This is a genomic window from Pectobacterium sp. CHL-2024, assembly GCF_044751765.1.
GTDB lineage: Bacteria > Pseudomonadota > Gammaproteobacteria > Enterobacterales > Enterobacteriaceae > Pectobacterium > Pectobacterium brasiliense.
Genome location: NZ_JBIXKO010000004.1, coordinates 1 through 230,686 on the forward strand (window position 1 = coordinate 1; position 230,686 = coordinate 230,686).

Genomic DNA, 230,686 nt, shown 5'->3' on the forward strand with positions numbered 1-230,686 from the left:
ATCGGCACGCGTAGCGATTGAAGCGGGTATTGCGGACTACTGGTTCAAGTACGTCGGCCTGAACGGTGCGATTGTCGGCATGACGAGCTTCGGCGAATCAGCTCCGGCTGAGCTGCTGTTCGAAGAGTTTGGCTTCACCGTCGATAACGTCGTTGAAAAAGCGCAGGCGCTGCTGAAGTAAAGCAGCGAGGCGGTAAAATTGATGCGATAAAACCGCGATACCGTGCGCAAAAGGATCGCAAGCAGCCACATTGTTTGTGATCCAGATCAATTAATTCATCTGACCACATTGCATGACTCCGGCGCCGCATGCTGATATTGCGGCGCAACACCACAAGTTGCATCAGCCTATTTTTATCGCGGCGTGCTACTGCTTCGGCAGGCAAGACCAAAGTAAAAATGCATTTCCTCTTTTTTAGAGGTGCATTTTTATTTTGGTCTTTTTTTTTGGCCTAATTGGCGTCAACACAGGGTAAAACTATGAATTATCAAAAAATGAATTATCAAAAACTTGGCGTCGACATCCTCGCGTTAAGCGGCGGCAAGCAGAACGTCAGCAAGCTGACCCACTGTGCCACCCGCTTACGCTTTGAGTTCAACGACAGCGATGCCGTACAGGCAGACGCGATTGCCAAACTCCCCGGCGTCATCAGCGTGGTCGACCGCGGCGGTCAGTTTCAGGTGGTCATCGGCAACGATGTCCAAATCACCTATCGCGCGATTTTGAACGAGATTGGCGAGATGAACGGCCAGCGCACTGCCAGCAGTAAAGAACCGCAGAAGAAAGGCGGCATTTTATCGCAAATCATCAGCGTGATTTCCACCACCTTCACGCCCGTTATCCCGGCGATTACCGGCGCTGGGATGATTAAAGCCCTGCTGGCGATCCTCAAGCTGACGGGGCTAATTTCCGCCGACAGCACGACCTATCGCCTGCTGGACACTATCTCCGATGCAGCCTTCTTCTTTCTGCCTGTGCTGCTGGCTTACGGTGCCTCCATCAAGTTCGCCTGTAACCCGATTCTGGCGATGACGATTGCGGGCGCACTGCTGCACCCGAATCTAGCTCAGCTACTGGCCTCCGGCGGCCCCATCAGCTTTATCGGTATTCCGGTGCGGCTGGCGGACTATGCCGGATCGGTATTGCCGATCATTCTTACCGTCTGGATCATGTCTTACATCGAGCAGTTTGCCGAAAAGATCTCGCCTTCGATGATCAAATTTTTCACCAAGCCGATGATCGTGCTGCTGTTTACCGCGCCGCTCGCGCTGGTGGTGATTGGGCCTTTCGGGATTTTCCTCAACGATCTGGTCGCCAGCGGTGCGGCGATCATTGACGGAAAAGCGAGCTGGCTTATTCCGATGCTGATGGGCGGTCTGCAACCGTTTTTGGTGATCACCGGTACCGCCTGGGCGATGACGCCGATTGCCACCTCGCAGCTGACTCGTAACGGTTTCGAGATGATCAACGGGCCCGGCATGCTGGCCTCCAACATTGCGCAGGGTGCAGCCACGCTGTGCGTCGCGTTTAAGACCAAGAACAAGAATTTGAAACAGCTGGCGTCTTCCGCAGGCTTCACCGCTCTGCTGGGTATCACCGAGCCTTCCCTGTACGGGGTGACGCTGAAGCTGAAGAAACCGCTGATTGCCGCCATGATCGGCGGGGGCTGTGCGGGGATCTATGCCGGGCTGGCCGGGCTGGTTCGCTATGCCTTCGTTTCACCGGGTCTCGCGGCGCTGCCCGCCTTTATTGGTGAAAACCCGATGAACATCGTCCATGCGCTGATCACCTGCGCCATTGCGATTGTCGTCACGTTTGCGCTCACCTGGATCATGGGATTCGACGATCCGGTGGATGAAACTGACGACGCACCAACCACCAATGGTCCGTCTACCTCGGAAACAGAGACCGCCAAAAAACCGCAGGCGGCGGAAAGTCACACGGAACAGCAAGCGATTATGAGTCCCCTGTCCGGCAAGCTGGTCGCGCTGAATGACATCAACGATGACGTATTCTCACAGGGATTACTGGGGCAAGGTGTGGCGATTATTCCTGACAAGGGAGAAGTCGTCGCGCCGGTTAGTGGCGAAATCATCACGTTCCTTGAGTCTAAACATGCCGTCGGTATCCGGACAGATAACGGTCTGGAATTACTGATTCATGTCGGCCTCGACACGGTGAATCTCAACGGCAAGCACTTTACCGGCCATATCAAACCGGGCGACCGGGTTAGCGCGGGCGATAGGCTAATTAGCTTCGATCTGCATGAAATCACCCGTCTGGGCTACGATCCGATTACGCCAGTGGTGATCATCAACAGCGATGACTACGCCAGCGTCGTCTGTACCGCACCACAGCCGATCGCACCGCTGGATACGATCATTAAAGTGAACGCCTAATCCCCATAGAGGCATTGGGCGCCGTGCCCGATGCCTCTTCCCGGATGTGAGAGAACATATGCATTACCAACAGCAAAAACACTTCCCTGCGGGCTTCCTGTGGGGAGCCTCGACCTCGGCTTATCAGGTCGAAGGAGGCTGGCAGGCCGAGGGGAAAAGCCCGTCGATCATTGATAAATGCCTGCACCCGGAAAACACCGCCGACTTCACCGTGGCTAGCGATCACTACCATCGCTTTAAAGAAGACGTGCAGCTGTTTGCGGAACTGGGATTAAAGGCCTATCGCTTCTCTATTGCCTGGACGCGTATTCTTCCCGACGGCACCGGTGCAGTAAATCCGTTGGGCATCGCGTTTTACAACAGCCTGATTGATGAACTGAACGCGCGCGGTATCGAGCCGGTCGTCACGCTCTACCATTTCGATTTGCCTTATTGTCTGGAAGCACAGGGCGGCTGGCAGAATCGCGCCACGATTGATGCTTTTGTTCACTACGCCCGCACGCTGTTTACGCATTTCGGCGACAAGGTGAAATACTGGCTGACGATTAATGAGCAGAACACCATGATTCTGCACCCCGGTGCGATTGGCCTGCCGGAAGGTGGCGTGTTGCCATCTAAAAAAGTGCTGTACCAGCAGAACCATCACATGATGCTGGCACAGGCGCAGGTCATGGCGTTGTGCCACGAACTCGCGCCCAACGGCCTGATTGGCCCGGCGATCAACACCACCTCCATGTATCAGGCCACCAGCAAGCCAGAAGATGCCATCGCCGCGCACAACTGGGAAACGCTGCGCTGCTGGAGCTTTCTGGATGTCGCGGTGCATGGCCGCTACAACGCGCTGGCCTGGCGTTATCTGGAAGATCGCGGCCTTGCGCCGGAGACATTGCCCGGCGATAACGACATCCTACTGTCAGGCAAGCCCGACTACGTGGCGATTAACTACTACTCCACCGCCACCATTGCCGCCAGTAAAGGCGATGCATCGGATGTCAGCGCCCGCGCGGGCGATCAGCAAATCATGCTGGGTGAACCCGGCGTGTATCGAGCGGCGGAGAATCCGCACGTCGATAAAACGCCTTATGGCTGGGTGATCGATCCCATTGGTTTGCGTTTAACGCTGCGTAAAACCTACGAGCGCTATCATCTGCCAATCCTGATTACGGAGAATGGCATGGGTGCGCCGGATAAGCTTGAGGCCGACGGGACGATCGACGATCAATATCGCATCGATTTTATTGCCCGTCATATTGAACAGATGCAGCTCGCTATCAGCGATGGCGTTGATCTTATTGGCTATTGTCCGTGGTCGGCGATCGATGTGGTCAGCACCCATCAGGGCTACGGTAAACGCTACGGGTTTATCTATGTGAACCGCGATGAGTTCGATCTGAAAGATCTGCGCCGCATCAAAAAGAAAAGTTTTTACTGGTATCAGGGCGTCATAGCATCAAATGGCGCGCGGCTATTTCCTGGGGAATCCTAATACTGACGCCCCAGTACACTCTGTTAAAACAGGGATAAGCTCACTCTGAATCACTCCTGTTGCGGGAAAACGCCCCGCAACATGAAAGAGAAGAAATGGGTTATTATTTTACTGACGCTCCCACTGATATCACTCAAGAAACGCATGATGGCTGAACCGATAAAAGCAATAAAAATACTGAACAATAGCCTGGTGTTATCTTCCGATGCAGATAACAACGAAATCATTGTCATGGGGAAAGGGATCGGTTTTAACAGCAAAACCGGCGATATTCTCGATCCGACCAAAATTGAGAAGACCTTTATTCTCAAGGACGGCACATCGCCACGCGAATTTGCTCGTCTGATTGAGCACGTCGGGGAAGAATATGTTCATATCGTGAATAAGATTATTGATGATGCGAACCGACAGCTTCATGGTCGCCTGAGCGAACAGGTCTTTTTTACGCTGATCGACCATATCAGCTTTGCGATTGAGCGCTATCGCAAAGGCATCAGCATACAAAATCGTCTGCTTTATGAAGTAAAGCGATTTTACCCGCAGGAGTTTGCGATTGCCTCGCGGGCGCTCAACGACATTAACCAGCAAATGAATCTGGAGTTACCCGAAGAGGAAGCGGGCAATATCGCCTTCCATTTGGTCAACGCCCAAACCGACGTCCAGAATATGGAGAACACGCTCCAGTCGGTCAAAATGCTGAAAGATATCTTTAATATCATTCAGTACAACTTCCATATCGTGATTGATAAAGAATCCATTAACTACTCACGCTTCCTGACGCACATGCAATTCTTTATTCAGCGTCTGTTGGAAAATAGCCTGATTCATTCAAACGATGACTTTATTTTTGAGCAGGTCACCAAAGAATATCCTGATGCCTATAAATGCAGCAGACTGATCAAAGACTATATTCACAACCTGCTCAACATCGACATTTCTAACGATGAAATGCTGTACCTGATTATTCATATCGTCCGTATCACCCCAGAACAGGAAAGTGCGCCCAATCGGCGATAAATTGATCAGCAGTTTTCCTGCCGCTGCTGCACATCCTCGTTCTGATGACCTCACAAGTGCAACACGCACAAGAACCCATCCCTGATAGTCCATTTGGACAAGGAACAACCCATGCGGGTGACACGGCGATTACTGAAAGTTTCATCGCATTTTTGGGTACTGGGCATGTTCAATCAATAAGGCATTGGCTACTATCATTTTCATAAGCAAATTATGGAAAATTTTTTGTGGCAACGATTACAGATATCGCTCAAAAAGCCGGGGTGGCAGCCTCAACCGTTTCTCGCGTACTTAATAACGATCCCAGCCTGTCCATAACCAAAGAAAAGCGCCAACTCATCAAGAAAATCGCCCATGAGTTGGCCTATTTATCGCCTACACAACGTAAGCAGCAGAAAAAAAAGTTAGAGAACTCGCTCGTTGTCCGCTCTCATTTCAAAATGGATAATGAAAACGTATTGAATCTCGCCGTCGTCCACTTTCTTACGCCCTCAGAAGAACTCAACGACCCTTATTTCACCGCAATGCGTATTGGCATTGAAAACCGCTGCCACCATTTTAATATTTCGTTACGCAATCTATTCACCACCAATTTATCATCCAATAGCCAGACTTTAGCTCAGGCGCAGGCGATCATTTGCGTAGGTCACTTTAGCGATAGCGACATCGCCTTAATTTATTCATTAAATAAAAACCTGATTTTTATCGACTCAGCCCCGCTCGATAAACAATGTGACGCCGTGCTTTTTGATCGGGAAGCGGCTGCACGCGAAGTATTACATTACATTGTGAATAGTGGCGCTCAGCGCCCCGCATTTATCGGGAACAATGAGAGCCGTTTGCATGTATTTCAGGAGATAACGCAAAAACACGGTATCTACGACGAGTCGCGATGCAAGGTCAGTCAGTTATTCTGTATTGAGTCCGGCTATCAGGCGATGAATGAATTGCTGCAACAAAAAGAATGGCCTGATGTCGTATTCGCGGCAACAGACATTATCGCGATTGGCGTGTACCGGGCGATTCAAGAGAAAGGTATTGCTATCCCTAAGCAAATAAAAGTGATTGGGATGAATGACATCCCCACAGCACAACATCTCAATCCCAGTTTGACCACAATGCGACTTTACCCCACTGAAATGGGCGAAGCCGCCGTCGATCTGTTTTTAGAATTGGTGGCAGGACGCTATTATAAAAAGCACATACAGATTGGTTATGAGATGGTTTGGCGCGAAAGCTTCACACTCAACGATGCCCTTTTATAATACGTTCCTTTATCTTTCCTATCCTTACCAATAAAGTGGCCACGTAAGCAAGCTACGCGGCCAGAGAACGTCAATTAGCGGTTATTTTCCACAGCTGATTCCATCCCCCATTATCATGCCATTGAATACCGGATGCACCGTTCTCTGTTGAACGGCTGTTAACATCCAAAAGCTTCCCACTGTTCCTATTCATGATTTTATAATAGCCATCGCCAGCATCTAAAATCAGCCATTGCTGGCTAAAATGGCCGGTGTTATACATTTGGAGAATTTGCGCACCATCCTCATTGGCACTGAAATTAACATCAATGTACTTTCCGCTATTCACATTCACCAGATTGAAATAACCATTGCCAATCGCATTAAAATAAAAACGCTGGCTGTCCCAGTTGCCGTCACTGTATTGTTCAACCCATGCGCCGTCTTCACGCGAACCGCTCACAACATTAAGCGATTTACCACTATGTCGATTAGCGATCTTATAACGGGTTCCGTTGATGAAATTGATTTGTGATTCGGCAAACGCGTCCAGCGCTCGGGTAAATTGCAATACATTGGTTGAAACTTGCGTCGTCGCGCCTAAAGCGTAACCGTCCGGTAACACCTTTGCATTACCCGCAGGTTCCCAATAAAAAACCCCAATTCCTTTATTTCCCGGCACCGCTTTAACAAGATTAATCGTATCCCTAATCGTCCAGTAACTGTCTGTCGGGTTGGTTTCCAAACCGCCGACTTCAACGACCATAACTTCCTTACCATATCGGCTCGCCATATCATTGAGATTGCTCGCCAGAGCGCCAGTGAGCTCCCAATAATTTTTCCCTTCCCAGTAGGGATAGAACGAAAAGCCAATCACATCGGTTTTCCCCCCGTGCGTGGTGAGGAAATTGTCAAAAAACCAGCGAGAGTTGGAATTATTATTTCCATGCGCCAGATGGCTGATCACCTTAGAGGAAGGGCTGACCGCTTTAACCGCATCATAGCCCGCATTCAGTAGCTGCGTTAAATTGGCAAACCGACTGGTACTCCCTTCCGGGAGTAAAATTCCCGGATTCATTTCGTTGCCGACCTGCACCCATTCCGGCGTCACGCCTGCGGAAATAAGCGCAGTCATCACTTCATGTGTATGGTTATAAACGGCCGTCGTTAATTGACTCAGATTGTAGTTCGCCCACGCTGCTGGCTTTATTTGATGACCCGGATCCGCGAAAACATCACTGTAGTGGAAATCCACCATGACGCGCATTCCCATCGCTTTGGCACGCTGCGCGGCATCCACCACGCGGGTTTTATCCGTATAGCCAAGCATCGTCCAGGTCGTATTATCTTTATGCCATAGCGCACTGGGGTCGGGATTAACGAAAATGCGTAACCGTACAGCGTTTATGCCGTGATCGCGCAATATCTGTAATACATCGCGCGGCGTTCCTGCATCATCACGCCAGCTTACCCCGCGATCTTCTAATTGCTTTACCCAGCCAATATCTGCGCCATAAGCAAACGGCTGCGCCGCTTTCGCCAGATTGGCTGACATGAACCCTATAAACAGCATTAACAATATAGAGATGATTCCTGAATAATTATTCTTTTTCATTCATTTCTCCTTGAGGTAACACGCTTAAAGGGTATTTATTACATAAATACCCAGGTACAGATTAAAAATAGAGAGTGATACTGATAAAAATAAATTTCACAGAATAAACCAAGCAGCCATTAATGGCTGCTTAGCTATTTTCTAAATTTCTCACTTATTCAATAGGGTGTTTTCCATGGCGTTATCCTCGCCATGACAGACATTTTATTTTTAATTAATCCGTTTTCCATTTTCATCAAAAAAGTGCAGATGTTCACTACGGCACGTCAGCGGAATCGTTGAGTAAGGCACAATACTATTATCACCCGACAAATGAACCTTGAAATTATTAACGCCAGAATACGCACCAAAAATATAGGTAGCATTACCCAACCTTTCAGTGACCTCACTATTGATCGACAAGCTGACGTCCCCACCGTTCGGGTCAATACTCAAGTGTTCAGGGCGAATACCCACGGTAATTTTCTGATCGACGCACAATCCGTGGTTAGCAAGATTAACGGAAAGTGTATTGAGCTTATTGATCAAGATACTCACGTTGCTCCCTTCAACCTGTAGCACTTCGCCAGGTAGAAAGTTCATATTCGGCGAACCGATAAAACCAGCGACAAAAAGATTTTCTGGCTTATGGTAGAGCGCCATCGGTGTCCCAACCTGCTCAATATATCCCTTGTTTAACACCACAATTTTATCCGCCAGCGTCATCGCTTCGACTTGATCGTGCGTCACATAAACCATGGTATTACGCATTTCCTGATGAAGCCGGGCAATCTGTAAACGCATTTCCACGCGTAATTCGGCATCAAGGTTCGACAAGGGCTCATCGAATAAGAACACTTTAGGATCGCGCACAATGGCACGCCCAATCGCAACACGCTGACGCTGACCGCCAGACAGCTGTTTCGGTGTGCGATCTAACAGTGCTTCTAGCTGGAGCGTCATCGCGGCCTTGCGCACCATTTTTTCGACTTCCGCTTTGGGATGCCCGTTCATTCTCAACCCAAACCCCATATTTTCAGCCACCGTCATATGCGGGTACAGCGCGTAAGACTGGAACACCATCGCAATCCCCCGCTCTGCGGGATCGAAATGGTTAACTAAACGGTTATCAATATGAATTTCGCCATCCGTGATATCTTCCAATCCTGCGATCATTCTCAGCAACGTCGATTTACCACACCCCGACGGGCCGACGAAGACCACAAATTCGCCTGAATTAATCTCAAGATTAATACGATGGATTGTTTCAGTCTTATCGTAACGCTTCACTATATTTTTTAATAAAATATCAGCCATGTTGAACCTCAAACTTAATTTGCCATTGCGCGCGTATTACTTCACTGCGCCCGTCATGCTGGCGATAAATTGCTTTTGCATGGCGAAGAAGATAAGTAAGCTAGGAAGAGTAGAGATGACTGTTCCCACCATAATAAGTCCGAAGTCTGGAGAATAGGCAGAAGCAAAGCTGGATAACACCAGATTAATCGTCTTTAATTCATTAGACTGGAGGACAATAAGCGGCCAGAGAAAGGCATTCCATGACGTCATAAAAACAATGATAAACGCAGCGGAATAGCTGGCTCGCATAATCGGTACGTAGACATACAGGAAAATTTTCCACTCCGCGACGCTTTCCACGCGCGCAGCATCGATCAACTCTCTCGGAAACGTTTTCGTACATTGCCTAAAGTAAAAAATAATAAAGGCTCCGGCCACCGTCGGCATGACAACGGCAAAATGCGTATCCAGTAAGCCAGCCTTACCAAACATGGTGAAAAGCGGGATCATTAATGCCGCAAACGGGATCATCATCGTCGTTAATAGCGCCACATAGACACGTTCACGATTCTTGCTGGAATAAATCTCAAAGGCATAACCCGCGATAGAGCACACCACCAGCGTCGATACCGTGCTAATCAACGCAATCTTTGAGGTATTCCAAAACACTAATGCCAGATCCACCTGACTCGTCAGATTGGTAAAGTTGACTAAGAGCTGATCGCCAAACGTGAATTTACCCATGTTGATTTGGCTGGTGCTATTCGTGCTCGATACCACCATCCAATAGAATGGGAAAAGCGAGAAAATGCTCATCAGCACAAGAAAAATATGCATCAGTATGCTGTTAATTTTACTTTTTCTCATATTATCCCTTCCGTGCTGCTTTAAACTGAATCAGCGCCAATATTGCTGAAAAAACAACAATGACGTATGAAACCGTTGCCGCATAGCCAAAGTTAGGTACAAATTTGAATGACAAGTTATAAATATAAAGCGATAACGTCAGCGTCGCATTTGCCGGACCACCATTCGTGATATTCATGACTTCATCAAACAGCTGTAATGTGCCAATGGTTGATGTCACACTGGTAAAAAGAATAACCGGCTTCAATAAGGGTATAGTGATGAAGAAAAACTGCTTAATTGGGCTGACGCCATCAACTCGGGCGGCCTCATAAATCGATTTATCAATATTCTGCATAGCGGAAAGATAAAATATCATGTTATATCCCGTCCAACGCCATGTAATGGCAATAATGATGGTCACTTTCGCCCAGAAAGGATCAGATAACCACGGAATCGGATCGTCAATAACATGAATAAACAGCAAGAATGAATTAATCACACCATCCAGTTCAAACATACTTTTGAAAAGAATGGAGTAGGCCACCAGTGAGGTCACACAGGGTAAAAAGATCGCTATTCTAAACCATTGGCGATATTTAAGCTGCGACGAGTTCAAACAAGAAGAAATAGCCAGTGATAATAGAATCATAATCGGAACTTGGATTACCAGAAACGTTAACGTATTCCAAAGTGCCGTTTTGAACATAGGATCACTGAATAAACGAATGATATTTCCCAGGCCAACAAATTGTGTCACCACACCCCGGCCAGACTGAAAAGAAAGCCAAAGTGACTTGAAAATAGGGTATATCGTCATTAAGGCAATTAACCCAACAGCGGTAGCGACAAAAGCCCAGCCGTTGATGTTATAAAGCCTATTCATTTTAGGTTTATACATCATTATCACACCATCGATTTCTGGAGAGAAATACTTGAGGGCTTGCCGCCCTCAAGCTCACACTCGCTACTGCATAATCTGATTTTTTAATGTCGCTTCGGCGCGTTTTAAAACGTCATCAACAGAATCGCCTTTCAGTAATGCAGGTATTTCAGCAGCAATGGCGTTATCAACTTCCTGGGTATACATACCGTAGGAAACCTGTGGAATTTCAGTCACCCATTTAGAGAAATCAGCAAACACGGGCTGACCACCAAAGAACGGATCGTGTACCGCGTAAGCAGGGCCGGAAGTGGCGGGAAGGAAGGTGGCGAGCGCACCGCGATCAACCAAAAGGGTTTGATACATATTGCTATCTGCCGCAAAGGTTTTCTGCAAAAATTCAATCGCCTGTTTAGTATTTTTGCCACCTTTTAAGACATACCAGCTCGATCCACCCTGATTGGAAGCATGTACCGCTTTGTCGAGGTTCAGCCGTGGGATCGGCGCGACACGCCATTTTCCTTTCTGATCTTCAGCACTTTTAATGGAGCCAATCACCCACACGCCAGAAACCACACTCGCCGATTTTCCGGCATTAAAACTCCCGACGAAGCTCGACCAGCCTGAGATAGGACGTGCAATTTTCGCGTCATTAATCGCTTTAATTGTTTTTAACGTTTCTTTCAGTGCATTGTTTTTGGTGAGATTGAGTTGTCCTTGATTATCGAAGAACCATTCTCCACCGGACTGCATCATAATATGAGGGAGAACCACATCATTCATATCGTAGGTCAGCATATCAACACCGGTTTTCGCTTTTACCTGCTTACCGATCTCAATATATTTATCCCAGGTAATATTCACCATATCACTCTCTTTATATCCGGCAGCCTCCAGATAATCGAGCCGATAGAACATTCCCGCCACGCCGGAATCAAAAGGAACACCGTATACCTTATCCCCTACCGTCATCACCTTCGTTTTATAAGGTGCAAACTGGCTATAATCGATAGCATCCTGTAATGGGATAAACGAGTCAGGATAAGCCTGAAGATATTTCTGAGCATTATAATCTTCAATAAGCACAATATCAGGAAGCGAGTTTTTAACCCCTGAAGCCAACATGGTATTTAATTTCTGCTCAATATCTTCTTTACCGGAGTCGATCACTTTCAGACTAAAACTTGGATCGGTTTTTTTATATATCGACGATGCCTCATGCATTGCCGCGACATTGAAATTAGGATCCCAGGCCCACACTGTGACTTCAGCAGCCAGGCTATGACTCGATAAGCCCAGCGTGAGGAATGAAACTGCAAATAGGGTAGATACTTTATTCTTGATCTTCATCAGAGCAGTCCTTCTTTACTTTTTGTAAAGAGAGAATATGAGTTACTGCATAATGAAGCAACGAGTTACACCGCTTACATTCTTTCATCCGGTGATACGGGTCACACAACAGGGAGAAAAATGACTAAATATTCGATCTAAATACAAAAAATTTAGGAAAATTTTCCTCCTATAAAGCCCATACCAACCCATAAAAACGATGAAAACAAAAACAAAAACAGACATATAGCATTGAAAATAAAACAAAAAATGACAGTATAAAAAGGTTAATCAGCTCATATTAACCATAATCACCCCTTCACCGTGGAATTACGCAAAAATGAAAGCGTTACCACAGAAAATCAAGCGGCACATGGGATACCCGTGTGCCGCAAAACATGCCTATGCCTTGGCAAACCAGCCGTGGATGATCGCGTGCTGTAGCAGCATGATGGTCTTACCGTCTTTAATCCGGCCATCGTTCATCATCGCGACGGCTTCGCTGAACGGCAGTTCCAGCACCTCGATATCTTCATCTTCCACACCACCGCCCAGATTATCCCTCTGCGACTCATCGTATTCAGCAGCGAAAAAGTACACACGCTCCGTCACGCTGCCCGGCGACATGTAGGCATAGAACAGCTTTTCCACGTTGCCGATCGCATAGCCAGTTTCTTCGATGGCCTCGTTACGGATACATTCTTCGGGCGAATGGTCGTCCAGCAAACCCGCGCAGGTTTCCAGCAGCATGCCGCTTTCGTTGCCGTTGACGTAGGTGGGAATACGGAATTGTCGTGTCAGAATCACCGTGCCTTTCGCCCGGTTGTACAGCAGAATCGTCGCGCCATCACCACGGTCATAAACCTCACGAACCTGGCGAACGACGCCGCCATTATTTCTTTTTAAATCAAATGTATACTTGTTCAGAATATACCAATTATCGGATAGCAGCTTCTTTTCGACGATATCAATGGGAGACGACATGCAAACACCTCGATGCTCGATGACTGAAGGGATTTTTTGGTGATAACGCTTCGTTACAATCGTTTTCATTATAACGGTGCAAATTCATCATATCCCCTTTTAGCCCCGGCATAAACGGGCAGTGCAACGTAAGCCAAACGGAAACATCTCGTTCAATAAACGCTAACCACATGATTTACATAACACGAAATCCTCGGCAACCCGGCCGTACTTTTCAGCCAGCCTGTGTGCATTGTCTATACTGAATCTTCAGTAACTCACGTTCCGGGAAGTCGCTGCGTTTTCGTCGCCCTATAACCACCGTCAGTTCGTCATAACGCGCTTATCGCAACCGCCTTCCATGATTTACGCGGATTCAATACCGCATCACTTCTCCAACAACATCATCGAGGTAGATAACATGAGTCATTTCATTTTCTCTTCACCTGGAAAATATGTTCAGGGTCGCGGCGTGCTGGATCTACTGGGCGAACAGCTCAAGCCGCTGGGTGCGAAAGCGTTTCTGATGGCGGACAGCACGGTGTGGGACATCATCGGTCAGCGCGTCGATGCCTCACTCAAACAGGCGAGCATCGGCCATCATTACGAGCGCTTCAACGGTGAGGCTTCCAGCAACGAAATCACCCGTCTTGCCAAGCTGGCGCGTGACGCAGGCACAAACATCGTCGTCGGATTAGGGGGAGGTAAAACGCTGGATACGGCAAAAGCCGTCGCCGATGAGCTAAAACACAACGTCGCTATCGTCCCAACCGTGGCCTCAACGGATGCACCGTGCAGCGCGCTGTCCGTCATCTATACCGATGACGGCGTGTTTGAATCCTACCGCTTTTACAATAAGAACCCCGATCTGGTGCTGGTCGATACCGCCGTGTGCGCGCAGGCACCCGCACGTCTGTTCGCCTCCGGCATTGCCGATGGTCTGGCCACGTTTGTCGAAGCACAGGCCGTTCAGCGCTCTCACGCCCTCTCCATGGTGGGCGGTAAACCCACGCTGGCGGGCATGGCAATTGCCGAAACCTGCGAAACAACGCTGCTAACCTACGGCTACAGCGCCTATAAAGCCGTGGAAAAAGGCGTGGTCACACCGGCGGTAGAATCCGTGGTTGAAGCCAACACGCTGCTTTCCGGTCTGGGCTTTGAGAACGGCGGGCTGGCTGGTGCGCACGCCATCCACAACGGCTTTACCGCGATCAAAGGCGACATCCACCACCTCACACACGGGGAAAAAGTTGCCTACGGCACGTTAACGCATATGGTGCTGGAGCAGCGGCCTGATGAGGAAATCGCCCACTACATCCGCTTCTACCGTGCCATCAACATGCCGACCTTGTTAAAAGATCTGCATCTGGAAAATGAGCCGTTTGAGAATCTGATCAAAGTAGGTGAACTGGCGTGCAGCGACGCCGATACGTTGAAAAATCTGGACAGCAGGCTAACGGCCGAAGACGTCGCCCACGCGATTGTTGCCGTCGATGCGTTCAGTAAAACCATCGCTTAACTGCGGCTGCGGTAAAAGAGCCCGACTCTCGCGAGATCGGTCCAGCGGAGTCGGGCTTGATATATCCGATGCTCGCTTCTCCTCGACGTTGTCCTGCCAGAAAACGTTCTTTCTGCGTCACAAACCTGCTCATTACTATTCACTTTCATTTGACGAGAAAACGGGCAGGATAACGACATACTCTCTCACACCTGAGCCATCGAATGACGGAACATCCTCGCCCTGTCCCCCTATCGGATACGCTAACGCTTGCCCTTTTCGGGACGATCGTGCTGGCGTTAGGAATGGGATTAGGGCGCTTTTTGTATACGCCGATGCTGCCTGTGATGCTGGAGGAAGGTCGCTTCACCTTCGGTCAACTGTCCTACATTGCCAGCGCGAACTACGCCGGCTATCTGTTCGGTAGCCTGTTTTTCTCTTTTAGCCGTCGCGCTTCAACCACTCAACCCATGTTCCTGCTGTTTGCCGCAGCCGCCGCAACCGGCGTTTTGCTCTTCGCGATGGCTCTGACCACCGATACGACGCTGGTCATGCTCGTTCGTTTCCTCGCCGGGATCGCCAGCGCGGCCATGATGATCTTCGGTTCTTTGACTATTTTGCACCACACAAAGCATGCTCGCGTTATCGCGTCGCTCTATGCTGGGGTTGGCGTGGGGATCGTGTTGGGTAATGAATACATCATCATCGGACGGCATTACGCCCTCACCGCCGAGCCATTGTGGTGGGGTGCAGCTTTGATCGCCGCACTACTTATGTTCGTCCTACTCATCCTTTCACCGCATCAGTCCACCGTCGCTCAGCAGCTGATGGCCAATACCGATGAACCGACTCAGCTTGGCTGGCAGCGGCTTGCGCTGCTGTACGGCCTCGCGGGCTTCGGGTACATCATCATCGCTACCTATCTACCGTTGATGGTGACTGCACTGGACATGCCACGTTTGTCCCTGCATTTATGGTCGCTGGTTGGGCTGGCGGTGATTCCTGGCTGTTTTTTCTGGCTATGGGCTGCCGGCCGCTGGGGAACGTTATCCTGCCTGACGGCAAACCTGCTCATTCAGGGAAGCTGCGTCCTGTTGACGCTGTTCAGCCATTCTCACGTGGCATTGATATTCAGCTGTATCGGCTTTGGTGCTACTTTTATGGGAACGACCTCGCTGGTGATGCCCTTAGCCAAGCGGCTACGCGTGCCGCACGGCATCAACCTGCTTGGGCTGGTGACGCTCACTTACGGCATCGGCCAGATTCTTGGCCCACTGCTCACCAGCGCCCTGACGAATACTCACGCTGTCGCGCCAGCGATCCTGTGTAGCGCAGCAGCACTTTTCATCGCGGCAGGGCTCTGTTTCCCCTACCGTCGGCCACAACCCTAATCCCGGAGAACCCATGCCATACGTCAACATCAAAATCACCAATGAAGGCGTCACCGCTGAACAAAAGCGTCAATTGATTGAAGGCGTGACCCAACTACTGGTCGATGTGTTAAACAAAAACCCCAAAACCACCGTGGTAGTGATTGATGAAGTCGAAACGGATAACTGGGGAATCGGCGGCGTGCCGGTGACGGAGTTGAGGAAAGCCAGCAAGTAAGAAGGCTGGTGATAAAGAGTGGAAAGGTGCCACGCTATTCTGACGTAATAATCGGTGGCACCCGTTTTATATCCCCAACATCGTATCAATCAGCAGATACATATTGAGAGAAACTACCAGTACGACAATAAGTTGCCCGATGCGCTGTACCCATTTGCCATTGACCATCGTCCCCATCAGTTCACGGTTGCCGGTGAAGGACAGCAAGGGAACCAGCGCCAGCGCAATCCCGAAGCTCAGCACCACCTGACTCAATACCAGCACGCGCGTCGGATCCATACCAGACAGAATCACGATAAACGACGGCAACATCGTCACGGTGCGGCGCACCCAAAGTGGGATATGGAAACGCACGAATCCCTGCATTACCACTTGGCCCGCCAGCGTGCCAACGACGGTAGAAGACAAGCCAGCAGCCACCAAACTCAGACCGAAAATGACCGCGGCGGCTTTCCCCAGCAGCGGCTCCAGCGTGAGGTAGGCTTTATCCAGATCGGCAATATCCTGGTTACCACTGAAATGGAACGCCGCCGCTGCCGTCGCCATCATGGACAGATTGACGAATCCAGCGATGGTCATCGCAATCGCGACATCGACTTTCGTCGCCGAATAACGCTCGGCACGGGTATGGTTACCTTCATGCTGTGTCAGGGAAGAATGCAGATAAATCACATGCGGCATAATGGTCGCCCCCAACACGCCAGCGGCCAGCAGCACGGCATCGGAGGTTGGCAGACTAGGGATCGCCATGCCTTTGGCTAACGCGGACAGCTCAGGCTGCGAGAAGACCAATTCGACAATATACGCCGCCGCAACAAACAGCAGCAGGCCGCCGATGACCATCTCCAGCGGCTTCTGCCCGCGCTGTTGCAGCATTAAAATCAGGAAGGTTGCAATGGCGGTGAGGATCGCGCCTTCCAGCAGCGACACGCCCAAGAGCAGTTTGAAACCAATCGCCGCACCGATAAACTCGGCCAGATCGGTCGCCATCGCAATAATTTCGGCCTGCACCCAATACGCCCAAACAGCCGGACGCGGAAAGCGATCGCGGATATGTTCCGCCAGATTCTTACCCGTTGCGATCCCTAATTTGGCGGACAGCAGTTGGATCAGCATCGCCATCAGGTTCGCCCACACCACCACCCACAGCAGCGTATAGCCATAGGCCGCGCCAGACTGGATATTAGTGGCAAAGTTACCCGGATCGATATAACCAATCGCCGCGATAAACGCCGGGCCCATCAAAGACAGTTTGACCTTCCTTGATGTGCGGCTTGTTGATTCAATAACACGGCTACCCGGCATAGTATGACCCTTCTAACACTGGTGTTTTATTACTCTCACAAAAACGATAATGATTATCAAGTGCATTTAGAGTGGTAATACCAATTCTTTTGATAGTTAATGATGATGAGTCATTCAAAACCTAAAAAACATCTTTTTTATCAAACAAATCTTAACAAAATATAAACAAAAAACCCCATGCAGGGCACGGGGTTTGGAATGAAGATACGCTGTCACTATGGTACGTAAAAAGCAGATGGTGCGTAAAAGCAGACAGAATCAGTCTTGTGCTTTTGATACCGCGACCATCGCCGGACGTAGCAAACGACCGTTCAGCGTATAGCCTTTTTGCATGACCATCATGACATGGTTCGGCTGGTGATCGGCCGAAGGTAACATCGTCATTGCCTGATGCACTTCTGGGTTAAACGGTACGCCCACATCACCCACAACCTCGATGCCAAACTTGCGTACAGCATCCAGCAACGATTTCAGCGTCAGTTCAACACCTTCAATCATCGCAGCCAGTGATTCGTTGGATTTATCCGCCGTATCCAGCGCACGTTCCAGGTTATCGATAACCGGCAACATTTCGCTGGCAAATTTCTCTACCGCAAATTTGTGCGCTTTCTCAACATCCATTTCCGCACGGCGGCGAATGTTATCGGCTTCAGCACGGACGCGAAGCATATTGTCACGTTCACGCTGTTGCAGTTCGCTCAACTGGGTTTCCAGTTCTGCGATGCGCGCATCACGCGGGTCAGCTACGTCTGCCGTCTCTGGCGCGGCATCCGCTTGCTGCCCTTTTGCTGCTTCCTTTTGATCCAGGACTTGCTCGTCAGGCGTTTTCTGTTCTTTACTACTCATGAAATTCTCCGCGGTTTAGCATTAATCTCGCTAGTTGCTTATTATGGGGATCAAAATCGGGGATTCAAGGGAACCCGTCATATATTGGTTCCCACCGCTGCCGATACACCACGCTGAGGACAAAAACAGCAATGAACACACCGCTTACAATGAACAGGCCGTTTAATTGTATTGGCATTGTCGGCCATCCGCGCCACCCAACGGCGCTGGCAACGCATGAGATGCTTTATCACTGGCTCACCGACAAAGGTTATTCGGTTTTGATCGAGCAGCAGATCGCCCGTGAGTTGAATCTAAAAGACGCCCCGACAGCGAGCCTTGCCGACATCGGCCAGCAGGCGGATTTGGCAGTTGTCGTTGGCGGTGATGGCAACATGCTCGGCGCAGCGCGCGTGCTGTCGCGCTATGACATCAAGGTGATCGGTGTGAACCGTGGCAACCTCGGTTTTCTGACCGATCTCGACCCTGATCAGGCGCAGCAGCAGCTTTCTGACGTTCTCGACGGCCATTATTTGAGCGAACAGCGTTTCATGTTGGAAGCGCACGTTTGCCGCGCAAACCAGCAGGACAGTATCAGTACCGCCATTAACGAAGTGGTGCTTCACCCAGGTAAAGTCGCACATATGATTGAATTTGAAGTCTATATTGATGACAAATTCGCCTTCTCCCAGCGTTCAGACGGCCTGATTATCGCCACGCCTACTGGCTCCACCGCCTATTCCCTTTCCGCTGGCGGCCCGATTCTGACGCCGTCGCTGGATGCAATTGCGCTGGTGCCCATGTTCCCACATACGCTGTCTGCCCGCCCGCTGGTCATCAACAGCAGCAGCACAATTCGGCTGAAATTTTCCTGCATTACCAATGACCTGGAAATCAGCTGCGACAGCCAGATTGCGTTACCGGTACAGGAAGGCGAAGAGGTCCTCATTCGCCGCAGCGAACATTACCTGAATCTGATTCATCCAAAAAATTATAGTTATTTCAATACACTAAGTTCAAAGCTCGGCTGGTCAAAAAAATTATTCTAAAATTTTACCCAGCTACTTTACTGTATATAAAACCAGTTTATACTGTATGTAATCACATGTGATTACATACAGGGGTTTATCATGCTGGCGCAACTCACTATCAGTAACTTCGCCATCGTGCGCGAATTAGAAATCGATTTTCAGTCAGGAATGAGCGTAATCACCGGGGAAACCGGTGCGGGGAAATCCATTTCGATTGATGCCCTCGGTTTATGTCTGGGAAATCGTTCTGACGCCAGCATGGTCAGGCCGGGCGCTGCCCGCGCCGACATTTGCGCCCGCTTTGCACTGGCGGATACCCCAACGGCACGTCAGTGGCTGGAAGAAAACCAACTGGATGATAGCAACGAGTGCCTGCTACGCCGCGTTATTAGCGCCGATGGTCGTTCACGCGGCTTTATTAACGGTACCGCCGTGCCACTGTCTCAACTGCGTGAACTCGGCCAGCATCTGATTCAGGTGCACGGTCAGCATGCTCATCAGCTACTGCTACGCCCCGATCATCAAAAACACCTGCTGGATGCCTATGCCGATGAACCAAAACTGCTGGTTGCTATGCAGCAGGTTTGGCATCAGTGGCACCAAAGCTGCCGCACGCTGGCGCAACTGCAACAGGCGGCCATTGAGCGCGAAGCTCGCCGGGAACTGCTGCAATACCAATTAAAAGAGCTAAACGAATTCGCCCCACAGCCCGGCGAATACGAACAGATTGACGTTGAATATAAGCGTCTGGCGAATAGTGGTCAGCTACTGACGATGAGCCAACAAGCTATGCAACTGCTGAGCGAAGACGAAGAACAGAACATCATCAGTATGCTGCACAGCGTAAAACATCAGCTTGGCGAACTCATCAGCATGGATGACAAACTGTCTGGCGTGCTGTCGATGCTCGAAGAAGCCGGCATTCAACTTAGCGAAGCCAGCGATGAATTGCGCCACTACAGCGAGCAGATGGATCTCGACCCGATTCGGCTGTATGAACTGGAACAACGCCTGTCGCGCCAGCTCGCGCTGGCACGCAAACACCATGTTGCTCCAGAGGCGCTCCCCGCGTTCCATCAGCAGCTATTGGAAGAACAGCAACAGCTGGAACAGCAGGAAAGCGACCATGACGCGCTTAGCGCTTCCGTCGGCGAATACCATCAACAGGCGTTGCACCTTGCAGAACAGCTGCACGTGCGCCGTCAACACCACGCTAGCGAACTGGCACAGCTCATCACCACCAATATGCGTGAACTGGCAATGCCACACGGCCACTTCACCATTGATGTGAAATTTACGCCAGATAACCTGACGGCCACCGGTGCCGACAGTATTGAATTCCGCGTGACCACGAACCCAGGCCAGCCGCATCAGACATTGGCAAAAGTGGCCTCGGGCGGTGAGCTATCGCGTATCGCATTGATTATTCAGGTGATTACCGCGCAGAAAATGGACACGCCAGCGATGATCTTCGATGAGGTCGATGTGGGTATTAGCGGACCAACCGCTGCCATCGTCGGGAGAATGCTGCGCCAGCTCGGCGAATCCACGCAGGTGATGTGCGTGACGCACCTGCCACAGGTCGCGGGCTGCGGTCATCAGCACTTCTTCGTGAGTAAACAAACGGACGGTGCAGAAACGGAAACGCTGATGCAACCGTTGGATAAACGTGCTCGGCTACAAGAACTGGCACGCCTCCTCGGCGGTAGCGCCGTCACCAAAAATACGTTGGCAAATGCCAAAGAACTGCTGGCAGCCTAAAATCTGCTGCCGATAAGGGCGAGAAAGGTGCATCACCGGTAAAAAAGCTCAACTTTTTTACCTTCCTGAGGTCATACATTCGCCTTGCAGGTTTCCAAGTCCTGCAAGGTCTATTATCATCGGCAACCTATGCCCTTAAGGAATGTAATCACTATGCGCTGTAAAACGCTGACTGTCGTCGCCGCGGTGGTTGTTATGCTGACTGCCGGTTGTTCCACACTGGAAAAGGTGGTCTATCGGCCGGACATCAATCAGGGAAACTATCTGGCACCGGCTGACGTTGCGAAAATTCACACCGGCATGACCAAACAACAGGTCGCTTATACGCTGGGTACACCTATGATGCAGGATCCGTTTGGCAGCGATACCTGGTTTTACATCTTCCGCCAGCAGCCTGGCCATGAATCGGTAAAACAGCAGACGCTGACGCTGACCTTCAGCGGCAGTGGCGTGTTAACCAACATCAACAACAAGCCCGCGCTGGATTAATGCTTTCAATGCCGTTCGGCTGAATCAGGATGAACGATTCTGGCAGCCAGAGGCGACGCGTTAAGACGAAGCCCACAATGGGCAGAGTACGTGAAGGAAGCCAGCGGACACTCAGCTTGGTGTATGACGGGTATAACAGCAGGCAAATCTGAACACTTCAGGTTTGCCTGTGTTTTTTTATAAGGGCATTTCGATAAGGACGCTCAGGGAAACGTCATGTGCCGTTCAACGACATCGTTCAGGATTTGCTCTTAGCACGCTCTGCACGCTGACGACGTAGCTCTTTCGGATCGGCAATCAGCGGACGATAAATTTCCACACGGTCCCCCTCCTGCACCACATCGGCCAGCTTCGCCGCGCGGCTGTAAATACCGACTTTATTCACCTGCAAATCGATATCATGGCGCAGTTCCAGCAGGCCCGATGCCACAATCGCCTGCTCAACCGTACTGCCCTCTTCCAGCTTCACCGTGCGTAGATACTGGCGTTCCGGCAACGCGTAGACCACATCAACCTGCATTGCGGACACTGTAGACCTCTTTTGCTCGCTGCGTGAAAGCCTGCACCATATTTCCTGCCAGCTCCTTGAATACTTTGCCAAAAGCGAGTTCAATCAAGGCATTGGTGAATTCAAATTCCAGATGCAGCTCGACTTTACAGGCATCAGCACTCAGCGGCGTAAAATGCCAGTCGCCACCCAACTGACGGAACGGGCCATCAACCAACTGCATATTGATATTCTGGTTGTGCGTCAGTGTATTACGGGTGGTAAAGGTCTTGCTGATACCGGCTTTGGAAACGTCCACTGCGGCGGTCATCTCCCCTTCTGAGGAGGAGAGCACGCGGCTCCCCGTACAGCCCGGTAAAAACGCGGAGTAGGAAGCGACATCATTCACCAGCTTGTACATCTGTTCAGCGCTGAACGGCACCAGTGCGGAACGACTTATCTTTGGCATACTATTTTCCGTGATTCATAAAACGCGCAAAATAATAGCACTGATAGCCCGACAGACAAAAATTCTGCGAAGCTTATCGCACGATATCATTAACCACGACACGGACGCACGGCGGGGATTTCATTCCCAATGACATCCAGTATAATGACGGCACTATGACAAAGAAAAAAGCATACAAACCCGGTTCCGCCACCATTGCGCAGAACAAGCGCGCCCGTCACGAATACTTCATTGAGGAAGAATTTGAGGCCGGCCTTGCGCTGCAAGGATGGGAAGTCAAATCACTGCGCGCAGGCAAAGCAAACCTCAGCGACAGCTATGTCACCTTCATGAACGGTGAAGCCTACCTGTTTGGCGCAACGATCACACCGCTGAATGTGGCGTCATCACATGTTGTGTGCGATCCCACACGCACGCGCAAACTCCTGCTCAACAAGCGCGAGCTGGATTCGCTGTTTGGCCGCGTCAGTCGCGATGGCTACACGGTCGTCGCGCTATCCATGTATTGGAAAAATGCCTGGAGCAAAGTCAAAATCGGCGTGGCGAAAGGTAAAAAAGATCATGACAAGCGTGATGACATCAAAGAACGTGAATGGAAGTTAGACAAAGCCCGTATCATGAAGAACGCCAATCGCTAAGCCACTGGCTTAACAACGGTAAGTTCTGGTATACTGGCAACAGTTTCTTGGGGGCTGATTCTGGATTCGACGGGATTTGCAAAGCCCAAGGTGCATGCCGAGGGGCGGTTTGCCTCGTAAAAAGCCGCAAAAAAATAGTCGCAAACGACGAAACCTACGCTTTAGCAGCTTAATAACCTGCTTTTAGCCCTCTCTCCCTAGCCTCCGCTCTTAGGACGGGGATCAAGAGAGGTCAAACCCAAAAGAGATCGTGTGGATGCCTTGCCTGGGGTTGAAGCACTAAATCTAATCAGGCTAGTTTGTTAGTGGCGTGTCTATTCGCAGCTGGCAAGCGAATGTAAAGATAGACTAAGCATGTAGTACCGACGGTAGAGTGGTTCCGGACGGGGGTTCAAATCCCCCCAGCTCCACCAATTTAGATTCCGGTTATTACCAGATAAGGCCGGAAACGTGAAAAAGCCGCTAACCGCAAGGTTCAGCGGCTTTTTTATGTCTGTAATAGTCTGACGATATTCGCCTGAATCCGGTGACTATTGGTATACGTTTAGGTATACGCAAACTGAGCATACAGACCAATCTTGAGTTGAAAGACGAATCAGACGCTGACTGGCTGCCCAAATGTGAGTCGGCGAGGTAGACGCCAGAAACGAAAAAAACCGCAATGGGTGATGAGTCACTCATTACCTGTTCACCAACTCATCACCCATTAATCCATTAATCCATTAATCCATTAATCCATTAATCCATTAATCCATTAATCCATTAATCCATTAATCCATTGATTAGTAAAAACAAAAAACCGTAGTGAAGAGAGTAAACAGTTTTGTGAAAAATCTTTTTATTGGGAAGTCAGAGAATACTTTTCTCAAAAATATCGACTAATGGTTGAGTATTGCCGTGGTATCCGGCCACGTTAGCCGCTAACCATTCCTGAACGCCGATATTTTCGAAAGAGACACCATAGCCACAATTGATAATCATATGCTCGAACAATAAACGCTGAGAACGTCCATTGCCTTCCCTAAACGGATGAATCACATTCAAATCTGAATAATATTCTGCTAACTGAGTTATTAGCGCTGGACGTTCAAGGCCTTGTAAAAAATCATCATTGGATAGCTGCGTAAAAATTTTATTAGCTTCAATTTCGATACGGGATACGGTGCAGAAACGTGTTTGACCTTTAGAAATATCGATACGCCGTATTTCTCCTGCCCAATCGAATAAATCCCCGAATATTTTCCCGTGCAGCCCACACCAATAATGTAAATCGTAAGGCGGCTCTTCAAATTCAATATCAAGAACGGCCAGCTCGGATAGTTGACGTTCCGCATCGTCGAATTGACTGTCATCGTTGATGCAGAGTTTATTTATCAGAACATCGCTATCAGGGTAGATATAAGGATCTTGCCCTGAGCCGTATTTATCAGACATAACCACTCGCCTTATACATGGCTATCAGATTTTTTCTCAGCGCCTCTCTGTCCTGCTTGTCGCTTGGAAGTGGCGTATCCTCAACGCTGAATCCTTCAAGACGCATACTGTCCCGATAGTTTTTGAGTTTCACCTGATTGTAGTAATCACGCTTTTCTTCCAGCGTCACCATACGTGGGGATCGCGTTTTGTCTGGCGATGCTTTTGTCGTGATTTTCCGGTGCTGTTTAAATATCGACAAATCGGTATTTTTCAATTTCTCGATCAGCCGTTCCCCGTCGCCAAACACGCCCCATGACGAGATAGACAAGGCTTGCCGTTTGCCATTTTTCTCGCGTGATATGCTGATATCCATCGTTGACTGGAGCGTGTTTAACACGTCCTGTACTTTTCTTTCAGAGATACCTGTAGCGGTTACGATAGAGTGCGTATTAGGGGAATCCTCTTGTACCAGAGCAGCGAGTACCGCCATTTCATAACGCATATGCTTTCACCTTTAATCCGCATATATATGCGATAAAGAGTACCACAATTGCAGCTGGCAGTATCTTACCTGCATGGGTGATGAGTAACTCGTCACCTGTTCACTCACTGTTAACCACTTAACCTGCTAAAAATAAAGATAAAAAATGAAAGGTGAAGAGAGTGAACAGTTTTGTGAAAAATCTTTTTATTTTGGCTACTGATGCTTACATGACGAACGGTACTTTCCCGCCCTCTCCTTTTAACGCTTGCTGTAACGCACTTAAGAGTGCTTTTAATTCGCTGCTTAAATATTGGCTAAAAGCCTCACGCCCTAACGTTCTATCAAATACTGCTTGTGGCAGGAATCGCCGCATTTCAGCGCTAAAGCGACCATCCCCCACAACCTGATCGATGCTCTGTATGCGCTGTGCCAGTAGTTCATCATAATTAGGGATGCGGTAATCCTGTATTTTCTTACGAATCAGATCGATATCATAAGTCGCGTTTTGCTGGATCAGCCACGGCAAGTCCCACACGTCACGATAGCGGGTATATCTGGTAGTAGCGACAAGCGAAACCAGTTTGTCGCACATCACTTCATTCAGCGTTTCACACATGACCAGCGTATCGGAATAACCATCGGGTAAAACCTCATAGTTACGTTTTAGCGTCATCGGTGTTCGGGTATAAGCCGGGATATTGGCGATCTCAATTTTGATCCGTTGCCTTGGCATATCGCGTTTTTCCGGTGCAGTGGTCACGGATACCTGCCATTTGTCGATGCGAACGTCCTCATAACCGGGTTCATTCCGCAATTCATTTGGCTCTTTCACGTTAACCTCAAGGCCGTACCGATTCCCCAGATAATCTTCAATACAGGCTTTCATGTTCTTCAGGTCGGCACCAGAAAACGCAACACCGCCGGCAAAATCCAAATCTTCACTGAAGCGGTTTGCGCCATGGCAAAGCCTCAGCGATGTTCCGCCCTGAAAAGTAAGCTGCCCCAGCAAGCCCGCATTATCCAAACAATAGAGGATGTCGTAGTGCAAAAGCTCCTTCTCCACCACATTGCGCAAGCCTTCAAGCTCGGCTGATTCCACCGCTTTGCTAACCAATTCGGCAAAGTTAACTTTCTGATTCATGATATAGCTCCGATTCGTCAATCAGGTGGGTATTGCGCCCAACGCGGCGTAAATCCCTCACGGCAGTTTTCTTCGTTGCTTGCCGTAACGGGGAATTGCCAAAATAGGTATCCTGCAAAATCTGCTCTGGTGGCCTCTTGGTATGGGTAAATTCAATCACCCCAAAAGGCGTTTGATGTTCTTCGGAACGTCCGGTGGTCATCACCGTGATCCGGTCAATCGGTATTTGAGAAATCACGCCATATTCAGACAAGGCAGATTCGAGGCTAAGATAGTTATATTCACCACGGCGTAGCGCTAACACGATGCGCTCAAGCGTATAGGCATCTTTGCTTTTGGCATGGTTATAAACGTACACACCGCGAATCGCACGGGTAAGAATGCCATCTTTGACTAAACGATTTAGCCCGGCATTAAACGCTCTGGGCGTATCTTCATGGAAAATCTTGGCTAAATCGCGGGAGGTGAAGACATAACGCCCTTGCTTATCGAAAGCATTTAAACGCTCAATAGCAGTGATCCTGTCCATTCATAAGTCCACATGAAAACCACATAATTGTGTTATTCACGTATACTTGAATAGAAGCCATCCGTCAAGTCTACTCCGAAACCACTAAAAAGTGACATTCACGTGTACTTACCAAAAGATTATCATAGATTGAGGTAACAAAAAGGTGGGATTCATAGGGTGAGAACGTTAGCAAAAACCCCTATCACTTTTCTGCATTGGTATACGCAAACTGAGCATACAGACCAATCTTGAGTTGAAAGACGAATCAGACGCTGACTGGCTGCCCAAATGTGAGTCGGCGAGGTAGACGCCAGAAACGACAAAACCGGCTCCAGCCGGTTTTTTGCGTCACACAAACACATCAATACGACATCAATAATTAGATTCCTCTAATCGTATAACCATTTCCCTGCTTTAGCTGACTCAATAATCATCTCGACCGTGAGCGGTTTTAACGCTTTCGATAGTGGTTTCTTTTGCAAGATTGGATACTCATATTCAAAATAATTTCTTCCATCAAAGTTTGAATGTTCAATATTAAAATGTCCGAATATATCAAGAAGGAAATCATGAGCATCTTCTGGTAGAAACTGGTAATCATCCTGTAACGTCCAGTCTTTAGTGACTTGTCTAATACCGGATTTAAACCAATGTTTCCTAATAGGGTAACGTTCCATGAGATACTGAATCACCTCATTTTCGATATCTCTTTTGCTCATCAGAAATACGTCCATTCAATGAGGTCTTTTGGCCTAGCGACCAGGTTATACTGTCGAAGATACAAACCAAATCCCCCTGTTTGCGGAAATGCATGAATGACCGTAGAAGCCTGTAAGCCATCACCATTCAAACCGTAATTGTTGCGTTACCACTTGAATACATTGTTTTATTTACTAATAAGTTGCACGTAAGCTAGTGAGGCACAACAAGTAATCCTATTGATCCTTTACGCCATCAAGTCATGTAAAATACCAACAAAACACGCTGTTGATACAGGTCATGGATAGATGCACCGTCTCTATAAAAAAGCAATAACCTATTTATTATCCAAGGATTTTCTCGTTACTCTCCTCGTCTTATCCATCATGCTCTCTATTTTCTGGTACATGCTTTGGGCTTCGCAGCTGTCACGTCGCACGGTACTGATCGAGACATTTCCAGAACTCACTATCTACCTTACGTTTGGGATCGTGTTGGGGCTTATCTTTGCTGGCCGGGCGATCTATTCTCGATCGGTAAAGAAGAAAATAAAGCACATGCTCGAAATGTTTTTCGGAGGCTTCGTGCTGGGATTTCTTTCCATCGTGAATATTTTTGACGTGTACGTTTATCTGTTCCCCGATGAGGTGATTAGTTACACATCCGACTATAAAATAGTTTTTCCTGGGCCATCCACAGGAAAAAGTAGTCGTTGCGAAGCCGGCATATGGGTTAAAGATGTCCATACTGGGCAATTTAAACAGCTATGCACCAACAGAGAAATGCTGTTCAAAAAAAGAAGGCAAGGAATGGATGAGTTATGGATCACCGCGCGGGTCAATGAACTCGGCACGTATATTGTCGATTACCGGTTTACCTACAAGTAGCGCTCACCTTCAAGATCGCCAATTCCACCGTATTATTGGTACATTTAGTAAGGTTAATAAATTAAAATATCGGAAACTCGCTCAGGTCGATTTTCGGTCTGCAATGAACATCAGCACCCCGCCAAAATGAAATCATCCACTGGAATATATTTCCTGCTTACACGCTTGGACATCACCGATAGCGCAATCTTACATTCCGAAAGCAAATAATAACAATTGGTTATAATTTCAAGTGTAAATTAACGTCAGTTTTTCAAACGTGGGCTGGATGATGATGTGCGCTCCAATTTACGTCCTATCACTGGTGATAATACGAATACCGGAATGTTGATATTCATTTTATACGACTAAAAAGAGGTGTTACTGCTATGTTCAGAAAATTATCTCTCCTGAAGATCGTTGCCATTTTTGCTATTTCACCCTTTGCATTTGCTAAATCGGACATACTGCGTATCGGCGTCGATTTAACGTATCCCCCTTTTCAGAGCATGGATAAAAATGGTAATCCGTCGGGATTTGAAATCGAGGTAACCGATGCCATCTGTGAATCGGTAAATGCAAAATGTGACTATATCGTCAACACATTTGATTCCCAGATTGCCGCCCTTCTCGCCAAAAAAATAGACGTCATTGCGCCACTTGGCGTGACACGCAAGAGAAAAGAATCGATAGCTTTCAGTGACTATGTTTTCCACGTTCCCACCAAACTTGTCGCAAGGAAAGAATCCAATCTTCTTCCCCAGGCTGAGCTGCTGCGCGGGAAAAATATCGCGGTACAGCAAGGTACCATTCAGGAAGCCTACGCCAATAAATATTGGCTACCTGCCGGGGTGATTGTTAAAAACTATCCCGATCAGGAAGCCATTTATGAGGATTTACAATCAGGAAGAGTGGAAGGGGCACTGTGTCCGTCGGTTGCCGTCGCGTTTGGATTTTTAAAAACCCCACAAGGTAAAGATTTTGAGCTAAAAGGAGAGGAAGTCACCGATGCGGATTTATTTAGCCTCGGTTCTGCATACGGTATACGCAAAGACGATACGGAAACAAAACAGCTCATCAATCAGGGGCTGAAAGATATCGTTCAAAAAGGCATATATGCAAAAATACAGAAACGCTATTTTGGCGATATCGATTTAAGCGTGAAGGAATAATATCAGGCGCGGTTTACTGATTATTTTCATGTTCAACGGCTCTCCCGGCCCATCATAAGGCCGGGGGTGATTTCGTCGAAATACCCCGTTTATTGCTGTACTCCGCACCAATGTCAGCAACAGAATGTTGATAAAGAGGGCGAGCGCTATTAGCCCCTTTTCTGTTACCATCACGCGTTGGAAAATAGCGATATATATGTGAATATATCTCGCATCACATCACCGCTCTCAATCACGCTTTCACAGTGAACTACACGCAGGAGAAATCATGAGCCTTCACCTCTGGCTGGCTTATACAGGCATCATCATCGCCCTGATTGCCATTCCGGGCCCATCAGCCTTGATCAGCATGTCGCACGGTTTACGCTACGGCGCTTCACGCGCAACCGCAACCGTACTCGGCGGCGTCAGTGCGGCAATGATATTGATGTCCTGTTCAGCACTGGGGTTAGGTGCCATTCTCGCTGCGTCAACCACCGCATTCATCGCATTAAAAATTGTTGGTGCGGTTTATCTCATCTGGTTGGGCATCGCATCATGGCGCTCTAAGGATATGAGTACAGCGGAGCAGGACACACAGGAAGCCTCGGCTCCGGGCTGGTTTCCGCTATTCCGCAAAGGCTTTCTGGTCGGGATCAGCAATCCGAAAGATCTGCTGTTTTTCGCTGCACTCTTCCCAAATTTTATCGATACCAGCGCCCCGCACGCCTTACAGCTCATCATCCTCGCTGTGACCTGGGCGGTCTTCGATTTCAGCATCATGTTCATCTATGCCTGCACCGGCCGTCGTTTATCGGGCCTTTTCTCCAACCCTCGCCGCATCAAGCTGTTTAACCGCTCGACGGGCGGGATCTTTATTCTGGCAGGCACCACGTTGGCGGCGTCAACGCGTTAATTTACTGGCTCCTGCTGCCGTCAGGTCAGCAGGAGCCACACCGTTACGATGCTGTGATAAAATCAGCGATGCCCTTCTCGTCCATCCGATAGCGGACCCACTCATCCTGCGGCTTCGCACCAATGCTCTTATAGAAATCGATCGCGGGTTGGTTCCAGTCCAGCACGCTCCATTCCAGCCGTCCGCACTGTCTTTCCTGTGCAAGACGCGCAACCTGTTTCAGCAGCGCTTTGCCCGCTCCCGCATTACGATACGCCTGCGCAATGTAGAGATCTTCCAGATAAATGCCATATTTCCCCAGCCAGGTTGAGTAGCTCATGAAGAAAATCGCATAGCCGACAGGCTTGCCATCAATCTCGCAAATCAGCGTTTCAGCCGTCGCCTCCTCACCAAATAACGAGCGCTCAATATCCTCAAGCGAGGCCAGCACTTCGTGGCGCGCTTTCTCGTAAACGGCAAGCTCGATAATTAAATCCAGAATCACGCTCGCATCTGATTTCTGCGCGGGGCGGATGGCTATATTCATAAAGGCTGGGTTCATAACGTCTTTCTTCTCCGGTGCTAATTTTTCCAACGCAAACTATGACCAAGGCTTGCCATGCTACCGGATTAAAAATACTGTATGAACTGCATTCTCTACAGCGACTGATGAATATCATGCATCTGGATTTACGGCGTATCGATTTAAATTTACTGGTGGTATTTAACAGCGTGTACCAGCATCGATCCGTCGCCGCAGCGGCAAAAGAGCTGGCGATGAGCGCATCGGCGGTCAGCCACGCGCTGACGCGCTTGCGCAATACGTTTTCCGATGAGCTATTTTTTCGGGTTGGCAACACCATGCATCCGACCGTAGTGGCGGACGATATTGCAGAGCCGATAGCGGAAAGTCTGGCGCTGCTGACGCAAGGTCTGACGCCACGTCCACGCTTTAATCCCGCTCGCAGCACGGAAAGTTTCACCTTTTCCATCACCGATTACACCGCGTTTTCGGTGTTTCCTACCCTGATGGCGCACATGGAAAAGCTGGCACCCCATATCAAATTCAATCTGGTTTATTCACCGCAGAAGGTCGCGATTACGGACTTGCTGGCAGGGAAAATCGATTTTGCGTTAGGGTTCACCGACATGACGCAATCGGAGAACAGGGAAATTGAGGAGATAGACTGGATTGAAGACAGCTATGTCATCATCACCGCCGCGGATTATCTGTCAGGCAGGGCGCTTACGCTGGATGATTACCTCGCCGCCCGGCATCTTGTCGTGACGCCCTGGAATGAGTCCCGCGGGGTGATTGACTACGCGCTGGATAAGCTCAACAAAAAGCGTCATATCGCACTGAAGACGCCATCCATGATGAGTGCGCCGTTTATCATCGCCGATTCAACGCTGATCATGGCATTACCCCGCAACGTCGCGACAATCTTTGCGCAATTCCTGCCGTTGCGGATTCACGCCTTGCCTTTCACCGTGCCACCCTATCGCGTGAAGATATACAGTCATCGCCGCAACAGCCGTTCGGAAGCCAGCCAGTGGATTAAAAGTCTGTTACACAGGCTGGTGACACATCCCATAACGAACTGATAGCGGCGATAGGAAAATCACAAGCCTGACTGTCTGATTTTCGGTTCTGTTCCGGTAGCAAATTGTTCGGGTATTAAATGCCGAGAGCGTCAGCAACCTGCTCACTTTCCGCTTTGGAAAAGTTGGCGTAGGTCAGCGCATCAAGCAATGCGGCGCGATCGATCGTCGGATAAATCTCTGGGCTCTGTAAAAGCTGGCCGATTTCCTGAACGGTGAGTTGGGGATAGATGGCGTGTGATGCAACGGCAATGTCGCGAGCGGCGTAACACAGTTTGCGTAAAATCACCGCAATCTGCTGGTACGTGATTGTCTCCTGATACACGGTATAAAGCACATCGGCGATTAATGTCGATGTCAAAACCGAAATACGGGACACATCACCGGCTCGCCCACCCAATGCCTGAAGAATATGTTCGACGGCCTGTTCTGGCGTTTTTCCCTGCGCCTGTTGTGAAGCCAGTACGGAAACCAATTTATTTTTTATTTCATCATTTGCCATCGTTCGGTTCCTTCATACATTGATTACAGATGTTATTTTAGTATAAGCACGCTACCTGTCATGGCAGTAATGAGCAAACAAAATCATGCGGCGATACCCTTCAATAGGTACAAAAAGACATCAACCCGCTCTGAGGTGTATGATATACGCAACTTTAGGAAACGCGGGCTCTCCTTCATACGAACACCGCGCGTAGAAAGATCGCTTGAAGTATGACGGGGATAAAACACAGTTTGATACAACTCCGTTTACATCGTTCCACCCTCTTTTTTCCTGAAATGCGATAATCCTCCGATAAAAATCGTATTTTCGTTTATGCCCAATCATTTTCATCGCCCGAAAAGACCATGTAAAATGAAAGGCTTAGTGAGCAAGAAGGCTATAAGTCATGATCACCACCGACGGTAATAACGCAGTCGCCTCCGTGGCCTGGCGAACCAATGAAGTCATCGCCATCTATCCCATCACCCCCAGTTCCAGCATGGCTGAACACGCGGCCGCCTGGTCGAGCGACGGCGGGCTGAATATATGGGGAGATACGCCCCGCGTTGTTGAAATGCAATCGGAAGGCGGCGCGATCGCTACCGTCCACGGCGCATTGCAGACGGGCACACTCGCCACCACGTTCACCTCATCGCAGGGTCTGCTGCTGATGATCCCCACGCTGTATAAGCTGGCCGGTGAACTAACCCCGTTCGTCCTGCACGTCGCAGCTCGTACGGTTGCGACGCATGCGCTTTCTATCTTCTGCGATCACTCGGACGTCATGGCCGTGCGCCAAACCGGTTGTGCCATGCTGTGCGCCAGCAATGTGCAGGAAGCGCAGGACTTTGCGCTGATTTCACAAATCGCCAGCCTGAACAGCCGTCTGCCGTTTATCCATTTCTTCGACGGTTTCCGCACTTCACACGAAATTAATAAGATTGAGCCGCTGAGCGATGACGTAATCCGCCAGCTTCTGCCACAGAAATCGATTGATGCACACCGTGAGCGAGCGCTCACACCGGAACGCCCGGTGATTCGTGGTACCGCCTCTAACCCGGATACCTTCTTCCAGGCGCGCGAAGCCACCAACCGCTGGTATGACGCAGGCTATGAGCACGTTGAGCAGGCGATGAACGATTTCGCCGCCGCCACAGGACGCCAGTACCAGCCGTTTGAATACTACGGTCACCCGGAAGCGACCAAAATCGTCGTCCTGATGGGCTCTGGCGTTGGCACCTGCGAAGAAGTCGTCGATACGCTGTTGATGCGCGGCGAAAAAGTTGGCGTGGTGAAAATCCGCCTGTATCGTCCATTCTCCGCCAAACATCTGCTGGCCGTCATTCCGCAAACGGCGAAGAGCATCGCAGTGTTGGACCGCACGAAAGAGCCAGGTGCGCTGGCAGAACCGCTGTATCTCGATGTAATGACCGCGCTGGCCGAGGCGTTCTCCGCAGGTGAGCGTTCACTTATGCCACGCGTGATTGGTGGCCGTTATGGCCTGTCTTCCAAAGAATTTACCCCACAGTGCATACAGGCGATTTTTAATGAGTTAGCACTTACTAACCCACGACCGCGCTTTACTGTCGGGATTTATGACGATGTCACCAACCTGTCGCTGCCACTGCCGGAACAGCATTTTCCAAGTAGCGCATCGCTCGAAGCCCTATTCTACGGTCTGGGCAGTGACGGTACCGTTTCTGCGACCAAGAATGCGATCAAAATTGTCGGTGAAACCACGCCGATGTTTGTGCAGGGCTACTTTGTCTATGACTCGAAGAAAGCCGGTAGCCTGACCGTTTCCCACATGCGTGTGGGCCCGCACCCGATCAACTCAGCCTACCTGATCGATCAGGCCGATTTCGTTGCCTGTCATCAGTGGCAGTTTATCGACAAGTACAGCATGGTCGAACGACTGAAGCCCGGCGGCGTTTTCCTGATCAACTCGCCGTATACCAGCGACGATCTGTGGCACCGTTTGCCGCAGGAAGTGCAGGCAGGGCTGAACCAGCGCAATGCCCGCGTGTACTGCATCAATGCCGCCAAGATTGCCCGAGAATGTCATCTGGGCGCGCGCATCAACACCGTCATGCAGATGGCGTTCTTCCACCTGTCACAGATTCTGCCAGCCGATGTGGCGGTGGAAAAACTGCGTACCGCCATCGCCAAGAGCTACGGCAGTAAAGGTCAGGAGCTGGTTGAGCGTAACTGGCAAGCGCTGAGTGCCACATTAGAAGCGCTGGCAGACGTGCCGCGGGAAGCCGTCAACCCAGACAGCCCGCAGCGCCCACCGGTGGTTTCCGACGCCGCGCCCGATTTTGTCAAAACCGTCACGGCCACGATGCTGGCGGGTCTGGGTGATACGCTGCCCGTCTCCGCCCTGCCACCCGATGGCACCTGGCCAACCGGCACCACCAAGTGGGAAAAACGTAATATCGCGGAAGAGATTCCGCTGTGGCAGCCACAGCTTTGTACACAGTGTAACCACTGCGTCGCTGCCTGCCCGCACTCGGCTATTCGCGCCAAAGTCGTCCAGCCCGACGCGATGGAAAATGCACCTGCTTCACTGCAATCGCTGGATGTGAAAGCCCGCGACATGCGCGGCCAGAAATACGTGTTGCAGGTTGCCCCGGAAGACTGCACTGGCTGTAACCTGTGCGTGGAAGTTTGTCCGGCCAAAGACCGTCAGAACCCAGAAATTAAAGCCATCAATATGGAATCCCGTCTGGATAATCTGACGGCGGAGAAAGAGAACTTCGATTTCTTCCTGCAATTACCGGAAATCGACAAATCCACGCTGGAACGTATCGATATCCGCACTTCTCAGCTGATTTCGCCGCTGTTCGAGTACTCTGGTGCCTGTTCCGGCTGTGGCGAAACGCCGTACATCAAGCTGCTGACGCAGCTCTATGGCGATCGTCTGCTGGTCGCGAATGCAACGGGCTGTTCATCGATTTATGGCGGTAACCTGCCTACCACGCCGTGGACTACTGATGCCAACGGTCGCGGTCCGGCCTGGGCTAACTCACTGTTCGAGGATAACGCCGAATTCGGTCTGGGCTTCCGCCTGAGCGTCGATCAGCACCGCCAACGTGCCGTGCGCCTGCTCAAAAAGCTGGCACCGCAACTGCCGCCGGATCTGGTGAATGCGTTGCAAGAAGAGTCCATCGTGCCCGACCTGCGCCGTCAGCAGATTGAACAGCTACGTGGATTGCTGGCAACCATCAATGATAACGATGCCAAGGTGCTGGCGAGTGAAGCCGACCACTTTGTCGATAAATCTATCTGGCTTATCGGTGGTGACGGCTGGGCGTACGACATCGGCTACGGCGGGTTGGATCACGTCATGAGCCTGAGCGAAAACGTCAACGTGCTGGTGCTGGATACGCAGTGCTACTCGAACACCGGCGGCCAGCAGTCCAAGGCGACACCGCTGGGTGCAGTCACCAAGTTTGGCGAGAAAGGCAAACGCAAAGCGCGTAAAGATCTCGGCATCAACGTCATGATGTACGGGCACGTGTATGTCGCGCAGATCTCACTAGGCGCACAGCTGAACCAGACGGTGAAAGCGATTCAGGAAGCCGAAGCATGGCCGGGCCCATCGCTGATTATCGCGTACAGTCCGTGTGAAGAGCACGGCTACGATCTGGCATTCAGCCACGATCAGATGCGTCAATTGACGGCAACGGGCTTCTGGCCGCTCTACCGCTTCGATCCACGTCGTGCCGAAGAAGGGAAAGCCGCGCTGGTTACCGATTCTCGTCCGCCATCAAGCAGCCTGAGCGAAACGCTAATGAAAGAGCAACGCTTCCGCCGCCTGAATAGCATGATGCCGGAAGAAACCGCGCAGCTCTATGAAGAAGCGGAGCTGGATCTACGTCGCCGCTTTGACTTCCTGACGATGATGGCCGGCAAGGCAGAGAAAAACTCACAGGAATAATCGTTCCTCCCCAAACCGGCTTCGGCCGGTTTTTTATGGCGTGCCATCCATGGCCGCCACCCTTACGGGCCGTTGCGTTTTCCCTTACCCAAACGAGGTTGAATATCGAAGAATCCAGCGCGGATAGCCCAGTTTGTCAGGCACGGTAAAGAGGGGCTGACAAGACGCAAGTTACCTTATACTTTATGAGATTATTCGCTCGTTACCATGTCAAACCGCTCTCAACGTCGCAGAGGACGAAACATGAAAGGAAAGTTCGCACCATCGCAGATTGCATTGCACTGGCTGGTTTTTCTGTTGCTCGTTGTGACTTATGCCACCATCGAGCTACGCGGATTTGCTGAACGCGGTTCGCTGCTGCGCAGCGTGATGATGGTGACGCACTTTAGCTGCGGCGTAGCCATACTGGTTCTCATGCTTGCTCGCCTGTTCTTGCGCCATCGGCATACTTCGCCCGCTATTACGCCACCGCCGCCTCGTTGGCAAAGTGCGCTGGGTTCGCTTACCCACGCCGTTATTTACCTGCTGTTTATCACGCTGCCGATACTGGGCGTTGCCTCGCGCTATTACAGCGGTCGGGACTGGATGCTTTTTGGTATCGGCATGCCAACAGCCGCGACGCCGAATTTCGACCTGGCTGAAACGCTGATTGGCTGGCATGAAACGCTGGCACCGTTAGGCTACTGGCTCATTGCCGCACATACCGCCGCCGCCCTGTTCCACCACTATGTTATGAAAGACAACACGCTGCTGCGCATGATGCCAGCAAAGCGCGATTAATCGGGCCACGAAGGAGCAAGCATGAAAGTCGCACTGGGACAATTCGCCGTTGACCGCGAGTGGCAGCAAAACGCCACAACCATCACTGAGTTCATGTCGGTGGCACAGCAAAACGGAGCCGACCTGCTGGTGCTGCCCGAAGGCGTACTGGCTCGCGATATAACCAATCCCAACATGGTGCTCACGGCTGCTCAACCGCTTGATGGCCCGTTTATCTCGCATCTGCTGGAAGCCAGTAAAGGCAGCAATCTGACGACCATGCTGTGTGTGCATATCCCGAATGGCGAAGGGAAAGTCTGGAACACGCTGCTGGCACTGCGCAACGGCGAGATCGTTGCGCAATACCGGAAGCTGCATCTGTACGATGCGTTTTCCGTACAGGAATCGGAAAACGTACTGGCAGGCGAAGAGGTTCCGCCACTGTTGACCATCGCCGGGCTGAACGTCGGACTGATGACCTGCTATGACATCCGCTTCCCTGAGCTTGCACGCCGCCTGGTGCTGGACGGCGCAGACGTACTCGTTCTTCCCTCCGCCTGGATTAAGGGGCCGCTGAAAGAAGCGCATTGGGAATTATTGGTGCGTGCCAGAGCACTGGAGAACACGACCTATCTCGTCGCCGTTGGCGAATGCGGCGTCAAGAATATCGGCAGTAGCATGGTGGTCGATCCTTTAGGCGTTGTCGTGGTTCAGGCACCGGAAACACCGGCTCTCATCTATGCCGACATTGACCCAGAACGACTGGCGTATGCCCGTCAGATTCTCCCGGTACTGGCTAATCGCCGCTTTCAAAAACCCACGTTAGACGGGGAAAATTGAGTCGCGGTTCACTCTATGCTGCTTTCTTTCTCATTCGTACGCCAAAAAGTGTGATTAGTTACACATGTTGTTTCCCTCAGAGGCCATTCTGCACATATAATGCGCATCCGGTCGTCATGGCGACCCTAGCAGACCAGCCTCCTGATTCGGGGGGTGCATTTACCACTCAAATAAAGAAACGAAAATGAGTATTCGCGCGATCTTTACTTTAGTTCTTGCAGCCGCCGCATTCAGTCAGGCCGCTTTTGCCGTTGTTTATCCTCTGCCTGCGGCTAACAGCCGACTGGTAGGCGAGAATATCGAAATCACCGTACCGGAAGATAGCACACAGCCGTTGGAACATTTTGCAGCACAGTTCCAAATGGGCCTGAGCAACATGATGGAAGCCAACCCAGATGCGGACGTTTACCTGCCGATTCCCGGCAGCAAAATGGTCATTCCTCATCAGTTGATTCTGCCAGATGCACCGCGTGAAGGCATTGTCATCAACAGCGCAGAAATGCGTCTGTACTACTATCCGAAAGGCTCCAAGACCGTGGTCGTGCTGCCAATCGGCATTGGTGAGTTAGGTAAAGATACGCCAATTAACTGGACAACATCTGTTCAGCGCAAGAAAGCGGGTCCAACCTGGACACCAACCGCGAAGATGCACGCAGAATATGCAGCACGCGGTGAAACCCTACAAAAAGTTTTCCCAGCTGGCCCAGATAACCCAATGGGACTGTATGCGCTGTACATCGGTAACCTGTACGCGATCCACGGCACCAACGCCAACTTCGGTATTGGCCTGCGCGTAAGCCACGGCTGCGTCCGTCTGCGTGCCGATGATATCAAGTATCTGTTCAACAACGTTCCGGTCGGTACTCGCGTTCAGTTCATCAATGAACCAGTGAAAGCCACCGTTGAGCCAGATGGTTCACGCTATGTTGAAGTTCACAATCCGCTGTCTCGCACGGTAGAAGAATTCCATTCTGATTCTCCTGCACCGATCAGCATGACGCCAAAAGTGAGCAAGGTTCTGGCCGACGCCAGCGTGAACACCAGCGAAGTCGATCAGGCAATCCAGAGACGTTCTGGTATGCCGACCAAAATCAATGGTTTGATCGAGCAAGCCACGCCAGCCATTCCGGTTGAATCTGTTGCGGCACCGGTTGCACCAGAAGCACAGCCGCAAGATAGCCTTAATGCGGAGCAAAATGCCGCACCAGCGGAATCACAGCCGACAGTTGCAGCGACCGACGCTAGCCGTTCGTAATCGCGATGACGCGTTGGAAACTCATTCAGGTTTCCAACGCGTTTCTCTACTATCCCTACCGTTTACTGTTTCTGTGAAGCTTCCAGCGCCTGCGCCACATCAGCGATGATGTCGTCAATATGCTCAATACCAACCGAAATTCTGACCAGATCCTCACTCACTCCCGCTTTCGCCAGCTCTTCCGCATTCAACTGCCGATGCGTGGTACTTGCCGGATGGCACGCAAGCGATTTGGCATCGCCAATATTCACCAGCCGCAAAATCATCTTCAGCGCATCAATAAAATGCCCCCCTGATGCTTTCCCGCCTTTAATGCCAAAACTGATAATCCCAGACGCTTTACCCGAGGTAATTTTGTCGCAGTTTGCTTTATAAGGACTATCCGGCAACGCGCCATAGTTGACCCAGGTAACCAGCGGATGCTGATTCAGGTAGCCCGCCAGCGCTTCCGCATTGCTGCAATGGCGTTCGATGCGCAGGCTGAGAGTTTCCAGCCCCTGCAACAGCAAGAACGTGCTATGAGGAGGAAGCGCTGCACCGGTATTGCGCAGCGGCACCACGCGGCAGCGCCCAATATAGGCCGCAGGACCGAAAGCGTCGGTATACACCACGCCGTGGTAAGACGGATCGGGCTCATTCAACAACGGGAAACGCGCTTTGTTCGCGACCCAGTCGAACTTGCCGGAATCGATAATCGCGCCGCCGATTGTGGTGCCATGACCGCCAATGTATTTAGTCAGTGAATGGACGACGATATCTGCGCCGTGCTCAAAAGGCCGGCACAGCACGGGCGTTGCCACTGTGTTATCAACAATCACTGGGACACCGTGACGATGCGCAATCTTTGCGATTTTGGCAATATCGACGATATTTCCCGCCGGATTCCCGATAGATTCACAAAAAACAGCGCGGGTGCGGTCATCAATCAGCGATTCCAGCGTCGTAAAATCATCGAAAGAAGCCATCCGTACTTCAACCCCCTGACGCGGCAGGGTATGGGCAAACAGGTTATAGGTGCCGCCATACAGTTGGCTGGTGCTGACGATATTGTCCCCAACCTGCGTGAGCGCCTGAAGCGAATAAGTAATTGCCGCCATACCGGAGGAAAGCACCAACGCGCCGATGCCGCCCTCAATGGCCGCCAGCCGCTGCTCCAGCACCGCATTCGTCGGGTTCATGATACGGCTATAGATATTGCCCGCCACCTTCAGATCAAACAGATCGGCGCCGTGCTGCGTGTCGTCAAATGTGTAAGAGGTCGTCTGGTAAATCGGCACGGCTGCGGACTTCGTTGTCGCTTCAGATTCATAACCATGATGTAGCGCGAGGGATTCAAGTTTCATCTTACGGGCCTTTTTGTTGATCGTTGGAGTGAGGAAAATATCCAGACAAAATAGCAGACAGCGATCGGGAAACGCACTTGATGATGTAGAAGAAATGGAGATAAGTTAGTAAAAACAAGACTAAATTTCAGCGTTACATTATTACGCTGAAGCCTCCTCACAAAACCGAGCTCCACCGCTGAACCGAATCTGAAAAAGCGATAAAATTTGCGCAGAGAAAAAAACGTGCGCACCGTAACCTATCTGCGCGTCACGTATTGCACCGCCTGCAAATCACAGCTACTTTTAACGTTATAAATCTCCCCACCCGAAGCGCAATAAATGACTGATAAAATAAAAAATATCGCTACCTGCGAATTGCCTGCTAGCGTCCAATTCCCCCACTACGATCGTAAGGCGCTGAAGCCACGCATCGTCCATATCGGTTTTGGTGCTTTCCATCGCGCTCATCAGGCACTGCTCACCGATCGCGTGCTGAATATGGTGGGAGGAGACTGGGGAATTTGTGAAGTCGTGCTGTTCAGCGACGACACCATGATCACGGCGCTGCGCCAACAGGATCATCTGTTTACCGTGTTGGAAAAAGCGGCGACGGGCAATCAGCCGATTGTCGTCGGTGCCGTGTGTGAATCATTACATGCAAAAGTAGAAGGCATTGCCGCCATTATTGAGAAACTCGCCGCCCCCGAAACCGCCATCGTTTCCCTGACGATTACCGAAAAAGGCTATTGCATGGACGGGACGAGCGGCAAGCTGGATCGGACCAACAAGCTGATTCAGCAGGATCTCATCGATCCTCGTCATCCAGCCTCAGTGCCGGGGTTGTTGGCGGAAGCGCTGCGCTTGCGTCACGAACGCGGGATTGCGCCGTTCACCATCCTCTCATGCGATAACGTGCCGGAAAATGGCAAAACGGCCAAAGCCGCCGTGCTGGAATCGGCGGGGCTCAACGATCAGAGTCTGATCGATTGGATCAAGGCTAAGGTTTCTTTCCCGAATACGATGGTGGATCGCATTGTCCCTGCCGCGACGCCAGAAGCGTTGCAGGAAATTGCCGATCATCTTGGCGTCGCCGATCCCTGTGCGATAGCCTGTGAACCCTTTATTCAATGGGTGATCGAAGATCATTTCACTGCCGGACGCCCTGAGTGGGAGAAAGCGGGCGTGCAACTGGTGCATGACGTACTGCCGTTTGAAGAAATGAAACTGCGCATGCTGAACGGCAGCCACTCGTTTTTAGCCTATCTGGGCTATCTCGCCGGCTATGATCACGTCAGCGACTGTATGAATGACGAGAACTATCGCCGCGCCGTGTCTCACCTCATGCTGCTGGAGCAGGCACCGACGCTCAGCGTGGTGGATATCGACCTGAAAGACTATGCCGTTCAGCTGCTTACTCGTTTTTCCAACCCCGCGCTCAAGCATCGAACCTGGCAAATCGCGATGGACGGTTCACAAAAGCTGCCCCAGCGCATGCTGGAATCGCTTCGCTGGCATGTGTGTAATGGAGGAGACTATCGCTGTCTGGCATTAGGCATCGCTGGCTGGATGCGTTACGTCAGCGGGAAAGATGATGCAGGCAACCCTATCGAGATCCGCGATCCGCTGGCTGATAAACTCAGACAGGCCGTTGAGGAAACGTCAGATAGCGCCGAGCGGGTCAGCGCGTTTCTTAATATTCGTTCTATTTTCGGCGAGGATCTGTCAGCAAACCACGATGTCTTCAACGCTATCGCACAGGCTTATCTGAAGCTGCGCGATCACGGCGCAAAGAACACCGTGGCCGCACTGGTACAAGACTTTAAATAACGATAAATCCAAGCAGCGCAAGGTATAACGCACTCTGGACACCCAGCACCAGAGTGCGACTTTTCCCCTTTGTTTCATCCAGCCACGGCAGCGATGACCAGCTCATTCCCCCACCGATGACCGCGATCACTAACATCGCCACGGCAACCAACCAAACGAGCTTGTCCAACAGCGAATTGGGAAACAGAATTTGCAGTGCGGAAACAACGAGAAACAGCGTAACGCAACGCAATACCCCGACCAAAATACCTGCACGATCTCTCAGCCCACGCGGGGCGGACGAAGGCAACCAGGCCTGAAAAGCAAACAACCCAACGACGGCAATAAAAATCACATAAATAATGGCATAGACCAGCAAATGACTCACGTTACGGCTCCTGATGAGGGAATACGATAAAGTAAACTGGGCGGGATGATGACGACATTTCCTCTCTGCGGTCAATGCGTTATTTCACATCACGCTATCGATTTGTGGGGTAGCGCCCACTATCACTTCGTCGCCAATCTGCACGCGCGCCGCTTTTCCGTAATAAATCTACATATTTTGTAAATTAAGAACATAAATGCATGATCAAAAAATTATAAAAAGCAAATTAAAATATCTTATTTCATGATCTGTCTGACAGATCGTCATTAAAAGCGTGCTAAAGCGTGATCGTCAGTTTACTTTCTTTTCAATAGAGCAAATGATAAAGAAATGATAGTTCAATAGAACTGAAATATTGTTTCATCTTTGTAATTAGGCTGATCATGAATAAACCAATCTCTTTTAAACACACGTTCTGCTACGGCAGCGCGAACCTGCTTGGCAGTGGCGCGCTTGCTATCAGCGGCGCATGGCTGATGTACTTTTACACCACATTCTGTGGGTTAACATTGGTTCAGGCTGCCGCTATCTTCTCCGTTGCCAGCATCATCGATGCGGTCAGTAACCCCATCATGGGATACATCAGCGATAACTTCTACAACACCCGGGTTGGTCGCCGATTTGGCCGCCGCCGTTTCTTTATTTTGCTGGGTGTCCCGCTGGTACTGGTCTACCCCATGCTATGGGTTGAAGGCTTTGGCTTCTGGTACTATTTGGCGACGTACGTGCTGTTCGAGCTGATTTACACCTCGATCATGGTGCCGTATGAGACGCTGGCTACCGAGATGACCTCTGACTTTAAACTGCGCTCTAAGCTGACAGGTTCTAAAGCCATTTTCGGTAAAATCGCCAACTTCCTGGCAGCGTTCATTCCTGGGCAGTTTATTGCCATCTACGGTAAAGATTCAGCAACGCCATTCTTCTACACCGGTCTGGTCTACGGTGCCATTATGTGTGCGGCGATGATCGCGCTGTATATGACATCCTGGGAGCGTCCGGTCAATGAAATCGTCCGTGAAAGCACATCCAGCCTGTGGCAAGCGATGAAAAAGCTGAGCGTGGATATGGTTTCCACCTTCCGTCTGCGTATTTTCCGCAAACATCTGGGGATGTACCTGTTTGGCTTCGGCGCTGAGTGGCTTTTCGCTTCCGCGTTCACCTACTTCATCGTCTTTGGTCTGAAGCAGAATACGGCGCTGGTATCACACCTCAATAGCTTCAGCTCGATTATGCAGCTCATTTCTACCGCAGCCTTCATCGGTATCTGCGTCAAAATGGGCTTTGCGCGACCATTCCGTCTGGCTCTGATGGTGGTGATTGTCAGCGTGATGGCGTATGCCGCGCTCTATTTCGCTAACTGGTCAGAAGACATGACCATCTTTGTTCTGTTCGCGATTACTGCCGTATTTGGCCTGAGCACGGGGGGGATCTACTACATTCCCTGGACGGTTTATACCTTCCTGGCCGATGTGGATGAAGTTCTGACCGGGCGTCGTCGTGAAGGGATTTACGCTGGTGCCATGACGTTTGCCGGTAAAATGGTTCGCTCTGTGATTGTTTTCGCGATGGGCTGGACGCTGAGCCAATTCGGCTTTGTCTCCGGGCAGTCAGTGCAGCCGGAAACTGCCGTACAGGCGATTGTTGGCGTGTTCTCGCTGGGTGTTATCGGTCTTGCGCTGGTTGCGATTTACTACACCACGCAGATGAAGCTGGATCGTAAAAACCACGCCATTCTGTTGGAAGAGATTGCACGTATCAAAGCGGGCGGCGCGATTGCCGATGTCCCGGCTCATGCTCGCGCTGTCGCAGAAGAGCTGACAGGCTGGGAATATGAGAAGTGCTGGGGTAACAACCCATTAGGCGTTCAGTCAGAAGAGGCTAAACCGCAGGTTGCCACTGCACAGCATTAATTGAAGACGTTCGTTTATACAGACGTTTATTGAAGACAGGTATCAGGTAAAAACAATCAGCCCAATCTCGTATTGGGCTGATTCATTTAGTGCGCCATGTTTTGATTAACCGCTCGTGCAGGATTAAATCAACGCAGCTTCTTTCAATTCACTTTTCAGGTAAGCGTAATATATCGGGGCTGCAATCACACCGGACAAGCCAAACGCCGCTTCAAACACCAACATCGCCAGCAGGATTTCCCACGCGTGCGCTTTGATCCTCGTCCCAACGATTTGTGCATTCAGGAAGTACTCGAACTTGTGAATCAGCATCAAATACACCAGCGCGACCAGCGCAATCGGCAATGAAAGCGATAAGCCAGACAGGAAAACGATCGAGTTGGAGATCAGATTACCAATCACGGGTAGCAGGCCGAAAACGAAGGTAAGCACCACCAGCGTTTTGGCAAACGGCAGATGGACACCACACAGTGGCAGAGCGCCAAGAATGAAAATGGCAGACAGCACCGTGTTAACCGCAGAAATTTTCACCTGAGCGAAAACGATGTTGCGGAATGAAGCCGACAACAGAGAAACCCGACGGAGTAACTCCGCTTTGAGTAACGGTTTTTCCGTATCTTTATCGACGTTATAAAGCGAGACAATCGCGCCAAGCACCATACCAATCAGCATCGTCACAAAGCCATGTAGAAAACTTTTCCCCATGTTCTGCAACATCACAATATGCGCCTGAACCCATTGCAGCAGCTCGTGCTGGAGCTCTTCAATACTGACTGGCAGATACCCCGGTAAGTAGTGGACGATCTGCTGCTGAATATCATTGAGGATATAGCCAATGCGCACATTGAAGGCCGCCGTATCCTTCATTTCCTGCATCAACAGCCCGACCAGACTGCCAAACAATAGGCTCAACAGGCTGACGACCAACGTGCTGATCACCGCGACCACAATCCAGCGGGCACGCTTACCGCTGATGACCCGTTGAAAATAGGGCGTCAGTAAATTCACAATTTCATACACCAAAAAACCGGCGATAAAGCAGGCCAGCAGGCGTAAAGGCAGCAATATAAGCAGGCCACCCATAATAAAGAAAAAGCTCAACAGGCGAGCTTGTTTCAGATTCAGTAACTGCATGATGACATCCCGTATGAAGAGGCAACGCCGAGGGTACTCTTTGTGGAGTATGTTACGCCTTTTTCAGTACCAACAGATTGATATATATGCGCCAGATTGACGTCTACTCTGCGAGTGATAACAAACGAGGGATATTTTTGGTGTTTTACCAACGAAATACCAGCCGTGTTTTAGCTCGGACGGATATCCACCCACCAGGAAAAACGCCGGGTCACCTTCACTGGCAGCGTCCGCGCAACGGCGTCAAGCAGGCGATCGGTTTCATGTAGCGGAAAAACGCCCGAAATCCGTAGCATCGTCACCGCGGAATCAACATGAAAATAACCGTGGTGATAGCGGGCAATTTCATTAACAAGCTGTCCTAACGGCATGTTATCCGCGACCAGTTGCCCTTTGCGCCAGCTCTGGCGGAAATTCTCAACGGGCGCGGGTTCACTGCTCCTGTCACGGGTAAAGATAACCTGCTGCCCCGCCGTCACGCGCTGCGCAGCGGGTACCGCCGTTTGTAGCAAGACCTCACCGCTAAAAACGGAGAGGACGCTGTGGGCGGACGTATAGCGCAGCGCTAATTGGCAGGAATGTGCAGAAGCAGCGAGATCGCCATGGGGCGTGGTCAACCGGGCTGCGTGAGCCGTTCGGTTGTCCAACATCAATTCACCTTTGAGCAATTGAAACGTCAGCGGCTGAGACAACGCAGGGTTGCCCTGCTGATTCAATGCCGAATCTGTATTGAGCCAGACGGTCATCCCCGTTTCGATGTTGAGCTCACGCGTTTCGCCCGTTCCCGTGTGGTAATCGGCCGCATAGCTTTCCCACGGCAGGCTAAAGCCCACGCCTCCGGTAAGGCTGGCAATCGCCAACAATTTGAGCATGCGCCGACGTTCCCCACCCCGCTTGCTCAGCACCGAAGAGGCTAATTGGCTGTCTACCGCATGGAAGCGGGCGTGAATCTGTTCAACCTGCTGCCAGGCAAGCCGATGGGTGTCATCCTGATGTAACCATCGCTGCCATGCCTGACGCTCGTGTTCGGAGCAGTCTTCGTCATACAGCGTGGCATACCACTCAGAGGCGGCATGAAGAACATCTTTCGGAATAGAAGAAGTAATAGAGGAAATCATAAGTCCTGACACAATAGACAATTCAGCATTGCCTGTGCCATATATTTTTTCACCATCCGCTCGGAAACGGCTAATTGTTCAGCAACCTGCCGATAGGTCAAGCCATCAAGATGCACGAGCAAGAATGCCTGACGCACTTTGCCCGGCAGCGTCGCCAGCATTTGGTCGATGGCCATCAGCGCATCAACCACCATGGCCTGCTGTTCCAGCGAGGGAGAAAACGTAAACTCCTGCTCCGCCAGCACCTGAAGATAGGCATTCTCGATGTCTTTACGTCGCCAGTGATTGACCACCAGCCCGTGGGCAACCGTCGTTAGCCAGGCACGCGGTTCACGAATACGTTCGGCCTGATGTTGGCAGATCAAACGTAGAAACGTATCCTGAGCCAGATCTGCGGCCTGCTGAGAACACCCCAAACGCCGACGCAGCCACGCCTGTAACCAGGCATGATGGTCATGATAAATCTGCTGAACAGTTAAGGTTTCAGGCTGATTGGGGCAGACAGCGGCGGGACTCTTCACGGTATTCGCTCAATGTGACAGCAATGAAATGATTTTCATTATCATTAACAACAAAGTCAACGACTATTCGCGGTTATCATGCCGATTACGCGAAAAAGAAGGGGCTACATGTTGTACATGCAAAAAGAAAGAAGCCCGAGGGCTTCTTTCAGTGAGAGTAGATAAAGAGGATTACCAGCGATAGCTGACATTCGCGCTAACGTTACGGCCTTCACCGTAGTAGCACCAATAGTTACAGGCGCTGACATACTCACGGTTTGTCAGGTTGGTTGCATTAACCTGCAACCGCCAGTCTTTGCTGAAATCATAGGCAATCATGGCATCCCACAGCGTGTAAGCAGGAACCTTCATGTCCGCTGAATTGGCGATGTCACCGTAAGAGCTGCCAACATAACGCACACCGCTGCCGATACTTAATCCTTCCAGCTTGCCGTTAAAGGCATAAGTCGCCCAGCCAGACACGATCTGTTCAGGCAGTCCCGGCAGGCGTTTACCCACTTCACCGACAGAACCGGATTTGGTCGTCTCTACTTCGTTGTACGTGTAGTTTGCCGTCAGCGTCAGACCGGTGTAAACCTCACCACTGAATTCCAATTCAAGGCCGCGTGAACGCGCTTCACCCGCCTGAATAGTCAGATTAGGGTTTTTAGGATCCGTCGTTTTAACGTTTTTCTGTTCCAGATTAAACAGGGCAGCAGAAGCATAGCCGTTAAAGCCTTCTGGCGTGTATTTCACGCCCATTTCCGTCTGCTGGCCTTCTTCCGGCACATAAGGACGTTGGTAACCATCACGACCCGACACCGGCAAGAACGATTCCGAGTAGCTGACGTAAGGGGAAATACCGTTATCAAACAGGTACATTACCCCAGCAGTCTTGGTAAATTTGGTATCGTCGGTGCGAGTATCCGCGCCTGATGAAAAATTACGGTCGCGAGACTTCGCCACGTCATAACGTCCACCCAGCAAGAAGATCAGACGCTCGTCATACTTAATCTGGTTCTGGACATAATAACCCGTCTGATGGCGGCCAGAGCGGTGAGCGAACAGTTGGCTATCCGGTGACGTGTAGTTGCCGTAAACCGGGTTAAAAATATCGATAGGTTGGCCAAAGGAGTACAGATTCCCATCACGGCTTTGCGTATTGGCACGGCGGTAGTCAAACCCAAGCAGCAGGGTATTTTCAATGTCTTCCCACTGCCATTCACCCACTAAACGGTTGTCCGTAGCCCAGTTTTGCGCAAAACCGTCACGGTAGGTCAGCCCACGATTGGCTAACCGATCGCTGACAACATTCGTTACCGGATCGGTATACATCCCGAGCGCATAAGCATTGCGCAGATCCAAATTCAGATAGGCATAATTCACATTCTGGTGGAACGTCCAGGTGTCGTTCAGATGATGTGTGAATTCATAGCCCAGAGTGAACTGCCGGGTATCGTGCCGGTTCATACCCGGTTCGCCCAGCGACGTTTTATAGCCGACTTTGCCAAACGGCGTGCCATGTAATGTCCCGTACGGCAGCTTAAAGCCGTTGGTCGTGTCGGATTTCGTATCCATGTAGCTGGCTAACACGGTCAATTCCGTGTCTTCTCCGAGGAACGTGACGCTCGGTGCCAGATAAAGGCGCTTACTCTTCGAGAAATCCATCTCACCCGAGGTATCACGCGCTAACGCAACAACCCGATACAGCACCGAGCCGTCATCATTTAACGGACCTGCGCTATCGACAGCCAGATGGCGATAATCGTTAGAGCCGTATTCCAGCTCGACTTTCCCCTGCGGCAAACGCGTTGGTCGTTTGCTGATGACGTTAACCAGACCGCCCGGCGGGTTTTGCCCGTACAGAACGGAGGCCGGGCCTTTCAGAACTTCGATACGTTCGACGCCAAACGGCTCAATCTGCTGGCCGTAGAACCCATCTTCATTCAGCGTCGCCAGACCATTCTGGAACCGTGACTGATCGCTAAATCCACGAATCGTCACCCATTCGGCTTTATTGTCCGGCCCGTATGGCGTCGCGAGAATACCGCTGCTATAGCGCAGCGCCTGATCGATCTTTTGCGCACCGCGCTCTTCGATCTGCTGCTCCGTCACAACCGTAACCGCACGTGGCGTCTCTGAAATCGGCACATCCAGCTTCATTGCCGTATTCGGTGGAGCAGTAACGACGATCCGATCGTTTTTAGCGGTAACAGGTGCAGAAACGGGAACGGGATCACTCGCCGTGCGCTGCACTAGCGTCACGCTACCATCAGCACTGTACTGTGCGCTTAGGCCGCTATTGCTGAGGATCTGCTGGAAACCCTGCTCAACGCTGTAGTTCCCCTGCAACCCCGCACCGCGCTTACCCGCCACGACAGCCGGATCGTAAGACAGCAATACGCCAGCCTGCTGGGCAAATTGATTGAGCACCTGATTGAGCGGGCCCGACGACACCGCATATTGCTGGACAGGCGCCGCAGACGCAGCATAGGCCGCCGCCATTGGCAGCACTGAGGCAAACGATGCCCCAAGTACCCCGGCACGTAAAGTACGCGCCAATAGGTGGGTACGGAATTTAACCATTATTTATCCCCTATCGCATAAGAAATGCTTGTTTTCAGAAGCTATGCCAATTGAGAGAGTAAAAAGGGGAACCAGAAATCGAAAAATAATTAAAGTAATGCGTTATCAATCAGAAATATTAGGGAAAATACGTTGCTGCTATTGGTAAACCGATACGGTGATTAATAAAACGCTGACGTCGATTTTTATGAAAACGTGCTATCGGCGATAAGCGCTATATCAGCTAAGCTGCATCAATAATTAGACGATAGTCTACTTATTCATTTGTCATCCTTTAGGATTCAACACGCTAAAAATAAAGAAAATTTACAGAGCTTATTGCCAGCGTTTAATAACCCAAGATGTCTAAGGGAATAATTTATGAACAGACAGGAGGCGGTGTGAATAGACAAGAGGAAAGGCTGGATGATATCGAAACGTTTCGCTGTTTATTTTAAACAAGCATATTATATGCAATAAAATAGTTAACTCTCTATTTTTCTTAATTTTAACATCGCCGTCGTTAATAAAGAATGCCCTTCATTCACGAAACACTGGCACGACATTATCGTTCTACTGGCCGTCAGCGACTATTAGAGAAATCGATTACTTGTTGAGGAAACGATGCTAAGTAAGCCGCAGCAGCGTTACTAATAATAATTTTTCTTTTGTCATTATTTTCCACTGGAAAATACACATCTCTAGTCTTCCGGCCAGATAATCTCCGATTATTCAAGCTTATGACGCTAAATTCGTCGAAGGCTCAACCGCATCCTGGTTTAGGATCAGCAGAGAAAGCACTCGATTCTCAACGTTCAGCTTCGAAAAAGACAGCGTACTGAGCTGCTTTTTGGTAAAGCCATCAGACAACAAATCCGAGACCACGCGCGTACTCAACATGTTGGAATTCGTCATAAAATCGTGATAGGCAAACTTCACGTTGATGGGTAGTACATCATCAATTGAGACGGGCGTATTCATTTCAGCACGCAATCCAAAATGGGCGTTGAAGGCAGAATTCGCACAGACGACCTTACATTTCTCGTCAATCACCGCCACTGCACGTCTATCATTCTGAACTGGTTGAGAAAGCATGCCTAAAATCTCATTCCGGCCAAATATCAGACTCATTGTTTCCTCTGCATCATGCTATGTAAAAAGATATCTCACAGCGCGCCATGACGCCACGGCGCACCATTGATAAGCAATCAACCTACCGGAATTTAAAAGGTTTCCGGACTAATAGTGTTCTTCCCCACCCCAGAAAATCACTTAATGAAAATAGTGAATTTCGCTAACCGGAACTGTTTACACGTTCTCAGGCTACCGGGGCTCAAACAGCTGCCGCCTTACTCAGCGTCAGTGATGTTGGGTATATCTATGTTATTTATTTTTGGAAACCGGATATTTCTGAATCAGACACAAAAAATAACACTTCATTTTTCTTTTTTTCAGCGGCTAGCACACGGCATCTTTACGCTTTTTAAGAGGTTCCACATCTGTGCTGTGCAACCTACCTAAAGTGTAGATTATTCACACTTATCTGCCCGTTGATAATCAGATAAATCTATTTCATTAATAGTCTACATATAATTAACAACTGGAACAAAATTTCAACACATCAGCCATAGTTGAACGCGCTAAATAGCTGGCCTACGTAGGAATATACTCTGAACAGGATTTTTACTATCGGCTGAATAAGCGGGATCTTTATGCCTTTTGATCGTAAAGGGCGATCAAAAACTTGATAACAATAGATATAATCTATTGAAAACAATGAATTGATCGTTTATGACATTATAACAGCACTGATAATTCTGCTGGCAGTCATATTGTGACATACATCACTTACTGCATTTTGACCACCACGAAAAAGTTGCCTGTTTTCTGCACCAAAAGACTATCTTTTAAGTAATGCCCCACTGCTTTTCCTGCATTGCGTGATCAATCGCGCAAAAAAGAAACAAAGATAACTGGTTAACTAGATTTAACCATTATTTGACATAGCATTAACATGTTTAAGGAGAAGCGCTATGACACAACATAATAAACACGCTATTCCCGCTTCAATTGCGGAAAATGCACTGATAAATGCCCAGCAATACAAAAATATGTATCAGTTGTCCGTTGACGACCCCGACGCCTTTTGGGGCGAGCAAGGAAAGATCGTCGATTGGATCAAACCCTATAAAACGATCAAGAACACCTCATTCGACCCCGGCCACATCAGTATCCGCTGGTTTGAAGACGGTACACTCAATGTGGCAGCAAACTGCCTGGATCGCCATCTGGCCGAGCGTGGCGATCAAACCGCCATCATCTGGGAAGGTGATGACGCGACAGAAAGTAAAAAAGTCACCTACCGTGAACTGCATCAGTCCGTGTGCCGCTTCGCCAATGTGCTGAAGTCGCAGGGCGTCAAAAAAGGCGATGTTGTTGCTATTTATATGCCAATGGTGCCGGAAGCAGCGGTGGCAATGCTGGCCTGCGCCAGAGTCGGGGCGATTCATTCGGTGATCTTCGGGGGCTTCTCTCCCGAAGCGATTTCCGGGCGCATCATCGACTCCAGCGCCAAATTGGTCATCACTGCCGATGAGGGCGTACGCGCCGGACGAGTGATTCCGCTGAAGAAGAATATTGATGAGGCGTTAAAGAACCCGAACGTCACCACCATTTCCAGCGTTATCGTTTTCCGCCGTACAGGTAAGATCGGCGAATGGCAGGACGGGCGCGATCTGTGGTGGCACGATCTGGTTGAAAAAGCAGACGATCATTGTCCGCCAGAAGAGATGAACGCGGAAGATCCGCTCTTTATTCTTTATACGTCAGGCTCGACCGGTAAACCCAAAGGTGTGTTGCACACCACTGGCGGCTATCTGGTTTATGCTGCGCTGACCTTCAAGTATGTCTTCGACTATCATCCCGGCGACATTTACTGGTGTACGGCGGACGTTGGCTGGGTCACGGGGCACAGTTACCTGCTTTATGGCCCACTGGCATGCGGTGCGATTACGCTGATGTTCGAAGGGGTACCAACGTGGCCGGACGCCAGTCGCATGGCGCAAGTGGTCGATAAGCATAAGGTCAACATCCTCTATACCGCCCCCACCGCGATCCGCGCGTTGATGGCTGAAGGTGATAAAGCGATCGAGGGTACATCGCGTGAATCCCTTCGGATCATGGGTTCCGTCGGTGAGCCGATCAACCCAGAAGCCTGGGAATGGTATTTCAACAAAATCGGCAATGGCAAATGCCCTATCGTCGATACCTGGTGGCAGACAGAGACAGGCGGCTTCATGATCACCCCACTGCCGGGCGCGATTGAGCCGAAAGCCGGCTCCGCGACACGCCCGTTCTTCGGCGTACAGCCTGCGCTCGTCGATAACCTCGGCAACCCGCAAGAAGGCACCGCGGAAGGCAATCTGGTCATCGTAGATTCCTGGCCGGGTCAGGCTCGAACCCTGTTTGGCGATCACGACCGCTTTGAGCAAACCTATTTCTCTACCTTTAAAGGCATGTACTTCAGCGGTGACGGCGCGCGCCGTGACGAAGATGGCTATTACTGGATCACGGGTCGCGTTGACGACGTGCTGAACGTTTCCGGGCACCGTCTGGGGACGGCGGAAATCGAATCAGCACTCGTTGCACACCCCAAGATTGCCGAAGCGGCCGTGGTCGGCATTCCGCACCATATGAAAGGGCAGGCTATTTACGCCTACATCACGCTGAACCACGGCGAAGAGCCATCCAGCGAGCTTTATACGGAAGTCCGCAACTGGGTGCGTAAGGAAATCGGTCCGATTGCTACACCGGACATCCTGCACTGGACTGACTCTTTACCAAAAACGCGGTCCGGCAAAATCATGCGTCGTATTTTGCGTAAGATAGCCGCCGGTGACACCAGCAATCTGGGGGATACCTCAACGCTGGCCGATCCTGGCGTCGTCGAAAAACTGCTCGAAGAAAAGCAGGCTATGAGTACCGCCTCTCAATAACCCTCTGACCCACCACTCCCTTCATTCTCGTAAGCCATGATGTGGCTTGCGGGAATGTGGGTGGCGATAAATCAGATGGTGATGTCGCGGTAGCACTCAACCCTACAAATTACTGGAGACTTACGATGAATGATGCCATTTATCAACGGATTGAAAGTAACCCCTTATTCAGAGAACTGGTCAATAAGCGGCAGCGTTTTGCTGTTTTTCTCTCGCTGATCATGCTGGTGCTTTATGTCGGCTTTATTCTGCTCATCGCCTTTGCGCCTGGCTGGCTGGGAACGCCGATCGCTCCAGGCTCCAGCATTACCCGCGGCATTCCGATTGGTGTGGGATTGATTGCGATTTCCTTCATTCTGACCGGCGTCTATGTGTATCGCGCTAACGGTGAATTTGATCGTCTGACCAAGCAGTTACTGGATGAGGTAAAGCAATGAAAATACGCTTTATGATGCTGTTCGGGCTTTTAACGCTGCCAGTGCTTGCGTGGGCAGCGGATGCCCTCACGGGGGATGTCCAGCGCCAGCCGTTGAATATTCAGGCCATCGTGATGTTTCTGCTGTTCGTCGGCGGCACGCTGTATATCACCTACTGGGCGTCGAAGAAAACCCGCTCGCGTAGTGATTACTATACGGCGGGCGGCAACATTACCGGCTTCCAGAACGGGCTGGCGATTGCGGGCGACTACATGTCCGCTGCATCCTTCCTCGGCATTTCTGCGCTGGTCTATACCTCCGGCTACGACGGCCTGATTTACTCACTCGGCTTTTTGGTTGGCTGGCCCATTATTCTGTTTCTGATCGCAGAACGGCTACGTAACCTCGGGCGTTATACCTTTGCTGACGTCGCATCCTATCGTTTGCAACAGCGCCCAATCCGCAGCCTCTCCGCCTGTGGTTCGTTGGTGGTGGTAGCGCTGTACCTCATCGCACAGATGGTGGGCGCGGGGAAACTCATCGAACTGCTGTTCGGCCTCAATTACCACATTGCCGTGGTGCTGGTCGGTATTCTGATGGTGATGTACGTGATGTTTGGCGGCATGCTCGCCACCACATGGGTGCAGATTATTAAAGCCGTCCTGCTGCTGTTCGGTGCCACCTTCATGGCTGTCATGGTCATGAAATCCGTAGGCTTCAGCTTTGACACCCTGTTCAAACAGGCGATGGCGGTTCACCCAAAAGGCGCGTCGATCATGAGCCCCGGCGGACTGGTTTCCGACCCGATATCCGCGTTGTCCCTTGGGCTAGGTCTGATGTTCGGTACAGCCGGTCTTCCGCACATCCTGATGCGTTTCTTCACCGTCAGCGATGCGAAAGAAGCACGAAAGAGCGTGTTCTACGCCACGGGGTTCATGGGTTATTTCTACTTCCTGACCTTCATCATCGGTTTTGGTGCCATCCTGCTGGTCAGTGCGAATCCTGCGTTTAAGGACGCAACGGGTGCGCTTATCGGTGGAAATAACATGGCGGCCGTGCATCTGGCCGATGCGGTCGGCGGTGACTTCTTCCTCGGCTTTATCTCCGCCGTGGCCTTTGCCACCATTTTGGCCGTCGTCGCGGGTCTGACGCTGGCGGGTGCCTCTGCCGTGTCCCACGACCTTTACTCTAACGTGATCAAGAAAGGGAAAGCGACGGAGCGTGATGAGCTGAAAGTCTCGAAAATCACCGTACTGGTGCTGGGCGTGGTGGCGATTTCGCTCGGTATCCTGTTTGAGAACCAGAACATTGCCTTTATGGTCGGGTTAGCGTTCTCCATCGCCGCGAGCTGTAACTTCCCGATTATTATCATCTCCATGTATTGGTCGAAGCTCACCACGCGCGGCGCAATGATCGGCGGTTGGGCGGGTCTGTTGACCGCCGTCATTTTGATGATATTGGGGCCGACGATCTGGGTGAAAATCCTCGGTCACGCTACGCCTATCTACCCTTACGACTACCCAGCGCTGTTCTCCATGCTGGTGGCGTTTATCGGTATCTGGTTCTTCTCCATCACCGATCGTTCCGAAGCCGGACAACAGGAACGCGCACGCTTCCATGCACAGTTTGTCCGCTCACAAACCGGCGTCGGTGCATCAAAAGGCAGTTCCCACTAACCTTCCTCTCTCTGGCCCGCGAAATGCGGGCCAGCTCTTCTCTGACATCCAACGCTTCGCGCTATTGAAAGATTTTTGCGGGGCGGCTTCACGATAGTTATCGGCCTTCTGTTCTTCCCTGAACGTTCCGCTAGGGTGTTTGCATAAACATCACAGGGAAAGGATGCGATGCAACCTCACGACGCCATCTTCAAACAGTTTTTGAGTGATATTGATATCGCCAGAGATTTCCTAGCCGCCCATTTACCACCCGCTATTCAGCAGCAGTGCGATTTCAGTACATTGCAGTTAGAGTCTGCATCGTTTATCGAAAACACATTACGCTCACGTCTGTCAGACATGTTGTACTCACTGCAAACTCGCTCTGGTTCTGGGTATATCTATTGCGTCATAGAGCATCAAAGTCGCCCCGACAAGCTCATGGCTTTCCGGTTATTGCGCTATTGCCTTGATGCAATGCAGCAGCATTTATCACAGGGTCATCAGTCGTTACCCGTGGTTATTCCACTCCTGTTCTATCACGGCAAACGTAGTCCTTATCCGTATAGTATGCAGTGGCTGGATCATTTCACCGATCCACCGCTTGCAGCACAGGTTTACCATCATGCCTTTCCGCTGATAGACCTGACCGTTATTCCAGATGAAGAGATCAAAACGCACCGCCGTGCCGCACTGCTGGAACTCGTGCAGAAACACATCAGAACACGGGATATGCTGGAATTGGCGCACGACATCGGGCTATTATTTGAACACTGGAACCTGTCCTTGCCACTGCGGCATGCATTATTACTGTACGTCGCGACAGTGGGCAACACGTCTGACATAGACAGGTTCATTGATTCAGTGGCTGAGCCCCTGTCAACGCATAAGGAGGACACAATGACGATTGCACAACAATTACACCAGAGGGGATTTGAGCAGGGGATGCAGGCAGGGCTACAGGAAGGAAAGCAAGAAGGGATGAAATCTAGCGCGCTAAACATCGCCCGCCAGTTACTGCAAAACAAGATGGAGCAGGAGCTAGTTCAGCGCGTTACCCAACTGTCCGATGAAGAGATGACGCAGTTGCTCCGCAGCGAGCAGAAGTAATTTTTTATCGTGGGCTATCCCTGCCCACGCCCCTTCGGGCCAACGCTACGCGTTGTTGAAAATCGCTCCTGCGCTTTTTTATCGTGGGCTATCCCTGCCCACGGTTCTGCGGAACCCAGCGCCTCTCATTTTAAAACGGAATTTATTCCTCGCTTAAGGTCACTACGTCATACATCACGCTGCCGCCTTTTAATTGCAGCGTGATCGTGTTGTTGCCGTTTTTCAGAAAGCGAGATGACACAGGGATACGTGCTATGTGATAACGACCGCTCTGTAGCGCACCGCGATAAATGGTTTTGTCGTTTGCGTAAGTCAGCGTTTCCAACGTGGTGCCGTTCACCGCTACCGCCAGCTGTGGCATGGTCGGCTCACTCATGCCGCTATTGCTCGCGGCCGCCAACGCGATGTTCAGAAAATAGGTTTTCTTCTCCGGTTGCAGGGCAAAACGGATATCCCATTTTCCCGGTTTGGTCTGCGCGTAATACCAGTCACGCTGATAGTCGCTGCGGCCAATATCGAACGTCAGGTTTGCCGGAACCTCATGCTGCCAGCGGGTGTTGCGTGCCTCATTGCCAAAGCGGAATTCGCTCGCCTGCCGATTGGCTTGTCCAATCGCCCACACAACTGGCTCGGCTTTAGGCAGGGCAATCACAGGCAGCACTTGCTTATCACCGGAAACGGACAGCGTTTGTTCAGCCAATATTCCCAGCTGTGTACCGCTGTTGGCGTATACCGCCAGATGGTAATTGCCCGGACGGACATGGGGAATCGCAAAATTCCCCTGAGCATCGGTGGTTGCCTGATACGAATAGCCGCGGGTTTGCACATCAAACGGTTCATCCAGCGATGACGAAAGCACGACGGTCACCGGCTGCTGGCTGGCAACGCGTCCGCTCACCTGCGTGCGCTCGCGCGCATAGCGGGAATCGTTGACCCATTTGTACGGCCAACTGACAGTTTCCGTCAGCGCCTGACGCTGAGCATCCGCCAGCATGTGTCCGGTGTCGCCCTGATTGATATACAGCAGCCACGGACCGTAGAATTTTTTCCAGCCCGGTGGAGCGACCATATCCGGCGTGCCGAAATGCGAACCCGTCATGTAGTTCAGGATGATCGCATCCTGATGCACCAACAGATCCTGCTTGAGCGCATCGCCAGAGAAATACTCCCGATTGCTGTGAATCAGCCACGCGCCCACGCCGTTGCCGAAAACGCCCCAGAAAGGCGCGGCACGCATGTAACCAGCGAAATCATATTTGGAATAAATGCTGCCATCCGGCAATCGCCAGGTTTCATCCTGCACCTTCGGCGACGCTTCAAGCTGGCTGTAGAGCAGCGGTTTACCCTGACGATCGCCATTGTAGAGATGATCTAACCGGGCGGGATCGAAGCGATAGACGTTACGTAGTTCACTGACTTTAACGTCCTGAGTTCCGCTATTTTCAGCAACGACATAGCTATAAAGCCCGCTAACACCGCGACGCATAATCAGATGATATTCAAGCCGTAACAGCCCGTCTCGATCGTCGATATAGGCGACATGCGCCATCTCACGATCGTTGCGCAGCACCTCTACCCGCTCGGGGACAAAATCTTTGACGCCTTTAGCATGAGCATCGTTAATATAGTAATCGAGGTAAGCGCTACGCGTTTTGCTTGGGTCACGCGCCGCACCGGACAGGTTGGTGACGATATTTTTGCCTCCCGTCACCATGCTCACCGAGCTGCCATCCTCCCCGAATGCGACCTTCAGCAAACCGTTATCCAGCACGGTATTCAAACCAGAAACGGATAACGACACCGCATTATCCTGCGCGCTATAGCTATAGGGTGCCAGCATGGCCCCCACCAACAACAAGACAGATCGCTTCACAGTCAGCCCTCTTGTGTTCAGTCGGATCACAGTGGTTCAGGTAACGGCCAATGTCAGATATTAGGGGAAACACGGTGATGAGGTTCCCGCAGGGACACCTCGCACCGTGGTAGCCCCGTGTATCTCGATATCACGTAACAGCCTTACCACTAGTGTAAAAAGCCAAATATTTTAAACAGATAGAATAGAGATAACAGGAACAACATAATCGAGGGGATAAGCGCCCTCCTTCACGCCACTGCCAGCACAAACAAGAATCTGGCAATAGCGGGAAGAAAGTCAGGATCGACATCGCAGAAATCAAAACTGATCAGAATGACAGTTCTCGGATCAGTACGGCGGACACCACTTTCCAGCCGCGAATCAAAAGGCTTTGCGCCTCACCGTCCATCACCACCGTGCCGCGCAGCACCTGCGGCTGAGCACGATAACCGTCAGGTAAACTGAGCAGCACGCGATAAACGGCCTGCTCAGGATGCAGCTTGCGCTGTGCATCGCTCAGCGTGGCAATATCGCCGCCATAAATCGATGCCAGTTCCGGTGCGGCGTTCAGATCGCGGGTTGCCGTGCTGGCAATCTCCACAATGGTGAGCGGCAGCGACGAACGGCTCACATCCTGTAAATAAAACGTCCCCTTTGCACCCGTGCGAAGCCGCTGCCAGTCTTTTTCCGATACGAACGCTTCCACCAGCCCGCCAGTTGGCTTGGTGACAACCGCCAGCCATTCACCCTGCCCCAGCCACTCACCGGTTTCCAGCGGCGTTGTCATGTCTGCCACCACGCCGTCTATCGGCGCACGCACCGTCAGTTGTTCAGACTGACGCTGCAAGACCTGTAATTTTTGCAGCGCGGCTTCGTGCTCCTGCTTTACCCGCTGGTGATCGCCAGCCGCTTCCTTGTTGAATACCTGAAAGGTGCTTTGCCAGTTCAGCGTGGCAATTTGTCGCTCTAGCTGTTTCTGTTCGTGCGCTAGCGCGTCAGACGACAGAGTAAACAGCGTTTGTCCCGCTTGTACAGGCTGACCGACCTTCACGTCAATGCGCTGAATCATCGCGGGCACGGGCATATACAGGCTGCTTTGCTGTTCCGCCCGCAGCAGCGCAGGTGCGTACACGCCGCGCTGCCAGGGAATCATCAGCAAGAGCAGAACCACGGCGCTCACAACCAGCGTTGTCGTCATATTACGGTTCATACGATAATCCTTACGGCGTTTACTCCATTCGCGCACTTCATTTACCACCGGCATCACCACGAAGTAGCCGATTTCAATCGCGAAAAGCAGCATCCCCAGCAGTTTGAATGTCATGTGGTAAACCAGAATCGCGATACCGGTAAACAGGAAGAAACGGTATATCCACACCGCGAAGGCATAGCCCACCAGCGTGCGCTGTAGCCAGCGTGGAAAGTGCTCCGGCGGCGCATCGCCTAAGCCAAACAGCCATTCCCGCATCTGCCAGCGGCCGATAGCGAAGCCCCGATTTTGCAGATTCGGCATCTGCAATCCATCGGACAGCAGGAAATAGCCGTCGAATCGCATCAGCGGGCTGAGGTTAATCGCCAGCGTCATGATCCAGGTTGTCGTCGCTAGCATAAACGCGGTGCTGCGCAGCATGCCGTCCGGCAAGAAGCTCCATGCCAGCGTCGCCCACGCCGCCAGTACCAGCTCGGTCATCATGCCCGCTGCGCCAATCGCCATCCGCTGCCGACGGCGGGTGAGCTTCCACGAGCCGGACGTATCGGTATACAGCACCGGCATCATCACCAGAAATGCGACGCCCATCGTGGCAACCCGCGCACCAAAGCGCTTGCAGGTGTAGGCGTGGCCGAACTCATGCAGAATCTTGGTAAAGCACAGCGTCAGCCCCGCCAGCGCTGCGCCTTCCAACGTGAAGAAGTGCAGAAACGTATGCTTGAACGTTTCCCACTGGCGTCCAGCGAGGAAGAGCCCCAGCACGGCCACCAGCAGCGTCAGTTTGAGGAAAGTCCGGCTGAAAAACGGTTCGACCCACGGCAGCGTTGCGCTCAGAAAGCGATCGGGGTGCCATAAGGGAATGCGAAAAAACAGGTAGTTCTTCAGCAGTTTGCGCCAAATCGAAACGCGCGACTGTTCCACCTGACGAGAAAACTGCGCTAGCGCCTCATCGCCGGAAACGCGCGTCAGGCTATTGGCCTGCAAGAAGCGATTAAAGTACTGCACATCGCTGTCATCAAGCATCAGCGCAGAAGTCTGGTTAACGTCGGCCACGATCTGCGCCGCGTTCCCCATCGACCAGCGCGATAGCATCGCCATTTCTGCCCAGCCGATACGAAAGTAGAGACCGCGCAGCGGATCTTCCAGCGTCCAACTGGGCGATCCGTCGCGGTTAGCCGGTCCAGCGTGCAGGATCAGTTCATCGCGTAACGGGCTAAGCCCAGCGGCTGGCGTCGCGCCTCCGGCCATCGTTAGACGCCCAGCCAGACGCGCAGGGATGCCAGCGGTTTACGCAGCAGGTAAACGAACAATACCGTGCGTTTCCCGTACAGCTTGGCGGTCCCCTTCAGGCCCACGCGTAGCTGCGGGTCATCCTGCGTAAAACGCGCCCGCAGCCGATAGGCCATCACATTATCCGGCGTTGGCGCGGCGCGGTAGCCAATCTGTTCAAGCCTTGCTTCCTGTGCGGAATTCGGTGCAACATTGAGGAACAGGCGCACATCCGCACCGTTTTCCAGCGCAATCGCATCTGCCGCAGGCAGTTGGATCTCTAGCTCAACATCATGCGGATCGGCGATCATCATGATGCGTTCTCCCACCGCGACCGAGCGCCCAATCCAGTCGCTGCTATCGTCAAAAATCGCCACGCCGTCGCGCGGGGAAACGAGCTGCATGCGTTCCTGCTGACGTTGCAGAAAATCCATCTCGCTCTGCGCCTGCTCGCGGCGGCTTTGCAGCACGGCCAGACTGGCTTTGCTGTTAGCATCGAACAGCGCCTGCTGCTGTGCCTGGCGATACTGAGCATCGGCGGTAGCAAAAGCCTGTCGGGCCGATTCCAAGCGGTTTTCCAGTTCGCGCACGTCCAGTCGCACCAGCGGCTGATTAGCGCTGACAGTCTGATTAGGGCGAACCAGAATGTCATCCACCACGCCTGCCACAGGGGCACGCACCATCACCGGACGATGCGCGACAATCTCTGCCGGAGCCAGCACCGACTGGCGAACCGGGATCAACAAGATCAGCACCAACGCCACGATCCCCGCCAGGATCAAACGACGTTTCTTCGGGCTGGTGTTGGTCTGCCGACGACGTTGCTTCAGCAAACTCGACCAGGCGTGAGCGTAGGCGTCTGCCAGTTTTTCCAGCAGCACAATCTCGGCAGGTAGCCACGCGCTATCCCGTGCTAGCACCAGCACCAGCGGCGTATCGCCCTGCGGTAAACGCAGCGGCAGCCAGAGTAAAAATTCCGGCAGATGTTCCTGCCACAAAATTTGGTCATCGGCGGGCAGCTCGCGGCATTGCAGCACCTGCGTTTGACGCCCCTCTTCCTGCCACTGGCGGCACAGGCGGCTAAATTCGGTACAAAACGGCGCGTTGTGATCGAGCGAGGCCAGCCCGGAAGCCGCCTGCAAGCGCCGTTTATCGCAATCCCACAGCAGCGCCTGCCGATACTTCACGACATTGTGCGTCTCGTTGACGATGAAAAACGCCAGCTCATCCAGCGTCTCACGTGCTCTGGCACGGCTTTGCAGTTGCAACAGCTCGGCTAGCAGCGCCAGCCGGGTGTCCTGTTCCGTTTGTGCTGCTATCGTGTTCCGTTCGGTCATGGCGACACGCTACCGGCATCAGGCGGTACGATTTGCGCCACACCGCTCATGCCCGGCAGCAGTCCAGCGGTAGACTGAGTAATGCGGCCAAAGACTTTTACCGACTGACTCACCGGATCGATCGCCGAAGAGAGTCGGCTGATTTCCGCCGGATAGCTCAGGCCGGTTTCATCCAGCACGACCTGAAAGGCGCTGCCCTGCTTTAACCACACCAGCCAACGCGACGGCACGATCATTTCCAGCTCGAACGCGCTGTCATCATAAATCGCTAACAGCTCTTTGCCTTCCGGCACGGATTCCCAACGCTTCACCTTGGTTTCCGTCACACGACCGGAGAATGGCGCTTTAATCACACAGCGTTGCAGCATGGCGCGATTAACACCGCTTTCGGCCTGCGCCATCGACACCGACGATCGCGCCTGATCGACATCCGAGAGGCTGATCGAATTGAGCTTATCCAGCCGATCGGCAATCGCCAGCTTTTTACGCGCAGCATTCTCTGCGGCGTTTGAATAATTCAGCTTCTCGCGCAGCACAGTGCAGTCAAACGTCACCAGCGTATCGCCCTGCTTGAAGTGTTCACCCTCTTTCACCGCAATATCCGTCACTTTCCCGGCAATTTCGCTGGATAACACGGTATAGCGCTGCGCACTAAGCTGTACGCGAATGTCTCCCGTCGTCGCAGCCTGCCCCAACAGGGGCAGACCTAACGCACTGACCAGCAACAGCGGACGCATCATGCCGAAAGCCATTAACGCGAACCTCCCGCCTGTAGAGATTGCAGGTTATCCCACATATCCGTGTTCACCACGCGATAAGGCTTACCCGCGCTAGCCGATGATGTCGCCGCGGACGAGGCAATTGGCTTCATCGCAGGCGCAGAGGATAGGGTAGATGCTGTTTTAGTCGGTGCCGTCGTGGTGGCAGGCGTAGCCGGTGTTGCCAGAGACAGACGTGGTACCGCAACGCTGCCTTTCTCAAGGTTACCCGTGGTGCGGGCAATCGAGCTGCTCAGCGCCGCCAGACTGACATCGTTCACGTTATCCGGCAGCACATCCAGCCCGGCAGCCTGATACACCGCACCGAGCGCGTTCTGCACATCGGCAAAGCTGCGGTCACGCGCGCGGGTCGTCAGAATGGTTTCCGTGCTGACGCGCACCTGTTCCATTTGCGTTTCGGCACGATGCTGCACGCTGAGTGTGGTTTGGTTGAGGATACCGCGCTGAATCCGCGCCAGTTCCTGATAGCGGCCAAACATCTGCGTACTCTGCTGATATTCCTGCCACGCGACGTTCACCTGCGTCAGCACCGCCATGCGCAGCGCCTGACGACGAACTTCCGCCAGATCTTCATTCGCCTGTCCGGCGCGTTTCACCGATGACCACGACAGCACATTCAGCAGGTTACCGCTGACCTGAACGCCCGCGTTCGCCCACTGGTGATTGACCAGATAGCTGTTGCTGTCGCCGTTGATACCGGCAAACAGCGACACGCCCGGTAGCAGACGCAGCAGTGATTTACGGGTTTCCAGTACGCTATTGCGTGCCAGATAGCTCTCTTCGCGCACTTCCGGGCGTTTAACCATCGAGAAGTTTTCCAGATCGTCGAGCGAGTAGGCCATCTTCGGTGCGACCAGACTGCTTTCGCTCGGTACGACGATATCGTATTTGCTTGACGGCGGCAGGTTCATCAACGCGGCCAGACGGGATTTCGCCACCACCAGATCGCTGTCGACAATCTCTAACTGACGCACCATCTCCAGCATATTTTTCTGGAAACGCAGTGCCTCAACCGGTGCCAGCAGACGCTGTTGTTCGGTCTGACGCGCATATTCCAGCGCCTGACGCGCCTGCGTCAGCGCGGTCGTCACTTCCGGCTGCAAGCGCTGTGCCGTTGCGGCTTCCCAGTAGGCCGTCCGCACCTGACGAGTAATATCCGCGACCACGCGACGACGACGCTCTTCCGCCGCCAGCGATTTGTTCGCCTGTACTTTGGCATTGAAGTAGCTGATACCGAAATCCAGCACGTTCCAGCTCATCGTCAGATCCGCGGTACGCTGGGTCTGATCCTGACTGGTTGACGCTTCCAGCGACTGTCGACCTGTGGTCACCGACTGGCTGCTGGAACCGGCCACGTTGTCGCGGGTTTGCAGGCCAGCGCGGGCGGTCAGTTTCGGTAACAGCATGTCCAGATTCTGTACGCCCAACAGGTCATCTTCCATCGCCTGTTCCAGCAGCGCGACCCGCTGTTGCAGGTTATATTTCAGCGCACGGGCAATCGCCTCATCCAGCGTGATCGTGCCGCGCACCGGTTCCTGATTGGCAAACATCTGCGTTCTGTCGCTCAGCGCCTGTGCAACCTGTTGTTCGATCGTAACCGGCTCAGGTTTGACGGCACAGCCAGCCAGACCCAGACAGGCCAGGGCTACCGCGATCCGTAACGCCCGGGAACCCGCGGTGCGTGGTCTAGCCTCGTGTTGAACGTTCTGCTGCTGACTGTCGTGTTGCTGGCTATCCCAGAAATGCGCTATGTGCTGATTCACCCGGGTTCTCCCCATCTTCTATTTGTCTGTTCCCTTCATCTTGCAGGCGGTGGAGTGGTTACCGCCTGCAAGCGCCCGGGTTAGTGGTTATACCCGTCATACTTCAAGCTGCTTGTGCGTTGGCTGCCCTTACTCACCCCAGTCACTTACCTGTGTAAGCTCCTGGGGATTCGTGCAGTTGCCGCCTTCACGCAACTCGAATTATTTAGGGTATAAGTAAATAAAATCTCGTCTTAATATTCAGCCTACGTGTGCTATGTACGCAGGCTGCTCAGTTCACTGAGCGCCGCCAGCAGCGCATCCTGTTCAGGCTGATGCTGACGCAGCTGTTCGGTAAAGGCGGTTTTCCCCGCAGGCGCTAACCGCTCTGCATCGCGGTTTTCTACGGGGAGTGCATCAGAGTGGGCAGGCAGTTGCATCGCGCCACGGTCAGTTGCCATCTCTGCGCCATCGCCCTGCCCGGTTTGCAGCGTAATCGGTACGATCCGGCTGGTGCCGTCTGCAGCCTGCGCTTTCAGCGCCAGTTGGATCTGATTAACCTGCACCGCGCTGGCATCGGTAATACGCACCACGCCGTTGCGGGCATCGAACTGCACCCACGCTGGCAGCGGACGCCCGTTCGCCAGTTGCAGCGTCAGCGTGGCATTGCCTTCACGCACGCTGAACATGCGCTGTGGCAGGCTAAAGGCGAGCGCGCCGGAGGCATCCGGCTGTAACGCGCCCTGCACGCTGCTGAAAGCCGACTCCAGCGCCGTTGTCTGACCGCGTACGCTCAGGAACAGGTTGGAATCAGCCGGACGCAGCGCGGCGTTATCACGTGTAGACGCTTCAGCGCGCGAAGAGAAGTTGACCTGCTCCAGCGTTGGCATCAGCGATGACATCACCGGATCGAGCACCCAAGGGGCATCCGACTGGCGGGCCGTACCAGCATCATGCTGACGCACAGGTTCGGTAACGATGTTGTTCGGTAGCGGCTGCGCTTCCGGTTGAGACAGATCGGCGACAATCGCGCCCAGCGGCTGGTCGCGCTCTCTTTCGCTCGAATCAACAGGCAGGCTCACGCCCTGCTGCACCAGAATCACCGGTGCCGCTGTTGCGGTGTTATCAGGATTGACTGGCCCTGTTGGTGTGCCGGGGTCGACTGGTGTTGAAGCGGCATTAACCGTCAGCGCCACATTCAGCGCCGTCGCGTTACCCGCGCTGTCTCTGGCGGTAATCGTCAGGTTAAACGTTCCCGCCGTTGACGGTGTGCCGCTGAACGTCCGTGTTGCACTATCAAAACGCACACCTTCTGGCAGTTGAGCGCCATCAACGGTAAACGTCAGCGCATTATTTTCAGGGTCGGTAAATAGCGTATTCGGTAAGGTATAAGACCAGTTGGCACCAACCTGCGCCGTTGGCGGAGTGAACTGCTCAGCATGACCCACCGGCGGCAGATTCACCTCTCTCGACAGCGTAACGCCGAGCGCCTGCGCGGCAGAATCAACAGCGCCGTCATTGAGCACCAGCGTCAGCGAGGCCGTATTTCCCGTCAGCGGGGCGCTCGTCGCCAAGCTAATCTGACGAGCCAGCGCTGTCGCATCCGCACGGGAAATGGCAGCCGTGAAGGTCACGGTGAGCTTGCCGTCTGCCTGCGTGAAGGTGGCTACCGCTTGCCCGTCTTTGCTAATGACGCCATTCGCTAAGGCGAAACCGTTGCCCCCGGTAAAATCGAAGCGATCGCCGGCTGATGCCGTTTCACCACGCTGTAGCGTGATTGAAGCATCCTGATAATTTCCCGCACCGCCGTTCAATGCATCGAGTTCCGCATCGCTGAGGACGATAGACGGAGCAACGATAATTGCCGGACCATCGACGCGATAAACCGGCAGACGAGAGACTTCATCCAGCACCGACACACCGTTGCCAAGCGCAATCAGACCACCGTCAACCGGCAGCAGATGAGCGAAGCCCGTACCCGCGTTTTTCAGCATATCGAGTTTTGTCAGCGTCTGGTCGTTCAACACATAGCGAGTGAGCGCACCGTCGCTTTGCGTGACGTACAGCACCCGCGCATCCGCAGAGAGGGCGATATCACTAACCATGCCTTCTGCCGCGACGCGAGCAATATGTGTGAAGGTGCCCGTAGCGGTATCCAGCGTGAAGGCATCGATCTGCCCTGCGTTGGCGACAAATATGCTACGGCCATCGGCGCTAACCGTTATCTGCTCCAGCCCTGAAAGCGCTACGGTATTGCCTGCGGCATCGGTAAAGTCGCGGACATGTCCCAACGGCGTCAGTTTGCCACTGTCGTCGCGCTGATAAACAATCACCGTCGAAGTGTCGTTGATTGCCGTGGTGACAAACAACAAATTACCGCGGCTGAGAATACTGGTCGGGGCCCACAGATAAGGCGGATTATTCATATCGCCGCCCAGCGCCTCAACATAGGTTAACGCCCCTGTTGCGGTGTCACGGCTGAAATAGGCTAACTGGTCGCTGTAGCTATTGATGAGGTAGAGATTCTTCCCATCATCAGACAGCGCAATCCCTTTGATATTATTCAGGTTGCCATTATCAATATCATAATCGCTTGCTATCGTTGCCTTATGGGTCAACTCACCGTTCGCATCCCGGCTAAACCAGACAATCGCGTTGCTGTCGGCACGCAGCGCATACACGCTGTTACCCTCGGCGGAAACCTGTAGCTGGCTTATTCCAGTCACGCCCTCTGCGGCGGCGAAGGTACGCACATAGGTTAATTCGCCGCTGTTCGCATCACGCTGGAATAAGGTAATCGCGCCTTTATCATCGCTGACATACAGCGCCAGCCCGTCTGTCGTGCGGGCAGCGGCCGTCACCGTGCCCAGCCCGCTAATTGCGGTGTATGTATTCACCAGACGCAGTTCATCGGCAGAGAGCACGGGATCGTTTGCCACGACAGGCGTGTCGTTGATAGCCGTAATCGCCACCGACAAGGCCGTGACCTGAGAATCCAGATAGCGATCGGACAGCATCACCGTCACCGCAACCTGTGCGGCAGGCGTGCGGCTGTCGCTGGCGTAGGTAATCTGGCGCAGCGTATTTTGCACATCTTCCGTGGTCGGGATCGTGCCTGCATTTGCGTTGAAGCGAATCGTCAACACGCCGTCTTTATTGCTGACCTGACCAATAGTGACGCCGTCTTTCTGAAGCGTATCACCCGATAACGTCAGACCGTTATCAGCGCTGAAGCCCAGCTTATCCAGTGCCGTTTTACCATCACCCAGCGTAATCTTCAGCGTCGCGCCGTCGTAGTTACCTTTACCGCCATTGAGCTTGTCCATCTGTGCATCAGACACCGTTGCGTCCGGTGCCAGCACGATAGGATCGGCACGTTCGGTATACGTCGGCGTCGAGCCTGGAATCGTGATAACCGGCGCAGTATTGTTTTCTGCCGCAGGCACCAGCGTCAGCGTAATCGCCTGATCCAACGTGGTTTCTGGTGAGGTGTCGTTATAGTTATTTTCTACAACCTTCAGGGTGACATGGCGTTCCCCGCTCGGGTTGCTGCCCAGATAGTTGTAGCCGATGCTGTCAATAATCGCAGCGGTTTCACTACCATTTTTCATTACGTACAGGAGGACTGTCGCTTTACCGTCCTTAACATCAACGGAATATTGTAAACCGCTGGCGGTACGCGGCGTCCCGTTGGATTTTTCGAGCACGATCGTCGAACCATCAATGCTGATCGTCTCATTTGGCCCTGACGCATCAAATGTCAGCACCACCTGCCAGATGGTTTGTCCGCGCTCAATGGTGTCAATCTGGGTATCTTTAAACAGCTTAACGAACTCGCCATTGCCCGGAATTTGTGGGTTGAGTACAGTCGTCGTCAATTCTGCCGGATTATTCACACCGATGAGCTTGACGGTGATATCCATGCTAGTGGTGTTATTGTCACCGTCATTCATGCTGAAGGTGAATGCTGGCGACGAGCCTGCCTGTTCAGGATCCTGACTGGTGTTGTGATAGGTGATCTGGCGCAGCACGTTCTGTGCATCAGCTTGGGTTACCGCCGCAATAAATTTAACGGTCAGCGCCCCATCCACCTGAGTAAAGGTCGCAATCGCGACGCCACCTTTTAGGATGTTGTCGCCATCAAGCGTTAAACCATTATCCGCCTTTAGGCCGAAGGTATCTTCCGGTTGCCCACCTTCCTGTCGGCCCACCGTGATGGTGGCACCGTTATAGTCGCCCACACCGTTATTTAGCGCATCTAACTGCGGATCGGACAGGCGGCCTGATGGCAGCAGCACAACGGGATCGTTGCCTTCGGTATAGGTTGCGCCAGCCGTACCGACATTCAGCACATGAATCTTATCGCCACCAACCAGGTACAGCTGCTTGCCATCTGCACTCAACGCTATGTTTTGCAACGACGAGAAACTGATGCCGAGTGAGCTATCCCAGCCGCTGCTAATTGTCTGTTTCAGCGTCAGACTGCCATCTTCAGCGCGGGAGAAAATAGTGATGTTCTTCCCGATCACAAATAGCGCGGTACCATCAGCAGAAACCACCAGGTTGCTTGCCAACGCTTCACCCGAGTCGCCTCCGTCATCGGCAAACGGCTCCGGCGATACCAGCGTGAGCGCCCCATTGGCGCCCACCGCTATCGTATTGAGCGTGTAATTGCCCACATCAGCATGAATCGCATACAGCGTTTTGCCATCGGGCGACAGCGCCAACCCGTTGATGTAATACTCGCTCGTTCCGCTAATCTGGCCGACCTGAGCCAGCGCTCCTTGTTCATCAATGCTGAAAGCCGTGACGCCGACTGTGCTGCCGGAACCGGAAACAAACAGGTAGCGTCCGGTTGGATCAAGCACCAGACGGCTCGCCCCAATCAGATTATCGGCCTGAGCAACCGCCGTCAGGGTACCGTCCGTCCCGCGCTTAAACACCAGCACGCTGCGGCTGTCATTATCACTGCCAGACTGGGCAGCGGTGAGATAGAGGTAATCGCCTTGAGAAACAATCTGGGAACGCACATCCAGCGAACGCCCGCCCAACTCCGCCTGATCCAGAACGCCTGCTTGCGTCAGTTCACCGTCACTGCCAACGCGGAAGATTGTCACCGCGTTGCCTTCACTACCGATCACATACAGGTATTGTCCATCAGAGGACAGGGTGACGTCTGATGCGCCCGCCAATCCGGCATGGTCCACAACCTCATCGTTTTGTTCCGTCTCTTCGTTATAAACGGATCGATAGTTAAAGAAAGTCTGCGACAGAGTGAAATTGCCTTCCTCATTGCGCACAAAGACGCTCAATACCGCTGATCCACTCTCAGGTGAACTCACGACATAGAGCGTTTTACCATCAGCGGACAGCTCGCTGTCTTTCACCCCGTTAAGCACATCCACATAGCTATTGGAGTCATAACCATCAAGGGTGCCGACATTCTGCAGGGCGCTAGATTCACCGCCGATTGTCGGCATTTGTGCAGGATCGGAAGCAATACTCAGCGTCAGCGTCTGCTCTGCCTGTGCGCCCGATTCATCGCTCACGACGACGGTAATAGCAAAGGCTCCTACACCATTGATCGCTGGCGTACCGGAAATCGTACGCGTTTCAGGATCGAAGGTTAGCCCAGCAGGAAGATCGCTGACGTCCCACGTCAGTACGCCATTTTTAGGATCGAGGAACAGATCGTCCGGTAACGTGACAGAATACGATTGCCCAGCGGTAGCAGACGGCGGGGTGTACTCATTGTTATCCACTACAGGCGCTTTGCTCGGTACCATCATCAGCAACAGACTGGTATCTTTGCCACCGTCGCTAAATCCGATCTTCAGCGAAATTGCTGAGCCTGCCGTATCGCCCTCGTTACGGTAGGTCACCTGATGCAGAACCTGATTGACTACCGCCTTAGTGACGCTTTCGGTAAACACAATCGTCACCGCGCCTTCACTGACGTTGAAGGTGGCAATGGTCGCGCCCTGATACTGAATACTGCTGCCGGCCAGCGTCAGACCGTCCCCATTCTGGAAAGCAAAGTGATCATTTGCAGATGCTTCACCGTTACGGCTAACGGTAATCGTCGCGCCCTTGTAGTCATCGGCAGCATCCAAATCCTGATCTGACAGCGTGACGCTCGTGGTAAACGGCATGTCCACCGTCTGACTATAGGTCGCGTGCGCCGCCGCGCTAGACATCATCACACCGGTATTGAAAAAGCGTGCGCCGGTATACAGCGATTTGCCGTCTTCCGATAACGTCAGCGTCGTGACAGGACGCCCTACCGCCAGCGTACCTGTTTGCGCTAGCGTGCCATCGGCACCAATCGCATACACGGCAACTGCACCGAGATTGTTACCGACGTAAAGCGTTTTGCCGTCCGAAGAGGCCATCACCCCCCACGGACTGTTATTGATAAACGACAGAGCTTCGACGCGGCTGACCGTGTTTTCGGCAATATCGTAATGCAGCACCGTCAGGCGGTTGCCCACATTGCTGGTCACAATGTAGAGATAGCCCTCATCGGTGACAGTAAATGAAGAATTAGCGTGGTTAAGTTCGTTGCTGCTCTCCAGCGTACCTGCGGCTTTCGGCACACCCGCGCTGTCAGTATAAGTCAGCGTAACGCCATCACTGCCACGCGCTAACTGGCCTGCGTAGTTCAGCCCACCGTTTGCATCCGTGGTATAAATCGTGATTCGACCCGCACTACCCAGCACATATACCGTGCCACTAGCATTCACCGCCATCCCAATCGGCGTGGTGCCATCAACCTGAGTAAACGTCGCGGGATTGCTCAATGTGCCACTATCACCAATGGTGTAGTGGTAAAACGTGCCCGCCGTGAGCGCATACAAACTTTTTCCATCATCCGAACGGGCTAGTTTCAGCACATTGCCAGCCAGCCCGTCAACGCGCGCTGTCAGGCTTAACATGCCCGTGTCAGCATTTTTGCTGAATACCAGAACTTCCGAATTAGCGCTCAGATAAACGGTGGAACCATCATCGGAGAAAACGGCCGCGCGTCCGATAAGCCCGCTGACCTCCGTCCCATTGCTCGCATCACCATCATCCGTTCCCGGAACGAGGCGCTGTAATAACGTTAATTTCCCTGTATCCGGGTCTCGCTGGTAGAGGCTTACCCGCGCATCACCACCATAATTGGCGGCTGTTGTGCCAATCACCAGTAGAGTGCGGCCATCATCGGACAGCACAATACTGCTGACATGACTGTCATAACCGGTAAGCAATCCGTCGGAGTAATACAAATTAGGATCGACCGGGATATCGGTCTGGATGGTCGGTGCGTTGTTAATGGCTAACGTCAGTGTCGCGGTAACATTAAGGGAGGCCGTATCCACCCCCTGCTCTGCCACGCCACCATCGTCTCGCAGGCTCACAAGCGTCACGGTACGGATACCCGCCGTCGCCTGTGTTGTCTCATTGGTATAGGCAACATCGTTGATCAATGCCTGAACCGCTGCCATCGTCATGCCAGTCGCATGGTGAATCTCCAGCGTCCCACTGCCATCATTTAACGTATAGGTGTAGGTATAGCCGCTTGCCGTTTTCCCTGAGTTTGACTGAGTAAGATCAATTCTTGCGCCATCAACAACTAAGAATTCATTGACCGCATCTTTCAGACCACCAATATTCAGTCTGACATCCAAGATCTTTTGCCCTGCTTCACCCGCTGTAATCTGCGTATTGGTGAATACCTTGACCACTGTCGCCGTCGTGTCGTAGTTTGAGAGCGGTGCAGCTTCCACAGTCAGTATCGGTGCCGTATTGGTTGTCACCAGCACCGCCAGCGTCACGGGCAGGCTATCGACTTTACCGTCGTTCGCCCGCAGGGACAGCGTCACCACGGAACCACCCGCCACTGTATCGGTATTCTGGTAGGTGACCTGATGTAAAACCGCATTTGCCTCCGCCCGGCTTGTTCCAGGCAGAAACGCGATCGTTAGAATACCTCCGCTCTGGCTGAACGTGGCAATAGCGCGATCGCCCTGAAGAATCTGCTCGTTCTCCAGCCGCAGATCGTTAGTGTTGCTGAAATTAAAGATATCCTTGTCTGATACACTACCGTCACGAGAGACGATCAGTTGCATACCACCATAGTTTCCATTTCCCGCATTCAGAGCATCGAAATTGGCATCCGACAAGGTTATCCCGGAAGCGATCGTCGCATCCGAGCCACGGATTTGCGTCAATAACGTTGAATAACGGCTGACACCCTCACCCGCAACGAGTAAAGAGCGACCATCCTGCGATAACGCGATATCCCCACCAGTGGTACTTCCTGCCGTCTGGCCCACCAATGTTAAAGCCCCCGTTGATGAAACGGCGTAAACGGAAACCATGCCGTCTGTCGCCGCAGCATATAACCGAGTTCCCTCAACATTGAGTACCAAACTGCCTACAGGAGGGGTGCTGAATGTATTAACCAGCGTCAACGCATTATCAACCCCAACGCGGTAGAGCGTAATGTCGTTGGTTTTTGGATTCGCGATATAAACAGATTTCCCATCGGCCGATACTGCCATCGCGTAATCAACGGGATCTTGTCCCTTTATTTCAAGTGAAATACTCCCCAGCAGAGTCAATTTACCTGCGCTATCACGCTGGTAGACTTGCAACTCATGATTGTCGTTAATTATCGCCCCGCTGTGCGCAATGTAGACATACTCGCCCGCGGTTGCGATCACACCATTACGATGACGGAGCGAATCGGTACGGGTTAACTCGCCTGTTTCAGTATTGCGCTGATAGACAAACACTTCGCGACCATAGCTGCTACTGGCATCCACATAAATCTGCGAACCGTCATCGGCTATCGCTAACCCACCGTTAGACCCGGCTCCGACAGAAATCGTCGCAGTATGGCTGGGCATGCCGTTCTGAAGGCTAAATTGCATCAGGTTGCCATTGCTCGATATGGTATAGAGCGACTTACCGTCTGCACTAACCACCATATGATTAACATGCCCCAGATTTTCAACCGTCAGACTTTGTTTTTGCGTCAGATGCCCAGATTCGCCCACGGTAAAGATGGTCAGCGTATTATCCAAACCGGCGATATAAGCCTGTTTACCATCAGCGGAATAGGCAACGTCCGTCCCAGTCGTTAATGACTCCGCTTCCAATAAAGTTTCGCCAGACACCACGGGTGCCACATTGATCTTGCTGTCGATAGTGACGGTAGCGTGGATATTCAGATCGGCAGTATCGGTATCATCGCCGCCCTCATCACTCAGGCTTTTCAGCGTCACCACGACATCACCGCCGGCCACGGTGTTATCCAGCGGCTGGTAGGCAATACTGTCAATTAATGCCCTGGTATCCGCGAGATTGTCGGTAAAACTGTCGATATTCACGGTTACCGTCGTGATGTCGTCGCCGCTCACGGCCACGCGGTATGAGAAGCCATCACTGTCAGCCCGTGTCGTTCCACTTCCCGATTCCAGCGCGATGCTTTTACCGTCAATGACTAATGCCTGATTCGCGCCCGTACGGTTGACGGTAATCACCAAATCTTTCAGCGTCTGTCCGTCTTTATCTGCTGACACGCGAACGTCGCTGAACAGATCGACCGGTTGAAAGCTGTCGCTGCTGTCGGTGATGGTGACCGTCGCCTTAACCGGCGTGGCATCGACGCCGGGTGCGGTGTCCGTTGCCGCGACGGTCGCCGCCACATCCGCTGCCGTGACCACAGCAGCGGCATCAAACATCATGCGCGGTTCCAGTACCCACGCCTGACGCGGCGTGCGCGTTAAGCCTGAACCAGATTTTGAGCGGGAAAAAGTCATCGTGTCATGTCCTGTAATGAAAGGGGCAAATCGCGTCATTTCTGGCTACATCTGGCGGTTATTCAACCAGCCGAACATAGCCGCCCTCGGTTTCGATCTGGCCGGCAATACGATCCAGACGTCGGATCAATTGATCCTCAACGCCCTCTGCGCCGAAGCCTGCACCATCGATAAAGCTCATCCGTTTCTCACCCTCGGTGCAGACCAGCAGGCCTGGCGTCGCTTCGGCGTCGAACAGGTTGCGGCCAAAATCCTCCGGGTCGCCGGGACGAATGCCGACAAAATAGAATTTGATGTTGCGCGCACGGAAGCTGGAACACAGATCGCGGAAGCGCTGCGCGGCAAAGGTACGGGCGGGATCCGTGCCAGTTTGACCACTGAATGCATTGCGGTTGAAGTTGTAGCCGTCGGTGTCGAACCAGTTACCAATCGTGTTAGCCAGCATCACGATCACCTTTTGCCCGTCACCGTTGCCGTCCAGATTGAAATCCAGCGGCAGCGTGGCATCACCCCAGCCGTCTGAACCGCGCATGTTGGGCGACAACGCCGCACCCGCCCATGACATCCCGATGGCGTAGTTCACGTTGAAGCGGGCAGAAAACTGTTCGATACGCTGATTCAGCTTGCTTTCTTCATTGGTCAGCGGCATCAGCGCGGCATTCGGGCACCCTCTGTCTGCCACGATCCAGCGAGTATCCACCGCATCGGTATCATCGAAATCAGGGTTAGGGCCACGCCAGGAGATCGGCGGTGCGCCCGGACTGCCGTTTTGCGGCAAATCGTGGCGGTAATAGACCTTGAATTGGCCGACAGGGGGTTCATCCCAGAAGAAGTTTTCTTCCCGCCCCAGCCCGCGATACATGCACAGCAGGTTGGCACGACGGTCTGGGAAGCGGCGGTCGGCCATGCTACTGACCACGCCGCTGGCAAACAGCGAACGCAGCTCTGGCGGGTTCAGCGCCCCCGGTGCAGACCAGCGCCGAATGCGGTTCGCGTCTTCCGCATCGTACACACTCACCGACTGGCTGTAGGGCACCAGCGATAGCCACAGGTTGTCACGCTTGCCGTCTGCGCTACTCAGCATGCGCTCAACGAAACTGCGGCTAACGCTTTTCAGTGAACGGATATCTCCCTCACTCATATCCCCCGTCACTGGCATGACAAAGGCAACTTCGGTCGGCCGGTTGATGACTTCGGCGGTCGAGAACACTTCCTGCTTCCTCGCCCCGAGGCTCAGCAAACTGGGCTTGGTTTCGAAGGCGACGGTGACGGTATAGGTTTTACGCGTCTCGCTGTTGCGCCCTTCCGTGACGGCCACATCGCCTACCTCCAGTTTTTCACTCAGGGCCTTATTCATCCCCAGATTATTTTTGACGTAGTCATACGCCAGCTTATTGGTCTCTTCCTGACTGTATTCTTCGCCATTAATGGTCGCCTGATGTCCGACGGCCAGCGCAGCGGCATCCGTCGCGCGCTTGATTTGCGTGGCATCACCGGTTGCCGTGGAGGTATCCACGATAAAAGCCGCCGTCACCAATAACGCCATCGCCCCCAGTGCATAGAATCCGGTGCCCGCGCCCTTTTCCTCCTGAATAAAGGCAGACAGGCGTTCACGCCAGAACAGAGTAATTCCGGTAGCGTCTTTTTTTACTCTTCTGTTCTGTAAGGTTTTTTTCATTCCTTCCTATCCTGTATTCCTGGATTCAGCGCGTACTCAACCCGCCCATAAAACGGGAAAATAAAAACGACATTGCTCATATGCCTATAGATTTTTTAAGTGTTTCATTATTCCGGTAACGAGAAGCTCGCTGCCGTTTGCGGTCTATTTGCCGCTTCTATGTCCGGTATAAAAATGTCCGGTCTAAAACCCGTCGCTATTGATCCTTTTCTTCCAGACCGGCCTCTTTTCTGAGTACCTCGTCCAGTTCAACCACGTCGACAGCGACCCGGTTGACCGACGATGCATGCAGCAGACCGCCCAGCGACAGGCCGCCCAGCAGGCTTACATCTTTCCCCTGACGGCAGATCTCGACCACAATCATGGAGATATTTTTGCTGCCCTCTTCACGGTCCCTTTCCGGCAGTTCAGGGAGGTATTCTTCTTCCGGCAGGGTTTCACTTTCTGCGCACAATGCCTCTGCCGTGCCTCTGCTCAACTGCCAGTGCAGCTCACCAGTCTGGCGCACGTTGCTGATTAACAGCTGGTAATTACCTAAACCTTCCGTTGGCAACACCGTATCGAGCAGCCCTTGCAGGCCGTTCTCATCCAGCTTCTGCTGCATCGCTAATATTGACGCGATGGCACCCGCACGCTGTTCCATACGCGTCCGCTCAAGCCCAACGGTGTAGATATCCGCACACAGCGACCCTATCGCCAACACAATCGGGAACGCTAACGCCGTTTCTACCGCGGTAGAAGCACGGCGAGAAAACCAGAAGCGGCGCATCCCGCTCAGGAAACGGCTGGTTTTCAGTAAAAGACTGAGTTTCAGTAAACGATCAGTCATTGCGCAGTTCCGTCCCAAACACATGTTTGTACTGATAGCGGAAGGTATCACCCAGCGTTAGCACTTCCGGTAGCGGCGTAATAAACGCCTTTTTAATCTGCACCGTCACAGACCACACCGGCAGCGTCGTCGTTTCCTCGCCGTTCGGGTTGTCCTGATTGCCATTGCCGTTCGTCAGCCCGCCAAGCTGGCTCAGATTGTCGAAGTGCAACACGCTGACGGTTAAATCGTCTTCCTTGAGGTAGCCGTATCCTGCTTCAACCATGCGCGCCTTTAGACGGGTTCCCATCTGTTCCGCGCTGTCCGATGCGAGATTATCGAGGCGGAAAGCCTGCACGGCTTTATCCAGCGCGGCGCTGCCAGCGGCGATCACCAGCCCGATACGCGCCAGTTCAAACAGCATCATCACCCCGACCAGCACCACCGGCACCAGAAACGCCACTTCCGTCGCGATCACACCGCGCGTGCTACGCCAGTGGCGTTCATGACGCGGCACGATACTTCCATCACCACGCCACGGGCCGAGATTACGAAACCACGCCATTACTCAGGCGTACTCAATTGCAGGCGTTGACGGCTGGATAACAGCAGCGCTTCACCACGGGATTTATCCTGCTGCATCTGCTGTAAACGCTGATTCAGCTCGTCAATCAGGCCATCAATACGCTGTGGCTGTGCAATGGTCGCCAGCGCCGAACGCGCTTCATCGTCTTTGCCGCCAGAGAGGTAGGCCAGTGCCAGATTCAATCTGCCCGTCGCGTTGCTCTCATCCACTGAACGCAGTAGAGAAATCGCTTTGTCCGCGTTGCCGCTTGCCAGCCATGAGAGCGCCAGATTATTGAGTGCCGCGACATCTGCCGGGTTTATCTGCAACGCTTTTTCAAACAGCTGACGCGCTTCGGCGTGTTTGCCAGAGGCATCCATCACCACGCCCATGCCATTGAGTGCACCAGCATCGTTCGGCTGCGCTTTCAGCGCACAGGCAAAGTCGGTTTGCGCCATCGCATTACGTCCTAATGCCAGCTGCGCACGACCCATTCCCAGACACACCGCCAACGCTTCTTCCGGCGTCATTTTGTTGGTATCGCCGCCCAGAGCCTGACGTGCTCGTCCGTACAGCTCCAGCGTTTGTTGCGGTGAACGCGCCAGAGCCGCCACGCTGGCATACTCCAGCATCTCTGCGCCTTTCAGCGCATCGCGGCTGTCGAGGCGCGCGTACACTTCTGTCGCCGCTTCAACACGTCCTTGATCGCGCAGCAGACGTGCCAAACGCAGGCCTTCATCTTTGCTGCCCTTAATCGCCATCGAGCTGCCGCATCCCGCCAGCACGGTACTGACAATCAGCAGTGCCAGCATGGGCGCGCCGCGCTTAAGTTTTGCTACCAGATCGACCATCTTCGATAACTCCATCGGTTGTAACCGTTGTGATTTCCGGCATATACCAGGAATCGATGCTTTTAAAATAAACACATTAAAATCAATGTGTTGTAAATAAAATGCTACTGCGCCAGCAGGCGGACCACTCGCACCAGTGCAGGCGACGCCATAATGGCGATAATCGGTGGCAGGATCAGCGCCATCAACGGCACGCTCAGCTGCGCAGGCAATTTACCGGCCTTCTCTTCCAGACTCAGAATCAGCGTCTTGCGGCTTTCATCCGCAATCGTACGCAGCGCCTGAGACAGCGGCGTACCGTAGCGCTCCGCCTGAATCAGCGTCGCCACCATACTTTCGATCTCGCTGACGCGTGTACGCTCCGCCAGATGTTTCATCGCCAGCGTACGATCCGACAGGATCTGTAATTCGGCGGCGGTGTAGTGCAGTTCATCCGCCATTTCTGGTGAAGACAGCCCCAGCTCTTTCGATACCACCTGTAATACGCGTCCGATAGGCAGACCGGCTTCGGCGCAGACCACCATCAGATCCAACGCATCCGGCACCGCACGCGCCAGCTTTTCACCCCGGCTTGCCGCACGCCATTTCAACCACCATTCCGGCACCATCGAACCGACAAAGAAGCCGATCAGCCCCGCCGCGACACCCGTCAGGCCTGCACGGTCAGCAGGTGGCAACCATCCCCACACCAGCGCGATAGCGAGCAGCGCCCCGGCAGCAAATTTTCCCATCACCAGCCAGCCCACCGCTTCGTTGCGGCGGAGCCCGGCGAGATCCAGCAGGCGGCGCAGATTGCGGCGATCGCGATCCGATCCTGAAAGGCGCTCGCCCTGGGTGGCGAGAGGCTGTAACAGCTTTTCCAACAGGGGGGATAATGCAGTTCCCTGGCCTCTCAGGATGTTTTCCTGAGAGGCCGCCTCTATAGAGGCGCTGGGTAAATGCCCGCGCATGCGGACTTCCAGCTGTTTGTATTGCTGGATTTTATGTTGTGTACGGGCCAGATAGATTCCCGCCACCATCAGCACAAGCGCCAGCAGCAGTAAGGGATCGTCAAAAACAGTCATGAGTAGCTCTCCCTTTACCCTATCCGTTTAACCATCACGTGCGTGATCAACATACCGACCGAGACGCTGCACAAGGCGTAAATCAGTACCGTCGTTCCTACCGGATCGGAGAATAAGAAACTGAAATCCTCCGGTGACTTCATGTACAGATAGGCCAGACAGCCGGGGAACAGTGCGGCGACAATCTTGGCGGATGCCCGCGCTTCCGACGTTTTGGATTGCACTTTCAGTTGCAATTCACGACGTTCACGCAGCGTCGCGGACAGACGCTCCAGCGTTTCCCCCAGTCGCCCACCCGCTTCCTGATTGATGATCAAAATCACCACGAAGAAACGGTATTCGGACATCGGTACCCGTGTAGCCGAGGCCTGGATCACCTGACGCAGCGGAATCCCCAGCCGCAGCCAGTGATCGATCGTCTTGAATTCATTCGCCAGCGGCCCGGTCAGGTGCTCCGCGACAATTGAGAAGGTATTCGCCACCGGTACGCCCGCACGGCAGCTGCGGGTAATGGCATCAATGGCTTCCGGCAGGCTCTCGCGCAGCGCTTTCAGGTGTTTTTGCAGCGTCGAACGGAATAGCAGCATGCCGATGCTGATAAACAGCATCAGCGTAAATATCAGCCCCATCGTGAGCGGCAGCAGGGTGCGTTGTCCCAGAATCATGCCGAGAATCAGGCTCACCGCCGCCAGCGAAAGGGAACGTTGGAGCAGGTTCTTTTTCCAGCCGATGAACGTCATCTGCGCCCAGAGGATCGCCAGCCAGCGCCCAATTACCGGGACACCCATCAGCGGCGTTCTGATCTCGTCACGCAGAATGGAATCAGACGCGACGTCGGCAGCCGACGGGCTGACCTCGTTCAAAATCTGCTGCCAGCGTTGTTCGCGCTGCATGCGCTGCTGCCGTGACTTTTTCCAGGCGTTAACCGCCAGAAACAGCATCAGCACGCTGCAAAATACCAGCAGCGTAATCAGATTCAGGCGTAAATCACTCATCAGCGTCTCCCCAGCCCGTCATTGCGCATCAAACAAATGCGCTTTATCGCTGTAGAACTGCGGACGCTGAATGTGCTGAACATATTCACCGGTCAACAGACCCTGTCCATCCATCCCCTGAATGTTGAAGCTGAACAGATCCTGAAGCTGAATGACTTCGTTCTCCATGCCACACACTTCGGTGATGGACACCACGCGGCGCATACCGTCGCGCATACGTTCGATCTGCACGATCAGGTGAACCGCACTGGCGATCTGACGGCGGATCGCCATCAGCGGCAGCTGCATGTTCGCCATCATCACCATGTTTTCCAGACGCTGTATCGCATCGCGCGAGGTATTGGCGTGCACCGTACACAGCGAACCGTCGTGACCGGTGTTCATCGCCTGCAACATGTCAAAACTTTCGCCGCCGCGCACCTCACCCAGAATGATGCGGTCAGGGCGCATACGCAGGGCGTTACGCATCAGATCGCGCTGATCGACGCGGCCCGTACCTTCGGCGCTGACAGGACGCGTTTCCAGCCGCACCACGTGCTCCTGCTGCAATTGCAGCTCGGCGGCATCTTCAATGGTGATGATGCGATCGGTACTGCCGATCTTCTGCGACAACGCATTCAGTAAGGTGGTTTTACCCGCCCCCGTTCCGCCGGAAACGATCACGTTAACGCGCGCCTGCATCGCTTTGTTCAGGACATCCGCCATCGCGTAGGACATGCAGCGGCGCTCTGCCAGCATTTCCAGCGACAGATTGCGACGCATAAACTTACGGATCGAGATCGTGGTGCCGTCGATCGCCAGCGGATAGGTGATGACGTTGACGCGGCTACCGTCCGGCAGACGTGCATCCACCATCGGGCTGGCTTCGTCGATGCGACGACCCACCGCGGCGGCAATACGCTGCGCGGTGTTAAACACATGTTCTTCATCAATGAAGGTAATCGGCGACAGTTCCAGTTTGCCAAAGCGCTCGACAAACACCTGACCGGCACCGTTGACCAGAATATCGTTGACCGTGTCATCCGACAGCAGCGGCTGGATCGGCCCGATCCCGGTCATCTCATCCAGCATTTCGGTGGCGATGGCTTCCTCTTCCTGACGAGAAAGCTGCAAGCGCTGCTCATCACAGATGCGGCGGATCACCGTTTCGATCTGCACCAGCAGCTTGTCGCGCCCCATCATCGCCGCTTTACCCGCGTCGATCTGATCGTAGAGCTGTGCGCGGATAATCCGACGCTGGCTGTTTCGGTTGTCCGTCTGGCGGGCAGCCGGTGCCGATCCAGAAGACGTATTCGCCGCAGGCTGTGTGCGGTTCTCCGTAGCCGGACGCGTTTTCAGTTCTGCCACGTTGGCAGCAGGCGCAGGCTGAGGTGTACTTTTTCCTGCTTCACTTTTTTGCAGGTTATTCTTACGAATCAACATGTCCGTAACCCTTTGAAAAACGGTGAACGCTGAACATCATCAGGCGCGTTTTAACCAACGCGAGAACCAGCGTTTTTCCGCCGGTCTGGCGCGTACGCCGCAGGCCAGATCGACCAGTTGGCGTAATCCCTGTTGGAAAGCAGGTGCCGCAGCCAGATTCAGTGCGCCGAGCGTCAGGCTCTGTGATAACGCGTGGCCCGCATTCGGCAGCACGACATCAATCTTCCGGCCGGTAAATTGTTCGAACTGATCGCGGCTTAACGGCGCGGTCGTGGCAAAACGGCTCTGGTTATGTACCAGCAACAGACGCTGTCCTTCGCTTTCGTCGCCGATCTCATTCAGCACGCGCCGTACATTACGTGCATCCTGAAGCGTCAATTCCGTCACGATGATGCGCAGATCCGCGTAGGTCAGTACGTCGAGCGCACCGGTCGGGTAGCTGCTGGGCAAATCCCAAATCACCTGATTGAACATGCGACACAGCGCACCGCCAAGATTCAGTACGTTATCGACGTCAACCGGGGCCAATTCTCCCAGCTCTGGCTTCTGTGCCAGCAGGTGCAGACGGGTATCTACGCGCAGCATGGCGCGTTGCAGCAGTCGGGTATCCAGTTCCTGCGTTCCCAACACCGCCGCCAGACCCGCATCATCGGTTTGCCCCTGCAACAGCAGTTGGTCACCGTTACGACGGTCAAAATCCACCAGTGCCACAGGCAAATGACGCTCACCGGACAGCAGGCGGCTCAGCCCCATCGCCACGGTACTGGCACCACTTCCGCCGCTGGCGCTGACGACCGCAATCGTCCTGCCCATGCGGGCATATTCCGGCCCGGCCTGTTGACCTTCACACTTCGCCAGCGTTGCCGCCAGCAGATCCAGCGTGAACGGCTTCACCAGATAGTCCACCACGCCCGACTGAAGCAGGGCGCGGTACAAGCCGACATCCTGTTCTTTGCCCGTCGCAATCACCTGGCTGGTGGGGCCGCAGACGCTCAGCAGCTCTTCGAGTGCCGGAAGTGGCCAGTGCGCCCCTTCCAGATCCACCAGCAAAATACGTGGCGGGACATTCAGTTCACACCATTGACGCGCCGCTGCGATACCGCCGGACATCACCGGTACATCCGGCTGTTTCAGGCGAGTAAAGAGATCGCCGATATCGGCTACGTCACGTACGTCATTGGCGAACGCCACCAGCGGCAGCGCCAGTTCTTCACCATCGTTAGGGGTAATTTCACTCATGGAATGTCACGCCCTTAATCTTCTTCAAAGTTAATGTCGATGAGCTCTTTCACTTCATCTTTGTGATAGCGTTCGATGCTATTGACCGCCATCACACCATCCGCACTATCCAGCGCTTTGGCCTGAATCAGATCGCGTGGTTCGGCGACCATCATCGCCAGATTGTTTTGCGTGGCGCAGCCGAGAGAACCAATTGCCTCATAGGGCTTCACCATCAGTTGATTGGGGTCGTTGATCGTGCAGCGGGTGGTTTTGACCACCAGCGCCTCGGAGATCACTTCCAGATCGCCATTCTGTCCACTCGCCGTAGAACGGCGCATCTGCTTCACATTCTGTGGATTAGCACCGGCGTTTTTCAGCACGGTAGCCAGGCGCCCTGCCATCTGCTCACCGCTTGTGCTGTGCGGAATCAGCGTCAGCGTCTGTGCGGATAGCCGTCCCTGATCCTTCAGCATGATATTCAGCTGTTTCAGGGATTCAGGAAGGAACCCGCGCCCGTTCGGTGCAACCAGTAACGGCACTGATACCGATGAAGGCTGGACGGCAATCGGTTGAAGCCCAGGCTGATCAAAGCGCTGCATACGGACGTCGTTAATCGGCTTATTCCATCCGCATCCCGCCAGCAAAACAACGGCGGTAAGCACCGCCGCACGCATGTGCAGTGGGCGAAGCAGAGGGTAACTGTTGTTGATCGTTTTCATGTTTTATTGCCCCTCGCGGACTCAGTAGAGATAGCCGATAGATGCAGAGCGCGGCATGGACGAATCCAGCATTTTCACGCCTTGTCCCGGCGTCTGAAGATCGCCCGCATTAACCGGTTCAACGACATAGGCGGTCGCGATAATCACCAATTCCGTTTCTTCCTGACTGGTGGCTTCGCTTTCAAACAGGCGGCCAAACATCGGAACGCTGCTTAATCCCGGCACGCCGTTGATCGTCTGGCTACCGGCGCTACGCAGCATGCCTGCTAAGGCAAAACTCTGACCGCTGGCTAGCTCTACCGTGGTATCCGCACGGCGCACGGTTAACGCCGGAATACGCGATCCGCCTTCCAGCTGTACGGAACCGACGTCGGTTAGCTCACTGACTTCCGGTGCAATGTGCAGGCTGATGCGATTGGCTGACAGCAGCGTTGGCGTCATGCGCAGGATCACACCGTAGGATTTGTAATCGATGCTGACGCTGTTGTTGGTGATCAGGACGATTGGCACTTCCCCCCCTGCGGCAAACGCAGCGGTTTCCCCTGACATCGCCGTTAGATTAGGTTCAGCCAACACGGTCGCCATGCCCTGCTGGTTCATCGCGGTTAACAATCCGCTCAGTCTGGAACGGCCGAAGTTCAGGAAGCCCGCATCCGTTGGGTTAGCAAATCTCCCGGTCGTGGCGTTGAACAAATTAAGACGCGATCCGCTGCCTGCGGTCATGTTGCCGCTACCGGTGCTCAGTGATGCCGCCCAGTTGAAGCCCAGTTCGCTGGTTAACTTGCGGGACACTTCCACTACGCGCACCTGAATATTGATTTGCGAAGGCGTTTTGATTTTGAGCTGGTTGATCACTTTGCCGGAGGATTCGCTGGAGCCAGGCAGTCTTTCGCCACCGCCTCCACCACCCTGCCCGCCACCGCCGGCGGACGCGCTGATATAAGCCTGTATGCTGTCGATCACGCGCTTGGCATCCTGCGGGGTATCGACGCTACCGCGCACAATCACGCCGCTGGGAATTGAGGCTTCCAGTTGGATATCCGCACCGGGGAATTCACGCTTCATGCGTTCCCCCAGCGCTTTCAAATCATGCTCGGATACCAGACGAATGGCGTTGATCACATTGCCATTTTCATCCATCGCGTAGAGCGTGGTGGTACCGACGCTTTTAGCGTAGACAAATAGATTACCCGGTGAAGGCAGTTCGAAACTGGCAATATTCGGATCAGCCACCAGCACGCTGTCCGGCAGCTCGTTGAGTTGCAATAACCGCCCCTGGTGCACGGTCAGGTGCACCTCATCGGTTACCGGCGCTACCGATACCCCAGCCGCCAGCGTGGTTGCGGGCAACATCATCGTCGTCAGCGTGACAGGCAATACCGCATTAAACAGGCCAGCGGCCAGCAATCGTTTGCACGTACCCCGAAAGTCCGATTTCAAAAACAGCGAAAACATCGTCATTTACTTAATTTCCGTAATGGGCTTCATTTTTCCATGAGCAGCTCGCGGCTCCCCGCAGGCTGTCAGATTGCGTACTCGTTCTATCGGGAGGGGAACGTCACCACGTCTTTTTGCTCAGCACGATACGTTTTGACCTTATGCCCCCCGCTGGAAAACGCACCGTAGATGTCCGTCGCCTGTGGCACGGTCGTCACAAGTGGGCGGCCCGTCAGCGGATCGGCAATGTCATCCTGCGTAGCGCTGCGCAGCGCTAAGTGCAACATGCCCAGCTCTTTGGCAACGGCTAGCACTTCGGCCTGCTGCGGGGTCACTTCCAGCGTGACGGTTTGGTAAGTCGCCGTTCGCGAACGGGTGCCTGCCGTGGCAGATTCACGGCTTTTCGCCGTGGCATCCAACCCGCTACCGTCTTCCGCACTGACATCCGTACGTGGGTAGATCGGTGCATCGGTTCGTTCATTCAGCGCCAATACACGCAAGTCGCGCACGATGGTCTGCGAAGCCAAAAGCGGCATAACAATCGGCTGGAGACGACTTGGCGGCAGCTCCGCCTGATCGTCTCTTTTCATACTGAGGATGATGTCGACACGGTCGCCCGCCGTCACTAATCCGGCATTGCTGGCAACCGCACTGGTCGGAACGGAAATGGCACGCATGCCTTTACGCAGTACGGCAGCGACAAAACCCGGCTCATTCGGCTTAACCAATACGTTACTGGTCAGCGGCGCACCTTCCGCGATGGTTTCACGCAGCGTTGCGCCAAATAGCAGAGACTGGCTATCCTGGCCGCGAACGAAGTTAAACGAACGGGAAACTGATTCATCAGTGGTTTGCCAGCGCAGTGATGCGGAATCAATGAAATCACCAGGGTGAAGATCTTTCGCCGCGACCAGAACAGCGATCGGTTCCGGCGCTTTAACCACTGCCGGAGGCGGCGCAGGGGGTTCAGAAGAGAGATGGCTACGCACCATCAGCGCAACAATGCCTGCCAGCACGAGTGCGCCTGACAGTACGTATGTAGAGTTCACTTTCATTTCAACTTGCCTACCCTAGCGTGTGTGTCTTAAAGCTGCGACAGAATTAAAACAAGGGAAAAATCAGGACATACATCGCGCCGAACGCAATGGCGACGCCGTAAGGTATGCCTTGAGAAAGATCGGCGGGCAACGCGGGTGGCATAGGCAACCGACTCTTGAATATCCGGTTGGTGGTTTGAATGCCCATCGCCACCGCTGTGGGTACGGTATTCAGCAGCGGCAAGCTAAGCGCCAGAACACCGCCAGCCAGCGCCGTCACCATGACGAAAACGATCTGGTGCCCTTGCCCAACCCACAGGCACAGCACACTCATCAGCTTGACATCCCCGGCGCCTAATCTGCCAGTGAGGAAAAGCAAAAATCCCACAACCAGTACTGCCGCCGCGCCCGGCAGCGCCCAGAGCGTTTTCTGTAGTGCCAACATATCTAACGCACCGGATTGCAGGACATGTGAAGCGCTGAAAAACAGCCAGCCCAGCAATAAAATCAGTACCGCCTGATTCGTAATTTTGCGTACTAACAGGTCGGTACTGATACACCACAGCAGGCACCCCATCAGCAGTACCGTCTGCGGCCAGTGCGCGTAATCCGCCATCCCGTACTTATTTCGCTGCGCCGGATGTACCGCCGCTGGTACCCGTACCGGTGATTTGATCGGCGATTTGGCTGAATTTCTCATTCAGCGCTTTCACGAAGATACCGTCACCGCCGAAAATAGCGCCGATAGCTGCCGCCATCGCCGCCGCAAGAATGCCGTATTCGATTGCCGTTACACCGCTCTCGTCACGCAGGAAAGAACGCAGTTTTGCTTTCATATTTTTCATGGGAAGACTCTCTAATCCGCAGGCAAAGAAATCATGGCCTACTCGGAAATTCGGGGGGAGCCATGATGATAATAAGATTAATAATGAGACTTATTATCAAGAGCCGCAAGCAGTAGAACATTAATATTCGTTAATCTTTCCATACAAAAAATTATCAATATAAATCAATAATTAACACACTTTACATTGCAGGAAAAATTAATAAATATTCATGTTTTTTGCAGGGATATTCATAAACGATCAAGAGAAAATCGTCGTGGTAAGCAGAGAAAACCCACTTACCACGCGTCGTATTCATCGAGGAAAAAAGAGGATTAGCAGCGATTAAGGCACAGATAAACGTTCAGTCCCGGCTCTGAAGAGTCCAGATAGAGTTTGCCACCGTGCAGGTCGGTAATTGCCTGAACCAGAGATAATCCCAGCCCGTAGCCAGACTGAAACCAGGTATCCAGCCGCTGAAAGCGTTGTAGCGCTTTGGCATGCAGCGCCGGCGGAATCCCCGGACCACGGTCAGCAACGCTCAGGGCGATCCAGCCACGGTACAGCGTCACGCTCAGCGTGATGTATTTTCCCTGCGCCGCGTATTTCAGCGCGTTTTCTACCAGATTGGCCAACGCCTGAAACAGCAGCGCCCGGTCGCCAAAGAGCTGAATTCCGGCTTTGATTTCAATCTTCAGGCGACAGCCGCGCTCTTCCGCCAGCGGCTGATAATATTCGGCAATTTCTTCCAGCAGTTGGCGCGCTTCAATGTTCTCAAACTGGTGCACACAGCGCCCACTTTCGATTTCACCGATGCGCATCACGGTACGGAATAGCCCGAGGATTTTATGCACCTCGTCCACCGCCAGATTCAACTCATCACGAATGTCGTTATCCAGCCCTGCCCGCTCCGTCAGATTGAACAGGCGATTTTGCAGATGCGTCAGCGGCGTACGCAGTTCATGCGCAACATGGCTGGAGGTGCTGCGCACCTGCTCCATCAGGCGCTCAATGCGTTCCAGATTCTGGTTAATATCGGCACTCAGGCTGTCAAAATCATCGTCGTAAGGCGACAGCGGCATACGCACCTGTTGCTCACCGCTGCTGTAGCGATGTAGCGCTGCACGGATTTTCTCCACGCTGCGCAAGCTGCGTAAGCTGAAATGGCGGCTGACAAACAGGCAGAAAAGCAGCACGACAAACAGTCCCGCCCCCGCCACGAGTGGGATGGTTCTCACCCGTTCTAACATGGGCCGAATGTTGTAAGCGGTAAACAGCACGCCCCCGTCATCCAACATGACGGACAAACCGATCAGATTCGGGTCGTCAGGGCTGGAAATTTCGGCTTTAAGACAGCTGACATCCATCTGGCAATCGGTATGCTGCCGCATTTCCAGAGGGTGTGAGTTTGCAGAATGGGGAGGGAGTAGATGCGTTCTTAATGGATGATTGTGATACAGAATATCACCATCTTTATCCATCACCAGAAACAGCGGTAATTCATCCCCTTTCGCGCGATTATCCTGCCGTAATTGCGTAATCAGGCTATCGGCATTCGTTAAACGCGACTGCATCGAATAGTCGTAAATATTACCCAGAATAACTTCACGGACATGCGTTCTAATCAGCGTTTCACTTAATGAACTGAAGCCGACAATACACATCAGCATCATCAATAAGAACAGAAAAACAATGGTTATTGCCTGGCGAAAATTAGAGGTGCATAAAAAGCCGGGATATTGGCTTGCCCCCAGTAATTGCCAGTGTTTTATTTTTACCTGCCAGCGCTGCCCGAGCTTCTTTATTTTTATTTTATTCAGCGTGGCTGCCAACATCGGTTTTGTCCTTATCTACCGCGCCTAATGCATAGCCCATCGCTCTTAGCGTTTTAATTAATGGACGCGGGAAGCCTTTATCAATTTTTGCCCGCAGTTTTGACATATGAACGTCGATCAGATTGGTTTGCGGATCAAAATTGTAGCCCCATACGCGCTCTAACAGCATCGTACGCGTAATTGCCTGCCCTGGATTTTCCATCAATATAATCAGTAACTTGATCTCTTTATCGGTCAAATCGATACGCTTGCCGCTGCGCCATGCAACGCGCTGCATACGGTCAAGCTGCAGGTCTTCAAAAGTCAGCATGGAAGGATTATCGACATGGCGTTTACCGCGCCGCGCCATAATATCCAGACGTAATCTAAGCTCATTAAAATTAAAAGGCTTGCCGAGATAATCCTCCGCACCAAGCTCTAAACCCATCACCCGATCGACATCACGATCCAGCGCCGAGAGCAACATAATAGGCGGATGACGTGAGCCTTGTAATTCACGTAATACCGTAAATCCATCCATGATGGGTAACATTCTGTCTAACAGAACGACATCATAAACTTCATCCTTGATCGCTTTTAATGCGTGTGCGCCATCGTGCACCATTCGGCAAGAATGGCCGTGGGAATGTAATTTAGACCCCAGCCAATGGCACAGCACAGAATCATCATCAACCACTAATACACGCATAATGTTCCCCTATAAACGTGGCTTATTACCTAATTAATTTAGGGTTAATGTCCGTTTATTTTATCTGGTCCTTCAAACAGCCATTCACCCCACACGATGTTGATACCGTGCGGGCCGTTTTGTGCTTCTGGTTTTTTAGTTTTCTGTTTTTTACTGCTCTACTTTTCACTTATGAGAAAAGTCCTACGGATAATAACAATCATTATCATTTAGTGACAAGCAGTTTACAATCGCCTGACGTCGTTCTTAGACTGGGCGCATAAAAAACATCCCCATCGCTTACGCCATGGGGATGCAGAGGAAGAAAAGAGAAGAGAAAGAAATCAACGCGGTAACGAGGATCGTCTTACCGCGTCTTACTCATTTTCGATCAGAAGCGCTTCCATCAGATCGAGGTCGCGCAGCATTTTTTGCAACGTCTCATTGCTGATTTGCTGCGTGGCACGCAGGTGATACAGCTCCGCACGTTCGGAATTCAGCGCGGTCAGACGAAAACGCCGCTCAAGATTCTCAATCAGCAGGCCATTTTCAGGATCGTCTTTATCAATGAGCCGTCGGCGCAGATTACCAATGACGCGCGCGCTGACTTCTTTCAGCACCTGCTCATCAATGTTTTCCTCTCGATCGGCGGCCAGACGCTCCTCCATTTTGTGCATACTTTTGATCGCCACTTCTGCCACCGCCATACGCGCCATGCGGATTTCTTTGGCATGCGCGGCTTTGTCCGCGACCACCACACCACGCAGCAGAAACGGCAACGCCAGCACGCCACACAGCAGAGAAAACAAAATAACGCCCGTAGCGATAAACACCAGCTGATAGCGTGATGGGAACGCGGTGCCGTCCGTCAGCAGCAGCGGAATGGATAGCACGCCCGCCAGCGTAATCGCCCCTCGCACGCCAGCAAAGGACGCGATCCACAGCTCGCGCGTGGAAAACTCGGCAAAGATCATCGGACGCTTTTTCTGGATGTGCGTGCTGTATGTTTTCATCACCCACAGCCAGCAGAAACGCAGCAGCAGCAGCGCACCATAGATAATCACGATATCGGTAAACAGCATCCAGGTTTCAACCGTTGGATCCAGCTCTGCCTGCGTTACCGAGGTTTCCAGAATATCCGGCAATTGCAGGCCCAACATGATGAACACCATGCCGTTAAACACGAACTCCAACATCGACCACACGCCGTTCGCACGCAGCCGCATCGTCAGCGGCGCGCTACGAATCACACCCGACTGCCCGATGGTCATCCCCGCCGCCACCGCCGCCAAAATGCCCGACACACCGATGTGTTCGGCAATCAGATACGAGGCGAAAGGTAGCAGCAACAGCAGCACGATCTGCGTCGCGGCATCATCACCGCTCCAGCGGCTGATAGCGCGCAGCGATTTACCGAATAGCCAGGTCACGCCGACGCCCGCCAGCAGCCCGCCCAACGCAACCTGCATGAATTCCAGCGTCGCACCGGAAACCGTAAACACCATCGTGCCCATCGCAATCGCGACAGCAAATTTCAGCGACACCAGACCGGACGCATCATTCATCAACGCTTCGCCCTGTAAAATGCCCATCAGTTTTTTCGGAATACGATCTTCACCGACGATGCCAGACAGCGCGACGGCATCCGTTGGCGACAGCACGGCGGCTAGCGCAAAGGCCGCAATCAGCGGCATGCCCGGCACCATCCAGTAGATAAAGTAGCCGATGCCCACCACGGTAATCAGGACCAGAACCAGCGCCAGACCAATAATTTCCCGGCCATGTCTCAGGAACTCACGCGTCGGCGTTTTCCAGCCGTCGGCAAACAGCAGCGGCGGAATGAAGAGCACCATAAACAGCTCGGGATTGAAATCAACGTGCAAACCAAACTGGGGCCAGGCAAGGATGGCACCAAGCGCGATTTGCATTAAAGGCAGAGGGATTTGAAAAGGTAAAATGCGGGTAACGACCCCGGACAGGGATACAACCAGGGTCAAAATAAGAATCGTAAAAAATATTTCCATGCTTTCCTTAGACGTACTCCTAAATCAAAAAATTCTGCCTGTTAGCGAGCAAACTACTCTTCCATATTTAACGCATTTAGCTCGGTATGAAAATGGATTTCTGGGTGAAGAAGAAAAGTAATTACTTCTCTGATTATCACATAAGTAACATCAACCCAAAGCCAATAAAAAGGCACATAAAATCGCGTTTGGCGTGGGAAATGATAAGGAAGGGAAAGAGGAAGGAAAGACGAGGAATGACAGACCTTCTGGACGGCGCCAGAAGGTCTGTTGGAAAGGATTACAGCGCCCAGCCGCCAGCGTAGAACACCACCAGCGCGACAGCAATCACCACGGTGCCGATGTTCAGTTTACGCCATTCGCCGGAGAAGATGCGGCCTAATACCAGCGCGCCAAAGCCCAGCATGATACCGGTCACGATGTTACAGGTCAGCACGATGAATACGGCACATACCAAACCGGACATGGCATCGACGAAGTCATCAAAGTTCAGTTTGGAGACGTTGCCCAGCATCAGCAAGCCGACGTACATCAGCGCGGGGGCAGTGGCATAGCCAGGCACCAGATACGCTAACGGAGACACAAACAGCAGCAGCAGGAACAGGACACCGACAACGGTTGCCGTTAAGCCTGTTTTACCACCGGCTGCCGTACCCGCTGCGGATTCGATGTAAACCGCAGCCGGAGACGTCCCGACCAGACTGGAGAAAATGCTGCTCACAGAGTCTGCGGTCAGGGCTTTACCACCGTTGATGATTTGTCCGTCTTTATCCAGCAGGTTCGCCTGTCCGGCTACCGCGCGGATCGTACCCGTGGCATCGAACACGGCGGTCATCACCAGCGCCAGCACGCTCGGCAGAACCATCGGCTGCAATGCGCCCATGATATCCAGACTGAAGATCAGCGACGAACCGTCAGCCGCCGTCAGGCTCGGCAACGCAAAGAAGCCAGCGTATTTTACCTTCGGGTCAAAAATCAGCCCCAGAATAGAGATCGCGATGATAACCAGCAGAATACCACCCGGTACGCGACGCTTCTCTAAACCGATAGTCGCCGCCAGCCCCAACAGGGACATAATGACAGGGAAAGAAGTGAAATCACCCAGCGCGACTGGCAGGCCGTCAATCGGGTTTTTTACCACCAGACCGACACCGTTAGCGGCAATAATCAGCAGGAACAGACCGATACCAATCCCCGTACCATGCGCCACGCCCATCGGCAGGTTACGCAAGATCCAGGAGCGGATGCCAGTGACGGAAATGATGGTGAACAGCACCCCCATCAGGAAGATCGCTCCCAACGCCACAGGAATGCTGATTTGTTGCCCCAGCACCAGACTGAACGCGGTGAATGCCGTCAGCGAAATCGCACAGCCGATCGCCATTGGCAGATTGGCCCACAATCCCATCAGCAGCGACCCCAGCCCGGCAACCAGACAGGTTGCAACGAACACGGCTGCCGGCGGGAAGCCAGCCTTGCCCAGCATACTTGGCACCACAATCACGGAGTAAACCATCGCCAGAAACGTCGTCAGGCCAGCTAACACTTCCTGACGCACGTTACTGCCGCGCTGTGTAATTTTGAAAAAAGCATCAAGCGAGCCTTGTGAGCCTGCCTGACGGGTGGTGTTTGACATGGTGGTATCCCCTGAAATGCCATTATTATTTAAGATCGATTCTGACGATTCCCGCGGCCTTGCTCCGCGAATGCACCAGCATCGCTGGCGCATCATGAACCGTATATACCCGTCATTCTTCAAGCTGCACGTGTGTTGGCTGCGTTCAGTCACCCGAATCACTTACTCATGTAAGCTCATCGGAATTCCCTCTCTTGCCGCCTTCCTGCAACTCGAATTATTTAGGCTATAGCTCCGCACGCAAACGATTAACTCGCTGGATGCAAAGCTGGAAAACGTTGCTATATCAAGACACTGCTGTATCAAAAACAGGCTGAACTAAAACAAGCTGGATAAGACGGTGTCAGGCAATGTGAAGCGCGTGATTATCCCGCTTCACCCACGCTTATTTCAACTGCTAATCGAGACAATTTACCTATCTCACGTCATCTGTCCGATAAGGAAGCGCACAGCCAGTGCAGGTAATACTCAATCAGGCCACTCGCTGAAAATGGGTCAGTATGAAGAAAAAGCAGAAAGGGTTCTTAGACGAAAATCAAAACGGCGGTTTACTCCTCACAAACTGATCGTTCATTTTTTTGTGATTCGCATCACAAAAAAGTTGACCACCCGTATCAGTGCGAGTATTCTTAAAAACGTGAACAGCATCACAGAAAACAAATCAACTAACAACGAGGAAATGACCATGAAACTGCTGAACAAAATCATCGCTATGTTTGAAAACATCAACATCAACTTTGGTACTTTCAACCAATAATTATTTAAGAATCGTGGGGATAAAAAGATGCGCGTTGTCCGCAAAATCAATCAAATATTAAAAGCGTTGGGCAAAACCTATCGCGGTGTTAACCCCCACGCTATCTTCCGTTAATCGTACTCAAGTACGTTAACCACCCTAAAATGGCTGCCATCCGGTAGCCATTTTTGTTTCCGGTATTCTCTGTGTTTTACGGCGCGACATACGGATGATGCTGACGCCAATGCTCGGCGATATCCTGACGGCGGCAAATCCATACTCGCTCATGCTGTTGAACGTAATCCAGAAAACGCTGTAACGCCCGAAAACGGCCTGGCCGCCCTAGCAAACGACAGTGCATCCCGATGGATAGCATTTTAGGTGCGGTTTCCCCTTCCTCGTAGAGCACATCAAAGCTGTCTTTCAGATAGGTGAAAAACTGCTCACCACTGTTAAACCCCTGTGGTGAGGCAAAACGCATATCATTAGCATCCAGCGTATACGGCACGATCAGATGCGGCTGCACCTCACCATTGCTTTTTTTGACCGACATCCAGAATGGCAGATCGTCACCGTAGTAGTCGCTGTCGTACCAAAAGTTGCCGTTATCGACGACCAACTGACGGGTATTGGGACTGTCACGGCCGGTATACCAGCCAAGCGGAGCCTGACCAAATAACGTCGTCAGAACATCAATGGCTTTATGGATGTGCTCACGTTCGGTGTCGATATCCATGTGCTGGTAATGAATCCAGCGCCAGCCGTGGCTCACTACGTCATAATGAGCCGATTTGATCGCCTCGACCACAGCAGGGTTACGTGCTAATGCCATTGCCACACCGAATACCGTCAACGGTAACCCGCGACGCTGAAACTCACTATGGATACGCCAAAAACCGGCGCGTGATCCATATTCATACAGCGAATCCATCGACATATGACGATCCGCATAACTCGCCGCACCAATAATATCGGAAAGAAATTGCTCGGATCCGGCGTCACCATGTAAGACGTTATTTTCCGCACCTTCCTCGTAGTTCAATACAAACTGCACGGCAATGCGTGCATTTTCAGGCCAGTTAGCATGCGGGGGCTGTCCCGCATATCCAATCAGGTCACGCGGATAATCGCTCTCAATGCCGTACATCGTTGCAGCAGGTGCTGTGATCATGTCCTTTCCCTTTTTTAACGCAGCGTACTAAACATGCCGCTCAGCGGCTTGGCAATCGGGTAATCCAAATCGCCCTGTTTACTGGTGGTCAATCCCAGTGCCGACAATGACTCAATCAGCTTGACGGCAGCACTGACGCCGTCGATCACAGGAATCGACAGTTCTTGCGTCAGTTCCTGCGCCAGATCGGCCATTCCACCGCACCCAAGTACAATCGCTCCCACGCCATCCTGACGCAGAGACTGTATACAATATTCACGCACCTTGTTCTGTGCGATCCCGCTATCCTGTTCCAGCGCAAGCACCGGCAGATCGATCGCGTGCAGCGCAGCACAGTGATGTTCAAAGCCATAGCGCTGTAGTAAATGGCGGGCGATGATGACGGTGCGCGGTAATGTGGTAACAATCGAGAAGCGCGTTGCCACCAGCGTCGCCATATGCATGGCAGCTTCGGCGATGCCGATGACCGGCTTGCTGGCCACTTCACGGGCCGCGAGCAGACCTGGGTCGCCAAAGCAGGCAATAATGTGCCCGTCAACGCCCTGCGCTTTCCCCAGCTTCACCTGTTCCAATACGCCAATCACGGCTATCGCTTCGTCAAAATGCCCCTCAATAGACGGCGCGCCCTGAGAAGGACACACCGCGACAATCTCCGTTCCTGGCGATGCCACAGCGCGAGCCGCGGCACCGATCGTTTCGGTCATGGCAAGGCTGGTATTGGGGTTAATCACCTGAATTACGCAAGGTTTCACGCGAGCTTCTCCTTAATATGGCCGAACAGTCGGCGGAAATCCGGCTCCACGTTGTCATCCCGGTCAAAACGCAGGCTGGCAACAATGTCATCAAAATGCTGCGTCATCGCTTCCGCTAATCCTGAGACATTTTTATCCCGTAGTAACGCCAGCAGATCGTGGTGATCGTGGCATCGGCACCCCTGCTGCCACGGCGTGCCATAGGCCGCGATAACCAGTGATGAGCGCAACGTCAGCTGCGACACGATTCCTGTTAGCACGGTATTGCCAGAGATCGCCTGGAGTTGAATATGGAATGCAGCAGACAGGCGGATCGCTTCCGCACCGTTTTGGTCTGCGTGTGCCTGCTGCTCTGCCGCGATCAGCCGCTCTAACGCCGTCAAGTGAGGAGACTGGCAGTGCAGCACCACTTCAGACAGATTGGCACACTCAATAAAGCGGCGAGTCTGGAAAATTTCCTGCGCTTCTTCAACGGAGGGGGTCGACACCTGCGCACCACGTTTGGGCGTTAACGTCACCATCTGCACCATAGCAAGACGTTGTAAGACTTTTCTAATTCCCGTTCGACTCACATCAAACACCTCTGCCAGCGCTTCCTCCGGCAATTTGGTGCCCGGCAGTAATTGGTGTTCGACGATAGCGTTGAGCAGAGCCTGATAGATAACATCATCTTTTTGCTGCAAAAACTGCTCATTTCCCAGTCCGTAAGTGTAGTTCATTCGCTCTTCTCGTTGTCACATTCTCATCAAATCGTACACAGAAAATATAAAATATGTATACAAGAAATTAATTTTGGCCTGATTAATGCAACTCCTTTTTTACATACATAACGTCATTCATTTCACGACTAGGGTAAAAGGAGCAGATTCCATGCCAGAAAAAATGATTACAGGTAATGGTAGCAACGCGTACAGTCCAAAACTCTGCAATGAGGATCTGGCACCGACACGTACTCAAACCTGGTCTTGGTACAACATCTTTTCATTCTGGATGTCAGATGTGCACAGCATGGGCGGATACGTGGTTGCAGCCAGCTTTTTTGCACTGGGGCTGGCAAGCTGGCAGGTGTTGCTATGCCTGCTTGTGGGCATTTGCATTGTGCAGGTCTGTGCAAATTTGGTCGCGAAGCCCAGCCAGATGAGCGGCGTTCCTTATGCAGTGATTTGCCGTCAGGCATTCGGTGTCTTTGGCGCAAATATTCCCGCCGTCATTCGTGGCCTCATCGCTTTTGCCTGGTACGGCATTCAGACATATCTGGCCGCGCATGCACTCATGCTGGTTCTGCTGAAGTTTTATCCTGCGCTCTCCCCACTGACACAGAGTCACTGGCTCGGTCTGTCAGCGCTGGGATGGATCTGCTTTGGCATCATGTGGTTCCTGCAGGCTCTCGTGTTCTGGCATGGCATGAACGCGATTAAACGCTTTATCGATTTTGCAGGCCCGGCGGTTTATGTGGTGATGACGGCGCTTGCGATCTGGATTGTTTACCAGACCGGATGGGAGAATATTTCTTTTACGCTGACCAGCAAAACACTTACAACCAGCGAACAACTTTGGCAAATGCTCACCGCCACTGCGCTGGTCGTTTCCTACTTTTCCGGCCCGCTGCTGAATTTCGGTGACTTTTCTCGCTACGGTAAAAGCATGCAGGAGATCCGTCGGGGCAACCGCTGGGGTCTACCGTTCAATTTTCTGCTGTTCTCTATTATCACCGTGGTGATCGTTTCAGGAACACAGTCATTATTCGGCCGCATGATTACCGACCCGATTGAAACCGTCTCGCACATTGACAGCGGCTTTGCCGTCGCGCTTGGCGTGCTGACTATGATTATCGCCACCATCGGGATCAATATCGTTGCTAACTTCGTCTCATCAGCGTTTGATTTTTCCAACTGTTCACCGCAGCGTATCAGCTTCCGCACGGGCGGAATGATCGCCGCAGTCGGATCCGTACTGCTCACGCCGTGGAATCTCTTCAACTCGCCAGAGCTGATTCACTACACGCTCGACGTACTCGGTGCCTTTATCGGCCCGCTGTTCGGCATTCTGCTGATGGATTTCTATGTCATCAAAGGAGGGAAAGTCTATGTGGACGATCTGTTCGACGCGACGCCCAAAGGGAAATACTGGTATCGAAACGGCTTTAATCCGAATGCGATAATGGCGTTAATTCCCGCGGTGACTATTGGGCTGATTATCACCTTCACGCCACAGTGGCGCGATGCTGCCAACTTCAGTTGGTTTATCGGCGCATTCCTTGCTGCTGGCTGCTACCGCTATCTGGCACGCCGCGAATGCGTTGGCGCAACGAAAAAATCCTTCGCTCCACGCGGACTACTGTTAGAAAAAGAATAAAGCCCCATCAGCAGTGCCGCACCGCATGAAAACCGGTGCGGCATTTCGCATCAGGCGCAGTTCTCATCAGGCATAGAGAGACACTTCCCCTGCCGGACGGGTTTTAAAGCGACGGTGCAACCAGAGGTACTGTTCAGGTGCACGCATGATTTCTTTCTCAATCACCTTATTTATGTAACACGCGGCAGCCTGTTCATCGTGATAAGGATAATCCTGTAATTCAGGCTGAATCACCAGTTGATAACCCAAAGCATTGGGTTTGCGGATCAGCACTGTCGTCATCATCGCCGGTTTTGCAAGACGGCTAATCGTGTACGTACCGCTCGTGGTTGCCGCATTTTTCACCGCAAAGAACGGGGCAAAAACACTGCCTTTAGGGCCGTAGTCCTGATCGGGAGCGAACCATACCGCTTCACCCCGTTTTAGCGCTTGCACCATGCCACGCAGATCTTTACGGTCGATCATCGCTTTGTTGGAACGAGAACGCCCCCAGGTTTGTACCATTTCCATCGCTTTATTATTGTGCGGACGGTACATCGCCATCATCGGTCGACACAGCCCCATCGCCCTACCGCCCAGCTCCAGCGACATAAAGTGAATACCAATCACCATTACGCCCTGACCTTTTGCGGTCGCGTGCTGTAAATGCTCCAACCCTGAAACATCAAACCACTGGCGCACGCGGCGATCGGACCAGAACCAAGCCATACCGGTTTCGACTAATGCCATCCCGAGCGAAGCGAAGTTATTGTCGATCATCGCTTCTCTTTCATCGTTGGAGATCGTAGGGAAGCACAATTCAAGATTGCGTCGGGCAATCGACACCCGGCGTTTCAGGAAGATACGAGATAGACGACCTGCACTGCTCCCGAGTTTCATCAGCAGCGGATAAGGGAGTTGAACTAATAAAAACAGCACGCCAAGACCAAACCAAGTCGTCCAATAGCGCGGGTGGAGTAATGCCCTGGTAAATGTTTGCTTAATCTTCATGATACTCGTCTTTAAGTGATTAACAGCGTACCGCATAAAGAGTCGTTCTCATCGCGCTACATCTATCATGACACTTTTTTATAGGGATCGTTTCAACTGTGTGGAAAACTGTTTCTGGCCGTTATCGCGCGTGAGGTTAAAAAGCAGAATAAACATGCTGATAACACAGAGGGGATTTTGAGCAGCCGATGAACGGTTAACGGCAGCGGCATCATACCCGATTCACGTTTAATAAAGGAGTGGTCGGACAAGAAATATTCGCAATATCACGCCGTCTAACGCTAACATCTCGGAATATTTCAAAAAAGCGGCTGGCTTTGTTGCAGCCAAAATAGGCCAGCGGCAAGCCACAACATAATCAAGGACTTGATGGAAAATGACTTTTTCTCTCCCTGCCCGCCTCTCTATGCTAACCATACTGATCACGGGGATTCCTGTTCTGGCGTTTGCCACAACCTTCGCTGATAGCACTTTCTTTCATAAAGACTGGGAAGTGGTTTGTGATAACACGCTAACGTGTCGGGCTGCCGGCTACTCGCCAGAAGAGAAGTACACGGGAGAAGAGGAAGATATTCCCGGTGTCTCACTGCTTCTCACGCGTCATGCTGGGCAAAATACGCCAATAACGGCCGACGTCATACTCGCAGAGGTATACCAGGCAATTCCTAAAAGCACCACACTCACGCTAACCATTGACGGCGTGGATAAAGGACGACTCATCTCAACCGGAGACAACCTCTGGCAGCTCAATGAGACACAGATTCCCCTCGTCCTACAGGCACTAAAAGGAAGCGGGAAAGTGGCGTTTCATCACAATGGCGTCGTTTCCGAACTGTCCGGGGCGGGTGCCTATGCGGTACTGCTAAAGATGGATGAGAAACAAGGTCGCATCGGGACAACGGATGCCATCACCAAAAAAGGAAATAAAAGCAGTGAGTTACCTGCTGTAGTTGCCCCCGTTATCTACGCAGCAATCACTAAGCAGGAGGCATCGCGGACTCTGACGGATGCAGAACAGTCGGCTATCCAGAAAAAACTGCTCAAGACGTTAAAGGAAGATAACTGCTATGACTTTCTACCACAGGATGACAGAGCAGCAGAACCGATTGAACTCACACCACTCAATGACAGTATGTCCCTGCTCAGCACCCTTTGCTGGCGCGCGGCCTATAACGAAGGCTACGCCTACTGGGTCATCGATAACGCCATGCAGACTCAGCCACAGCTCGTGACGACAGATGGCACAGATTACGAAAACGGTGAAATTACCTCTGCGCATAAAGGGCGCGGACTCGCGGACTGCATGAGCTATAACGCATGGATATGGGATGGCAAAACATTCCAGCAGAGCAGTGCATCGTTCACAGGTTCATGCCGTATGATCCGCCTGGGCGGCACCTGGGATTTACCCTACTGGACGACGACGGTGGTGAAACCGGGTAAATGAAAGCGATAGAACAAATATCATAACATCCCCAAAAAAGTTAGCTTATAAAAAATTAAGGCACCTCTTGGTGCCTTAATTTCAAAAACGGCTAAATAGTGTCGAAAAATTCTCTGGTAAAATCTCAGAAATATTGCTTCCATGTCGAACAAAATACTGACTTCCATAAATAGATGGCTTGCTATCTGACTCTATTTTAAAAATTAACACAGTTTTATCGAAGTACCGTACTGTTGAGATATTTCTTGAAATATAATCCTTATCTCTATCACTAATAGGCTCACTTTTCACCAAGTTAGTAAGCATGGTAAAATAAGTATCAACGTCTTTATGATAACGGGCAGCCTCATCATCTATTCCATTAACATAAAATGTTGAATAGGAAATACTTTCAGAACCATAAATTTTTTTATGCCGCTCAGCGCTTTGCTTAGTATCTGCCACACCGACTACACAATAACCAGTCGCGCCAGGCAATGTGTTAGCCATTGCAGTAAGGGTTTTTATTACTTTTGAAAAAAGCTCAGCATCAAATGCTGAATCTTTCTCTGTTAAAGCATGATATCCTACTTTGAAGTCATATAAAGTTTGTTCTGTTGATGACTGCATTAGGAGATTTTCCAATCTAGTAATCCACTGATTTTTAGAAGGATCATTCTCTTTTGATTTTTTAAAACATTTTTTAATAACACCAACAAATGAATCTATTGCTGTCTGTTTTTCTTTAGCTGACCAATTACCGCCACCAGCTGATAAATTTATGACTTTATCTCCAGACTTATCCATTCTATTTATTAATCCAGGAAGATCACATATTTCTTTATTTTCTTCAACTAACAACTGATATAGCGAAAGAAATACTATTTGAAAATATCGCGCAATTTTTGCCTGTTGACGCTCAAATAATAATGCATTAAACGTTTTATTGGCCTTCGTCAATATACCAATTAACTCGTCAAACACTAACTGCACATTAGCTAATATTTCCTCATCTCCTTTCTTCTGGATCTCAAGCTCTATCAGTGAAGCTAAAGAACTCTCCTTAGCTGATAAAGTATCATCAGTAAATCCATATAACTGGTCTAATATATCAGAGCTAGAACGAACGCCTTTATCTATTGATATCCATGCGACAATATCAGCAAGAATTTCCTCATCTCGCGATTCCCGAAGATAATCTTTAGTAATGATATTATTTTTCACCCAAAAAATATCATCAACATTAATACCATAATCAAGCGATTTGTTAGTTATGCTAATTTCTTTCATTGCATTAAGATTTAGCACATCTAATGCACTTGAATCACCCCGAATATTACTTGATAGTTTTCTTACAATAGATGCAAAATTACTTAACGCTCCAGCTTGTCTTAATTCTTGTTTAGAAAGATGGCGACCATTAGAATTCAGTCTTCTAAAAACCTCATCAACATGACTGTTACCCGTCTGCTGGAAGACTGATAGCGGCACTTGATAGCGAACAATCCTAGCACAAAATTCCCTACTTAATACTGGGTTCTTCTGATCTATTTCTTTATTATCTTTCAATAACTTAGTATCAGCCATAGTATCTAGATCGAAATATGAGCCGTTGACATCAAATTCTTGTTCAATAAATGACATCATGGCATTTAACCGCTGCATACCATCAATTATTTCTAATTTCCTACCGGATACATCATTTTTTTCAGCTAACAATACAAGAGGAACAGGATATCCCTTCATGATTGAATCAATGAAAGATCTCTTTTCATCAATAGTCCATACTAGCTTCCGTTGATATCTTCGATTGACTAAAAATGTTTTTGAAAGATAATATCCATATAAGCTTTGAATACTTTCGCCTTTAATTGATAAATCAGCACTATTACTTTTGCTCATATTCATTCCTTTAGAGTAAAAAGACTTCATTTAAATATTAGCCACTAAGAAACACCTTCGATTATAGCCAGAAGTTGCCCCCCAACAAACAGCATTCCTCTACAAAATCGGCGCTACACTACACCCGCATGCAGTTTTTATAGTAGTAAAATTTTTCAGTTTTAAAATGCTATAAACCAGACTTCCAGCCCAGCTGTTTCTGGGCTTGTGCGCTTCAGTGTCAACTGAAATCATTGAAAAAAATTTCAGATTTTTTCAGTTTTGGAGTATTCGCCTGACTAAGAGGAGTTAGGTCATCAAGTGATTATTTTAATGACTTAGTCTTCTTGAAGAAGAAAAAATTAGATATTGGAGCGAGTGAAGGGAATCGAACCCTCGTATGCAGCTTGGGAAGCTGCCGTTCTACCATTGAACTACACTCGCACGCAGAAGCGACTGGCATTATAGCGCTATGCCGTTGCCGAGCAAGTAAAAAACCCGGCAAAGTGCTGATGTTTTAGCCGGTTATGCGGCTGTGGAGAGCGGTAGAAACAGCGTCTCATAGCCATTGGAAATGACGTGCCAGGCAAAGTAGGCAAATAGTAGCGCAGAAATCAGGCTGCAATAGAATGAGATCCGTTCTTTCAGCAGACGCTGACCGTACTTCACCAGCGCCGCAAGGAAGAACGTCCACAGCACGCCGCCGACGAAAAAGCCGAGAAGAAACAGGCCGATCATGAAAGCAGAGCCATCGGTAGACTGCGCGATAATCGTGCCACCAATCGCAGCGAACCATAGCAGCGCCGTCGGTGACGCCAGCGCCATACCGACGCCGCTGAAAAACTCGGTATAGCGGGCTGGTGGTGCAGTAAAATCCGCCGCATTCGCTGTCGCAGACAGGTCGGCGAAGCGTTTAACCTGATAGTCACGCCATGCCGCGCGCGCCATGCTGAACGTCATCCAGATCAGAATCAGCCCGCCGCCAATCCATAACACCCAGCGGACGGGCGTCAGGTTAAAGACCACTGCCAGACCCAGCACTGACAGCGTGGCATAAAACAGATCGCCGAAACAGGAACCCAGCCCGATATAAAACGCCGAGCGCGCCCCGTGCCGGAGCCCGCGGTTAATAATCGCGGTATTGACCATTCCCAGATCGAGACAGAGTGACAGAGATAGCAGCATCCCCGTGAAGACAACTAACAGCATGGTATTCCCTTCGAGCGTTAAGCAATAAGGCGAGTGTAGAGTCGAAGGGAAACGCTGTATTGTCAAAAATTGATACGGCGGAACTGCCCCGGCGTCATAGCGTTATAACGGTTGAAAGCCTTGGTGAAATGCGCCTGATCGGCAAACCCGACATCGCCCGCAACCTGACTAATCGCAGCGCCCTGCCGCAGCAGCTCCCGTGCTTTACACATGCGTCGCTGCATAAGCCACGCCAGCGGCGGTAGCCCAACCGCCTGATTAAACGAGCGCACCAGATGTGCGACCGACAGATTTTCCTGCTGCGCGAGCTGGTCGAGCGTGGGGACATCGCTAAGATCGTTCAGCAACCCGTCTTTAATCCGCGTGATCCGCTCTGCTTCTTTGACCTGTCCCTGAGACGGAACATGATGCTGATTTTCCATCAACCCCGCCAGCAGCAGAATAATACGTTCCTGACGCGTGCTGTCGTCCAAATCAGAGGTGACGAGCTGTTTTAACTCGGACGCCAACTGCGCCGACGGATTCCAGCCCCGTGAGAATCGAAAGGTTTGGTGGAAATAATGTTCGAATGCCTGTGGGTGAACGTACAAGGATGCGCACTGCCAGCGATCAAACGCGTTGTCGCTACCTTGTAGCTGATTGGGGTTGTAGGTCGTCACCATATCGTTGGTGGCAACAAAGGTCTCTCCATCCAGCCAGACTGTTTCCAATCCGCTGAGATTGGCGCTGATGACGAATTCGTCATGCGTATGCCGTGGAAAACTGCGCCCGTTGGTTAACAGCGCCAGCTCGAACCAGGCATCGCGGTACGTCATCATGAGAGTGTTCCGGCAGTGAATGAATGCCTGAAAATAGCATCTTCCCCCGCTGGGCGACAATCACAGAATGACGGCAAGAATGCGGAAGTAAAACGAGATGATAATACTATCGGGGTGAGATCGAGATACACGGGGCTACCACGGTGCGAGGTGTCCCTACGGGAATCTCATCCCCGTGTTTCCCCTAAAATTTTGCATTGCCAATAATAAAAAAACCGGTGCAATTGCACCGGTTCAATAAAGAATGACGACAACGTCAGGGTTATTTTTACACCCTGCGTCTTATTTCTGCGGACGCATCGCCGGGAACAGGATCACGTCGCGGATGGTGTGGCTGTTAGTGAACAACATCACCATACGGTCGATACCGATACCCAGACCCGCCGTTGGCGGCAGGCCGTGCTCCAGTGCAGTCACGTAATCTTCGTCGTAGAACATCGCTTCGTCATCGCCTGCATCTTTAGCGTTCACCTGCTGCGCAAAACGCTCTGCCTGATCTTCAGCATCATTCAGCTCGGAGAAGCCGTTACCGATTTCACGGCCGCCAATGAAGAACTCAAAGCGATCGGTGATTTCTGGGTTCTGATCGTTACGACGCGCCAGCGGCGACACTTCAGCCGGATATTCGGTGATGAAGGTCGGCTGAATCAGGCTGCTTTCTGCCGTTTCTTCGAAGATCTCGGTCACGATGCGGCCCAGGCCCCAACTTTTCTCGATCTTGATCCCCAGAGACTGGGCGATCGCAGTCGCTTTCTCCAGATCGTCCAGATCGGCAACGTTGGTTTCAGGACGGTATTTGCAGATCGCTTCGCGCATCGTCAGCTTCTCGAACGGCTTACCGAAGTCGAATGTCTGGTCGCCGTATTGCACCGTCGTCGAGCCCAGTACGTCCTGCGTCAGCGTACGGAACAGGTTCTCCGTCAACACAATCAGGTCTTTATAATCGGCATACGCCATATAAAGTTCCATCATGGTGAATTCAGGGTTGTGACGCGGGGAAACGCCTTCGTTACGGAAGTTACGGTTGATCTCGAACACGCGCTCGAAGCCACCGACGACCAGGCGCTTCAGGTACAGTTCCGGCGCGATGCGCAGGTACATGTCGATGTCCAGCGCGTTATGATGCGTGATGAATGGGCGGGCAGACGCTCCGCCGGGGATCACCTGCATCATCGGCGTTTCGACTTCCATGAAGCCGTGATCGACCATGAAGCTACGGATCGCCGCCATCACTTTGGAACGAATACGGAAGGTATTACGAGATTCGTCGTTAGCGATCAGATCCAGATAACGTTGACGATAACGCGTTTCCTGATCGGCCAGACCGTGGAATTTATCCGGCAGCGGACGCAGCGCTTTGGTCAGCAGACGCAGTTCGGTACAGTGGATGGACAGCTCGCCCGTCTTGGTTTTGAACAACTTACCGCGCGCGCCCAGAATATCGCCCAGATCCCACTTCTTGAACTGCTCGTTATAGATGCCTTCCGCCAGATCGTCGCGGGACACATACAGCTGAATACGGCCACCGACGTCCTGCAAGGTCACGAAAGAGGCTTTACCCATGATGCGACGGGTCATCATACGGCCCGCGACAGTCACTTCAACGCCCAGTTCTTCCAGCTCTTCGTTCTCTTTGGCATCGAACTCAGCGTGCAGACGATCGGACGTGCTGTCACGGCGGAAATCATTCGGGAATGCGATCCCGGTTTCACGCAGCGCCACCAGCTTTTCACGACGCGTTTTTAATTCGTTATTCAGATCTTGCGCCTGATCGGCACCCTGTGATTGTGATTCAGCCATGTGAATTCTTATAACCCCGCTTTTAAACTTGCTTCAATAAATTTGTCCAGATCGCCATCCAGTACCGCCTGAGTGTTACGTGTTTCCACTCCGGTACGTAAATCTTTGATGCGCGAATCATCCAGAACATAGGAACGAATCTGGCTGCCCCAGCCGATATCAGATTTGTTGTCTTCCATCGCCTGTTTCTCAGCATTTTTCTTTTGCATCTCAAACTCGTACAGCTTGGCTTTCAGCTGTTTCATCGCCTGATCTTTGTTTTTATGCTGGGAACGGTCATTCTGACACTGCGTGACAATGTTGGTCGGAATGTGGGTAATACGCACCGCGGACTCTGTCCGGTTAACGTGCTGACCACCCGCACCGGATGCGCGGTACACATCAATACGCAGGTCGGCTGGATTGATTTCGATATCAATATCGTCATCCACTTCCGGGTAGACAAACGCGGAGCTGAATGAGGTGTGACGGCGGCCGCCGGAATCGAACGGGCTCTTACGCACCAGACGGTGTACGCCCGTTTCAGTACGCAGCCAGCCAAACGCATAGTCACCGATGATCTTGATGGTGGCGGATTTCGTACCGGCCACGTCACCGTCTGACTCTTCAATAATTTCGGTTTTAAACCCTTTGGCTTCCGCCCAACGCAGGTACATACGCACCAGCATGCTGGCCCAGTCCTGCGCTTCCGTACCGCCAGAACCCGCCTGAATATCCAGGTAGCAATCCGCACTGTCGTACTGGCCGGAGAACATGCGACGGAACTCGAGCTGGCCTAATTTATTTTCCAGCGCGTCCAGTTCTACCGTGGTGTCATTGAACGTCTCTTCGTCGTCTTCTTCCACCGCGAGCTCAAGCAGGCCGTTCACATCTTCCAGACCCTGAGTCAATTGATCGATGGTGTCGACGATAGCTTCCAGTGAGGAACGTTCTTTTCCCAATGCCTGAGCGCGTTCAGGCTCATTCCAGACATCAGGCTGTTCCAGCTCGGCGTTTACTTCTTCGAGGCGTTCTTTCTTGGCATCATAGTCAAAGATACCCCCTAAGAACGGCACTACGTTCAGACAGATCCTGAATGCGGTTTTTTACCGGATTAATTTCAAACATGATTTTTTATATTCTTACGTTAAGTCGTTGACAACGGAATGGTGTAACCCGCCATTCTAGCGGATAAAAGGCCCATTTTATAGACTTTCTGCCCGCCGTATTCGGTTCACGCTATACCCTAGATAATTCTGGCTGCGTGAAGGCGGCAACCGCACGAATCCCCAGGAGCTTACTCAGGTAAGTGACTGGGGTGAGTAAGGGCAGCCAACGCACAAGCAGCTTGAAGTATAACGGGTATCAGCGCGGCCACAGATGTTGGATCATCAATTGCACCGAGCGTTTACCGCGAAACTCGTTAATATCCAGCCGGTACACCATTTCCACTTCTTTAATACTGGGATCTGGCCAGATGGTGGTATCGATATTGAACGCGATACCGTCTAGCAGCGGCACCTGCCCTGTTGCACCGATCGGTTCAAACATCGCTTTCAAATGGCGCTCTTTGAGTAGGCGGGGTTGCAGAATGCGGAAGCAGCCATCGAACGTCGGTTCGGGGAACGCCTGCCCCCACGGCCCCGCGTAGCGCAGCATTTCTGCCGTTGAGAGCAGATCCAGCTCCGGCAGCATCAGTTCGCCATCAGACCAAACGACACCTTCAAGCTGAGACGGATCGAGCCATTCGCCAACCAATTCGCCGAAGCGCTGACGAAAATCCTCAAAACGGTCTTCATGCAGCGATAGCCCTGCCGCCATCGCGTGTCCGCCAAACTTATCCATCATGCCGGGATACAGCGTATCCAGCCGCTCCAGCGCATCACGCAGATGCAGGCCGGAAATGGAACGCCCTGACCCTTTCAGCATACCGTCGCCCGCAGGTGCAAAGGCAATCACCGGACGATGAAAACGCTCTTTAATACGCGATGCCAAAATGCCGACAACGCCCTGATGCCACTCTGGATGATACATCGCCAGCCCATAAGGCAACTCAGTACGGGTGCGCTCCAGCGATTCGCACAGGCGCAGCGCTTCAACCTGCATCCCCTGTTCGATCTCCCGACGATCCTGATTCAACGCATCTAAATCATTAGCCAGCATGCGCGCCTGAGTAATATCGTCACTCAATAACAGCTCAACTCCGACCGTCATATCATCCAGCCGTCCGGCAGCGTTCAGCCGTGGACCTAACGCAAAGCCTAAATCGCTGGCGACCAGTTGGCTGGCATCACGGTTCGCCACTTCCAACAGTGCCCGAATGCCCGGACGACACTCGCCCGCACGAATGCGATTCAGCCCCTGAGCGACCAGAATTCGGTTATTGGCATCCAGCGGCACCACGTCAGCCACCGTGCCCAGCGCGACCAGATCCAGTAATTCGGTGAGATTCGGCTTCGCCAGCCCTTGCTGCGTAAACAAAGGTTGCGTAAACCAGTTGCTATCACGCAGGCGCACGAACAGGGCCATCATCAGGTAAAACGCGACGCCTACGCCAGCCAGCGCCTTGGAGGGAAACTGGCAGTCAGGCAAATTGGGATTAATCATCGCGTCGGCATCAGGCAAGATTTCGCCCGGCAGGTGGTGATCGGTGACCAGCACCGTGATACCGCGCCGGTGCGCATCCTCGACACCCGCGTGAGAAGAGATCCCGTTATCCACGGTCACAATCACTTCAGCACCCAGCGCGGCAGCCTGCGCCACCACTTCCGGGCTTAGCCCGTAGCCGTTTTCAAAACGGTTCGGCACCAGATATTTCACGTTCACGCCGCCCATACTGCGCAGCGCTAATACGGTGAGCGCCGTGCTGGTAGCACCATCGGCATCAAAGTCACCAACGATGACAATGCAGCGCTTTTCAGCTAGCGCCTGTTGCAGCAGGTCAATCGCTTTATCAATGCCGCTGAGCAAACGGTAATTGAGTAAACCACTCAGGCTACGTTCCAGCTCTTGCGCACCTTTCACGCCGCGCTGCGCATAAAGGCGGCGCAGCAAAGGCGGAACGGTGTCAGGTAAATCAATGTCCTCCACCAGCGGACGCCGGCGTAGTTGGGTAATCATATCCACGTAGCATCAACCGCCGGTTTTTTTCGAGGCTTTATGTGCTTCCAGCATCGCCAGCATTTCTTTCGGCCCTTGATATCCCGGTACGACCATACCGTCTTGCAGCACGATGGCAGGAGTACCCTGCACACCAAACTGGATACCCAGTTGGTAATGCGCGGCGATATCGGTTTTACACGTTGCTGCCGAGATCGCGTCGCCCTTCATCGCGCTATCAAACGCTTTATTGCGATCGGCCACGCACCAGATGGACTGCATATCTTTTGCTGCCGGCGATTTCATACCCTGACGCGGGAAGGCCAGATAGCGCACGGTAATACCTAGCGCGTTGTAGTCTTTCATCTGTTCATGCAGTTTGTGGCAATAGCCGCAGGTGATGTCGGTAAACACGGTGATAACGTGTTTTTCCTGCGCGGCTTTATACACAATCATCTGTTCCTGTAGCGCATCCAGCTTGCCGATCAGGATCTTATTGGTAGTGTTAACCGGCATGGTACCGCTCACGTCATAAAGCGGGCCTTGCAGTAAATGCTTGCCGTCTTCGCTGATGTACAGCACGCCGCTATCGGTAATGACGGTTTTCATGCCCGCCATCGGCGAAGGCAGGATTTCCGCCCCCAGCATGTCCAGACGCGTTAACGTCTGCTTGATCGCGGCATCATCGGCGTGCGCAAAATTGGTCGCCGTCGCCACCAGCAAAGAAAGCAGTAATAACCCTTTTTTCATTTCATCAATCCTGTTTTTCGCAGCATGGTCCGTAGCAAAATAGCATTGTACCCATGCGCTGTGATAGTGAACGGGGTGTCCCGTCAGCCAGATAACGTCCTGTTACTCTGATAGTGACTCGATTGGTTATGTTATCCCTATGCGCGCGGATGGTGCTGCTGATGCAGCTGTTTCAGCCGCTCCGTCGCAACATGGGTGTAAATCTGCGTCGTGGAAAGATCGCTGTGCCCCAAGAGCATCTGTACGACCCGTAAATCCGCGCCGTGGTTCAATAAATGGGTTGCAAACGCGTGACGCAAGACGTGCGGCGAGAGCTTTTCGCTGTCGATGGACGCCAGTAACGCATAATGCTTGATGCGGTGCCAGAACGTCTGGCGCGTCATTTGCCGTGCGCGATTGCTGGGAAACAGCACATCCAGCGTCTGCCCATTCAGCAGCCACGGACGACCATGTTCCAGATAATACTCGATCCAGTACACCGCTTCTTCACCCAGCGGCACCAGCCGTTCTTTATTGCCTTTCCCCAGCACGCGTACCACGCCCTGCCGCAGGCTGACATCGCTCATCGTCAAACTGACCAACTCGGAAACACGCAGCCCCGTCGCATACAATACCTCAAGCATGGCCTTATCGCGTAATTCCAGCGGTTGTTCAATACTTGGGGCGTTGAGCAACGTATCAACCTGCGCCTCGCTCAAATCTTTGGGTAGACGCTGCGGCAGTTTTGGCGATGACAGCACCGCACTCGGATCGTCGCTGCGACGCTTTTCCCGATAAAGATACTGAAAGAAGCGGCGCATCGCGCTCAGCAAACGAGCCGAACTGGTGGCCTTGTAGCCCCCTTCAACTCTGTCAGCGAGAAACGCCTGAAGATCGAGCGACTGTGCCTGCAACAAATCGTTGTCATGATGCGCAAGCCACTCTGCCAGCGTTCGCAGATCCAGCCGATAAGAGGCCAGCGTATTCTCTGCCAGATTTCTTTCCAGCCACAGCGCATCGAGAAACTGTTCGATAAGCGCCTGATCGTGTTCTTGCATCGCTGTGTCCTTCTTCACTGATTGGCAATATTATGCCGATGAAGCGGCGACTTTACACCTTCATCAAGTCCGCATTCTCTCGCAAACAGAATTGTGCGCGATCTCACATATTCCGTGAACATCAACATCGCCATAACATTCTCCGGCAAAAATAAGGCCGTGGCACATTATATTTTATGTATCGTCAATATAGCGGAACAGGCTCCTTGAAGCCGCATGTCTACTGGCATTGACCTTACTTAATCAACGTTGAAAAGCCGATTTTTCTGTGCGTAGAATGGCCGTTCGTGTTGTTAAAATAAAGAAACATTATGCAAGCCACCACCATCACTCCCACTCTCGATGCCGAAGCGGAAGCGCCACCCGTAAATTCACGAAATAAAGTGATTGTTGCGTCATTAATTGGCACCGCTATCGAATTTTTCGATTTTTATATCTACGCCACCGCCGCGGTGCTGATTTTCCCGCACATTTTCTTCCCACAGGGCGATCCGACTGCCGCCACGCTACAGTCGCTGGCAACCTTTGCGATTGCCTTTGTAGCTCGCCCGATTGGCTCGGCAGTCTTCGGTCACTTTGGCGACCGCGTCGGACGTAAAGTCACACTGGTCGCTTCTCTGCTGACCATGGGGATTTCAACCGTTCTGATTGGGCTTTTACCGACCTACGAAACCATTGGTATTTTTGCCCCGATTCTGCTGGCACTGGCACGCTTCGGCCAAGGGCTGGGTCTGGGCGGTGAATGGGGCGGCGCGGCGCTGCTGGCGACCGAAAATGCCCCGTCCCATAAACGTGCGCTGTATGGGTCGTTCCCCCAGCTTGGCGCGCCGATTGGCTTCTTCTTCGCTAACGGCACCTTCCTGCTGTTGTCCTGGCTGCTGACGGAAGAGCAGTTCATGACCTGGGGCTGGCGCGTGCCGTTCGTCGCGTCTGCCGCGCTGGTGCTGGTTGGCCTGTATGTCCGTATCTCTCTGCATGAAGCTCCCGTCTTTACCAAAGCGGTTAAAGCCGGCAAGCAGGTACGTATGCCGCTGGGCACGCTGCTTAGCAAGCATATGAAGGTCACGATCCTCGGCACCTTCATCATGCTGGCGACCTACACGCTGTTCTACATCATGACCGTGTACTCCATGACGTACGGTACGGCGCCAGAACCTAAAGGGCTTGGCTTCTCGCGTAACAGTTTCCTGTTGATGCTGATGATCGCGGTGATCGGCTTTGGTCTGATGGTGCCGGTAGCAGGCTATCTGGCGGATGCTTTTGGCCGCCGTAAGACCATGATTACTATCACCTGTCTCATGATCGTCTTCGCTATGCTGTTCCCTTATATGCTCGGTTCAGGTAATCAGGCGCTGGTAATGGGCTTCCTGGTGCTGGGTCTGAGCATCATGGGACTGACATTCGGCCCGATGGGTGCGCTGCTGCCGGAGCTGTTCCCGACGGAAGTGCGCTACACCGGCGCGTCATTCTCATATAACGTTTCGTCGATTCTGGGTGCATCGGTCGCACCGTATATCGCGGCGTGGTTGACGGCTAACTATGGCCTGTTCTACGTTGGTGTTTATCTGGCAGCCATGGCGTCGCTGACGCTGATCGCGCTGCTGGCGACCAAAGAAACGCGTCACCAGTCTCTGGGATAATGTCCCTTCAGTGAGGGCTACGGCCCTCACTACACTTTTCTTTTTTCACACCAGTACCAACCCGTTCCCCCCCAAATCATCACCTCTTGTTATTATCACTTTGATACATTTTCGCATTTACCACGCTAATTAAGTGAGGTATACCAACAGGCCTGTCGATGTAACAAATCCGTTCGGTACAACAATCAAATTAGGATGCAAAAATGTTTTCAAAACATTATGAAGTCGAGGACAGTCATATCGACTTTCAGGGCGTCGTCGACGGCCTCTACTACCCGTTTTACATGGAGTGGACGCGACATGCCTTTATGAAAGAAGCGCTGGGCATTGATATTGAAGAAGAGTTCAAGCAGGGAAAGATTTACATGGTACTGGAGTACACTCTGCGCTTTCGTAAAAGCCTGCAAAAAGGCGATCAACTAGAAGTGACCTGCCAGTTGGAAAAGAACGAGAAACGTAATCGTGTCAATTTCGTTCAGCAAATCAAGGTTGGTGGCGTCCCTTACGCAGAAGCCACGTTTGTCGCCACTTGCCTGACCAATGGTCGCCCATCAATGCCGGAAGCAGTAGTGAATGCGTTAGCACTGTAAGCGTTCGTGCTGTCATGAGTTATCTTCGTTAGCACACTCGACATAGACGCGGGCGTGCTAATGCAGAGATCCTGAATGCTGTAATGAGATACGCTCTTCCCCCCTGAAATCATCCCCCAATACGGTTCTTTCCCCCTCCCGTTAAGCCAATCGCTCTGCACCGCGAGTTTCACCAGCGATTGTAAAAGACCTCAATATCATCGAATATGGCACCCATTACCTGTTTTCTGCTGCACATGAGTTATGGACTTGCCGCTTTTAGGCAGTGGCATCGCTGCACAGAGACTGAATCAATGCATTGATTGTAGAAAATAATTAAATCATGGACTTATAGATAGTATGAAAATCGGTCTGTTTTACGGCTCAAGCACCTGCTACACCGAAATGGCGGCGGAAAAAATCCGCGACATTCTGGGCGAAGAACTGGTGGATCTGCACAACCTTAAGGACGTCGACCCTCAACGTATGGAAGATTACAGTACGCTGATTCTCGGCATCCCCACCTGGGATTTCGGTGAGATTCAGGAAGACTGGGAGAACATCTGGGGTCAATTAGCGACGCTAAACCTCAAAGGCAAAGTCGTCGCGCTCTACGGTATGGGCGACCAGCTTGGCTATAGCGAATGGTTCCTTGATGCGCTGGGTATGCTGCATGACCAACTGCTGCCGCTGGGTGTCACATTCGTTGGATACTGGCCGATAGAGGGCTACGAATTCACCAGCCCGAAACCGCTGACTGCCGACGGTAAACACTTTGTCGGGCTGGCGCTGGACGAAGTGAACCAATACGATCTCAGCGATGAACGGCTGGAACAGTGGTGCGAACAGATTCTGCAAGAAATGGCGTCATTACTGTAAACAGTACGACTCAACAGAGGTAAGCACGATGAAAATGTTACTCATAGCGGTCGCAGGATTATTGCTTGCCGGTTGTGCTCAAACAGGCACAGAGGAATACGCCAGAAATCTGGGCGGGAAATGTGATGTGCCGCAGTATTACGCGATCGATTTCTCAAGGTTTGACGAGACAGCGCAGCAAATCGCGCACGCAACAGGCTGTGGCATCATCACCGATACCACGTTGACCGGCGCGATTAAACCCAATCCCGTCACAGGCTACCTGACCCGACGGGAAGCGGTGTTTATGGCGATTCAGGGAACATCGTTGAAGGTGACCCAACAGGAACCGGATACGATTACCGTCGAGTAACACGTTCACGGATACCGTTGTGACCGGTATCCGTGAATATTGATATTTGTAGACGTTGAAGCGGCTTAGCGCTTTTGTAACCAGCGGGTACGCGCCGCGGTATCAAGGAAACTCCACGCGACAAAGCGGCTTTGCTTCTGGCCTTGCGCCATATCTATCGTTCTGACCTTCTCCGCATCAACCGCTTCCAGCGCACGATAAATCTCCGGCAGGTTCTCTTTGCGCGACACTAGCGACGTAAACCACAGGCACTGACGGGCAAAACCCGCGCTCTCTTTGATCATCTGACCAATAAAAGCGGACTCGCCGCCTTCACACCACAGCTCATCCTGCTGCCCGCCAAAATTCAGCGGTGAGCGCTTATCCAGCCCCAGATTATGCAGTTTGCGCTGCGATCCCTGACGCGCATCCTCCGCAGACGCATGGAACGGCGGATTACACATGACGGCATCAAACGTGTCGTTCTTGTGAATAATCCCTGCCAGTATCGCTTTGCTGTTCTTCTGACGACGCAGGCGAATCGACCGATTCAAGCCGGGGTTCGCCTCAATCGTCTCATTGGCTGCTTTCATCGCTTGCGGATTGATCTCGCTGCCAGTAAAACGCCAGCCGTACTCGCGATGTCCAATCAGCGGATAGATGCAGTTGGCACCACAGCCGACATCCAGCACGGACGCATCGCGCGGTACCACCGAGCGGTTATCTTCCGCCAGCAAGTCAGCCAGATGGTGGATATAGTCGGCACGGCCAGGAATTGGCGGGCACAGAAAGCCCTCTGGAATCGTCCAGTGCTCAATCTGATAAAAATGCTGCAACAGCGCCTGATTCAGCGTTTTCACCGCCTCAGGATTGGCAAAGTCCACGGACTCATCACCGTAGGCATTCACCTTTACAAACGGGATCAGCGCAGGATAACTCTGTTTGAGCGCGGGAAAATCATAACGGTCGCGATGGCGATTACGAGGGTGCAGACCATTTTTTTGCACTGCGGGCTTAGTCATCAGTTATATCCAATCAATTTCAAAGCACGGCCAAACGATGACCGAATAAAAACATGTCCAACGCGCTGCTATCTTGCCCAGTGTTTCTGCTGCAAAAGAATTTGACGCAAGTGGCGCCATTCGTCATCGCCCATGCTGTCCGATGCCAGCCACAGCTGCTGCTTGTCTTTACCGTTAACCGCTTGCAATGACAGTAATACGCCATTCTTCAGCAACCACGGTCGTTTAACGATCTGCCATTCCTGCTGCCGCCAGTTCAGGGTCGTTTCGCTGAGCAGAACGATTTCCCCCTGTCGGGATTTAATATTCCGTTGGCTACGGATAAAACCGAACATCACCATCGTGACCAGGCATAGCCATAGCCACGCATAGCCGTCCGGCCAGGGTGCCAGCAGAATGAGCAATACTAATAGGCCATGCACAACCAATGATAACAGTTGCATGCGCCAGGAAACGCGAAGGTCACATCGCCACTGGGCCACGATCTTTATTTCGCGTCTGAATAAGGGAAATCATGCGTTTCAGCTCTCCGTCCTCCGGTTCACCGTGGTTCATCAGCCAGTTGAATAAATCGGGATCGTCGCTTTGTAACAAGCGTACAAATGTGCGCTTATCAGTGTCATTAAGTGTGTCATAGTCATGCTCAAAAAACGGCATGATCGCGATATCCAATTCGCGCATACCACGGCGGCATGCCCAATGAATGCGTGATTTATTATCGATTTCCATATTTCATGTCCACCTTGTTATCGCTGCTTGCCGCTAGTGTACTCTGATTCCGGTAGCGGGTATCAACTAATAGTAACATTTTGACATAGTTTACTGGTGTGCGCCGCGCCGAGTGCGCTCATCAGCATCAGGATGTGCTCTGCAATAACGCAGCGTGAATAACCACTTGCAAACCCTGAGCGCTCTTTTACCATTAGGTCATTCGGGTATCGCCCTTAGCGCAGGATTGTACTATATGGTTAATCAACATACGGCTCATCAACGCCCTTTTGCATCACAACCCCCATTTGCTTCCGCTCAACTGGCCGCTACGCTCATCTCTCTGGATGACTGGGCGCTGGTCACGATGGTCGGGCCGGATACCGTCAAATATCTTCAGGGGCAGGTCACCGCGGATGTCGGCGCGCTGCCTGACGATGGGCACATCCTTTGCGCCCACTGCGACGCGAAAGGAAAAATGTGGAGCAACCTGCGTCTGTTCCATCACGGCGAAGGCTTTGCTTTTATTGAGCGCCGTAATCTACGCGACGCCCAGCTTAACGAACTGAAAAAATACGCCGTTTTCTCGAAAACGACCATCGCGCCAGACGACAACGCCATCCTGCTGGGCGCGGCGGGTGCCGGTATCCGCGAACTGCTGGCCTCTGTATTTAGCCAGCTTCCAGATGCTGAACACCCTGTTGTGCAGCACGAAGGGGCTACCTTACTGCATTTCGCCCATCCTGCAGAACGTTTCTTGCTGGTACTGTCTCCTGAGCACAGTGCATCGCTGCTTGAACAGCTCGGCGATAAAGTCAGCCTGAATGACAGCCGTCAATGGCTGACGCTGGATATTGAAGCAGGTCAGCCCATCATTGACAGCGCAAACAGTGCGCAGTTCATCCCGCAAGCGACTAATTTACAGGCATTAAATGGGATTAGTTTCAGCAAAGGGTGCTATACCGGTCAGGAAATGGTCGCTCGGGCAAAATATCGCGGGGCCAACAAGCGTGCGCTTTATTGGCTGGCGGGTAAGGCGAATAAGGCACCGCAGGCGGGAGACGATCTCGAATTGCAGCTCGGTGAGAACTGGCGTCGTACCGGTACGGTGTTGGCAGCCAGCCAATTGCAGAACGGTGACGTGTGGGTACAGGCAGTGCTGAATAACGATCTCACCGCAGAGAACGTCCTGCGCGTCCGTGACGATGCTGAAAGCCAGCTCACGGTTCAGCCGCTGCCGTATGAGATAACGGATTAATTCGACACGTTAAGCCACATCATAAAGATGGCAAATTTCTTCTCAGAACGATAACAGTGATAATGGGATAGAAGAGTAAAGCGTCCGCGACAGGGATGTCGCGGCTCGAGCGTACAGGGAGGTATTCACAGCGTCTTTACGATCTACCCATTATCACTGCAAGCCGTACGTTGCTGGCAATCATGTAAGGTTAAATATAAAGATAAATCGCCAGAAAGTGGCAGACGCTGCCGCCCAACACAAATCCATGCCAAATCGCGTGATTATAGGGAATGCGCTTGCAGGCGTAGAAAATCACTCCCAGCGTGTACACCACGCCGCCCACCGCCAGCAGCGTCACGCTCCCCGCCGCCAGCTTCATCACCATCTGATAGATCACCACCAGCGATAGCCAGCCCATCACCAGATAGGTAATTAACGACAGCACTTCAAAACGGTGAGCAAACGCCAGTTTGAAGATCACGCCCAGCAGCGCCATGCTCCAGATGACGACCATCAGGCCATGCGCCAACGGCGAATTCAGCCCTACCAGCAAAAACGGCGTATAGGTTCCGGCAATCAACAGATAGATAGCGCAGTGGTCAAATTTCTTCAGCCACGGCTTAATACGCTGAGACGGAATCGCGTGATACAACGTCGATGCCAAAAATAGCAGGATAATGCTGCCGCCATAGAGGCTGTAGCTGGTAATCGCCACGCTGCCAGCATCATTGTTGACCGCCTGCACCAGCAATAACACCAACCCCACAATCCCGAAAATTACACCGATTCCGTGGCTTATGCTGTTCGCAATTTCCTCTGCCAGAGAGTAATCCGGCATTTGTTCATTTTTTGACATCAATCGATTCCGCTGTATTCAACAGTACACGTCGTGTGCTGACGTTATCCACCTTACCTTTCCCCTTTTCACGCAGGGATGCAGACGTAGGTGTTTAACCTTTGAGCAGATTAACTGAGAATAGTTTCAGTGTACACGTGTAAGCTAAAATATTTACACTCACCTGACTTCCGGCTTTCTCTCTCATTTAGCGTGTAATCATTCATGTCAATCTCGGGCGACATCCCCTACAATGATCGACGTTGATATCTCCCTGTTTTTTGAAGGGCTCTGCCGTTTTTACCGGTTATTCGCATTAACGGTCATCCGGTTCTGACGCTCACAGCGCCTTCCTGTAGTTTTCACTACATGTCGTTTTGGTTTTCACTACATATCGTTTCACTGCATGATTTTTACTGCATCGTGTTCACTGCAAGAGGTAAGTTTTTCATGTCATCTGCCCCATCTACTCTGAATTTCGGCTCCATGACCGATGTCTTCGGCTTTCTGATAGAAATCGATAAATTAAAAAGCGTGCAGCGCCGTAACAAAATTATCGGCAGCGAACGTCACGAAGATTCTGCCGAACACAGCTGGCACTTTGCCGTCGCGGCCATGGCGCTGGCACCTTATGCCGGTGAAGGCGTAGATATCCAGCGCGTGATCCAAATGGCGCTGATTCACGACATCGTCGAAATCGATGCAGGCGATGTGCTCGTTTACGATCTTTCCGCTCGTCTGGCAATTCACGATCAGGAAGTCGCCGCCGCTGCCCGTATTTTCGGCCTGCTGCCCGAGCCACAGCGTCAGCAATTCCACGATCTGTGGGAAGAATACGAAGCGAATGAAACCCCCAGCGCCCAGTTCGCTCTGGTGCTTGACCGCGTTATGCCGATGCTGATGAACCTGTCTAACGGCGGCCAAAGCTGGGTAGAAAACGGTATCCGTCTGGAACAGGTTCTTGACCGCGCCGAGTTCATCGCCACGATCAACCCGGAACTGTGGCAATACCTCCAGCAACACCTGGAAGACGCCAAAGCCAAGGGCTGGTTGCTATAATTCGGTTTTCTCGCTAGACGCCCCGTCGCCGGGCATGCATGTCAGGAGGGGGTGATGTCTTTAAAAACAATCGCAAATAACCTGGGTTTGTCGGTGGCGGCGGTGAGTCGTGCGCTGAACGGCCATCGGGATATCTCCGACGCCACGCGCCAGCGTATTCAGGAAGAAGCGGCGCGTATTGGCTATCGCCCCAATACGCACGCACGCCGCCTCAAAATGGGCAAAAGCAACGCTGTCGGGCTGGTCTATCCCTACGCCTCTTCCCTGAGTAACGATATCTTTTTCGAGATGATTGGCGCGATCAGCCGCAAACTGGCACAGCATGAGGTCGATTTTCTCCTGCTTGCTGACGAGCAAGACGCCTGTCAGGGTGCAGCCCGGTTGATCGCCAGCCGCCGTATCGACGCGCTGATCGTGGCGCATACATGCGAGCAGGATGCACGACTGACCTTATTGCAACGTCACAACGTCCCGTTTCTGGCGCTGGGGCGCAGCCAGCTTCCTCACCCTTACGCCTGGTTCGATTTTGACAACCGCGCAGGCATGGCGTTAGCAACAGAGCACCTGATCGCGCTCGGGCATCGCCGTATCGCCATGTTAAGCGAAGATCACCCGCAGGCATTTATCATGCAGCGTCGTCAGGGCTATCGCGATACTCTGCAACGCCACGACCTGCCGTTTCACGACGCCTATCTGCGCTGTGTGAACCCCACACGCCGCGCGGGCTATCAGGCCATGCTCGACCTTCTGGCGCTGCCTGAGCCGCCCACCGCGATGGTGATGGACGGCAACGTCCACGGCGACGGTGCCGTTGCGGCATTGCAGCAGGCGGGTCGGCTTTCCGGTTCACACCCCATCGCATTAGTGATGTATGACGGCTTGCCGCAAGACAGCCTGACCGACATCACCGTGACCGCCATCGAACAGGCAACTCGCGAGCAGGTTGGCGAACAAATTGCCAGCATGATACAGGCGCTGATCGCGGGCGAAGCCGTAGAAAACTTGCAGGAGTTATGGCAGCCAACGTTACGCCTCGGTAACACGAGCTTTCCCGCCTAATCTATTCCGTTATCGACCACGTTTAATAAAGTCATCGGTTGGTTTGCTACGCCAGCCGTCAGCAAGATGATCTTCACCTCCTCATCGCAACCTTTTTCCATTTTCTAACGATTATTTTAACAATATCACATTTCTTAAACGTTTAAGTTGATGACTTAAACGTTTAAGTTTTCACTGAGATCCACTATTCGTAATTTGGAATCCTCCTCATGATGCGTGATATTGTTCAATTAACCAGCGCGCAGTGCGACGTCATCGTACGCTGCGCCCCAGCGGCAGAAATTCTTTACTGGGGGCCACGGCTACGTGGTTTTTCACCAGAAGATATCGTTTCTCTGCAACGCCCCGTCGCTAACGGTCGTCTGGATGTGGATCTTCCTCTGACGCTGGCGATGGAATACGGGCGTGGTCAGTTCGGTTCGCCGGGTATTGAGGGGCACCGTTCAGGCTATGACGCCGCGCCGATCTTCACGACGACGCAGGCTGACGTTCAGGACAATACGCTCACCATCACGGCGGAAGATGCACAGGCCGGGCTTCGCCTGATCAGTGAACTGCGTCTGGATCCGCAGACCGACGTCCTGCAACTGCGCCACACGCTAGAGAATCTGCGTGCGGATGTCTGGCAAGTACAGCGCCTCGCCGTCACGCTGCCCGTCCCGGAACGGGCGAACGACGTCATGGCATTCCACGGCCGCTGGCTGCGTGAGTTTCAGGCTCACCGCCTCACGTTGCAGCACGGCGGTTTTATTCAGGAAAGCCGTCGGGGAAGAAGCTCCCATGAATATTTCCCCGCCTTTATCCTCGGCGAGTCCGCGTTCAGCGAACAGCATGGTGCCGTATGGGGCGTGCATTTAGGCTGGAGCGGCAATCACCGCCTGCGTGCCGATATCAAAACGGATGGCCGTCGCGTCGTCCAGGCGGAAGCCCTGTATCTGCCGGGTGAAATCACGCTGGCGCAGTCGGAATCCCTCACGACGCCGTGGGTCTACGCCGCCTTCTCCGATGCCGGTTTAAACGGCATGAGTCAGCGCTATCACACCTTCTTACGTCAGTCCCTGATCCAATTCAGCGACGATAAACCACGCCCGGTACACCTCAATACGTGGGAAGGGATCTATTTCGATCACTCCCCCGAGTACATCATGCAGATGGCGAGCAAGGCCGCCGACGTCGGCGTGGAGCGCTTCATTATCGATGACGGCTGGTTCCGTGGGCGTCACCACGACCAAGCCGCGCTCGGCGATTGGTATCTGGACGAGGAAAAATACCCTAACGGACTGATGCCGGTGATTGAGCATGTCAAAGCCCTGGGGATGGAGTTCGGCATTTGGGTCGAACCGGAGATGATCAACCCCGATTCCGACCTGTTCCGTGCACACCCTGACTGGGTGCTGCAATTGCCCGGCTACACACAGCCAACAGGCCGCTATCAGTACGTGCTGAATTTAAACCAGCCCGAGGCCTTCGCGTATCTGCTGGAGCGGCTGAGCTGGCTACTGGGTGAGCACCCGGTCGATTATGTGAAGTGGGATATGAACCGCGAACTGGTACAACCCGGCCATGAAGGGCGTCTGGCCGCCGATGCGCAAACCCGACAGTTCTATCGTCTGCTCGATACCCTGCGCCAGCGTTTTCCCCATATCGAATTTGAATCCTGCGCCTCCGGCGGCGGCCGCATCGACTACGGCGTGCTAGAGCGTACCCAGCGCTTCTGGGTGTCGGATAACAACGACGCGCTGGAGCGCCAGACTATCCAACGCGGCATGAGCTACTTCTTTCCACCAGAAGTCATGGGGCAACACATCGGGCATGCTCGCTGCCACGCTACCTATCGGCGTCATACCATCGCCTTTCGCGGCCTGACCGCCCTGTTCGGCCATATGGGCATCGAGCTGGATCCCGTGAAGGCTGACGACGACGAGCTGGAAGGCTATCGCCATTACATCCAGCTACACAAAACGCTGCGCCCGCTGCTGCACGGCGGCACCACCTGGCGGGTCGAGATGCCGGACGATACGGTGCAGGTCACCGGTGTGGTGAGCAACGATCGGCAGCATGCCGTTTTCCAGGTAGCTCAGCTACGCATGCCGGCTTATTCGCTGGCGGGTACGCTCCGCTTCCCCGGTCTACAGCCCGACGCACGCTATGAAGTCACGCTGCTGGATGGTCCGGAAATCAAAACGGTGCGTGAAGGCGGCGGCACTATGCGTGAGCTTCCACCGTGGTTACGTCAGCCAATCGTGGTTTCCGGCGACTGGCTGATGCAGGCCGGTCTTGCCCTCCCCGTTCTGACGCCGGAGACCGCCATTCTGATCGGGCTTTCCGCGGTGCCGGATACCGTCAGTAAATAACCTTTTCTTTGCCTTACCAATACACAACACGACCGCGCGGGACAGCATTGTCCCGCGTCATGATAACGTCTACCCCTTGGGGGGAAATACAGATGCCTACTACCTCGTGCTACTACAAAAACAATCGTAACTTCTGGATTTTCGGTGCGTTCTTCTTTCTTTATTTTTTTATCATGGCCACGTGCTTTCCGTTTTTACCGATCTGGCTGGCGGACGTTATCGGGCTTAACAAAACCGATACCGGTATCGTGTTTTCCTTCCTGTCCTTGTTCGCAATCCTGTTTCAGCCGTTCCTCGGTATCCTGTCCGACAAATTAGGGATGAAGAAGCACCTGCTCTGGGTGATCTCTGTGCTGTTACTCTTTTTTGCTCCTTTCTTTCTGTATGTCTTCGCTCCGCTATTAAAAATCAACGTGATACTGGGTGCGTTAGTCGGTGGGCTGTATATCGGGTTCTCTTTCAGTGCGGGAGCCGGAGCCATTGAAGCCTACATTGAGCGCATTAGCCGACAGCACCACTTTGAGTACGGCAAGGCGCGCATGTTTGGCTGTTTTGGCTGGGGAATTTGCGCCTCAACGGCAGGTATGCTGTTTAACATTAACCCCGATATCGTGTTCTGGATGGGATCCGGCTCGGCGATTATCTTGATCGTGTTGCTGTGTCTGGCGAAGACGGAAAGCAACCCGACCGTCGCCGTCATGGACTCGCTCGGGGCTAACGCCTCGCCTTTTAGTGTGAAGCTGGCGTTAGGTTTGCTGGCTAACCGTCAGTTCTGGCTGCTGGTGCTGTATGTGGTCGGCGTCGCCTGCATTTATGACGTCTACGATCAGCAATTCGCTAACTTCTTTAAATCGTTCTTTAGTTCGCAGGAACAGGGCAACCAGATCTTTGGTTTTGTCACCACCGCAGGGGAAGCCGCAAATGCGCTGGTGATGTTCTGTACGCCGTGGCTTATTAACCGGATCGGCGCTAAAAATGCGCTTTTAGTGGCAGGAACGATTATGTCGATCAGGATTTTGGGATCGGCCTGTGCCACGTCCGTCACGGAGGTGATCATACTGAAAATGCTGCACGCCTTCGAAGTGCCGCTGCTGCTTATCGGGATTTTCAAATACATCGCCAATACGTTTGATTCGCGCCTTTCGGCCACGATTTATCTGGTGGGCTTCCAGTTCGCCAAGCAGTTTATGGCGATATTCCTCTCCTCCGTCGCAGGCAACCTGTACGACCGAATTGGCTTCAACCAGACTTACCTTATTCTGGGCGGCATCGCACTTACCTTCACTGCAATTTCCGCCTTTACGCTGTCATCGTCACGCAGCCCGGCGAGTATGCATTCTCAGGCTGCGCATTAACATTATCGCGCCCCGTTGGCGTTAAGCCGATGGGGCGCGATGTGACTATTTCACGTCCCGCAACGCCGTTTTATCCACATAAGGCTTCATGATGCCGTCCGCCTCGTTTTGTGCGGCAGCGGCAGCGTCATCGACCTTTTTCGCCGGATCGTTTAGCAGCGCCGCCAGCTGGTTTTCCATCGCTTTACGCACCGCAACCGTTTCATAGGTGGCGTACCACGGATGGGCGTATTGCAGCTGTGACAGCGCAATGGCCGCACGCGGATCTTTCGCCAGATAGTCCTTCATTTCCGGCAGATCGTAGGCCGCCATGCGCGGGGCGAAGTAGCCGGTAAAACGACTCCAGTTTCCGCTCACTTCCGGGCTGACCAGATAGTTCATAAATTGCCAGGCCGCTTTCTTCTGATCTTCAGAAATCCCTTTGAAGCTCACCAAACTTGCTCCGCCGATGGTCACGCCACGACGCTCTTTTTCCGGCATCATCGCCACACCAAGCTGGAAATCTTTGGTGTTTTCACGCATAAAGCCCAGCGCGCCAGTACTCAGCATCGTCATACCCAGCTTGCCGGAGAAAAATGCGGCGCTGATCTGCTTGGAATTCAGCACGCCAGCGGGCATCACTTTGTCGCGATACACTAAGTCGCGCCAGAACTGGAGCGCGCCTTTAGTTGATGCGGTGTTGTAATACACTTCGCCCGGATAGTCGGCATTGTAATACGCCCCGCCGTTGGCACGCGTTAGCGCAGACAGCATCCAGCCGCCGTAGTCATCGTTCGTGGACGGAATCATGATGCCCCACTGCCCTTTTGCCGGGTCAGTCAGCTTCTTCGCTACCGCAATCACTTCATCCCAGTTTTTCGGCGGTTCGTTGAATCCCGCTTTCTTCAGCATGTCTTCGTTGTAATAAAGGATCGGCGTCGAGTTGTGGAACGGGATCGCGTAAGTCACGCCCATCACCTGCGCGTTCTGATGCAGCGCAGGCCAGAAGTTTTTAGTCAGGAAAGGCGTGGCCTTTTCTTTGCCGTATTTGAATAGCTCGTCCATCGGCAGAATTTCATCTTTGATGACCAAATCAGCAGTGAAGTTTGCCGACATAATCACCAGCGCCGGCGGATCGCCCGCTTTGGCGGCCGCTTCCGCTTTCACTTTGGTCGTGTCGTAATTGCCGGTGAAGATCCCACGCACTTCAACCTGATCCTGTGATTGGTTGTACTCCTTGATGATGCGCGTCATTTCCATCGTCAGCTTGCCATCAACCGGCGCGGGGAACATGAAATCGATACTCTCTTTCGCCAACGCGGGGCCAGACATCAGCAAGGCGATTGCCAGCGCCATCATACGGGGCTTACGCATTTCTTTTCTCCTGGGATAAATTACGGGCGGTTTGCCCGGAAAACCAATGACAATCCTGCGGTGAAAAATGAAGCACAAGGGAGGCGCCGACATCCGGCACGCCATCGCGATTTGGCCGACGGTAGCGAATATTCCCCAACGGCGTATCCACATGAATCAGATACTCCGCGCCAAATAGCTCCCGCTGCTTCACCGTTCCCGACAATGACAAGTCGCCGTCTGACGCGGCGTGTTCAGTAATATGCTCAGGGCGGATCCCGAGCAGCACACTGGTTAATGAACGCGTTTCATCACTGGCGGGCAACGCCACAGACAATGCCTGTAGAAATGCCTGTCCATCAGCACAAGGCAGCGTCACCATATTCATCGCGGGCGTGCCGATAAATCCGGCGACAAAGACGTTAGCCGGGTGCGAATACAGCTGTTCCGGCGTGCCAACCTGTTGCAGCACGCCGCGATCGAGCACAGCGATTCTGTCCGCCATCGTCATCGCCTCGATCTGATCGTGCGTGACGTAAACGGTGGTTGTTTTCAACTGCCGGTGCAGATCCATAATGCCGTCCCGCACGTCGCTGCGCAGGCGGGCATCCAGATTCGACAGCGGCTCATCCATCAAAAACAAGCGCGGATCGCGCACGATCGCCCGCGCCATTGCTACGCGCTGGCGCTGACCACCGGACAGTTTTCCCGGTTTGCGTTTCAGTAGCGGTTCAAGCTGAAGCAGGCTGGCAACGCGCTGCACGCGCTGTGGATACTCCGCTTTCGGCTCACCGCGCATCCGCATCCCGAAAGTGATGTTCTGCTCGACCGTCAGGTGCGGAAACAGCGCGTAGTTCTGGAAGATCATCGAGAAATTGCGCTGCTTCGGGCTCCACGTCGTAATGTCATCGTCACCCAGCAGGATTTGCCCATCGCTCACGTCTTCCAGACCGGCCAGCATACGCAGCAGCGTACTTTTGCCGCAGCCGGACGGCCCGACCAGCACCAAAAACTCACCGTCAGCGATATCCAGCGACAGCGAGGCCAGCGCCTGCATGTGCTCGAAGCGTTTACTGATATTACGTAACTGAATCACGGCCATTACGCATCCACCGGACAGCTGATACGCGGATCGTAGAGGTAAGGCCCAGGGTACGAGGCAATCGACTGGCTGTAGCTCACCAGCCCAGTGACTGGCACGTAGCGGTGCATGACCACGCTGGCGGGCTCCAGGTTGTAGTACGACGTATCGTCATAGTAGAAATACGGCACCTGATGGACGGTGCCCGGCACGGTGGCAATAATCGCCTGCCGATGCTGCGTCATAATCAGGCGGTGCGTATGTCCACAGAAGATCCTCGTCAGCTGCGGGAAACGCTCGATCAGCGTCAGCAGTTCGCTCCCGTTTTCGCAGGCGATCCGATCCATGTGAGCCGATCCCAGCGGGAGCGGTGGATGGTGCATGAAGATCGCCGTTTCGCGCGTTGAATGATCCTGTAATTGCTGCTCCAGCCAGCCCAGCGTGGACGGCGTCAGCCAGCCTTTCGCCTGCCCAGCCAGACTGGTGTCGATGAACAGCAGGCGCATCGGGAAGTCATCCACCGCATAGCGGATGTTCTCGGGATCATCGCCTAACTGCGGGCAAAGCGGGCGCATCGCGTTGAGGAAGTGCTGCTTGTCATCATGATTGCCCGGAATCACGTACATCGGGTAATCCAGCATCTGCAACACGCGCTGTGCCACCTGATACTCCTGCGGGCTTCCGCAGTTGACGATGTCGCCGCTAATCACCACCGCGTCCGGCCGCTCGTTCAGCGCGTTTAGCTGGTTAATGACCTTGGCGTTTTCCCCGTTAATATCAATAAATTCATAGAGCTTGCGCCCCTCACTGCGAAAATGCAGATCGGAAATCTGTGCCAGCAACATAACCACCACCTCTATCGTTATTTCGCCCGTTGGCGAACGCCGATCGTTTAAGGATCGAGATACACGGAGCGACCACGGGGCGAGGCATCCCTACGGGAACCTCATCCCCCGCGTTTCTCCTAAAAACCAGGCTTAATTAACCCGCATTAACCCATTCGCGATTCACTTAATGCCCGAGAAGCCGAAGCTGCTCAGGAACTGCTTCTGGAACACCACAAAAGCCACCATCAGCGGCAAGCACACCAGCAGCGTGCCCGCGCAGATCAATCCCCACTGCCCGCCCGACTCTGCGCCCATGGCGAACGAGACCAGCCCGATGGTCAGCACCTGTTTGTCGGGGTCATTGAGCACCATCAGCGGCCAGAGATATTCGTTCCAGTGGTAGGTAATGCTGACCGTAGCGAAAGCCAGAATTGACGGCCAGGTCATCGGAATCAAGACGTGAAACACCACCTGCCACCAGCGGCAGCCTTCCATCAACGCGGCTTCTTCGATCTCTTTGGCGATATTGAGAAACGCCTGGCGCATCAAAAACACGCCAAACGCCGAGGCGAAATACGGCATCATTACGCCAGTCAGAGTGTTAAGCAGGCCGAGCTGTTTGAGCGTCATCATGTTCGGCACCATCATGACGACGGGCATGATCATCATCTGAATCAGCAGCAGGTAGAACAGCAGCGTTTTGCCGCGGAATTCATGATAGGCAAAGATGTAGCCCGCCGTGGTGATCGTCACCAGCTGTACCAGAAACGTGCCGACCGCAAAGATCAGCGTGTTGGTGTAAAGCCGTAACCAGTCGGCGCTATCCCACGCATCGCGGAAGTTATCGAGCGTCAGCGGGAGACGCGGCAGCAGCGAGGCCATATCCACGCCAAAGCTGCTGGTGCTGACGGAAGAAGACAGCATCCAGATAAACGGGCTGACCCACAGTAACGCGGCGCACATCAGCAACAGCGGCAGCGTAAACCGCGTCGTGATGCGAAGCGGATGCCGATTGGCAACGCTGCGGTTTGCAACATGCCGAGCGTTAGCGCTTAGGTTCTCAACATTCGGGTGATCAACGCTCATAATGCGCCCCTTTCTCCAGCACTTTCAGATTCATAATGGAAAAGGCGAACAGCATCGCCAGCGTCAGGAAGGTAGCCGCAGAGGCTTTACCCAGATCGTGTGTGTCATTCGCCAGATCCTGAATGTAATAGAGCAGCACGGTCGTCGCGTTATTCGGCCCGCCGCGCGTCATCACAGCAACATGGTCGATCTGGGTAATGGCGTAGATAAAGGCGATGGTGACCACAAAGGCGATGGTTGGCCGCAGCAGCGGTAGCGTGACGTAGAAAAACACCTGACGCCGTGAAGCCCCTTCCATCAGCGCCGCCTCGCGTGCTGAAGCCGAAACGGCTTGCAGCCCGGCGAGAAAAAATAGCATGTAGTAGCCGGCGAATTTCCAGATACCGATGACGCTCACCGCCACCAGCGCGCTGTCGCTCATACCGAGATAGTTGTTGTTCATCGGGCCGAACACTTTCGCCAGATAGTAATCCAGCAGCCCCAGTCCCGGCATAAAGATGAACAGCCACAGCGTCGCGGCACTCACCAATGGAATAATCATCGGAAAGAAGAAAGCGGTACGCAGCCAGCGGTTAACCCGCGTGTTTTCCCACAGCAGCACTGCCAGCAGCAGCGCCAGTAGCACACCGGGCACCACCGTCATCAGGATATACAGCACGTTGTTCAGCAGGGCCTGCCAGAACACCGCGTCCTGCACCAGACGCACAAAATTATCCATCCCGACAAACAGCGGCGTATCGGCATTCAGCCGGGTGTCATACAGGCTGTCGATGACCGAGCGCAACAGAGGGAAATAGGTGAAGGCAAGCAAAAAAACCAGCGTCGGCAACAGCACAAGATAGGGAAAGCATTTTGCACGCATAACTCAAAGGCCGTTCAGTGTGAAACACAGAGGCCTTACCCTAGAACGCTAGCGTGTCAGTGGGGCGTCAGTTTAATGACAGTTTGTTTTCGAAAGTAAATAATTCGCTGGCTAAGCTGGAGAGACAGCCAGTTAGGAAAATTGAATTACCCTTTATTCTCTATATGATTTTTCAAATCAATCAATGAATGAAAGCTGAAAAACCGTTTGGCGTATTCCCCAGATATTTGATATCAAAGGATATATACCCGCTATACTTCAATTTCCATAAACATTGGCAATACTCAAATTATTTATAATATAGCTAATAAATATGGCATTTAATTATACCAACAAGCCTTACAGTCACCATTAGTAAACATTTAATATTGAATTATCATACTTCGATGAATTGTGAGATGGCAAATGTAACTGAGCAGGAAGAACCTCATGACAATATAAGGATGAATTTTTTCACTTGCCATATAAATTACAGTAATGTAATAGTATATAAATTCATATCGATTACATGGAAGTTATATATGGATGATTTTATTAAATCCTGTAAAAAAGCGCCTCGTATTAATGCAATGGCTAACTTCTTTTCCAACACAGCTTCAGGTGAAAATAACCGACCCTATAAGGATGTAAAACCAGACACAAGACTATTTTGCAATAAAGAAATAGAACATTTTAGCCAACAACTGATTAATAACAGTGGGTCATTCGTAAAACATTACTTCGCAAGTATTCCTTACAGTCTTGAAGAAGAGTGCCGACTGGGAAATGCAATTATTAATTTTGCGAGAAAAAATTCAAAAAAAATTAATGTTTACTGTCTTGGAATGGCTGAAGGAGCAATGGCGAGAACGATCAGCCAGGAATCTGGTGAAATGATAACCACATTAACAACCAGCCCCACAGCTGCCAATGAATCATCTTTCTATAAAAATCACACGCCTAAAAATGCATATTTTATTTGCACCCCATTCTTTATGGTAGATAAAAAACTAACCGAAGATAAAAAATATACAGTATTCAATGACGGATTTGATATTATCATAGAAGACACTACTTTCCAGATGTATTCCCCAGATAGAGATGCTCAGATTAAATTTACTATCAAATTATTAAAGAAAGATGGCCTTTTTATTTTTACGGAAAAATTTAAGTGTGATGAAGATGAGTATAATGCGAGGGAAATACAGAAAGACATGTCATTTAAACGAAGATTTTTCACAGAAACGCAACTCGACAGTAAGCGTAATGATGTTCTTCGTGTTATGTCGACTAATGAAGTAACTATTGAAGAAATGAAGGAAACATTAGATAAATACTTTAAATATAAAGCCATATATTGGAATTCCGGCAATTTCTATTCTATTGTAGCTTCGTCATCAGAAAGTAAAATAAAACAATTCCTATCCTTATTTTCTACACCATGCATACCATCAGAATATGTATATTGTGATTTACCAACGTATCTTTGATGGTATATAGATGATGAATCACCATACTTTATTCATTTTTTGCATTATTACATTAACTCAAACTTTTTCGATTGGCCCTGCTGTAGCACTTTTACTCACTAATTACTTTAACAATGGTCTTAAGTCATCTTTATCACTAAGCATTGCATTTAGGTGCGGAGAAGTCGTCACATTACTTACCGCATTTTTAATTACATCATTAATTCACTCATCTGTGATTTTGTTTAATTTTATGAAAGTAGCCGGGGGAGCATACCTTATATTTCTTGGCATCAAAGGACTCATAAAACTGATAAGAAAAAGTAATAATACCAAAGAAACCCACATCACAGAGACTAAAATTGGATTCTTATCAGCATTTCTAGTTCCACTAATAAACCCAAAGGCATTAGTGTTTTTCACCAGTTTCATCCCCTCTTTCATTTCTATAAATGCTGAATTTAGCTATGGCAGCCAGTTTTTCATTCTCAGCACTATCTTTGTCTTTCTCTCTTTTATCTCTGACATAATATTTTTATCAATCGCTTCAATCGCTAAAAAAATATCTGGAAGCAAACTCCCTTACATCATCAATTTAATTAGCTCTATTTTCCTTATGGGGACAGGTTTATTTTTTGTTTTAGATACCATATCAATTTAAGTAAAAAATAATTATAGAGAAGGACTCACACCCTCATGGAATATATCGACACATTACCGAAGAATAGCTCCTGATATCACACATATTATCTGAATTCGCGAGCCAGTACCCTACGAGCCGCAAAGCAGCCAATGCTATAATTTGAAAATCATATCTATACAGCGCATCCCACTCCCAGTAAGAGTGGATTGATATAAGCTTTCTTGCTGAAACAAGAAGCCATGCTTTTGATAGAAAGAGTGAGCATTAGGGGTTGAGGATAATGTTAATTGCTCATAACCACGTTCGCGTGCCTCATTCTTTATAGCGTCAAGAATCATTCCAGCCAACCCTCTTCCAACATACTCAGGTAAGGTAAAAATAGCCTCAACACTGCGAGAAGAAATATCAAGAAAGCCTGTAGAAACCGGTCTGTTATCTAAACCCACAACAACAAAGAACGGGTTAGTAGCAATAGCTCGCCTGTATCCCTCCGGCATGGATTCTGGTGTCCATGCAGCAATAATTGTTGCTTCATAGCTGTTCTTGCATCCATGGCGGATAGCCTGATTCCTGATCTCCCAACATTCTTCTGCTTCATCAGGCTCTGCAAGTCTGACTTTCATCTTTTCACCATTTTGGGCTATCCCTATCCACTGCTTATACCTAACTGATTAGATGATACAAGGCGGTATCTGAAACTATCGTTGATGCGATAACTCAGTGTCCGCCTATCACTGGCAGTAACAATCTTAACGATCGCAGTTAATTACGCATAGTCGCTCATCGGCACACACGAGCAGAACAGGTTACGGTCGCCGTACACATCGTCCAGACGCTTCACGCTCGGCCAGTATTTGTGTTCGCTGCCTGCCGGGAAGACCGCCAGCTCACGGCTATACGGATGCGTCCAGTCGGCCACCAGCTCCGCCTGCGTGTGCGGTGCGTTGACTAGCGGATTGTCATCCAGCGGCCATTCTCCCTGCGCGACGCGGTTGATTTCGGCGCGGATCGCCAGCATCGCATCAATAAAGCGATCAATCTCTACCTGACTTTCCGATTCCGTTGGTTCCACCATCAGCGTGCCCGCGACCGGGAATGACATGGTCGGCGCATGGAAACCGTAGTCGATCAGACGCTTGGCGATATCCATCTCGCTGATGCCCGTGCTTTCCTTGAGCGGACGAATATCCAGAATACACTCGTGCGCCACGCGACCGTCACGGCCGGTGTAGAGCACCGGATACGCCTGCTGCAAGCGCGTCGCGATATAGTTGGCGTTCAGGATCGCCATCTGACTAGCCTGTTTCAGCCCTTCCGCGCCCATCATCCGGATGTACATCCAGCTAATCGGCAGAATAGAAGCACTGCCGAACGGTGCCGCCGAGACCGCACCCTGTTCCGTCAGCACACCCTCGATTTTTACCACTTGATGACCCGGTACAAACGGTGCCAGATGCGCTTTCACGCCAATCGGCCCCATGCCCGGCCCGCCACCGCCGTGCGGAATACAGAACGTTTTATGCAGGTTCAGGTGCGAAACATCAGCGCCAATGTAGCCCGGCGTCGTGATGCCAACCTGTGCATTCATGTTCGCGCCGTCCAGATACACCTGACCGCCATATTGATGCACGATCTGGCACACTTCGCGGATCGTCTCTTCATAGACGCCGTGAGTGGATGGATAGGTCACCATGATGCAGGAAAGCTGTTCGCCCGCCGCCTGCGCTTTCTCACGCAGATCGTGCAGATCGATATTGCCCTGCTTGTCACAGGCGACCACCACCACGTCCATCCCCGCCATCTGCGCCGATGCTGGGTTCGTACCGTGGGCGGAGCTAGGAATCAGGCAGAGGTTGCGGCCAGCTTCATTGCGACTTTCATGATAGCGACGTATCGCCAGCAGCCCCGCGTATTCCCCCTGTGCGCCTGAGTTGGGCTGCATGCAAATCGCGTCATAGCCCGTCAGTTGCATCAGCCAACCCGATAGCTGTTCGATCATTTGGCGATAGCCCAGCGCCTGTTCCGTCGGGCAGAATGGATGCAGCTCGGCAAATTCCGGCCAGGTAATCGGCAGCATTTCCGCCGCCGCGTTAAGCTTCATGGTGCAGGAACCGAGCGGGATCATCGCCTGATTCAGCGCCAGATCCTTACGCGCCAGACGGTGCAGGTAGCGCATCATCTCGGTTTCGCTGTGATAGCGGTTGAACACCGGATGCGACAGGATCGCGTCGTGGCGCACCAGCCCCGCGGGGATCGTTGCCGCTTTCTGGCCGATGGCCGCATCAAGCGCGTCGATATCCAACCCGTGATCGTCGCCTAACAGCACCGCAAACAGCGCCAGCACATCTTCACGCGTGGTCGCTTCATCCAGCGTGATGCCTACCGCGCTTGCCAAATCGCCGCGCAGGTTGATGCCAAAACTTAATGCCCGGCTCAGCACCGCGTCCTTGTCCGCAACCTCAATCGTCAGCGTGTCGAACCAGCTGCGATGGCGCAGCAGCAGCCCGCCCTGCGTTAATCCCGCCGCCAGAATATCGGTCAGACGGTGGATGCGCCCAGCAATACATTTGAGCCCTTCCGGCCCGTGGAATACCGCATACATCCCCGCAATGTTGGCCAGCAACACCTGCGAGGTACAAATATTGGAGTTCGCCTTCTCGCGGCGAATGTGCTGTTCACGCGTCTGCATCGCCATGCGCAGCGCGGTGTTACCTGCCGCATCACGCGACACGCCGATAATACGTCCCGGCATAGCACGTTTATGTTCATCACGGCAGGCGAAGAACGCCGCGTGTGGCCCACCGTAGCCCATCGGCACGCCAAAGCGCTGTGCGGAACCGAAGACAATATCCGCCCCCTGCTTGCCCGGCGCAGTCAGCAATACCAGCGCCATGATGTCCGACGCCACGCAGCTGACAATCTTGCGTGCTTTCAGAGCGGCCATCAAGTCACTGTAATCGTGCAGTTCGCCGGTCGTCCCTGCCTGTTGCAGCAGAACGCCAAACACTGCATCGTCTTTCAACGCGTCTTCCGCCTTACCGACAACAATCTCAAAACCGAAAGTTTCCGCACGGGTACGCACCACGTCCAGCGTTTGCGGATGCACGTCGTCGGCGACGAAGAAGCGTTCGGCCTGTTTGAGTTTGCTGATGCGCTTCGCCATCGCCATCGCTTCCGCCGCTGCGGTTGCTTCATCCAGCAGCGAGGCAGAGGCCAAGTCCAGACCGGTTAAATCCTGTGTGACCTGCTGGAAATTCAGCAGCGCTTCAAGACGCCCCTGAGAGACTTCCGGCTGATACGGCGTATAGGCGGTGTACCAGCCTGGGTTTTCCAGCAGGTTGCGTAAAATCACCGGCGGCATCAGCACCGCGCTGTAGCCCATGCCAATGTAGCTTTTATAACGTTGATTGCGTCCTGCAATGGCCTTCAGCTCAGCTAGCGCCTCATGTTCCGTCACTGCCTCTCCCACCGCTGGCGGGCTGGGCAATTGAATGTCCACCGGGACAATCTGGCGGATCAGCGCATCCAGCGACGTCGCGCCGACCACCGACAGCATGTGCTGCTGTTGGCTGACGGAAGGACCGATATGGCGCTCGATAAACGCGCCGTCATGTTCGAGTTGACTGAGTGTCTGGGTCATTACAGTAATTTCCTGGATCAATCGTGCCTGCATCAATCGTGATCGCTGCCGCGTTGAAAGACGACGCGGGCGAATAAAACAAAACGCCCCCGGTTCAGCAAAACCGGGGGCGCGATAACTACTCGTCTTCTTCTAACGACGCCTGATAGCCTTCGGCATCAAGCAGTTCGTCCAAATCAGACTCATCAGAAATTCTGATGCGGAACAGCCAACCATCGGTATAAGGCGCGCTGTTGACCAGCTCAGGGGAGGATTCCAGATCGTCGTTAACTTCCACGATCTCACCGCTGATGGGCGCATAAATATCCGACGCCGCTTTTACCGACTCGGCCACCGCGCAGTCATCACCTGCGGCGACGACCGTGCCCACTTCAGGTAAATCGATAAAGACCATGTCACCCAGAAGCTCCTGCGCGTGTTCGGTAATGCCCACGCTGTAGATACCGTCGCCCTCGTGCAGCACCCATTCGTGCGACGTGGTGTATTTTAATTCTACTGGTACGTTGCTCATTGCATCCCCTTTACTAAAGTCGTTAATCCCGTGCGCTACCCGTCATACTTCAAGCTGCATGTGCGTTGGCTTTCCTCGCTCACCCCAGTCACTTACTTGTGTAAGCTCCTGGGGATTCACTGTGTCGCCGCCTTCCTGCAACCTGAATTATTTAGGGTATGACATAAGAAGTTATTCAATACTGAACGATGGCTTTTCCGGCGCGGACAAAGCCGGGTTTGGTGACGTGGACAGGCAGTTCGCGATTACGAATCTGCACAATCGCCTGCTCACCAATCCCCACCGGAACACGCGCCAGCGCGATGCTCACGCCAAGCGTCGGCGAGAACGATCCGCTGGTGATGACCCCTTCTCGCACCACGCCATCACTATCAGTAAAGCGCACAGGTAAATCATTGCGCAATACGCCTTTTTCCGTCAGCACTAAACCAACCAGTTGAGCGGTTCCTTTTTCACGCTGATGCGTTAATGCTTCACGCCCGATAAACTCGCGATCCTCCGGCTGCCAGGCGATTGTCCAGCCCATATTGGCGGCCAGCGGCGAAATGCTCTCATCCATATCCTGACCGTACAGGTTCATCCCCGCTTCCAGCCGCAGCGTATCGCGTGCGCCCAGTCCGCATGGCTTCACGCCAACTGCCAGCAGTTGTTGCCAGAAATCGACCACCTGCTCATTCGGCAGCGCGATTTCATAACCGGCTTCGCCCGTATAACCTGTTGTGGCAACGAAGAAATCGCCCGCCTGCTTGCCAAAAAACGGCTTCATGCTGGCAACAGCAGTCACGTCTGCATCACTCAGGCCTTTTGCCTTCAGGATTTCTTGTACTTTTTCCTGCGCCTGCGGACCTTGCACCGCGACCAGCGCCAGATCGTCGCACTCACGGATTTCAACCCCGAACGGTGCAGCGTGCTGCCCGATCCAGGCGAGATCTTTTTCACGGGTAGCGGAGTTCACGACCAGCCGGAAATGGTCTTCCGTGAGAAAATAAACGATCAAATCGTCGATGACGCCGCCGGAGGCATTCAGCATGCCGGTATAAAGCGCTTTGCCCGGCTGTGTGAGTTTGGCGACATCATTCGCCAGCAGATAGCGCAGGAATTCACGCGTTCTCACGCCGTGCAAATCGACGATGGTCATGTGGGAAACATCAAAAATGCCGGCTTCCCGACGCACAATGTGGTGCTCATCCAGTTGGGAACCGTAATGCAGCGGCATCATCCAGCCGTGAAAATCCACCATTTTGGCGCCATCGGCCAGATGTTGTTGGTACAACGGGGTCTGCTTTGCCATTCTTCATCCCTCTTCAGCGCATGGCGTTCAGGCGATAAAACACACTGCGCAAACGATATCTTATGACTGAACTTACCACCGACGCGCAGGTTAAACCACTCTCTCAGACATAAGATAAATTATATAGAAGACAAAGAAAGTCGAGCCGCCCACAAAAAACAAAGCAGCGTAATATTCTTAATAATTAACAAAAATAAGCATGTAAATTATTTAAATCAGCGTAAACCACAAATTAATGACATTAAAACTGGCTAATGCAGGCATTGGCACCCAACTGAAAACGCCGTTCGGATTAGATAATATAATGATAAAAACAAACCTAAATTAGATTTTTTCAATCAAAAACCAACAACGACTCCCAACCTGACTCCCTACCTTCCACCATCATCATCCGATTCTGTGAACCGTTTCTCAGGCGTCTTTACCTCAGTGCCAGCAAACAAGATGACATGGCACCCGACGGAAGGCGCTGAGACCCCAATTATCCCATACTAATAGCAAGGAATTGCGCGACATGCATTTTTCGCTTTATCAAAATCAAACGTGATTAGGAGATAGATGATGGCTAACAGAATGATCCTTAACGAAACGTCCTACTTTGGCACGGGCGCGATTGCCCACATTGTCGATGAAGTGAAACGACGGGGGTTCAAAAAAGCGCTGCTGGTGACGGACAAGGATTTGGTTAAATTTGGCGTCGCGACCAACGTCACGGCGAAACTGGATGCGGCAGGCTTACCCTACGAGATCTACGATGAGGTGATTCCCAATCCAACCATTGCCGTGGTGGAAAGGGGCGTCGAGCGCTTCAAGGCATCACAGGCCGATTATCTGATCGCGGTTGGCGGCGGTTCGCCGCAGGATACCTGTAAGGCTATCGGGATTATTATCAATAACCCTGAATTCGCCGATGTCCGCAGTCTGGAAGGCGTTGCCGCCACCCGACGCGCTGCCGTCCCGATTATCGCGATCCCGACCACCTCCGGCACGGCCGCAGAAGTCACCATCAACTACGTCATCACCGATGAAGAAAAACGCCGCAAATTCGTGTGCGTCGATCCGCACGACATCCCGATTGTCGCCATCGTCGATCCCGACATGATGATGAGCATGCCTGCCTCGCTGAAAGCCGCTACGGGGATTGACGCCCTGACACACGCCATTGAAGGCTTCACCACCAAAGCCGCCTGGGAACTGACCGATACGCTGCATCTGAAGGCCATTGAGATTATCAGCCGTTCACTGCGCGATTCTGTCGCCGGGAAACCAAAAGGCGTGGAAGAGATGGCGCTGGGACAATACATCGCTGGCATGGGGTTCTCGAACGTCGGACTTGGGCTGGTACACGGCATGGCGCATCCGCTCGGCGCGTTTTACAACACGCCGCACGGCGTTGCTAACGCGATCCTGCTGCCGCATATCATGGCCTACAACGCGGATTATACGGGTGAAAAATTCCGAGACATCGCCGTGGCAATGGGGGTAAAAGGCGCGGCTGAGATGACGATAGCCCACGTGCGGGAAGCTGCGATTAACGCCGTGCGGCAGCTTTCCCACGATGTGGATATTCCACCGAGGCTGCGTGATGTCGGAGTAAGAGAAGAGGATATTCCCGCACTGGCACAGGCCGCCTTTGACGATGTCTGCACCGGCGGCAACCCGCGCGATACAAATATCGATGAGATTAAAGCGCTGTATCGGTCGATTTATTGAAGTACGCTTAGCACCACCCGCAACGCACCGCGGGTGGTATTCGCTATCGTGGGATCTTCTCTTCAATACGTTGAATCAAGTAGGGATAAAACGGGTTCGAAGACAGGCGCAGCAGCGTATCCAGATCGACCACCAGCGCGGAACGCTCTCCTCTGGGGGTAATTTTTCCCAGCGGTAATCCAAACTCGGTGGGATTCTGTGAGAAACGGCCATACAGCGAATCCGAATCTGGGAACGGCAGCGATACGTGCGATAACGAATACACATCCGATGGATAGTCCATCCCCAGCTCGCGAGTCTGTTCCTGCACCGTCCCCGCTGCAACATCAAACGCCACGGCATGAGAACTGTTCGGCGCAGCGTTAGAAATCACCGTTGTATCATAATGGCGTGGTGTCGCGGGCAACAGCTGGCTGACAGTACCATTCGTCGATTCACGCAGAAGCGGGCCAAAATTGACGGTACGATTGACATCAAAGAGAACCAACTGACTCCCGTTCGCTGGCAGCAAGTTATAGAACGCCGTAATAACCGCACGCGTGCTAACGGTGAAATCCATCACCGATTGGAACGTCAGCACTGGCGGTAAATCAACCAACGTATTCGCTTGCGCTTTCCGGCTTAACTGACTCTGAAGCTCATGGGTTAACAACCAAGATTGCCGCGCACCATTTACCGGAAATGAGTTGTACTTGAAGGGATTAAATTCCGGCAAGATGCCCAACCAGGCAGACTTGGCAAAGGCCGGAAAGATAGCCGGTAGCCCTGCCAGCCCCGCAAAGCGTGCGTAGCTGGTGATACCGATCATAGGGGAAATAAGGATAAGCCGATCGGGACGCGCCAGCGCAGGATTATCCAACGTATCCAGCGTGTACTTCAGCGCCAGTGCCCCGCCGTTGGAAAAACCGACGATATGTAGCGGCAGCCTTTGGCCCTGTTGTACCGTCAGGTGCGATGTCGCCTCACGTACCGCCAGACGCGTGGCGGCCAGCCAATCTTCCCATTGCACATCGGTCAGTGCCCCTGGCACCGTCCCGTGCGCAGGCAGACGAATTCCAACAACAAAAAAACCACGCTGACGGTAGCGTTCCGCGATATGTCGCAAACTGTAGGGGGAATCGGTCAGGCCGTGCAACATCACCACCGCGCCTTTCAGTTCCCCTTCTGGCGATAGTTCATAGGATCGGTTCCAGTCATGCTGGAATTTCCCAGGATAAACCGGGCTACCCGAAAAATAGCGGTTAACCGGACGCTGTTCATCCTCATCCAGTTCCTGCGTGACATGTTGATTGACCTGCTGAAAGATGAGCGTCTCCTGCTTTAAATACGCAGGCCAGTCGCTTTTATCCAGCTCATCAGCCGACAATTCATCCGGCACATAGGTGTGCCAAGGCGCAAGCGGCGGCCCGCTTTGCGTATCATAAACACGAATAGCCAACAGCGTCATCGCGATAACGCCGATGATGATAAGGCCGCGTCTGATCAGTCGCCGTACAGATTTCAGCATGGTGTTTCCCTTCCCGTTACCGTGTGACCATGCCGGTGATTCTAAATAAAACCATACGGCTACACACTGTATTATTCAGAGAAACACTACACAAAACCGCCCGATATCGCACGGGCGGGTAACCCATTTAACGGTTAGATCAACACGCTAATATTCAGATTCTCCATCAGCCAGTGGTTGTCGGAATAATCAACCGGGATCGCAATGACGGCGGGGCCGTCAACGTCCATCGCCTGACGGAGTTTGCTAACCAGTTCATCCGCAGATTCAACCGCAAACCCTTTTGCGCCGAATGCTTCCGCATACGCTTTAAAATCAATCGGCCCAAACGACACACCCGCCGGACGGTGGTATTTGTGCAGTTGCTGGATTTCTACCATGTTGTAGCCGTTGTCCACCCAGATGATATGCAGGAGATTGCTTTTCAGTCTCACCGCCGTTTCCAGCTCCATACTGGACTGCATAAACCCGCCGTCACCGGAGACGGACACCACTTTTTTGCCGGGTTGCACCAGCGATGCGGCGATCGCCCACGGTAGCGCCACGCCCATCGTCTGCTGGCCGTTGGTCATCAAAATCTGTCGCGCCCGAAAGCTATACAGGTAACGCGCCAGCCAGATATGGAAACTCCCCATATCCACGCACAGCGTGACATCCTCATTCACGATATCCTGCATCGCCCGCACTAGGCGCAGAGGGTGGATCGCAAACCCCGCCATGTCGATCGCGCGCGTACTGAGATCGTGACGCTGGCGCTGACGATCCTGCAACACGGACTGTGTATCAGCAGACAAGATAAACGGCTCGCTGATGCAGGCATTCAGCGTGTCCACCGTCATCGCGATATTCCCCAGCAGCTCGATATCGGGACGATACGCACTGTCGATCTCCGCGCGCAACACATCAATGTGGATCAGCGTCGCCTTACCGCTATTCCACAAAATCGGATCGTACTCAATCGGGCTGTAACCCACGGTCACGATCACGTCCGCCTGTTGCAGTAGCTTATCGCCAGCCTGATTGTTGAATAATCCGACACGTCCGGCAAAGTGATCGAACTGCTGCTGATCGATCACGCCAGCAGCCTGATACGTGCTGGTCACAGGCAGTTTGCTATGGTGAAGGAAACGACGCAGCGCCTGCGCATTTTCCTGCTGGCTGGCCATTAATCCGAGCAGCAGCACCGGATTTTTAGCCTGCCGTAGCCGCTTGGCCGCCTCGGCAACATCACTATGTGGCGCGCCATTTAGCAGCGGCAAATTCGGACACGCCAGCACTGGACTAATAACCGGTTCATTGACGATATCCTGCGGCAGGCTGACAAACGCCGCCCCCGGACGCCCGCTCTCCGCTGCCCGAAACGCATTCGCCAGCACTTCCGATATGGCAGAAGAAGCCGTGATTTCCGCACTGAATTTACTGACTGGCTGAAACAGGCTAACGGTGTCCAGACTCTGGTGCGTCAGCTTAAGTTTATCCGCTCGCTTAACCGCACCGCCCAGCGCCACAACGGCATCTCCCTCCGCGGTCGCCGTTGCCAGCCCGGTCACTAAATTTGAACAGCCGGGACCGGATGTCACCAGCGTCACCCCTGCTTTCCCCGTAAGGCGTCCTATCGCCGCCGCCATAAACGCGCCGTTCGCCTCATGCCGTACGGGGATCGTTTGGATCGTTGAGTCTTCCAGCTCATCAAACACGCGATCGATTTTTGCGCCGGGAATACCAAAAATATGCTTCACTCCCTGCGCTTCCAGGTGTTTTACAATCAGCTCGGCTCCGCTACTCCAGCTTTGCTGTTCGGTGGACTTTTCCATGACATGACTCCGATGAAATGACTAGCTCTCTACTGACTTGATGACGCTGTTGAGGTTTTCTGAGGACAGGTCGGCATTGAGAAATTCCCGATCCTGAGGCAGATCGATGATCAGTTTGGCAATCACACCGAACGTCAGCGTGCCGTGGTCGACGTCATAATTCAGAATATGGCCGCCGCCCTGGCGATCGTCAGTAATGAAATGTTCGTGGTAACCCGCGACATTAATTCCCTGAGTGTAAGCTGGACTACGAAAACCAATAACGCTGCCGCTACGGTGTTCAAAATGAAATGTCGGTTGCCCTTCAACCGCTTCCTGCATCGGTTTATAAGGTCGGCACTGTCGTGGGACGGTACGGGTTTCAACGCAGCGAAAATTCCCGTCAATGCGCAAGGCGCAGAACAGGTTATCCGTTCCCACGATCTCATCGATCTGGCGATGCACGTCTTCACGCGAGGTCCAGCGATCAAAACGGATCGTTTCTGTCGGACGAAAGAACGTCATGACCGCAAACGGCGTTTTCTGCTCCGGCTTCGCCGCCCGTGCGCTGCCGTCGGATAACAGCTGGAAAATCTGGCTATTCAAGGCAACCAGTTCCCCATCCAAACTATTAAATGTTCCTAATCCAAAGTCACCATGCTCCAGTAATTCAGCCATCGTTCGGCTACCTTCGTATACGCCATTTATTAGTCCACTCATTAATGAGGTTTGATAAATAACGCTGTCTGCATGCTGTCGCCGAAAGTCATAGGCGTAGCTAGCAAAGGCTTCTTCACAGGATTGATCAACGATATTCGTTTTCATACCTTCCTTCTCACCGCACCACTTACTTAAACATTATTAATATTTAGATAAAGATTGACGCGGAAGAGGACAAAATTCCAATATGCAATGAAGGTCATTTCAAGATCGGAAACATATGGAGTTACGTAAATGGAGCTACGTTATCTGCGCTATTTTGTCGCCGTTGCCCAAGCTAAGCATTTCACGCGTGCAGCGGAAAATCTGGGGATGTCACAACCGCCGCTCAGCCAGCAGATCAAGAAATTCGAGCAGGAGATCGGTACACCGCTGTTCAAGCGACTGACGCGCGGCGTAGAAATGACGGAAGCGGGACAAGCGCTGTATGAGGATGCTCGTCAGATTTTGCAGTTGACCGATTCGGCCATCGCACGGACAAGAAGCATTGCGCGGGGTGAGAAAGGTAGCCTGAACGTGGGGTTTTCGCCGTCGGCCATGTTCCACCCAACCGTGCTGACGCTGCTGCATCGTTACTGTCAGCAGCATCCACACGTTCAGCCGCTGCCAAAGGAGGAAAACCCTGCTGCGCTCATCACTGCGCTGCAAGAACGTAATATCGACATCGCATTTCTGCGCTTACCCTGCGATCTCAGTGATGAGATTAACGGGGAAATTTTAGCCGAGGAGCCGATGAAGCTGGTGTTACCCGTAGGACACGCGCTTAGCCATAAAGCGCAGGTTTCACTCAGCGAACTGCGTCAGGAACCGCTGATTATTTTCCCGCGCGAGGTGTGTCCGGGGCTACACGATATGATTATCCGCACCTGCTATCTGTCAGGCTATGGCCCCAGACCTAGCCCATTTGCTCCGCAGTTAACGGCCACTATCGGGATGGTCGCCGCGGGTTTCGGCGTCACCCTTGTGCCGGAATCTCTCGCCTGCATTAAGGCGGATAATGTGACCTATCATGATATCGATATGCCCGAAATCCATACACAAATTGCGGCTATCTGGCGCAAACATGAACGATCGCCGGTTATCGTGAATATGATCCACCTGATACGCCAGCATTTAAGCACTCAGCATCCCGATTAACGCGCTTATGTAGAAAATTCCAACAATCTGCTCGTCAAAAAGCTAGTAATTGATATAAATTCTTATATGATATTAGTTATCATTATCATTTTTTGACGGGTGGAAAAATGCTGACAGCAATGATCACAGCCTGCGGGCTATGGGGTGTGAGTTGGTGTATGGGGAAGCATCTGTCTAGTGCGTGGGGCGTGCTGCTGCCTTGTGCCATCATGCCGCTATTGGCGCTGCTCAACCTTAATCTGACGCATCTGAAAGTGATTATCGCCATCGCCCTGCTGGCGACGCTTGTCATGCTGTTCCATCAACGCTTACGCCACTATTTACTGCTGCCATCCTGCATTGCACTGGCTGGCGGTTTAGCGGCGCTGTCCGTCACGTTTAATCTCACGACGCTGTAAGTGCTCGTGGATAAAGAAAAGAGAAAGGGTACACAAAGCCAAATAGGTAAATGAACGCGGAAAAGCGCTGTAGCCAGAAACGGGATAAAAGAGAATAAATAGGGAAGAAAATCAGGAGAGTACAGAGGGCGTCTGTGGTGCGAAGAGAGGGACTTGAACCCTCACGTCCGTAAGGACACTAACACCTGAAGCTAGCGCGTCTACCAATTCCGCCACCTTCGCACTGAGAACGTTGTTTGTCTTATGCAGTAAACCTATCTTACACGCTAAATCTATCACGACATGGTGCGAAGAGAGGGACTTGAACCCTCACGTCCGTAAGAACACTAACACCTGAAGCTAGCGCGTCTACCAATTCCGCCACCTTCGCAATTTTGTCATGCAATCTATCATGTAACACTGATTACTGCTTCGGTTCGACAAACCAGAACCGCTGTAGTGATGTTGGTGCGAAGAGAGGGACTTGAACCCTCACGTCCGTAAGAACACTAACACCTGAAGCTAGCGCGTCTACCAATTCCGCCACCTTCGCAACACTGCTTTACGCAATATCACTACGGGGGCGAATTCTAGAGGTTTTCGCGTTCACGTCAATGATTATTTCCTCTGGAATGCGGGGTTTGCTGCAAAAATCATCATCTCGCCGCGGCGTTGCGCGTAAAGAGCTCATCAAGCCATTCGATAAACACCCGAATCCGTGGCGCGAGAAAGCGACCAGGCGCATACATCACGTAAAGTGGCATCGCGGGCGGCGGCATTTCCGGCAGGATCTCTACCAGTTCTCCACTTTCCAGAAACGGGCGCAGGCCGCGGCGCGGTGCCTGAATAATCCCCAGTCCGGCACGCGCGCTGGCGATGTAGGCATCGGTGCCGTTAACCTGCAACGCACCGGGCAGCATACGCGTAATGCATTCATCACCCGACATGAATTCCAGCGGATAACGGTGTTCGGTACGCAAAGAGAAATAGCCGACCATCTGATGCCCCGACAGCTCATCGAGCGAACGCGGCACGCCGTATCGCGCCAGATAGTTGGCCGACGCACAGGTAATCTGCGGCATTGACGGCAAATGGCGGGTCGCCAGCGTTTCGTCGTCGGTCTGCCAGGCACGCAGCACACAGTCAACGCCTTCACGCAGCACATTAATCGCCGCATCGTTGGCGCTCAGCATCAGCGTCACCTGCGGATAGCGCGCGTAGAACTCGCCCAGCGCCGGAACGACAATCTCCCGCGCCAGCGAGTGCGGCATATCCACCCGCACTTTACCCACCGGCTGCTGCTTTTGCTGCGTGAACAGCGTGTCGATCTCTTCAATTTCCGCGAGCAATTGCAGACAGCGTTCATAATAAACGCGCCCTTCATCGGTGATCTGCACCTGACGGGTCGTGCGTTGCAGCAAACGTACCCCCAGCCGTACTTCAAGCTGTTTGATGGTGTTGCTCACCGTCGCGCGTGGCAGCGTCAGTCGCTCCGCCGCGCGGCTGAAGCTGCCCAGTTCGACAATACGCACAAAAACCCGCATCGCCTGAATGTGATCCATCGCCGCCACCATTGTTGGTTATTTTTGAATAGTATTGCATAAAAAGCGGTATTTATCTTTTTTGGATAAACAACCAGACTGCTTGCACTGCCAACGAGATGAGGAAGATGACAATGCAACAACGCAAATTAGGCGCGAACGGCCCGCAGGTGTCGGCGATTGGGCTAGGCTGCATGGGAATGAGTGATTTCTACTCCACAGCGCAGGATGAAAAAGAATCCATTGCCACGTTGCATCGCGCACTGGAGCTGGGCGTCACGCTGCTGGATACCGCCGATATGTATGGCCCCCACACAAACGAACTGCTGCTCGGCAAAGCGATAAAAGGCAAGCGTGAGCAGGTCTTTCTGGCGACTAAATTCGGCATCATCCGCGATCCGGCAAACCCCAACGCACGCGGCGTCTGCGGTAAACCGGACTACATCCGCCGCGCGGTGGAAGGCAGCCTGACGCGACTCGGCACCGACGTTATCGATCTTTACTATCAGCACCGCATTGACCCAACCGTTCCCATTGAAGAGACGGTCGGCACGCTGGCCGAGCTGGTTCAGGAAGGCAAGATTCGTTACATCGGCCTGAGTGAAGCCTCCGCCACCACGCTGGAACGTGCGCATCGCGTGCACCCTATTACGGCGTTACAGAGCGAATACTCACTATGGACCCGCGATATGGAAGCCGAAATTCTGCCCACCTGTGAGCGTCTGGGTATCGGGTTTGTGCCTTACAGCCCACTGGGACGTGGCTTTCTGACCGGTGCGATTCGCAGCCCGGACGATCTGGCTGCCGACGATTTCCGTCGTACCAATCCACGTTTCTCGGGGGAAAATTTCGGCAAAAATCTGCAGTTGGTAGAGAAAATTAACCAACTGGCGCAGGAAAAGCAGGTTACACCTTCACAGCTGGCACTGGCGTGGGTATTGGCACAGGGTGAACATATCGTGCCGATTCCGGGCACTAAACGCCGCCGCTATCTGGAAGAAAACGTCGCGGCGCTGGATGTCACGCTGACGAAAGAGGAACTGGCCGCCATTGATGCCATCTTCCCGCCCGATGCCGCAGCAGGTGAACGCTACGGCAAGGAGAGCATGGCAGCCTTGAATCAGTAGGATTATCGACGACCTTTACCTGTACGCGGCGGACGACCCACGGTGGCCTGATACACCTTAAAGCGTCCGGTCTGCGCCAGCACTTCATGGCTACCAAAGGCGGCATCTAACAGCGCCGGATAAGGCAGGAAGGCGTTAGCAACGATGCGTAGCTGTCCGCCAATCGGTAAATGGGTCACCGCACCACGAATCAGCATTTCCGCGGCTTGCAGGCTGGTCTGCAAGCCGTCATGGAACGGCGGATTAGACACGATCATATCGAAGCGACCGTTAATGTCGGAATAGACGTTACTCGCAATCACCTCGCCTTCCAACGCATTCGCCGCCAGCGTTGCCTTGCTGGATTCGATAGCGGCTGCGCTGACATCACTCAACGTCAGGCGGATTTTCGGCGACTGTTTCGCCAGTACCGATGCCAGCACGCCCGCACCGCAGGCGATATCCAGCACTTTGCCTTTCATATGCGGCTCAAACGTAGACAGCAGCAGTCGGCTACCCGGATCCAGGTCATCACGACTGAAGACGCCCGGAAGCGTTTTGACGGTCACGCCGTCCGTCACATACTCGTCCCACCAGTCATCCAGCGTGAAGCTGGCCTGCTTGTCGATCCGACCGTGGTAAAGCCCACAGCGGCGCGCGCTGTCGATTTTTGCCAACTCAACAAAGTCAGAGAGCACGGGTTCCGCGCTGCGCACGCCGCTGCGGTTTTCTCCGACAACGAAGATCTCCGCGCCGACTGGCATTAGGGACAGCAGGTTACGCAGTTGGAATTCCGCTTCCTGTTTGCTCTTCGGCCAGTAATAAATCAGCGTGTCGCTATCCGCCACCAGCGCCGCATCTGCGACCAGACCATATTGAGCATTATCCCCAAGTGGCTTTGCCATCTGTTGCCAGTGGTGATATTGGTTGCAATGGACACGCACCGACGCCGCCTCAAATTGCGCGGGCAGGGTATCCTGCAAATCACCGGCAAACAGAACTCGGCGTGAAAGAAATTCGTCACTATGGCGCAGTATGACTTCACTGGCGGGGGTTAATGCGGACATCGGGCTACGGCTCCTTAATCATTGAGCGGGGGATTATATACGCTTCGTCCCCGAAGTTGCAGAGCGGAGAGGAAATAACCGCACCGACGTTGGCGCAGTCTGACGGGGTTTGTTAGCATAGGCACGAATCATTTTCTCGCACGCCAGACAGGATAACGCATGGAATCAAGACGTGACAGGCTGCTACAGCAACTGGGGATTACGCAGTGGACATTGCGTCGCCCGACGGTGCTGCAAGGCGAAATCGCTGTCAGTCTGCCCGAGCAGGTGCGTCTGGTGATCGTCTCCGCCGAGCCGCTGGCCGATGATGAACCGCTGCTAACTGACGTGCTGCACAGTCTGGCGCTCACGCCTGCGCAAGCCTATCGCCTGACACCACAACAGATCGACATGCTGCCCGCCGATGCACGCTGCCATAGCTGGCGGTTGGGCATCGCGGAACCTATTGCGCTACAGGGCGTTCAGCTTTCCAGCCCTCTGCTTTCCGAACTTTATCAAAATGCCGACGCCAAACGGGCGCTGTGGCAACAGATCTGTGAACATGAACACGATATCTTCCCTGACGCCAGCTGACCTGGCACAAGCCTTTAAAATTGAGCAAGTCAGCCACGCCTTTCCCTGGTCGGAAAAGACGTTTATCAGCAATCAGGGTGAGCGCTATTTCAACCTAAAACTGGAACACGACGGGCAGCTTGCCGCTTACGCCATCACGCAGGTCGTGCTGGATGAAGCGACGTTGTTCAATATCGCGGTGCATCCCGCTCATCAGCGTCAAGGGCTGGGTCGCCAGCTCTTAGAACACCTGATCGACGAAATGGAGCGACGCGGCATTCTGACGCTGTGGCTGGAAGTCCGCGAGTCAAACGCACGAGCCATCGCGCTGTATGAGAGTCTGGGATTTAACGAGGTCTCCGTGCGCCGCGATTACTACCCCACGGCACAAGGTCGGGAAGACGCCATTCTCATGGCGCTGCCGCTCGGCTAACCTCTTTATCTATACTTCTCGCGACAAGGAGGGTGCCATAATGTGCGCCCCGTCCCGCTCTGCCTTTTTTCCTGACAGAAAAATCCCCGCAACGTGATCACCATAAATAAAACCTCGTTTCTTTTTTATCACAATAAGGTTCCATTTCATGTTTCTGGTTTGCAGGCATGCCATGGTTTATCCGTTATCTACGAGGAATAATATGAAAAAATACACTCTGGCTACGACGCTTCTGTGCGGCTTATTCTCTCTTTCCGCTTACGCGGTGCAAGTAACGGCGGTGACAGCTTCCGCTTATGATTCAGACAAGGGCCACAAACCTGCCAACATTGCCGATGGCGACGTAAAAACCCGCTGGGCGGCAAATGGTGAGAGCTGGGTTCAGTTAGAACTGGATAAAGAACAATCGGTTGAGAACTTTGTTCTGGTTCCTTTCAAAGCGGACGAGCGCAAACTGAAGTTCTCCGTGTCCTACTCCACCGACGGGAAAACCTGGCAAAAACTGGCTGAGAATCTGGTCACCTCCAACAACGCCAAAGACGGTGAAAAATTCACCTTCCCTGCCGTGAAAGCGAAATTCTTCAAGCTGGATACGTTTGGCACCGATGTGAACAAATGGAGCGCCATCAACGAGATCAGCTTTAACAGCGCTGCACAGGTTCCGGCTCAGGCCATTAAGTAACGTGTCGGGATGACCTGGAGCCTGGGTCTCATACTGGCCAGTTAAGAGAAATAGGTTGGTAAAAGCTGCTATTTCATTATGCGATAGCAGCTTTTTTGCTTAGTTGGGAGCTAGCAGTGTGAAACGGTATTGCATCACAATCACAATATCTCCTCCGACAACATCTGCCCATTGCTGAAACTCCATTCATCGGCAGTGTTGAACTGGATTATCACCATCACATCATCCGGATGAATATTCAGCGCACCATGCAGTCGCTCGCTTAGCATGCGGAAGAAGTTTCGCTTTTGCTCACGGGTTCTGGGTTTTCCCGCAAAAATATGGAACAGCATAAAATCGTCGCTACGTCCGCCACTTTTATAATGCCTATCAAATATGCGCTGGCCGGCTGGCAGCGTTTCAAATATCTGAAAACGATCGGCAGGCGGGACAGCAAACTCACCTATCAGGCTTTGTTGCAGAATATCGGAGATCTGCCTTATCTGTGCGTCACGATAACCCTGACGCAGGGTGATTCGGGTGAAAGGCATTTCCTTATTCCTCCAAACAACCGAGGGCGGAAACTGCCGCTGGCCAGCCTGCGTAAAATGCCAGATGAGTGAAAACCTCAACGATCTCTTCACGGGTTAACCCATTTTGCTGAGCAAAGTTGATATGCCAAGGAAGCTGCTGCACGCGCCCTTGTGCCGTCAGGGCCCCCAGTGTGATCAGGCTACGCTCGCGCGGGGAAAGCGTTTCACGTTTCCAAATATCATTAAACAGTGTGTCTATGCTCAGTTCGGCCAGTTTCGGTGCGACGCGAGCCAACGTTTCACGATCAAGCGATTTCGCCATGGTATTTTCTCCGTATTGACAGTAGAACAATTCTGGCGCGATAGTTTCATCCCGAAAATCAAATTATTTTCAAACAACCATCCCGAATTTCAGGACGATAATGGACAAACTTTCTCTGACGCTTGACCTCGATGCACTACGCAGTTTTGTGACGGGTATGGAGTGCGGCAGCTTTGCACTGGCAGCGACACGACTTTGCCGCTCAACCTCGGCGATAAGCGCCCAACTAAAAAAATTGGAACAACAATGCGGCGCCAAACTGGTGGTAAAGCAAGGTCGTCACTTGGTGTTGACCCATACAGGCGAGATATTGATAGGCTATGCACGTCGCCTATTGGCGCTGAATGATGAGGCGCAGCAAGCAGTGAAAGGTGAGCTATTGCAGGGGGAAATCCGCATTGGCATGCAGGAAGATTTTGGCGAGTCGCTGATGCCTGGTATTTTAGGCGAGTTCAAACGCCACCATCCGGGGCTACGGATTATTGCGCGAGTAGACCGTAACCAGGCGCTGCTCACCGCGCTTGATAACAACGCACTTGATATGGCACTACTGTGGCAGCCGGAGAACATCACGCGCGAAGGCCGACTGATCGACCAGTGCCAGTTGGAGTGGATAAAGCATCCAGATTTAGACATCAAGACGCTATTGGCACAGGGGGAACTCTTGCCGTTAGTGATGCTTGAAAGCCCGTGCCTGATGCGTTCACGTGCCACCGCCAGCTTAGACCGGGCGGGGATTGCGTGGAAAGTGGTGTTTATCAGCCATAGCCTGAGCGGTATCTGGGCAGCAGTGCAGGCCGGACTGGGTATTACCGTGCGTACGCGTATCGGAATACCCAGCAATCTCCACATCATGGGGAGTATTTTGCCATCACCCGGGAGTCTCGGCATTACACTGGAGCAAGGGACTGAGAACCAAGCGATTCACAACGCGCTGGCAATGCTGGGGCAACTGATGGAAAAGGCTTTGTTGAATGCGAAGCTTGAATCACCATAGTCAATCTAAAGGCCAGTCTACTGATTTTAACTAAACGATCCCCCTGTCAGCACCATGCTGGTGGGATATTGTGTATTGGCATGTCGAATGTCCCCTAGCCCATCAGTACCCACATTTTCCTTAGCATTGAAATAAAAATCATTCTCAACTAATATGCGCCTGAAATTTGACCTCCTATTGCTCCGTTTCAGGCACCAGACATGTCATCAGCCAATATTGATACCTCAGCAGATCTGCATCAGCTCTATTGTCAGCATCACGGCTGGCTGCAAGGGCTATTGCGCAAACGGCTGGGGAATCTGTGTGATGCGGCCGATCTGGCGCAAGATGTATTTTTACGGCTGTTGCTGAAACCGCGCCAGTTCGACAGCCACGCAGGCGCGCGGGCTTACCTGAGCGTGATGGCGCAGGGCATGTGTGTCGATCTCTGGCGCAAACGGGAAATTGAGCGCGTCTGGCTCACCTCATTAGCCGAACAGCCGGAGCCGGTTGCTCTGTCCGCGGAAGACAGTAACATTATTCTCGAAACGCTGTATCAGGTTGATGCCATGCTGCGTGCGCTACCGGAGAAGGTGCGTGCCGCCTTTATCATGGCGCAGGTTCAGGGATTGCCCTATCGGGAAATTGCTACGGCGCTGGGCGTTTCCGAACGCATGGTGAAAAAATACATGGCGCAGGCCATGCTGCACTGTGTACTGCTGGAAGCGGAGATAGACGCGGACGGTCAGGCCGTTCATTCATGAATAAGCCCAGCTTTATCGCCTTGCAGCAGGCATCGCAATGGTACGCACAACTGTGCGATCGGGAACCTGACGATGAGCACTATCACCACTGGCAGCGCTGGATGGACGAAAGCGAAGAACATCGCCAAGCCTGGGAATACGTGCAAACGGTCAGCCAACATTTCCAGCCGCTGCGTGGCGACAGTCAACAACCCGCGCTGAATACGCTGCTGCACAAGTCTGCACCGATGACTCGCCGCCGTGCGCTCAAGCTCACCGCATTGCTCAGCACCGGTTCTCTGCTGCCCTGGCTGACTTACCGCCACACGCCGCTAAAAAGCTCGCTGCTGGCGATGACGGCCGATCATCACAGCGCGGTAGGAGAAATCAAATCGCTGACCTTACCGGACAACACCCGACTGTGGCTGAATACCGCCAGCGCGATTGATATCCGCTACAGCGACCAACGTCGGGAAATTGCCCTGCTGGCGGGGGATATTCTGATTGATACCGCCGCCGATGCTCGCCCTTTCTTCGTCACCACCGCGCAAGGACGCTTGCAGGCGCTGGGCACACGTTTCAGCGTTGCGCAGGAACCGGAGGCCACCACGCTGACCGTTTACCAACACGCGGTCGACGTCAGCGCCAAGTACGCCACCGCCGCACGTCGGGTCAACGCGGGCTATCACCTGCACTTTAACGCCGACGGTCAGGGTAACATCGTGCCCAACCAGCAGAACGATGCCGACTGGTCACACGGCGTGCTTCAGGCGGATAACATGCCGCTGGGTGACGTCGTGGCGCAGCTGTCCCGCTACCGCCACGGCTATCTGGCGTGCCAGCCTGCCATCGCTGATTTACGCGTAATGGGCACCTTCCCTTTAACCGATACCGACATGGCACTGAACATGCTGGCGCAGGCCTTCCCGGTCCGCATCCAGCGGCGTTTTCCGTGGTGGGTGACCGTCGAACCGCGCTGATATCGCCCTCTTTTTCGGATACCACTTTTTTTGGATACCGTTTTTTGGGATGCAGCCAAAAAATTTTCTCTTTTGAGTTCCCCTTTTTCCACTGTCGTTCGATTCACAGTAAAACCACCAATTTTTACTCTGGGTCAGAAGGCGAATTTTCATGGCATTGATTCCATTTTTCTCTACACAGCGCACTCCTTCCAAACTGGCAATGGCCGTTCATCTGTTGCTGTGCGGCGCACCGCTGTTCGTGCACTCCACCGCCACCGCAGCAGAAACAGCAGTCGCGGCGGCAACCAAAACCTATTCCATCTCTGCCGGGCCGCTTAACCAGCAGCTAAACCAATTTGCCACCCAGTCGGGCGTTTATCTGGTCGGCGATGCACAGTTGGCAACGGGGAAAACGGGGCCGTCTCTGCAAGGGAATTACAGCGTCGATGGCGGATTTTCGGCGCTGCTCGCCGGAAGCGGACTTCAGGTGATTCCGCAGCCTAACGGCGTCTGGCGCTTACAGAGAATACCGCAGGGAGATGAAATGCTGGTCGTGGCGGGAATCAACCGCAATGGCGTGACCGAAGGCACCCAGTCCTACACCACGCGCAGCATGAACACCGCGACACAGCTGAATCTGTCGCCACGAGAAACGCCGCAGTCGGTGAGCGTCGTCACACGCCAGCGCATGGACGATCAGAATATGACCTCGCTGGATGAGGCTATGAAGCAAACCACCGGCATTAACGTGGTTAATCAGAACAGCTATCAGGTGAAATACGAATCGCGCGCTTTCGTGATGGATAATATCAAGGAAGACGGGGTGAACTTCTCCAGCCAGAACAGCGTCTCCAACATGGGCGCAGTTCAGACCTCCAGCGAATCGCCCGACCTGGCGATTTATGACCGCGTGGAGATCCTGCGCGGGGCATCTGGCCTGTCACAGGGTAATGGCGAACCCGGCGGCACCGTTAATCTGGTGCGCAAACAGCCTACCCACAACTTTCAGGCATCCGGCAGCGTTGGCGCGGGCAGTTGGGATAATTACCGCAGCGAGCTCGATGTCTCCGGGCCGCTGAACGACGATGCCAGCCTGCGCGGCCGTCTCGTTGGCGTCTATCAGGATAAGCAAAGCTTTAAAGATTACGAACATAGTGAAAGAAAAGTGCTGTTCGGCACGCTGGCCTACGATCTGACGCCATCCACCACGGTCACCGGTGGCATCAACTGGCAAAAGACCCGAGGCGTGCCTGATGTGTACGGCATCCCGTTCGCCACCAATAAAAGCAGCCTGAACCTGCCGCGTTCCACCTATCTGGGCGCAAGCTGGAACCGCATCGAGTTTGAAAAAATTAACCCGTTTGTCGAACTGGAGCACCACTTCGATAACGACTGGACGCTGAAAACTGCACTGAACTATATCCATTCCCGCGCGGACAGCAGCTATATCGGCATCATGAACGGCACAAGCGGCGTTAATCCGGCAACGGGAAATTCCTCGCTAAACAATAACCTGCGCTATGACAATAAGGCCGAACAGTGGGGTTACAACCTGAGCCTGAACGGCCCGTTCGAGCTGCTGGGGCGCAACCATGAACTGGTGGTGGGCGGTGATTATCAGAAAGAGAACTTCGATAACAACCACATCCGCATCAACAACACCAGCACCGTGAATATCTTCAACTGGCAGCCGAATTCACTGGCAGAACCCGACTGGTCAAATACGAGTCTCTACAGCAATCACTACAACGACCGCTTTAATTTGTACCAGCGCGGTGCATTCGCCACGGCCAGATTCGAACTGGCGGATGACTGGAAGCTAATTCTGGGTGGCCGCTACAGCGCCTACAGTTACGACGAGTATTTCACTAATCATTTCCGCAATACGTCCTCACTCAGCAGCCTGCATGCCAGTAATGAGTTCGTACCTTACGGCGGCCTGCTGTGGGACTTCGCCGATAATTACACCTGGTATCTGAGCTACGCCGAGATCTACAAGCCGCAGAGCGAAAAAGATCGCAACGGTAAGCTGCTGCCCGCCATTACCGGCACCAACTATGAAACCGGCGTGAAGGGCGAGTTCTTTGATGGCGATCTGAATACCTCGCTGGCGTTGTTCCGCATCATTCAGGCAAACCGTGCGATGGCCGTCGCGGATAGCTCAGTTTGCCTGATCGGGACAAGTTGCTCCCAGGCTCAAGGCGAAGTACGCAGCCAGGGTGTCGAGTTCGATATCACGGGCAAACTGGCCGAAGGCTGGCAGATTCAGGCCGGTTATACCCTGACCAACAGTAAATATCTTGAAGGCAGCGCAAGCGAAAGAGCCGCACAGTTCAGCCCGCGCACGCCGAAGCATATGTTCAAGCTCTACACCTCATACAATCTGCCGGGTGAGTTGAACCAATGGACGATTGGCGCGGGTATGACGGCACAGACCGAGACGCAAACCTACCCGAACCGGGCTTATGGCCTGCATCAGGGCGGTTACACCCTGTTTAACGCCAATATCCGTTATCAACACAGCAAAAACCTGAGCTTCAATCTGGTGGGTAATAATCTGACGGATAAAACCTACTTCTTAAACCTGAATAACCGTCATCTTAGCGGCAACAACTATTACGGCGATCCGCGTAATTTCATGCTGACGGCGAAGTGGAATTTCTAAGCGAACACGCCTGCCAGCCTCTGCTGGCAGGCCATCGCCCCATCCATTATGCAAACGCTTAGACGCTTTTATTCACTGGTCGCGCCTTTCTGGCTGACTACACGCGCCACGCTGCTGTGGTTATTGCTGTTGCTGATTATGAGCCTGACGCTCTCCGTCGTGTGGATCAGCGTGCAGTACAATAACTGGAGCCGGGATTTTTACGACGCGCTGGCCGACTATTTTCAGCACGCGTCAGTCTACGATATGGCCGTGCGCTATCTGGCCTACACGCTGCTGTTCGTGCTGGTCATCATCTGCGGCAACTGGCTCAAGAAACAGCTGATTATCCGCTGGCGCGATACCATGACGCACCAGTATGAGCAGGATTGGCTGCGCAATCACGCCCACTATCAGCTCAACTCAGGGCTGGATAACCCCGATCAGCGCATCGCGGAAGATATTCGCCTGCTGATCGAACAAAGCCTCGAACTCCTGCTCTCGCTGCTGAAAAATACCGCCCGTTTTTTCTCTTTCATCGCCATTCTCTGGCAGCTTTCCGGCGTCCATACCGTCACGCTAGCCGGCTACACCATCACGATACACGGCTATCTGGTGTGGATTGCCCTCGCCTACGCCGCCATCGCCAGCGTGGTGACGCACCTGTTGGGGTACCGCTTGCACAAACTGAATATTGAACGTCAGCGGACAGAGGCCGACTATCGCGCCACGCTGCTGCGGGTGCGGGATAACAGCGAGCAGATTGCCTTCTACCAAGGAAGTGACGCCGAGCAGCAGCGGATGCGGCAGTATTTCCAGCCCATCGTGCAAAACTGGCAGCGTTTAATGGCGCGGGAATTCCGGCTAGAGAGCTTTACGACCAGCTATTTCCGCTTCAGCCTGATTATTCCGGTGTTCGCTACCCTGCCGCTGTTTCTCGCCCGTCAGATTAGCCTCGGAGCGATTATGCAGGCGCGATCCGCCTTCGGCTATGTGTTGGATGCCTTTGGCTGGTTTATCGATGCCTATCGCCAGCTGGTTCAGTGGTCCTCCACCATTGAACGACTGTGGGAATTCCAGCACCGCTTACAGCAATTGCCGACGCCAGATGCCCCGCGCCATGAAGGCCATACTCTGCATATCAGCGCCCTGTCCGTACCGCGCCCCGATGGTTCGCCGTATTTCGCCCCGCTGACGCTCACGCTTCAGGCTGGCGAATGGGCGACGCTTAACGCAGCCAGCGGCACGGGAAAAACCACGCTGCTGCGGGCACTGGCTGGGCTGTGGCCTGTCTCGCAAGGAGAGTGGCATTTCCCCGCAGGCCGCACGCTGTTTTTGCCGCAAAAGGCCTATCTACCGCAGGATACGCTGCGTCAGGTGCTGTGTTATCCGCAGGCGCAGTTAGCAGATACTGCACAGCTGATCGCGGTGCTGGAACAAACCGGGCTGGCCTCGCTAATTCCCCGTCTGGACGACAAAGCGAACTGGAGTCGGGAACTATCGGGCGGCGAACAGCAGCGCCTGTCGCTTGCGCGTGCACTACTGCTGCGCCCGATGCTACTTTGTCTGGATGAAGCCACCAGCCAGCTCGATGACGCGGCGGCGCTTCAGTTGCTAGAGCACATCAGGATTACGCTGCCACAAACCATTGTTTTGGCCGTCAGCCACCAGCCTGCCGTACTGGCCAGTTTCAAACATCAGGTACAGTTAACACCGCTCGAAACAGAGAAGAAAGCGCACACAGAGAACCACGCAGACGAGCCTTCTGTTGCGCCGCCAGCAGCGGACAGTCAGCAGGTTGCTTACGGAAAGATGTGAAGGGAAAAACAGGAAAAAACAGCCCGGAGCGAACGTCCGGGCTGATATGATATTACTCGTTATCGCCCAGCAGAACGGATTCCAGCGCGATTTCGATCATTTCGTTGAAGGTGTTTTGACGCTCTTCTGACGTGGTCTGCGCACCAGTACGAATGTGGTCAGAAACGGTACAGATGGCCAACGCTTTCGCACCGAACTCAGCCGCTACGCCGTAGATACCGGCCGCTTCCATTTCCACACCCAGAATGCCGTATTTTTCCATCACGTCGAACATCTGCGGATCCGGCGTGTAGAACAGATCGGCGGAGAAGATGTTACCGACGCGGACAGAAACATCGCGTGCTTTGGCAGCATCAACGGCATTACGCACCATGTCGAAATCGGCAATCGCCGCGTAGTCGTGATCTTTGAAACGCATACGGTTCACTTTGGAATCCGTACAGGCGCCCATACCGATCACCACGTCGCGCAGTTTGACATCTTCACGTACCGCGCCGCAGGAACCCACGCGAATGATCTTCTTCACGCCGAATTCGGTGATCAGTTCCTTTGCATAGATTGAGCAGGATGGGATGCCCATACCGTGACCCATGACCGAAATTTTACGGCCTTTGTAAGTCCCCGTGAACCCTAACATGCCACGCACGTTGTTCACTTCGCGGGCATCATCCAGAAAGGTTTCTGCAATGTACTTAGCGCGCAGCGGGTCGCCCGGCATCAGTACAACGTCCGCGAAATCACCCATTTCTGCATTAATATGTGGCGTAGCCATGCGTTTATTCCTTAATTAATCAAGTTTCACGTAAAAAACGGTGTGTTTTACAGTATCGATTTGCCGTAGTCCATAGGCGACAGGCCAAAGTAGGCCGCGACCGTCTGCCCGATATCAGCGAAGGTTTCACGGTGGCCGTATGACCCCGGCTTCACGTTCGGCCCATAGATCAACACCGGGACGTTCTCACGAGTGTGATCGGTGCCGTGCCAGCTCGGGTCACAGCCGTGGTCGGCCGTCAGAATCAGGATGTCGTCACCCTTCACACGGGACAGCATTTCTGGCAGGCGGCGGTCAAACAGCTCCAGCGCGGCAGCGTAGCCCGGAATATCGCGGCGGTGACCGTAGGCGGAATCGAAATCAACAAAGTTGGTAAATACGATGGTGTTGTCGCCCGCGCTATCCATTTCCTTCAGCGTGGCGTCAAACAGCGCATCGATGCCGGTAGCCTTCACTTTTTTCGTGATACCGACCTGCGCGTAGATATCCGCAATCTTACCGACGGAAACCACTTCGCCACCTTTTTCATCCACCATTTTTTTCAGGATGGTCGGCGCAGGTGGTTCAACAGCCAGATCGTGACGGTTGCCGGTACGCTCGAAGTTGCCGGGTTTGTCGCCGATAAACGGACGTGCGATCACGCGCCCGATGTTGTAGCCGCCTTCGGTCAGCTCTTCGCGGGCAATCTCACACAGTTCGTACAGCTTATCCAGACCGAACGTTTCTTCATGGCAGGCAATCTGGAACACGGAATCCGCAGAGGTGTAGAAAATCGGCTTGCCGGTTTTCATATGCTCTTCAGCCAACTGATCCAGAATCACCGTACCGGAAGAGTGACAGTTGCCCAGATAGCCTGGCAGATTGGCGCGTTTCACCAGTTTTTCCAGCAGTTCCTGCGGAAAACTGTTTTCTTCATCTTTAAAATAGCCCCAGTCGAACAGGACAGGCACACCGGCAATTTCCCAGTGACCAGACGGCGTATCTTTGCCAGAGGAGATTTCGCTGGCGTGCGCGTAAGCACCGATGATGTCCGCGTTTTCATCCAGTCCAGGCGGGAACGTTCCCGTTGAGGCCTCAGCGGCTTTACCCAGCCCCAGACGGCTCAGGTTCGGCAAATGCAGCTTGCCACTGCGCCCTTTATCCGCCGTCCCCGCGGCACACGCCTGAGCGATATGGCCCAGCGTATCCGAACCGACATCGCCAAAACGTTCCGCATCAGCACTGCTGCCGATCCCAAACGAGTCGAGAACCATAATATATGCACGTTTCATTCTTTTTCTCCTGCGCAGCTATGCGCTAACGCCCTGCCGATAGGCAGGGGAAAATCAATTCAAGACGACCACTAACCAGCCCTGTGCGATCACGCTTCTGCGCTCACCCGACGATAGACCATCGGGGTCTTTTCTGGCGCGGTATCGCCCAGTTGGATCGCAGCACGGACTTCATTCGCCGCCTGCTGCCACTGCGCTTCCGTGTTGGCGTGGATCACCGCCAGCGGGCGCTGCGCGTCAACGCGCTCACCCAGACTGACCATGCTATCCAGACCGACGCTGTAATCGATCGTATCCGTGGCCTGACGGCGTCCGCCGCCCAGCGAGACGACTGCCATGCCCAACGCGCGGGTATCCATCGCGGTCACGATGCCTTCACGCGTCGCGAACACCGGCTTACTTAATGTCGCCACTGGCAAATAACGATCGTAGTGTTCGACAAAATCGCCCGGTCCACGCTGTGCGGCGACCATGCGGCCAAAGACTTCAGCAGCTTTGCCGTTATCCAACACGGCTTGCAGACGTGAATGTGCGTCGTCCGCCGAGCTTGCCAGCCCGCCCGCCAGCAGCATCTCACCACATAGCGCCATAGTAACATCATACAGGCGCGGATTGCGGCTCTCTCCCGTCAGGAAACGCACGGCTTCCCGCACTTCCAGCGCGTTACCTGCGCTAGAGGCCAGCACCTGATTCATGTCCGTCAGCAATGCGCTGGTGCGGCATCCCGCGTTATTCGCTACGCCGACAATCGCCTGCGCCAACTGCTCGGACAGTTCATAGGTCGGCATAAACGCCCCCGACCCCACTTTGACGTCCATCACCAGCGCATCCAGCCCTTCAGCCAGTTTCTTCGCCAAAATCGACGCGGTGATTAGCGGGATGGAATCGACCGTGGCGGTAATGTCACGCGTGGCATAAAAGCGTTTATCCGCCGGAGCCAGCGAGGAGGTCTGCCCAATGATCGCGACGCCAACCTGCTGAATGATGCGGCGAAAATCTTCATCGTTCGGGAAAATATCCAGCCCCGGAATCGCTTCGAGCTTATCCAACGTGCCGCCGGTATGCCCTAAGCCGCGCCCTGAGATCATCGGGACGTAGCCCCCGCAGGCGGCGACCATCGGCCCCAGCATCAGCGAAGTCACATCCCCGACGCCACCGGTAGAATGTTTATCCACCAGCGGACCGTTCAGGTTCAAACTCTTCCAGTCCAGCACCGTGCCGGAGTCACGCATTGCCAGCGTTAGCGCCACACGCTCGTCCATCGACATGTCGTGAAAATAGATGGTCATCGCCAGCGCCGCAATCTGGCCTTCGGAGACGGTATTGTCACGAATACCGTTGATAAAGAAGCGGATCTCTTCTTCGCTCAGAGTTTTTCCGTCACGCTTCTTACGAATAATTTCTTGAATCAGAAACAAGGTCTGTACTCCTGATGAATTCTGATGTGGTTCCGCAGCCTGTTGCTGCGATCACATTTGCTGTGGTGTTCCAACGCGGTCATGAATACAAATACTTTTATAAACAATCTGTTGTCACGAATAGCGTTGTCACGAATCACGTCGTCAAAAATAAACTGTCACAAATAAAATAGTGCACCTGTACGCGTGCTTAGTAGCCGCCCTGTGGAGCCGCGGTTCCGTGGCCAAGCGTGGTCAGCAGGCTCGCCAGCAGACTGGACGCGCCAAAGCGAAAATGCTGTGCAGTCGCCCATTCCGCGCCCATGATATCGTCCGCCAGTTGCAGGTAGATGGCGGCATCTTCCGCGTTACGCACGCCGCCGGCCGCTTTAAAGCCAACGCGCTCGCCCACACCTTTATCGCGGATCGCCTTCAGCATGATCGCCGCGCTTTCTGGCGTCGCGTTCACCGGCACTTTACCGGTCGAGGTTTTAATGAAATCGGCACCCGCATCAATGGCAATCTCGCTCGCCTGACGGATCAGCGCTTCCTGTTTCAGCTCGCCCGTCTCGATGATCACCTTCAGCAGAACGTGAGCATCCTGACACACCGCTTTACATGCCTGCACCAGCTCAAAACCAATTTGCGTGTTGCCTGCGATCAGTGCGCGGTAAGGGAATACGACATCAACTTCATCAGCGCCGTAGGCGATTGCAGCTTTGGTTTCTGCAACCGCAATTGCCACATCATCATTGCCATGAGGGAAGTTGGTCACCGTCGCGATGCGGATATCCGGCGTACCCTGCTCACGCAGGATCTTTTTCGCCAGAGGGATAAAACGTGGATAGATACAGATAGCAGCCGTTTTTCCGGCCGGGCTGTTTGCCTGACGGCAGAGTGCCGTCACTTTTTCATCCGTATCATCCTCATTCAGCGTGGTTAAATCCATCAGCGCCAGCGCGCGTTGCGCGGCCGTGGTCAGCTTGGTCATACAACACTCCAACTCGTCAGCCGGTCTAACCGGCCCTGAACATTAACTGGTGAAAAACCAGCACGTTTGGCGAGCGGACTTGGTTCCTTGAAGATAGCGCCCAGGCGAAACAACCTGTAGCGGCACCGAGATCCTTCTCACCGCAATCAGCCTTCCTCTACCCTTCATTCTGTGATTATTTCAACACCGAAAGAATGACATCGAAAGAAACCTATTTATTAGACATTGGAACACGCCATGCCGGACTATTTTGTGCATTCATTCACACTTGATGTAAGAGAAATGCAATAGATAGTAATTATATGTGATTTTTATCACATATACTTCCCTGGATAAGGTTCACCCGATGAATTAACCGTGACAGCCTTGTCGGCCATCTCCCCCTTCATAAAGGAATAAAGAGACCGCGGCACACAGTCGCAGATCGCCCGATGCTTCTGATTGAAGTCATGGAGTAAGCATAGCGGTTTCTCTCTCTAACCACAGGGAGAAACCGCTGGCAGAGCAGGAAAATTATTTCCCTGCGGAAGGTTTACGGTAATCCAGCGCGGGTTTCCGATCGCCCAGCAGCGGCTTATAGTGGAAGTTATCGCCACGACTCTTATCGAACTCCGCTTTCGCCTGTTGAATTAATGCAGGATCGCTCAGTAGCTTCGCTCCTGTGACGGCCAGCGTTTTGGCTGCAACGTCCATGCCTTTATAGCCAATCGCCATGCCGCCGGATGCCACCGCCTGCCAGCTGTGCGCAGGTACACCCGGCACCCAGGTCGCCGTTCCCAGCCCGACCGTCGGCACTACCCAGCTGACATCGCCCACATCGGTCGACGCATAGCCCGTTTCACCAAAATGGTACGGCGCGACCTGACCGGCACTGGAAAGCGGCGGCAGTTTGGATTGATCCAACGTTTTCTGTAGCGCGGTGGCAAAATCCGTATCCGCCTTATCCCACTGCGGTGCCCCGACGCTTCTGAGGCTGTCATCCATCACTTTTCCCAACACGTCATTCGGCAACAGGCTGTACACGCCGCCGAGAATTTCAAATTCATAACGCGTTTCGGTTCCCAGCGCCGCGCCTTCCGCCGCTTTACGGATGCGATCGGTCACGCTGGCGACCACGGCCGGGTCGGGGTGACGCACGTAGTAATACACTTCGGCGAAGTCCGGCACCACGTTCGGCGCTTTACCGCCATCGGTAATCACATAGTGAATGCGCGTTTCCTGCGGCACATGCTCTCGCATCGCATTCACCATAAAATTCAGCGCCTCCACGCCGTCCAGCGCGGAACGCCCTTTCTCTGGTGCCATCGCGGCATGTGCAGAGCGGCCATAGAAACGGAACTTACCGTTCACGTTCGCCAGCGAATAGTCTTGCGAGGCAGAATTCTCATCGCCGGGATGCCAGTGCAGCATCACATCCACATCCTTAAACAGCCCCTCACGTGTCATATAGACTTTACCGGAACCGCCTTCCTCCGCTGGCGTGCCGTACACCCGGATTTGCCCCGGTTTACCCGTCGCCTCCAGCCACTGTTTCAGCGCAATCGCCGCGCCCACCGATCCCGCGCCAAACAGGTGATGCCCGCAGGCATGCCCAGCCTCTATACCCGCAACCGGCGAACGCTCCGGCGTTGCAGCCTGAGAGAAACCCGGCAGCGCGTCCATCTCGGCCAGAATGCCGATAACCGGTCCGCCGGATTTCCCCGCCGTCGCCACAAACGCGGTTGGGATGCCCGCGACACCCGCTTCAACGCTGAACCCAGCGGCTTTCAACTCGTTCTGTAGCAGTTGGGAGGTGTTAGTTTCCAAATAGCCCAGTTCGGGCTTTGACCATATCTGTTGAGCAACGGTCGTCATCTGGCCCGAGTAATTCGTGACGGCGTTCACAATCGTTTCCCGATCTTTCTCTGCCAGTTCAGCGGCATAGCCCAGTGAGAGGAAGCAAGAAGAGAACGCCACGGCCAGCGCGGGCGGTATATATCGTTTCAGTGTCATACGTTTTTCCCTATCCGTAAAAGAAATGCACGTCGGTGAATAACGGCTATTAATGTGATGTCATGCCCGTTCTTTGAAATGCTAGTGTTTTGAAATGCTAATTGTTTGAAATACCATTGGTGTGAAGTGCTATTTATGTTTAGCTGTGCAGAGCCGCTTTTTCAAAAAATAATTCACAGACAACACCATGACCGAACACGCCGAAGACTCCCTCTGGTATCTGTACATACTGCGCACGGTCGCTGGGGCGCTGTACACGGGTATCACAACGGATGTCAGCCGCCGCCTGAATCAGCATCAAACGGGAAAAGGGGCAAAGGCGCTGCGGGGAAAAGGCGAGTTAACGCTGGTGTTTCACTGTCGGGTGGGCAATCGCTCAGACGCGCTCAAACTGGAATATCGCATTAAACAGTTGAGCAAAAACCAAAAAGAAAGGCTGGTACAAGACCAGCCCAGGACGCTATGTATTTCAGATACGATGTATTGATGCGCTATCGGTTAGCAAGTCGCGTTAGAGAAAGCGGTTAAACGGTTCGGCGTACTCCACCAGCCCGCTCGCGCTTTCAAACCCGCTTTCGCCCTCAGGACTTCCCTCACCGACCACATGATTATCTGCCAGCGGATAGACCTGAAAAGCCGATTCGCTGTCTGGCCAGCGACAATGTAGCTGCCGTTCTACCGCCGGAACAAAGCCAAAACGGGAGTAATACGCGGGGTTACCCAAGACCACGACAGCGGTGTAGCCAAACTCATTCAGTGCATCCAGCCCTTCGTAGACCAGCTTCTCCCCTACGCCCTGTCGGCGCAGGCTGTCATCTACCGCCAACGGCGCAAGCGCCACCCACTGGCGATCCTCACCGTCGATCAACACCGGGCTGAATGCCGCGTAGCCCACCACGCCACCTTCATCGTCAGTCGCCACAACGCCGAGCGTCAATAAGCCATCTTCACGCAGTTGATGAACCAGATCCGCTTCCGCGCCCGTTGGAAAAGCACGGCGCAATAAGTTGTCGATCCCGGCGGCATCAACGGGAATTTCCACCCGAACTAGCATGATACTGGCGCGTGATTCGCTGGTTGCACTACGCCCTCCTGTAAGCCGGCTTCCACAAAGTTTGCCAGTTGCAACAGGCCAATGCGCAGCGGCGCAGGCATGGCTTCCAGCTCAATAGCGTCCATCAGGTTCTTCACATACAAACCTAATTCGGTATCACCCTCAATGCGCAGACGACGCTGGAAAAAGAGTGTATCGGGATCTTCTTTACGCGCGGCGATCAAAATCAGATCGTTCGCATCCGCGCTGAAGCTGACATCCGGCGTCTCAGCGTCGCTCACGACCAAACGGCCATCACGCAGCGTCATAAACCACTGCAAGCCGACATCACGCACCTCAATTTTCAGCCAGCGGCTTTCGAGAAATGCCAGATCGCCCTCTTCCAGCGCCTGACGGAACTGCCAGCCCAACATCTGTTCCAAAACCTGACGCTGTAGCGCAAAGGGAGTGAACTTGAGTGGCTTACCTAATAAGCTCGGCCCTTGACGCACAATCTGCGCTCGTAGTTTTTCCAACACTGGCGTACTCCTCTTAAAGCAATCTGACTGTTCAGATAATCTGCAAGCATTTTGCCACATCCACCGCACGCGGCAGAGGTCTATGTCAATAATTTAGTCGGTTATCCGATTATGCCCAACAGATTTTGTCCTTGCGCGACGATTAGCACCATAAACTGCCTTAAATCAAAGTCCTTACCGATTTGGTTAATTAAGATTCCCAATCGTTAACAACATTCATCGACTGATAAAAAATCGCTTACGACAACCCGCAAGGGTGAGAGGCAGAATGCCCGTCATAAACGCGAGCGTCAGTCTGAACATCATTGATCGTACCGAGCAGCTACGGCCCCGAAGGGATTAATGAAGGATTGTGTATGGAACTGCTTTGTCCCGCTGGCAACCTGCCGGCACTGAAAGCTGCCATCGATAATGGCGCAGATGCGGTCTATATCGGCCTGAAAGATGACACCAACGCACGTCATTTTGCCGGGCTTAACTTTACCGACAAGAAGCTACAGGAAGCGCGCGAGTACGTGCATCGTCATCGGCGTAAGCTGCATATCGCCATCAATACGTTTGCGCATCCGGACGGTTATCAGCGCTGGCAACGCGCTGTGGATATGGCTGCGCAGATCGGGGCCGACGTGCTGATCCTCGCCGATCTCGCCATGCTGGAATATGCTGCCGAGCGCTATCCCCATATTGAGCGTCACGTGTCGGTTCAGGCTTCCGCGACAAACACCGAAGCGATCCGCTTCTATCATCGCCATTTCGATGTCTCACGCATCGTGCTGCCGCGCGTATTATCCATCCATCAGGTGAAGCAAATCGCCCGCACCAGCCCCGTGCCACTCGAAGTGTTCGCCTTCGGTAGCCTGTGCATCATGGCGGAAGGCCGCTGCTATCTCTCTTCTTATCTGACCGGTGAATCACCGAATACCGTGGGTGCCTGCTCACCGGCGCGGTTTGTACGCTGGCAGCAGACGGAAAACGGCATGGAATCACGCCTGAACAATATCCTGATCGACCGCTATCAGGACGATGAAAACGCCGGTTATCCCACGTTGTGCAAAGGACGTTATTTAGTCGATGGGCAGCGCTACCATGCGCTGGAAGAACCAACCAGCCTGAACACGCTGGAACTGCTGCCTGAACTGATGGCTGCCAATATTGCCTCCGTGAAGATAGAAGGCCGCCAACGCAGCCCGGCTTACGTCAGCCAGATTACGCAAGTATGGCGACAGGCTATCGATCGCTGCCGCGCCAATCCTGAGACATTCGTTCCTACTCAGGCCTGGATGGATGCGTTAGGTGCGGTGGCTGAAGGCACACAAACCACGCTCGGCGCTTATCACCGCAAATGGCAGTAGCAGGAGAACACATGAAATACGCATTAGGGAATATTCTCTACTATTGGCCTAAAGAGGATGTTGAGGCGTTTTATCAGGCCGCGGTGAACAGCAGCGCCGATATCATTTATCTCGGTGAAACGGTGTGTAGCAAGCGCCGCCTGATGAAGGTGGCAGACTGGTTCACCGTTGCTCGTGAGGTCGCCAACAGCGGAAAGCAGGTGGTGATCTCTACGCTTGCGCTCTTACAAGCGCCGTCTGAGCTTACCGAGCTAAAACGCTATGTGGAGAACGGCGAGTTCTTGCTGGAAGCGAACGATCTGGGCGCAGTTAACATCGCCGCCGAACGCAATCTGCCGTTTGTCGCCGGACACGCGCTCAACTGCTACAACGCGTACACCCTGCGAGTCCTGCATAAACAAGGCATGGTGCGCTGGTGCATGCCAGTTGAGCTTTCCCGAGACTGGCTGCAAAACTTGCTGAATCAGTGTGACGAGCTTGGCTTTCGCCATCAATTTGAAGTGGAAGTACTCAGCTATGGTCATTTACCGCTAGCCTATTCCGCCCGCTGCTTTACTGCTCGTTCAGAAGATCGGCCGAAGGATGAATGCGAAACCTGCTGTCTCAGCTATCCACAAGGCAGAAAAATGCTGTCGCAGGAGAACCAGCAGGTGTTTGTCCTCAACGGCATTCAGACGCAAAGCGGCTATTGCTACAACCTCGGCAACGAACTGACGTCAATGCAGGATCTGGTCGATATCGTCCGGCTGTCCCCGAACGATATCAGCACGCCGGCGATGCTGGATAAATTCCGCGCTAACGAACAAGGCAATGCGCCATTAACGCTGGAAAATCAGGCGGATTGCAACGGTTACTGGCGTCGCGTCGCTGGCCTTGAACTCGTTCAATAACGCATTTCCTTTCAGGGCGGCCAGCCGCCCTTTCCTTCCTAAGCGCACCTTTGAACTACGTATAACCGCGACATTCCCGCATACTGATCTGACTTTCATCATTGACTGACGGCGTTAGCATCCACCGAATGGGTGGAGTCAGTGAACAACAAAGTGAGCCATATTATGTCTACGTCTTCTCAACCCACCGTGTTTTCCGTCCTCGATCTTGCGCCGATTCCGCAAGGTGCGACAGCACGTGACGCCTTCCATCGCTCGCTGGATCTGGCGCAGCATACAGAAAAATGGGGCTATCATCGTTATTGGCTGGCGGAACACCACAGCATGACGGGTATCGCCAGCGCGGCAACTTCCGTGCTTCTCGGCTATCTTGCTTCGGGAACACAGCGCATTCGTCTCGGTTCCGGCGGCGTGATGCTACCGAACCACTCACCGCTCGTCATCGCCGAGCAATTTGGTACGCTGGAATCACTGTATCCCGGCCGTATCGATTTGGGATTAGGCCGTGCGCCCGGCACCGATCAGCGCACCATGATGGCGCTGCGTCGTCACCTCAATGCCGATATCGAAGATTTCCCACGCGATGTGCAGGAATTGCAACGCTATTTCGCCGATGCACAGCCGGGTCAGGGAGTGCAAGCCGTCCCGGGACAAGGCTTACACGTTCCGATCTGGCTATTGGGATCGAGCCTGTATAGCGCACAGTTAGCCGCGAGACTGGGTTTACCTTTTGCCTTCGCCGCGCATTTCGCGCCCGATATGTTGCTGGAAGCATTCCGCCTCTACCGTGAAAACTTTGTCCCTTCTGCCACTCACGCCAAGCCCTACGCGATGGTTTGCGTCAATGTGGTGGCGGCCGATAGCGATCGGGACGCGCGTTTCCTCTTCACCTCGATGCAGCAGCAGTTCATCAATCTGCGCCGTGGTACGCCAGGCCCGCTGCCCACGCCGGTAGAAAACATCGACACGGTCGGCTCACCTGCCGAGCAGTTTGGCGCGGATCAAGCATTACGCCTGTCGATTGTTGGCGATAGCGCGAAAGTCCGTCACGGATTGCAGAGCCTTTTACGTGAAACACAGGCGGATGAAGTGATGATCAACGGTCAAATCTTTGATCATCAGGCGCGACTGCGATCGTTTGAAATCGCAATGGATATACGCCAGACGCTGTAATAACGAATGAGTGAGTTTGTTGTGACCAAAAAAAACGACCCTGAACGGGTCGTTTTGTATTGCAGTAGATTTTTAAAAAATCGTAGCTTATGCGTCAGCAGGACGACGACGTGGAGCGCGTGAAGCGCCGTCACGGTTATCACGGTTGAAAGAACGCTCACGACGCTCACCGCCGTTACCGTTACCTTCACGGCGTTCACCACCGCCGAAAGAGCGACGTGGTGCTGCGCCATCACGACGTTCGCCACCAGGACGACCACCGCCACGACGTTCTGGCTGTGCAACTGCATCACCCATCAACTGCATATTCATTGGTTTGTTCAGAATACGCGTACGGGTGAAATGTGATAACAGGTCGCCCGGCATACCTTTCGGCAGTTCAATCGTCGAGTGAGACGCGAACAGCTTGATGTTACCGATGTAGCGGCTGCTGATATCACCTTCGTTGGCGATGGCACCAACAATGTGGCGAACTTCAACGCCGTCATCACGACCCACTTCAATGCGATACAGTTCCATCTCGCCAGCATCACGACGCTCACGACGTTGTGGACGGTCACCGTCACGGCTGTCACGAGAATCGCGAGGATCACGACGACGATCGCCACGTGAATCACTGCGAGACTCATCACGATCGCGGAATTCGCGACGAGGACGGAATACCGGATCGGGTGGCAGAATCAGAGGACGTTCGCCCTGCGCCATTTTCAGCAGCGCAGCAGCCAGCGTTTCGACATCCAGCTCTTCCTGCGGTTGCAGTTTTGTCAGCAGTGCACGGTACATGTCCAGATCGCTGCTTTCCAGCTGTTGCTGTACTTTAGCGGCGAATTTAGCCAGACGGCGTTGACCCAGCAATTCTGCATTTGGCAATTCCACTTCAGGAATGGTCAGCTTCATTGTGCGTTCAACATTGCGCAGCAGGCGGCGTTCACGGTTTTCGACGAACAGCAGAGCGCGGCCCGCACGACCTGCACGACCGGTACGACCAATACGGTGGACGTAAGACTCGGCATCCATCGGGATATCGTAGTTCACTACCAGACTGATACGCTCAACGTCCAGACCACGCGCCGCAACGTCGGTCGCGATCAGGATATCCAGACGACCATCTTTCAGACGCTCCAGCGTTTGTTCACGCAGCGCCTGATTCATGTCACCGTTCAGCGCGGCGCTGTTGTAACCGCTACGCTCCAGGGCTTCGGCCACTTCCAGCGTCGCGTTTTTGGTACGAACGAAAATAATCGCCGCATCAAAATCTTCCGCTTCCAGGAAACGTACCAGCGCTTCATTTTTACGCATACCCTGCACCGTCCAGTAGCTCTGGCTGATGTCTGGGCGCGTAGTAATGCTTGATTGAATCCGAACTTCTTGTGGATCTTTCATGAAACGGCGCGTAATGCGGCGAATCGCTTCAGGCATGGTCGCAGAGAACAGCGCTGTCTGATGTTCAGCAGGGATCTGAGCCATGATGTTTTCAACATCTTCGATGAAGCCCATACGCAGCATTTCATCAGCTTCGTCCAGCACCAAACCACTCAGGTTGGACAGATCCAACGTACCGCGTTTCAGGTGATCCAGCAGACGGCCTGGCGTACCCACAACGATCTGTGCACCACCACGCAAAGCGCGCAGTTGCACGTCATAGCGCTGGCCGCCGTACAGTGCAACGACATTCACGCCGTGCATATGTTTGGAGAAATCATTGCAGGCCTCTGCTACCTGCACCGCCAGCTCGCGGGTCGGTGCCAGCACCAGAATCTGTGGTGCTTTAAGTTCAGGTTTCAGATTGTTCAGTAATGGCAGAGAGAATGCTGCAGTTTTACCGCTACCGGTCTGTGCCATACCCAGCACATCGCGACCGTTCAGCAGGTGAGGAATACATTCCGCCTGAATCGGAGACGGTTTTTCATAGCCCAAATCAGTCAGGGCATTAAGGATAGAGGTGTTCAGCCCCAAATCGGCAAAAGAAGTTACTAAATCAGTCATGTACACGTGCCTCATTAAACATGGCGGCCAGTCTACATAACTCGTCGTGAAAATTTTCAGTCATTTTCATTGAAAAGTGTGAACCGGCTCAAATTGGATTAAAAAGCGAACAAAAAAGCCCTCACCCGTGAAGGTGATAACCGAAGTTTTTCAGGCTGATTAAGTGTTCGTCAGCTATTGCTGGTCCGATCCTGATAGGTCGTCTTGCTCTTGGCCTAATAGCGCCAATTCCAACAATGCATAGCGGTGCTCAACAAAGTTATGAACGTTGTTGGCAACCGTCAGCTTGAACAGCGCCAAAGCGGTGTTCTTGTCCCCCAGACTTAGGTAGTGCTTACCTAAATAGAAGTCAGTTTCACTGAGATGCTCAGCGAGCGAAGTGTTATCCGTAGCTTCTACCTGTAAACGCTGCATCAGTGTTTTTTCACTGATACTGCCCAGATAGAATTCGACAATATTCCATCCCCAAGGCCCTTTCTTGGCGTCGTCATAGCGTTTCTTCAACGCAATTTTGGCCGTCTCTGGATTGATTTCTCGCTCCACAAGATACAGCCACAACGAACGGAAAGGATCATTCGGATCGTCTCGATAAAACGCCAGCAGATCATCCTGCGCTAACAGGTAGCGACCGCCATAATACAAAGCGATGCCCCGGTTTAAACGCGCGTAATTGTAAGTTGGATCAAGCTCTAGTACAGAATCAAACGCTTCATAGGCAGCATCAAAATTGCCTGCCTGCGTTAAATAGATACCCAAATAGTTAAAAACTTCTGGAATATCAGGGCGGATCGTCAGCGCTTGTGAAAAATCATTCCGCGCCAATGCCCGTAACCCGAGACTATCATACAGCACTCCGCGCTCATATAATAGCTGTGCTCGCTCATCATCGGTTAATGCCCGGCTTGCAAGGATTTGTTCCATGCGTGCCAGGATCACTTCCTGCTGCAAAGTAGGCTGTAACGGAATCGCCAATACTGCGTCTTTACGCCAATCCGTGTTGCTGCATCCTGCCAGCATGAGTGCTGTTGCAACATAACACCAGCGCAAGAAAGGCTTCATTTCCCACTCCCGAAGACAAACATTGGATGAACATCCTGTCCCGGACCGCTCAACGCAAGGTCATCCATTCCCTTACGATACACGCAGCACCTTGCCATGATAATCAGGCAAGGTGCCATAAGACCGTTATCTAACAGTCGTTATTCCTCAGAAGACGGGGCTGCCGCTTCCTGAGTTTGCGCAGTTGCTTCTTTGATGCTTAAGCGCACGCGGCCCTGGCGATCAACTTCCAGAACCTTGACCGGCACTTCCTGACCCATTTGCAGGTAGTCAGTCACTTTCTCTACGCGCTTATCGGCGATCTGAGAAATATGCACCAGGCCTTCTTTGCCGCCGCCAATAGCGACGAAAGCACCAAAATCAACGATGCGGGTAACTTTACCCTGATACACGCGGCCGACTTCGATTTCGGCAGTGATCTCTTCAATACGACGAATCGCGTGTTTCGCTTTTTCGCCGTCGGTTGAAGCGATCTTCACAGTACCATCGTCTTCAATTTCAATAGTCGTACCTGTTTCTTCCGTCAGCGCACGAATCACAGAACCACCTTTACCGATTACATCTTTAATCTTATCGGTACTGATCTTGATGGTGTGAATACGCGGTGCGAATTCAGAGATATCGCCACGTGGTGTGCTGATCGCCTGCTCCATCACGCCCAGAATGTGCAAACGAGCACCTTTGGCCTGATTCAAAGCAACCTGCATGATCTCACGGGTAATCCCTTCGATCTTGATATCCATCTGCAGCGCGGTGATACCTTCACGGCTACCAGCCACTTTGAAGTCCATATCGCCCAGGTGGTCTTCGTCACCCAGAATGTCAGACAGAACAACAAAATTGTCGCCTTCTTTAACCAGACCCATCGCGATACCCGCAACGGCTGATTTGATTGGCACGCCCGCATCCATCAGTGCCAGAGAAGCACCGCAGACAGACGCCATGGAAGAAGAACCGTTGGATTCCGTGATTTCAGACACCACACGCACGGTGTACGGGAATTCGTTCGCCTTCGGCATAACTGCCAACACGCCACGCTTAGCCAGACGACCGTGACCGATCTCACGACGCTTAGGCGAACCGACCATACCGGTTTCACCAACAGAGTACGGAGGGAAGTTGTAGTGCAGCAGGAAGCGATCGGTACGTTCACCGGTCAGTTCGTCAATATTCTGCGCATCACGCTCAGTCCCCAACGTTGCAGTGACCAACGCCTGCGTTTCACCACGGGTGAACAGTGCAGAACCGTGGGTACGCGGCAGTACGCCAGTACGCACATCCAGACCACGAATCATGTCTTTTTCACGGCCATCGATACGCGGTTCGCCAGCCAGCACGCGGCTACGTACGACATTTTTCTCAACGTTACCCAGAATTTCCTGGATATCGCCCGCATTCAGCGTTTCGTCTTCGGCTTGCAGAGCAGCAGCAACATCAGCTTTGATGACGTCAACTTGTGCATAACGCTCTTGTTTTTCAGTGATGCGGTAAGCGTCACCCAGACGTGCTTCAGACAAAGCCTGTACACGCTGCTCTAAAGAAACGTTAACTTCTGGCGCATGCCATTCCCACTTCGGTTTGCCTGCTTCAGCAACCAGAGCGTTAATGTTCTGGATAACGATCTGCTGTTGCTCGTGACCAAACACCACAGCACCCAGCATCTGATCTTCACTCAGAATGTCGGCTTCGGATTCCACCATCAGAACCGCGCCTTCCGTACCTGCAACCACCAGATCCAGACGGCTTTCTTTCAGCTCATCCATCGTTGGGTTCAGGACATACTGATCGTTCAGGTAGCCGACGCGCGCAGCGCCGATAGGGCCGCTGAATGGAATACCAGACAGGCTCAACGCCGCAGAGGCACCAATCATGGCAACGATGTCAGGGCTAACCTGTGGGTTAACAGAAACGACGGTCGCAATCACCTGAACTTCATTCAGGAAACCTTCTGGGAACAGAGGGCGGATTGGGCGGTCGATCAAGCGAGAAATCAGCGTTTCGCCTTCACTTGGACGGCCTTCACGACGGAAAAAACCACCAGGGAAACGCCCAGCAGCGTAAGTACGCTCCTGATAGTTAACCGTTAATGGGAAGAAACTTTGGCCGGGTTTGGCGTTTTTCGCGCCGACCACAGTAACGAATACTGCGGTGTCATCCATGCTTACCATCACAGCGGCGGTAGCCTGGCGTGCCATCATACCGGTCTCTAACGTGACGGTATGCTGACCATATTGGAACTTACGGACGATCGGATTCAGCAAAATAATATCCTTAGCTGGGGCGCGCTACACGTATTCAAGATAAACGCGCCAGTGAACTCCCGACCTTTACACTACATCCTCACGACTAATGACAACCCTTATCTTGCTTATGCAGATAAAGCCTCTCATTAGCCGCGCGAACCTCTGTAATGAAAGATCATATTAACAACAATACACTACTCTGTTTTGCTAACGCTTCCTAGAAGAAAGGGGCCAAAAGAGGCCCCTTCCCACTGAAACTCAGAAGACTTAGCGACGCAGACCCAGACGCTCGATCAGGCTGGTGTAACGTGCTACATCTTTACGCTTCAGGTAGTCCAGCAGCTTACGACGCTGAGAAACCATACGCAGCAGACCACGACGGCTGTGGTGATCTTTTTTGTGCTCAGAAAAGTGGCCTTGCAGATGGTTGATCTGCGCAGTCAGCAAAGCAACCTGAACTTCAGTAGAACCACTATCGTTAGTGCCACGACCGAAGTCTGCTACGATTTTAGCTTTAGCTTCAACACTTAGAGACATTGTAATACTCCAAACATTATAGATAAAAAACAGGCGCCGATCTCTAATTCAGCCACCCAATAGTCAAGCCGCGCTATTCTACCCTCAGCGTTCTGCGATAGCAAGGCAGCAACAGGCGGGTTTACACCGGAAACTCAACAACCAGACGACGTGGCGCAACACGGCCATCGCTATCGATTTCGCCCATTCCGATAAATTTGTGTTCGTCACCTTCGGTGATTCTCACCATGCCGTTCGAGGGCACATTCGCTGCCTGAACCGCTTGCCCCAGCTTCAAATAACCCGCGACAACCGGCGTCAGATTCACCTCAGGAAAATCAATGACTGGGCTTTCCATCGGCATAAGCAGCGGATCGAGACTCTGCGAAAGTGGGAGCTCTTGTGTTTGAGCCTGCTCGGCCAAAGCCGCTAGCTGCTCCAGCGTCACCATTCTTTCGGTAGGATAGGTGGCAACCTGTAAACGACGCAGGTAAATCACATGCGCGCCACAGCCCAACTTTTCGCCCAGATCGTCAATAATGGTACGGATGTACGTGCCTTTCGAACAGTGAATCTCCAGCTCTAGCTCATCACCTTCCCAGCGAATGAACTGCAGTTCGTACACGGTGATTTCACGCGCTTCACGTGGAACCGTCAGACCCTGACGCGCATACTCATACAGTTTACGCCCCTGATACTTCAGCGCCGAGTACATGGACGGCACTTGCTGCGTGGTACCACGAAAACCTTCCAGCGCCTGCTCCAGATCGGTAGCAGAAAAACCAATCGCACGCTCTTCAATCACGTTGCCATCGGCATCAGAAGTGTCAGTCCGTTGCCCAAGTCGGGCAATAACACGGTAGCGTTTATCAGAATCCAGCAGATACTGGGAAAATTTCGTCGCTTCCCCAAGACAAATCGGCAACATACCGGTGGCTAATGGATCCAACGCCCCCGTATGGCCCGCTCTGTTGGCGTTAAAAATCCGTTTTACCTTCTGCAAAACATCATTAGACGACACGCCCTGCGGCTTATCTAATAGCAATACGCCGTGTATATCACGGCCACGGCGACGAGGACGACTCATTAATCCTCCTGATCTTCGCCCGTAACAGAACGACGTTCCGTATCGTTTTTGATCACATTGGTCACCAGATTGGACATTCTCATCCCTTCAACCAACGAGTTGTCGTAGGAAAATGTCAGTGCCGGGACAACACGCAGGCGCATCGCTTTGCCAACCAGGGTACGGATAAAACCAGACGCATCCTGCAGTGCTTTGATTGCCGTTTGAACTTGCTCTGGTTCGTTATCATTCAGGAAGGTCACAAAAACCTTGGCATACGCCAGATCGCGGGACACTTCCACACCGGATACGGTCGCCATGCCGATACGCGGATCTTTCACTTCACGCTGAATGATAATGGCGATTTCTTTTTGCATTTCCTGCGCAACGCGCTGGGTGCGGCTGAATTCTTTTGCCATGATAAATTCTCCAGTAAAAATCGGGGGGCACTAGGCCCCCCTTACGAATCACTTACGTCGTCGCTGAAAACGGATTACGCGATCGTACGTTTGATCTCAATCGTTTCAAAGACTTCGATCATATCGCCAGGGCGAACGTCGTTGTAGTTCTTCACGCCGATACCACATTCCATGCCGTTACGGACTTCGTTAACGTCATCTTTGAAGCGGCGCAGAGATTCCAGCTCGCCTTCATAGATCACCACGTTGTCACGCAGTACACGGATCTTGTTGTGACGCTTAACGATACCTTCCGTCACCATACAACCGGCGATAGCGCCAAATTTCGGTGATTTAAAGACGTCACGCACTTCGGCCAGACCGATGATCTCTTGCTTATATTCAGGCGCCAACATACCGCTCATCGCCTGTTTCACTTCGTCGATCAAATCATAGATGACGGAGTAATAACGCAGATCCAGACTTTCCGCTTCAACGACGCGGCGAGCTGATGCATCTGCACGAACGTTAAAGCCAAGGATAATCGCATTCGATGCCGCTGCCAGCGTGGCGTCCGTTTCTGTGATACCGCCCACACCGGAACCGACGATCTTCACTTTCACTTCATCAGTAGACAGTTTCTGCAGTGAATCGGAAATCGCTTCACAAGAACCCTGAACGTCAGATTTCAGAACGATGTTCAGCTCAGAAACTTCACCTTCTGTCATGTTGGCAAACATGTTTTCCAGTTTAGATTTCTGCTGACGAGCCAGTTTAACTTCACGGAATTTACCCTGACGATACAAGGCAACTTCACGCGCTTTCTTCTCGTCACGAACAACCGTCGCTTCGTCACCTGCAGCAGGCACACCGGACATACCAAGAATTTCTACCGGAATAGAAGGACCTGCGGACGTGATTTCACGGCCTAATTCATCACGCATCGCACGAACACGGCCATATTCGAAGCCGCACAGAACGATATCGCCTTTATTCAGCGTACCTTCACGAACCAGTACGGTTGCAACCGGGCCACGACCTTTATCCAGGAAGGATTCGATCACGACACCGTTCGCCATGCCGCTACGGACCGCTTTCAGTTCCAGAACTTCGGCCTGCAACAGAATCGCATCCAGCAGTTCGTCGATACCGGTACCGGCTTTAGCAGATACGTGAACAAACTGAGATTCACCACCCCACTCTTCCGGCATGATGCCGTACTGAGACAGTTCCGTTTTCACACGATCTGGATCAGAGTCAGGTTTATCGATTTTGTTGACGGCAACAACAACCGGAACCTGAGCTGCTTTCGCATGCTGGATAGCTTCGATGGTCTGAGGCATCACGCCATCATCCGCAGCGACAACCAGTACCACGATATCCGTTGCCTGAGCACCACGAGCACGCATTGCGGTAAACGCGGCGTGTCCCGGCGTATCCAGGAACGTGATCATACCGTTGTCGGTTTCAACGTGGTAAGCACCGATATGCTGGGTAATCCCACCCGCTTCACCTGCTGCTACCTTGGTTGAACGAATATAGTCAAGCAGTGAGGTTTTACCGTGGTCAACGTGGCCCATGATGGTCACGACTGGCGCGCGGGATTCAGCCGCAACACCCGTATCACGGTCGCTCATTACCGCTTCTTCCAGCTCGTTTTCACGACGCAGGATAACTTTATGGCCCATCTCTTCCGCGACGAGTTGCGCGGTTTCCTGGTCGATGACCTGGTTGATGGTTGCCATTGCACCCAGTTTCATCATCGTTTTGATGACCTGAGAGCCTTTAACCGCCATTTTGTTAGCCAGTTCAGCAACGGTAACTGTTTCGCCGATGATCACATCGCGGTTCACTGCCTGAGCGGGTTTATTGAAGCTCTGCTGCAGTGTACTTGGCTTACGTTTACCTTTACCACCACGGGTAACAGCACGCGCTTCTTCACGGTCAGCCTTGGACTCAGACTGGCGATTACCTTTCTTCTGCTTGGTGACTTTGGCTGCGCGAGTACGGGTACGGCGCTCACCTTCAACCTGACGGTCGTTTTCATCTTCCGCTTCGCGGGCATGATGAGAGGTCGTCACATGATAATCGGCAGATTCTTCAGGTTTAGCGCTTTCCGCTTCCCAACGCCCGGCATTTTCTTCAGCCATACGGCGAGCTTCTTCAGCAATACGACGCGCTTCTTCTTCAACCTTAAGGCGTGCAGTTTCTTCTGCTTTACGCTTAAGTTCGGCAGCTTCCGCTTCACGTTTCGCTTTCTCAGACTGAGCCGGCTTGGTCATATTTTCGTTTTGTTGGTTCGTCACTTTTTCTTTTTCCGCTACATCACGCTTAGCTTTTTCAGCGGCCTCACGTTTGGCTTGCTCGTCGGCAGCACGCTTCGCTTTCTCAGCAGCTTCGCGCAGATCGGCCTCGCGTTTAGCCTGCTCTTCAGCGGCACGTTGTGCCTGTTCTTCCGCTTCACGCCGTGCCTGCTCTTCCTCTTCAGCCTGTTGGGCATCAATCGGATCGCGTTTTACATAAGTGCGTGTCTTGCGGACTTCGATCTGCACCGACTTACTTTTGCCGCCAGTGCTAGGGACATTTAACGTGCTGCGCGTTTTGCGTTGCAGCGTCAATTTACTCGGCGCATTACCGCGATCGCGGTTCAGATGCGCCAATAACGTTTCTTTTTCATGCTGGGTCACAGAGTCTGATGCAGACTTGGTCATTCCCGCATCAGCAAACTGCTGTATCAGGCGGTCAACCGGAGTCTGAATCTCTGCGGCCAACGATTTTACGGTTACATCTGTCATGCTGTTCCTTTCCTGCTACAGTTCGTTATTCGTTGTCGTCGCCAAACCAACAGATATTACGTGCGGCCATAATCAATTCGCCCGCTTGCTCATCATTGAGCTCTTCAATATCTGTCAGGTCGTCAACACCCTGTTCAGCAAGATCTTCCAGCGTACAAACACCGATCGCAGCAAGCTTGAATGCCAACTCACGCGACAGCCCAGGCAAGCCAAGCAAGTCTTCAGCAGGTTGACCGTCACCTCGGCTTTCTTCATGCGCCAGTGCCAGCGTTGTTAATGCGGCTTTCGCCCGCTCACGCAATGCTTCAACGGTTTCTTCATCAAGGCCTTCAATGGCCAACAGTTCCTTGATTGGCACGTAAGCCAGTTCTTCAAGGGAGGAGAAACCTTCTTCAACCAGCACGGTGGCAAACTCGTCATCAATATCAAGGTGCTTGGTAAAGACGTCGATTGCAGCATGTGCTTCAGCCTGATGCTTGGCTTGAAGATCTTCCACTGTCATCACGTTCAGTTCCCAACGATCGTCTGAACGATGCTGTTTCAACAGTTGGGAAGCCAAACGTACGTTCTGCCCGTTTCGACCAATCGCCTGAGCCAGATTGCTCGACTCAACAGCGATATCCATCGTGCAGGTATCTTCATCAACCACGATCGATACCACATCGGCAGGTGCCATGGCATTGATGACAAACTGCGCAGGATTATCATCCCACAGAATGATATCAATACGCTCGCCGCCCAGCTCGCTGGAAACAGCCTGCACACGCGCACCGCGCATACCGACGCAAGCACCGACGGGATCGATACGTTTGTCATTCGTCTTCACTGCAATTTTTGCACGTGAACCCGGATCGCGGGCCGCTGCCTTAATCTCGATAACTTCTTCGCCGATTTCTGGCACTTCAATGCGGAAGAGTTCAACCAGCATTTCCGGACGGGAACGGCTGACAAACAGTTGAGCACCGCGAGCTTCAGGACGAACGGAGTACAGCACGCCACGAATACGGTCGCCAGGGCGGAAATTTTCACGAGGCAGCATATCTTCACGGCCAATTACCGCTTCTGCACTGGTGTTAGAGCCATCGATTGGTCTGACTTCAAGCGAAATATTATCACGGTTCACCTTCTTCACGACACCGGTGATAATCTCGCCTTCTTGCTCACGGAACTGATCAACAACCATCGCACGTTCTGCTTCACGAACTTTCTGTACGATAACCTGTTTTGCCGTTTGCGTCGTAATGCGGTCAAACGTTACGGATTCGATTTGATCTTCAACGTAACCGCCGACATCAAGAGCAGGATCTTCAAACTGTGCCGCTTCAAGCGTAATTTCGCGGGTTGGCTGAGTGACTTCATTCACCACTAACCAACGACGGAAGGTATCAAAATCGCCCGTTTTGCGATCGATACTGACGCGGACATCAATTTCCTGCTCATATTTTTTCTTGGTCGCTGTCGCCAGTGCGGTTTCCAGCGCTTCAAAAATCTTCTCGCGCGGGAGGGCTTTCTCATTGGAAACTGCTTCAACAACAGCCAGAATCTCTTTGTTCATCCTAGTTGCCTCATCCAAACTTTAAAAGTGGGGTACAAGATTCGCTTTCTGAATGTTGCTCAGCGCGAATACTTCATCTTTGCCTTCCACTGTTATGGTGATCATTTCGCCGTCAACAGCTTTGATCACACCCAACCATTTACGGCGATTCTGGACTGCCATACGCAGCACCACTGTGACCTCTTCACCGACGAAATGCAGATAATGTGCTGCCGTGAATAAGGGACGCTCAAGCCCTGGAGACGACACCTCCAGGTTATAGGCGACGGTGATTGGATCTTCTACGTCCAATACTGCACTGACCTGGTGGCTGACATCAGCACAATCATCAACAGTGATCCCATCTTCACTATCAATATAGATACGCAGCGTCGATTGGCGACTGCGGATGAACTCAATCCCAACCAATTCGTAGCCTAACGCGGCAACGGGTGCTGAAATCATCTCTGTTAATTTTTGCTCTAATGTGGACAAGTCCACCCCCAAGACATAAAAAAAGGGCCTAATAGCCCAGTTGTTTGTTGCCAAATAACAAAAAACCCCGAAAGATCGGGGCTTTATGCAACTGGACCCTAATACCGCTAACCAGCGCGGCATAACTTTCGGTGAAGGATTTTTTCAAAAATCACTGCAAAAAGAGATAGAAATTGAGTGAAGAACGTATTTGAAAAAACACTTTACTGGAAGTTAAGTGGTTGCGGGGGCCGGATTTGAACCGACGACCTTCGGGTTATGAGCCCGACGAGCTACCAAGCTGCTCCACCCCGCGTCCGAAATCGTGGCAAATACTACGCTGACAACTGCATAAATGCAAGTCATCCATAGGATTGGTTCGAAGGCGATTTTTATACGTGTAATACGCTTTTTTGTCAAGAATCATAAAGGACGTAGAAGCGGCCATCGCGATGATGGGCATTCTACTAGGGAGCAGATCTTGTGTCGTCACGCTAGCTGCAAAGCGAGCCAACCGTTGCAAAAAGGCACGGACGCCAGAAATAGCTGAAAGACGCGACGCTGTGGGGGATTCCCTGATGCTTAAAAATAAAACAATAACTGAATATATAATAGGATAAAACTTATCTTCGTTCTTCTAATAGTACGATCGCAGCTTGTGTTCTGTTACGCACATTAAGCCGCCTGAAAATCGACTCCAGGTGTGACTTCACGGTGCCTGCACTGATGTTTAATGTTCGACTGATTTGTTTATTAGAAGCCCCTGACGCAATCAGTTGCAGAACCTCATGCTGCCTTTCACTGAGTTTGCCTTTTACACTGTTATCGACACTCCCCCCTCATAAATCACCCCATCATCCGGCAAACAGACCATACCCATCGACACCGTTTTTAATGCCTGAGCAATAGAATCAACTGGCGATGTTTTAAGAATGACGCTCATCACATGTTTTTTCAGATAATTATTCAAAATATGTCTTTCAATCGCATAAACCATAATAATCACACTGACGTTAATATATTTTTCATGCAGTGCTTCAAGGAAAAAACTGTACTCGCCACCTTCTTTATTACAATTGAGTAAAATAAAAGTGTTGTTCATCACCTCAAGGAAAGGCCATACATCGTCAATATCTTTTACACCAACAATATTGGCATCGTGCATAAAATCATTCAGCCCAACAGATAACCCTTGAATGAAAACAAGGGGCTTGTCAATAATAACAACATTCACTATGCAATCTCCATTTACCTTTATTTTATTAAAAATGCCCTCTAAGAAGTTTTAGCCTATCTTGAAAGATATGATGTCACGCCATTTGGCATATGCCGTCTACCTTATAGACTGAGCCATATTTATTCGCGCATACTGACATGATAATTTCAGAAAGCCGCCCCAAAGAGGAATACTCTTAGCAATGAAACATCATCTCAAAATAAGACCTAACGGCGTAATGATTTCATAAACACACAAAACACACAAAACACACAAAACACACAAAACACACAAAAATATTTATTGCCAATTTAAAACAGGAAAAATAAAAGAGAGGGAAATTTCCATGTCATATTACATTATATATCTAACACAATGACGGATACGCACCACCCTTATTAGCTGTTAACGTTTTCTCAAATTATAATTTATTTAACCCCAGGCTATTCATGTCTATTCTCTGAAGAATAAGATAAGGAGAACGTATGTCGTTTAAGAACTGGATAACGGGGGAAAATAAAAAAACAGACAAGGGTGATAATGCCCAAGGGAAAAATCACCTCATCTTTAGACGATCATAACATCACTAATTTTCACGTCAGCATGTCGCCTTCAGGCAAAAACAAAAAAGGCAGAAATAATCAGCACGTCGATATAGAAATGCAATTCACTACGCTGGATCCTCCAGAAAGCATTATGCGGTTAATTGATGAATACACCAATCTCGTTCTTCCCCGAATAACACAAGAGGAAAAAAATAATGGCTAATATTCCAGACACGTTCAATGAAGCGGGTCTCTCTCTGATTAAGAGTTTTGGAGGTCTGAAATTAACAAAATATCGCGACACAGCAGGTAAATTGACGATTGGATATGGACATTTAATACTGCCGAATGAAAACTTTGATAATTTAATTACCCTCCAGGAAGCGGATTTATTGTTACGGTAGGAATTAAAAACAGCGGAAGCGGGTGTTCAGCATTATGTGAACGTTGACCTCAACGGAAATCAATTTGGTGCATTAACATGCATTTACCTACAACCTGGGAGTCAATAGCCTGAAGACGTCGACATTATTGCGCCTGCTTAACCAAGGTGACTATGCTGACGCGCCGATCAATTTCCACGCTGGGACAAAGATGGTGAGCAAGTCGTGGAAGGACTCCTTCGTCGTAGATAAGCAGAGAAAGCCCTTTCCCTACAAGCCATCACACTAAATTAATAGTCAACAGAAGTTAAAAAACGCTATTTTACAGAGTAAATCATCGTGGATATATTATGGATAATTCACAACTCCCTATCATTTATGACATCACTGTTCAGTGATATTTTTGCATCAGTTGCAGGACTATTCGGCGGCCTCAGTATTTCTTTTTTTGGCGACCGCAGAAGCTGAATAATTATGACCAATTCATTGCCGCATTAATCATTATCATCATCAGCATTTCAACTGCCTTCTCACTTCACTGGTAGGGATTATCGCCGAATTGCTGCACGTTAATATTAGTAAAATGGAGAACGCAATTGGATTAGGCTATCTGGTTGGCGCTATTAGCGTAGGGCTGGTTACGCTGCTGGCAAATTTCTTCAGCTATCGAGAGAACAACGATATTCTGGATGCTGCATCGGAAATAAAACAGGCTACCGATGCCTGGCCGCGTCAGATGAGGCTATTCACCACGCCAGAGGGGAAAGGCTATAAGTTCAGCTTCAAGACTCGGGGCGTGCTTGAGCTGGCATGGCAAGAACACGCGTTCGGAAGCATAGGCCACGGCGCTCCAACGGCTGACCTCACACCACAATCGATTGACGCCATCAAACAGCGCTGCACCACGCGGGTTCCCTACGCGCCGTTTATCACCGAGCCGGGTAATGCCAACACGGGCGAGAATTTCCTGTCGTTTAGCCAGCGTTGGAACAACCACCGCGAGATAAACGTGTGGGACTGGTTCCTGAGTCGATTGGGCCTGGAGAATTTCAGGACTTTATCAATATCCTGCAAGCCCATATCTATGCGACGGACGCTTACCGTGGCGAGCGCTACTCAGGTGATGTGCTGGTCGTCGAGGCAGAAGATATTTTACCCGGTCGTATCCGCCTGCCAGAGTCAGGACTGGGGTGGCGTCGCCTCACTTCAGGTTGTCTGACGGTACTGCCGACCGTCCGGCGATCATATCTCAATGATGAACGCACCGCACATTTCCCGCATAGCCGAACAGCTCAAAAAAGTATGGCAATAACACATTCGCCGTCTGCGGTTTCGAACGCAGAACGGCGATTTTATGACGTTAGTGAGGAGAAAACATGGGCCATCCCCCGTCGTTAACCGTTTGGCGATATCTGGTATCGCGCGATGCGCTTCTGACCATCATCATACCGGTCGTTATGTATAACATCGCATTTTTACAATGGGGGGCTGGCGTCGCGCTGTTAATAACAGCGATCTATTCCGGTATACTGCAACTCATCAGCCGCTGGCAAGGTTACCTGCCAATCATTGCTCTCATCCTGGTATCGGGGCTTAGCCACTACCTTTATCTGGAAGGCGTCATCCTGTTTGATATCCATCAAGAGAGCGTCTTTTTGTCGGTCAGCGGCGCAATTTCAACCGTGATTATTTTTTACCATTTACAGCATCAAGGGGCGTCCGGTCATACAAACATTGGCGGAACAAGCCACGCCAGCGCTTAAGACACTCCCCTGTGTACCTCAGGATTTTATTACGCATCGCCTGCCGCCAACGGCTCTGTCACCCTCTATTTTTCTCGGCGTGGTAGGCACACCGGGACGTTCCGCTTATTTTGGCATGAACAAAATTGCCAAACCCAAAGCGGGAGAGATGCAGGTGGTTTCCGCCGCATCAGGGGGCGTAGGTTCCGTCGTCGGTCAGTTAGGTAAACAGGCAGGATGCCATGGAGAAAGGGCAGTTAAAATATCGAGAGAACATTATTGAGGGAATAGAGAATGCGCCTCAAGCCTTTATCGACTTATTAGACAGCAAACACTTTGGCAAGCAGCTGGTGCGCCTGTAAGGCGCTGAGACAGTAAATTAAAGACAAAAAAATAGACGTCGATTGACGTCTATTTTTTATGTTGGTACCGAGGACGGGACTTGAACCCGTAAGCCCAATCGGGCACTACCACCTCAAGGTAGCGTGTCTACCAATTCCACCACCACGGCATCACAATTACTGCTTTAAAACGCTTACTTCGGAATGTCACTCGCCGGCGTTGAAGGCGCAGCAGGCGTTGTCGTCTGCTCGGCTTTTTCTGGCTGGCTCAGGTTATCCCATGCACCGCCTCTTTTCTGCAGCGAACTTAAGTTGCCCAGAATGAGACTGATAATGAAGAACAGGGTCGCCAGTATCGCCGTCATGCGGGTCATGAAATTACCAGAGCCGCTCGAACCGAACAAAGTGGCAGAAGCACCTGCTCCGAACGACGCTCCCATATCAGCACCTTTACCCTGCTGCAGCATGATCAAGGCAACCAGCCCGATCGATACTAACAGGAAAATCACTAATAGAGCTTCGTACATAGTCGTACCCGTTAACCGTTTTCCCCATGATTCATGGAGATGCTATATTCTGGCGGTAAACCGCGTGTCATTCCGCGAAGTAGGATGTAGAACATCCCTTATCAAGCGGGTCTGAATACTAACCAAAGGATGTAGCGTACGCAAGGGTAATTTGGTCACCACAGGTTGATTGCAGAAAAAAACAGCGGCTTTCGACGCAAGAGACCTATCGAAAGCCTTATCTCCCTGATTGGCGAATCAAAAACGCCCTCAGCCAGCGGCTTTTACTGCATCGGCAATACGATTCGCCAACGCGATGACCGTCTCTTCGTGTTCACCCTCAACCATAACGCGAATGAGTGGCTCAGTACCGGATTTACGCAGCAATACCCGCCCGCGTCCGGCCAATTCTTTTTCCACATCCTGCGTAATCTGCTGCACGTTTTTGTCTTCAAGCGGATCGTGTTCGCCTGTAAACCGCACATTGACCAGAATCTGTGGAAACAGCTTCATACCGCTGCATAAATCATGCAGGCTCATATGGTTTTTCACTATCGCGGTAAGGACTTGCAAACCGGCAATCACACCGTCGCCCGTCGTGGTTTTATCCAGCAGGATCACATGACCGGAGTTTTCTGCCCCGATGCGCCACCCTTTTGCCTGCATCATTTCTAATACATAGCGGTCGCCCACTTTGGCACGAGCAAACGGGATACCCAGCTGCTTTAACGCCACCTCAAGCCCCATGTTACTCATCAACGTGCCCACTGCGCCGCCACGTAGTTGCCCCTGGCGTAAACCTTCGCGAGCGATGATATACAGGATCTGGTCACCATCAACCTTGTTGCCTAAATGGTCGACCATGATGAGCCGATCGCCATCGCCGTCAAACGCCAGCCCAACGTCCGCTTTTTCAGCCAGTACGCGCGCCTGTAGCTGTCTGACGTCCGTCGCCCCGCATTCTTCATTGATGTTCATCCCATCAGGCTCACAGCCAATGGCGATGACTTTAGCGCCAAGCTCGCGCAATACGCTAGGGGCGATATGATAGGTAGCGCCATTGGCACAATCGACGACAATCTTTAAACCGTTAAGGCTCAGTTCGCTCGGGAACGTTCCCTTACAAAATTCGATGTAGCGTCCAGCAGCGTCAACAATGCGGCTGGCTTTGCCTAATTCAGCAGACTCAACACACGTCAGCGGTTTTTCCAGCTCAGCCTCGATCGCTTCTTCTACGTCATCCGGCAGCTTGGTGCCGTCAATGGAGAAGAATTTAATACCGTTGTCGTAATACGGGTTGTGAGAAGCAGAAATCACGATACCCGCTTCAGCACGGAAAGTACGGGTCAGATAAGCAACCGCAGGCGTCGGCATCGGGCCGGTAAAAGAGGCCGACAAACCCGCAGCTGCCAGTCCGGCTTCCAGCGCAGACTCCAGCATATAGCCAGAAATACGGGTATCTTTGCCGATGATAATCTTACGAGAACCATGCCGCGCGAGAACTTTCCCAGCGGCCCAACCCAGTTTAAGCACAAAATCAGGGGTAATCGGCGTATCGCCAACCTTGCCACGTACGCCATCGGTACCAAAATATTTGCGGTTACTCATCTCGTTTTTATTCCTTCGCAGAAAGGGTGGCCTCAACAATGCGCATGGCATCAGCCGTTTCTTTAACATCGTGCACGCGAATAATCTGTGCTCCCTGCATCGCCGCAATCACTGCGCAGGCGATGCTGCCGTGAACCCGCTGCGCGGGCGGCACATTGAGGATCTGTCCAATCATGGATTTCCTCGACATGCCAACCAGAAGAGGCAGTTCAAAACGATGTAACTCGCTCAGACGAGCCAGAAGCGCATAGTTATGGGCAAGATTCTTACCGAATCCGAACCCAGGATCCAGCAATAGCTTACTTTTCGGAATATTGGCGCTCACACAGCGATCAATCTGCTGCTGCAAGAAATCGCCAATGTCCTGCATCAGGTCATCATAATGCGGTTTGTGCTGCATAGTTCTCGGCATACCCTGCATATGCATCAGGCATACTGGCAAACCTGTTGCCGCCGCCGCTTCCAGAGCTCCGGGCTCTTGCAAAGCGCGAATATCATTAATCAGATGTGCTCCCGCCTGCGCCGATGCTGTCATCACTTCCGGCTTTGAGGTATCGACCGAGATCCATACGTCAAAGCGTTTAGCAATGGCTTCAACTACGGGTACCACACGGTACAACTCTTCTTCCGTGCTCACTTCAGCCGCACCGGGACGCGTCGATTCACCGCCAATATCAATCAGGGTCGCACCAGCGTTAACCATCTCCTGAACGTGCAGTAATGCCGCATCGAGCTTGTTGTGTTTACCACCATCGGAAAAAGAGTCCGGCGTGACGTTAAGAATGCCCATGATGTGTGGGCAGGAAAGATCCAGCGTTGAGTCTCTGGCGACCAGTTGCATGATTTACCTCCGCAGTCTGGTGTAGTTAGCATGAAATGTGGTTCGAAGAACACTCCCAGTAAAAAACCCCAGCCTGAGCTGGGGTTTCGTAAGTTACAGATGTGAATCGCAGGCGGATTATTTGTCGTCCACTTGCTCAGACATCGTATTACCAGGATTAGGCGTCTGCGGCTCATCCACTGGCGTAGGGGCTTTAGGTGTACCGCCACCGTTACCAGAATCGTTGTCAGAACGAGACTCTTCCCAACCTGCTGGCGGACGTACTTCTTTCTTACGTCCCATCAGGTCATCGATCTGCGGCGCATCAATGGTTTCATACTTCATCAACGCATCTTTCATTGAGTGAAGAATATCCATGTTTGCCATCAACAGTTCACGAGCACGCACATAGTTACGTTCAATCAGCGATTTTACTTCCTGATCGATAATACGCGCGGTTTCATCTGACATATGCTTGGCTTTTGCCACGGAACGACCGAGGAATACCTCACCGTCTTCTTCCGCATAGAGCAATGGACCGAGTTTTTCAGAGAAGCCCCACTGCGTCACCATGTTACGAGCAATCGAGGTTGCCACTTTGATGTCGTTGGACGCGCCCGTAGAAACATGTTCCACGCCATAAATAATTTCTTCGGCCAGTCGACCACCGTACAGCGTAGAGATCTGGCTTTCCAGTTTCTGACGGCTGGCGCTGATCGCATCGCCTTCAGGCAGGAAGAATGTCACACCCAGCGCACGACCACGCGGAATGATCGTCACTTTATGAACCGGATCGTGTTCTGGTACCAGGCGACCAATGATGGCGTGTCCCGCTTCATGATACGCCGTCGATTCTTTCTGCTTCTCAGTCATTACCATGGAACGGCGCTCTGCACCCATCATGATTTTGTCTTTCGCTTTCTCGAACTCGACCATCGAAACAACGCGTTTGTTGCCACGAGCGGAGAACAATGCGGCTTCGTTAACCAGGTTAGCCAAATCCGCACCAGAGAAGCCTGGCGTACCACGTGCAATCACTGACGCATCGATATCTGGAGACAGCGGTACGCGGCGCATGTGAACTTTCAGAATCTGCTCACGACCGCGAACATCTGGCAGGCCAACCACAACCTGACGGTCAAAACGACCTGGACGCAGCAACGCTGGGTCAAGAACATCAGGACGGTTGGTTGCGGCGATGACAATAATGCCCTCGTTGCCTTCAAAGCCGTCCATCTCAACCAGCATCTGGTTCAGCGTTTGTTCACGTTCATCGTGACCACCGCCTAAACCTGCGCCACGCTGACGGCCAACGGCGTCGATTTCATCGATAAAGATGATACAAGGTGCGGCTTTCTTCGCCTGTTCGAACATGTCACGGACACGAGAAGCACCGACACCGACAAACATTTCAACGAAGTCAGAACCGGAAATCGTAAAGAAAGGCACTTTCGCTTCACCGGCAATTGCTTTTGCCAGCAGCGTTTTACCGGTTCCCGGTGGGCCGACCATAAGAATACCTTTCGGGATTTTACCGCCCAGTTTCTGGAAACGGCTAGGTTCGCGCAGGTACTCGACCAGTTCGCTAACCTCTTCCTTCGCTTCGTCACAACCCGCTACATCAGCAAACGTCGTCTTGATCTGATCTTCAGTCAGCATGCGCGCTTTGCTCTTGCCGAAGGACATAGCGCCTTTACCGCCGCCGCCTTGCATTTGACGCATGAAGAAGATCCAGACGCCAATCAGTAGCAGCATCGGGAACCAAGAAATAAAGATAGAAGCCAGCAAGCTCGGTTCTTCCGGCGGCTCACCAACGACTTTCACGTTCTTCGTTAGCAGGTTATCCAGTAGCTTGGGGTCATTGACAGGAATGTAAGTCGTGTATCTGTTGCTGTCTTTTTTGATAACACTGATCTCACGCCCGTTAATACGTGCTTCACGGACCTGATCCTGATTCACTTCGGTCAAGAAGGTTGAATAATCCACCCTACGGCCATTCGACTCGCTGGGCCCAAAGCTCTGGAAAACAGACATCAGCACCACTGCGATGACTAACCAGAGAATTAGGTTTTTCGCCATGTCACTCAAGGGATTAACCTCATATTACAACTGTGTTAAAAAACAGCGTTAGGGTACTACAGTTTCCGCCCTGTCGCTACAATATACACTTCACGAGACCGGGCACGTGAGGCGTCTGGTTTACGAATTTTCACTTTCGTAAACAGGGAGCGAATTTCCCGCAGGTATTCATCAAAGCCTTCTCCCTGAAACACTTTCACCAGGAAACTTCCGCCTGGCGCTAATACATCCCGACACATACCAAGTGCTAATTCAACCAGATACATCGACTTCGGAATATCAACGGCTGGTGTACCACTCATGTTAGGGGCCATGTCAGACATCACCACCTGAACTTTGCTATCGCCAACCCTTTCGAGCAAGGCTTTAAGGACCAGTTCATCACGAAAGTCCCCTTGCAGGAAATCGACGCCAACAATCGGATCCATCGGCAAAATATCACACGCGATAATTCGACCATTTCCACCAATTTGCGTGACCACATACTGTGACCAGCCGCCCGGCGCAGCGCCTAAATCCACAACTGTCATACCGGGTTTAAACAGTTTGTCGCTCTGCTGTATTTCGTCAAGTTTAAACCAAGCACGCGAGCGCAGCCCTTTTTTCTGGGCCTGCTGCACATATTTATCGCTAAAGTGTTCCTGCAACCAGCGACTGGAACTTGCAGAACGCTTTTTATTCGCCATCGATTTTCCAACTATTCTCAGTAACACGCTCGTGGTGGGGAGAAACTTCTCACATATTACCAATCAGAACAGTCAAATTGGTTATAATCATGAGATGGCGGTAGAATGACCCGTTTTCAATCCCAACCTAAGTAAAAAAGACAATGAACCTAAGTAATAAACAAAAACAACACCTGAAAGGCTTGGCACATCCGCTAAAACCGGTTGTCATGCTGGGCAATAACGGTCTCACCGAAGGTGTTTTGGCTGAGATCGAACAAGCATTGGCACATCACGAACTGATCAAGATAAAGGTAGCGACAGAAGACCGCGAAACCAAAGCCTTGATTGTTGAAGCGATTGTTCGTGAAACGGGTGCAGCTAACGTTCAGGTTATCGGCCATACGTTGGTGCTCTACCGTCCTGCGAAAGAACGTAAAATTGTGTTACCACGATAACACTTTTTATTTCTGGATACTCGGTTTTAACGGAAAGGTGCCACGCCTCTCGGTTAGAGAAAAGGCCGCAAGCGGCCTTTTTCTTTTCTTTACAATTTTTGCTGTTTTAATCAACAATACGGCAAAGTTTACAGATATTCGACCTTCAGGATCTCATATTCCACGTCGCCGCCCGGCGTACGGATAACCACAACGTCATCTTGCTCTTTGCCGATCAGACCACGCGCGATGGGCGAATTTACCGAGATCAGATTCTGTTTAAAATCTGCTTCGTCATCACCAACAATCCGATAAGTTTGCTCTTCATCGTTATCCAGATTCATCACCGTCACGGTGGAACCAAAAATAACACGCCCGTTCGCAGTCATCTTCGTAACATCGATAACCTGTGCGTTAGATAATTTAGCTTCAATGTCTTGAATACGTCCTTCACAGAAGCCCTGCTGCTCGCGTGCGGCATGATATTCTGCATTCTCTTTCAGATCGCCGTGCTCACGCGCTTCGGCAATCGCCGCAATAATTTCAGGTCGACGCACAGATTTCAGGTGGTCAAGCTCTTCGCGCAATTTTTCAGCGCCACGCAACGTCATCGGAAATTGTTTCATATTGTCTATACCTCTAAAAAAGTCCGTAAGACTCAAATAATCGTCATCCTGACGCGCTAAAAATCAAAGGCGACGGAGTCTCTGCAACGTGCCAGTCCTCACTGGACATAAAACAAAAGCAACCAGCCCCGGAACAAAATTTCCAGGCTAGCAGCGGTTTTGCATTTTGATACGTATTTTACCCCAGAGTTCAATGAGGGTCATCGTTTACTTTAGACCTTGTTGCGCCGTAGTATGACCACACGTTACCCCGTTATTAGCTGAGATTATGCGTTTTTCATCGATTGTTACCGGACTTGCCTGCGCTTTTGTTCTGCATGCCAATGCAGCTTCTGTTGAGGATCATCGCCAATATTTACCAGACGGTGCCAATTTGGCGCTATTGGTACAAAAAGTTGGCGCAACAACACCCAGTATGGCCTTCAATAGCCAGCAAATGGCGCTTCCAGCCAGTACGCAAAAGGTGATAACCGCATTAGCTGCATTACTGCAATTAGGTCCAGATTATCGGTTCATCACCACGATGGAAAGCCACGGACCTGTTACCAGCGGTATTCTGAACGGTAATCTCATCGTACGATTTAGCGGCGATCCTACGCTTAAGCGCCAGCAAATACGGAATATGGTGCAGGAATTAAGAAAGCGCGGGATACAGGAAATCTCGGGGGATGTTCTGATCGACACCTCAGTGTTCGCCAGCCACGATAAAGCGCCGGGCTGGCCCTGGAACGATATGACACAGTGCTTCAGCGCCCCGCCGGGTGCCGCGATTGTCGATCGCAACTGCTTCTCCGTCTCACTCTACAGTGCACCTAAAGCGGGTGATAATGCGTTTATCCGCGTTGCATCCTATTATCCGGTGCAAATGTTCAGCGAAGTCCGCACGCTGGCTAAAGGTTCAGCCGATGCCCAATACTGCGAATTGGATGTAGTCCCCGGGGAATTAAATCGCTTTACGCTTACCGGCTGTCTGGTTCAGCGTACAGAACCGCTTCCGCTGGCGTTCGCGATTCAGGATGGAGCCAGTTATGCCGGTGCTATCGTTAAAGATGAGCTACAGCAGGCTGATATCCGTATTAAAGGCAGCCTTCGTCGCCAGACGCAGCCTGGTCCGGCAGGAAGCGTACTGGCTCAGACACAATCAGCGCCGTTGCACGACCTGCTCACTATCATGTTGAAAAAATCAGACAATATGATTGCCGATACGGTCTTTCGTACTATTGGGCATGAGCGTTTTAGCGTGCCGGGTACGTGGCGCGCTGGTGCAGATGCCGTGCGACAAATTCTGCGTCAGAAGGCGGGTGTGGATTTAGGAAACAGCATTGTTGTCGATGGTTCAGGCCTGTCGCGCCATAACCTGATTTCACCGGAAACGATGATGCAGGTCTTGCAGTACATCGCACAGCACGATAATGAACTGAATTACATCACGATGCTTCCGCTTTCCGGCTATGACGGCACGCTGCGTTATCGTGGCGGCCTGCATGAAGCTGGCGTGGATGGCAAGGTTTCGGCTAAAACCGGGGCATTGCAGGGCGTATACAATCTGGCAGGCTTCATTACTACCGCGAGCGGCCAGCGTATGGCATTCGTCCAGTTCCTGTCTGGCTATGCCGTGCCGCCAGAAGACCAGCGCGCACGTCGCGTCCCTCTGGTGAGATTTGAAAGCCGTCTCTATAAAGATATTTATCAGAGCAATTAAAAGAACAACGCGGGCTTACCCTGATAGGATAAGCCCGCGTATGTAAGACCTGACTAACAGAAGAACGAATTACTTTTGATAGATGATCTCAACACCTTCATCATCTTCATCGTCCCAGTCATCATCCCACTCTTCTTCGGCTTCTTTTTCTATTTCAGCCAGCTGTTCGCGGTGATAATCATCCCACATGAACTCAACTTTTTCCGGTGCGCTTTCGGCAATTGCCGTTACTTTCGGATTGGCTTTCAGGAAGTTCATCACATCCCAGCAAAGTGGGTTGACGCCTTCACGGTTCGCTGCAGAGATCAGATAGTATTTATCATCCCAGCCAAGCGCAGCCGCAATCTCTTTGGCACGTTTTTCCGCTTCAGCCTTATCGATCAAATCAACCTTGTTGAAAACCAGCCAACGCGGTTTTTCTGCCAAACCCGCGCCATACTGCTCTAACTCGTTGATAATGATTTTGGCATTTTCAATTGGATCTGACTCATCAATCGGTGCTAAATCAACCAGATGCAACAGAACACGGCAGCGTTCAAGGTGTTTCAGGAAGCGAATCCCTAACCCAGCGCCTTCAGATGCGCCTTCAATCAAACCAGGGATATCCGCCACAACGAAACTCTGCTCGCTATCCATACGGACAACACCAAGGCTCGGCACCAGCGTGGTAAACGGATAATCCGCTACTTTCGGCTTTGCTGCTGATACTGCGCGGATAAAGGTCGATTTACCTGCGTTAGGCAGGCCAAGCATACCCACGTCAGCCAGCAACAGCAGTTCCAGCGTCAGCTCACGCTCTTCGCCTTTCGTACCGCTGGTCTTCTGACGAGGAGCACGGTTGACGGACGATTTAAAACGCGTGTTACCTAAACCATGCCAGCCGCCTTTCGCCACCATCAGGCTCTGCTGATGGCGGGTCATATCGCCCAGCACTTCGCCGGTTCCCTGATCCAGAACACGGGTACCGACAGGCACTTTAATCGTAATATCTTTGCCGCGTTTACCCGTACAGTCACGACTTTGCCCGTTTTGTCCACGCTCAGCGCGGAAGGATTTTTCAAAACGATAGTCGATCAGCGTGTTCAGGTTTTCGTCTGCCAGCAGATAAACGTCACCGCCATCGCCGCCGTCACCACCGTCCGGACCGCCGTTGGGAATATATTTTTCACGGCGAAAGCTGACACAACCGTTACCGCCATCGCCTGCCACAACGAGAATTGTGGCTTCATCTACAAACTTCATTGATTCTCTCCGCAAAAAACCAATAGAGAATATCTACGTGTTTTAGGCTTGTTATTGGTTCTTCTTGGCGTAACTTTTTGATTTTACGGCATGTAGCGTATTTCTACTCACCATTAAAAAACTGACGCACCAGAACGCATTCCAGCAAAGGAGCGGATTGTACCTGCCTGCTCCAATAATTTCATCTGTATTAAAAATAAACAACACATGCAGAATGTCAAAAGGCGGCCGTGACCGCTGCAATACGCTTTCTTTTAGGCTACTTCTGCACCATCAATGGCGGAACGGGTTCTTTCTTGCCGGGTAAGAGGCGATGCCCGATAGCGGAAAACATAGCGCCCGCAACAACGACAAAAGCTCCCACATAACCGACCCAATTCAGTACTGGCGCAGCAAAGAAAGTCGGCCATCCTAATGCCAATAGATCGGAAAACAACAGCGTAAACAACGGCGTCAACGTAATGACCGCACTCACCTGTGATGCCTGCCAGCGAGCCATTGCCTCCGCCAGTGCGCCATAGCCAATCAAGGTATTCGCACCGCAAAATAGCAGGCAAATAAGCTGCCAGTTGCTCAGTTGAAAAATAACCTCAAGCTTGGCAAAAGGCGTGATAAAGACGACGCACAGCACATATAACAGAAACAGAATCTGCTGCGATGTCAGGCGTCGCAATAGAACTTTCTGCGCTACACCATAGGATACCCATACTGCCGAGGCACAAACACCCAGCAACACGCCCAGCGTGTAGTCAGTCAGTCGGGTAAAAATCTCAATCAGGCTGGTATTAAAGAACAGGATCAGACCGCAAATCAGCATGATCGCACCAATGACCTGCGTGCCGCGCATCTTTTCCTTTAGGATAAGAACGCTGGCGAACATCATGCCTACGGGGGAAAGTTGCCCGATAACCTGAGACGCTGTCGGGCTCAGATATTGCAGAGACGAGCTAAAGAAAACAAAGTTACCCAGCAGTCCAGCGGTCGCAATCAGTAGCAGAACCCACCAACGCCGATGCCGGAAAATCCGCATTGGCGGCAATGTCTTACGGGATGACAGAATAATGCCGAGTCCAATCGACGCGATAAAAAAGCGATACCAAACAATCGTATAAGGTTCCATCACTACCAGAACCTGTTTCATGGCTATCGGTAACGCCCCCCAGCAAACAGCCGTAGTCAGCGCCAGACACAGACCGATACCCGTCTGTTGTTTAGTATTCATGCTTATCCAGATGATTTACTCAGAATCAGAATGTAAAAAGCCCCGCAAAGAATTGCGGGGCTTAAATCCGTAAGACCTAACGCGAAAAATTATTCAGCAACGATGCTGATAAATTTACGGTTTTTCGGGCCTTTAACTTCAAACTGAACTTTACCATCAGTCAAAGCAAACAGAGTATGGTCTTTCCCGCAGCCAACGTTAGTTCCTGCGTGGAATTTAGTACCACGTTGACGAACGATGATGTTGCCAGCCAGAACACTTTCGCCGCCAAAACGTTTTACGCCAAGACGTTGTGCGTTAGAGTCACGACCGTTACGGGTTGAACCGCCAGCTTTCTTGTGTGCCATTTAATCCGCTCTCCTAATCTTAAGCGCTGATGCCGGTAATTTTCACGTCAGTGAACCACTGACGGTGGCCTGCTTGCTTACGGTAGTGTTTACGGCGACGGAACTTAACGATCTTCACCTTTTCGCCACGACCATGAGCAACAACTTCAGCTTTGATTTTACCGCCATCGACGAAAGGAACGCCGATTTTGATTTCTTCACCGTTGGCAACCATCAGAACTTGGTCAAACTCAACGGCTTCACCAGTTGCGATGTCCAGCTTTTCCAAGCGAACGGTTTGACCTTCGCTTACTCGGTGTTGTTTACCACCACTTTGGAAAACTGCGTACATATAAAACTCCGCTTTCCGCGCACCCGTTAATAGGTTTCAGAGCGCGCTATAAATATTCATAATAGGGCGCGAATTCTACGCAAAAATACTGAGGATGACAAGTGCATAATCAACGGATGTGAAGAAAAAGAATACAACGTATCAACTGCCGTTTATCTCTCTCATTTTTCAAGTACAATCGGCGCAATAAGTTCCGTCTTGCCGATATGCAACAGCAATCTTACGGCAGTGTTGAAGACATACGTTGGCACAAACCATGAATCTAGAACAAATTACAGCATTGACTGCACAGGATATGGCGGCTGTTAATAACGTCATTCTTGAACAGCTGAATTCCGACGTCGTTTTGATAAACCAGCTTGGACATTACATCATCAGCGGTGGTGGAAAACGTATACGCCCGATGATTGCTGTGCTTGCAGCCAGAGCCCTCGACTATAACGGTGATAAGCATGTCACTGTCGCCGCACTGATCGAATTTATCCACACCGCAACGCTGCTACATGATGATGTGGTAGACGAGTCCGACATGCGCCGGGGTAAAGCGACAGCAAATGCCGCCTTTGGCAACGCAGCGAGCGTGTTGGTTGGAGATTTCATCTATACCCGCGCCTTCCAGATGATGACCAGCCTCGAATCGTTACGTGTGCTGGCGCTGATGTCAGAAGCGGTGAACGTGATTGCTGAAGGCGAAGTCTTGCAGTTAATGAACTGCAACGACCCGGATATCACTGAAGAAAGCTATATGCGCGTCATTTACAGTAAAACGGCGCGTTTATTTGAAGCCGCCGCGCAATCTTCATCCATCCTTGCTGGTGCGACGCCAGAGCAAGAAAAAGCACTTCAGGACTATGGCCGCTACCTGGGCACCGCGTTCCAGTTAATTGACGATCTACTCGACTACAGCGCAGACGGCAAAACGCTGGGTAAAAACACGGGCGATGACCTCAATGAAGGCAAGCCAACGCTGCCGTTACTGCATGCTATGCGTCATGGAAATGCAGAACAGAGCTCGCTGATTCGCAAGGCCATTGAAGAAGGAAACGGGCGTCATCTGCTGGAACCGGTTCTTTCCGCCATGCAGCAATGCGGTTCACTTGATTATACGCGTCAGCGTGCCGAAGAAGAGGCAGATAAGGCAATTAGCGCACTACAGCAACTGCCGGAAACACCATACCGTATGGCGCTCGAAGGCCTTGCCCATTTAGCCGTACAGCGCGATTTCTAACGTAGTGTAAGGTTCTTACCTGATAAGATCGTTGATTCATAAGTAGCGCTGCCTTGCAGCGCTACTCGTTCGCCAGACTTAAGCAGTCTGGTCGATTGTGACATCATCCAGCCGAGACAACATCGCTATTGTCCCTTCACGCAAGATGAAATTAATCAGCCGGGTTCGTTCATCAACGGAAAGTTGATGGAAAATATGCACCCACGATGACAGCAGGGTCGGCTCATTATCGATACGATAATATTCGGTTGGCGGATTCTCCTTTACTAGTAGAGAGTTCCTGACCTCGTTCGGCAAACTGCGAATAGAATATTCGACACCGCGCCCTTGAACCCCTTTCCGCCTGCGCTTTTCCCAACCGTCGTCTCGCGCCCGCTTGTTCAACCCCTGCGGCGACTTAGGCAATCCACCTACGCCAACCAGCTCACTTGTTGCAAACCATTCTTTGTCCATACTCGTCACTCCCTTGTTTGTTTTGAACAGGCATTACGTCAACTCGCCCAAAAGTTTCCATATAATAGACTATAATTACCTAAACCGCTAACTTTTACGCGTTATCGACACACCTAAGTAATAAAGAAATGATTAAATCCAACGCGATGCCGAAACATCGCGGCCAGAAGCAATACGGTAAAGCGAAAGAAAATGCAGGTTATTTTTTAACACCAACGTCAGCAATCTAAGAGTTCACCCTCGGTAGCTCAGTCAATTTCCATTGATGAGATTGGCTCCTCATCCGATGGCGTAATACCCAACTGGCTCAGCGTGGAGGACACCCCGACTCGCAGAATATAAGCGATTAGATCATCTCTTTCTTTTTCAGATAGTTGCTGGTAAATCTGCATCCATACGGCCAGCGCCGCAGGCTGTTTCGCCGAGTAGGCGGAAGGCTCGATTTCGAGTAATAGGGATTTCTTTACCGTATCCGGCAAGCTGTGAATTGAGTACTCCACTCCTCTTCCCTGGACGCCTTTACGGCGACGTTTCTCCCATCCATCCTCGCGGGCGCGCTTATTTAATCCTTGTCTTGATTTCGGAAGGCCGCCGACTCCAACCAATTCGCTGGTAGCAAACCACTCTTTTTTCATTGCCTTTCATCCTGATAGTGCCATCCCTAACAAAAACGCGCTTATTTGGAAATTAATTGAGAATTTTAAGGAAAATTAATGCTATATTATTTCCAAATAATAATGTCATGTTAGTTCGGCATATAACTAACATCCGTTATTTATACCACTAATCGACAGTCGTCTTATAGCAAATAAGGGAAGGATTATGATTTTAAGGAAACAAGACTGGCATCCCGCTGATATCATTGCTGCACTGCGCAAGAAAAACACGACGCTGGCGGCGGTATCGCGAGCGGCCGGATTAAGCTCATCGACGTTAGCCAATGCGCTCTCACGCCCTTGGCCCAAGGGGGAATGGCTTATTGCCGATGCGCTGGGTATTCACCCCTCAGAGATTTGGCCCAGCCGGTACTACAACCCAGAAACCAATGAGCTTATCGACAGAAAAAGACTCATCCGTCCCGATTAAAAAAGAAAAGCCGGAGATATCAATCTCCGGCTTTTTATTCAACGTCACGTATTACAAGAATCTCAATGATTAATTCTTGATAAACGTCTCGCCTAGCTCAATATCCTGCTTCAGCGTATCCAGCATGCTGTTAAGCGCATTTTGCTCAAAAGCGCTTAATGTGCCGATGTCTTTACGCTCGGCAACGCCGTCTTTGCCTAACAGAATCGGTTGAGCGAAGAAGCGAGCATATTTGCCATCACTTTCAACGTATGCACATTCCACCACACCGCTTTCGCCTTGCAGCGCACGAACCAGAGACAGACCAAAACGAGCCGCAGCCTGACCCATCGACAACGTAGCCGATCCGCCACCGGCTTTGGCTTCAACAACTTCGGTGCCCGCATTCTGGATACGCTTGGTCAGATCGGCCACTTCCTGCTCGCTGAAGCTGATACCAGGAACCTGAGACAGCAGAGGCAGGATCGTCACACCAGAGTGTCCGCCGATAACAGGCACATTAATATCCTGCGGCTGCTTGCCTTTCAGTTCAGCAACAAACGTGTTGGAACGGATGATATCCAGCGTGGTGACGCCGAACAGTTTGTTTTTGTCGTATACGCCCGCTTTTTTCAGCACTTCGGCTGCAATGGCAACGGTCGTATTCACCGGGTTGGTGATGATACCGATACAGGCTTTCGGGCAAGTAACCGCAATTTGCTCAACCAGATTACGCACAATGCCAGCATTGACATTGAACAGATCGGAACGATCCATACCAGGTTTACGTGCCACACCTGCGGAGATCAGCACGATATCTGCACCAACAAGCGCTGGTTTAGCATCTTCACCGCTATAGCCTTTGATCTTCACTGCTGTAGGAATGTGGCTCAGATCGACGGCAACACCCGGCGTTACTGGGGCGATATCGTAAAGGGATAGTTCTGAACCTGAAGGAAGCTGGGTTTTGAGGAGGAGTGCGAGTGCCTGACCGATACCACCTGCTGCTCCGAGAACTGCAACTTTCATCCTAAACTCCTTATTATCATAAAATAAAAAAGTGCCGTGAATTCATTTGGTTATAAACAGAATATAAAAATGGGGATACGAGCAACCTACTTATCTTTCTACAAATGACATGAGAGACAAAAAAATACGCTATGTCTCTAATAATAAATCAAAAACAACCATTCGTTTGAAAGGTAAGTAAAGTTAATAAGCTATTGAGCTATAACGCGGTGTTCATTCACGTGCGATTAACCTGTGCGCTACATTACACCGATCGATGGCGTCCAAACAACATCATTCTGATAACATTTGATTTACTTTTATGTGACGCAGGACGCATTTTTCGGACTACCCGAGAGTCGATTTTTTTTGAAAACAGCGACTAACGCATATCTGATGAAAGGGACTGGAATTATACGCGACTTAATTGCATAAAAATTCACACAACTGCATAATAGGAAGATTAACCATAACAATTAATCCGGTGCAGAATGCGAAATTCGACAAAACAAGAAGACCTCGTTAAAGCGTTCAAAGCGCTGTTAAAGGAAGAGAAGTTCAGTTCTCAAAGTGAAATTGTTCAGGCATTGCAAGACGAAGGATTTGAAAATATCAACCAATCCAAAGTGTCACGCATGCTAACGAAATTTGGTGCCGTACGCACGCGCAATGCCAAAATGGAGATGGTGTATTGTCTCCCTGCTGAGCTTGGCGTCCCGACGACGTCCAGCCCGCTGAAGAACCTTGTGCTGGACGTAGATTACAATGATGCCGTTGTTGTGATCCATACCAGCCCTGGGGCCGCGCAGCTCATTGCTCGCCTGCTGGACTCACTTGGTAAGTCGGAAGGTATTCTCGGCACCATCGCAGGGGATGACACCATCTTTACTACCCCGGCAAGAGGCTTCAGCGTCAAACAGCTTTACGAAGCTATTCTGGTGCTATTCGAACAAGAGCTGTAACCCGCTCGTCCGCTACCGCTTTTTGTCATTCGTTCTTTGCTACGTATTTTTTACTACGTTTTCCGCTACGTGTAGACCCGCTACACGTAGCGACTATTGCGTTTAACGCCTCACACAGCAGGCAATTCAGCCAATGGCCAACGTGGCCGAACGGATACGCCCAGCGTCTGGCTCGCGCCATGAACCAGACGTACACTGCCCGCATAAGCAATCATCGCGCCGTTATCTGTGCAGAATTCGGGGCGTGCATAAAACACTTCACCACCGCGTTTCGCCATCACTTCACCTAAGCGCTGGCGCAACGTCCGGTTTGCACTCACGCCCCCCGCCATGACTAGTCGTTTAAAGCCCGTCTCATCCAGCGCGCGACGACATTTTATCGCCAGCGTATCTACAACGGCATCTTCAAAGGCACGTGCAATATCGGCACGCGTTTGATCGTCATCGCCGTTGCTACGAATCGTATTAGCCGCAAACGTTTTTAGCCCAGAGAAGCTGAAATCCAGCCCCGGCCGATCAGTCATCGGGCGCGGAAACGTGAAGCGTTGGGAATCCCCAGCCTGCGCCATTTTCGATAGCATTGGGCCACCGGGATAATCTAATCCCAGCAATTTCGCCGTTTTATCAAACGCCTCACCCGCCGCGTCATCAATCGACTCGCCCAGCAGGCGATATTCACCAATGCCCGTCACGCTGATGAGCTGCGTATGACCACCAGAAACCAGCAGCGCCACGAAGGGAAACGCTGGCGGGTTATCTTCCAACATTGGTGCCAGCAAATGCCCTTCCATATGATGCACAGGAATCGCCGGCACACCCCAAGCGAATGCCAATGACCTACCAATCGTCGCGCCCACCAATAGTGCGCCGACCAAACCTGGGCCAGCGGTGTAAGCCACGCCATCGATATCGTCAGCCTGTAGCCCAGCTTCGCGCAGCGCCGCCTGAATTAACGGAACCGTTTTACGCACGTGATCGCGTGAGGCGAGCTCAGGCACTACGCCGCCGTAATCAGCATGTAATTTGACCTGACTGTATAACTGATTAGCGAGCAAACCGGTCTCTGTGTCATAAATGGCCACGCCGGTTTCATCACAGGATGTTTCGATACCCAATACGCGCATTGCTGTTCCTACTTTGATGACGATACAAGCGCCCGTTGAATGCCGCTTGCTTCAAACTGTGGATAGTCTACCATAAGCGACCTGATTTCTGCTCTGGCCGCGGTTGGGTGTTTTATGATCACCGCAATGCTTTACAAAGGCGTCACGTTTGCAGTAGAATTCCGCACCATTTTGAAAAGGCTGGCACAAGGCCAGCGGCAAACCGAATTTATTGAGGTGAGAGGCACATGCCGGTAATTAAAGTACGTGAAAACGAGCCGTTCGACGTAGCTCTGCGTCGCTTCAAACGTTCCTGTGAAAAAGCAGGCGTTCTGGCTGAAGTTCGTCGTCGTGAGTTTTATGAAAAACCAACGACCGAACGTAAGCGCGCTAAAGCTTCTGCAGTGAAACGTCACGCGAAGAAATTGGCTCGAGAAAACGCACGCCGCACTCGTCTGTATTAATTTTCAGGAGGGTTTCCCTCCAACGCGTGATTAATCCGCAGACTTAGCAGTTGCATACGTAAGGCCGTGCTTTCCGAAAGGAAGCGCGGCTTGTTGTCGTTTATAAGCTATATCCAATGTAATCACCTTACAGAAGGGTATACACCAGGGGCTTATGGCTGGACGAATCCCACGCGTATTTATTAATGACCTGCTGGCTCGCACCGACATCGTCGATCTCATTGACGCGCGCGTCAAACTGAAAAAGCAGGGCAAAAACTATCATGCGTGCTGCCCGTTCCATCACGAGAAAACCCCCTCATTCACCGTAAACGGTGACAAACAGTTCTATCACTGTTTTGGCTGTGGCGCACACGGCAACGCCATAGACTTTTTGATGAATTACGATCGTCTAGAATTCGTTGAAACCATTGAAGAACTTGCCACTCAATACGGCCTCGAAGTACCTTATGAAACCGGCACTGGCCCAACCCAGTTAGAGCGTCACCAACGGCAAAGTCTGTACGAATTGATGGGACAGCTCAGTGGGTTCTATCAACAAGCACTAAGCCAATCAGTCGGTACGCCAGCGTTGCAGTATCTGCAACAGCGCGGTTTAAGTGCAGAAGTGATCAGCCATTTTGCGATTGGCTTCGCCCCGCCCGGCTGGGATAACGTTTTAAAGCGCTTTGGCCGCAATAACGACGACCGCAGCACATTGAACGATGCCGGCATGCTGGTGACTAACGATCAGGGCAGAACGTATGACCGCTTCCGCGAGCGTGTGATGTTCCCCATCCGCGATAAACGGGGACGAGTCATTGCCTTCGGCGGACGCGTATTAGGCGACGGTACACCAAAGTACCTTAACTCGCCGGAAACAGAAATTTTTCATAAAGGTCGCCAGTTGTACGGCCTGTATGAGGCGCAGCAAAGTCACCCAGAACTCAAACGACTGCTGGTTGTTGAAGGTTATATGGACGTGGTGGCGCTGGCGCAATTTGGTATTGATTATGCGGTGGCATCGCTGGGTACTTCCACGACAGCCGATCACATTCAGTTACTATTTCGCGCCACCGATCTGGTGGTGTGTTGTTACGACGGAGACCGTGCCGGACGTGAAGCGGCATGGCGCGCGCTGGAAACTGCGCTACCCTATTTGAACGATGGTCGCCAGCTACGCTTTATGTTCCTGCCGGACGGTGAAGATCCCGACACGCTGGTGCGTCAAGAAGGCAAAGTCGCTTTTGAACAGCGCATGGAACAGGCCCTGCCGCTGTCGCAGTTTCTGTTTGAGACGCTGCAACAGCAGGTGGACATGAGTTCACCCGATGGCCGTACCAAGCTCAGCACACTGGCACTGCCGCTGATAGGCCAGGTACCGGGAGAAACGCTGCGGCTGTATTTGCGCCAGCAGCTCGGCAACAAGCTAGGCATTTTGGACGACAGCCAGTTGGACAGACTGCTCCCAAAAGTGGCAGAGCAGGCTCAATCCTACCAGCCGCCGCAACTAAAAGTCACAACTATGCGTATACTTATAGGGCTTTTAGTACAAAATCCGAGACTGGCAGCAGAGGTGCCTGACCTCGCGCTGGAAGGCATTGAAGAAGACAAAGTGGCTGGTTTATCCCTGTTTCAGGACTTGGTGAAAACCTGCAATGCCAGCCCTGGGATGAACATGGGTCTGCTGTTGGAAAAATATCGCGACAGCAAGTACCGCAAGCAGCTTGAAACTATGGCTTCATGGAACCATATGATCGTAGAGGAAGAGCTCGACGAGAAGTTCAGAATCAGTCTGGCAGAGCTCTACGATCAGCTGTTGAAACAGCGACAAGAAACATTGATTGCCCGTGACAGAACGCATGGGCTCAACGCCAAAGAAAAAAAAGAGCTTTGGTCGTTGCAACTGGCGTTGACCAGAAAACACTGATACAGAGGCTTAATTGCCGATAAATAGCAGGGTTGAGCCCTGCAAAGAGCCGCTACAGGGGCCGCGGCGATAAGAAAAATACCCCTAATGCTATTGTTAGCGAACTACGCTGACCGACACCAACCCAAATACTCTGAAGTGTGGATACCGTCTTATGGAGCAAAACCCGCAGTCACAGCTGAAGCTGCTTGTCACCCGTGGTAAGGAGCAAGGCTACCTGACCTATGCTGAGGTCAATGACCATCTGCCGGAAGATATCATCGACTCGGATCAGATCGAAGATATCATCCAGATGATTAACGACATGGGCATCCAGGTGATGGAAGAGGCACCGGATGCAGACGATCTGTTGCTGGCCGAAAACACCAATGATGCCGATGAAGATGCGGCAGAGGCTGCTGCGCAGGTTCTATCCAGTGTTGAATCGGAAATTGGTCGCACCACCGACCCGGTTCGCATGTACATGCGTGAAATGGGTACCGTTGAACTGTTGACGCGCGAAGGCGAGATCGATATCGCCAAGCGTATTGAAGACGGTATCAACCAGGTTCAGTGCTCTGTTGCGGAGTATCCTGAAGCCATTACTTACCTGCTGGAACAGTATGACCGCGTCGAAGCGGGCGAAAGCCGCCTGTCCGACCTGATTACGGGCTTCGTCGATCCTAATGCGGAAGAGGACATTGCACCTACCGCGACTCACGTTGGTTCTGAGCTTTCGAGCGAAGAAATGGACGATGATGACGAGGAAGAAGACGACGAGGAAGAAGAAGACGACAACAGCATCGATCCTGAGCTGGCACGTGAGAAGTTCACCGAGCTGCGTGAGCAATATGAAACGACCCGTCAGGTTATCAAAGCCCACGGTCGTAGCCATGCGCTGGCAGCACAGGAAATCCTGAATCTGTCCGAAGTCTTCAAACAGTTCCGTCTGGTGCCAAAACAGTTTGATTTCCTGGTTAACAGCATGCGTTCCATGATGGATCGCGTTCGTACTCAGGAACGTTTGATCATTAAGCTGTGTGTTGAACAGTGCAAAATGCCGAAGAAAAACTTCGTCACGATGTTCACTGGCAATGAAACCAACAACACCTGGTTTGCCGCAGCAGTCGCAATGGGCAAGCCATGGTCTGAAAAGCTGAATGATGTTGAAGAAGACGTCACCCGCAGCCTGCAAAAACTGCAGCAGATCGAAGAAGAAACTGGCCTGACGATCGAGCAGGTTAAAGACATCAACCGCCGTATGTCGATTGGTGAAGCGAAAGCGCGTCGTGCCAAGAAAGAAATGGTGGAAGCTAACCTGCGTCTGGTTATTTCTATCGCGAAGAAATACACCAACCGTGGTTTGCAGTTCCTCGACCTGATTCAGGAAGGTAACATCGGTCTGATGAAAGCGGTAGATAAGTTTGAATATCGCCGTGGCTACAAATTCTCGACCTATGCGACCTGGTGGATCCGTCAGGCAATCACCCGTTCTATCGCCGATCAGGCGCGTACCATCCGTATTCCGGTACACATGATTGAGACGATCAACAAACTGAACCGTATCTCTCGTCAGATGTTGCAGGAAATGGGTCGTGAGCCGACGCCGGAAGAGCTGGCTGAGCGTATGCTGATGCCGGAAGATAAGATCCGTAAAGTGCTGAAAATCGCGAAAGAGCCGATTTCAATGGAAACCCCGATTGGTGATGATGAAGATTCACATTTGGGCGATTTCATCGAAGATACGACGCTGGAACTGCCGCTGGATTCCGCCACGTCGGAAAGCCTGCGTTCTGCGACACACGACGTACTGGCCGGCCTGACCGCGCGTGAAGCGAAAGTCCTGCGCATGCGTTTCGGTATCGATATGAACACCGACCATACGCTGGAAGAAGTGGGCAAACAGTTTGACGTTACGCGTGAACGTATTCGTCAGATCGAAGCGAAAGCACTGCGTAAACTGCGCCACCCAAGCCGTTCCGAAGTGCTGCGTAGCTTTCTGGATGATTAATTCACTCCTTAGCTAATCCACACTTCAGATAACTGCATGATAAATAGCCCCGGTCCGCCGGGGTTATTTTTTGCCCGTCAAAAACGCTCAGATTGGTTTCACGCCTTATTCTGCAACGCCTGATGCAGTTCCTGATACGACGCCACCAGCGACTCCAGCGTCGCACGGTTCAGCCCGCTAGGGTTCGGCAGTACCCAAACCTGCGTCTCGCCAATACACTGCTCCTGACGCCCCCACGAAACCTTCTTGATACCAAACGCCTGACTGAACGCCTGCTTCCCTAACACCGCCAGCGCACGCGGCTGATAGTGCGTCATCTTCTCGACAATCGCATTGCCGCCTTGCAGCAGCTCGTCTCGCCCCAGTTCGGTGGCTTCAACCGTTGGGCGCTCCACCAGCATGGTGATGCCGCATCCGGTATCCAGCAGATGCTGTTCTTCCGCGGGTGTCAGCAAACGTTCGGTAAAACCTGCCTGATAAATCACTTTCCAGAAGCGATTACTGGGGTTAGCGAAGTGGTAACCGTGATGGGCCGTCGACAGCCCAGGGTTAATGCCGCAGAAAACAACCTGAAGATTCATAGCCAGAATATCGGTAATCATGTCTTTCCCTACTTCCGTTGACTACAGCCATCGTAAATTCTGATAAGAATAACAACAAGCTATCTTGAGTATAAAACCACCACCCGGCAGATAGGCTATAGACCTCCCCCTGCACATTACCGTATAATCATCGCCCATTCGGCCCCTTAGCTCAGTGGTTAGAGCAGGCGACTCATAATCGCTTGGTCGCTGGTTCAAGTCCAGCAGGGGCCACCAAATTTAAGGAGTTGCGTTAATGACGCAGCTCCTTTGCTTTTTCTAGGGTATTTTCAAACAGGATTAGCGGTAGCAAACATCATCACAATCCTTACCTCACCAACGACTCACTAGCATTAACTCGCCTGCCTCTCGATTGAGAGAAACACAACATAGTATTAGCAATATCGGCCATTACCATTTCAATGGAGTGGCTTGAGGTTTATCAAATCGGGTAAGCCAGGGTGTTTTTTATCGAAGATTTTAGTCGGGAATACCAGACAGAAAGACGGGCTTTTTACCTGTTCAGAACGCGGAATAAAATCAAATGAACCACGGGGCGCTCGCTGTATGACTATAACAGCAAGCGCCCCGTGAATATCTGAATAGGCTGGTACTGGAAAATACCAGCCGAAAAGCTGACTACCTCAAGAAAAGTGTGAAACTAAACATAGATGTACTCACACTCTTAATTGTCAGCAGGCGCTGAATCGAGAATCGATGGAACATGACTCGATGCCCACTTAGTAAAGTAATCCTGAAGCAGCAGTGAAGCATATTCTGAGGTATGGCCCTCGTCACGATATAACGGAAGGCCATTCTTAACATAAGAACATTTACCGTCCTTTCTATCGCAGAAGACATCATTCTGTTCAAAAACAAGCACGCCGGGGTGGGTTTTATTAACCGCCACGAGCAGTGGGCTGAAATCTTTCAGAATGGAACCCCGAACATCAGAGGAAACCAAGCAATCCTTTGGATGCTGTTTAAGAGGCGACTTAAAGCAGGCCTTTGGATGAAAACCCGGTCTTATGTGTGGCGTAAAAATAATGACCTTCACACCCTGTTTTTCAAGGAAGTCGATGCGTTGAATCACTCTGGCAATCTCATCGCTAGATGGCTGTCGTGACAATCCGTCTAAAATAACAAATTTTATGGATGGTGTTCTCTTGATAATGTCATCAATAAATTTTGCTTGATCGGTTATCCTGGAGCCATAGCAAGGGCTTCTCGGATCGTCACCAGAGTTATCAAAACCAACCCCACACGTTCCTATCGAAAGGATAGTCTGGTGCTTCAACTTTTCATTTTTAGCGAACCCAGGATAGAGCTGGTTTGCGTAGCTATTACCTAAAAGAAGAATCGTTGGCGGATTAGTTCCACTCTTCATGCAGAACCACCAAGCGAGTGTATTCTGATCTTTATAAGGGTATTCAGACAGGCAAGTATCATTCTTTGTATAGGCCCATATTGGTCCCATAAACTGATACTGAACCTCTTTGGTAAAATCACTCGTTGTCACAGCCTTGCGTTCTGCAAATCCATCTTTATAAAAAACAGCAGAACCGGATAAAAATAGTACAACACTTAAAAGAACCAACGTGCCAACGAATTTATACCCCTTTGATTTTCTTATTTTCCCCTCAACGAATTTATACGTAAGCCAGGCCAATAGGATCGATAAAAAGACCGCGGCTAAGCGCAAAAAACGATCTGGCGTGCCTCTTTCGACAATTCTCAAAAAGGTCAATAACGGCCAATGCCATAGATACAAAGGGAAACTGATTAAGCCAAACCACACCACGATCTTGTTGCTCAAAAAAAAACGATTGAGCATCGCATTAGGGCCGGCAAAAATGATTAAAACAGCACCAATAACGGGAATCAGAGCCCAAAAACCAGGAAAGTATGCATCTTTATTGATGGATAAAAAGCCAAAACCCAAGATCAAAAAACCAAATAGTGAGAAGCCATTTATCACAAACTGATTTTTTTGAAACTTATCGACAAAGCTCTTGTGATAAAGAACGGTAAACGCCAATAAACTACCGAACAACAGTTCCCAGAATCGGGTCAATGGAGAGTAAAACGTTGCGACTCCATCGCTCCTTATCATATAAATATTCAGAACAAAAGAAGCCAAAATACAACTCAGTAATAACGCAATTCGGCGAAAATTCATTCTCCAGAAAAGACAACACAGCAAAGGCCAGAGAAAATAGAATTGTTCCTCTATACCTAAGCTCCACAAGTGCAAAAGTGGTTTAGTTTCTGCGGCATTATCAAAATAGCCAGATTCGCCCCATAGCACTAAGTTGGAAACAAATCCAACCCCCGCCATGGTATGCTTACCTAATTGCTTATACTCATCAGCAAGTAAAGCAAACCAGCCAAATACAATAGAAACAGTCAAGACCAGTAGCAAGGCGGGAAATATCCGCTTGATACGGCGTGCATAGAACTCAGAAAAGCTGAATGTTCCCTTATCTAAATTCTCGAAAATAATGGTGGAAATCAAAAAACCGGAGATAACAAAAAAGATATCAACACCAATAAAACCACCTTTCATCCAATCAGGAAAGGCGTGGAAAGCCACAACAGAAAGAACAGCAACGGCCCTTAGCCCGTCAATGTCGGGGCGGTATTTTGGGTGTGAAAGATGAGAATTCGATGTTGTCATTAGGCTAAGTTCACGCTCGGCAAAATTTGTCAAAGAATTTTAGCCGGATAGAGTGTAAAAAAGTGGTAAAAATTATACTCTCAGATGACCAACGGCAACAACTTTTACCCTATCTAACCGTTACGCTAAACAGTAATTCAGATACTTTACCCCCGCAGAATGCCCGACAAATACCACGTTCATTGCACCTATCGTTTTCTGATGTGCTGTTATCACTTTATCTTTAAGATAAATACACTATAAAAATAGCGTGAATCACGACAAATACCGTGACAGGGACTCATGAGTAAGATTTTAACCTGCGTGTTGAGCGGTATTGTGATGTTTACCGCTGTTGGCGTACATGTCGCTGAAAAGGGGGAGCGTTGCAGAGTTATTTTCACAGCGAAACTATTAGGGTAGATGCATTCACGTCTTAATTATCTGCGAACACACGTCGATAAACGCGCGCAATTTCGGTTGATTCCTCGCGGCTCTTGAGAAATAAAGAAAGAGGCCGTCATTTCCGGGTGAGAGATCGAGTAACGCGGCTTCCAGCGTGCCGTTTGCCAGTTCGCGTGAAGTATGGAAAGTGGATGAGTAAATAAGACCAACGCTCCTGACCGCGAGGCTACGCATGAGCTCGCCATCGTTCACGGTAATTGTACCGGCTGGCTCAACTCTTACAGTTTCTTTATTTTCGACAAACTCCCACCGATAAATATCTCCCTTTTCAGGGCGACGAAAGCGAATACATTCGTGATGCTCCAGATCGCGCGTCGCTTTAGGCTTACCGTTCGCTTTGAAATAGTCCGGCGAACCGAATACCGCCCACTTAAATGGTGGGGAGAGCCGTACTGCAATCATATCCTGTTCGATATATGAACCGATCATGATACCGGCATCATAGCCTCCAGAGACGAAGTTATCGTGACGATTACTCACCGTGATATCGATATTCAAATTCGGCCACGCCTGACGAAATGCAGGGATGAGCGGCTCGATAACATGGGGCAATGCTAATCGCTCGACGATCAGCTTCAACGTCCCCGATGGTTTTTTTGCCGATTGAGCCACATCTTCAAAACCTGTTGCGATAACGTGTGCCGCAGGCCCGATTCTCAGCAGCAGCTCTTCCCCCGCTTCCGTCAATGCCATCTTGCGCGTCGTGCGGTGGAAAAGTAGCACGCCGAGGCGATGCTCCAGTTTCTGGAGCGACAAGCTCACCGCTCCCGGCGTCTTACCCAGATCGAGCGCGGCTTTGCGAATGCTCAAGCGTTTCGCTATAGCCAGAAATTCTGCCAGTCCATCAAAACTATCGGATTGCCCCATCAGGGTTCCTCATCGCCATGCAACACAGGGATCATCAAACGCATTTTACGATAATTTATCACGACAATATAAAGTGATTACATCGATTTTTTAAACAATACGTTCCGTTTTTACCGTCTGTTTTCAGCCAATTATCACGGATATAGTGGCGACCATCACCACCTGCTGAAAGGAGTTTTTTATGTCAATCATCAAGCGCTGTGCTGGTCTTATCGCCGCGATGGCTGTGTTTGCCGCAGCCTCCCCTGTTTTCGCCCAGGCCAATTTGAAAGAAGAGAAGGTATTAATCGTCGTCTCCAGTCTGGATAAAAAAACCCCCGATCTCGTTGGCGGTTTCTGGTTCCCAGAACTCACTCATCCGGTCGAGGTTTTTGACAAAGCTGGGCTGGATTACGATATTGCGAGCCCCAAAGGCGGGATGCCTCCGTTTGACGGATTCGATCTCAAAGATCGGGCAAGTCTGGATTTCTGGACTAACCCGGAACACCGCAACAAACTGGCTAATTCAATCCCGCTGGCAAAGGTTGATCCCGCGAAATATAGTGCGATCCTGCTGGTTGGAGGACATGGACCAATGTGGGATTTCGTCAACAATCCTGAGTTGATCAACATCGTGCGTACCATGTACGAGAAAAATGACATCATCAGTGCCGTTTGCCACGGTCCGGCAGGCTTGCTGAATGTGAAGCTCAGCAATGGTGAACTGTTGATTAAAGGCCGTCGCCTTACCGGTTTTACTGCGGAAGAAGAAGTGTCCCGTCATTACGACAAGATCGTTCCGTTTGAACTTGAAGCGGCACTGAAAAAGGATGGCGCAACATTTGAAGAAGCCCCAATCTTTGAAAATAAAGTCGTCGTTGATGGACGACTGATCACCGGCCAAAACCCGGCATCCGCTCAAGCGCTGGGCGAAGCCGTCGTCAAAGCACTGAAAGCGAAAGCGTAATTACCGTATCAGCAGGCGTTAGGGGAAAACACCTAACGCCTGTCAGCGCGAATCATGCCAGCAGAGATGCCGTGACTCGCGTCACATAACCAGACGGGGGCATTGCCGCAGATATTCAGGATTGTATAGTGTTCTAACAAGACGTTACCGCCAATGGCGGGCGAGACTTGGGCAGAGGTGAGTAGTGATACTCTCTTCTGCCCAAGTTTTTTTTTGCCTGTCGTCCGGCGGTTCCCAGCGCGGAGCCAAAGCCCGACGCAGCGTAATGATGTAGAAAACGATAAGGAGAAATACCATGAAAGCATTCCCCGACGGATTTTTATGGGGCGGTTCAGTCGCAGCAAACCAGGTTGAAGGCGCATGGAATGAAGACGGTAAGGGTGTGTCGACCTCCGATCTTCAGCTACAGGGCGTGCATGGTCCGGTGACGGAACGCGATGAGAGCATTAGCTGCATCAAAGATCAGGCCATCGATTTTTATCATCAATACCCGCAGGATATTCAGCTGTTTGCCGAAATGGGGTTCAAGGTGTTACGCACCTCGATTGCCTGGACGCGCATTTACCCAGAAGGTGATGAAGCGGAACCTTGTGAAGCCGGTCTGGCCTTCTACGATCGCCTGTTCGATGAAATGGCAAAGCACCAGATTCAGCCGCTGATTACGCTGTCGCACTATGAAATGCCTTACGGGCTGGTGAAAAAGCTGGGGGGCTGGGGCAACCGTGCCGTCATCGACCATTTTGAGAAGTACGCCCGTACCGTTTTCAGCCGCTACAAAGACAAGGTGAAGCACTGGCTGACCTTCAATGAAATCAATATGGCGCTGCATTCACCCTTTACGGGCATCGGGCTGAGTGGCGAGCCTTCGAAGCAAGAGATTTATCAGGCCATTCACCACCAACTGGTTGCCAGCGCACGCGCGGTAAAAGCCTGCCACGACATTATCCCGGATGCCAAAATCGGCAACATGCTATTGGGCGCGGTACGCTACCCCATGACCTGCCATCCGAAAGATGTACTGGAAGCGCAGAGCAAGAACCGTGAATGGCTGTTCTTCGGTGATGTGCAGGTACGCGGCACCTACCCGGCCTGGATCCAGCGCTATTTCCGGGAAAATGGTGTCGAACTCACCATTACCGCGCAGGATAAAGACGACCTGAGCCACACCGTAGACTTTGTTTCCTTCAGCTATTACATGAGCGGCTGCGCAACCTTCGAGCCGGAGAAATATCAGTCCTCACGCGGCAATATCATCCGTCTGATTCCTAACCCACACCTTGAAGCCTCCGAATGGGGCTGGCAGATCGACCCCGAAGGCCTGCGCTTCCTGCTGAACGAGCTGTATGACCGCTATCAGAAGCCGCTGTTCATCGTGGAAAACGGTCTGGGTGCACGCGACGTGGTGGAAGAGGACGGCAGCATTCACGACAGCTACCGCATTGATTACCTGCGTCGCCATCTGATTCAGGTGCGTGAAGCCATCGACGATGGCGTCGAACTGCTGGGCTACACCAGTTGGGGACCGATCGATCTGGTCAGCGCGGGGACGGCGCAGATGTCAAAACGCTACGGCTTTATTCATGTGGATCGCGATGATGACGGCAAAGGCACCTTGGAGCGTCGGCGCAAAGACAGCTTCTACTGGTATCAGGATGTGATTAACAGCAACGGAAAATCGCTGTAACCCTATAGAACATAAGATGATAGGGAAAATCAGACGGCGTATTCACACAGCGCCGTCTGATTAATTGCATTACGCCAGCGCAATAACCGTCTCTCCGGCCTGCTGCTGACGTGCCGCACCCAGGCTGAATACGCGGTATTCTTCCGCATTCGTGATCACCATCGGCGTCACCGTGTCGTAGCCCGCCTTCTGGATCGCGTCCAGATCGAACTCCAGCAGCAGTTGTCCTTTTGTCACTTTATCGCCTTCCGCAACGTGCATCTGATAATGCTGGCCTTCCAGCTGTACCGTGTTGATGCCGACATGAATCAGAATCTCCGCACCCTTTTGCGAGAGAATACCGACGGCGTGACCGCTGGCGAACGTGCTGGCAATCATGCCGTCCACCGGCGAATAGATGCGACCTTCTTGCGGCAGAATGGCGACCCCCTGCCCGACGACGCCGGAAGAGAACACCTTGTCATTTACCTCTTCCAGCAAGATCAGTTCACCTTTTGCTGGCGATCCCAACTGTTCCGCCGTCTCCGGTGCATCTTTCAGCGGTAGAGGCACAGCATTGGCCTGCTGACGCGATACTGGCACAGCCGGTTTCGTGGTGGGTGAATGCGTGGGAGCAGGCGTGCTTTCGGCTGGCTGCGTCGGTTCATCGAACCCAACGATAACCGTCAGTACAAAACTGGCCACGAAAGCAATCGCACAGCCGATGAGGAACCCGATAAAGCCCTCGCCGTAGAAAATCGGCAGCGTCAGCAAGCCGGGCATCCCCATGGAGATCGCCGAGCTTTTCGCGTAACCGACGATCGCGCCCCCCAGTGCAGCTGCGATCACCGCACAGATAAACGGTTTTTTCAGCTTCAGCGTGACGCCGTAAACGCCGGGTTCCGTGATGCCAAACAGCGAGGCGATAAAGGTACTGCCCGCCAGCGCTTTGAGCTTTTTATCTTTGGTGCGCACCATGACGCCCAACAGCGCACCAGACTGAGCGAAGACCGACGGGCTGGATGCTGCTTTGAGGTAGCTGTGCCCCATGACCGACAGGTCATTAATAAACACGGTCACGAAGCCCCAGTGCACGCCGAAGATCACTAAAATCTGCCATGCCGCCGCAATCAGCGCCCCGGCAATAATCGGGTTGAAGCTATAGATACTGACAAACACCGACGCAATCAGCTTACTGGCCGAGATACCAATCGGCCCGATGGTCATCAGCGTGAGCGGCACCATCAGCACCAGCAGGAAGAACGGCGTCAGAATATTGCGTACGCTTTCGTGAATATGGCGATTCAGGAAACGCTCGATATACGACATCAGCCACACGCTGAAGATAATCGGAATCACCGAGGAGGTGTATTTCATCATGACGACGGGCAGGCCGAAGAACGTCACCGGCTGACCGGCATCAAACAATCCCTGAATCGTCGGGTAAACCAGCGCACCGGCGATCGACACCGCCACAAAAATGTTGGTTTCGAATTTACGTGCGGAGGTAATCGCCAGCAGCATCGGCAGGAAGTAAAACAGGCTGTCGGACGCGGCATGCAGGATGACATAGGTGCTTTCTTTGGTATTCAGCCAGCCGAGCGCAATGACGATAGCCAGCGCCCCTTTTAGCACACCTGCCGCCGCCATCGCCCCCAGCAAGGGAGTAAAGATTCCGGCAACCAGATCGATCAGCCGCCCCATCGCAGACGTTGATGCTTCGCTTTCTGCCGTCTGGCGTTTCCCGTCGCCGTCCTCCAGCAGTTTGGAGATTGAACCAAACGCGCGGTACACCTCCGGCACACGGTTCCCGATCACCACCTGCAATTGTCCTGATGCGTTGATAACCGTAATGACGCCTTCCAGCGCCTCAAGCGCGGCCACATCCACTTTACCGTGATCGACAATCTTAAAGCGCAAGCGTGTTGCACAATGCACCAGAGTCGAAACGTTCGTCTCTCCTCCGACCAACCTCAGAATATTTTCAGCGAGCACTTTGCTATTCATAATGACTTCCCGTTTCGTCAATGGCTGCAACTGCCTGATACACGTCATCCCGCTTGTTATCCGCTGGCCAGCTGGAAAATAAGCAAAAAAAAACCTGGATAAAGCAGCGTGCTATACGCTGCTTTATCCAGGTCTCGCCCAGAAAATTCTGGTGACGTCCTTTCCTGTTTTCTAACAAGTTCACGCTGAGAAAGCTATCTCTACGTTTTATTCTGTGAAAACAGTCACTAAATTTTTACCAATCGTGAGAAGCCGCCCACTCCACGGCGTGATCAAAACAAAATGACGCCCCTCAGAAGAGGCGCCATGGGTAAATTTACGGCTTGTTCTGCTTCTTCAACCAGGCTTCCATTTGGTCGATCTCCGGCTGCTGGGCTTTGATAATCTCTTCCGCCAGCTTACGCAACTCCGGGTCTTTGCCGTATTGCAGCTCCGTTTTTGCCATATCAATCGCGCCGCGGTGATGCGCAATCATCCCTTTGGCAAAGGCAATATCAGGGTCGCTGGACTGCATCCCTTCCATCATCTCGCTATGCATCGCATCCATCCCTTTCTGATACGCCTGTTGGGAGGACGACGCGTCGTTTGTAGCACCGTGGCCGCTATGCGCGCTGTCGGCCGCGAACGAGATAAACGGAACCAGCAACGCTGCCGTTAATAACAAATGGACTTTCTTCATCACAACCCCTCAATCAGTCACAGTAACTTTGAGGGTAGACGTTCCAGTAAGGGGAAGGTCAAGGGAAGAGTCAGACCTCTTCGACCAGGCGCATACAGACGCGATTACGCCCCTGCGCTTTCGCTTTATACAGTTGCTCGTCCGCCAGCCCGATAAGATCGTAAATATTGCCGCCTTCATACTGGGAAAAAATGGCAACGCCGATACTGGTCGTAAAATGGATTTCCCGCCCATCGGACAACGTCAGCGCCGTGGATTCCGTAAGACGCCGTAGGGCTTCAGCCATGGCTCCAGATTGCTCAGCCGTCAGGTCATAAGCCGCAATCACGAACTCCTCCCCACCCCACCGGCAGAGGATGTCGCTGGGGCGAATATTGGTGTTCAGAATACGGGCGAAACTGGCAATGACTTCATCGCCGCAGGCATGACCGTAGGTATCATTGACCTGCTTAAAATAATCGATATCCAAAAACAGCAGCGTTAATTGGCGCTTTTTCTTATTCATCAACACGCCCTGCCGCCCGTTCAACATGCTGAGAAAAGCGCGACGATTGAAGGTATTCGTGAGCGCATCCTTCAGGCTGTTGCTTTCAATAATTTTAATCAGCCGTCGGTTCATTGAGACAAAATGAGAGACGCTCAACATCGCCATAATTAACATCGCGATATTCAGCCGTGCCGTGGTGAGAAACGAATTAATGTACGCTTCGGAATTCGAATCGATGAGTATACCGACTTGATTAATATAGAGATAATTCAGTATTACGCCGGTAATCGCGCAAAGCAACGACATGATCGTAAAAGAGTAATTGAACGCACACAGCGTGAGCGGAATCACAGACAGCGTAATCAGGCTGGCATCCAGAAAGAATAAGCTAACCAATAAAAAAACAATAAAGACCAGAAAGGGAAAAACATTGTCTCTGATGTATTTCGGGGATAACGGAATATTCCGTAACGCGCGCAGGATGTCTTTACCCCGCAGGAAAAAGAACGCGAGGATAATACCGGTGCCGAGTTGCTCACTGAACCAGTCCATAAATTCGGCATAGCGGTTCCCCGTATCATAGACATACGCATAAACCCCATACGCTACGCCGGATGAGAACGCGCCGGCAAACGTCGACGCGAAAATAATGTAGACGTAATATTTGCTGAATTTCTCAAATGTCGACCACTTTCCGGTAAACCGACACATCAGGCAAAAGGCGCACCAGGCAGACACCACAAAGACCATATTGCACAAACATAACAGCACCTTGGTTTTTAGCGGAGAGTTATTGTCCATCAGTAACGCAGCCGATAGCATCGCGGCATAACTCACCAAAAAACCGCTACAGATAAAGAGCGTTTTACCTGTTATCGTCCCTTTTCTGGCTCTGAAACTGATCATGAGGCAAAACACCAGAATGTTGGCGGGCCAAAACAGCGACAGCTCATCCAACACCCGAAACCGAAATCCCATACAGCTCACGATGAGAGTGGTCAGAAACAGCAGCGGCATGAATTTTATATTTTTTAACGTCAAATCGTGATTCATCTGTCCTTTACCGCCCGCTATCCGATCATTTCACCTGCTGTCTCCGCGTGAGAATAGCATTAATCATTTCCTTACTCACAGTGCGATGGCGGCGGGAAAATAAATAAAAAACCACCGGACCGAGGCATTACCCGTGAGGTAATACATCAATCCGGTGGTCTTGTTGACTGAGTTCGTTATCTTACCGATGCGTTATTCCGCAGGAACAGGCTTGCCGTCAGGTTTTGGCGGTTGAGTCAGTCGTTTTTCAAAATTGTCGTTGTACTGCTTTTTCTGCTCTGGCGTCAGAACGTTGTAAATTTTGTTCTTGGTTTCCAGTCCGTTAAGCATTCTGGCCTTGTGCGCGGCGTCGGCTTTATCCAACTGTGCCTGTGCTTTTGCGGCATCAAACGTATCGGATGCAACCAGGCTATGCATATCACGACGATCGTCCTGCATCGCTTTGTGCATTTTCTCGCGGGACTCTTTCATGATGTCTTTAATTTGCTGCTTCTGCGCTTCCGTCAAATTCAGCTCCTTAAACATCGCATCCGGCCCCATCATGCCACGATGCTCACGCCCTTCTTTCATCATCATCTTGTGTTCCGGGCCGGGACCTTTCGGTGCGTCATTAGCATGCGCGATACCTGCCGCGCCCAATGCCAAAGAAGAAGCAACCAGCATTGCAGTGAGTTTACGCATATTCTATTCCTCTTTCTGAATTGACTTGTCGACGGCGAGTGCCGTGCTACGAGAGAAAGTATAGGCCCGACACCTTCAGTTAATTAGAGCAAGGGTAAATCTCTGCAAGTGTCGGCTCCACATTTGCGGCAATTATGGAGAATGAGGAGGAATTGTGTAAGGAAGCGGAAGGATTGCGTTAACGCGTTACCTCAGTGAACGCCTAAAGGCGCTGGCTTCTTGTGCCAACACATCAAGATGGGCATGAACAACCTTCATTTTCTGAATCAGCGGATTACGCTCCGGCGAGCTATCCATCGAGCTCAGCTGTGCAGAGAGCCGTTCAATCTGCGCACAAAGGTAAGCGTCACGCTCTTTCGCCTGAAGCAACTGCTGCTGGAGGGACTGATGTTCCTGCCGCCACGTCTGTTGCTGACGTTGAACGCTTTGCTCTAACGCCCGAAGCGCGCTATCCAGCCGATATTCCAACTCTTCCACCCGCATAACGATACCTTTGCCCAATAAACTCGCGGATTATAATGTCACACGCCCCCGACAACAAACACTCCAGTGCACGATCCCTTGTCTGCTCGCGCTTCTCCCCAAGGTTCGCAATGACATCAATCACAATAAATAAACATAAATTTCACAACTCTCTCAATTACGGCTAGATTGAACACCATGACTCATCAGACCAGTTAACTTCACCGGAGAGTGCAATGACTGCCTACCCCACGCTGCTTTCCCCACTCGATCTTGGCTTCACAACGTTAAAGAACCGCGTGGTGATGGGATCCATGCATACCGGTCTGGAAGAACATCCAGACGGCACCGAAAGGCTGGCGGCATTTTACCGTGAGCGGGCGCAGGGCGGCGTAGGCCTGATTGTCACAGGCGGCATTGCGCCAAACGCCAAAGGTGCCGTCGCCAAAGGCGGCGCAACTCTGCATGACGAGGCGCAGCTCGCACATCATCAGGTGCTGACGCAGGCGGTACACGACGCAGGCGGAAAAATCGCGCTGCAAATTCTCCACGCCGGACGCTACAGCTATCAACCCGATCCGGTCGCGCCATCGGCCATTCAGGCACCGATTAACCGCTTTGCACCACGAGAAATGAGCACGCAGGATATTGTACAAACCATCGACGACTTTGCCCGTTGCGCCACACTGGCGCAGCAGGCGGGTTACGACGGCGTGGAAATTATGGGATCGGAAGGCTACCTGATTAATCAGTTTCTGGTGACGCACACCAACCATCGCGATGATGAATGGGGTGGCGATTTCCAGCGCCGTAGCCGCTTCGCGCTTGAGATTGTTCGCGCCGTGCGGGAACGAACAGGGCCGGACTTCATTCTGATTTACCGTTTATCGATGCTCGACCTGATAGAAGAAGGCTCAAGCTGGCAAGAAATTGTGCAACTGGCGCAGGCAATTGAGCAGGCAGGCGCCACCCTCATCAATACCGGTATCGGCTGGCATGAAGCGCGGATTCCGACTATCGCCACGCTGGTGCCACGCGGAGCCTTCGGCTGGGTAACGCAAAAGCTAATGGGGAAAGTCCGCATCCCGCTGATTACCACCAACCGCATCAACGATCCCGGCGTCGCAGAACAGCTTTTAGCCGAAGGCTGTGCCGACATGGTGTCGATGGCGCGTCCTTTTCTCGCCGATGCCGAACTGGTGGCAAAAGCGCAGTCGGGACGTGCGGATGAAATCAATACTTGTATCGGCTGCAATCAGGCCTGCCTCGATCAGATTTTTGCCGGCAAGGTCACGTCCTGCCTGGTCAACCCACGCGCCTGCCACGAAACCGAACTGCCTATCCAGCCCGCCAGAGTCGGTAAGCGCTTTGCGGTAGTCGGCGCGGGGCCTGCTGGTATGTCTTTTGCCGTCAACGCCGCCGCACGCGGCCATCAGGTCACGCTGTTCGAATCCTCTTCCTATATCGGCGGCCAGTTCAATATTGCCAAACAGATCCCCGGCAAAGCCGAATTTTATGAAACGCTGCGCTACTATCGTCGGCAGTTAGAGCTACTCGGCGTCACGCTTCGCCTGAGCACGCAGGCAACCGCCGCCGATTTACTCGGTTTTGATGACGTGATTCTGGCCTGTGGCATCGTGCCGCGTATTCCCGCAATTGCAGGTATCGACCACCCTAGCGTGTTGAGCTATCTGGACGTGCTACGCGACAAAAAGCCAGTCGGCAAACGGGTTGCCATTATCGGCGCAGGCGGCATCGGTTTCGATACCGCGCACTATCTTTTGAACAATACGCACTATCTTTTGAACAATAATCGTCTTCTTAACGACAGCCATCGTCTTAATCCCCAGTCTTCTCAGGCAGGACATGACGACTTTTATGCAGAATGGGGCATCGATAAGCAGTTGCGGCATCGGGGCGGCCTGCTGCCTCAACAACCTGACGGACTTCCCCACCAGCGGGACATTACCTTATTACAGCGGAAAACCGGCAAGCCCGGTGAAAATCTGGGGAAAACGACAGGCTGGATACATCGCACCACGCTGCTGCGCCACGGCGTAACGCTGCTGGGCGGCGTGGAATATCATCATATTGATGATGAGGGGCTGCACATTATCCACGACCAGCAAATGCGCTGTCTGCCAGTGGATAACATCATTATCTGTGCCGGTCAGGAACCTAACCGTAGGCTGTATGACCCCTTACTCGCTGCCGGATGTCACGTTCATCTGATTGGCGGTGCCGATGTGGCGCAGGAATTAGACGCACGCAGAGCGATCGAACAGGCCACCCGGCTGGCGTTAATATTGTAGTTCGTGGGACACATTGAGTTCGTGGAGAAAAGTCAGTTTTGCGAAACAGATTCCGCTTTGTGAGGCTGAATTAGCCTCACAAAGCAGGGGCCGGTCGCTTAGCGGGACGAGCCCGTTTTCACCGCGCGCAGTACCGCGAATTTCGTGTTACTGGCGAGGGTTTCACAGTTACCAAATAGGCGCTTCAGCTTGTGGAAATAATCCAGATGGCGATTCCCCACGATGCGCAGTTCTCCGCCGACCTGAAGGCAGCGGCGGGCATCCATAAACATCTGCCAGGCGATTTCGTCCGTCACGGCCTGCTGCTGGTGGAATGGCGGATTACACAATACGGCCTGCAACGTATCACGCTTAACGCGGGCTAATCCGTGGTTCACCACGAAGCTACAGCGCTCGATATCCTGCGGGCGGTTGACTTCAACGTTCGTCTGGCTCGATGCCACCGCCATGTAGGATTCATCAAAGAAACCGACGGTGGCTTCTGGGTTGGCTTCCAGCGCCGCCAGCCCAATGACGCCGTTGCCACAGCCGAGATCGATGATCTTACCGTCTATCTGTTCCGGCAAATGCTGCATAAAGAAACGGGCACCGATATCCAGCCCATTACGCGAATACACGTTAGCTAGGTTTTGAATGCGATAGCCGTAACCATCCAGCTCCCACTCAGTAGTAAGTGGCTGCTCACTGACTTTTAATTCCGCCCACTCACAGTGAACCAGACGCGCTTTTTTCCAGGCCAGCGAGGTTTTCGTCGGCCCCATCACGCGTTCAAACAGTTGCAGCGTAGAGGTATGAATATCCCGTGCTTTCGCCCCGGCGATGATACGCGTTTGCGGCGTAACGACCTTGCGCAACATTCTCAACTGGTGTTCCAGAAGCGCGATCGTTTTCGGGATTTTTATCACCACCAGCTCGGGCGCATCCGGTAGTTCCGCCATGCTATCCAACAGGGTTACCGCATCGACAGCATAACCGTTCAGTTCCAGATTATGTCGCGTCGCCAGTTGGCTCAGATAAGAGTCGCTGATACTGACAGGCGATTGTGCCTGTAAACCGCAGGCCAGCGCACCAAACGTATCATTGAAAATCAGGCGCGGGCCCGGCGCGATTTCCATGCTAGCCAGTTCACGCAGCAGATATTCATCTGCGGCATCCCACGCCTGTAGCGCCGAGTTTTCAGCGACCTGAGGGTAACGCACCAACGTCAGGTTGCACGTTTCCAATTCGAGTTGGCTCATTAGCCTCTCCTGCATCATAAAATTTGCGCTGTTTATCCCTTAAAATAGCCCGTCAGTAAATGCTTTTCTCTGCCAGAACCGGAAATGATTGACGTTGCCTTGTCATTTCACCGTGATAATCTGCATAGTCATCACAAATGCCTTCAGGATACCAAACGCTTATGATTCGCTTCGCCATTGTAGGAACCAGTTGGATCACCCGCCAGTTTGTTGATGCCGCCCATGAAACCGGCAAACTGAAGCTCACCGCTATCTATTCACGTACGGCAGAAAAAGCGCAGCCGTTTCAAACTGATTACATGGTGGATACGCTGTTTGATTCACTGGAAGCCATGGCGAAATCCGATCTTATCGACGCCGTGTATCTGGCCAGTCCTAATTCCCTGCATTGCGAACAGGCGCTGCTTTTCCTGAGCCATGGCAAGCACGTCATCTGCGAAAAACCGCTGGCTTCCAACCGCTATGAAGTCGAACAAATGATCGCCTGTGCCAGAGAAAATCAGGTCGTACTCTTTGAAGCCTTCAAAACTGCCAGCCTACCCAACTTTAGCGTGATCCAGCAGGCGCTGCCAAAAGTCGGCAGACTGCGTAAAGTGGTGCTGAATTACTGCCAGTATTCCTCACGCTACCCGCTCTATCTGGCAGGTGAGAACCCCAACACGTTCAATCCGGCATTCTCCAACGGTTCCATCATGGATATCGGCTACTACTGTCTGGCCTTCGCCGTAGCGCTGTGGGGCGAGCCGTGTACCACGCAGGCCAGCGCGACACTGCTGGAAAGCGGCGTAGACGCACATGGCAGCATCATCCTGAATTATGGCGACTTCGATGTGACCATCGTTCACTCCAAAGTCAGCCACTCCGCTATCCCCAGCGAAATTCAGGGGGAAGACGGGTCGCTGGTGATTGAAAAAGTATCCGAATGCCATAACGTGAAATTCATCCCGCGTGAAGGCAAGCAAGTGGATCTCAGCCAGCCGCAGCATATCAACAGCATGCTGTACGAAGCCGAGGTCTTTGCCACGCTGGTCAACGATAACGACATTAACCATGCAGAACTGGCACGCTCGCGTACCGTCGCGGGGCTGCTGACGGAAATTCGCCGCCAAACGGGTGTCGTATTTCCTGCCGACGCCGCGACGCCGGGAAATGCGGAGTAAGGCAGCGATAATTATTTGACCAGGATCATCTTTTCACCTATCTTCTGTCAGGCAAAGGGGAGTAACTTTTCCGCCGGTCAATCGTCATTACGATGCTTTACGCATCCGGTTACCGGGCAACCTTGATGAGACAGCTTCATTAATGTTGTAAGTGAGACCTTGCCGGAAGGCGAGGTGCATCTGCAGCTTTAATAACAAGCGGCCAGCGTCCTTCCGATGTTGGCCGTTTTTGTTTCTATTTAAGGATCTTGCTATGCACACCATCGGCACGCCATGGTTATGGGGCAGCTTCGCTGCCATTGTTATAGTGATGCTGGCCATCGACCTGCTCTATCAAGGGCGCAAAGGGTCGACGGTAATGACGTTCAAACAGGCTGCCGTCTGGTCTATCATCTGGGTCACTCTCTCTCTGCTGTTCAACGCCGGTTTCTGGTGGTATCTGGATGGCACGATGGGTCGCGAGGTGGCCAACGCCCAGTCACTCGCTTTCCTGACCGGCTATTTGATCGAGAAAGCGCTTGCTGTCGATAACGTCTTCGTCTGGCTGATGCTCTTCGGCTACTTCGCCGTTCCCCCGCAATACCAACGCCGCGTGCTGATTTACGGCGTGCTGGGCGCCATCGTTCTCAGAACGCTGATGGTGTTTGGCGGCAGTTGGCTGGTCACGCAGTTCCAGTGGCTGCTCTACGTGTTCGGTGCATTCCTGCTGTTCACCGGCCTTAAAATGGCGCTGGCGAAAGAAGATGGCGGAGCGATCGGCGACAAACCGCTGGTGCGCTGGCTACGCAGTCGTCTGCGCATGACGGATAGCATCGAGAATGAAAAATTCTTCGTCCGTCGTAACGGCATCCTGTATGCCACGCCGCTGTTTCTGGTGCTGATTATGGTTGAAATCAGCGACGTAATTTTCGCCGTAGACAGTATCCCTGCTATTTTCGCCGTCACGACCGATCCCTTTATCGTGCTGACGTCGAACCTGTTCGCTATTCTGGGCCTGCGTGCAATGTACTTCCTGCTGGCTGGCGTGGCTGAACGCTTCTCACTGTTGAAATATGGTCTGGCCGTCATCCTGATCTTCATCGGTACTAAGATGATGCTCATCGACATTTTCCATATTCCGGTGGCCGTTTCTCTGAGCGTCGTTGCCAGCATTCTGGTCATCACCATGCTGATCAACGTCTGGGTGAACAAACGCGCCGAGCGTTAATCCTCTTCTCTCCTCTCCGCACGGATCCAGCTGTGCGGAGACGTTTCCCCATTAATGTTTTCTACACTCACGCGTTTCGACACACACCCTAAGCAAAAATCAGCGCTACGCCGTAAAAAAACGCTGGGAGCGTTTTTCAACGTTGTGCAGCAACGGCGCGAAGGGTGACGGACACGGATGTCCGTCATAAAAAACCACATCATTGCTTTTCTCAAGAACAAATTTTCATATACTGATACGCGCAAACACATATCGTTACGGAAAGAAAAAGTCACCCGACACACGTCAGAGGTGCCAACTCCGTACAAACAACCACTTAGCGGAACGGTTATCCCGTCAAAATTATGGCAACTCAACACTCTCGTTTTTTGCAGTACATTACCCACGGCAGCCTGGTTAAACAGATTCTTCTGGGGCTTGCAGCCGGTATTATTCTGGCTTCGCTGTCTACCCAGGCCGCGCTGGCGGCTGGTTTATTGGGAACGCTGTTCGTCGGCGCATTGAAAGCCGTCGCCCCCATTCTGGTTTTGATGCTGGTAATGGCATCGGTTGCCAATCATCAGCAAGGGCAGAAAACCAATATCCGCCCGATCCTGTTTCTCTACCTCATCGGCACCTTCTCTGCGGCGCTGATTGCCGTTGTACTTAGTGTCCTCTTCCCTTCCACGCTGGCGCTCAACGCGCAGGCCGCCGACATCACGCCACCATCAGGTATTGTCGATGTGATGAAGGGGCTATTGATGAGCATCATTTCCAACCCGATTCACGCGCTGCTGAATGCGAATTACATCGGTATTCTGGTCTGGGCCGTTGGGCTGGGCATTGCGTTCCGCCACGGTTCGGACAGTACCAAGAGCATGATTAACGATGCCTCCAACGCAGTCACCATGATTGTGCGCGTCGTGATTCGTTTCGCACCGCTGGGGATTTTCGGTCTGGTCGCCTCAACGCTGGCGGAAACCGGCTTCGGCGCGCTGTGGGGTTATGCTCATCTACTGATGGTGTTGATCGGCGGCATGCTGCTGGTCGCGCTGGTGGTCAACCCGCTGATCGTCTACTGGAAGATTCGTAGCAACCCTTATCCGCTGGTGCTGCGCTGCCTGCGCGAGAGCGGCGTGACGGCCTTCTTTACCCGCAGTTCCGCCGCCAACATCCCGGTAAATATGGAACTGTGCCGTAAGCTGAACCTGAATGAAGATAGCTATTCGGTCGCCATTCCGCTGGGTGCCACCATCAATATGGCCGGTGCGGCGATTACCATCACAGTGCTGACGCTGGCCGCCGCCCATACGCTGGGAATTCAGATTGACGTGCCGACCGCGCTGCTGCTCAGTGTCGTAGCGTCGCTGTGTGCCTGTGGTGCATCGGGTGTGGCAGGTGGTTCACTGCTGCTGATTCCACTGGCGTGCAGTATGTTCGGTATTTCCAACGATATCGCCATGCAGGTGGTCGCGGTTGGCTTCATCATCGGCGTATTGCAGGACTCCGCAGAAACGGCATTAAACTCATCAACGGACGTGATTTTTACCGCCGCCGTGTGTCAGGCAGAAGATGCCAAACTGGCGGAAAAAGAGCGTTTGAATCTGCTGTAACGGATTAGGGATCAATTATCCTCTTTCCTCTAACGCCGTTCGCGTCAAAACGAACGGCGTTAGATTACGAGAAACACCTGAAATTACGCTTTATTCTCTACGCTGAATGGATCGATGCCGCGCTGCTGCATGCGCCAGAAGCGGATGATGTTAAAGCCGTTCATCAGCAGGAAACTGCCTTCAATCAGCGACCCACCAATCGAGCCCAGCCAAATATTATGTGCGACCCAACCAGCGGTTGAGCACCACATCACGCAGCGCGTCGTCAACCCAGACGTACGGAACAGCGCCCAGGTACTGGCGACCGTGCCCGCTATCGGCAGCAGTTCCATTGCATGGTTCATGCCCGACAAACCAAAGAGCAGCGTCAGTGAGATAAAGACAAACATCACGAGGATGTTGTGCGTTTTCAGTGAGATTAGCGTACGTGCCGAGTTCAACAATGCGCTGGCACCTGCCGCATTTGCCCCCATTAGGAAGAAATGCAGGCCAATAACGGCGCTGTATGCCGAGAGCTGTATTTTGAATTTTTGATCGTTACGGTTGAAAAACATGGTGATACCGACCAGAAATGCCAGTACACCAACAGACTGGGCAATCCAATAATGTGTCATGATCCCTGCCTCTAAAAAGTTGTGGCGAAAAAAAACGGCGCCATTATAAAAATGAAACGCCGTTTTATTTTAATTGGAATGGATAATATTTACAACGTCACGCCGCTCTTAAATATGGCTAATTCGCGGAAGTCGTTCACTTCATTCTTCGTCCGCTTGCCGTCAGCAATCTCGACAATCAGCTCGACAAACTGGCTCAGCAGTTCGTCCATCGGCATGTCGTGAATCAGACGCCCCGCATCGAAATCAATCCAGTGCGGTTTCTTCTTCGCCAGCTCGCTGTTGGTCGCCAGTTTTACGGTAGGCACAAATCCGCCGTAAGGCGTGCCGCGTCCGGTACTGAACAGCACCATATGGCAACCGGCACCCGCCAACGCGCTCGTTGCGACGGCATCATTCCCCGGTGCGCTGAGCAGGTTGAGCCCTGGGGTATGTAAGCGCTCACCATATTTCAGCACGTCCACCACTTTGCTCTGTCCAGCTTTTTGCGTACAGCCCAGTGATTTCTCTTCCAGCGTGGTGATCCCGCCCGCTTTGTTACCCGGCGAGGGGTTCTCGTAAATCGGCTGGTCGTGCGCGATGAAGTACTGTTTGAAGTCGTTCACCATGTGGACGGTTTTCTCAAACGTCGCTTCATCACGGCAGCGGCTCATCAGAATACGTTCCGCACCGAACATTTCCGGCACTTCGGTCAGCACAGTGGTACCGCCGTTAGCGATCAGATAGTCAGAGAAACGGCCTAACAGCGGGTTGGCAGTAATACCAGACAGCCCATCGGAACCGCCGCATTCCAGACCAAACTTCAGCTCGCTCAACTTACCCGGTTCGCGTTTGTCATGGCGCATCGCCTCATACAGCGTATGCAGCCGTTCCAGACCCGCTTCGACTTCATCATCCTGCTGCTGGCACACCATGAACGTCACGCGATCGGAATCAAAATCACCCAGCGTCGTGCGGAATGCGTCAACCTGATTGTTCTCACAGCCCAGACCGATCACCAGAACTGCCCCCGCATTCGGGTGACGCACCATGTTTTGCAGCATCGTACGGGTGTTTTCGTGATCCTGACCGAGCTGTGAACAGCCAAAGGTATGGCTGAACAGGTAAACGCCGTCGATCCCTTCCGCATCGTTGGTTTCTTTCAGGAAACGCTGCTGAATCTGACGTGCAATCCCGTTCACGCAGCCAACGGTTGGCAGGATCCACAGCTCATTACGGATACCCACATCACCATTTTTGCGACGATAGAGCTGCACGTCCCGATCGCCCATTTGTGGAGGCAGTTCGAGGAACTCAGGCTGATACTGATATTCATCCAGATCGCTCAGATTGGTTTTCGCATTCTGGGAATGGATGTGTTCTCCGGGAGCAATAGACACCAACGCATGGCCGATCGGCAGGCCATACTTGGTAATCATTTCTCCCGGTGCGATGGTTTCCAGCGCGAACTTATGTCCGCGCACGACAGGTTGCTGAAGTGTCACCGTATGGCTATCCACCGACACCGTTTCGCCTTGCTCGACATCACGCAGGGCGACAGCCACATTGTCCAGAGAATGAATTTTTATAATACTTTGCATGGATAACCCTTCTTGCTGATTAGCAATAACCTTCCACAGCTGCGCGCATGCCGCGCTCAACGATGGTTTGTAACTGTTCAGTCACCTGCGCAGCCAGGCCAGGAACCTGTGTTAAATCCTGTTCCCAGTGATCGGCATCGCGCAGTACAACATTCACCAGCTCAGCCAGGCTGACGGTGTTTTCTTTTACGCCCGCCCACAGCGTGGAATAACGCTCCAGCCAGTGTGCATCGTCCTGCAATGGATAGGTTTGTAACGCATCGCCTTCACCGCTGCGCTCGCCGCGATAGAAGGCAATTAAGGCCGCCAGCGCAAACGTCAAGCGAGCAGGCAGCTCACCGTGACGCTCACGGTAGGTCAGCAACTGCGGCAGAATACGGGTGCGGAATTTTGTCATGCCATTCAGCGAGATAGATAACAGCTGATGCTGAATGAACGGGTTACGGAAGCGGCTGAGCACAGCCTGAGCAAACGACGTCAATTCGTCATGCGGCAAATCCAATACCGGCACAATCTCTTCGGCAATGGTCTTTTCTACGAATTTGCCAATCAGGGCATCATTCATCGATTCGCCAACGGTATCCAGACCCGCCAGGAATGCCACTGGCACCAGCGCGGTATGAGCACCGTTGAGAATCGCGACTTTACGTTCTTTGTACGGCT

The 230,686-nt window shown here is 52.1% G+C and carries 197 protein-coding genes, 7 tRNA genes, 1 other RNA gene and 1 pseudogene (1 of these 206 cut by a window edge); 76 read left to right on the forward strand and 130 right to left on the reverse strand.

The genetic code is table 11. The annotated features are described in order from the left end of the window. The 5 genes from ACIPUG_RS08495 to ACIPUG_RS08515 all read left to right on the forward strand — a co-directional run. On the forward strand, positions 1 to 181 hold a 181-nt coding region (locus ACIPUG_RS08495; protein WP_400337969.1), incomplete at its 5' end, for a transketolase-like TK C-terminal-containing protein. 314 nt (positions 182 to 495) lie between these two features. Further along, complete coding sequence (locus ACIPUG_RS08500; protein WP_400338287.1) at positions 496 to 2,400, forward strand: beta-glucoside-specific PTS transporter subunit IIABC; 1,905 nt, start codon at positions 496 to 498, stop codon at positions 2,398 to 2,400. A gap of 58 nt (positions 2,401 to 2,458) precedes the next feature. Then, positions 2,459 to 3,886 carry a glycoside hydrolase family 1 protein gene (locus ACIPUG_RS08505; protein WP_040033511.1) on the forward strand — a complete coding sequence of 476 codons (1,428 nt, stop codon included), beginning with the start codon at positions 2,459 to 2,461 and terminating at the stop codon, positions 3,884 to 3,886. Positions 3,887 to 4,033: 147 nt separating this feature from the next. Then, positions 4,034 to 4,903 (forward strand): BglG family transcription antiterminator LicT, encoded by an 870-nt coding sequence (licT, locus tag ACIPUG_RS08510; protein WP_010282486.1) that lies wholly within the window; start codon positions 4,034 to 4,036, stop codon positions 4,901 to 4,903. A 227-nt stretch (positions 4,904 to 5,130) separates the two neighbouring features. Continuing rightward, positions 5,131 to 6,168 carry a LacI family DNA-binding transcriptional regulator gene (locus tag ACIPUG_RS08515; RefSeq protein ID WP_400338134.1) on the forward strand — a complete coding sequence of 346 codons (1,038 nt, stop codon included), beginning with the start codon at positions 5,131 to 5,133 and terminating at the stop codon, positions 6,166 to 6,168. Between the two features lie 70 nt (positions 6,169 to 6,238). On the opposite strand, the gene ACIPUG_RS08520 is transcribed toward ACIPUG_RS08515, so the two are convergent. From ACIPUG_RS08520 to nudK, 6 genes are all read right to left on the reverse strand, one after another. Then, positions 6,239 to 7,762 (reverse strand): glycosyl hydrolase 53 family protein, encoded by a 1,524-nt coding sequence (locus ACIPUG_RS08520; RefSeq protein WP_110163733.1) that lies wholly within the window; start codon positions 7,760 to 7,762, stop codon positions 6,239 to 6,241. Positions 7,763 to 7,972: 210 nt separating this feature from the next. After that, a complete protein-coding gene (locus ACIPUG_RS08525) occupies positions 7,973 to 9,058 on the reverse strand; it encodes an ABC transporter ATP-binding protein (RefSeq protein WP_400338136.1) in 1,086 nt (361 codons plus the stop codon). A gap of 36 nt (positions 9,059 to 9,094) precedes the next feature. After that, positions 9,095 to 9,907 carry a carbohydrate ABC transporter permease gene (locus ACIPUG_RS08530; RefSeq protein ID WP_014914251.1) on the reverse strand — a complete coding sequence of 271 codons (813 nt, stop codon included), beginning with the start codon at positions 9,905 to 9,907 and terminating at the stop codon, positions 9,095 to 9,097. 1 nt (position 9,908) lies between these two features. After that, positions 9,909 to 10,790, reverse strand: a complete 882-nt coding sequence (locus ACIPUG_RS08535) for a carbohydrate ABC transporter permease (protein ID WP_039274971.1) — start codon at positions 10,788 to 10,790, stop codon at positions 9,909 to 9,911. 63 nt (positions 10,791 to 10,853) lie between these two features. Beyond that, on the reverse strand, positions 10,854 to 12,119 hold the full coding sequence (locus ACIPUG_RS08540) for an ABC transporter substrate-binding protein (RefSeq protein ID WP_277518416.1): 1,266 nt from the start codon (positions 12,117 to 12,119) through the stop codon (positions 10,854 to 10,856). 381 nt (positions 12,120 to 12,500) lie between these two features. Continuing rightward, positions 12,501 to 13,082 (reverse strand): GDP-mannose pyrophosphatase NudK, encoded by a 582-nt coding sequence (nudK, locus tag ACIPUG_RS08545; protein WP_277518417.1) that lies wholly within the window; start codon positions 13,080 to 13,082, stop codon positions 12,501 to 12,503. Between the two features lie 400 nt (positions 13,083 to 13,482). Between nudK and ACIPUG_RS08550 the strand changes: the two genes are divergently transcribed. From ACIPUG_RS08550 to ACIPUG_RS08560, 3 genes are all read left to right on the forward strand, one after another. Beyond that, positions 13,483 to 14,580 (forward strand): glycerol dehydrogenase, encoded by a 1,098-nt coding sequence (locus tag ACIPUG_RS08550; RefSeq protein ID WP_039502304.1) that lies wholly within the window; start codon positions 13,483 to 13,485, stop codon positions 14,578 to 14,580. A gap of 203 nt (positions 14,581 to 14,783) precedes the next feature. Further along, positions 14,784 to 15,950, forward strand: coding sequence for an MFS transporter (locus ACIPUG_RS08555; protein WP_400338138.1), 1,167 nt, complete (start codon positions 14,784 to 14,786; stop codon positions 15,948 to 15,950). A 13-nt stretch (positions 15,951 to 15,963) separates the two neighbouring features. Beyond that, positions 15,964 to 16,167 carry a 2-hydroxymuconate tautomerase family protein gene (locus ACIPUG_RS08560; RefSeq protein ID WP_010282462.1) on the forward strand — a complete coding sequence of 68 codons (204 nt, stop codon included), beginning with the start codon at positions 15,964 to 15,966 and terminating at the stop codon, positions 16,165 to 16,167. 66 nt (positions 16,168 to 16,233) lie between these two features. Here the strand turns inward: ACIPUG_RS08560 and ACIPUG_RS08565 are convergent, their stop codons facing one another. Together ACIPUG_RS08565 and grpE are read right to left on the reverse strand one after the other, a co-directional pair. Next, the gene (locus tag ACIPUG_RS08565) at positions 16,234 to 17,472 is read right to left on the reverse strand and encodes an Nramp family divalent metal transporter (protein ID WP_400338140.1); all 1,239 of its coding nucleotides are present in this window, start codon (positions 17,470 to 17,472) and stop codon (positions 16,234 to 16,236) included. Between the two features lie 258 nt (positions 17,473 to 17,730). Further along, positions 17,731 to 18,318: a nucleotide exchange factor GrpE gene (grpE, locus tag ACIPUG_RS08570; RefSeq protein WP_039274982.1), complete on the reverse strand. Its 588-nt coding sequence runs from the start codon at positions 18,316 to 18,318 to the stop codon at positions 17,731 to 17,733. A 149-nt stretch (positions 18,319 to 18,467) separates the two neighbouring features. On the opposite strand from grpE, the gene nadK reads away from it, so the two are divergent. From nadK to bamE, 3 genes are all read left to right on the forward strand, one after another. Further along, a complete protein-coding gene (gene nadK, locus ACIPUG_RS08575) occupies positions 18,468 to 19,346 on the forward strand; it encodes an NAD(+) kinase (RefSeq protein ID WP_010282445.1) in 879 nt (292 codons plus the stop codon). 81 nt (positions 19,347 to 19,427) lie between these two features. Beyond that, a complete protein-coding gene (gene recN, locus ACIPUG_RS08580) occupies positions 19,428 to 21,089 on the forward strand; it encodes a DNA repair protein RecN (protein ID WP_400338141.1) in 1,662 nt (553 codons plus the stop codon). Positions 21,090 to 21,242: 153 nt separating this feature from the next. Beyond that, the gene (gene bamE, locus ACIPUG_RS08585; RefSeq protein ID WP_010282437.1) at positions 21,243 to 21,578 is read left to right on the forward strand and encodes an outer membrane protein assembly factor BamE; all 336 of its coding nucleotides are present in this window, start codon (positions 21,243 to 21,245) and stop codon (positions 21,576 to 21,578) included. 238 nt (positions 21,579 to 21,816) lie between these two features. Here bamE and ACIPUG_RS08590 read toward each other — a convergent pair whose 3' ends face one another. Together ACIPUG_RS08590 and ACIPUG_RS08595 are read right to left on the reverse strand one after the other, a co-directional pair. Next, entirely contained in the window at positions 21,817 to 22,098 is a 282-nt protein-coding gene (locus tag ACIPUG_RS08590) for an RnfH family protein (RefSeq protein ID WP_010282431.1), read from the reverse strand. Continuing rightward, the gene (locus ACIPUG_RS08595) at positions 22,088 to 22,534 is read right to left on the reverse strand and encodes a type II toxin-antitoxin system RatA family toxin (protein WP_010282427.1); all 447 of its coding nucleotides are present in this window, start codon (positions 22,532 to 22,534) and stop codon (positions 22,088 to 22,090) included. The genes ACIPUG_RS08590 and ACIPUG_RS08595 overlap by 11 nt, the downstream gene beginning before the upstream one ends. 155 nt (positions 22,535 to 22,689) lie before the next feature. On the opposite strand from ACIPUG_RS08595, the gene smpB reads away from it, so the two are divergent. Continuing rightward, entirely contained in the window at positions 22,690 to 23,172 is a 483-nt protein-coding gene (gene smpB, locus ACIPUG_RS08600; RefSeq protein WP_039281975.1) for an SsrA-binding protein SmpB, read from the forward strand. A gap of 50 nt (positions 23,173 to 23,222) precedes the next feature. Then, positions 23,223 to 23,585, forward strand: a transfer-messenger RNA (tmRNA) gene (ssrA, locus tag ACIPUG_RS08605). A 436-nt stretch (positions 23,586 to 24,021) separates the two neighbouring features. On the opposite strand, the gene ACIPUG_RS08610 is transcribed toward ssrA, so the two are convergent. The 5 genes from ACIPUG_RS08610 to ACIPUG_RS08630 all read right to left on the reverse strand — a co-directional run bounded on the left by ACIPUG_RS08610 (position 24,022) and on the right by ACIPUG_RS08630 (position 27,443). Then, complete coding sequence (locus tag ACIPUG_RS08610) at positions 24,022 to 24,606, reverse strand: putative adenosine monophosphate-protein transferase Fic (RefSeq protein ID WP_400338143.1); 585 nt, start codon at positions 24,604 to 24,606, stop codon at positions 24,022 to 24,024. Next, positions 24,599 to 25,090 carry a YhfG family protein gene (locus tag ACIPUG_RS08615; RefSeq protein ID WP_075277856.1) on the reverse strand — a complete coding sequence of 164 codons (492 nt, stop codon included), beginning with the start codon at positions 25,088 to 25,090 and terminating at the stop codon, positions 24,599 to 24,601. The genes ACIPUG_RS08610 and ACIPUG_RS08615 overlap by 8 nt, the downstream gene beginning before the upstream one ends. 205 nt (positions 25,091 to 25,295) lie before the next feature. After that, positions 25,296 to 26,213 (reverse strand): nucleotidyl transferase AbiEii/AbiGii toxin family protein, encoded by a 918-nt coding sequence (locus tag ACIPUG_RS08620; RefSeq protein WP_400338145.1) that lies wholly within the window; start codon positions 26,211 to 26,213, stop codon positions 25,296 to 25,298. Beyond that, entirely contained in the window at positions 26,197 to 26,742 is a 546-nt protein-coding gene (gene abiEi, locus ACIPUG_RS08625) for a type IV toxin-antitoxin system AbiEi family antitoxin (RefSeq protein ID WP_400338147.1), read from the reverse strand. Before abiEi ends, ACIPUG_RS08620 begins: the two co-directional genes overlap by 17 nt. A 371-nt stretch (positions 26,743 to 27,113) precedes the next feature. After that, positions 27,114 to 27,443 (reverse strand): DUF1493 family protein, encoded by a 330-nt coding sequence (locus ACIPUG_RS08630; RefSeq protein WP_235775008.1) that lies wholly within the window; start codon positions 27,441 to 27,443, stop codon positions 27,114 to 27,116. Positions 27,444 to 27,731: 288 nt separating this feature from the next. Here ACIPUG_RS08630 and ACIPUG_RS08635 point away from each other — a divergent pair, with 288 nt between their 5' ends. From ACIPUG_RS08635 to ACIPUG_RS08645, 3 genes are all read left to right on the forward strand, one after another. Further along, on the forward strand, positions 27,732 to 28,310 hold the full coding sequence (locus ACIPUG_RS08635) for a hypothetical protein (protein ID WP_040043847.1): 579 nt from the start codon (positions 27,732 to 27,734) through the stop codon (positions 28,308 to 28,310). Between the two features lie 368 nt (positions 28,311 to 28,678). Next, positions 28,679 to 29,461 carry a transporter substrate-binding domain-containing protein gene (locus ACIPUG_RS08640; RefSeq protein ID WP_014914237.1) on the forward strand — a complete coding sequence of 261 codons (783 nt, stop codon included), beginning with the start codon at positions 28,679 to 28,681 and terminating at the stop codon, positions 29,459 to 29,461. Positions 29,462 to 29,729: 268 nt separating this feature from the next. Then, entirely contained in the window at positions 29,730 to 30,356 is a 627-nt protein-coding gene (locus ACIPUG_RS08645) for a LysE family translocator (RefSeq protein WP_010282349.1), read from the forward strand. 43 nt (positions 30,357 to 30,399) lie between these two features. Here ACIPUG_RS08645 and ACIPUG_RS08650 read toward each other — a convergent pair whose 3' ends face one another. After that, complete coding sequence (locus tag ACIPUG_RS08650) at positions 30,400 to 30,882, reverse strand: GNAT family N-acetyltransferase (RefSeq protein WP_400338289.1); 483 nt, start codon at positions 30,880 to 30,882, stop codon at positions 30,400 to 30,402. 122 nt (positions 30,883 to 31,004) lie between these two features. Between ACIPUG_RS08650 and ACIPUG_RS08655 the strand changes: the two genes are divergently transcribed. Beyond that, positions 31,005 to 31,940 (forward strand): LysR substrate-binding domain-containing protein, encoded by a 936-nt coding sequence (locus ACIPUG_RS08655; RefSeq protein WP_104209802.1) that lies wholly within the window; start codon positions 31,005 to 31,007, stop codon positions 31,938 to 31,940. A gap of 73 nt (positions 31,941 to 32,013) precedes the next feature. Here the strand turns inward: ACIPUG_RS08655 and ACIPUG_RS08660 are convergent, their stop codons facing one another. Then, positions 32,014 to 32,439, reverse strand: a complete 426-nt coding sequence (locus ACIPUG_RS08660; RefSeq protein WP_039282041.1) for a hypothetical protein — start codon at positions 32,437 to 32,439, stop codon at positions 32,014 to 32,016. Between the two features lie 388 nt (positions 32,440 to 32,827). Between ACIPUG_RS08660 and nifJ the strand changes: the two genes are divergently transcribed. The 4 genes from nifJ (at position 32,828) to ACIPUG_RS08680 (ending at position 39,215) form a co-directional block, all read left to right on the forward strand. Then, on the forward strand, positions 32,828 to 36,361 hold the full coding sequence (nifJ, locus tag ACIPUG_RS08665; RefSeq protein ID WP_400338148.1) for a pyruvate:ferredoxin (flavodoxin) oxidoreductase: 3,534 nt from the start codon (positions 32,828 to 32,830) through the stop codon (positions 36,359 to 36,361). A 243-nt stretch (positions 36,362 to 36,604) separates the two neighbouring features. Next, positions 36,605 to 37,141, forward strand: a complete 537-nt coding sequence (gene cybB / locus ACIPUG_RS08670) for a cytochrome b561 (RefSeq protein WP_400338149.1) — start codon at positions 36,605 to 36,607, stop codon at positions 37,139 to 37,141. 21 nt (positions 37,142 to 37,162) lie between these two features. Beyond that, on the forward strand, positions 37,163 to 37,960 hold the full coding sequence (locus ACIPUG_RS08675; RefSeq protein WP_400338151.1) for a deaminated glutathione amidase: 798 nt from the start codon (positions 37,163 to 37,165) through the stop codon (positions 37,958 to 37,960). A gap of 184 nt (positions 37,961 to 38,144) precedes the next feature. Further along, on the forward strand, positions 38,145 to 39,215 hold the full coding sequence (locus ACIPUG_RS08680) for a L,D-transpeptidase family protein (protein WP_400338153.1): 1,071 nt from the start codon (positions 38,145 to 38,147) through the stop codon (positions 39,213 to 39,215). Between the two features lie 62 nt (positions 39,216 to 39,277). Here ACIPUG_RS08680 and ACIPUG_RS08685 read toward each other — a convergent pair whose 3' ends face one another. After that, positions 39,278 to 40,558 carry an O-acetylhomoserine aminocarboxypropyltransferase/cysteine synthase family protein gene (locus ACIPUG_RS08685; RefSeq protein ID WP_400338154.1) on the reverse strand — a complete coding sequence of 427 codons (1,281 nt, stop codon included), beginning with the start codon at positions 40,556 to 40,558 and terminating at the stop codon, positions 39,278 to 39,280. Positions 40,559 to 40,879: 321 nt separating this feature from the next. On the opposite strand from ACIPUG_RS08685, the gene ACIPUG_RS08690 reads away from it, so the two are divergent. After that, on the forward strand, positions 40,880 to 42,367 hold the full coding sequence (locus ACIPUG_RS08690; protein WP_400338155.1) for a mannitol dehydrogenase family protein: 1,488 nt from the start codon (positions 40,880 to 40,882) through the stop codon (positions 42,365 to 42,367). Here the strand turns inward: ACIPUG_RS08690 and ACIPUG_RS08695 are convergent. Further along, complete coding sequence (locus ACIPUG_RS08695) at positions 42,360 to 42,734, reverse strand: hypothetical protein (RefSeq protein ID WP_039274275.1); 375 nt, start codon at positions 42,732 to 42,734, stop codon at positions 42,360 to 42,362. The two genes, ACIPUG_RS08690 and ACIPUG_RS08695, sit on opposite strands and share 8 nt — an antisense overlap. Positions 42,735 to 43,117: 383 nt before the next feature. On the opposite strand from ACIPUG_RS08695, the gene ACIPUG_RS08700 reads away from it, so the two are divergent. After that, the gene (locus ACIPUG_RS08700) at positions 43,118 to 44,644 is read left to right on the forward strand and encodes an MFS transporter (RefSeq protein ID WP_010282324.1); all 1,527 of its coding nucleotides are present in this window, start codon (positions 43,118 to 43,120) and stop codon (positions 44,642 to 44,644) included. 123 nt (positions 44,645 to 44,767) lie between these two features. Here the strand turns inward: ACIPUG_RS08700 and ACIPUG_RS08705 are convergent, their stop codons facing one another. The 5 genes from ACIPUG_RS08705 to ACIPUG_RS08725 all read right to left on the reverse strand — a co-directional run bounded on the left by ACIPUG_RS08705 (position 44,768) and on the right by ACIPUG_RS08725 (position 51,092). Continuing rightward, entirely contained in the window at positions 44,768 to 45,778 is a 1,011-nt protein-coding gene (locus ACIPUG_RS08705) for an AI-2E family transporter (protein WP_039274271.1), read from the reverse strand. 170 nt (positions 45,779 to 45,948) lie between these two features. After that, entirely contained in the window at positions 45,949 to 46,896 is a 948-nt protein-coding gene (locus tag ACIPUG_RS08710) for a FecR domain-containing protein (RefSeq protein ID WP_039312735.1), read from the reverse strand. After that, positions 46,893 to 47,417 carry a sigma-70 family RNA polymerase sigma factor gene (locus ACIPUG_RS08715; RefSeq protein WP_400338157.1) on the reverse strand — a complete coding sequence of 175 codons (525 nt, stop codon included), beginning with the start codon at positions 47,415 to 47,417 and terminating at the stop codon, positions 46,893 to 46,895. Before ACIPUG_RS08715 ends, ACIPUG_RS08710 begins: the two co-directional genes overlap by 4 nt. A gap of 171 nt (positions 47,418 to 47,588) precedes the next feature. Continuing rightward, a complete protein-coding gene (locus ACIPUG_RS08720; protein WP_039555619.1) occupies positions 47,589 to 49,982 on the reverse strand; it encodes a TonB-dependent siderophore receptor in 2,394 nt (797 codons plus the stop codon). A 717-nt stretch (positions 49,983 to 50,699) separates the two neighbouring features. Next, complete coding sequence (locus ACIPUG_RS08725; protein ID WP_010282300.1) at positions 50,700 to 51,092, reverse strand: hypothetical protein; 393 nt, start codon at positions 51,090 to 51,092, stop codon at positions 50,700 to 50,702. A 902-nt stretch (positions 51,093 to 51,994) separates the two neighbouring features. Between ACIPUG_RS08725 and acs the strand changes: the two genes are divergently transcribed. From acs to ACIPUG_RS08745, 4 genes are all read left to right on the forward strand, one after another. Beyond that, positions 51,995 to 53,956: an acetate--CoA ligase gene (gene acs / locus ACIPUG_RS08730; RefSeq protein ID WP_039282062.1), complete on the forward strand. Its 1,962-nt coding sequence runs from the start codon at positions 51,995 to 51,997 to the stop codon at positions 53,954 to 53,956. A gap of 125 nt (positions 53,957 to 54,081) precedes the next feature. After that, positions 54,082 to 54,393 carry a DUF485 domain-containing protein gene (locus ACIPUG_RS08735; protein WP_039496989.1) on the forward strand — a complete coding sequence of 104 codons (312 nt, stop codon included), beginning with the start codon at positions 54,082 to 54,084 and terminating at the stop codon, positions 54,391 to 54,393. Beyond that, positions 54,390 to 56,048, forward strand: coding sequence for a cation/acetate symporter ActP (actP, locus tag ACIPUG_RS08740; protein WP_010295745.1), 1,659 nt, complete (start codon positions 54,390 to 54,392; stop codon positions 56,046 to 56,048). The genes ACIPUG_RS08735 and actP overlap by 4 nt, the downstream gene beginning before the upstream one ends. Positions 56,049 to 56,216: 168 nt before the next feature. Next, positions 56,217 to 57,137 carry an Rpn family recombination-promoting nuclease/putative transposase gene (locus tag ACIPUG_RS08745; RefSeq protein ID WP_349858507.1) on the forward strand — a complete coding sequence of 307 codons (921 nt, stop codon included), beginning with the start codon at positions 56,217 to 56,219 and terminating at the stop codon, positions 57,135 to 57,137. Between the two features lie 142 nt (positions 57,138 to 57,279). On the opposite strand, the gene ACIPUG_RS08750 is transcribed toward ACIPUG_RS08745, so the two are convergent. The 23 genes from ACIPUG_RS08750 to ACIPUG_RS08860 form a co-directional block, all read right to left on the reverse strand. Then, positions 57,280 to 59,010, reverse strand: coding sequence for a polysaccharide lyase family protein (locus tag ACIPUG_RS08750; protein ID WP_400338158.1), 1,731 nt, complete (start codon positions 59,008 to 59,010; stop codon positions 57,280 to 57,282). A gap of 310 nt (positions 59,011 to 59,320) precedes the next feature. Then, positions 59,321 to 61,450, reverse strand: a complete 2,130-nt coding sequence (locus tag ACIPUG_RS08755; RefSeq protein WP_400338159.1) for an HlyD family efflux transporter periplasmic adaptor subunit — start codon at positions 61,448 to 61,450, stop codon at positions 59,321 to 59,323. Positions 61,451 to 61,452: 2 nt separating this feature from the next. Further along, complete coding sequence (locus ACIPUG_RS08760; protein ID WP_400338160.1) at positions 61,453 to 62,808, reverse strand: efflux RND transporter periplasmic adaptor subunit; 1,356 nt, start codon at positions 62,806 to 62,808, stop codon at positions 61,453 to 61,455. After that, positions 62,805 to 63,560, reverse strand: a complete 756-nt coding sequence (locus tag ACIPUG_RS08765) for an efflux RND transporter periplasmic adaptor subunit (protein ID WP_010282272.1) — start codon at positions 63,558 to 63,560, stop codon at positions 62,805 to 62,807. The genes ACIPUG_RS08760 and ACIPUG_RS08765 overlap by 4 nt, the downstream gene beginning before the upstream one ends. Further along, positions 63,560 to 65,350 carry a TolC family protein gene (locus ACIPUG_RS08770; protein WP_400338162.1) on the reverse strand — a complete coding sequence of 597 codons (1,791 nt, stop codon included), beginning with the start codon at positions 65,348 to 65,350 and terminating at the stop codon, positions 63,560 to 63,562. The genes ACIPUG_RS08765 and ACIPUG_RS08770 overlap by 1 nt, the downstream gene beginning before the upstream one ends. A gap of 254 nt (positions 65,351 to 65,604) precedes the next feature. Then, positions 65,605 to 75,138, reverse strand: a complete 9,534-nt coding sequence (locus tag ACIPUG_RS08775) for a beta-propeller fold lactonase family protein (RefSeq protein ID WP_400338164.1) — start codon at positions 75,136 to 75,138, stop codon at positions 65,605 to 65,607. A gap of 58 nt (positions 75,139 to 75,196) precedes the next feature. Further along, entirely contained in the window at positions 75,197 to 76,816 is a 1,620-nt protein-coding gene (locus ACIPUG_RS08780; RefSeq protein WP_104213442.1) for a Tad domain-containing protein, read from the reverse strand. A gap of 196 nt (positions 76,817 to 77,012) precedes the next feature. After that, positions 77,013 to 77,645 (reverse strand): TadE/TadG family type IV pilus assembly protein, encoded by a 633-nt coding sequence (locus ACIPUG_RS08785; RefSeq protein WP_400338166.1) that lies wholly within the window; start codon positions 77,643 to 77,645, stop codon positions 77,013 to 77,015. Continuing rightward, positions 77,638 to 78,189 (reverse strand): hypothetical protein, encoded by a 552-nt coding sequence (locus ACIPUG_RS08790; RefSeq protein WP_039282081.1) that lies wholly within the window; start codon positions 78,187 to 78,189, stop codon positions 77,638 to 77,640. Before ACIPUG_RS08790 ends, ACIPUG_RS08785 begins: the two co-directional genes overlap by 8 nt. Next, positions 78,189 to 79,040, reverse strand: coding sequence for a tetratricopeptide repeat protein (locus ACIPUG_RS08795; protein WP_104209782.1), 852 nt, complete (start codon positions 79,038 to 79,040; stop codon positions 78,189 to 78,191). Before ACIPUG_RS08795 ends, ACIPUG_RS08790 begins: the two co-directional genes overlap by 1 nt. A gap of 104 nt (positions 79,041 to 79,144) precedes the next feature. After that, complete coding sequence (locus tag ACIPUG_RS08800; protein WP_039282085.1) at positions 79,145 to 80,104, reverse strand: type II secretion system F family protein; 960 nt, start codon at positions 80,102 to 80,104, stop codon at positions 79,145 to 79,147. A 14-nt stretch (positions 80,105 to 80,118) separates the two neighbouring features. Further along, positions 80,119 to 81,099, reverse strand: coding sequence for a type II secretion system F family protein (locus ACIPUG_RS08805; RefSeq protein ID WP_104213446.1), 981 nt, complete (start codon positions 81,097 to 81,099; stop codon positions 80,119 to 80,121). Between the two features lie 18 nt (positions 81,100 to 81,117). Then, the gene (locus ACIPUG_RS08810) at positions 81,118 to 82,521 is read right to left on the reverse strand and encodes a CpaF family protein (RefSeq protein WP_048256513.1); all 1,404 of its coding nucleotides are present in this window, start codon (positions 82,519 to 82,521) and stop codon (positions 81,118 to 81,120) included. Between the two features lie 39 nt (positions 82,522 to 82,560). Continuing rightward, a complete protein-coding gene (locus tag ACIPUG_RS08815; RefSeq protein ID WP_400338169.1) occupies positions 82,561 to 83,760 on the reverse strand; it encodes a CpaE family protein in 1,200 nt (399 codons plus the stop codon). 14 nt (positions 83,761 to 83,774) lie between these two features. Beyond that, the gene (locus ACIPUG_RS08820; protein ID WP_400338170.1) at positions 83,775 to 84,461 is read right to left on the reverse strand and encodes a CpaD family pilus assembly protein; all 687 of its coding nucleotides are present in this window, start codon (positions 84,459 to 84,461) and stop codon (positions 83,775 to 83,777) included. A 21-nt stretch (positions 84,462 to 84,482) separates the two neighbouring features. Beyond that, on the reverse strand, positions 84,483 to 85,922 hold the full coding sequence (locus ACIPUG_RS08825) for a type II and III secretion system protein family protein (protein WP_039282093.1): 1,440 nt from the start codon (positions 85,920 to 85,922) through the stop codon (positions 84,483 to 84,485). 80 nt (positions 85,923 to 86,002) lie between these two features. Continuing rightward, a complete protein-coding gene (gene cpaB, locus ACIPUG_RS08830) occupies positions 86,003 to 86,953 on the reverse strand; it encodes a Flp pilus assembly protein CpaB (RefSeq protein ID WP_080164000.1) in 951 nt (316 codons plus the stop codon). Between the two features lie 46 nt (positions 86,954 to 86,999). Then, complete coding sequence (locus ACIPUG_RS08835) at positions 87,000 to 87,551, reverse strand: prepilin peptidase (RefSeq protein ID WP_014914201.1); 552 nt, start codon at positions 87,549 to 87,551, stop codon at positions 87,000 to 87,002. Positions 87,552 to 87,558: 7 nt separating this feature from the next. After that, entirely contained in the window at positions 87,559 to 87,780 is a 222-nt protein-coding gene (locus tag ACIPUG_RS08840; protein ID WP_010285252.1) for a Flp family type IVb pilin, read from the reverse strand. Positions 87,781 to 88,094: 314 nt separating this feature from the next. Continuing rightward, positions 88,095 to 89,594, reverse strand: coding sequence for a HAMP domain-containing sensor histidine kinase (locus ACIPUG_RS08845; protein ID WP_039282097.1), 1,500 nt, complete (start codon positions 89,592 to 89,594; stop codon positions 88,095 to 88,097). Next, the gene (locus ACIPUG_RS08850; RefSeq protein ID WP_400338172.1) at positions 89,572 to 90,282 is read right to left on the reverse strand and encodes a response regulator transcription factor; all 711 of its coding nucleotides are present in this window, start codon (positions 90,280 to 90,282) and stop codon (positions 89,572 to 89,574) included. Before ACIPUG_RS08850 ends, ACIPUG_RS08845 begins: the two co-directional genes overlap by 23 nt. A 356-nt stretch (positions 90,283 to 90,638) precedes the next feature. Further along, positions 90,639 to 92,285: a Na+/H+ antiporter gene (locus ACIPUG_RS08855; RefSeq protein ID WP_014914198.1), complete on the reverse strand. Its 1,647-nt coding sequence runs from the start codon at positions 92,283 to 92,285 to the stop codon at positions 90,639 to 90,641. Between the two features lie 280 nt (positions 92,286 to 92,565). Then, positions 92,566 to 93,921 (reverse strand): NCS2 family permease, encoded by a 1,356-nt coding sequence (locus ACIPUG_RS08860; RefSeq protein WP_039522699.1) that lies wholly within the window; start codon positions 93,919 to 93,921, stop codon positions 92,566 to 92,568. 340 nt (positions 93,922 to 94,261) lie between these two features. On the opposite strand from ACIPUG_RS08860, the gene ACIPUG_RS08865 reads away from it, so the two are divergent. Next, positions 94,262 to 94,678: a hypothetical protein gene (locus ACIPUG_RS08865; RefSeq protein ID WP_400338174.1), complete on the forward strand. Its 417-nt coding sequence runs from the start codon at positions 94,262 to 94,264 to the stop codon at positions 94,676 to 94,678. Between the two features lie 190 nt (positions 94,679 to 94,868). On the opposite strand, the gene puuE is transcribed toward ACIPUG_RS08865, so the two are convergent. From puuE to ACIPUG_RS08880, 3 genes are read right to left on the reverse strand one after another with little or no spacing between them, the layout of a single operon-like run. Beyond that, positions 94,869 to 95,828, reverse strand: a complete 960-nt coding sequence (gene puuE / locus ACIPUG_RS08870; protein WP_400338176.1) for an allantoinase PuuE — start codon at positions 95,826 to 95,828, stop codon at positions 94,869 to 94,871. Positions 95,829 to 95,842: 14 nt separating this feature from the next. After that, complete coding sequence (locus ACIPUG_RS08875; protein WP_400338178.1) at positions 95,843 to 96,580, reverse strand: aspartate/glutamate racemase family protein; 738 nt, start codon at positions 96,578 to 96,580, stop codon at positions 95,843 to 95,845. Next, the gene (locus ACIPUG_RS08880; protein WP_014914193.1) at positions 96,577 to 97,299 is read right to left on the reverse strand and encodes a GntR family transcriptional regulator; all 723 of its coding nucleotides are present in this window, start codon (positions 97,297 to 97,299) and stop codon (positions 96,577 to 96,579) included. Before ACIPUG_RS08880 ends, ACIPUG_RS08875 begins: the two co-directional genes overlap by 4 nt. Positions 97,300 to 97,450: 151 nt before the next feature. Between ACIPUG_RS08880 and ACIPUG_RS08885 the strand changes: the two genes are divergently transcribed. Continuing rightward, the gene (locus ACIPUG_RS08885; RefSeq protein WP_205560341.1) at positions 97,451 to 98,935 is read left to right on the forward strand and encodes an NCS1 family nucleobase:cation symporter-1; all 1,485 of its coding nucleotides are present in this window, start codon (positions 97,451 to 97,453) and stop codon (positions 98,933 to 98,935) included. 66 nt (positions 98,936 to 99,001) lie between these two features. Here ACIPUG_RS08885 and lpxP read toward each other — a convergent pair whose 3' ends face one another. Then, a complete protein-coding gene (gene lpxP, locus ACIPUG_RS08890; RefSeq protein ID WP_400338179.1) occupies positions 99,002 to 99,925 on the reverse strand; it encodes a kdo(2)-lipid IV(A) palmitoleoyltransferase in 924 nt (307 codons plus the stop codon). A 376-nt stretch (positions 99,926 to 100,301) separates the two neighbouring features. Here lpxP and ACIPUG_RS08895 point away from each other — a divergent pair, with 376 nt between their 5' ends. Continuing rightward, complete coding sequence (locus tag ACIPUG_RS08895) at positions 100,302 to 101,372, forward strand: DUF1176 domain-containing protein (RefSeq protein WP_400338181.1); 1,071 nt, start codon at positions 100,302 to 100,304, stop codon at positions 101,370 to 101,372. A gap of 78 nt (positions 101,373 to 101,450) precedes the next feature. Here the strand turns inward: ACIPUG_RS08895 and ACIPUG_RS08900 are convergent, their stop codons facing one another. The 9 genes from ACIPUG_RS08900 to xerD form a co-directional block, all read right to left on the reverse strand. Next, a complete protein-coding gene (locus tag ACIPUG_RS08900; RefSeq protein WP_400338182.1) occupies positions 101,451 to 103,250 on the reverse strand; it encodes a DUF262 domain-containing protein in 1,800 nt (599 codons plus the stop codon). A 349-nt stretch (positions 103,251 to 103,599) separates the two neighbouring features. Continuing rightward, positions 103,600 to 103,673: transfer RNA gene (locus ACIPUG_RS08905), tRNA-Gly, on the reverse strand. Positions 103,674 to 103,754: 81 nt separating this feature from the next. Next, a complete protein-coding gene (locus ACIPUG_RS08910) occupies positions 103,755 to 104,438 on the reverse strand; it encodes a LysE family translocator (RefSeq protein WP_039462209.1) in 684 nt (227 codons plus the stop codon). A gap of 62 nt (positions 104,439 to 104,500) precedes the next feature. Further along, positions 104,501 to 105,256, reverse strand: coding sequence for an AraC family transcriptional regulator (locus tag ACIPUG_RS08915; RefSeq protein WP_100017571.1), 756 nt, complete (start codon positions 105,254 to 105,256; stop codon positions 104,501 to 104,503). Between the two features lie 282 nt (positions 105,257 to 105,538). Beyond that, positions 105,539 to 107,056 (reverse strand): lysine--tRNA ligase, encoded by a 1,518-nt coding sequence (gene lysS / locus ACIPUG_RS08920; protein WP_039275538.1) that lies wholly within the window; start codon positions 107,054 to 107,056, stop codon positions 105,539 to 105,541. A gap of 8 nt (positions 107,057 to 107,064) precedes the next feature. Next, positions 107,065 to 108,163, reverse strand: a protein-coding gene (gene prfB / locus ACIPUG_RS08925) for a peptide chain release factor 2 (RefSeq protein ID WP_100068784.1) whose coding sequence is annotated in 2 segments (ribosomal slippage) — positions 107,065 to 108,087 and positions 108,089 to 108,163 — 1,098 coding nt in all. Because the reading frame shifts where the segments join, the coding sequence is not laid out codon by codon here. Positions 108,164 to 108,400: 237 nt separating this feature from the next. Next, a complete protein-coding gene (recJ, locus tag ACIPUG_RS08930) occupies positions 108,401 to 110,161 on the reverse strand; it encodes a single-stranded-DNA-specific exonuclease RecJ (RefSeq protein WP_400338184.1) in 1,761 nt (586 codons plus the stop codon). Between the two features lie 6 nt (positions 110,162 to 110,167). After that, positions 110,168 to 110,884 carry a bifunctional protein-disulfide isomerase/oxidoreductase DsbC gene (gene dsbC, locus ACIPUG_RS08935; protein ID WP_400338185.1) on the reverse strand — a complete coding sequence of 239 codons (717 nt, stop codon included), beginning with the start codon at positions 110,882 to 110,884 and terminating at the stop codon, positions 110,168 to 110,170. 137 nt (positions 110,885 to 111,021) lie between these two features. After that, positions 111,022 to 111,921: a site-specific tyrosine recombinase XerD gene (gene xerD, locus ACIPUG_RS08940; RefSeq protein WP_080164011.1), complete on the reverse strand. Its 900-nt coding sequence runs from the start codon at positions 111,919 to 111,921 to the stop codon at positions 111,022 to 111,024. A gap of 311 nt (positions 111,922 to 112,232) precedes the next feature. On the opposite strand from xerD, the gene ACIPUG_RS08945 reads away from it, so the two are divergent. The 4 genes from ACIPUG_RS08945 to ACIPUG_RS08960 all read left to right on the forward strand — a co-directional run bounded on the left by ACIPUG_RS08945 (position 112,233) and on the right by ACIPUG_RS08960 (position 115,361). Beyond that, the gene (locus ACIPUG_RS08945) at positions 112,233 to 113,561 is read left to right on the forward strand and encodes an MFS transporter (RefSeq protein ID WP_039282120.1); all 1,329 of its coding nucleotides are present in this window, start codon (positions 112,233 to 112,235) and stop codon (positions 113,559 to 113,561) included. 203 nt (positions 113,562 to 113,764) lie between these two features. Beyond that, positions 113,765 to 114,151 (forward strand): thioesterase family protein, encoded by a 387-nt coding sequence (locus ACIPUG_RS08950; protein WP_039282122.1) that lies wholly within the window; start codon positions 113,765 to 113,767, stop codon positions 114,149 to 114,151. 339 nt (positions 114,152 to 114,490) lie between these two features. Continuing rightward, the gene (fldB, locus tag ACIPUG_RS08955; RefSeq protein ID WP_014914178.1) at positions 114,491 to 115,009 is read left to right on the forward strand and encodes a flavodoxin FldB; all 519 of its coding nucleotides are present in this window, start codon (positions 114,491 to 114,493) and stop codon (positions 115,007 to 115,009) included. Positions 115,010 to 115,037: 28 nt separating this feature from the next. Then, on the forward strand, positions 115,038 to 115,361 hold the full coding sequence (locus tag ACIPUG_RS08960; protein WP_400338187.1) for a hypothetical protein: 324 nt from the start codon (positions 115,038 to 115,040) through the stop codon (positions 115,359 to 115,361). A 65-nt stretch (positions 115,362 to 115,426) separates the two neighbouring features. On the opposite strand, the gene rlmF is transcribed toward ACIPUG_RS08960, so the two are convergent. The 3 genes from rlmF to sdhE form a co-directional block, all read right to left on the reverse strand. Continuing rightward, a complete protein-coding gene (rlmF, locus tag ACIPUG_RS08965) occupies positions 115,427 to 116,362 on the reverse strand; it encodes a 23S rRNA (adenine(1618)-N(6))-methyltransferase RlmF (RefSeq protein ID WP_010301818.1) in 936 nt (311 codons plus the stop codon). A gap of 68 nt (positions 116,363 to 116,430) precedes the next feature. Beyond that, the gene (locus ACIPUG_RS08970; protein WP_010301815.1) at positions 116,431 to 116,805 is read right to left on the reverse strand and encodes a protein YgfX; all 375 of its coding nucleotides are present in this window, start codon (positions 116,803 to 116,805) and stop codon (positions 116,431 to 116,433) included. Positions 116,806 to 116,824: 19 nt separating this feature from the next. Then, positions 116,825 to 117,091: an FAD assembly factor SdhE gene (gene sdhE / locus ACIPUG_RS08975; protein ID WP_005971623.1), complete on the reverse strand. Its 267-nt coding sequence runs from the start codon at positions 117,089 to 117,091 to the stop codon at positions 116,825 to 116,827. Between the two features lie 235 nt (positions 117,092 to 117,326). On the opposite strand from sdhE, the gene ygfZ reads away from it, so the two are divergent. Beyond that, complete coding sequence (ygfZ, locus tag ACIPUG_RS08980; RefSeq protein WP_205536853.1) at positions 117,327 to 118,328, forward strand: tRNA-modifying protein YgfZ; 1,002 nt, start codon at positions 117,327 to 117,329, stop codon at positions 118,326 to 118,328. Positions 118,329 to 118,518: 190 nt separating this feature from the next. Here the strand turns inward: ygfZ and ACIPUG_RS08985 are convergent, their stop codons facing one another. After that, positions 118,519 to 119,166, reverse strand: coding sequence for a hemolysin III family protein (locus ACIPUG_RS08985; RefSeq protein WP_010279833.1), 648 nt, complete (start codon positions 119,164 to 119,166; stop codon positions 118,519 to 118,521). A gap of 429 nt (positions 119,167 to 119,595) precedes the next feature. Between ACIPUG_RS08985 and ACIPUG_RS08990 the strand changes: the two genes are divergently transcribed. From ACIPUG_RS08990 to ACIPUG_RS09005, 4 genes are all read left to right on the forward strand, one after another. After that, positions 119,596 to 120,204, forward strand: a complete 609-nt coding sequence (locus ACIPUG_RS08990; RefSeq protein WP_014914174.1) for an HD family hydrolase — start codon at positions 119,596 to 119,598, stop codon at positions 120,202 to 120,204. 54 nt (positions 120,205 to 120,258) lie between these two features. Continuing rightward, positions 120,259 to 121,263: a LacI family DNA-binding transcriptional regulator gene (locus ACIPUG_RS08995; protein ID WP_400338189.1), complete on the forward strand. Its 1,005-nt coding sequence runs from the start codon at positions 120,259 to 120,261 to the stop codon at positions 121,261 to 121,263. A gap of 209 nt (positions 121,264 to 121,472) precedes the next feature. Continuing rightward, on the forward strand, positions 121,473 to 123,617 hold the full coding sequence (locus tag ACIPUG_RS09000) for an alpha-galactosidase (RefSeq protein WP_400338191.1): 2,145 nt from the start codon (positions 121,473 to 121,475) through the stop codon (positions 123,615 to 123,617). 92 nt (positions 123,618 to 123,709) lie between these two features. Beyond that, on the forward strand, positions 123,710 to 124,972 hold the full coding sequence (locus ACIPUG_RS09005) for an MFS transporter (protein ID WP_400338193.1): 1,263 nt from the start codon (positions 123,710 to 123,712) through the stop codon (positions 124,970 to 124,972). A gap of 45 nt (positions 124,973 to 125,017) precedes the next feature. Here ACIPUG_RS09005 and ACIPUG_RS09010 read toward each other — a convergent pair whose 3' ends face one another. From ACIPUG_RS09010 to ACIPUG_RS09030, 5 genes are all read right to left on the reverse strand, one after another. Further along, a complete protein-coding gene (locus ACIPUG_RS09010) occupies positions 125,018 to 126,325 on the reverse strand; it encodes an ABC transporter substrate-binding protein (RefSeq protein ID WP_400338195.1) in 1,308 nt (435 codons plus the stop codon). Then, complete coding sequence (locus ACIPUG_RS09015; RefSeq protein ID WP_277517700.1) at positions 126,318 to 127,406, reverse strand: ABC transporter ATP-binding protein; 1,089 nt, start codon at positions 127,404 to 127,406, stop codon at positions 126,318 to 126,320. The genes ACIPUG_RS09010 and ACIPUG_RS09015 overlap by 8 nt, the downstream gene beginning before the upstream one ends. Beyond that, a complete protein-coding gene (locus tag ACIPUG_RS09020; RefSeq protein WP_039282154.1) occupies positions 127,406 to 128,230 on the reverse strand; it encodes a phosphodiesterase in 825 nt (274 codons plus the stop codon). Before ACIPUG_RS09020 ends, ACIPUG_RS09015 begins: the two co-directional genes overlap by 1 nt. 162 nt (positions 128,231 to 128,392) lie before the next feature. Beyond that, a complete protein-coding gene (locus tag ACIPUG_RS09025) occupies positions 128,393 to 129,298 on the reverse strand; it encodes a carbohydrate ABC transporter permease (RefSeq protein WP_039524635.1) in 906 nt (301 codons plus the stop codon). Further along, positions 129,288 to 130,160, reverse strand: coding sequence for a carbohydrate ABC transporter permease (locus tag ACIPUG_RS09030; protein WP_039470781.1), 873 nt, complete (start codon positions 130,158 to 130,160; stop codon positions 129,288 to 129,290). The genes ACIPUG_RS09025 and ACIPUG_RS09030 overlap by 11 nt, the downstream gene beginning before the upstream one ends. A gap of 521 nt (positions 130,161 to 130,681) precedes the next feature. Here ACIPUG_RS09030 and ACIPUG_RS09035 point away from each other — a divergent pair. Then, positions 130,682 to 131,629, forward strand: coding sequence for a hypothetical protein (locus ACIPUG_RS09035; RefSeq protein WP_039515194.1), 948 nt, complete (start codon positions 130,682 to 130,684; stop codon positions 131,627 to 131,629). 10 nt (positions 131,630 to 131,639) lie between these two features. Continuing rightward, the gene (locus tag ACIPUG_RS09040) at positions 131,640 to 132,269 is read left to right on the forward strand and encodes a LysE family translocator (RefSeq protein WP_400338197.1); all 630 of its coding nucleotides are present in this window, start codon (positions 131,640 to 131,642) and stop codon (positions 132,267 to 132,269) included. Between the two features lie 134 nt (positions 132,270 to 132,403). Here the strand turns inward: ACIPUG_RS09040 and ACIPUG_RS09045 are convergent, their stop codons facing one another. The 4 genes from ACIPUG_RS09045 to gcvT all read right to left on the reverse strand — a co-directional run bounded on the left by ACIPUG_RS09045 (position 132,404) and on the right by gcvT (position 137,693). Continuing rightward, on the reverse strand, positions 132,404 to 132,874 hold the full coding sequence (locus tag ACIPUG_RS09045) for a GNAT family N-acetyltransferase (protein ID WP_320695987.1): 471 nt from the start codon (positions 132,872 to 132,874) through the stop codon (positions 132,404 to 132,406). 143 nt (positions 132,875 to 133,017) lie between these two features. Next, positions 133,018 to 135,891: an aminomethyl-transferring glycine dehydrogenase gene (gene gcvP, locus ACIPUG_RS09050; RefSeq protein ID WP_400338199.1), complete on the reverse strand. Its 2,874-nt coding sequence runs from the start codon at positions 135,889 to 135,891 to the stop codon at positions 133,018 to 133,020. A 118-nt stretch (positions 135,892 to 136,009) separates the two neighbouring features. Further along, a complete protein-coding gene (gene gcvH, locus ACIPUG_RS09055; RefSeq protein ID WP_010279785.1) occupies positions 136,010 to 136,402 on the reverse strand; it encodes a glycine cleavage system protein GcvH in 393 nt (130 codons plus the stop codon). Between the two features lie 175 nt (positions 136,403 to 136,577). Continuing rightward, positions 136,578 to 137,693: a glycine cleavage system aminomethyltransferase GcvT gene (gene gcvT, locus ACIPUG_RS09060; protein WP_400338201.1), complete on the reverse strand. Its 1,116-nt coding sequence runs from the start codon at positions 137,691 to 137,693 to the stop codon at positions 136,578 to 136,580. Between the two features lie 561 nt (positions 137,694 to 138,254). Between gcvT and fucO the strand changes: the two genes are divergently transcribed. After that, positions 138,255 to 139,406 (forward strand): lactaldehyde reductase, encoded by a 1,152-nt coding sequence (fucO, locus tag ACIPUG_RS09065; RefSeq protein WP_104209759.1) that lies wholly within the window; start codon positions 138,255 to 138,257, stop codon positions 139,404 to 139,406. Positions 139,407 to 139,449: 43 nt separating this feature from the next. On the opposite strand, the gene ACIPUG_RS09070 is transcribed toward fucO, so the two are convergent. From ACIPUG_RS09070 to budA, 3 genes are all read right to left on the reverse strand, one after another. After that, positions 139,450 to 140,913 carry an alpha/beta hydrolase gene (locus ACIPUG_RS09070; protein ID WP_400338202.1) on the reverse strand — a complete coding sequence of 488 codons (1,464 nt, stop codon included), beginning with the start codon at positions 140,911 to 140,913 and terminating at the stop codon, positions 139,450 to 139,452. A gap of 134 nt (positions 140,914 to 141,047) precedes the next feature. Next, positions 141,048 to 142,727, reverse strand: a complete 1,680-nt coding sequence (gene alsS / locus ACIPUG_RS09075) for an acetolactate synthase AlsS (RefSeq protein ID WP_400338204.1) — start codon at positions 142,725 to 142,727, stop codon at positions 141,048 to 141,050. A gap of 21 nt (positions 142,728 to 142,748) precedes the next feature. Then, entirely contained in the window at positions 142,749 to 143,531 is a 783-nt protein-coding gene (gene budA, locus ACIPUG_RS09080; RefSeq protein WP_039510681.1) for an acetolactate decarboxylase, read from the reverse strand. A 129-nt stretch (positions 143,532 to 143,660) separates the two neighbouring features. On the opposite strand from budA, the gene ACIPUG_RS09085 reads away from it, so the two are divergent. Then, entirely contained in the window at positions 143,661 to 144,563 is a 903-nt protein-coding gene (locus tag ACIPUG_RS09085) for a LysR family transcriptional regulator (protein ID WP_039510680.1), read from the forward strand. Positions 144,564 to 144,670: 107 nt separating this feature from the next. After that, a complete protein-coding gene (locus ACIPUG_RS09090; protein WP_029369019.1) occupies positions 144,671 to 144,961 on the forward strand; it encodes a DUF1435 domain-containing protein in 291 nt (96 codons plus the stop codon). Positions 144,962 to 145,096: 135 nt separating this feature from the next. Here ACIPUG_RS09090 and ACIPUG_RS09095 read toward each other — a convergent pair. The 4 genes from ACIPUG_RS09095 to ACIPUG_RS09110 form a co-directional block, all read right to left on the reverse strand. Next, positions 145,097 to 145,183, reverse strand: a tRNA-Leu gene (locus tag ACIPUG_RS09095). 61 nt (positions 145,184 to 145,244) lie between these two features. Next, positions 145,245 to 145,331 (reverse strand) — tRNA-Leu (locus ACIPUG_RS09100). Between the two features lie 75 nt (positions 145,332 to 145,406). Next, positions 145,407 to 145,493: transfer RNA gene (locus tag ACIPUG_RS09105), tRNA-Leu, on the reverse strand. A 103-nt stretch (positions 145,494 to 145,596) separates the two neighbouring features. Beyond that, positions 145,597 to 146,502: a LysR substrate-binding domain-containing protein gene (locus tag ACIPUG_RS09110; RefSeq protein WP_400338206.1), complete on the reverse strand. Its 906-nt coding sequence runs from the start codon at positions 146,500 to 146,502 to the stop codon at positions 145,597 to 145,599. Positions 146,503 to 146,615: 113 nt separating this feature from the next. On the opposite strand from ACIPUG_RS09110, the gene ACIPUG_RS09115 reads away from it, so the two are divergent. Then, positions 146,616 to 147,608: an aldo/keto reductase gene (locus tag ACIPUG_RS09115; protein WP_039462289.1), complete on the forward strand. Its 993-nt coding sequence runs from the start codon at positions 146,616 to 146,618 to the stop codon at positions 147,606 to 147,608. 2 nt (positions 147,609 to 147,610) lie between these two features. On the opposite strand, the gene rsmC is transcribed toward ACIPUG_RS09115, so the two are convergent. Next, positions 147,611 to 148,654 (reverse strand): 16S rRNA (guanine(1207)-N(2))-methyltransferase RsmC, encoded by a 1,044-nt coding sequence (rsmC, locus tag ACIPUG_RS09120; protein ID WP_039515183.1) that lies wholly within the window; start codon positions 148,652 to 148,654, stop codon positions 147,611 to 147,613. 159 nt (positions 148,655 to 148,813) lie between these two features. Here rsmC and ACIPUG_RS09125 point away from each other — a divergent pair, with 159 nt between their 5' ends. From ACIPUG_RS09125 to ACIPUG_RS09135, 3 genes are all read left to right on the forward strand, one after another. After that, complete coding sequence (locus ACIPUG_RS09125) at positions 148,814 to 149,227, forward strand: DNA polymerase III subunit psi (protein WP_010279762.1); 414 nt, start codon at positions 148,814 to 148,816, stop codon at positions 149,225 to 149,227. After that, positions 149,196 to 149,639, forward strand: a complete 444-nt coding sequence (gene rimI, locus ACIPUG_RS09130; protein WP_400338209.1) for a ribosomal protein S18-alanine N-acetyltransferase — start codon at positions 149,196 to 149,198, stop codon at positions 149,637 to 149,639. Before ACIPUG_RS09125 ends, rimI begins: the two co-directional genes overlap by 32 nt. Before the next feature lie 202 nt (positions 149,640 to 149,841). Further along, positions 149,842 to 150,321, forward strand: coding sequence for a discoidin domain-containing protein (locus tag ACIPUG_RS09135; RefSeq protein ID WP_039282201.1), 480 nt, complete (start codon positions 149,842 to 149,844; stop codon positions 150,319 to 150,321). Positions 150,322 to 150,461: 140 nt separating this feature from the next. On the opposite strand, the gene ACIPUG_RS09140 is transcribed toward ACIPUG_RS09135, so the two are convergent. Both ACIPUG_RS09140 and ACIPUG_RS09145 read right to left on the reverse strand, forming a co-directional pair. Next, positions 150,462 to 150,851, reverse strand: a complete 390-nt coding sequence (locus ACIPUG_RS09140; RefSeq protein WP_400338211.1) for a tautomerase family protein — start codon at positions 150,849 to 150,851, stop codon at positions 150,462 to 150,464. A 4-nt stretch (positions 150,852 to 150,855) separates the two neighbouring features. Further along, positions 150,856 to 151,155, reverse strand: a complete 300-nt coding sequence (locus ACIPUG_RS09145) for a carboxymuconolactone decarboxylase family protein (RefSeq protein WP_012773310.1) — start codon at positions 151,153 to 151,155, stop codon at positions 150,856 to 150,858. Between the two features lie 100 nt (positions 151,156 to 151,255). Here ACIPUG_RS09145 and ACIPUG_RS09150 point away from each other — a divergent pair, with 100 nt between their 5' ends. The 5 genes from ACIPUG_RS09150 (at position 151,256) to ACIPUG_RS09170 (ending at position 158,298) form a co-directional block, all read left to right on the forward strand. Then, on the forward strand, positions 151,256 to 152,152 hold the full coding sequence (locus tag ACIPUG_RS09150) for a LysR substrate-binding domain-containing protein (RefSeq protein ID WP_400338212.1): 897 nt from the start codon (positions 151,256 to 151,258) through the stop codon (positions 152,150 to 152,152). Positions 152,153 to 152,352: 200 nt separating this feature from the next. Beyond that, the gene (locus ACIPUG_RS09155) at positions 152,353 to 152,895 is read left to right on the forward strand and encodes a sigma-70 family RNA polymerase sigma factor (RefSeq protein ID WP_010279756.1); all 543 of its coding nucleotides are present in this window, start codon (positions 152,353 to 152,355) and stop codon (positions 152,893 to 152,895) included. Next, positions 152,892 to 153,854: a FecR domain-containing protein gene (locus ACIPUG_RS09160; protein WP_400338214.1), complete on the forward strand. Its 963-nt coding sequence runs from the start codon at positions 152,892 to 152,894 to the stop codon at positions 153,852 to 153,854. The genes ACIPUG_RS09155 and ACIPUG_RS09160 overlap by 4 nt, the downstream gene beginning before the upstream one ends. A gap of 151 nt (positions 153,855 to 154,005) precedes the next feature. Further along, complete coding sequence (locus tag ACIPUG_RS09165; RefSeq protein WP_400338215.1) at positions 154,006 to 156,501, forward strand: TonB-dependent siderophore receptor; 2,496 nt, start codon at positions 154,006 to 154,008, stop codon at positions 156,499 to 156,501. A 48-nt stretch (positions 156,502 to 156,549) separates the two neighbouring features. Continuing rightward, positions 156,550 to 158,298, forward strand: coding sequence for an ABC transporter ATP-binding protein/permease (locus tag ACIPUG_RS09170; RefSeq protein ID WP_400338217.1), 1,749 nt, complete (start codon positions 156,550 to 156,552; stop codon positions 158,296 to 158,298). 52 nt (positions 158,299 to 158,350) lie between these two features. On the opposite strand, the gene deoD is transcribed toward ACIPUG_RS09170, so the two are convergent. From deoD to ACIPUG_RS09195, 5 genes are all read right to left on the reverse strand, one after another. Next, positions 158,351 to 159,070: a purine-nucleoside phosphorylase gene (gene deoD, locus ACIPUG_RS09175; protein ID WP_010300039.1), complete on the reverse strand. Its 720-nt coding sequence runs from the start codon at positions 159,068 to 159,070 to the stop codon at positions 158,351 to 158,353. Between the two features lie 47 nt (positions 159,071 to 159,117). Then, positions 159,118 to 160,341, reverse strand: coding sequence for a phosphopentomutase (deoB, locus tag ACIPUG_RS09180; RefSeq protein ID WP_039502140.1), 1,224 nt, complete (start codon positions 160,339 to 160,341; stop codon positions 159,118 to 159,120). An 89-nt stretch (positions 160,342 to 160,430) separates the two neighbouring features. Further along, a complete protein-coding gene (deoA, locus tag ACIPUG_RS09185; protein ID WP_400338218.1) occupies positions 160,431 to 161,759 on the reverse strand; it encodes a thymidine phosphorylase in 1,329 nt (442 codons plus the stop codon). 190 nt (positions 161,760 to 161,949) lie between these two features. Further along, on the reverse strand, positions 161,950 to 162,729 hold the full coding sequence (deoC, locus tag ACIPUG_RS09190) for a deoxyribose-phosphate aldolase (RefSeq protein ID WP_400338220.1): 780 nt from the start codon (positions 162,727 to 162,729) through the stop codon (positions 161,950 to 161,952). A gap of 513 nt (positions 162,730 to 163,242) precedes the next feature. Continuing rightward, positions 163,243 to 164,721: an amidohydrolase gene (locus ACIPUG_RS09195; protein WP_400338222.1), complete on the reverse strand. Its 1,479-nt coding sequence runs from the start codon at positions 164,719 to 164,721 to the stop codon at positions 163,243 to 163,245. Between the two features lie 187 nt (positions 164,722 to 164,908). Between ACIPUG_RS09195 and ACIPUG_RS09200 the strand changes: the two genes are divergently transcribed. Then, positions 164,909 to 165,208 carry a GIY-YIG nuclease family protein gene (locus tag ACIPUG_RS09200; RefSeq protein WP_039515169.1) on the forward strand — a complete coding sequence of 100 codons (300 nt, stop codon included), beginning with the start codon at positions 164,909 to 164,911 and terminating at the stop codon, positions 165,206 to 165,208. Between the two features lie 24 nt (positions 165,209 to 165,232). Here ACIPUG_RS09200 and ACIPUG_RS09205 read toward each other — a convergent pair whose 3' ends face one another. After that, entirely contained in the window at positions 165,233 to 165,775 is a 543-nt protein-coding gene (locus ACIPUG_RS09205) for a GNAT family N-acetyltransferase (RefSeq protein ID WP_039462331.1), read from the reverse strand. Then, positions 165,769 to 166,293, reverse strand: coding sequence for an SCP2 domain-containing protein (locus ACIPUG_RS09210; protein ID WP_205536825.1), 525 nt, complete (start codon positions 166,291 to 166,293; stop codon positions 165,769 to 165,771). Before ACIPUG_RS09210 ends, ACIPUG_RS09205 begins: the two co-directional genes overlap by 7 nt. A gap of 356 nt (positions 166,294 to 166,649) precedes the next feature. Here ACIPUG_RS09210 and ACIPUG_RS09215 point away from each other — a divergent pair, with 356 nt between their 5' ends. The 3 genes from ACIPUG_RS09215 to ACIPUG_RS09225 all read left to right on the forward strand — a co-directional run bounded on the left by ACIPUG_RS09215 (position 166,650) and on the right by ACIPUG_RS09225 (position 169,708). After that, positions 166,650 to 167,645: a peptidase U32 family protein gene (locus ACIPUG_RS09215; protein ID WP_039502133.1), complete on the forward strand. Its 996-nt coding sequence runs from the start codon at positions 166,650 to 166,652 to the stop codon at positions 167,643 to 167,645. A gap of 11 nt (positions 167,646 to 167,656) precedes the next feature. After that, complete coding sequence (locus ACIPUG_RS09220) at positions 167,657 to 168,535, forward strand: U32 family peptidase (protein WP_277517664.1); 879 nt, start codon at positions 167,657 to 167,659, stop codon at positions 168,533 to 168,535. Positions 168,536 to 168,700: 165 nt separating this feature from the next. Beyond that, positions 168,701 to 169,708, forward strand: coding sequence for a luciferase-like monooxygenase (locus ACIPUG_RS09225; RefSeq protein WP_400338225.1), 1,008 nt, complete (start codon positions 168,701 to 168,703; stop codon positions 169,706 to 169,708). Between the two features lie 87 nt (positions 169,709 to 169,795). Here ACIPUG_RS09225 and ACIPUG_RS09230 read toward each other — a convergent pair whose 3' ends face one another. The 13 genes from ACIPUG_RS09230 to ACIPUG_RS09290 all read right to left on the reverse strand — a co-directional run bounded on the left by ACIPUG_RS09230 (position 169,796) and on the right by ACIPUG_RS09290 (position 183,013). Further along, on the reverse strand, positions 169,796 to 171,694 hold the full coding sequence (locus ACIPUG_RS09230; protein ID WP_014914132.1) for a DEAD/DEAH family ATP-dependent RNA helicase: 1,899 nt from the start codon (positions 171,692 to 171,694) through the stop codon (positions 169,796 to 169,798). Beyond that, positions 171,687 to 171,764, reverse strand: a complete 78-nt coding sequence (gene yrbN / locus ACIPUG_RS09235) for a protein YrbN (RefSeq protein ID WP_099606227.1) — start codon at positions 171,762 to 171,764, stop codon at positions 171,687 to 171,689. Before yrbN ends, ACIPUG_RS09230 begins: the two co-directional genes overlap by 8 nt. A gap of 104 nt (positions 171,765 to 171,868) precedes the next feature. Then, positions 171,869 to 172,753 carry a lipoprotein NlpI gene (gene nlpI / locus ACIPUG_RS09240; RefSeq protein ID WP_010279700.1) on the reverse strand — a complete coding sequence of 295 codons (885 nt, stop codon included), beginning with the start codon at positions 172,751 to 172,753 and terminating at the stop codon, positions 171,869 to 171,871. A gap of 140 nt (positions 172,754 to 172,893) precedes the next feature. Then, the gene (pnp, locus tag ACIPUG_RS09245) at positions 172,894 to 175,014 is read right to left on the reverse strand and encodes a polyribonucleotide nucleotidyltransferase (RefSeq protein ID WP_039462341.1); all 2,121 of its coding nucleotides are present in this window, start codon (positions 175,012 to 175,014) and stop codon (positions 172,894 to 172,896) included. 249 nt (positions 175,015 to 175,263) lie between these two features. Continuing rightward, entirely contained in the window at positions 175,264 to 175,533 is a 270-nt protein-coding gene (gene rpsO / locus ACIPUG_RS09250; RefSeq protein ID WP_010279698.1) for a 30S ribosomal protein S15, read from the reverse strand. Positions 175,534 to 175,654: 121 nt separating this feature from the next. Continuing rightward, positions 175,655 to 176,599, reverse strand: a complete 945-nt coding sequence (gene truB / locus ACIPUG_RS09255) for a tRNA pseudouridine(55) synthase TruB (RefSeq protein ID WP_052902307.1) — start codon at positions 176,597 to 176,599, stop codon at positions 175,655 to 175,657. Next, positions 176,599 to 176,997, reverse strand: a complete 399-nt coding sequence (rbfA, locus tag ACIPUG_RS09260) for a 30S ribosome-binding factor RbfA (protein WP_010279693.1) — start codon at positions 176,995 to 176,997, stop codon at positions 176,599 to 176,601. The genes truB and rbfA overlap by 1 nt, the downstream gene beginning before the upstream one ends. A 74-nt stretch (positions 176,998 to 177,071) precedes the next feature. Continuing rightward, positions 177,072 to 179,771 (reverse strand): translation initiation factor IF-2, encoded by a 2,700-nt coding sequence (infB, locus tag ACIPUG_RS09265; RefSeq protein ID WP_010300008.1) that lies wholly within the window; start codon positions 179,769 to 179,771, stop codon positions 177,072 to 177,074. A gap of 25 nt (positions 179,772 to 179,796) precedes the next feature. Then, on the reverse strand, positions 179,797 to 181,326 hold the full coding sequence (gene nusA, locus ACIPUG_RS09270; protein ID WP_010279687.1) for a transcription termination factor NusA: 1,530 nt from the start codon (positions 181,324 to 181,326) through the stop codon (positions 179,797 to 179,799). A gap of 21 nt (positions 181,327 to 181,347) precedes the next feature. Beyond that, the gene (gene rimP, locus ACIPUG_RS09275; protein ID WP_010279686.1) at positions 181,348 to 181,800 is read right to left on the reverse strand and encodes a ribosome maturation factor RimP; all 453 of its coding nucleotides are present in this window, start codon (positions 181,798 to 181,800) and stop codon (positions 181,348 to 181,350) included. A gap of 218 nt (positions 181,801 to 182,018) precedes the next feature. Then, positions 182,019 to 182,095: transfer RNA gene (locus ACIPUG_RS09280), tRNA-Met, on the reverse strand. Between the two features lie 307 nt (positions 182,096 to 182,402). Beyond that, the gene (locus ACIPUG_RS09285) at positions 182,403 to 182,561 is read right to left on the reverse strand and encodes a LuxR C-terminal-related transcriptional regulator (RefSeq protein WP_338108240.1); all 159 of its coding nucleotides are present in this window, start codon (positions 182,559 to 182,561) and stop codon (positions 182,403 to 182,405) included. Between the two features lie 32 nt (positions 182,562 to 182,593). Beyond that, complete coding sequence (locus tag ACIPUG_RS09290; RefSeq protein ID WP_400338228.1) at positions 182,594 to 183,013, reverse strand: hypothetical protein; 420 nt, start codon at positions 183,011 to 183,013, stop codon at positions 182,594 to 182,596. Between the two features lie 522 nt (positions 183,014 to 183,535). Between ACIPUG_RS09290 and ACIPUG_RS09295 the strand changes: the two genes are divergently transcribed. The 4 genes and pseudogenes from ACIPUG_RS09295 to ACIPUG_RS09310 all read left to right on the forward strand — a co-directional run bounded on the left by ACIPUG_RS09295 (position 183,536) and on the right by ACIPUG_RS09310 (position 185,686). Beyond that, positions 183,536 to 183,763, forward strand: a complete 228-nt coding sequence (locus ACIPUG_RS09295; protein ID WP_051906054.1) for a DUF2589 domain-containing protein — start codon at positions 183,536 to 183,538, stop codon at positions 183,761 to 183,763. Then, a pseudogene (locus ACIPUG_RS09300) lies at positions 183,756 to 184,175 on the forward strand (lysozyme). The gene ACIPUG_RS09295 and the pseudogene ACIPUG_RS09300 overlap by 8 nt, the downstream one beginning before the upstream one ends. Positions 184,176 to 184,506: 331 nt before the next feature. Further along, positions 184,507 to 185,142: a hypothetical protein gene (locus ACIPUG_RS09305; protein ID WP_400338230.1), complete on the forward strand. Its 636-nt coding sequence runs from the start codon at positions 184,507 to 184,509 to the stop codon at positions 185,140 to 185,142. 157 nt (positions 185,143 to 185,299) lie between these two features. After that, positions 185,300 to 185,686: a hypothetical protein gene (locus tag ACIPUG_RS09310; RefSeq protein WP_400338232.1), complete on the forward strand. Its 387-nt coding sequence runs from the start codon at positions 185,300 to 185,302 to the stop codon at positions 185,684 to 185,686. 403 nt (positions 185,687 to 186,089) lie between these two features. Here the strand turns inward: ACIPUG_RS09310 and ACIPUG_RS09315 are convergent. The 6 genes from ACIPUG_RS09315 to rlmE all read right to left on the reverse strand — a co-directional run bounded on the left by ACIPUG_RS09315 (position 186,090) and on the right by rlmE (position 191,705). Continuing rightward, positions 186,090 to 186,176 (reverse strand) — tRNA-Leu (locus ACIPUG_RS09315). A gap of 24 nt (positions 186,177 to 186,200) precedes the next feature. Further along, a complete protein-coding gene (gene secG / locus ACIPUG_RS09320; RefSeq protein ID WP_014914113.1) occupies positions 186,201 to 186,533 on the reverse strand; it encodes a preprotein translocase subunit SecG in 333 nt (110 codons plus the stop codon). 249 nt (positions 186,534 to 186,782) lie between these two features. Next, positions 186,783 to 188,120: a phosphoglucosamine mutase gene (gene glmM, locus ACIPUG_RS09325; RefSeq protein WP_010302570.1), complete on the reverse strand. Its 1,338-nt coding sequence runs from the start codon at positions 188,118 to 188,120 to the stop codon at positions 186,783 to 186,785. Between the two features lie 7 nt (positions 188,121 to 188,127). Then, a complete protein-coding gene (gene folP, locus ACIPUG_RS09330) occupies positions 188,128 to 188,961 on the reverse strand; it encodes a dihydropteroate synthase (RefSeq protein ID WP_104212551.1) in 834 nt (277 codons plus the stop codon). 117 nt (positions 188,962 to 189,078) lie between these two features. Beyond that, positions 189,079 to 191,019, reverse strand: a complete 1,941-nt coding sequence (gene ftsH / locus ACIPUG_RS09335; protein WP_010283045.1) for an ATP-dependent zinc metalloprotease FtsH — start codon at positions 191,017 to 191,019, stop codon at positions 189,079 to 189,081. Between the two features lie 56 nt (positions 191,020 to 191,075). Next, positions 191,076 to 191,705 carry a 23S rRNA (uridine(2552)-2'-O)-methyltransferase RlmE gene (gene rlmE, locus ACIPUG_RS09340; protein ID WP_012773268.1) on the reverse strand — a complete coding sequence of 210 codons (630 nt, stop codon included), beginning with the start codon at positions 191,703 to 191,705 and terminating at the stop codon, positions 191,076 to 191,078. A gap of 143 nt (positions 191,706 to 191,848) precedes the next feature. On the opposite strand from rlmE, the gene yhbY reads away from it, so the two are divergent. Next, positions 191,849 to 192,142, forward strand: coding sequence for a ribosome assembly RNA-binding protein YhbY (yhbY, locus tag ACIPUG_RS09345; protein ID WP_010283039.1), 294 nt, complete (start codon positions 191,849 to 191,851; stop codon positions 192,140 to 192,142). Between the two features lie 128 nt (positions 192,143 to 192,270). Here yhbY and greA read toward each other — a convergent pair whose 3' ends face one another. Then, positions 192,271 to 192,747: a transcription elongation factor GreA gene (greA, locus tag ACIPUG_RS09350; protein WP_010283037.1), complete on the reverse strand. Its 477-nt coding sequence runs from the start codon at positions 192,745 to 192,747 to the stop codon at positions 192,271 to 192,273. A gap of 268 nt (positions 192,748 to 193,015) precedes the next feature. Here greA and dacB point away from each other — a divergent pair, with 268 nt between their 5' ends. Then, on the forward strand, positions 193,016 to 194,449 hold the full coding sequence (gene dacB / locus ACIPUG_RS09355) for a serine-type D-Ala-D-Ala carboxypeptidase (RefSeq protein WP_039282286.1): 1,434 nt from the start codon (positions 193,016 to 193,018) through the stop codon (positions 194,447 to 194,449). A 69-nt stretch (positions 194,450 to 194,518) separates the two neighbouring features. Here the strand turns inward: dacB and cgtA are convergent, their stop codons facing one another. The 4 genes from cgtA to rplU all read right to left on the reverse strand — a co-directional run bounded on the left by cgtA (position 194,519) and on the right by rplU (position 197,591). Continuing rightward, a complete protein-coding gene (gene cgtA / locus ACIPUG_RS09360) occupies positions 194,519 to 195,691 on the reverse strand; it encodes an Obg family GTPase CgtA (RefSeq protein WP_039282291.1) in 1,173 nt (390 codons plus the stop codon). A gap of 259 nt (positions 195,692 to 195,950) precedes the next feature. Further along, a complete protein-coding gene (locus ACIPUG_RS09365; RefSeq protein WP_039515145.1) occupies positions 195,951 to 196,913 on the reverse strand; it encodes a DMT family transporter in 963 nt (320 codons plus the stop codon). An 89-nt stretch (positions 196,914 to 197,002) separates the two neighbouring features. Continuing rightward, entirely contained in the window at positions 197,003 to 197,260 is a 258-nt protein-coding gene (rpmA, locus tag ACIPUG_RS09370) for a 50S ribosomal protein L27 (RefSeq protein WP_005971498.1), read from the reverse strand. A 19-nt stretch (positions 197,261 to 197,279) separates the two neighbouring features. Next, positions 197,280 to 197,591, reverse strand: coding sequence for a 50S ribosomal protein L21 (rplU, locus tag ACIPUG_RS09375; RefSeq protein ID WP_010283026.1), 312 nt, complete (start codon positions 197,589 to 197,591; stop codon positions 197,280 to 197,282). A gap of 256 nt (positions 197,592 to 197,847) precedes the next feature. Between rplU and ispB the strand changes: the two genes are divergently transcribed. Further along, the gene (gene ispB, locus ACIPUG_RS09380) at positions 197,848 to 198,819 is read left to right on the forward strand and encodes an octaprenyl diphosphate synthase (RefSeq protein WP_010283025.1); all 972 of its coding nucleotides are present in this window, start codon (positions 197,848 to 197,850) and stop codon (positions 198,817 to 198,819) included. Positions 198,820 to 198,897: 78 nt separating this feature from the next. On the opposite strand, the gene ACIPUG_RS09385 is transcribed toward ispB, so the two are convergent. Then, on the reverse strand, positions 198,898 to 199,272 hold the full coding sequence (locus tag ACIPUG_RS09385) for a DNA-binding protein (protein ID WP_010283015.1): 375 nt from the start codon (positions 199,270 to 199,272) through the stop codon (positions 198,898 to 198,900). A gap of 248 nt (positions 199,273 to 199,520) precedes the next feature. Further along, positions 199,521 to 199,907, reverse strand: a complete 387-nt coding sequence (locus tag ACIPUG_RS09390) for a DNA-binding protein (protein ID WP_039282295.1) — start codon at positions 199,905 to 199,907, stop codon at positions 199,521 to 199,523. Between the two features lie 187 nt (positions 199,908 to 200,094). On the opposite strand from ACIPUG_RS09390, the gene ACIPUG_RS09395 reads away from it, so the two are divergent. Next, positions 200,095 to 200,358 (forward strand): helix-turn-helix transcriptional regulator, encoded by a 264-nt coding sequence (locus ACIPUG_RS09395; RefSeq protein WP_010283012.1) that lies wholly within the window; start codon positions 200,095 to 200,097, stop codon positions 200,356 to 200,358. A gap of 69 nt (positions 200,359 to 200,427) precedes the next feature. Here the strand turns inward: ACIPUG_RS09395 and mdh are convergent, their stop codons facing one another. Further along, positions 200,428 to 201,366 (reverse strand): malate dehydrogenase, encoded by a 939-nt coding sequence (gene mdh, locus ACIPUG_RS09400; RefSeq protein WP_014914106.1) that lies wholly within the window; start codon positions 201,364 to 201,366, stop codon positions 200,428 to 200,430. Between the two features lie 470 nt (positions 201,367 to 201,836). Between mdh and argR the strand changes: the two genes are divergently transcribed. Continuing rightward, positions 201,837 to 202,307, forward strand: a complete 471-nt coding sequence (gene argR / locus ACIPUG_RS09405; RefSeq protein WP_010283010.1) for a transcriptional regulator ArgR — start codon at positions 201,837 to 201,839, stop codon at positions 202,305 to 202,307. Between the two features lie 110 nt (positions 202,308 to 202,417). On the opposite strand, the gene tsaD is transcribed toward argR, so the two are convergent. Continuing rightward, positions 202,418 to 203,431, reverse strand: coding sequence for a tRNA (adenosine(37)-N6)-threonylcarbamoyltransferase complex transferase subunit TsaD (gene tsaD / locus ACIPUG_RS09410; RefSeq protein WP_039274184.1), 1,014 nt, complete (start codon positions 203,429 to 203,431; stop codon positions 202,418 to 202,420). Between the two features lie 227 nt (positions 203,432 to 203,658). Here tsaD and rpsU point away from each other — a divergent pair, with 227 nt between their 5' ends. From rpsU to rpoD, 3 genes are all read left to right on the forward strand, one after another. Continuing rightward, positions 203,659 to 203,874, forward strand: coding sequence for a 30S ribosomal protein S21 (gene rpsU, locus ACIPUG_RS09415; RefSeq protein ID WP_001144069.1), 216 nt, complete (start codon positions 203,659 to 203,661; stop codon positions 203,872 to 203,874). A gap of 154 nt (positions 203,875 to 204,028) precedes the next feature. Beyond that, on the forward strand, positions 204,029 to 205,783 hold the full coding sequence (dnaG, locus tag ACIPUG_RS09420; protein ID WP_039282304.1) for a DNA primase: 1,755 nt from the start codon (positions 204,029 to 204,031) through the stop codon (positions 205,781 to 205,783). Between the two features lie 154 nt (positions 205,784 to 205,937). Continuing rightward, on the forward strand, positions 205,938 to 207,773 hold the full coding sequence (rpoD, locus tag ACIPUG_RS09425; RefSeq protein WP_014914103.1) for an RNA polymerase sigma factor RpoD: 1,836 nt from the start codon (positions 205,938 to 205,940) through the stop codon (positions 207,771 to 207,773). A gap of 98 nt (positions 207,774 to 207,871) precedes the next feature. Here rpoD and mug read toward each other — a convergent pair whose 3' ends face one another. Further along, the gene (gene mug / locus ACIPUG_RS09430) at positions 207,872 to 208,375 is read right to left on the reverse strand and encodes a G/U mismatch-specific DNA glycosylase (RefSeq protein WP_039510637.1); all 504 of its coding nucleotides are present in this window, start codon (positions 208,373 to 208,375) and stop codon (positions 207,872 to 207,874) included. Positions 208,376 to 208,515: 140 nt separating this feature from the next. On the opposite strand from mug, the gene ACIPUG_RS09435 reads away from it, so the two are divergent. Next, positions 208,516 to 208,591, forward strand: a tRNA-Ile gene (locus ACIPUG_RS09435). A 448-nt stretch (positions 208,592 to 209,039) separates the two neighbouring features. Here ACIPUG_RS09435 and ACIPUG_RS09440 read toward each other — a convergent pair. Together ACIPUG_RS09440 and ACIPUG_RS09445 are read right to left on the reverse strand one after the other, a co-directional pair. Then, complete coding sequence (locus ACIPUG_RS09440; protein ID WP_400338236.1) at positions 209,040 to 211,031, reverse strand: acyltransferase family protein; 1,992 nt, start codon at positions 211,029 to 211,031, stop codon at positions 209,040 to 209,042. A 408-nt stretch (positions 211,032 to 211,439) separates the two neighbouring features. Next, positions 211,440 to 212,342 (reverse strand): LysR family transcriptional regulator, encoded by a 903-nt coding sequence (locus tag ACIPUG_RS09445; RefSeq protein WP_014914095.1) that lies wholly within the window; start codon positions 212,340 to 212,342, stop codon positions 211,440 to 211,442. 181 nt (positions 212,343 to 212,523) lie between these two features. On the opposite strand from ACIPUG_RS09445, the gene ACIPUG_RS09450 reads away from it, so the two are divergent. Together ACIPUG_RS09450 and ACIPUG_RS09455 are read left to right on the forward strand one after the other, a co-directional pair. Continuing rightward, complete coding sequence (locus ACIPUG_RS09450) at positions 212,524 to 213,288, forward strand: type 1 glutamine amidotransferase domain-containing protein (protein ID WP_180784726.1); 765 nt, start codon at positions 212,524 to 212,526, stop codon at positions 213,286 to 213,288. Positions 213,289 to 213,583: 295 nt separating this feature from the next. After that, positions 213,584 to 214,972 (forward strand): glycoside hydrolase family 1 protein, encoded by a 1,389-nt coding sequence (locus tag ACIPUG_RS09455; RefSeq protein WP_094370670.1) that lies wholly within the window; start codon positions 213,584 to 213,586, stop codon positions 214,970 to 214,972. A gap of 69 nt (positions 214,973 to 215,041) precedes the next feature. On the opposite strand, the gene ACIPUG_RS09460 is transcribed toward ACIPUG_RS09455, so the two are convergent. The 5 genes from ACIPUG_RS09460 to ACIPUG_RS09480 form a co-directional block, all read right to left on the reverse strand. Further along, on the reverse strand, positions 215,042 to 216,958 hold the full coding sequence (locus tag ACIPUG_RS09460; RefSeq protein ID WP_400338238.1) for a beta-glucoside-specific PTS transporter subunit IIABC: 1,917 nt from the start codon (positions 216,956 to 216,958) through the stop codon (positions 215,042 to 215,044). A gap of 316 nt (positions 216,959 to 217,274) precedes the next feature. Then, entirely contained in the window at positions 217,275 to 217,637 is a 363-nt protein-coding gene (locus ACIPUG_RS09465; protein ID WP_080164036.1) for a DUF305 domain-containing protein, read from the reverse strand. Between the two features lie 70 nt (positions 217,638 to 217,707). After that, positions 217,708 to 219,177 (reverse strand): GGDEF domain-containing protein, encoded by a 1,470-nt coding sequence (locus tag ACIPUG_RS09470; protein ID WP_400338240.1) that lies wholly within the window; start codon positions 219,175 to 219,177, stop codon positions 217,708 to 217,710. A 192-nt stretch (positions 219,178 to 219,369) separates the two neighbouring features. Further along, positions 219,370 to 219,858, reverse strand: coding sequence for an ATP-independent periplasmic protein-refolding chaperone Spy (gene spy, locus ACIPUG_RS09475; RefSeq protein ID WP_014914087.1), 489 nt, complete (start codon positions 219,856 to 219,858; stop codon positions 219,370 to 219,372). A 186-nt stretch (positions 219,859 to 220,044) separates the two neighbouring features. After that, positions 220,045 to 220,341, reverse strand: a complete 297-nt coding sequence (locus ACIPUG_RS09480) for a hypothetical protein (RefSeq protein ID WP_010282972.1) — start codon at positions 220,339 to 220,341, stop codon at positions 220,045 to 220,047. Positions 220,342 to 220,556: 215 nt separating this feature from the next. Here ACIPUG_RS09480 and ACIPUG_RS09485 point away from each other — a divergent pair, with 215 nt between their 5' ends. Beyond that, positions 220,557 to 222,632 carry an FAD-dependent oxidoreductase gene (locus ACIPUG_RS09485; protein ID WP_400338241.1) on the forward strand — a complete coding sequence of 692 codons (2,076 nt, stop codon included), beginning with the start codon at positions 220,557 to 220,559 and terminating at the stop codon, positions 222,630 to 222,632. A 98-nt stretch (positions 222,633 to 222,730) separates the two neighbouring features. On the opposite strand, the gene rlmG is transcribed toward ACIPUG_RS09485, so the two are convergent. Next, positions 222,731 to 223,870 carry a 23S rRNA (guanine(1835)-N(2))-methyltransferase RlmG gene (gene rlmG / locus ACIPUG_RS09490; RefSeq protein WP_400338243.1) on the reverse strand — a complete coding sequence of 380 codons (1,140 nt, stop codon included), beginning with the start codon at positions 223,868 to 223,870 and terminating at the stop codon, positions 222,731 to 222,733. A gap of 161 nt (positions 223,871 to 224,031) precedes the next feature. Between rlmG and ACIPUG_RS09495 the strand changes: the two genes are divergently transcribed. The 3 genes from ACIPUG_RS09495 to sstT all read left to right on the forward strand — a co-directional run bounded on the left by ACIPUG_RS09495 (position 224,032) and on the right by sstT (position 227,829). Then, complete coding sequence (locus tag ACIPUG_RS09495; RefSeq protein ID WP_039461634.1) at positions 224,032 to 225,030, forward strand: Gfo/Idh/MocA family protein; 999 nt, start codon at positions 224,032 to 224,034, stop codon at positions 225,028 to 225,030. A gap of 253 nt (positions 225,031 to 225,283) precedes the next feature. Further along, on the forward strand, positions 225,284 to 226,237 hold the full coding sequence (locus ACIPUG_RS09500; protein ID WP_039496837.1) for a TerC family protein: 954 nt from the start codon (positions 225,284 to 225,286) through the stop codon (positions 226,235 to 226,237). Between the two features lie 344 nt (positions 226,238 to 226,581). Further along, on the forward strand, positions 226,582 to 227,829 hold the full coding sequence (sstT, locus tag ACIPUG_RS09505) for a serine/threonine transporter SstT (RefSeq protein WP_039510621.1): 1,248 nt from the start codon (positions 226,582 to 226,584) through the stop codon (positions 227,827 to 227,829). An 83-nt stretch (positions 227,830 to 227,912) separates the two neighbouring features. Here sstT and ACIPUG_RS09510 read toward each other — a convergent pair whose 3' ends face one another. The 3 genes from ACIPUG_RS09510 to ACIPUG_RS09520 all read right to left on the reverse strand — a co-directional run. Next, positions 227,913 to 228,443, reverse strand: coding sequence for a YgjV family protein (locus tag ACIPUG_RS09510; protein WP_039510620.1), 531 nt, complete (start codon positions 228,441 to 228,443; stop codon positions 227,913 to 227,915). Between the two features lie 89 nt (positions 228,444 to 228,532). Then, positions 228,533 to 230,023: a UxaA family hydrolase gene (locus tag ACIPUG_RS09515; protein WP_014914080.1), complete on the reverse strand. Its 1,491-nt coding sequence runs from the start codon at positions 230,021 to 230,023 to the stop codon at positions 228,533 to 228,535. Between the two features lie 19 nt (positions 230,024 to 230,042). Then, on the reverse strand, positions 230,043 to 230,686 hold the 3' end of the coding sequence (locus ACIPUG_RS09520) for a tagaturonate reductase (protein WP_014914079.1). Its footprint extends 823 nt past the window's final position; the window shows 644 of its 1,467 coding nt (coding positions 824-1,467); its start codon lies off the right edge, out of view — the gene reads right to left on this strand; the stop codon is at positions 230,043 to 230,045.

Bases quoted from the DNA above. Each gene is read 5' to 3' on its own strand.
- ACIPUG_RS08500 (WP_400338287.1), top strand. From the start codon at position 496: ATGAATTATCAAAAACTTGGCGTCGACATCCTCGCGTTAAGCGGCGGC.
- ACIPUG_RS08505 (WP_040033511.1), top strand. From the start codon at position 2,459: ATGCATTACCAACAGCAAAAACACTTCCCTGCGGGCTTCCTGTGGGGA.
- licT (WP_010282486.1), top strand. From the start codon at position 4,034: ATGGCTGAACCGATAAAAGCAATAAAAATACTGAACAATAGCCTGGTG.
- ACIPUG_RS08520 (WP_110163733.1), bottom strand. From the start codon at position 7,762: ATGAAAAAGAATAATTATTCAGGAATCATCTCTATATTGTTAATGCTG.
- ACIPUG_RS08525 (WP_400338136.1), bottom strand. From the start codon at position 9,058: ATGGCTGATATTTTATTAAAAAATATAGTGAAGCGTTACGATAAGACT.
- ACIPUG_RS08530 (WP_014914251.1), bottom strand. From the start codon at position 9,907: ATGAGAAAAAGTAAAATTAACAGCATACTGATGCATATTTTTCTTGTG.
- ACIPUG_RS08535 (WP_039274971.1), bottom strand. From the start codon at position 10,790: ATGATGTATAAACCTAAAATGAATAGGCTTTATAACATCAACGGCTGG.
- ACIPUG_RS08540 (WP_277518416.1), bottom strand. From the start codon at position 12,119: ATGAAGATCAAGAATAAAGTATCTACCCTATTTGCAGTTTCATTCCTC.
- nudK (WP_277518417.1), bottom strand. From the start codon at position 13,082: ATGTCGTCTCCCATTGATATCGTCGAAAAGAAGCTGCTATCCGATAAT.
- ACIPUG_RS08550 (WP_039502304.1), top strand. From the start codon at position 13,483: ATGAGTCATTTCATTTTCTCTTCACCTGGAAAATATGTTCAGGGTCGC.
- ACIPUG_RS08555 (WP_400338138.1), top strand. From the start codon at position 14,784: ATGACGGAACATCCTCGCCCTGTCCCCCTATCGGATACGCTAACGCTT.
- ACIPUG_RS08560 (WP_010282462.1), top strand. From the start codon at position 15,964: ATGCCATACGTCAACATCAAAATCACCAATGAAGGCGTCACCGCTGAA.
- ACIPUG_RS08565 (WP_400338140.1), bottom strand. From the start codon at position 17,472: ATGCCGGGTAGCCGTGTTATTGAATCAACAAGCCGCACATCAAGGAAG.
- grpE (WP_039274982.1), bottom strand. From the start codon at position 18,318: ATGAGTAGTAAAGAACAGAAAACGCCTGACGAGCAAGTCCTGGATCAA.
- nadK (WP_010282445.1), top strand. From the start codon at position 18,468: ATGAACAGGCCGTTTAATTGTATTGGCATTGTCGGCCATCCGCGCCAC.
- recN (WP_400338141.1), top strand. From the start codon at position 19,428: ATGCTGGCGCAACTCACTATCAGTAACTTCGCCATCGTGCGCGAATTA.
- bamE (WP_010282437.1), top strand. From the start codon at position 21,243: ATGCGCTGTAAAACGCTGACTGTCGTCGCCGCGGTGGTTGTTATGCTG.
- ACIPUG_RS08590 (WP_010282431.1), bottom strand. From the start codon at position 22,098: ATGCAGGTTGATGTGGTCTACGCGTTGCCGGAACGCCAGTATCTACGC.
- ACIPUG_RS08595 (WP_010282427.1), bottom strand. From the start codon at position 22,534: ATGCCAAAGATAAGTCGTTCCGCACTGGTGCCGTTCAGCGCTGAACAG.
- smpB (WP_039281975.1), top strand. From the start codon at position 22,690: ATGACAAAGAAAAAAGCATACAAACCCGGTTCCGCCACCATTGCGCAG.
- ACIPUG_RS08610 (WP_400338143.1), bottom strand. From the start codon at position 24,606: ATGTCTGATAAATACGGCTCAGGGCAAGATCCTTATATCTACCCTGAT.
- ACIPUG_RS08615 (WP_075277856.1), bottom strand. From the start codon at position 25,090: ATGCGTTATGAAATGGCGGTACTCGCTGCTCTGGTACAAGAGGATTCC.
- ACIPUG_RS08620 (WP_400338145.1), bottom strand. From the start codon at position 26,213: ATGAATCAGAAAGTTAACTTTGCCGAATTGGTTAGCAAAGCGGTGGAA.
- abiEi (WP_400338147.1), bottom strand. From the start codon at position 26,742: ATGGACAGGATCACTGCTATTGAGCGTTTAAATGCTTTCGATAAGCAA.
- ACIPUG_RS08630 (WP_235775008.1), bottom strand. From the start codon at position 27,443: ATGAGCAAAAGAGATATCGAAAATGAGGTGATTCAGTATCTCATGGAA.
- ACIPUG_RS08635 (WP_040043847.1), top strand. From the start codon at position 27,732: ATGCACCGTCTCTATAAAAAAGCAATAACCTATTTATTATCCAAGGAT.
- ACIPUG_RS08640 (WP_014914237.1), top strand. From the start codon at position 28,679: ATGTTCAGAAAATTATCTCTCCTGAAGATCGTTGCCATTTTTGCTATT.
- ACIPUG_RS08645 (WP_010282349.1), top strand. From the start codon at position 29,730: ATGAGCCTTCACCTCTGGCTGGCTTATACAGGCATCATCATCGCCCTG.
- ACIPUG_RS08650 (WP_400338289.1), bottom strand. From the start codon at position 30,882: ATGAATATAGCCATCCGCCCCGCGCAGAAATCAGATGCGAGCGTGATT.
- ACIPUG_RS08655 (WP_104209802.1), top strand. From the start codon at position 31,005: ATGAATATCATGCATCTGGATTTACGGCGTATCGATTTAAATTTACTG.
- ACIPUG_RS08660 (WP_039282041.1), bottom strand. From the start codon at position 32,439: ATGGCAAATGATGAAATAAAAAATAAATTGGTTTCCGTACTGGCTTCA.
- nifJ (WP_400338148.1), top strand. From the start codon at position 32,828: ATGATCACCACCGACGGTAATAACGCAGTCGCCTCCGTGGCCTGGCGA.
- cybB (WP_400338149.1), top strand. From the start codon at position 36,605: ATGAAAGGAAAGTTCGCACCATCGCAGATTGCATTGCACTGGCTGGTT.
- ACIPUG_RS08675 (WP_400338151.1), top strand. From the start codon at position 37,163: ATGAAAGTCGCACTGGGACAATTCGCCGTTGACCGCGAGTGGCAGCAA.
- ACIPUG_RS08680 (WP_400338153.1), top strand. From the start codon at position 38,145: ATGAGTATTCGCGCGATCTTTACTTTAGTTCTTGCAGCCGCCGCATTC.
- ACIPUG_RS08685 (WP_400338154.1), bottom strand. From the start codon at position 40,558: ATGAAACTTGAATCCCTCGCGCTACATCATGGTTATGAATCTGAAGCG.
- ACIPUG_RS08690 (WP_400338155.1), top strand. From the start codon at position 40,880: ATGACTGATAAAATAAAAAATATCGCTACCTGCGAATTGCCTGCTAGC.
- ACIPUG_RS08700 (WP_010282324.1), top strand. From the start codon at position 43,118: ATGAATAAACCAATCTCTTTTAAACACACGTTCTGCTACGGCAGCGCG.
- ACIPUG_RS08705 (WP_039274271.1), bottom strand. From the start codon at position 45,778: ATGCAGTTACTGAATCTGAAACAAGCTCGCCTGTTGAGCTTTTTCTTT.
- ACIPUG_RS08710 (WP_039312735.1), bottom strand. From the start codon at position 46,896: ATGATTTCCTCTATTACTTCTTCTATTCCGAAAGATGTTCTTCATGCC.
- ACIPUG_RS08720 (WP_039555619.1), bottom strand. From the start codon at position 49,982: ATGGTTAAATTCCGTACCCACCTATTGGCGCGTACTTTACGTGCCGGG.
- ACIPUG_RS08725 (WP_010282300.1), bottom strand. From the start codon at position 51,092: ATGAGTCTGATATTTGGCCGGAATGAGATTTTAGGCATGCTTTCTCAA.
- acs (WP_039282062.1), top strand. From the start codon at position 51,995: ATGACACAACATAATAAACACGCTATTCCCGCTTCAATTGCGGAAAAT.
- ACIPUG_RS08735 (WP_039496989.1), top strand. From the start codon at position 54,082: ATGAATGATGCCATTTATCAACGGATTGAAAGTAACCCCTTATTCAGA.
- actP (WP_010295745.1), top strand. From the start codon at position 54,390: ATGAAAATACGCTTTATGATGCTGTTCGGGCTTTTAACGCTGCCAGTG.
- ACIPUG_RS08745 (WP_349858507.1), top strand. From the start codon at position 56,217: ATGCAACCTCACGACGCCATCTTCAAACAGTTTTTGAGTGATATTGAT.
- ACIPUG_RS08755 (WP_400338159.1), bottom strand. From the start codon at position 61,450: ATGGCCGGAGGCGCGACGCCAGCCGCTGGGCTTAGCCCGTTACGCGAT.
- ACIPUG_RS08760 (WP_400338160.1), bottom strand. From the start codon at position 62,808: ATGACCGAACGGAACACGATAGCAGCACAAACGGAACAGGACACCCGG.
- ACIPUG_RS08765 (WP_010282272.1), bottom strand. From the start codon at position 63,560: ATGGCTTTCGGCATGATGCGTCCGCTGTTGCTGGTCAGTGCGTTAGGT.
- ACIPUG_RS08775 (WP_400338164.1), bottom strand. From the start codon at position 75,138: ATGACTTTTTCCCGCTCAAAATCTGGTTCAGGCTTAACGCGCACGCCG.
- ACIPUG_RS08780 (WP_104213442.1), bottom strand. From the start codon at position 76,816: ATGAAAAAAACCTTACAGAACAGAAGAGTAAAAAAAGACGCTACCGGA.
- ACIPUG_RS08785 (WP_400338166.1), bottom strand. From the start codon at position 77,645: ATGACTGATCGTTTACTGAAACTCAGTCTTTTACTGAAAACCAGCCGT.
- ACIPUG_RS08790 (WP_039282081.1), bottom strand. From the start codon at position 78,189: ATGGCGTGGTTTCGTAATCTCGGCCCGTGGCGTGGTGATGGAAGTATC.
- ACIPUG_RS08795 (WP_104209782.1), bottom strand. From the start codon at position 79,040: ATGGTCGATCTGGTAGCAAAACTTAAGCGCGGCGCGCCCATGCTGGCA.
- ACIPUG_RS08800 (WP_039282085.1), bottom strand. From the start codon at position 80,104: ATGACTGTTTTTGACGATCCCTTACTGCTGCTGGCGCTTGTGCTGATG.
- ACIPUG_RS08805 (WP_104213446.1), bottom strand. From the start codon at position 81,099: ATGAGTGATTTACGCCTGAATCTGATTACGCTGCTGGTATTTTGCAGC.
- ACIPUG_RS08810 (WP_048256513.1), bottom strand. From the start codon at position 82,521: ATGTTGATTCGTAAGAATAACCTGCAAAAAAGTGAAGCAGGAAAAAGT.
- ACIPUG_RS08815 (WP_400338169.1), bottom strand. From the start codon at position 83,760: ATGAGTGAAATTACCCCTAACGATGGTGAAGAACTGGCGCTGCCGCTG.
- ACIPUG_RS08820 (WP_400338170.1), bottom strand. From the start codon at position 84,461: ATGAAAACGATCAACAACAGTTACCCTCTGCTTCGCCCACTGCACATG.
- ACIPUG_RS08825 (WP_039282093.1), bottom strand. From the start codon at position 85,922: ATGACGATGTTTTCGCTGTTTTTGAAATCGGACTTTCGGGGTACGTGC.
- cpaB (WP_080164000.1), bottom strand. From the start codon at position 86,953: ATGAAAGTGAACTCTACATACGTACTGTCAGGCGCACTCGTGCTGGCA.
- ACIPUG_RS08835 (WP_014914201.1), bottom strand. From the start codon at position 87,551: ATGGCGGATTACGCGCACTGGCCGCAGACGGTACTGCTGATGGGGTGC.
- ACIPUG_RS08840 (WP_010285252.1), bottom strand. From the start codon at position 87,780: ATGAAAAATATGAAAGCAAAACTGCGTTCTTTCCTGCGTGACGAGAGC.
- ACIPUG_RS08845 (WP_039282097.1), bottom strand. From the start codon at position 89,594: ATGTTGGCAGCCACGCTGAATAAAATAAAAATAAAGAAGCTCGGGCAG.
- ACIPUG_RS08850 (WP_400338172.1), bottom strand. From the start codon at position 90,282: ATGCGTGTATTAGTGGTTGATGATGATTCTGTGCTGTGCCATTGGCTG.
- ACIPUG_RS08855 (WP_014914198.1), bottom strand. From the start codon at position 92,285: ATGGAAATATTTTTTACGATTCTTATTTTGACCCTGGTTGTATCCCTG.
- ACIPUG_RS08860 (WP_039522699.1), bottom strand. From the start codon at position 93,921: ATGTCAAACACCACCCGTCAGGCAGGCTCACAAGGCTCGCTTGATGCT.
- puuE (WP_400338176.1), bottom strand. From the start codon at position 95,828: ATGATCACAGCACCTGCTGCAACGATGTACGGCATTGAGAGCGATTAT.
- ACIPUG_RS08880 (WP_014914193.1), bottom strand. From the start codon at position 97,299: ATGAACTACACTTACGGACTGGGAAATGAGCAGTTTTTGCAGCAAAAA.
- ACIPUG_RS08885 (WP_205560341.1), top strand. From the start codon at position 97,451: ATGCCAGAAAAAATGATTACAGGTAATGGTAGCAACGCGTACAGTCCA.
- lpxP (WP_400338179.1), bottom strand. From the start codon at position 99,925: ATGAAGATTAAGCAAACATTTACCAGGGCATTACTCCACCCGCGCTAT.
- ACIPUG_RS08895 (WP_400338181.1), top strand. From the start codon at position 100,302: ATGACTTTTTCTCTCCCTGCCCGCCTCTCTATGCTAACCATACTGATC.
- ACIPUG_RS08900 (WP_400338182.1), bottom strand. From the start codon at position 103,250: ATGAGCAAAAGTAATAGTGCTGATTTATCAATTAAAGGCGAAAGTATT.
- ACIPUG_RS08910 (WP_039462209.1), bottom strand. From the start codon at position 104,438: ATGCTGTTAGTTGTCTTCACGGGGATGCTGCTATCTCTGTCACTCTGT.
- ACIPUG_RS08915 (WP_100017571.1), bottom strand. From the start codon at position 105,256: ATGATGACGTACCGCGATGCCTGGTTCGAGCTGGCGCTGTTAACCAAC.
- lysS (WP_039275538.1), bottom strand. From the start codon at position 107,056: ATGGCTGAATCACAATCACAGGGTGCCGATCAGGCGCAAGATCTGAAT.
- dsbC (WP_400338185.1), bottom strand. From the start codon at position 110,884: ATGAAAAAAGGGTTATTACTGCTTTCTTTGCTGGTGGCGACGGCGACC.
- xerD (WP_080164011.1), bottom strand. From the start codon at position 111,921: ATGCAAGAACACGATCAGGCGCTTATCGAACAGTTTCTCGATGCGCTG.
- ACIPUG_RS08945 (WP_039282120.1), top strand. From the start codon at position 112,233: ATGCAAGCCACCACCATCACTCCCACTCTCGATGCCGAAGCGGAAGCG.
- ACIPUG_RS08950 (WP_039282122.1), top strand. From the start codon at position 113,765: ATGTTTTCAAAACATTATGAAGTCGAGGACAGTCATATCGACTTTCAG.
- fldB (WP_014914178.1), top strand. From the start codon at position 114,491: ATGAAAATCGGTCTGTTTTACGGCTCAAGCACCTGCTACACCGAAATG.
- ACIPUG_RS08960 (WP_400338187.1), top strand. From the start codon at position 115,038: ATGAAAATGTTACTCATAGCGGTCGCAGGATTATTGCTTGCCGGTTGT.
- rlmF (WP_010301818.1), bottom strand. From the start codon at position 116,362: ATGACTAAGCCCGCAGTGCAAAAAAATGGTCTGCACCCTCGTAATCGC.
- ACIPUG_RS08970 (WP_010301815.1), bottom strand. From the start codon at position 116,805: ATGCAACTGTTATCATTGGTTGTGCATGGCCTATTAGTATTGCTCATT.
- sdhE (WP_005971623.1), bottom strand. From the start codon at position 117,091: ATGGAAATCGATAATAAATCACGCATTCATTGGGCATGCCGCCGTGGT.
- ygfZ (WP_205536853.1), top strand. From the start codon at position 117,327: ATGGTTAATCAACATACGGCTCATCAACGCCCTTTTGCATCACAACCC.
- ACIPUG_RS08985 (WP_010279833.1), bottom strand. From the start codon at position 119,166: ATGTCAAAAAATGAACAAATGCCGGATTACTCTCTGGCAGAGGAAATT.
- ACIPUG_RS08990 (WP_014914174.1), top strand. From the start codon at position 119,596: ATGTCATCTGCCCCATCTACTCTGAATTTCGGCTCCATGACCGATGTC.
- ACIPUG_RS08995 (WP_400338189.1), top strand. From the start codon at position 120,259: ATGTCTTTAAAAACAATCGCAAATAACCTGGGTTTGTCGGTGGCGGCG.
- ACIPUG_RS09000 (WP_400338191.1), top strand. From the start codon at position 121,473: ATGATGCGTGATATTGTTCAATTAACCAGCGCGCAGTGCGACGTCATC.
- ACIPUG_RS09005 (WP_400338193.1), top strand. From the start codon at position 123,710: ATGCCTACTACCTCGTGCTACTACAAAAACAATCGTAACTTCTGGATT.
- ACIPUG_RS09010 (WP_400338195.1), bottom strand. From the start codon at position 126,325: ATGCGTAAGCCCCGTATGATGGCGCTGGCAATCGCCTTGCTGATGTCT.
- ACIPUG_RS09015 (WP_277517700.1), bottom strand. From the start codon at position 127,406: ATGGCCGTGATTCAGTTACGTAATATCAGTAAACGCTTCGAGCACATG.
- ACIPUG_RS09020 (WP_039282154.1), bottom strand. From the start codon at position 128,230: ATGTTGCTGGCACAGATTTCCGATCTGCATTTTCGCAGTGAGGGGCGC.
- ACIPUG_RS09025 (WP_039524635.1), bottom strand. From the start codon at position 129,298: ATGAGCGTTGATCACCCGAATGTTGAGAACCTAAGCGCTAACGCTCGG.
- ACIPUG_RS09030 (WP_039470781.1), bottom strand. From the start codon at position 130,160: ATGCGTGCAAAATGCTTTCCCTATCTTGTGCTGTTGCCGACGCTGGTT.
- ACIPUG_RS09035 (WP_039515194.1), top strand. From the start codon at position 130,682: ATGGATGATTTTATTAAATCCTGTAAAAAAGCGCCTCGTATTAATGCA.
- ACIPUG_RS09040 (WP_400338197.1), top strand. From the start codon at position 131,640: ATGATGAATCACCATACTTTATTCATTTTTTGCATTATTACATTAACT.
- ACIPUG_RS09045 (WP_320695987.1), bottom strand. From the start codon at position 132,874: ATGAAAGTCAGACTTGCAGAGCCTGATGAAGCAGAAGAATGTTGGGAG.
- gcvP (WP_400338199.1), bottom strand. From the start codon at position 135,891: ATGACCCAGACACTCAGTCAACTCGAACATGACGGCGCGTTTATCGAG.
- gcvH (WP_010279785.1), bottom strand. From the start codon at position 136,402: ATGAGCAACGTACCAGTAGAATTAAAATACACCACGTCGCACGAATGG.
- gcvT (WP_400338201.1), bottom strand. From the start codon at position 137,693: ATGGCAAAGCAGACCCCGTTGTACCAACAACATCTGGCCGATGGCGCC.
- fucO (WP_104209759.1), top strand. From the start codon at position 138,255: ATGGCTAACAGAATGATCCTTAACGAAACGTCCTACTTTGGCACGGGC.
- ACIPUG_RS09070 (WP_400338202.1), bottom strand. From the start codon at position 140,913: ATGCTGAAATCTGTACGGCGACTGATCAGACGCGGCCTTATCATCATC.
- alsS (WP_400338204.1), bottom strand. From the start codon at position 142,727: ATGGAAAAGTCCACCGAACAGCAAAGCTGGAGTAGCGGAGCCGAGCTG.
- budA (WP_039510681.1), bottom strand. From the start codon at position 143,531: ATGAAAACGAATATCGTTGATCAATCCTGTGAAGAAGCCTTTGCTAGC.
- ACIPUG_RS09085 (WP_039510680.1), top strand. From the start codon at position 143,661: ATGGAGCTACGTTATCTGCGCTATTTTGTCGCCGTTGCCCAAGCTAAG.
- ACIPUG_RS09090 (WP_029369019.1), top strand. From the start codon at position 144,671: ATGCTGACAGCAATGATCACAGCCTGCGGGCTATGGGGTGTGAGTTGG.
- ACIPUG_RS09110 (WP_400338206.1), bottom strand. From the start codon at position 146,502: ATGGATCACATTCAGGCGATGCGGGTTTTTGTGCGTATTGTCGAACTG.
- ACIPUG_RS09115 (WP_039462289.1), top strand. From the start codon at position 146,616: ATGCAACAACGCAAATTAGGCGCGAACGGCCCGCAGGTGTCGGCGATT.
- rsmC (WP_039515183.1), bottom strand. From the start codon at position 148,654: ATGTCCGCATTAACCCCCGCCAGTGAAGTCATACTGCGCCATAGTGAC.
- ACIPUG_RS09125 (WP_010279762.1), top strand. From the start codon at position 148,814: ATGGAATCAAGACGTGACAGGCTGCTACAGCAACTGGGGATTACGCAG.
- rimI (WP_400338209.1), top strand. From the start codon at position 149,196: ATGAACACGATATCTTCCCTGACGCCAGCTGACCTGGCACAAGCCTTT.
- ACIPUG_RS09135 (WP_039282201.1), top strand. From the start codon at position 149,842: ATGAAAAAATACACTCTGGCTACGACGCTTCTGTGCGGCTTATTCTCT.
- ACIPUG_RS09140 (WP_400338211.1), bottom strand. From the start codon at position 150,851: ATGCCTTTCACCCGAATCACCCTGCGTCAGGGTTATCGTGACGCACAG.
- ACIPUG_RS09145 (WP_012773310.1), bottom strand. From the start codon at position 151,155: ATGGCGAAATCGCTTGATCGTGAAACGTTGGCTCGCGTCGCACCGAAA.
- ACIPUG_RS09150 (WP_400338212.1), top strand. From the start codon at position 151,256: ATGGACAAACTTTCTCTGACGCTTGACCTCGATGCACTACGCAGTTTT.
- ACIPUG_RS09155 (WP_010279756.1), top strand. From the start codon at position 152,353: ATGTCATCAGCCAATATTGATACCTCAGCAGATCTGCATCAGCTCTAT.
- ACIPUG_RS09160 (WP_400338214.1), top strand. From the start codon at position 152,892: ATGAATAAGCCCAGCTTTATCGCCTTGCAGCAGGCATCGCAATGGTAC.
- ACIPUG_RS09165 (WP_400338215.1), top strand. From the start codon at position 154,006: ATGGCATTGATTCCATTTTTCTCTACACAGCGCACTCCTTCCAAACTG.
- ACIPUG_RS09170 (WP_400338217.1), top strand. From the start codon at position 156,550: ATGCAAACGCTTAGACGCTTTTATTCACTGGTCGCGCCTTTCTGGCTG.
- deoD (WP_010300039.1), bottom strand. From the start codon at position 159,070: ATGGCTACGCCACATATTAATGCAGAAATGGGTGATTTCGCGGACGTT.
- deoB (WP_039502140.1), bottom strand. From the start codon at position 160,341: ATGAAACGTGCATATATTATGGTTCTCGACTCGTTTGGGATCGGCAGC.
- deoC (WP_400338220.1), bottom strand. From the start codon at position 162,729: ATGACCAAGCTGACCACGGCCGCGCAACGCGCGCTGGCGCTGATGGAT.
- ACIPUG_RS09195 (WP_400338222.1), bottom strand. From the start codon at position 164,721: ATGACACTGAAACGATATATACCGCCCGCGCTGGCCGTGGCGTTCTCT.
- ACIPUG_RS09200 (WP_039515169.1), top strand. From the start codon at position 164,909: ATGACCGAACACGCCGAAGACTCCCTCTGGTATCTGTACATACTGCGC.
- ACIPUG_RS09205 (WP_039462331.1), bottom strand. From the start codon at position 165,775: ATGCTAGTTCGGGTGGAAATTCCCGTTGATGCCGCCGGGATCGACAAC.
- ACIPUG_RS09215 (WP_039502133.1), top strand. From the start codon at position 166,650: ATGGAACTGCTTTGTCCCGCTGGCAACCTGCCGGCACTGAAAGCTGCC.
- ACIPUG_RS09220 (WP_277517664.1), top strand. From the start codon at position 167,657: ATGAAATACGCATTAGGGAATATTCTCTACTATTGGCCTAAAGAGGAT.
- ACIPUG_RS09225 (WP_400338225.1), top strand. From the start codon at position 168,701: ATGTCTACGTCTTCTCAACCCACCGTGTTTTCCGTCCTCGATCTTGCG.
- ACIPUG_RS09230 (WP_014914132.1), bottom strand. From the start codon at position 171,694: ATGACTGATTTAGTAACTTCTTTTGCCGATTTGGGGCTGAACACCTCT.
- yrbN (WP_099606227.1), bottom strand. From the start codon at position 171,764: ATGAAAATGACTGAAAATTTTCACGACGAGTTATGTAGACTGGCCGCC.
- nlpI (WP_010279700.1), bottom strand. From the start codon at position 172,753: ATGAAGCCTTTCTTGCGCTGGTGTTATGTTGCAACAGCACTCATGCTG.
- rpsO (WP_010279698.1), bottom strand. From the start codon at position 175,533: ATGTCTCTAAGTGTTGAAGCTAAAGCTAAAATCGTAGCAGACTTCGGT.
- truB (WP_052902307.1), bottom strand. From the start codon at position 176,599: ATGAGTCGTCCTCGTCGCCGTGGCCGTGATATACACGGCGTATTGCTA.
- rbfA (WP_010279693.1), bottom strand. From the start codon at position 176,997: ATGGCAAAAGAATTCAGCCGCACCCAGCGCGTTGCGCAGGAAATGCAA.
- infB (WP_010300008.1), bottom strand. From the start codon at position 179,771: ATGACAGATGTAACCGTAAAATCGTTGGCCGCAGAGATTCAGACTCCG.
- nusA (WP_010279687.1), bottom strand. From the start codon at position 181,326: ATGAACAAAGAGATTCTGGCTGTTGTTGAAGCAGTTTCCAATGAGAAA.
- ACIPUG_RS09295 (WP_051906054.1), top strand. From the start codon at position 183,536: ATGCCCAAGGGAAAAATCACCTCATCTTTAGACGATCATAACATCACT.
- ACIPUG_RS09305 (WP_400338230.1), top strand. From the start codon at position 184,507: ATGGAGAACGCAATTGGATTAGGCTATCTGGTTGGCGCTATTAGCGTA.
- ACIPUG_RS09310 (WP_400338232.1), top strand. From the start codon at position 185,300: ATGGGCCATCCCCCGTCGTTAACCGTTTGGCGATATCTGGTATCGCGC.
- secG (WP_014914113.1), bottom strand. From the start codon at position 186,533: ATGTACGAAGCTCTATTAGTGATTTTCCTGTTAGTATCGATCGGGCTG.
- glmM (WP_010302570.1), bottom strand. From the start codon at position 188,120: ATGAGTAACCGCAAATATTTTGGTACCGATGGCGTACGTGGCAAGGTT.
- folP (WP_104212551.1), bottom strand. From the start codon at position 188,961: ATGCAACTGGTCGCCAGAGACTCAACGCTGGATCTTTCCTGCCCACAC.
- ftsH (WP_010283045.1), bottom strand. From the start codon at position 191,019: ATGGCGAAAAACCTAATTCTCTGGTTAGTCATCGCAGTGGTGCTGATG.
- rlmE (WP_012773268.1), bottom strand. From the start codon at position 191,705: ATGGCGAATAAAAAGCGTTCTGCAAGTTCCAGTCGCTGGTTGCAGGAA.
- yhbY (WP_010283039.1), top strand. From the start codon at position 191,849: ATGAACCTAAGTAATAAACAAAAACAACACCTGAAAGGCTTGGCACAT.
- greA (WP_010283037.1), bottom strand. From the start codon at position 192,747: ATGAAACAATTTCCGATGACGTTGCGTGGCGCTGAAAAATTGCGCGAA.
- dacB (WP_039282286.1), top strand. From the start codon at position 193,016: ATGCGTTTTTCATCGATTGTTACCGGACTTGCCTGCGCTTTTGTTCTG.
- cgtA (WP_039282291.1), bottom strand. From the start codon at position 195,691: ATGAAGTTTGTAGATGAAGCCACAATTCTCGTTGTGGCAGGCGATGGC.
- ACIPUG_RS09365 (WP_039515145.1), bottom strand. From the start codon at position 196,913: ATGAATACTAAACAACAGACGGGTATCGGTCTGTGTCTGGCGCTGACT.
- rpmA (WP_005971498.1), bottom strand. From the start codon at position 197,260: ATGGCACACAAGAAAGCTGGCGGTTCAACCCGTAACGGTCGTGACTCT.
- rplU (WP_010283026.1), bottom strand. From the start codon at position 197,591: ATGTACGCAGTTTTCCAAAGTGGTGGTAAACAACACCGAGTAAGCGAA.
- ispB (WP_010283025.1), top strand. From the start codon at position 197,848: ATGAATCTAGAACAAATTACAGCATTGACTGCACAGGATATGGCGGCT.
- ACIPUG_RS09385 (WP_010283015.1), bottom strand. From the start codon at position 199,272: ATGGACAAAGAATGGTTTGCAACAAGTGAGCTGGTTGGCGTAGGTGGA.
- ACIPUG_RS09390 (WP_039282295.1), bottom strand. From the start codon at position 199,907: ATGAAAAAAGAGTGGTTTGCTACCAGCGAATTGGTTGGAGTCGGCGGC.
- ACIPUG_RS09395 (WP_010283012.1), top strand. From the start codon at position 200,095: ATGATTTTAAGGAAACAAGACTGGCATCCCGCTGATATCATTGCTGCA.
- mdh (WP_014914106.1), bottom strand. From the start codon at position 201,366: ATGAAAGTTGCAGTTCTCGGAGCAGCAGGTGGTATCGGTCAGGCACTC.
- argR (WP_010283010.1), top strand. From the start codon at position 201,837: ATGCGAAATTCGACAAAACAAGAAGACCTCGTTAAAGCGTTCAAAGCG.
- tsaD (WP_039274184.1), bottom strand. From the start codon at position 203,431: ATGCGCGTATTGGGTATCGAAACATCCTGTGATGAAACCGGCGTGGCC.
- rpsU (WP_001144069.1), top strand. From the start codon at position 203,659: ATGCCGGTAATTAAAGTACGTGAAAACGAGCCGTTCGACGTAGCTCTG.
- dnaG (WP_039282304.1), top strand. From the start codon at position 204,029: ATGGCTGGACGAATCCCACGCGTATTTATTAATGACCTGCTGGCTCGC.
- rpoD (WP_014914103.1), top strand. From the start codon at position 205,938: ATGGAGCAAAACCCGCAGTCACAGCTGAAGCTGCTTGTCACCCGTGGT.
- mug (WP_039510637.1), bottom strand. From the start codon at position 208,375: ATGATTACCGATATTCTGGCTATGAATCTTCAGGTTGTTTTCTGCGGC.
- ACIPUG_RS09440 (WP_400338236.1), bottom strand. From the start codon at position 211,031: ATGACAACATCGAATTCTCATCTTTCACACCCAAAATACCGCCCCGAC.
- ACIPUG_RS09445 (WP_014914095.1), bottom strand. From the start codon at position 212,342: ATGGGGCAATCCGATAGTTTTGATGGACTGGCAGAATTTCTGGCTATA.
- ACIPUG_RS09450 (WP_180784726.1), top strand. From the start codon at position 212,524: ATGTCAATCATCAAGCGCTGTGCTGGTCTTATCGCCGCGATGGCTGTG.
- ACIPUG_RS09455 (WP_094370670.1), top strand. From the start codon at position 213,584: ATGAAAGCATTCCCCGACGGATTTTTATGGGGCGGTTCAGTCGCAGCA.
- ACIPUG_RS09460 (WP_400338238.1), bottom strand. From the start codon at position 216,958: ATGAATAGCAAAGTGCTCGCTGAAAATATTCTGAGGTTGGTCGGAGGA.
- ACIPUG_RS09465 (WP_080164036.1), bottom strand. From the start codon at position 217,637: ATGAAGAAAGTCCATTTGTTATTAACGGCAGCGTTGCTGGTTCCGTTT.
- ACIPUG_RS09470 (WP_400338240.1), bottom strand. From the start codon at position 219,177: ATGAATCACGATTTGACGTTAAAAAATATAAAATTCATGCCGCTGCTG.
- spy (WP_014914087.1), bottom strand. From the start codon at position 219,858: ATGCGTAAACTCACTGCAATGCTGGTTGCTTCTTCTTTGGCATTGGGC.
- ACIPUG_RS09480 (WP_010282972.1), bottom strand. From the start codon at position 220,341: ATGCGGGTGGAAGAGTTGGAATATCGGCTGGATAGCGCGCTTCGGGCG.
- ACIPUG_RS09485 (WP_400338241.1), top strand. From the start codon at position 220,557: ATGACTGCCTACCCCACGCTGCTTTCCCCACTCGATCTTGGCTTCACA.
- rlmG (WP_400338243.1), bottom strand. From the start codon at position 223,870: ATGAGCCAACTCGAATTGGAAACGTGCAACCTGACGTTGGTGCGTTAC.
- ACIPUG_RS09495 (WP_039461634.1), top strand. From the start codon at position 224,032: ATGATTCGCTTCGCCATTGTAGGAACCAGTTGGATCACCCGCCAGTTT.
- ACIPUG_RS09500 (WP_039496837.1), top strand. From the start codon at position 225,284: ATGCACACCATCGGCACGCCATGGTTATGGGGCAGCTTCGCTGCCATT.
- sstT (WP_039510621.1), top strand. From the start codon at position 226,582: ATGGCAACTCAACACTCTCGTTTTTTGCAGTACATTACCCACGGCAGC.
- ACIPUG_RS09510 (WP_039510620.1), bottom strand. From the start codon at position 228,443: ATGACACATTATTGGATTGCCCAGTCTGTTGGTGTACTGGCATTTCTG.
- ACIPUG_RS09515 (WP_014914080.1), bottom strand. From the start codon at position 230,023: ATGCAAAGTATTATAAAAATTCATTCTCTGGACAATGTGGCTGTCGCC.